At 70.7% G+C, this 226947-nt stretch carries 210 protein-coding genes and 14 pseudogenes (2 of these 224 cut by a window edge); 120 read left to right on the top strand and 104 right to left on the bottom strand.

Annotated features, from left to right (window positions below):
- The 7 genes from xdhB to OHT74_RS37235 form a co-directional block, all read left to right on the top strand.
- On the top strand, positions 1 to 2265 hold the 3' portion of the coding sequence (gene xdhB / locus OHT74_RS37265; RefSeq protein ID WP_328622730.1) for a xanthine dehydrogenase molybdopterin binding subunit. It extends 135 nt beyond the left edge of the window; the window shows 2265 of its 2400 coding nt (coding positions 136–2400); its start codon lies off the left edge, out of view; its stop codon occupies positions 2263 to 2265.
- Position 2266: 1 nt separating this feature from the next.
- Positions 2267 to 3133, top strand: coding sequence for a xanthine dehydrogenase accessory protein XdhC (gene xdhC, locus OHT74_RS37260; RefSeq protein WP_328623472.1), 867 nt, complete (start codon positions 2267 to 2269; stop codon positions 3131 to 3133).
- Positions 3134 to 3791: 658 nt separating this feature from the next.
- Positions 3792 to 4430: a peptidoglycan recognition protein family protein gene (locus OHT74_RS37255; protein WP_266671079.1), complete on the top strand. Its 639-nt coding sequence runs from the start codon at positions 3792 to 3794 to the stop codon at positions 4428 to 4430.
- A 279-nt stretch (positions 4431 to 4709) separates the two neighbouring features.
- Positions 4710 to 5606 carry an IS4 family transposase gene (locus OHT74_RS37250; protein ID WP_328622729.1) on the top strand — a complete coding sequence of 299 codons (897 nt, stop codon included), beginning with the start codon at positions 4710 to 4712 and terminating at the stop codon, positions 5604 to 5606.
- A gap of 682 nt (positions 5607 to 6288) precedes the next feature.
- A complete protein-coding gene (locus OHT74_RS37245; RefSeq protein WP_328622728.1) occupies positions 6289 to 6714 on the top strand; it encodes a hypothetical protein in 426 nt (141 codons plus the stop codon).
- Positions 6715 to 6771: 57 nt separating this feature from the next.
- Positions 6772 to 7191 carry a hypothetical protein gene (locus tag OHT74_RS37240; RefSeq protein ID WP_266671069.1) on the top strand — a complete coding sequence of 140 codons (420 nt, stop codon included), beginning with the start codon at positions 6772 to 6774 and terminating at the stop codon, positions 7189 to 7191.
- Positions 7192 to 7443: 252 nt separating this feature from the next.
- Positions 7444 to 8403, top strand: a complete 960-nt coding sequence (locus OHT74_RS37235) for a hypothetical protein (protein ID WP_328622727.1) — start codon at positions 7444 to 7446, stop codon at positions 8401 to 8403.
- A 326-nt stretch (positions 8404 to 8729) separates the two neighbouring features.
- On the opposite strand, the gene OHT74_RS37230 is transcribed toward OHT74_RS37235, so the two are convergent.
- Genes OHT74_RS37230 through OHT74_RS37220 form a run of 3 tightly spaced genes read right to left on the bottom strand, consistent with a single transcriptional unit; the run spans position 8730 to position 12573 of the window.
- Positions 8730 to 10883 (bottom strand): xanthine dehydrogenase family protein molybdopterin-binding subunit, encoded by a 2154-nt coding sequence (locus tag OHT74_RS37230; RefSeq protein WP_328622726.1) that lies wholly within the window; start codon positions 10881 to 10883, stop codon positions 8730 to 8732.
- Between the two features lie 29 nt (positions 10884 to 10912).
- A complete protein-coding gene (locus OHT74_RS37225) occupies positions 10913 to 11923 on the bottom strand; it encodes an FAD binding domain-containing protein (RefSeq protein ID WP_328622725.1) in 1011 nt (336 codons plus the stop codon).
- The gene (locus tag OHT74_RS37220; RefSeq protein WP_443047635.1) at positions 11920 to 12573 is read right to left on the bottom strand and encodes a 2Fe-2S iron-sulfur cluster-binding protein; all 654 of its coding nucleotides are present in this window, start codon (positions 12571 to 12573) and stop codon (positions 11920 to 11922) included. The genes OHT74_RS37225 and OHT74_RS37220 overlap by 4 nt, the downstream gene beginning before the upstream one ends.
- 227 nt (positions 12574 to 12800) lie before the next feature.
- Between OHT74_RS37220 and OHT74_RS37215 the strand changes: the two genes are divergently transcribed.
- The 3 genes from OHT74_RS37215 to OHT74_RS37205 all read left to right on the top strand — a co-directional run bounded on the left by OHT74_RS37215 (position 12801) and on the right by OHT74_RS37205 (position 15852).
- Entirely contained in the window at positions 12801 to 12965 is a 165-nt protein-coding gene (locus tag OHT74_RS37215; RefSeq protein WP_328622724.1) for a hypothetical protein, read from the top strand.
- 83 nt (positions 12966 to 13048) lie between these two features.
- A complete protein-coding gene (locus OHT74_RS37210) occupies positions 13049 to 14779 on the top strand; it encodes a serine/threonine-protein kinase (protein ID WP_328622723.1) in 1731 nt (576 codons plus the stop codon).
- A 209-nt stretch (positions 14780 to 14988) separates the two neighbouring features.
- Positions 14989 to 15852: an alpha/beta fold hydrolase gene (locus tag OHT74_RS37205; RefSeq protein ID WP_328622722.1), complete on the top strand. Its 864-nt coding sequence runs from the start codon at positions 14989 to 14991 to the stop codon at positions 15850 to 15852.
- 79 nt (positions 15853 to 15931) lie between these two features.
- Here the strand turns inward: OHT74_RS37205 and OHT74_RS37200 are convergent, their stop codons facing one another.
- Together OHT74_RS37200 and OHT74_RS37195 are read right to left on the bottom strand one after the other, a co-directional pair.
- Positions 15932 to 17182, bottom strand: a complete 1251-nt coding sequence (locus OHT74_RS37200) for an acyltransferase family protein (protein ID WP_328622721.1) — start codon at positions 17180 to 17182, stop codon at positions 15932 to 15934.
- Positions 17183 to 17184: 2 nt separating this feature from the next.
- Entirely contained in the window at positions 17185 to 19272 is a 2088-nt protein-coding gene (locus tag OHT74_RS37195; protein ID WP_443047757.1) for a bifunctional polysaccharide deacetylase/glycosyltransferase family 2 protein, read from the bottom strand.
- A gap of 155 nt (positions 19273 to 19427) precedes the next feature.
- On the opposite strand from OHT74_RS37195, the gene OHT74_RS37190 reads away from it, so the two are divergent.
- Positions 19428 to 19856: a hypothetical protein gene (locus OHT74_RS37190; RefSeq protein ID WP_328622720.1), complete on the top strand. Its 429-nt coding sequence runs from the start codon at positions 19428 to 19430 to the stop codon at positions 19854 to 19856.
- Between the two features lie 338 nt (positions 19857 to 20194).
- Positions 20195 to 21139 carry a glycoside hydrolase family 16 protein gene (locus OHT74_RS37185; protein ID WP_328622719.1) on the top strand — a complete coding sequence of 315 codons (945 nt, stop codon included), beginning with the start codon at positions 20195 to 20197 and terminating at the stop codon, positions 21137 to 21139.
- Positions 21140 to 21169: 30 nt separating this feature from the next.
- Here OHT74_RS37185 and OHT74_RS37180 read toward each other — a convergent pair whose 3' ends face one another.
- From OHT74_RS37180 to OHT74_RS37145, 8 genes are all read right to left on the bottom strand, one after another.
- Positions 21170 to 21781, bottom strand: a complete 612-nt coding sequence (locus OHT74_RS37180; RefSeq protein WP_266671050.1) for a TetR/AcrR family transcriptional regulator — start codon at positions 21779 to 21781, stop codon at positions 21170 to 21172.
- A gap of 121 nt (positions 21782 to 21902) precedes the next feature.
- Entirely contained in the window at positions 21903 to 22763 is an 861-nt protein-coding gene (locus OHT74_RS37175; protein ID WP_328622718.1) for a 3-hydroxybutyryl-CoA dehydrogenase, read from the bottom strand.
- 84 nt (positions 22764 to 22847) lie between these two features.
- The gene (locus OHT74_RS37170) at positions 22848 to 24020 is read right to left on the bottom strand and encodes an acyl-CoA dehydrogenase family protein (protein WP_328622717.1); all 1173 of its coding nucleotides are present in this window, start codon (positions 24018 to 24020) and stop codon (positions 22848 to 22850) included.
- A gap of 50 nt (positions 24021 to 24070) precedes the next feature.
- Positions 24071 to 25243, bottom strand: a complete 1173-nt coding sequence (locus OHT74_RS37165) for an acyl-CoA dehydrogenase family protein (RefSeq protein ID WP_328622716.1) — start codon at positions 25241 to 25243, stop codon at positions 24071 to 24073.
- Positions 25244 to 25288: 45 nt separating this feature from the next.
- Positions 25289 to 27364: an acetate--CoA ligase family protein gene (locus tag OHT74_RS37160; protein WP_328622715.1), complete on the bottom strand. Its 2076-nt coding sequence runs from the start codon at positions 27362 to 27364 to the stop codon at positions 25289 to 25291.
- Between the two features lies 1 nt (position 27365).
- A complete protein-coding gene (locus OHT74_RS37155) occupies positions 27366 to 27557 on the bottom strand; it encodes a ferredoxin (protein WP_266671040.1) in 192 nt (63 codons plus the stop codon).
- Positions 27554 to 28849: an NADH-ubiquinone oxidoreductase-F iron-sulfur binding region domain-containing protein gene (locus OHT74_RS37150; RefSeq protein WP_328622714.1), complete on the bottom strand. Its 1296-nt coding sequence runs from the start codon at positions 28847 to 28849 to the stop codon at positions 27554 to 27556. The genes OHT74_RS37155 and OHT74_RS37150 overlap by 4 nt, the downstream gene beginning before the upstream one ends.
- On the bottom strand, positions 28846 to 29337 hold the full coding sequence (locus OHT74_RS37145; RefSeq protein WP_328622713.1) for a hypothetical protein: 492 nt from the start codon (positions 29335 to 29337) through the stop codon (positions 28846 to 28848). The genes OHT74_RS37150 and OHT74_RS37145 overlap by 4 nt, the downstream gene beginning before the upstream one ends.
- Positions 29338 to 29779: 442 nt before the next feature.
- Here OHT74_RS37145 and OHT74_RS37140 point away from each other — a divergent pair, with 442 nt between their 5' ends.
- From OHT74_RS37140 to OHT74_RS37105, 8 genes are all read left to right on the top strand, one after another.
- Positions 29780 to 30940: an aromatic ring-hydroxylating oxygenase subunit alpha gene (locus OHT74_RS37140; RefSeq protein ID WP_328622712.1), complete on the top strand. Its 1161-nt coding sequence runs from the start codon at positions 29780 to 29782 to the stop codon at positions 30938 to 30940.
- A gap of 161 nt (positions 30941 to 31101) precedes the next feature.
- A complete protein-coding gene (locus OHT74_RS37135; protein ID WP_328622711.1) occupies positions 31102 to 32232 on the top strand; it encodes a polyamine ABC transporter substrate-binding protein in 1131 nt (376 codons plus the stop codon).
- An 82-nt stretch (positions 32233 to 32314) separates the two neighbouring features.
- On the top strand, positions 32315 to 33136 hold the full coding sequence (locus OHT74_RS37130) for an ABC transporter permease (RefSeq protein WP_266671030.1): 822 nt from the start codon (positions 32315 to 32317) through the stop codon (positions 33134 to 33136).
- Entirely contained in the window at positions 33133 to 33951 is an 819-nt protein-coding gene (locus OHT74_RS37125; RefSeq protein WP_328622710.1) for an ABC transporter permease, read from the top strand. Before OHT74_RS37130 ends, OHT74_RS37125 begins: the two co-directional genes overlap by 4 nt.
- Positions 33952 to 33955: 4 nt before the next feature.
- A complete protein-coding gene (locus OHT74_RS37120) occupies positions 33956 to 35062 on the top strand; it encodes an ABC transporter ATP-binding protein (protein WP_266671026.1) in 1107 nt (368 codons plus the stop codon).
- 55 nt (positions 35063 to 35117) lie between these two features.
- Positions 35118 to 36431, top strand: a complete 1314-nt coding sequence (locus tag OHT74_RS37115; RefSeq protein ID WP_328622709.1) for a flavin monoamine oxidase family protein — start codon at positions 35118 to 35120, stop codon at positions 36429 to 36431.
- A complete protein-coding gene (locus tag OHT74_RS37110) occupies positions 36424 to 37854 on the top strand; it encodes an aminobutyraldehyde dehydrogenase (protein ID WP_443047634.1) in 1431 nt (476 codons plus the stop codon). The genes OHT74_RS37115 and OHT74_RS37110 overlap by 8 nt, the downstream gene beginning before the upstream one ends.
- A 704-nt stretch (positions 37855 to 38558) precedes the next feature.
- Positions 38559 to 39191 (top strand): GNAT family N-acetyltransferase, encoded by a 633-nt coding sequence (locus tag OHT74_RS37105; protein ID WP_328622708.1) that lies wholly within the window; start codon positions 38559 to 38561, stop codon positions 39189 to 39191.
- Here OHT74_RS37105 and OHT74_RS37100 read toward each other — a convergent pair.
- Both OHT74_RS37100 and OHT74_RS37095 read right to left on the bottom strand, forming a co-directional pair.
- Positions 39123 to 40004, bottom strand: a complete 882-nt coding sequence (locus tag OHT74_RS37100; RefSeq protein ID WP_328622707.1) for an aldo/keto reductase — start codon at positions 40002 to 40004, stop codon at positions 39123 to 39125. The two genes, OHT74_RS37105 and OHT74_RS37100, sit on opposite strands and share 69 nt — an antisense overlap.
- Position 40005: 1 nt before the next feature.
- Positions 40006 to 40269, bottom strand: a complete 264-nt coding sequence (locus OHT74_RS37095; protein WP_328622706.1) for a hypothetical protein — start codon at positions 40267 to 40269, stop codon at positions 40006 to 40008.
- A gap of 78 nt (positions 40270 to 40347) precedes the next feature.
- On the opposite strand from OHT74_RS37095, the gene OHT74_RS37090 reads away from it, so the two are divergent.
- Positions 40348 to 41298 (top strand): LysR family transcriptional regulator, encoded by a 951-nt coding sequence (locus OHT74_RS37090; RefSeq protein ID WP_328622705.1) that lies wholly within the window; start codon positions 40348 to 40350, stop codon positions 41296 to 41298.
- 42 nt (positions 41299 to 41340) lie between these two features.
- On the opposite strand, the gene OHT74_RS37085 is transcribed toward OHT74_RS37090, so the two are convergent.
- The gene (locus OHT74_RS37085) at positions 41341 to 42303 is read right to left on the bottom strand and encodes a TetR/AcrR family transcriptional regulator C-terminal domain-containing protein (protein WP_328622704.1); all 963 of its coding nucleotides are present in this window, start codon (positions 42301 to 42303) and stop codon (positions 41341 to 41343) included.
- A 162-nt stretch (positions 42304 to 42465) separates the two neighbouring features.
- Here OHT74_RS37085 and OHT74_RS37080 point away from each other — a divergent pair, with 162 nt between their 5' ends.
- Both OHT74_RS37080 and OHT74_RS37075 read left to right on the top strand, forming a co-directional pair.
- On the top strand, positions 42466 to 43575 hold the full coding sequence (locus tag OHT74_RS37080; protein WP_328622703.1) for an FAD-dependent monooxygenase: 1110 nt from the start codon (positions 42466 to 42468) through the stop codon (positions 43573 to 43575).
- Between the two features lie 246 nt (positions 43576 to 43821).
- A complete protein-coding gene (locus OHT74_RS37075; RefSeq protein ID WP_328622702.1) occupies positions 43822 to 44547 on the top strand; it encodes a dienelactone hydrolase family protein in 726 nt (241 codons plus the stop codon).
- Positions 44548 to 44557: 10 nt separating this feature from the next.
- On the opposite strand, the gene OHT74_RS37070 is transcribed toward OHT74_RS37075, so the two are convergent.
- From OHT74_RS37070 to OHT74_RS37060, 3 genes are all read right to left on the bottom strand, one after another.
- Positions 44558 to 44740, bottom strand: a complete 183-nt coding sequence (locus OHT74_RS37070; RefSeq protein ID WP_328622701.1) for a hypothetical protein — start codon at positions 44738 to 44740, stop codon at positions 44558 to 44560.
- A complete protein-coding gene (locus OHT74_RS37065; protein WP_328622700.1) occupies positions 44730 to 45599 on the bottom strand; it encodes a DUF4344 domain-containing metallopeptidase in 870 nt (289 codons plus the stop codon). Before OHT74_RS37065 ends, OHT74_RS37070 begins: the two co-directional genes overlap by 11 nt.
- Positions 45600 to 45968: 369 nt before the next feature.
- Positions 45969 to 47462: a long-chain-fatty-acid--CoA ligase gene (locus tag OHT74_RS37060; protein WP_328622699.1), complete on the bottom strand. Its 1494-nt coding sequence runs from the start codon at positions 47460 to 47462 to the stop codon at positions 45969 to 45971.
- A 250-nt stretch (positions 47463 to 47712) separates the two neighbouring features.
- Between OHT74_RS37060 and OHT74_RS37055 the strand changes: the two genes are divergently transcribed.
- The 6 genes from OHT74_RS37055 (at position 47713) to OHT74_RS37030 (ending at position 54129) form a co-directional block, all read left to right on the top strand.
- On the top strand, positions 47713 to 48738 hold the full coding sequence (locus OHT74_RS37055) for an AraC family transcriptional regulator (protein WP_328622698.1): 1026 nt from the start codon (positions 47713 to 47715) through the stop codon (positions 48736 to 48738).
- Between the two features lie 327 nt (positions 48739 to 49065).
- Positions 49066 to 50124, top strand: coding sequence for a 3-keto-5-aminohexanoate cleavage protein (locus OHT74_RS37050; protein ID WP_328622697.1), 1059 nt, complete (start codon positions 49066 to 49068; stop codon positions 50122 to 50124).
- Between the two features lie 55 nt (positions 50125 to 50179).
- Positions 50180 to 51154: a quinone oxidoreductase family protein gene (locus OHT74_RS37045; protein ID WP_328622696.1), complete on the top strand. Its 975-nt coding sequence runs from the start codon at positions 50180 to 50182 to the stop codon at positions 51152 to 51154.
- 37 nt (positions 51155 to 51191) lie between these two features.
- Entirely contained in the window at positions 51192 to 52109 is a 918-nt protein-coding gene (locus tag OHT74_RS37040) for a TauD/TfdA dioxygenase family protein (protein WP_328622695.1), read from the top strand.
- 38 nt (positions 52110 to 52147) lie between these two features.
- Positions 52148 to 53524 (top strand): MFS transporter, encoded by a 1377-nt coding sequence (locus OHT74_RS37035; RefSeq protein WP_328622694.1) that lies wholly within the window; start codon positions 52148 to 52150, stop codon positions 53522 to 53524.
- Entirely contained in the window at positions 53521 to 54129 is a 609-nt protein-coding gene (locus OHT74_RS37030) for an RBBP9/YdeN family alpha/beta hydrolase (RefSeq protein WP_328622693.1), read from the top strand. Before OHT74_RS37035 ends, OHT74_RS37030 begins: the two co-directional genes overlap by 4 nt.
- A gap of 255 nt (positions 54130 to 54384) precedes the next feature.
- On the opposite strand, the gene OHT74_RS37025 is transcribed toward OHT74_RS37030, so the two are convergent.
- On the bottom strand, positions 54385 to 54900 hold the full coding sequence (locus tag OHT74_RS37025; RefSeq protein ID WP_328622692.1) for a putative immunity protein: 516 nt from the start codon (positions 54898 to 54900) through the stop codon (positions 54385 to 54387).
- A gap of 388 nt (positions 54901 to 55288) precedes the next feature.
- The gene (locus OHT74_RS37020) at positions 55289 to 55780 is read right to left on the bottom strand and encodes a hypothetical protein (protein WP_266670990.1); all 492 of its coding nucleotides are present in this window, start codon (positions 55778 to 55780) and stop codon (positions 55289 to 55291) included.
- 1022 nt (positions 55781 to 56802) lie between these two features.
- Here OHT74_RS37020 and OHT74_RS37015 point away from each other — a divergent pair.
- Positions 56803 to 57465 carry a deoxynucleoside kinase gene (locus OHT74_RS37015; protein WP_328622691.1) on the top strand — a complete coding sequence of 221 codons (663 nt, stop codon included), beginning with the start codon at positions 56803 to 56805 and terminating at the stop codon, positions 57463 to 57465.
- A 651-nt stretch (positions 57466 to 58116) separates the two neighbouring features.
- On the opposite strand, the gene OHT74_RS37010 is transcribed toward OHT74_RS37015, so the two are convergent.
- Positions 58117 to 58668 (bottom strand): hypothetical protein, encoded by a 552-nt coding sequence (locus OHT74_RS37010; RefSeq protein WP_328622690.1) that lies wholly within the window; start codon positions 58666 to 58668, stop codon positions 58117 to 58119.
- A gap of 69 nt (positions 58669 to 58737) precedes the next feature.
- Between OHT74_RS37010 and OHT74_RS37005 the strand changes: the two genes are divergently transcribed.
- The 5 genes from OHT74_RS37005 (at position 58738) to OHT74_RS36985 (ending at position 64794) form a co-directional block, all read left to right on the top strand.
- The gene (locus tag OHT74_RS37005; RefSeq protein ID WP_328623505.1) at positions 58738 to 58956 is read left to right on the top strand and encodes a hypothetical protein; all 219 of its coding nucleotides are present in this window, start codon (positions 58738 to 58740) and stop codon (positions 58954 to 58956) included.
- A 418-nt stretch (positions 58957 to 59374) separates the two neighbouring features.
- Complete coding sequence (locus tag OHT74_RS37000; protein WP_328622689.1) at positions 59375 to 60091, top strand: hypothetical protein; 717 nt, start codon at positions 59375 to 59377, stop codon at positions 60089 to 60091.
- Between the two features lie 741 nt (positions 60092 to 60832).
- Positions 60833 to 61228, top strand: coding sequence for a barstar family protein (locus tag OHT74_RS36995; protein WP_328622688.1), 396 nt, complete (start codon positions 60833 to 60835; stop codon positions 61226 to 61228).
- Positions 61229 to 61547: 319 nt separating this feature from the next.
- Positions 61548 to 61841, top strand: a complete 294-nt coding sequence (locus OHT74_RS36990) for a trypco2 family protein (protein ID WP_266670979.1) — start codon at positions 61548 to 61550, stop codon at positions 61839 to 61841.
- A complete protein-coding gene (locus tag OHT74_RS36985; protein ID WP_328622687.1) occupies positions 61831 to 64794 on the top strand; it encodes a tetratricopeptide repeat-containing serine protease family protein in 2964 nt (987 codons plus the stop codon). The genes OHT74_RS36990 and OHT74_RS36985 overlap by 11 nt, the downstream gene beginning before the upstream one ends.
- A gap of 61 nt (positions 64795 to 64855) precedes the next feature.
- On the opposite strand, the gene OHT74_RS36980 is transcribed toward OHT74_RS36985, so the two are convergent.
- Both OHT74_RS36980 and OHT74_RS36975 read right to left on the bottom strand, forming a co-directional pair.
- A complete protein-coding gene (locus OHT74_RS36980) occupies positions 64856 to 65395 on the bottom strand; it encodes a peptidase inhibitor family I36 protein (protein ID WP_266670976.1) in 540 nt (179 codons plus the stop codon).
- A gap of 130 nt (positions 65396 to 65525) precedes the next feature.
- Positions 65526 to 67448, bottom strand: coding sequence for a hypothetical protein (locus OHT74_RS36975; RefSeq protein WP_328622686.1), 1923 nt, complete (start codon positions 67446 to 67448; stop codon positions 65526 to 65528).
- 330 nt (positions 67449 to 67778) lie between these two features.
- Between OHT74_RS36975 and OHT74_RS36970 the strand changes: the two genes are divergently transcribed.
- Both OHT74_RS36970 and OHT74_RS36965 read left to right on the top strand, forming a co-directional pair.
- On the top strand, positions 67779 to 68126 hold the full coding sequence (locus OHT74_RS36970) for a hypothetical protein (RefSeq protein ID WP_266670972.1): 348 nt from the start codon (positions 67779 to 67781) through the stop codon (positions 68124 to 68126).
- 110 nt (positions 68127 to 68236) lie between these two features.
- Complete coding sequence (locus tag OHT74_RS36965; protein ID WP_328622685.1) at positions 68237 to 68668, top strand: hypothetical protein; 432 nt, start codon at positions 68237 to 68239, stop codon at positions 68666 to 68668.
- Positions 68669 to 68753: 85 nt separating this feature from the next.
- Here OHT74_RS36965 and OHT74_RS36960 read toward each other — a convergent pair whose 3' ends face one another.
- Complete coding sequence (locus OHT74_RS36960; RefSeq protein WP_328622684.1) at positions 68754 to 69257, bottom strand: hypothetical protein; 504 nt, start codon at positions 69255 to 69257, stop codon at positions 68754 to 68756.
- A 215-nt stretch (positions 69258 to 69472) separates the two neighbouring features.
- On the opposite strand from OHT74_RS36960, the gene OHT74_RS36955 reads away from it, so the two are divergent.
- From OHT74_RS36955 to OHT74_RS36930, 6 genes and pseudogenes are all read left to right on the top strand, one after another.
- Positions 69473 to 69796 carry a type VII secretion target gene (locus tag OHT74_RS36955; protein ID WP_328622683.1) on the top strand — a complete coding sequence of 108 codons (324 nt, stop codon included), beginning with the start codon at positions 69473 to 69475 and terminating at the stop codon, positions 69794 to 69796.
- A gap of 3 nt (positions 69797 to 69799) precedes the next feature.
- On the top strand, positions 69800 to 71095 hold the full coding sequence (locus OHT74_RS36950; RefSeq protein ID WP_328622682.1) for an amidase domain-containing protein: 1296 nt from the start codon (positions 69800 to 69802) through the stop codon (positions 71093 to 71095).
- Positions 71095 to 71532 (top strand): hypothetical protein, encoded by a 438-nt coding sequence (locus OHT74_RS36945; protein WP_328622681.1) that lies wholly within the window; start codon positions 71095 to 71097, stop codon positions 71530 to 71532. Before OHT74_RS36950 ends, OHT74_RS36945 begins: the two co-directional genes overlap by 1 nt.
- A 167-nt stretch (positions 71533 to 71699) precedes the next feature.
- Entirely contained in the window at positions 71700 to 72143 is a 444-nt protein-coding gene (locus OHT74_RS36940; protein ID WP_328622680.1) for a hypothetical protein, read from the top strand.
- A gap of 71 nt (positions 72144 to 72214) precedes the next feature.
- A pseudogene (locus tag OHT74_RS36935) lies at positions 72215 to 72304 on the top strand (hypothetical protein); the annotation flags it as partial.
- 350 nt (positions 72305 to 72654) lie between these two features.
- Complete coding sequence (locus OHT74_RS36930) at positions 72655 to 72918, top strand: hypothetical protein (RefSeq protein ID WP_328623504.1); 264 nt, start codon at positions 72655 to 72657, stop codon at positions 72916 to 72918.
- A 233-nt stretch (positions 72919 to 73151) separates the two neighbouring features.
- Here the strand turns inward: OHT74_RS36930 and OHT74_RS36925 are convergent, their stop codons facing one another.
- On the bottom strand, positions 73152 to 74282 hold the full coding sequence (locus OHT74_RS36925) for an alpha/beta fold hydrolase (protein ID WP_328622679.1): 1131 nt from the start codon (positions 74280 to 74282) through the stop codon (positions 73152 to 73154).
- Between the two features lie 84 nt (positions 74283 to 74366).
- Between OHT74_RS36925 and OHT74_RS36920 the strand changes: the two genes are divergently transcribed.
- Positions 74367 to 75404 carry an ArsR family transcriptional regulator gene (locus OHT74_RS36920; protein WP_328622678.1) on the top strand — a complete coding sequence of 346 codons (1038 nt, stop codon included), beginning with the start codon at positions 74367 to 74369 and terminating at the stop codon, positions 75402 to 75404.
- A gap of 182 nt (positions 75405 to 75586) precedes the next feature.
- Here the strand turns inward: OHT74_RS36920 and OHT74_RS36915 are convergent, their stop codons facing one another.
- Entirely contained in the window at positions 75587 to 76534 is a 948-nt protein-coding gene (locus OHT74_RS36915; RefSeq protein WP_443047633.1) for a LysR family transcriptional regulator, read from the bottom strand.
- A gap of 112 nt (positions 76535 to 76646) precedes the next feature.
- Here OHT74_RS36915 and OHT74_RS36910 point away from each other — a divergent pair, with 112 nt between their 5' ends.
- The 5 genes and pseudogenes from OHT74_RS36910 to OHT74_RS36890 all read left to right on the top strand — a co-directional run bounded on the left by OHT74_RS36910 (position 76647) and on the right by OHT74_RS36890 (position 79591).
- Complete coding sequence (locus tag OHT74_RS36910) at positions 76647 to 77561, top strand: NAD(P)H-binding protein (protein WP_328622676.1); 915 nt, start codon at positions 76647 to 76649, stop codon at positions 77559 to 77561.
- Complete coding sequence (locus tag OHT74_RS36905) at positions 77551 to 77916, top strand: darcynin family protein (protein ID WP_328622675.1); 366 nt, start codon at positions 77551 to 77553, stop codon at positions 77914 to 77916. Before OHT74_RS36910 ends, OHT74_RS36905 begins: the two co-directional genes overlap by 11 nt.
- Before the next feature lie 268 nt (positions 77917 to 78184).
- Positions 78185 to 78513: pseudogene (locus OHT74_RS36900) on the top strand (helix-turn-helix domain-containing protein); the annotation flags it as partial.
- Between the two features lie 78 nt (positions 78514 to 78591).
- Positions 78592 to 79116, top strand: coding sequence for a VOC family protein (locus OHT74_RS36895; protein ID WP_328622674.1), 525 nt, complete (start codon positions 78592 to 78594; stop codon positions 79114 to 79116).
- Between the two features lie 178 nt (positions 79117 to 79294).
- A complete protein-coding gene (locus OHT74_RS36890) occupies positions 79295 to 79591 on the top strand; it encodes a hypothetical protein (RefSeq protein WP_328622673.1) in 297 nt (98 codons plus the stop codon).
- A 10-nt stretch (positions 79592 to 79601) separates the two neighbouring features.
- Here OHT74_RS36890 and OHT74_RS36885 read toward each other — a convergent pair whose 3' ends face one another.
- From OHT74_RS36885 to OHT74_RS36870, 4 genes and pseudogenes are all read right to left on the bottom strand, one after another.
- Entirely contained in the window at positions 79602 to 80438 is an 837-nt protein-coding gene (locus OHT74_RS36885; protein ID WP_267003202.1) for an EamA family transporter, read from the bottom strand.
- A gap of 150 nt (positions 80439 to 80588) precedes the next feature.
- On the bottom strand, positions 80589 to 81242 hold the full coding sequence (locus tag OHT74_RS36880) for a CE1759 family FMN reductase (RefSeq protein WP_328622672.1): 654 nt from the start codon (positions 81240 to 81242) through the stop codon (positions 80589 to 80591).
- Positions 81239 to 82018: pseudogene (locus OHT74_RS36875) on the bottom strand (CE1758 family FMN-dependent luciferase-like monooxygenase); the annotation flags it as partial. The pseudogene OHT74_RS36875 and the gene OHT74_RS36880, both read right to left, overlap by 4 nt.
- 44 nt (positions 82019 to 82062) lie before the next feature.
- Complete coding sequence (locus OHT74_RS36870; protein ID WP_328622671.1) at positions 82063 to 82383, bottom strand: hypothetical protein; 321 nt, start codon at positions 82381 to 82383, stop codon at positions 82063 to 82065.
- 375 nt (positions 82384 to 82758) lie between these two features.
- On the opposite strand from OHT74_RS36870, the gene OHT74_RS36865 reads away from it, so the two are divergent.
- From OHT74_RS36865 to OHT74_RS36855, 3 genes and pseudogenes are all read left to right on the top strand, one after another.
- On the top strand, positions 82759 to 85104 hold the full coding sequence (locus tag OHT74_RS36865) for an Rv1355c family protein (protein ID WP_328622670.1): 2346 nt from the start codon (positions 82759 to 82761) through the stop codon (positions 85102 to 85104).
- A gap of 162 nt (positions 85105 to 85266) precedes the next feature.
- Positions 85267 to 85854 (top strand): ankyrin repeat domain-containing protein, encoded by a 588-nt coding sequence (locus OHT74_RS36860; protein ID WP_328622669.1) that lies wholly within the window; start codon positions 85267 to 85269, stop codon positions 85852 to 85854.
- Positions 85855 to 85916: 62 nt separating this feature from the next.
- Positions 85917 to 86790: pseudogene (locus OHT74_RS36855) on the top strand (YncE family protein); the annotation flags it as partial.
- A gap of 19 nt (positions 86791 to 86809) precedes the next feature.
- On the opposite strand, the gene OHT74_RS36850 reads toward OHT74_RS36855, so the two are convergent.
- Positions 86810 to 89047 (bottom strand): MMPL family transporter, encoded by a 2238-nt coding sequence (locus tag OHT74_RS36850; protein WP_328622668.1) that lies wholly within the window; start codon positions 89045 to 89047, stop codon positions 86810 to 86812.
- Positions 89048 to 89314: 267 nt separating this feature from the next.
- Here OHT74_RS36850 and OHT74_RS36845 point away from each other — a divergent pair, with 267 nt between their 5' ends.
- Together OHT74_RS36845 and OHT74_RS36840 are read left to right on the top strand one after the other, a co-directional pair.
- On the top strand, positions 89315 to 90544 hold the full coding sequence (locus OHT74_RS36845; protein WP_328622667.1) for a sensor histidine kinase: 1230 nt from the start codon (positions 89315 to 89317) through the stop codon (positions 90542 to 90544).
- 14 nt (positions 90545 to 90558) lie between these two features.
- A complete protein-coding gene (locus tag OHT74_RS36840; protein WP_328622666.1) occupies positions 90559 to 91224 on the top strand; it encodes a response regulator transcription factor in 666 nt (221 codons plus the stop codon).
- A 169-nt stretch (positions 91225 to 91393) separates the two neighbouring features.
- On the opposite strand, the gene OHT74_RS36835 is transcribed toward OHT74_RS36840, so the two are convergent.
- The 3 genes and pseudogenes from OHT74_RS36835 to OHT74_RS36825 all read right to left on the bottom strand — a co-directional run.
- A complete protein-coding gene (locus OHT74_RS36835) occupies positions 91394 to 91747 on the bottom strand; it encodes a VOC family protein (RefSeq protein WP_267002207.1) in 354 nt (117 codons plus the stop codon).
- 236 nt (positions 91748 to 91983) lie between these two features.
- Complete coding sequence (locus OHT74_RS36830; RefSeq protein WP_266670952.1) at positions 91984 to 93075, bottom strand: PP2C family protein-serine/threonine phosphatase; 1092 nt, start codon at positions 93073 to 93075, stop codon at positions 91984 to 91986.
- 542 nt (positions 93076 to 93617) lie between these two features.
- Positions 93618 to 93878, bottom strand: a pseudogene (locus OHT74_RS36825) (Mur ligase domain-containing protein); the annotation flags it as partial.
- Positions 93879 to 93986: 108 nt separating this feature from the next.
- Between OHT74_RS36825 and OHT74_RS36820 the strand changes: the two are divergent.
- Together OHT74_RS36820 and OHT74_RS36815 are read left to right on the top strand one after the other, a co-directional pair.
- Positions 93987 to 94595, top strand: a complete 609-nt coding sequence (locus tag OHT74_RS36820) for a C39 family peptidase (RefSeq protein WP_328622665.1) — start codon at positions 93987 to 93989, stop codon at positions 94593 to 94595.
- Positions 94596 to 94816: 221 nt separating this feature from the next.
- Positions 94817 to 95506: a hypothetical protein gene (locus OHT74_RS36815; protein WP_328622664.1), complete on the top strand. Its 690-nt coding sequence runs from the start codon at positions 94817 to 94819 to the stop codon at positions 95504 to 95506.
- Positions 95507 to 95628: 122 nt separating this feature from the next.
- Here the strand turns inward: OHT74_RS36815 and OHT74_RS36810 are convergent, their stop codons facing one another.
- The 6 genes from OHT74_RS36810 to OHT74_RS36785 all read right to left on the bottom strand — a co-directional run bounded on the left by OHT74_RS36810 (position 95629) and on the right by OHT74_RS36785 (position 105083).
- Positions 95629 to 96534 (bottom strand): RNA polymerase sigma-70 factor, encoded by a 906-nt coding sequence (locus OHT74_RS36810; protein ID WP_328622663.1) that lies wholly within the window; start codon positions 96532 to 96534, stop codon positions 95629 to 95631.
- An 11-nt stretch (positions 96535 to 96545) separates the two neighbouring features.
- Positions 96546 to 97748, bottom strand: coding sequence for an NAD(P)/FAD-dependent oxidoreductase (locus OHT74_RS36805; protein ID WP_328622662.1), 1203 nt, complete (start codon positions 97746 to 97748; stop codon positions 96546 to 96548).
- 242 nt (positions 97749 to 97990) lie between these two features.
- Positions 97991 to 98659 carry a GDSL-type esterase/lipase family protein gene (locus OHT74_RS36800; RefSeq protein ID WP_266670943.1) on the bottom strand — a complete coding sequence of 223 codons (669 nt, stop codon included), beginning with the start codon at positions 98657 to 98659 and terminating at the stop codon, positions 97991 to 97993.
- A 61-nt stretch (positions 98660 to 98720) separates the two neighbouring features.
- Complete coding sequence (locus OHT74_RS36795; RefSeq protein ID WP_328622661.1) at positions 98721 to 100244, bottom strand: FAD-dependent oxidoreductase; 1524 nt, start codon at positions 100242 to 100244, stop codon at positions 98721 to 98723.
- A 187-nt stretch (positions 100245 to 100431) separates the two neighbouring features.
- Positions 100432 to 104628: an nSTAND1 domain-containing NTPase gene (locus tag OHT74_RS36790; RefSeq protein ID WP_328622660.1), complete on the bottom strand. Its 4197-nt coding sequence runs from the start codon at positions 104626 to 104628 to the stop codon at positions 100432 to 100434.
- Positions 104629 to 104684: 56 nt separating this feature from the next.
- Positions 104685 to 105083, bottom strand: a complete 399-nt coding sequence (locus OHT74_RS36785; protein WP_328622659.1) for a CU044_2847 family protein — start codon at positions 105081 to 105083, stop codon at positions 104685 to 104687.
- 189 nt (positions 105084 to 105272) lie between these two features.
- On the opposite strand from OHT74_RS36785, the gene OHT74_RS36780 reads away from it, so the two are divergent.
- Entirely contained in the window at positions 105273 to 105701 is a 429-nt protein-coding gene (locus tag OHT74_RS36780; RefSeq protein WP_328622658.1) for a hypothetical protein, read from the top strand.
- Between the two features lie 158 nt (positions 105702 to 105859).
- Here OHT74_RS36780 and OHT74_RS36775 read toward each other — a convergent pair whose 3' ends face one another.
- Positions 105860 to 106561 carry a 2-phosphosulfolactate phosphatase gene (locus OHT74_RS36775; RefSeq protein ID WP_266670935.1) on the bottom strand — a complete coding sequence of 234 codons (702 nt, stop codon included), beginning with the start codon at positions 106559 to 106561 and terminating at the stop codon, positions 105860 to 105862.
- 104 nt (positions 106562 to 106665) lie between these two features.
- Positions 106666 to 107253 carry a TetR/AcrR family transcriptional regulator gene (locus OHT74_RS36770; protein WP_443047632.1) on the bottom strand — a complete coding sequence of 196 codons (588 nt, stop codon included), beginning with the start codon at positions 107251 to 107253 and terminating at the stop codon, positions 106666 to 106668.
- A 254-nt stretch (positions 107254 to 107507) separates the two neighbouring features.
- On the opposite strand from OHT74_RS36770, the gene OHT74_RS36765 reads away from it, so the two are divergent.
- Together OHT74_RS36765 and OHT74_RS36760 are read left to right on the top strand one after the other, a co-directional pair.
- On the top strand, positions 107508 to 109163 hold the full coding sequence (locus OHT74_RS36765) for an ABC-F family ATP-binding cassette domain-containing protein (protein ID WP_328622657.1): 1656 nt from the start codon (positions 107508 to 107510) through the stop codon (positions 109161 to 109163).
- Positions 109164 to 109222: 59 nt separating this feature from the next.
- Positions 109223 to 110155 (top strand): virginiamycin B lyase family protein, encoded by a 933-nt coding sequence (locus OHT74_RS36760; protein ID WP_328622656.1) that lies wholly within the window; start codon positions 109223 to 109225, stop codon positions 110153 to 110155.
- Here OHT74_RS36760 and OHT74_RS36755 read toward each other — a convergent pair.
- The gene (locus tag OHT74_RS36755; RefSeq protein WP_328622655.1) at positions 110086 to 110622 is read right to left on the bottom strand and encodes a serine hydrolase domain-containing protein; all 537 of its coding nucleotides are present in this window, start codon (positions 110620 to 110622) and stop codon (positions 110086 to 110088) included. The two genes, OHT74_RS36760 and OHT74_RS36755, sit on opposite strands and share 70 nt — an antisense overlap.
- 64 nt (positions 110623 to 110686) lie before the next feature.
- Complete coding sequence (locus OHT74_RS36750) at positions 110687 to 111097, bottom strand: DUF4345 domain-containing protein (RefSeq protein WP_328622654.1); 411 nt, start codon at positions 111095 to 111097, stop codon at positions 110687 to 110689.
- Between the two features lie 92 nt (positions 111098 to 111189).
- Here OHT74_RS36750 and OHT74_RS36745 point away from each other — a divergent pair, with 92 nt between their 5' ends.
- The 5 genes from OHT74_RS36745 to OHT74_RS36725 all read left to right on the top strand — a co-directional run bounded on the left by OHT74_RS36745 (position 111190) and on the right by OHT74_RS36725 (position 115085).
- Complete coding sequence (locus OHT74_RS36745; RefSeq protein WP_328622653.1) at positions 111190 to 111831, top strand: TetR/AcrR family transcriptional regulator; 642 nt, start codon at positions 111190 to 111192, stop codon at positions 111829 to 111831.
- A gap of 241 nt (positions 111832 to 112072) precedes the next feature.
- Positions 112073 to 113575 (top strand): MFS transporter, encoded by a 1503-nt coding sequence (locus OHT74_RS36740; RefSeq protein ID WP_266673348.1) that lies wholly within the window; start codon positions 112073 to 112075, stop codon positions 113573 to 113575.
- A 153-nt stretch (positions 113576 to 113728) separates the two neighbouring features.
- Positions 113729 to 114175, top strand: a complete 447-nt coding sequence (locus tag OHT74_RS36735) for an SRPBCC domain-containing protein (protein ID WP_266670923.1) — start codon at positions 113729 to 113731, stop codon at positions 114173 to 114175.
- Complete coding sequence (locus OHT74_RS36730) at positions 114172 to 114519, top strand: ArsR/SmtB family transcription factor (protein ID WP_266670921.1); 348 nt, start codon at positions 114172 to 114174, stop codon at positions 114517 to 114519. Before OHT74_RS36735 ends, OHT74_RS36730 begins: the two co-directional genes overlap by 4 nt.
- Positions 114520 to 114788: 269 nt before the next feature.
- On the top strand, positions 114789 to 115085 hold the full coding sequence (locus OHT74_RS36725) for a zinc-ribbon domain-containing protein (RefSeq protein ID WP_328622652.1): 297 nt from the start codon (positions 114789 to 114791) through the stop codon (positions 115083 to 115085).
- Positions 115086 to 115333: 248 nt separating this feature from the next.
- Here the strand turns inward: OHT74_RS36725 and OHT74_RS36720 are convergent, their stop codons facing one another.
- The 5 genes from OHT74_RS36720 to OHT74_RS36700 form a co-directional block, all read right to left on the bottom strand.
- Positions 115334 to 115486: a hypothetical protein gene (locus OHT74_RS36720; protein WP_328622651.1), complete on the bottom strand. Its 153-nt coding sequence runs from the start codon at positions 115484 to 115486 to the stop codon at positions 115334 to 115336.
- 476 nt (positions 115487 to 115962) lie between these two features.
- Entirely contained in the window at positions 115963 to 117057 is a 1095-nt protein-coding gene (locus OHT74_RS36715) for a CU044_5270 family protein (protein ID WP_328622650.1), read from the bottom strand.
- Complete coding sequence (locus tag OHT74_RS36710) at positions 117054 to 117692, bottom strand: RNA polymerase sigma factor (protein WP_266670912.1); 639 nt, start codon at positions 117690 to 117692, stop codon at positions 117054 to 117056. Before OHT74_RS36710 ends, OHT74_RS36715 begins: the two co-directional genes overlap by 4 nt.
- An 86-nt stretch (positions 117693 to 117778) precedes the next feature.
- Positions 117779 to 118249 carry a hypothetical protein gene (locus OHT74_RS36705; RefSeq protein WP_267002173.1) on the bottom strand — a complete coding sequence of 157 codons (471 nt, stop codon included), beginning with the start codon at positions 118247 to 118249 and terminating at the stop codon, positions 117779 to 117781.
- Between the two features lie 31 nt (positions 118250 to 118280).
- The gene (locus OHT74_RS36700; RefSeq protein WP_328622649.1) at positions 118281 to 119267 is read right to left on the bottom strand and encodes a GNAT family N-acetyltransferase; all 987 of its coding nucleotides are present in this window, start codon (positions 119265 to 119267) and stop codon (positions 118281 to 118283) included.
- A 52-nt stretch (positions 119268 to 119319) separates the two neighbouring features.
- Here OHT74_RS36700 and OHT74_RS36695 point away from each other — a divergent pair, with 52 nt between their 5' ends.
- Positions 119320 to 119952 (top strand): TetR/AcrR family transcriptional regulator, encoded by a 633-nt coding sequence (locus OHT74_RS36695; protein ID WP_328622648.1) that lies wholly within the window; start codon positions 119320 to 119322, stop codon positions 119950 to 119952.
- Positions 119953 to 119970: 18 nt separating this feature from the next.
- Here OHT74_RS36695 and OHT74_RS36690 read toward each other — a convergent pair whose 3' ends face one another.
- Both OHT74_RS36690 and OHT74_RS36685 read right to left on the bottom strand, forming a co-directional pair.
- Positions 119971 to 120423, bottom strand: a complete 453-nt coding sequence (locus OHT74_RS36690) for a DoxX family protein (protein ID WP_266670904.1) — start codon at positions 120421 to 120423, stop codon at positions 119971 to 119973.
- An 82-nt stretch (positions 120424 to 120505) separates the two neighbouring features.
- Positions 120506 to 120904 (bottom strand): VOC family protein, encoded by a 399-nt coding sequence (locus tag OHT74_RS36685; protein ID WP_328622647.1) that lies wholly within the window; start codon positions 120902 to 120904, stop codon positions 120506 to 120508.
- A gap of 103 nt (positions 120905 to 121007) precedes the next feature.
- Here OHT74_RS36685 and OHT74_RS36680 point away from each other — a divergent pair, with 103 nt between their 5' ends.
- Positions 121008 to 122054, top strand: a complete 1047-nt coding sequence (locus tag OHT74_RS36680; protein WP_328622646.1) for an Lrp/AsnC family transcriptional regulator — start codon at positions 121008 to 121010, stop codon at positions 122052 to 122054.
- Positions 122055 to 122128: 74 nt separating this feature from the next.
- Here OHT74_RS36680 and OHT74_RS36675 read toward each other — a convergent pair whose 3' ends face one another.
- The gene (locus tag OHT74_RS36675) at positions 122129 to 123064 is read right to left on the bottom strand and encodes a LysR family transcriptional regulator (RefSeq protein WP_328622645.1); all 936 of its coding nucleotides are present in this window, start codon (positions 123062 to 123064) and stop codon (positions 122129 to 122131) included.
- Between the two features lie 134 nt (positions 123065 to 123198).
- On the opposite strand from OHT74_RS36675, the gene OHT74_RS36670 reads away from it, so the two are divergent.
- Together OHT74_RS36670 and OHT74_RS36665 are read left to right on the top strand one after the other, a co-directional pair.
- Positions 123199 to 124449, top strand: a complete 1251-nt coding sequence (locus tag OHT74_RS36670; protein ID WP_328622644.1) for an MFS transporter — start codon at positions 123199 to 123201, stop codon at positions 124447 to 124449.
- A gap of 238 nt (positions 124450 to 124687) precedes the next feature.
- Positions 124688 to 125911: a PP2C family protein-serine/threonine phosphatase gene (locus OHT74_RS36665; protein ID WP_266670894.1), complete on the top strand. Its 1224-nt coding sequence runs from the start codon at positions 124688 to 124690 to the stop codon at positions 125909 to 125911.
- Between the two features lie 75 nt (positions 125912 to 125986).
- Here OHT74_RS36665 and OHT74_RS36660 read toward each other — a convergent pair whose 3' ends face one another.
- The gene (locus tag OHT74_RS36660) at positions 125987 to 126544 is read right to left on the bottom strand and encodes a TetR/AcrR family transcriptional regulator (protein WP_328622643.1); all 558 of its coding nucleotides are present in this window, start codon (positions 126542 to 126544) and stop codon (positions 125987 to 125989) included.
- A gap of 324 nt (positions 126545 to 126868) precedes the next feature.
- Here OHT74_RS36660 and OHT74_RS36655 point away from each other — a divergent pair, with 324 nt between their 5' ends.
- Positions 126869 to 127819, top strand: coding sequence for an oxidoreductase (locus OHT74_RS36655; RefSeq protein WP_328623467.1), 951 nt, complete (start codon positions 126869 to 126871; stop codon positions 127817 to 127819).
- A 47-nt stretch (positions 127820 to 127866) separates the two neighbouring features.
- Here the strand turns inward: OHT74_RS36655 and OHT74_RS36650 are convergent, their stop codons facing one another.
- The 5 genes from OHT74_RS36650 to OHT74_RS36630 all read right to left on the bottom strand — a co-directional run bounded on the left by OHT74_RS36650 (position 127867) and on the right by OHT74_RS36630 (position 134366).
- A complete protein-coding gene (locus OHT74_RS36650; RefSeq protein WP_328622642.1) occupies positions 127867 to 129561 on the bottom strand; it encodes a DUF885 domain-containing protein in 1695 nt (564 codons plus the stop codon).
- A gap of 87 nt (positions 129562 to 129648) precedes the next feature.
- Entirely contained in the window at positions 129649 to 130467 is an 819-nt protein-coding gene (locus OHT74_RS36645; RefSeq protein ID WP_328622641.1) for a response regulator transcription factor, read from the bottom strand.
- Positions 130468 to 130606: 139 nt separating this feature from the next.
- Positions 130607 to 131113, bottom strand: a complete 507-nt coding sequence (locus OHT74_RS36640; RefSeq protein WP_328622640.1) for a GNAT family N-acetyltransferase — start codon at positions 131111 to 131113, stop codon at positions 130607 to 130609.
- Entirely contained in the window at positions 131106 to 132371 is a 1266-nt protein-coding gene (locus tag OHT74_RS36635; RefSeq protein ID WP_328622639.1) for an MDR family MFS transporter, read from the bottom strand. The genes OHT74_RS36640 and OHT74_RS36635 overlap by 8 nt, the downstream gene beginning before the upstream one ends.
- 9 nt (positions 132372 to 132380) lie before the next feature.
- On the bottom strand, positions 132381 to 134366 hold the full coding sequence (locus OHT74_RS36630; RefSeq protein WP_328622638.1) for a YcaO-like family protein: 1986 nt from the start codon (positions 134364 to 134366) through the stop codon (positions 132381 to 132383).
- Positions 134367 to 135063: 697 nt separating this feature from the next.
- On the opposite strand from OHT74_RS36630, the pseudogene OHT74_RS42245 reads away from it, so the two are divergent.
- The 4 genes and pseudogenes from OHT74_RS42245 to OHT74_RS36610 form a co-directional block, all read left to right on the top strand.
- A pseudogene (locus OHT74_RS42245) lies at positions 135064 to 135168 on the top strand (DNA-binding response regulator); the annotation flags it as partial.
- 306 nt (positions 135169 to 135474) lie between these two features.
- Positions 135475 to 135642 (top strand): MMPL family transporter, encoded by a 168-nt coding sequence (locus OHT74_RS36620; protein WP_328622636.1) that lies wholly within the window; start codon positions 135475 to 135477, stop codon positions 135640 to 135642.
- Between the two features lie 552 nt (positions 135643 to 136194).
- Positions 136195 to 138696: pseudogene (locus OHT74_RS36615) on the top strand (SpoIIE family protein phosphatase); the annotation flags it as partial.
- Positions 138696 to 139043, top strand: coding sequence for a hypothetical protein (locus tag OHT74_RS36610; protein ID WP_328622635.1), 348 nt, complete (start codon positions 138696 to 138698; stop codon positions 139041 to 139043). The pseudogene OHT74_RS36615 and the gene OHT74_RS36610, both read left to right, overlap by 1 nt.
- Before the next feature lie 226 nt (positions 139044 to 139269).
- On the opposite strand, the pseudogene OHT74_RS36605 reads toward OHT74_RS36610, so the two are convergent.
- Positions 139270 to 139500 (bottom strand): annotated as a pseudogene (locus OHT74_RS36605) (maleylpyruvate isomerase N-terminal domain-containing protein); the annotation flags it as partial.
- Positions 139501 to 140023: 523 nt separating this feature from the next.
- On the opposite strand from OHT74_RS36605, the gene OHT74_RS36600 reads away from it, so the two are divergent.
- Positions 140024 to 140551, top strand: coding sequence for a hypothetical protein (locus tag OHT74_RS36600; protein ID WP_328622634.1), 528 nt, complete (start codon positions 140024 to 140026; stop codon positions 140549 to 140551).
- 127 nt (positions 140552 to 140678) lie between these two features.
- On the opposite strand, the gene OHT74_RS36595 is transcribed toward OHT74_RS36600, so the two are convergent.
- The 6 genes from OHT74_RS36595 to OHT74_RS36570 all read right to left on the bottom strand — a co-directional run bounded on the left by OHT74_RS36595 (position 140679) and on the right by OHT74_RS36570 (position 147363).
- Positions 140679 to 141311, bottom strand: coding sequence for a class I SAM-dependent methyltransferase (locus tag OHT74_RS36595; RefSeq protein ID WP_328622633.1), 633 nt, complete (start codon positions 141309 to 141311; stop codon positions 140679 to 140681).
- Positions 141312 to 141504: 193 nt separating this feature from the next.
- On the bottom strand, positions 141505 to 142017 hold the full coding sequence (locus tag OHT74_RS36590; protein WP_328622632.1) for a hypothetical protein: 513 nt from the start codon (positions 142015 to 142017) through the stop codon (positions 141505 to 141507).
- A 197-nt stretch (positions 142018 to 142214) separates the two neighbouring features.
- On the bottom strand, positions 142215 to 143336 hold the full coding sequence (locus tag OHT74_RS36585) for a nucleotide disphospho-sugar-binding domain-containing protein (RefSeq protein WP_266670872.1): 1122 nt from the start codon (positions 143334 to 143336) through the stop codon (positions 142215 to 142217).
- Between the two features lie 451 nt (positions 143337 to 143787).
- Positions 143788 to 144396, bottom strand: a complete 609-nt coding sequence (locus tag OHT74_RS36580) for a hypothetical protein (protein WP_328622631.1) — start codon at positions 144394 to 144396, stop codon at positions 143788 to 143790.
- Positions 144397 to 144684: 288 nt separating this feature from the next.
- Positions 144685 to 146754 carry a phosphocholine-specific phospholipase C gene (locus OHT74_RS36575; RefSeq protein WP_328622630.1) on the bottom strand — a complete coding sequence of 690 codons (2070 nt, stop codon included), beginning with the start codon at positions 146752 to 146754 and terminating at the stop codon, positions 144685 to 144687.
- Positions 146755 to 147159: 405 nt separating this feature from the next.
- On the bottom strand, positions 147160 to 147363 hold the full coding sequence (locus tag OHT74_RS36570) for a cold-shock protein (protein ID WP_266670860.1): 204 nt from the start codon (positions 147361 to 147363) through the stop codon (positions 147160 to 147162).
- A 392-nt stretch (positions 147364 to 147755) separates the two neighbouring features.
- Between OHT74_RS36570 and OHT74_RS36565 the strand changes: the two genes are divergently transcribed.
- The 8 genes from OHT74_RS36565 to OHT74_RS36520 all read left to right on the top strand — a co-directional run bounded on the left by OHT74_RS36565 (position 147756) and on the right by OHT74_RS36520 (position 158209).
- Positions 147756 to 148976, top strand: a complete 1221-nt coding sequence (locus tag OHT74_RS36565) for a cytochrome P450, cyclodipeptide synthase-associated (RefSeq protein WP_328622629.1) — start codon at positions 147756 to 147758, stop codon at positions 148974 to 148976.
- 136 nt (positions 148977 to 149112) lie between these two features.
- Positions 149113 to 149505 carry a nuclear transport factor 2 family protein gene (locus tag OHT74_RS36560; protein ID WP_328622628.1) on the top strand — a complete coding sequence of 131 codons (393 nt, stop codon included), beginning with the start codon at positions 149113 to 149115 and terminating at the stop codon, positions 149503 to 149505.
- 106 nt (positions 149506 to 149611) lie between these two features.
- Entirely contained in the window at positions 149612 to 151618 is a 2007-nt protein-coding gene (locus tag OHT74_RS36555) for an ATP-binding protein (protein WP_328622627.1), read from the top strand.
- Between the two features lie 125 nt (positions 151619 to 151743).
- On the top strand, positions 151744 to 153255 hold the full coding sequence (locus OHT74_RS36550; RefSeq protein ID WP_328622626.1) for an MFS transporter: 1512 nt from the start codon (positions 151744 to 151746) through the stop codon (positions 153253 to 153255).
- A gap of 137 nt (positions 153256 to 153392) precedes the next feature.
- Positions 153393 to 154757, top strand: coding sequence for a carotenoid oxygenase family protein (locus tag OHT74_RS36545; RefSeq protein WP_328622625.1), 1365 nt, complete (start codon positions 153393 to 153395; stop codon positions 154755 to 154757).
- 690 nt (positions 154758 to 155447) lie between these two features.
- Entirely contained in the window at positions 155448 to 157346 is a 1899-nt protein-coding gene (locus tag OHT74_RS36530) for an RHS repeat-associated core domain-containing protein (protein WP_328622624.1), read from the top strand.
- Positions 157333 to 157815, top strand: a complete 483-nt coding sequence (locus OHT74_RS36525) for an Imm50 family immunity protein (protein ID WP_328622623.1) — start codon at positions 157333 to 157335, stop codon at positions 157813 to 157815. Before OHT74_RS36530 ends, OHT74_RS36525 begins: the two co-directional genes overlap by 14 nt.
- Position 157816: 1 nt before the next feature.
- Complete coding sequence (locus OHT74_RS36520; RefSeq protein ID WP_266670846.1) at positions 157817 to 158209, top strand: Imm50 family immunity protein; 393 nt, start codon at positions 157817 to 157819, stop codon at positions 158207 to 158209.
- Between the two features lie 11 nt (positions 158210 to 158220).
- Here OHT74_RS36520 and OHT74_RS36515 read toward each other — a convergent pair whose 3' ends face one another.
- Positions 158221 to 159060 carry a class II glutamine amidotransferase gene (locus OHT74_RS36515; RefSeq protein WP_328622622.1) on the bottom strand — a complete coding sequence of 280 codons (840 nt, stop codon included), beginning with the start codon at positions 159058 to 159060 and terminating at the stop codon, positions 158221 to 158223.
- Positions 159061 to 159347: 287 nt separating this feature from the next.
- On the opposite strand from OHT74_RS36515, the gene OHT74_RS36510 reads away from it, so the two are divergent.
- From OHT74_RS36510 to OHT74_RS36495, 4 genes are all read left to right on the top strand, one after another.
- The gene (locus tag OHT74_RS36510) at positions 159348 to 160358 is read left to right on the top strand and encodes a hypothetical protein (RefSeq protein ID WP_328622621.1); all 1011 of its coding nucleotides are present in this window, start codon (positions 159348 to 159350) and stop codon (positions 160356 to 160358) included.
- A gap of 51 nt (positions 160359 to 160409) precedes the next feature.
- On the top strand, positions 160410 to 160994 hold the full coding sequence (locus tag OHT74_RS36505; protein WP_328622620.1) for a TetR/AcrR family transcriptional regulator: 585 nt from the start codon (positions 160410 to 160412) through the stop codon (positions 160992 to 160994).
- 109 nt (positions 160995 to 161103) lie between these two features.
- Positions 161104 to 162534, top strand: a complete 1431-nt coding sequence (locus tag OHT74_RS36500; RefSeq protein ID WP_328622619.1) for an MFS transporter — start codon at positions 161104 to 161106, stop codon at positions 162532 to 162534.
- Between the two features lie 56 nt (positions 162535 to 162590).
- Positions 162591 to 163349 carry an SDR family NAD(P)-dependent oxidoreductase gene (locus tag OHT74_RS36495; RefSeq protein ID WP_328622618.1) on the top strand — a complete coding sequence of 253 codons (759 nt, stop codon included), beginning with the start codon at positions 162591 to 162593 and terminating at the stop codon, positions 163347 to 163349.
- Between the two features lie 82 nt (positions 163350 to 163431).
- On the opposite strand, the gene OHT74_RS36490 is transcribed toward OHT74_RS36495, so the two are convergent.
- Positions 163432 to 163974 carry an FABP family protein gene (locus tag OHT74_RS36490; RefSeq protein ID WP_328623466.1) on the bottom strand — a complete coding sequence of 181 codons (543 nt, stop codon included), beginning with the start codon at positions 163972 to 163974 and terminating at the stop codon, positions 163432 to 163434.
- A 35-nt stretch (positions 163975 to 164009) separates the two neighbouring features.
- On the opposite strand from OHT74_RS36490, the gene OHT74_RS36485 reads away from it, so the two are divergent.
- A complete protein-coding gene (locus OHT74_RS36485; RefSeq protein ID WP_328622617.1) occupies positions 164010 to 165548 on the top strand; it encodes an MFS transporter in 1539 nt (512 codons plus the stop codon).
- 114 nt (positions 165549 to 165662) lie between these two features.
- Positions 165663 to 167345, top strand: a complete 1683-nt coding sequence (locus OHT74_RS36480; protein ID WP_443047631.1) for an MFS transporter — start codon at positions 165663 to 165665, stop codon at positions 167343 to 167345.
- On the opposite strand, the gene OHT74_RS36475 is transcribed toward OHT74_RS36480, so the two are convergent.
- Positions 167339 to 167953 carry a DUF998 domain-containing protein gene (locus tag OHT74_RS36475; protein ID WP_328622616.1) on the bottom strand — a complete coding sequence of 205 codons (615 nt, stop codon included), beginning with the start codon at positions 167951 to 167953 and terminating at the stop codon, positions 167339 to 167341. The two genes, OHT74_RS36480 and OHT74_RS36475, sit on opposite strands and share 7 nt — an antisense overlap.
- A 132-nt stretch (positions 167954 to 168085) precedes the next feature.
- On the opposite strand from OHT74_RS36475, the pseudogene OHT74_RS42240 reads away from it, so the two are divergent.
- The 3 genes and pseudogenes from OHT74_RS42240 to OHT74_RS36465 form a co-directional block, all read left to right on the top strand.
- Positions 168086 to 168832, top strand: a pseudogene (locus tag OHT74_RS42240) (APC family permease); the annotation flags it as partial.
- Between the two features lie 83 nt (positions 168833 to 168915).
- Positions 168916 to 170207, top strand: a protein-coding gene (locus OHT74_RS36470; protein WP_328620557.1) for an IS3 family transposase whose coding sequence is annotated in 2 segments (ribosomal slippage) — positions 168916 to 169201 and positions 169201 to 170207 — 1293 coding nt in all. Because the reading frame shifts where the segments join, the coding sequence is not laid out codon by codon here.
- A gap of 30 nt (positions 170208 to 170237) precedes the next feature.
- Entirely contained in the window at positions 170238 to 171071 is an 834-nt protein-coding gene (locus OHT74_RS36465; RefSeq protein ID WP_328622615.1) for an APC family permease, read from the top strand.
- Between the two features lie 41 nt (positions 171072 to 171112).
- On the opposite strand, the gene OHT74_RS36460 is transcribed toward OHT74_RS36465, so the two are convergent.
- Positions 171113 to 171760, bottom strand: a complete 648-nt coding sequence (locus tag OHT74_RS36460; RefSeq protein ID WP_328622614.1) for a DUF6082 family protein — start codon at positions 171758 to 171760, stop codon at positions 171113 to 171115.
- A gap of 235 nt (positions 171761 to 171995) precedes the next feature.
- On the opposite strand from OHT74_RS36460, the gene OHT74_RS36455 reads away from it, so the two are divergent.
- The 3 genes from OHT74_RS36455 (at position 171996) to OHT74_RS36445 (ending at position 174984) form a co-directional block, all read left to right on the top strand.
- On the top strand, positions 171996 to 172673 hold the full coding sequence (locus OHT74_RS36455) for a macro domain-containing protein (protein ID WP_328622613.1): 678 nt from the start codon (positions 171996 to 171998) through the stop codon (positions 172671 to 172673).
- Between the two features lie 73 nt (positions 172674 to 172746).
- Positions 172747 to 174366, top strand: coding sequence for an ADP-ribosyltransferase domain-containing protein (locus tag OHT74_RS36450; protein ID WP_328622612.1), 1620 nt, complete (start codon positions 172747 to 172749; stop codon positions 174364 to 174366).
- Between the two features lie 153 nt (positions 174367 to 174519).
- Positions 174520 to 174984: a hypothetical protein gene (locus OHT74_RS36445; RefSeq protein ID WP_328622611.1), complete on the top strand. Its 465-nt coding sequence runs from the start codon at positions 174520 to 174522 to the stop codon at positions 174982 to 174984.
- 187 nt (positions 174985 to 175171) lie between these two features.
- Here the strand turns inward: OHT74_RS36445 and OHT74_RS36440 are convergent, their stop codons facing one another.
- A complete protein-coding gene (locus OHT74_RS36440; protein ID WP_266670822.1) occupies positions 175172 to 176215 on the bottom strand; it encodes a trypsin-like serine peptidase in 1044 nt (347 codons plus the stop codon).
- Between the two features lie 447 nt (positions 176216 to 176662).
- Between OHT74_RS36440 and OHT74_RS36435 the strand changes: the two genes are divergently transcribed.
- Entirely contained in the window at positions 176663 to 177814 is a 1152-nt protein-coding gene (locus OHT74_RS36435) for an NAD(P)-dependent oxidoreductase (RefSeq protein WP_328622610.1), read from the top strand.
- Between the two features lie 159 nt (positions 177815 to 177973).
- Here OHT74_RS36435 and OHT74_RS36430 read toward each other — a convergent pair whose 3' ends face one another.
- The 5 genes from OHT74_RS36430 to OHT74_RS36410 are packed head-to-tail and all read right to left on the bottom strand — an operon-like array spanning position 177974 to position 183841.
- Positions 177974 to 180046 (bottom strand): dynamin family protein, encoded by a 2073-nt coding sequence (locus OHT74_RS36430; RefSeq protein ID WP_266670818.1) that lies wholly within the window; start codon positions 180044 to 180046, stop codon positions 177974 to 177976.
- A complete protein-coding gene (locus tag OHT74_RS36425; protein ID WP_328622609.1) occupies positions 180046 to 181824 on the bottom strand; it encodes a dynamin family protein in 1779 nt (592 codons plus the stop codon). Before OHT74_RS36425 ends, OHT74_RS36430 begins: the two co-directional genes overlap by 1 nt.
- 20 nt (positions 181825 to 181844) lie before the next feature.
- On the bottom strand, positions 181845 to 181985 hold the full coding sequence (locus OHT74_RS36420) for a hypothetical protein (RefSeq protein WP_328622608.1): 141 nt from the start codon (positions 181983 to 181985) through the stop codon (positions 181845 to 181847).
- Entirely contained in the window at positions 181982 to 182584 is a 603-nt protein-coding gene (locus tag OHT74_RS36415) for an HAD family hydrolase (protein WP_328622607.1), read from the bottom strand. The genes OHT74_RS36420 and OHT74_RS36415 overlap by 4 nt, the downstream gene beginning before the upstream one ends.
- 27 nt (positions 182585 to 182611) lie before the next feature.
- Positions 182612 to 183841, bottom strand: a complete 1230-nt coding sequence (locus tag OHT74_RS36410) for an MFS transporter (protein ID WP_328622606.1) — start codon at positions 183839 to 183841, stop codon at positions 182612 to 182614.
- Positions 183842 to 184001: 160 nt separating this feature from the next.
- On the opposite strand from OHT74_RS36410, the gene OHT74_RS36405 reads away from it, so the two are divergent.
- Positions 184002 to 184769: a DeoR/GlpR family DNA-binding transcription regulator gene (locus tag OHT74_RS36405; protein WP_328622605.1), complete on the top strand. Its 768-nt coding sequence runs from the start codon at positions 184002 to 184004 to the stop codon at positions 184767 to 184769.
- A gap of 234 nt (positions 184770 to 185003) precedes the next feature.
- Complete coding sequence (locus tag OHT74_RS36400) at positions 185004 to 185609, top strand: hypothetical protein (protein ID WP_328622604.1); 606 nt, start codon at positions 185004 to 185006, stop codon at positions 185607 to 185609.
- 172 nt (positions 185610 to 185781) lie between these two features.
- Here the strand turns inward: OHT74_RS36400 and OHT74_RS36395 are convergent, their stop codons facing one another.
- Entirely contained in the window at positions 185782 to 186378 is a 597-nt protein-coding gene (locus tag OHT74_RS36395; RefSeq protein WP_328622603.1) for a hypothetical protein, read from the bottom strand.
- Between the two features lie 152 nt (positions 186379 to 186530).
- The gene (locus OHT74_RS36390; RefSeq protein WP_328623464.1) at positions 186531 to 188093 is read right to left on the bottom strand and encodes an adenosine deaminase family protein; all 1563 of its coding nucleotides are present in this window, start codon (positions 188091 to 188093) and stop codon (positions 186531 to 186533) included.
- A gap of 332 nt (positions 188094 to 188425) precedes the next feature.
- On the opposite strand from OHT74_RS36390, the gene OHT74_RS36385 reads away from it, so the two are divergent.
- Entirely contained in the window at positions 188426 to 188980 is a 555-nt protein-coding gene (locus OHT74_RS36385; protein ID WP_267002081.1) for a superoxide dismutase family protein, read from the top strand.
- Positions 188981 to 189043: 63 nt separating this feature from the next.
- Here the strand turns inward: OHT74_RS36385 and OHT74_RS36380 are convergent, their stop codons facing one another.
- The 3 genes and pseudogenes from OHT74_RS36380 to OHT74_RS36370 form a co-directional block, all read right to left on the bottom strand.
- The gene (locus OHT74_RS36380; protein WP_328622602.1) at positions 189044 to 190267 is read right to left on the bottom strand and encodes a M20 metallopeptidase family protein; all 1224 of its coding nucleotides are present in this window, start codon (positions 190265 to 190267) and stop codon (positions 189044 to 189046) included.
- Between the two features lie 22 nt (positions 190268 to 190289).
- Positions 190290 to 190424, bottom strand: a pseudogene (locus OHT74_RS36375) (DUF5988 family protein); the annotation flags it as partial.
- A 141-nt stretch (positions 190425 to 190565) separates the two neighbouring features.
- Positions 190566 to 191255: pseudogene (locus tag OHT74_RS36370) on the bottom strand (TetR/AcrR family transcriptional regulator); the annotation flags it as partial.
- 158 nt (positions 191256 to 191413) lie between these two features.
- Between OHT74_RS36370 and OHT74_RS36365 the strand changes: the two are divergent.
- On the top strand, positions 191414 to 192652 hold the full coding sequence (locus tag OHT74_RS36365) for a saccharopine dehydrogenase family protein (protein ID WP_328622601.1): 1239 nt from the start codon (positions 191414 to 191416) through the stop codon (positions 192650 to 192652).
- A 75-nt stretch (positions 192653 to 192727) separates the two neighbouring features.
- Positions 192728 to 193192, top strand: a complete 465-nt coding sequence (locus OHT74_RS36360) for a ribosomal maturation YjgA family protein (protein ID WP_328622600.1) — start codon at positions 192728 to 192730, stop codon at positions 193190 to 193192.
- Positions 193193 to 193205: 13 nt separating this feature from the next.
- Here the strand turns inward: OHT74_RS36360 and sigJ are convergent, their stop codons facing one another.
- Complete coding sequence (gene sigJ, locus OHT74_RS36355; RefSeq protein WP_328622599.1) at positions 193206 to 194168, bottom strand: RNA polymerase sigma factor SigJ; 963 nt, start codon at positions 194166 to 194168, stop codon at positions 193206 to 193208.
- 179 nt (positions 194169 to 194347) lie between these two features.
- Here sigJ and OHT74_RS36350 point away from each other — a divergent pair, with 179 nt between their 5' ends.
- Positions 194348 to 194752 (top strand): hypothetical protein, encoded by a 405-nt coding sequence (locus OHT74_RS36350; protein ID WP_328622598.1) that lies wholly within the window; start codon positions 194348 to 194350, stop codon positions 194750 to 194752.
- A 210-nt stretch (positions 194753 to 194962) separates the two neighbouring features.
- Positions 194963 to 196303, top strand: a complete 1341-nt coding sequence (locus OHT74_RS36345) for a phytase (protein WP_443047630.1) — start codon at positions 194963 to 194965, stop codon at positions 196301 to 196303.
- Positions 196304 to 196351: 48 nt separating this feature from the next.
- Here the strand turns inward: OHT74_RS36345 and OHT74_RS36340 are convergent, their stop codons facing one another.
- On the bottom strand, positions 196352 to 196756 hold the full coding sequence (locus OHT74_RS36340) for an ArsI/CadI family heavy metal resistance metalloenzyme (protein ID WP_328622597.1): 405 nt from the start codon (positions 196754 to 196756) through the stop codon (positions 196352 to 196354).
- A gap of 88 nt (positions 196757 to 196844) precedes the next feature.
- Between OHT74_RS36340 and OHT74_RS36335 the strand changes: the two genes are divergently transcribed.
- The 3 genes and pseudogenes from OHT74_RS36335 to OHT74_RS36325 all read left to right on the top strand — a co-directional run bounded on the left by OHT74_RS36335 (position 196845) and on the right by OHT74_RS36325 (position 198496).
- The gene (locus OHT74_RS36335) at positions 196845 to 197225 is read left to right on the top strand and encodes an ArsR/SmtB family transcription factor (protein WP_328622596.1); all 381 of its coding nucleotides are present in this window, start codon (positions 196845 to 196847) and stop codon (positions 197223 to 197225) included.
- Between the two features lie 96 nt (positions 197226 to 197321).
- Positions 197322 to 197740: pseudogene (locus tag OHT74_RS36330) on the top strand (arsenate reductase ArsC).
- A 219-nt stretch (positions 197741 to 197959) separates the two neighbouring features.
- A complete protein-coding gene (locus OHT74_RS36325) occupies positions 197960 to 198496 on the top strand; it encodes an NUDIX hydrolase family protein (protein WP_266670786.1) in 537 nt (178 codons plus the stop codon).
- Between the two features lie 151 nt (positions 198497 to 198647).
- Here OHT74_RS36325 and OHT74_RS36320 read toward each other — a convergent pair whose 3' ends face one another.
- The 3 genes from OHT74_RS36320 to OHT74_RS36310 form a co-directional block, all read right to left on the bottom strand.
- Entirely contained in the window at positions 198648 to 198884 is a 237-nt protein-coding gene (locus OHT74_RS36320; protein WP_266670784.1) for a hypothetical protein, read from the bottom strand.
- A gap of 111 nt (positions 198885 to 198995) precedes the next feature.
- The gene (locus tag OHT74_RS36315; protein WP_328622595.1) at positions 198996 to 199673 is read right to left on the bottom strand and encodes a response regulator transcription factor; all 678 of its coding nucleotides are present in this window, start codon (positions 199671 to 199673) and stop codon (positions 198996 to 198998) included.
- Entirely contained in the window at positions 199670 to 200923 is a 1254-nt protein-coding gene (locus OHT74_RS36310; protein ID WP_328622594.1) for a sensor histidine kinase, read from the bottom strand. The genes OHT74_RS36315 and OHT74_RS36310 overlap by 4 nt, the downstream gene beginning before the upstream one ends.
- A 158-nt stretch (positions 200924 to 201081) precedes the next feature.
- Here OHT74_RS36310 and OHT74_RS36305 point away from each other — a divergent pair, with 158 nt between their 5' ends.
- Both OHT74_RS36305 and OHT74_RS36300 read left to right on the top strand, forming a co-directional pair.
- The gene (locus tag OHT74_RS36305) at positions 201082 to 201408 is read left to right on the top strand and encodes a DUF4190 domain-containing protein (RefSeq protein WP_328622593.1); all 327 of its coding nucleotides are present in this window, start codon (positions 201082 to 201084) and stop codon (positions 201406 to 201408) included.
- A gap of 43 nt (positions 201409 to 201451) precedes the next feature.
- Positions 201452 to 202621: a serine hydrolase domain-containing protein gene (locus OHT74_RS36300; protein WP_328622592.1), complete on the top strand. Its 1170-nt coding sequence runs from the start codon at positions 201452 to 201454 to the stop codon at positions 202619 to 202621.
- Between the two features lie 107 nt (positions 202622 to 202728).
- On the opposite strand, the gene OHT74_RS36295 is transcribed toward OHT74_RS36300, so the two are convergent.
- Positions 202729 to 203157: an RICIN domain-containing protein gene (locus OHT74_RS36295; protein WP_328622591.1), complete on the bottom strand. Its 429-nt coding sequence runs from the start codon at positions 203155 to 203157 to the stop codon at positions 202729 to 202731.
- Positions 203158 to 203624: 467 nt separating this feature from the next.
- On the opposite strand from OHT74_RS36295, the gene OHT74_RS36290 reads away from it, so the two are divergent.
- Positions 203625 to 204056: an SSI family serine proteinase inhibitor gene (locus OHT74_RS36290; protein WP_328622590.1), complete on the top strand. Its 432-nt coding sequence runs from the start codon at positions 203625 to 203627 to the stop codon at positions 204054 to 204056.
- A 21-nt stretch (positions 204057 to 204077) separates the two neighbouring features.
- Here the strand turns inward: OHT74_RS36290 and OHT74_RS36285 are convergent, their stop codons facing one another.
- The gene (locus OHT74_RS36285) at positions 204078 to 204644 is read right to left on the bottom strand and encodes a DUF3887 domain-containing protein (protein WP_328622589.1); all 567 of its coding nucleotides are present in this window, start codon (positions 204642 to 204644) and stop codon (positions 204078 to 204080) included.
- A gap of 82 nt (positions 204645 to 204726) precedes the next feature.
- On the opposite strand from OHT74_RS36285, the gene OHT74_RS42235 reads away from it, so the two are divergent.
- The 3 genes from OHT74_RS42235 (at position 204727) to OHT74_RS36270 (ending at position 206315) form a co-directional block, all read left to right on the top strand.
- The gene (locus OHT74_RS42235; protein WP_443047629.1) at positions 204727 to 205497 is read left to right on the top strand and encodes an ABC transporter permease; all 771 of its coding nucleotides are present in this window, start codon (positions 204727 to 204729) and stop codon (positions 205495 to 205497) included.
- Positions 205470 to 205664, top strand: coding sequence for an ATP-binding protein (locus OHT74_RS42230; protein ID WP_443047628.1), 195 nt, complete (start codon positions 205470 to 205472; stop codon positions 205662 to 205664). The genes OHT74_RS42235 and OHT74_RS42230 overlap by 28 nt, the downstream gene beginning before the upstream one ends.
- 312 nt (positions 205665 to 205976) lie before the next feature.
- Positions 205977 to 206315 carry a hypothetical protein gene (locus OHT74_RS36270; RefSeq protein ID WP_266670768.1) on the top strand — a complete coding sequence of 113 codons (339 nt, stop codon included), beginning with the start codon at positions 205977 to 205979 and terminating at the stop codon, positions 206313 to 206315.
- Positions 206316 to 206395: 80 nt separating this feature from the next.
- On the opposite strand, the gene OHT74_RS36265 is transcribed toward OHT74_RS36270, so the two are convergent.
- From OHT74_RS36265 to OHT74_RS36255, 3 genes are read right to left on the bottom strand one after another with little or no spacing between them, the layout of a single operon-like run.
- Positions 206396 to 206917 carry an SRPBCC family protein gene (locus tag OHT74_RS36265; RefSeq protein ID WP_328622588.1) on the bottom strand — a complete coding sequence of 174 codons (522 nt, stop codon included), beginning with the start codon at positions 206915 to 206917 and terminating at the stop codon, positions 206396 to 206398.
- Complete coding sequence (locus tag OHT74_RS36260; protein WP_328622587.1) at positions 206914 to 207351, bottom strand: ArsR/SmtB family transcription factor; 438 nt, start codon at positions 207349 to 207351, stop codon at positions 206914 to 206916. The genes OHT74_RS36265 and OHT74_RS36260 overlap by 4 nt, the downstream gene beginning before the upstream one ends.
- A gap of 3 nt (positions 207352 to 207354) precedes the next feature.
- Complete coding sequence (locus OHT74_RS36255) at positions 207355 to 207729, bottom strand: VOC family protein (protein WP_266670762.1); 375 nt, start codon at positions 207727 to 207729, stop codon at positions 207355 to 207357.
- 490 nt (positions 207730 to 208219) lie between these two features.
- On the opposite strand from OHT74_RS36255, the gene OHT74_RS36250 reads away from it, so the two are divergent.
- Complete coding sequence (locus OHT74_RS36250; protein WP_328622586.1) at positions 208220 to 209317, top strand: tryptophan 2,3-dioxygenase family protein; 1098 nt, start codon at positions 208220 to 208222, stop codon at positions 209315 to 209317.
- 44 nt (positions 209318 to 209361) lie between these two features.
- Here the strand turns inward: OHT74_RS36250 and OHT74_RS36245 are convergent, their stop codons facing one another.
- Complete coding sequence (locus OHT74_RS36245) at positions 209362 to 209613, bottom strand: hypothetical protein (RefSeq protein ID WP_328622585.1); 252 nt, start codon at positions 209611 to 209613, stop codon at positions 209362 to 209364.
- Positions 209610 to 209819: a hypothetical protein gene (locus OHT74_RS36240; RefSeq protein WP_266670757.1), complete on the bottom strand. Its 210-nt coding sequence runs from the start codon at positions 209817 to 209819 to the stop codon at positions 209610 to 209612. Before OHT74_RS36240 ends, OHT74_RS36245 begins: the two co-directional genes overlap by 4 nt.
- A gap of 207 nt (positions 209820 to 210026) precedes the next feature.
- Here OHT74_RS36240 and OHT74_RS36235 point away from each other — a divergent pair, with 207 nt between their 5' ends.
- Entirely contained in the window at positions 210027 to 211196 is a 1170-nt protein-coding gene (locus OHT74_RS36235) for a hypothetical protein (protein ID WP_328622584.1), read from the top strand.
- Positions 211197 to 211237: 41 nt separating this feature from the next.
- On the opposite strand, the pseudogene OHT74_RS36230 reads toward OHT74_RS36235, so the two are convergent.
- A pseudogene (locus OHT74_RS36230) lies at positions 211238 to 212132 on the bottom strand (amidohydrolase family protein); the annotation flags it as partial.
- Between OHT74_RS36230 and OHT74_RS36225 the strand changes: the two are divergent.
- Positions 212124 to 212578: pseudogene (locus OHT74_RS36225) on the top strand (alpha/beta hydrolase); the annotation flags it as partial. The pseudogenes OHT74_RS36230 and OHT74_RS36225 overlap by 9 nt on opposite strands.
- Before the next feature lie 240 nt (positions 212579 to 212818).
- Here the strand turns inward: OHT74_RS36225 and OHT74_RS36220 are convergent.
- Both OHT74_RS36220 and OHT74_RS36215 read right to left on the bottom strand, forming a co-directional pair.
- Positions 212819 to 213088 carry a hypothetical protein gene (locus OHT74_RS36220; RefSeq protein ID WP_266670753.1) on the bottom strand — a complete coding sequence of 90 codons (270 nt, stop codon included), beginning with the start codon at positions 213086 to 213088 and terminating at the stop codon, positions 212819 to 212821.
- A 425-nt stretch (positions 213089 to 213513) separates the two neighbouring features.
- Positions 213514 to 214452, bottom strand: coding sequence for an amidohydrolase family protein (locus OHT74_RS36215; protein ID WP_328622583.1), 939 nt, complete (start codon positions 214450 to 214452; stop codon positions 213514 to 213516).
- Positions 214453 to 214880: 428 nt separating this feature from the next.
- Here OHT74_RS36215 and OHT74_RS36210 point away from each other — a divergent pair, with 428 nt between their 5' ends.
- Positions 214881 to 215300, top strand: coding sequence for a hypothetical protein (locus tag OHT74_RS36210; protein WP_266670749.1), 420 nt, complete (start codon positions 214881 to 214883; stop codon positions 215298 to 215300).
- A 192-nt stretch (positions 215301 to 215492) separates the two neighbouring features.
- Complete coding sequence (locus OHT74_RS36205) at positions 215493 to 215945, top strand: hypothetical protein (RefSeq protein ID WP_328622582.1); 453 nt, start codon at positions 215493 to 215495, stop codon at positions 215943 to 215945.
- Positions 215946 to 215966: 21 nt separating this feature from the next.
- On the opposite strand, the gene OHT74_RS36200 is transcribed toward OHT74_RS36205, so the two are convergent.
- Positions 215967 to 216782 carry a class I SAM-dependent methyltransferase gene (locus OHT74_RS36200; protein ID WP_266670745.1) on the bottom strand — a complete coding sequence of 272 codons (816 nt, stop codon included), beginning with the start codon at positions 216780 to 216782 and terminating at the stop codon, positions 215967 to 215969.
- Between the two features lie 142 nt (positions 216783 to 216924).
- Positions 216925 to 217533, bottom strand: coding sequence for an AraC family transcriptional regulator (locus OHT74_RS36195; protein ID WP_328622581.1), 609 nt, complete (start codon positions 217531 to 217533; stop codon positions 216925 to 216927).
- Between the two features lie 203 nt (positions 217534 to 217736).
- On the opposite strand from OHT74_RS36195, the gene OHT74_RS36190 reads away from it, so the two are divergent.
- Complete coding sequence (locus OHT74_RS36190; RefSeq protein WP_328622580.1) at positions 217737 to 219563, top strand: ABC transporter ATP-binding protein; 1827 nt, start codon at positions 217737 to 217739, stop codon at positions 219561 to 219563.
- Positions 219564 to 219600: 37 nt separating this feature from the next.
- Here OHT74_RS36190 and OHT74_RS36185 read toward each other — a convergent pair whose 3' ends face one another.
- Positions 219601 to 220035 (bottom strand): VOC family protein, encoded by a 435-nt coding sequence (locus OHT74_RS36185; protein ID WP_266670739.1) that lies wholly within the window; start codon positions 220033 to 220035, stop codon positions 219601 to 219603.
- 247 nt (positions 220036 to 220282) lie between these two features.
- Between OHT74_RS36185 and OHT74_RS36180 the strand changes: the two genes are divergently transcribed.
- Positions 220283 to 220705, top strand: a complete 423-nt coding sequence (locus OHT74_RS36180) for a hypothetical protein (RefSeq protein ID WP_266670737.1) — start codon at positions 220283 to 220285, stop codon at positions 220703 to 220705.
- A 111-nt stretch (positions 220706 to 220816) separates the two neighbouring features.
- Here the strand turns inward: OHT74_RS36180 and OHT74_RS36175 are convergent, their stop codons facing one another.
- The gene (locus tag OHT74_RS36175; RefSeq protein WP_266670735.1) at positions 220817 to 221875 is read right to left on the bottom strand and encodes a D-alanine--D-alanine ligase family protein; all 1059 of its coding nucleotides are present in this window, start codon (positions 221873 to 221875) and stop codon (positions 220817 to 220819) included.
- 118 nt (positions 221876 to 221993) lie between these two features.
- Positions 221994 to 222791, bottom strand: a complete 798-nt coding sequence (locus OHT74_RS36170; RefSeq protein ID WP_266670733.1) for a hypothetical protein — start codon at positions 222789 to 222791, stop codon at positions 221994 to 221996.
- A gap of 132 nt (positions 222792 to 222923) precedes the next feature.
- On the opposite strand from OHT74_RS36170, the gene OHT74_RS36165 reads away from it, so the two are divergent.
- Positions 222924 to 223508 carry a dihydrofolate reductase family protein gene (locus OHT74_RS36165; protein ID WP_328622579.1) on the top strand — a complete coding sequence of 195 codons (585 nt, stop codon included), beginning with the start codon at positions 222924 to 222926 and terminating at the stop codon, positions 223506 to 223508.
- 22 nt (positions 223509 to 223530) lie between these two features.
- Here the strand turns inward: OHT74_RS36165 and dacB are convergent, their stop codons facing one another.
- Together dacB and OHT74_RS36155 are read right to left on the bottom strand one after the other, a co-directional pair.
- The gene (gene dacB / locus OHT74_RS36160) at positions 223531 to 225174 is read right to left on the bottom strand and encodes a D-alanyl-D-alanine carboxypeptidase/D-alanyl-D-alanine endopeptidase (RefSeq protein WP_328622578.1); all 1644 of its coding nucleotides are present in this window, start codon (positions 225172 to 225174) and stop codon (positions 223531 to 223533) included.
- A gap of 240 nt (positions 225175 to 225414) precedes the next feature.
- Entirely contained in the window at positions 225415 to 226149 is a 735-nt protein-coding gene (locus OHT74_RS36155; RefSeq protein WP_328622577.1) for an SDR family oxidoreductase, read from the bottom strand.
- Positions 226150 to 226280: 131 nt separating this feature from the next.
- Between OHT74_RS36155 and OHT74_RS36150 the strand changes: the two genes are divergently transcribed.
- Positions 226281 to 226874, top strand: a complete 594-nt coding sequence (locus tag OHT74_RS36150) for a TetR/AcrR family transcriptional regulator (RefSeq protein WP_266670725.1) — start codon at positions 226281 to 226283, stop codon at positions 226872 to 226874.
- Here the strand turns inward: OHT74_RS36150 and OHT74_RS36145 are convergent.
- A protein-coding gene (locus OHT74_RS36145; RefSeq protein ID WP_328623461.1) for an NAD(P)H-dependent oxidoreductase crosses the window boundary here: on the bottom strand, positions 226822 to 226947 show its 3' portion. Its footprint extends 513 nt past the window's final position; only the last 126 of its 639 coding nucleotides appear in the window; the start codon falls outside the window, past its right edge; the stop codon is at positions 226822 to 226824. The two genes, OHT74_RS36150 and OHT74_RS36145, sit on opposite strands and share 53 nt — an antisense overlap.

The raw sequence follows: 226947 nt of genomic DNA, 5'->3' as shown, positions 1-226947 counted from the left end.
GCCTACCCGGTCCAGGTCATGAAGGCCCATGGCAGGATCACCGCGCTGCGCACCGAGCCCGCGCTCGCCGTGCCCGGTGTGGTCCGCGTGCTGACCGGCGGCGACGTGCCCGGCGTCAACGACGCCGGTATGAAGCACGACGAACCGCTGTTTCCCGATGAGGTCATGTTCCACGGCCACGCCGTCGCCTGGGTGCTCGCCGAGACCCTGGAGGCGGGCCGGCTCGGTGCGGCGGCCGTCGAGGTGGAACTCGACGAACAGCCGTCCGTGATCACGTTGCAGGAAGCGATCGCGGCGAACAGTTTTCACGGCGCCCGGCCCTTGATGGTGACCGGCGACGTCGATGCCGGCTTCGACGACTCCGCACACGTGTTCACCGGCGAGTTCCAGTTCTCCGATCAGGAACACTTCTACCTCGAGACGCACGCGGCGCTGGCCCACGTCGACGAGGGCGGGCAGATGTTCGTCCAGAGCAGCACCCAGCATCCCTCGGAGACGCAGGAGATCGTCGCGCACGTGCTCGGCCTGCACAGCCACGAAGTGACCGTGCAGTGCCTGCGGATGGGTGGCGGCTTCGGCGGCAAGGAGATGCAGCCGCACGGGTTCGCGGCCGTCGCCGCGCTCGGCGCCAGGCTGACCGGTCGGCCGGTTCGGGTGCGGCTCAACCGGACCCAGGATCTGACCATGTCCGGCAAGCGCCACGGCTTCCACGCCACGTGGAAGATCGGCTTCGACGCCGAGGGCCGCATCCAGGCCCTGGACGCCACCTTGACCGCGGACGGCGGCTGGAGCCTGGACCTGTCCGAGCCCGTGGTGGCCCGCGCGCTGTGCCACATCGACAACACCTACTGGATCCCCAACGCGCGCATCGCCGGCCGCATCGCCAGGACCAACAAGGTCTCCAACACCGCCTTCCGCGGCTTCGGCGGACCGCAGGGCATGCTGGTGATCGAGGACATCATGGGCCGGTGCGCGCCGCTGCTCGGCCTGGATCCGATGGAGTTGCGCGAACGCAACTTCTACCGGCAGGGCCACTCGACACCGTACGGACAGCGGGTTCTGCACCCCGAACGGATCTCCACCGTCTGGCGCCAGGTCCAGGACGACGCCCGCATCGCCGACCGCAGGGCCGAGGTCGAAGCATTCAATGCCGCGCACCCGCACACCAAGCGGGCGCTCGCGATCACTGGGATCAAGTTCGGCATCTCGTTCAACCTCACCGCCTTCAACCAGGCCGGCGCACTGGTGCTGATCTACAAGGACGGCTCAGTCCTGATCAACCACGGCGGCACCGAGATGGGACAGGGCCTGCACACCAAGATGCTGCAGGTGGCCGCGACCACGCTGGGCATTGGGCTGCACAAGGTGCGGCTGGCCCCGACGCGTACCGACAAAGTGCCCAACACCTCCGCAACCGCCGCCAGTGCCGGGGCGGACCTCAACGGTGCGGCGGTGAAGAACGCCTGCGAGCAGTTGCGCGGGCGGCTGCTGCAGGTGGCCGGAAACCAGCTGGGTGCGAACGCCTCGGACGTGCGCATCGTCGAGGGCGTCGCACGCGTCCACGGCAACGACAAGACACTGGCCTGGGACGACCTGGTGCGCACCGCGTACTTCCAGCGGGTCCAGTTGTCGGCGGCCGGTTTCTACCGGACCGAGGGCCTGCACTGGGACGCGAAGACTTTCCAAGGCTCGCCGTTCAAGTACTTCTCCTACGGCGCCGCCGCAACCGAGGTGGAGGTGGACGGCTTCACCGGCGCGTACCGGATCCGGCGTGTGGACATCGTGCACGACGTCGGCGACAGCCTCTCCCCGATGATCGACATCGGTCAGGTCGAGGGCGGTTTCGTGCAAGGCGCGGGCTGGCTCACGCTTGAGGACCTGCGGTGGGACGCCGGCGACGGGCCGAACCGCGGTCGGCTGCTGACCCAGGCCGCGAGCACCTACAAGCTGCCGAGTTTCTCGGAGATGCCCGAGGAGTTCAACGTCAGGCTGCTGGAGAACGCCACCGAGGAGGGTGCGGTGTACGGGTCCAAGGCGGTGGGTGAGCCTCCGCTGATGCTGGCCTTCTCGGTGCGAGAAGCGCTGCGGCAGGCGGCCGGGGAGTTCGGGCCCTGCGGAGTCAGCGTGGAGCTCGCCTCCCCCGCGACACCGGAGGCGGTGTACTGGGCGATCGAAGCAGCCCGCAAGGGGGGCGTGCGGCACGACGGACGCGTCCCCGACGGCAGCGAGGTCCCCGCCGACGCAAGCACTTTGAGCAATGCCTGACATGAGCTGGGTGGCCGCGGTCGCGCGGTTGCGGGCACGCCGGGAACCCGGCGTGCTCGTGACCGTCGCGACCGTGCGCGGCCACGCGCCCCGCCGGGCCGGTGCCAAACTCGTCGTGGGACGGACCGAGACCTGGGGTTCGATCGGCGGCGGCAACATCGAGGCCGTCGCCATCGACCGTGCCCGCGAGGTGATCGGGGCGCGCGATCCGGAGCCGGAGCTGATGGAGTTCGCCCTCAACGACAAGGTCACCGGCCGGCACGGCGTGCAGTGCTGCGGCGGAGCCGTCACCGTACTTCTCGAACCGCTGCCGGTGGTCCAAGCGGTGGCGGTCTTCGGCGTCGGGCACGTCGGACTGGAACTGGCACGCATCCTGGCCCGCCACCACCTCGACCTGCACCTGATCGACACCCGCCCCGAGATGCTCACCGACGAACGACTCGGCGTGCTCGCGGATGCGGTGGCACAGATCCACGTGCACCACACCCCACTGCTTCCGGAGGCGGTGCTCACGGAACTGCCACCCGGCACCCACGTCCTGATCATGACCCACGATCACGCCGAGGACGCCGCGTTGTGCGACGCCGCCCTGCGCACCGCCGGTCTCGGCCCGATCGGATTGATCGGCTCGTCCGCCAAATGGGCGCGGTTCCGGCAACGCCTGGCCACCGAGGGCGGCCACGACGCCGCCACCATCGACCGGATCAAGACCCCGATCGGAATCGCCGAAATCACCGGCAAGGAACCCGCCACGATCGCGGTGAGCGTCGCGGCAGACCTGCTCCGGTCCTTCGAACAGGACCGCCACCGGGCAGCGCCGAACCCGGTTGCCGCGGTGCCGTACGCTCCGGTCGCCGGCAGCACGTGAGACGGCACGGACCGGGGCACCCGGGCGACCCGGGCGACCCGGGCCAGGCCCGGATATGGGAACGCTGCCCATGATCGCCCGCCGCCGTTCCTGAGCCACCCCGGCACCGGAGACTCGGACGCGTCCAGCCCTCCGGGGGTCCCAAGCGGTTCCGGACTACGCCGTCGAGTGGAAGCCCGGCCAGCGCCATCTCGCCGCGGCATCGCTCAGCCACCTGGACTCGCTGTTCCGAACAGCCTATTGCCCGCCAGGTGGCTCCGGTCGTCCCGGTGTCAGGCAGCTCCGTGAACCGGACGTCGTTCTTCTCGGTACCGACCCTTGCGCTCCGACGTACCGAAGGTTCGCTGGGGCCGCACGTCGGGCGGAGCGCACACCCGGCCGGCCGTCACGAAACGGTCATCATCCGGTCCCATTCCGACACCAAAGGTCGGCAAGTATTCCGGTGGAGAACGTTCAGCCCAACAAAGGATCTACCGATGCTCCGTTCCCGACGGTCCAGGGCCAGGGCCAGGGAGCCGAACCGGCCTGCCGGGCCGTACCGACCGGCGTTCGCATCCGGGCCTCGCGGCGGGACCTCCGATCCCTGCCCTGTACGTACGGAGCCGCTCGCTTGACCCACCGCAAACCGAAGCCGCGACTTGTATCGCGCCGCACCGCCATGGCCTGCACCGGCGGCGGACTCATCGCCACCGCTCTCGGCGTCGTCGTCGACCTCAACAGGGACCTCGGGCCCGGCCTGGCGGAAACGCAGGACGAGGGTGGGGCAGGGCCACCCGCCGAAACGACTCCCGAGCGGGGGCAGGCGTGGATGCCGGACGTCACCCGCAAGCCGCTGGCGGTGAACTTCACTCCGGGCGGGATCAGGGAGATGCGGGGTCTGGTCCTGCATGTGCAGGAGGGCGAGAGCTCGCTCCACGATCGCTTCAGCGACCCGGCAGTGGAGTGTTCCTCGCACTTCTGGGTCTCGCAGTCCGGCGAGATCGAACAGTACGTCTCCGCGCACGACCGGGCCTGGGCGCAGGCCTCCGGGAACCCGTCGTGGCTCTCGGTGGAGACCTCGGGATTCGCGAGTAGGCCGCTCACCGCGCAGCAGGTGGACGCCGTCGCCCGGATCTACGCCTGGGGCATGGCCCAGCACGGGTGGCCCCTCGAGCGCGCCTCCACACCGCTGGGCCAGGGGTTCGGCATACACAGCATGGGCGGCCAGGACTGGGGCGGCCACGCATGCCCCGGCCCCCTCCGGTCCGCCCAGACGGGGGCGATACTCAGCGCAGTCCGTGTGAGGTACCCCCGGTAGGCGTAGCAGTGTTGGCGGCGGGTCCGAGCCGACCGTCGAGCGACGCGACCCCGCCGCCAGGCGTTTCGCCGTTGCACCACGACGACGGACGGTCGTGGGGACCCGGGCCGCCGCATGAACCACCGCGGCAGGGACGAGTGGCGTGGACTGGCCACCCGCTACGACGGTGAGGATGTGCAGGTGCCGCTTCGGACGGACGGTTACGGTTGCCGTATGGATCAGGCGGCGGTTGGAGCGGGTCGGCCGGTTGCGCGGCCGGACCAGGTGTCGTTGGGGGCCTTGGTCGCTGCGGTGCCGCGGTTCAAGGTCGACGAGGCCGCTGCGGTGTGCGGGGTGGCTGAGCTGCACCCGGGGCGGCTGGGCCGTGATCTGCTCCGCGAGACGTTCTACCGGGTCGCCGAGCCGGTGGCCACGGGCGAGACCCGGGGCGCGTGGCTGCGGCAGTGGCGCCTTATGGCGATCGACGGATTCGACCTGGACCTGCCCGACACCGCCGAGAACGCGGCCGAGTTCGGCTACGCGGGCAACGACCAGTCCCGCTCGGCCCTCCCGAAGGCCAGGGTCGTGGCGGTGGTCGAGTGCGGGTTCCACGCGTTCATGGACGCCGAGGTCGGCGCGTGGAACCGCAGCGAGAAGACGACGGCCGCCTCGCTGCTGCCCTCGATCTCCAGCGACTGGCTACTTCTTGCCGATCGCGGCTTTTACAGCTTCGCCGCATTCAGTGCCGCCGCACACACCGGGGCCGCGCTGCGCTGGCGGGCACCGACGCAACTTCTGCTGCCCGTCCTGAAGGTCCTGTCCGACGGGACGTACCTGTCCGCCCTGGTCAACCCTGCGATCCGTGGCCGGCAGCGCCAGCAGTTGCTGGAGGAGGCACGGTCGGGGTCCACGCCGGACCCTGCTGCTGCCCACGTGGTGCGGGTCGTGGAGTACGACGTCCCGGACCGCGACGGGCAGGAACTGGTCTGCCTGATCACCACTGTCAAGGACCCCGAGGCCGCGACGGCCGGCGAACTCGCCGGTGCCTACCACCGACGAGGGGAGGAGGAGACCGCGAAAGGCCGGCTCAAGAGCGTCCTACACGGGCCGGGGAAGGTGTTGCGGTCCAAGAGCCCAGACCTGGTCCACAGGAGATCTGGGCCTACCTGCTGGTCAACTACGCGATCACCTCTCTGATTTGCCGGGCCGCGACCGGTGCCGACATCAATCCGGACCGGATCAGCTTCGTCAGAACCGTCAACATCGTCCGCCGCACCGCCACCGGGACGGCGGCCATTCACCCCTGAGCGGTACTCGGCCACGCACCCCCACGCCGGAGTCTGTGACTTGGGTCCTGTCCTGACCGGGGCGGGTAAGACCGTCCTCAGCGTGCCTGACGCCTACGTCACCACGACCGTGGACGCGACGCCGCGGCTCGACCGGAAATGGGCAGCACTTCGCGAAGTGGGCGAAGGAAGGTGCGTTCGCCCAGCACGCCCCTGTGGTGAAACCCACCGGTGTGCAGGAGCGTAGCCGGGTCGAGCGTCAGCCCGCACACACCGTCCGCTCCGACCACTGCGGGAACGATGTCGCCCACTCGGGCAAAGAGCGTCATCGGGTCTGGCAACTCCCGGCACGGTCTCGCGATCCTCGCCTGGACTCGGAGCAGCTCGTTGCCGTTCGGTGGGGCTGGGTCCGATGGGTCATCCGGGTCTGTTACCACATCGCATCGACCGGCGAAACCCCCACTTCCAGAGGTCGCATGTCTCCGGGCAGCGGCGTTAGCGTCGTTCCAACACGACAGGTTCTGCGTCAACTAACCTTGAAACGGAATGGATTGACGCACCGTCATCCTCCACCCCTTCACCAGGGAGCCTTAATGCACGTACGCAAGATGGCAGCCGAGATGGTCGCGGCGGCCACGGTCCTGGCAGGCGCCATGATCGGCACTGCCGTCCCCGCCCATGCGGCCGGCGGATGCTGGAACGGAGGCTTCAATGTCAACAGCGGGGGCGACTACACGTACCGTGCGTACATGTGCCACAACCGCTCCGGGGCACCGGTGTGGGGCGCGACCAGGGACATGGACTACCCCAACACCGTGGTCGGTTACATGTACTCCAATCCCAGCTGGTTCGCCTGCAGGATCGACAACGGTCAGTACAACGGCAACGACATCCATCCGTATCGGTGGCTGCTGACCCAGGCCGACAACGGCGCGTGGGGCTGGATGAAGGACACCGACATCTCCTCCGAGACGAATCCGGTGCCGTCCTGCGAAGACTACTGGTCCGGCCGCCTCTAGCCACGCCGCTCCCGTGGCACGGCCTCCTCGGCGCCCTTCACGTCACCTGGAGAATCGATGCACTTCCGCGCTGCCACGACCGTACGGAACACCGTCGTGCTGCTCACCGCCCTGCTGCTCGCGCTCGCGGCGAACGTCTCCCTCGCCGCACCGCAGGCACATGCCTACAACAAGTATTGGATCACGACGTTCTCCCTGGCGAGCGGATACCCGAACCCGGTCTGCGGAACGAGCAACGGACATCCGTGCGGACCCAACGGTTATCTCTACGCCGGAAGCAATTACGTCTTCTGCCGGGCTTGGGGAGCCGAAGTCAACGACGGCCAGGGAAACTTCAACCGTTGGTGGCTGTGGACCGACCTCGACACCCCCGCCGGCAGCCAGGGCTGGGTGTCGGCCTACTACCTGTCCGGCCAGGGGAACGATCAGGCCGACTACTGGAACGGGAGCCGCTGGGTGTCCATCCCGAACTGCTGACCCAAGACTGACGGCAACCCCGGCGGAACCGGGGTTGAAACACCACACCGACCTCCCTGGAGCGCAGATCTGACACCGCACGGGCCGAAACGTGCTGTCCGGGAAGCGAAGGCGGCGTACACGCGCCACGCCGCAGCAGCGGATCCCGCCGCCGGGTGCCGCTCCATCACGTGCCGTCGGCAGCCCGCTTCGTGGGTGCGTGGCGACTACGATGCGTGGGTTCGACAGGGCAGGACAGCGGGGGTGCGTGGCATGAGCGGTTACGGCGGGGGCGGGTACGGGGATCCGGCGGGCGGTGCGGGCAGTCGGCCGCCGGCGGGGTGGGGCGGCCAGGGCTCCCCGGTCCCGCCGCAGGGGCCTCCGTACGCCCCGCCACCGGGGTATCCCTATGCGCAGCCGGTCCCGCCGCAGGGGTACCCGTACGCGTGGGCCCATCCGCCGGTTCCGCCGCCGCGCGTCGAGCCGTCGCGGGGGCGGAAGATCCTGCGCGGCCTCTACAACCCGTTGTACGCCGCCCAGCTGGCGTTCCGTCCTTCGCGTCCGGGGATAGTCCACGATCCGGAGGTCCGCAAGCTCCAGCTGTGGCGCACCGCTCTGGGGCTCGTGGCCTGGGTGGGCCTGATGGTCACCTACAAGGCCGTCGTCAGCGCCGCCGACGTCAAGGCCGTGGCGGACGATCGCCTCGACCAGAGCTGGTCCAGCGTCCTGGTGCTGGTCTGCACCTTCCCCGTGGTGGTCGGCGCGTTCGTGGCAGCCGCGCGGGGCGGGTTGCGGCGCGTCTACCTGCGACGGGCCCTGCGTTCGCTCGGCGCGGTGCTGGCCATCATGGCGTCCATGGGCACCTCGGCGCTCGCGATGGCGCCGGAGCTGGCGGGACTCCGGGACGCCGTCGGGCTGCCGGGAAAGATCGTCATCGGGGTGCTGTGCCTGTGGTCGATCGGTTTCGCCCTCTACGGGATCGGCCTGTCGCTCGTGCACGTCTTCCGTACCGCCGACATCCACGAGGTGGTGCCGCCGGTCCTCGCCGGCATCCTGGTGTGGGAGATGGCGCTCCTGGACGTGGCCACGGGCGCCTACCCGCAGGTCCCGGCGGGCGCCCGGGCGGTCTTCATCCTCGGCGCCCCCATCACCGTCACGGCCCTGTCCTGGTGGGAGATGCACCGACTGCGCCACCACCACGGGCTGACGGTCCGTGGTGCGCTGGGGCGCTGACGGCCTGTCCGTGCCGTGTATCCGCCCGGCGTGGCTGGTCAGCCGCAGCCGCCGAGGACACGTTCAGGACCTGGCCGAGGCCGGTCGAGGCCGATGTCGAGGAACGGCTCGGCTGTGCCGGTACCGGCGTTGTCGACCAGTACGCCGATCCGGGCGAGGTCCCCGGCGAGGGCGTAGATGACGTCGGACGCCCCGGGCAGTTCGGTGAGGTCGCGCCGGACGGCGGTGGCCCGGCCGACCCCGGAATCGGCTCCGGTGAGTACGTTCTGCCCCCGGGTGGCGCGTGGACGCGGGACCGGCCGCCACGGCGGGGGCGCGTCCGGCTGTCATCCGGCGCGGCCCGCGGCCTCCGGGCCGGCGTCGAGGGCGGCCAGGACCCGGTCGGGGGTCAGGGGCAGTTCCCGCAGCCGCCGGCCGGTGGCTTGGCACACGGCGTTGCCGATCGCCGCGGCGGCGCCGACGATGCCGATCTCCCCGATGCCCTTGCTGCCCATCGGGTTGAGGTGCTTGTCGTGCTCGTCGATCCAGTGGGCCTCGATGGCGGGGACGTCGGCGTTCGCCGGCACGTGGTAGGAGGCCAGGTCCCGCTCCGCGAAGTCGCCGAACGCCGGGTCGAGCCCGCTGTGCTCGGTCAGCGCCATGCCCAGCCCCATCACCATCCCCCCGATGAACTGGGAGCGGGCGGTACGCGGGTTGAGGATGCGGCCGGCGGCGAAGACGCCGAGCAGCCTGCGGACGCGTACCTCGCCCGTGACGGTGTCGGCCTGGACCTCGGCGAAGTGTGCCCCGAACGAGTGGCGCGCGTACGGGGACTTCTGCTTCGCCGACTGGGTGGTGTCGGCGGACGCGGAGAGCCCGGCGGCGGGCAGCGGCCCCTGGTGCCGGGCCAGCCGGTCGGTCAGCGCGGTGCACGCGTCGTGCACCGCCCAGCCCCAGGACGCCGTTCCGGTGGAGCCGCCGGCAACGGGGCCGGCCGGCAGCGCGCTGTTGCCGATGGCCAGCGAGACGGCGTCGAGCGGGGCGTGCAGGGCGTCGGCGGCGATCTGGGCCAGGACCGTCCGGGCGCCGGTGCCGATGTCGGTGGCGTTGACCTCGACCAGGTAGCTCCCGTCGGGGCGGGCGTGGGCCCGGGCGCCCGAAGGGGCGATGTACACGGGGTAGGTGGCGGCGGCCACACCGGTCCCGATGAGGAGCGGCCCCTCGCGGCGGGGCGGCCGGCGGCCGGCCCAGCCGAACCGGCGTGCGCCGTCGCGCAGGCACTCCACGAGGTGGCGGCTGCTGAACGGGCGGCCGCTGTCGGGCTCGGTGGCCGGGTCGTTGCACACGCGCAGCTCGACGGGGTCCATGCCGAGGGCGTCGGCCAGCTCGTCCATGGCCGACTCCAGGGCGTACATGCCGGGGGTTTCGCCGGGGGCACGCATCCAGGAGGGCGTGGGCACGTCGAGCGCGGTGACGCGGTGGGTGGTGCGGCTGTTCTGGACGGCGTACATCACCCGGGCCGGCACGGCGGCCTGTTCGACGAACTCGCGGACCTGCGAGGTGTGCGTGGTGACCTCGTGGGTGAGGGCGGTGAGGGTGCCGTCGGGGCGGGCGCCGAGCCGGAGGTGGTGGAGGGTGGGCGCGCGGTGTCCGACGGTGGCGGCCATGTGCTGTCGGGGCAGGGACAGCGTGACGGGGCGTCCGCAGTGCCGGGTGGCCATCACGGCGAGGACGACGTGGGGGCGCGGTGTGCCTTTGGAGCCGAATCCGCCGCCGACGTGCTCGGCCAGGACGGTGATCTGCTGCTCCGGCAGCCGGAACAGCCCGGCCAGGACGTTGCGCACCACCGTGGTGCCCTGGCAGGAGTCGTACACGGTGAGGTGGCCGCGTTCGGCGTCCCAGTCGGCGGTGGCGGCGTGCGGCTCCATGGCGTGGTTGTGCAGCGGCGGAATCGAGTAGCGGACGTCGACGCGTACGGGCGCATCGGCGAACGCCGTGTCGGGGTCGCCCTGTTCGCGGTGCGCGGGGTAGCCGCCGTTGACCTCCTCGGGGGTGTACAGGCCCGGGTGCCCTTCGCGCAGGGTGACGTCGTGCGGCTCGCTCTCGTACGTGACGCGCACGGCGTCGGCGGCGGCCCGCGCCCCCTCGAGGGTGTCGGCGATGGCCAGCGCGACGTACCAGCCGCGGTGCGGCACCCGCAGGTCCTGGAGGAGTTGCAGGGTGGGGTCGTCGGAGGGGCCCAGGCGGGGGGCGTCGTAGGGGGTGAGGACGCCCAGTACGCCGGGCAGGGCCAGGGCGTCGGCGGTGTCGACGGCGGTGATCCGGCCGCGGGCGACTGTCGCGGGCACCGGCCAGGCGTAGGCCCGCAAGGGCAGGTGCTGTTCGGCGGCGTAGCGGGCGGCGCCGGTCACCTTGTCCCGGCCTTCGCGCCGCGGGACGGAGGCGCCGAGAGCGGCGGCGGCGGAGGCGGTGGATTCGAGGGTGGCGGAGGACGGGCTCATCGTGGTCCTGTTCCTGGTCGGTGGCGCCGCTACGCCGTGGCGGGGGAACCGGGGCGCGTGCCGGCCAGCTCGGCGATGGCGTCGCAGGCGAGGTTGCGGGCGAGCGGGATCTTGTACGCGTTGTCGCGCAGGGGCTCTGCCCGGGCGAGTTCCGCGTCGACGGCCGCGCGGACGGCGTCGGGGTGCGGTACGGCGCCGGTCAGCCGGGCCTCGGCGGTGGTCGCGCGCCAGGGCCGGTGGGCGAGGCCGCCGAAGGCGAGGGCGACCCGGCGCACGCGGCCGTCGTCCAGGTCGAGGACGACGGCGACCGAAGCGAGGGCGAAGGCGTACGAGGCGCGTTCGCGGGCCTTGCGGTAGAGGGAGACGGCGCCCGGCGCGGCGGCGGGCAGGATCACCGCCGTGATGATCTCCCCAGGGCGGATGACGGTGTCCTGCTCGGGCCGGTCCGCGGGCAGCCGGTGGAACTCGGCGGCCGCGACGGTACGGGTGGTGCCCGCCTCGCCGTACAGCTCGACTTCGGCGTCCAGCGCGGCGAGGGCCACGGCCATGTCGGAGGGGTGGGTGGCGATGCAGTGCTCGGAGTGTCCGAGTACCGCGTGGTCGCGGTGGAGGCCGTCGCGGGCCCCGCAGCCGCTGCCGGGTTCGCGCTTGTTGCAGGGTTTGGAGAGGTCCTGGAAGTAGCCGCAGCGGGTGCGCTGGAGCAGGTTGCCGCCGGTCGTGGCGACGTTGCGCAGTTGGCCGGAGGCGCCGGAGAGCAGCGCCCGGCTGAGGAGCGGGTAGCGGGTGCGCACCAGCGGGTCGGCGGCCAGGTCGCTGCCCCGGACCGTGGCGCCGACGCGCAGGCCGCCGTCGGGGAGTTCGCGGATTTCCTCCAGCGGGAGGCGGGAGACGTCGATGAGGGCGCCGGGTGTCTCGACGCCCAGTTTCATCAGGTCCACGAGGTTGGTGCCGCCGCCGAGGTAGCGGGAGCCGGGGTGGGCGGCGTAGGCGTCGGCCGCCTCCTGGAGGCTGGTGGCGCGTACGTAGGCGAAGGGCTTCATGCGGTCACCTCCGCACCGGTCGCGGTGGCCGCGGCGTCGGCTCCCGCGTCGGCGACGGCTCGGACGATCGCGGGGTAGGCGCCGCAGCGGCAGAGGTTCCCGCTGAGCCGTTCCCTGATCTCCTCGGTGGTCAGCACGGCGGGGCCGGACGCCGCCGGGACCGCTGCGGCGGTGACGTACGAGGGGTGGCCGGCGGCGGCTTCGCGGAGCGCGCCGACGGCGGAGCAGAGCTGGCCGGGGGTGCAGTAGCCGCACTGGAAGGCGTCGTGCTCCATGAAGGCGTGCTGGAGCGGGTGGAGGGCGCCGTCTGGGCCGGCCAGGCCCTCGACGGTGGTGATCTCGCTGCCGTCGAGGGCCACGGTGAGGAGCAGGCAGCTGTTGGCGCGCCGGCCGTCCAGCAGGACGGTGCAGGCACCGCACTGCCCGTGGTCGCAGCCCTTCTTGGCGCCGGTCAGGTCCAGGTGCTCGCGCAGGGCGTCGAGCAGCGTGACCCGGTGGTCGAGGTCGAGGTCGTGGTGGACACCGTTGACGCGGAGGGTCACACGGGAGCGGGCGGCCCCGGCGAACGCGTCGTCCGGCGTGCGCGGCGCCGGTCCGGGGCCGCCGTCGGGTGCAGGCCGGTGGGCGGGCGGGTCGGTTGCGTGAGCCACAACGAGCTCCCTTGACGTCCGTTTGAGGAGGGAATATCCCTTCGGCTGCCCAGCCTGCCCCCTAGCACGCCCGAGCGCGCCGCACGCCCCCGCCGGCCTCCCCCATACGGCCCACGGTCGTCCGGTCAGGCCGGTGTTCGCCCCGCCGTGCCCCAGCCGACGAGGAAGCCGGCCAGGGCACCGCCCGGTCGGTTACAGGTCCCGGTCAATGCGGGGGTGGGCCGGCAATGCACCGGCACCTCGGCGAAGGCGAGCCCGCGGTCCCCCTCGAACTGGTCTCCTGCGAGGCCTTCGAGCCCGGAGTGCTGAACCTCTTCTACGCCCCGGCCGAGCGGCCCGGCAGCGCCGGCTACGAAGACGCGAAGTCGCATCTGCCGCGAACCGGAGGGTAGCCGGGGCGCGGGCGCAGGCCGCGCGGCCTGCCCGCCGATCATGCATCTACGCTTGTGCCCTGTCAGATCGTCGATCGAGACGAATGACCGGTCGTGGAACGGAGCATGTGGTGCCAGCGGGCCAAGAGGGGCAAGAGAACGACGGGGACCTGGTCGGCAAGGTGCTCGGGGGGCGCTACCGGGTGACCTCCGTGGTCGGCCGCGGCGGCATGGGAGTCGTCGCGCGGGCCGTCGACGAACTGCTCGCCCGGGAGGTCGCCGTCAAGGTCCTGCGGGCCTACACCGACGCGAGCGAGTCCGAACTGGCCGACCTGCGCACCCGGATGGAGCGCGAGGCGCAGGCCGCCGCCCGCATCCGGCACAGCGGGGTGGTCACCGTGCACGACGTGACCCAAGACCGGGGCCTGCCGGTCATCGTCATGGAACTCGTCGACGGAACCTCGCTCGACGACGTGGTGGCGCAGCGAGGCGCGCTCGACCCGTACGAGGCCGCCGCGATCGGCGCCCAGCTGATGGACGCGCTCGACGCCGCGCACCGGGCGGGTGTCCTGCACCGGGACGTGAAGCCGGGCAACGTCCTGCTGGAGCGGGGCGGCCGGGTCGTGCTCACCGACTTCGGCATCGCCACCATGGATGCCTCCGACGACGCGGCCATGGCGAAACTGACCCGCAGCGGTCAGCTGGTCGGCTCGCTCGACTACTTGCCTCCGGAGCGCGCGCAGGGCAGGGAGCCCGGCCCGGCCTCGGACATCTGGTCCCTCGGGATGACCCTGTACGCGGCGGTGGAGGGCGTCTCGCCGTTCCGCCGCACCTCGGTGTGGTCCACGCTGGCCGCGATCGTCGCCGAACCGCTGCCCGAGCCCCGGCGGGCAGGGCCGCTCGCCCCGGTGCTGCTGGCGCTGATGGCGAAGGAGCCGGCAAGCCGGCCCACAGCCGACCAGGCCCGCGCGATGCTGGAGCGGGTGGCGGCGGACGGGGCCGGAGCGCACCCCGCGAAGCCGGTTCCCGCCTCCGGGATGCCGACCCCGACGGCGCCGTCCGTCGTGGGGCCGCCCGTCGTGGGGCCGCCCGTCGTGGGGCCGCCCGTCGGCTTCGGGCCGCCTCCGGTCCTCGGTGGTGGGGGCGATGGCGGTGGGGGCGCAGTATCGTTTGTGCAACCCCATGTCCCGGCTCCCCACAGCGGATTTCCCCCGCCGGGCAGGCCGCCGACCGCCGCACAAGACTCCGAGGTCGCGGACCGGGGGCGCCGGCGCAGCCGTGTCACGATAGCCGCGGCGGCCGTCGCGGTACTCGCCGCCGGCGGTGTCACCTATGCCGCGACTGCGGGGGGCGGCGGCGACCAGATGCGGGCGGTGGCGCCGAAGCCCGTGTCCGGTAGCGACTCCCCGGCGGTCGGCGGCCGGCCGGGCGCGGACACCCCGGGGCCCTCTCCCTCCAGCTCCGGGCCCCAGGCCAAGCCGTCCGCCGCCGCCTCGAAGAAGCCGAACACGGCACCGCCCTCCTCGACGGCGGCCTCGCCCGCCCCGGCCCAGCCGAGCCCCGTACCGACGGGCTGTGCCGGCTGGACCCACAAGGACCCGAAGCCGGGCACCTACGGCTACATTTCCGGCGACCATCACCTGCTGGCCGCGCCGTACCAGAACTGCCCCGCCGGTGCCCTGGTCAAGGACGGCACGAAGCTCTGGTACCACTGCTACACCGTCAACTCGTACGGCAACCAATGGACGTACGTGCGCGTGGACGGCACGAACACCAGCGGGTGGCTGTACAACCGAGACCTCACCGGCCAGAAAGGGTCCTCCCCCGCGTGTTAGCCTCCCGCCGCGTCAGCGCCTCTTCGGCCTCCAGGCAGCGGGCGATGACGAAGGCCAGGAAGTCCAGGCCCGCCGGCTTCGGCAGCACGACCATGTACGCCCTGCCCGCGCTGAACCGGCCCGGCCGCCCGCCGAAAGCAGTACGGCGATCTTCTGCTGTGAATGAACGGCCTTGGCCGTTCATCAGTACCGAGACTAGCTTTGCCGCCATGCGCGAGTTGATCACCGGCGACCGTCGGACGCTGGCAGTGGAGGAATGGGGCGACCCCACCGGGATACCGGTCGTCTACCTGCATGGCAGCCCGATGAGCCGACTGGCCCGATACCCGGACGATTCCCTGTTCCACGAGCTCGGCGTCCGGCTGATCACCTATGACCGGCCCGGGTTCGGAGGCTCCACACCGAAGCCGGGGCGTCGGGTCATCGATGCCGCCGCCGACGTGGCCGCCATCACCGCCGCACTCGGCCTGCACCGCTTCGCGGTGTTCGGAGTGTCCGGGGGCGGCCCGCACGCCATGGCTTTCGCCGCCCGGTATCCCGAACGGGTGACACGGCTGGGGGCGCTGGCGAGCCTGGCGCCGCGTGACGCGGTCGGGCTGGACTGGACCGCCGGCATGAGCGAGGGAAACCGCCGCAGCGCCGCCGTGGCGTTGACCGGGAGGCAAACCGTCACGGAACACCTGGCGAATCTCGGAACGGCCAAATTCCCGCCACTGCCGGAGATCGAACAGGCGGTCCTCTCCCGACCGGAGATCAGCGCGATGATGGGCCCGGCGTTCGCCGAAGCGGTCCGGCCGGGCCTGGACGGCTGGGTGGACGATGTCACCGCTCTCTTCGGCACGGAGTGGGGGTTCGACCCGGCAGACATCACGGCCCCGACGCGGATCTGGCACGGGGGCCTCGACACCCTGGTGCCCCCTGCGCACGGCGAGTGGCTCGCCGCACGCATGCCGACCGCGACGCTGATCAGACAGGCCGATGCCGGGCACGGAGGCCACTTCGACGCCACGCCCGCGATGCTCGCCTGGCTGATCAGCGACCTCGACGACGAGGTCCACGCTCCCGGAAGCTGACCGCAAGATCCACGAGTGGAGCTCGCGCTGACTGAGGTTCTCCCGCAGGCACGATTCCGTGATCTACGCGCAGCCCCCGTCAGACGGCGGCCCGGCGCCTGCCCCGTCGGCGGCGCGGGTACGGGAAGAGCCGCGGCGAGCGCTTGGCGGCCACGTCCTCGACCCAGCCGAAGCTCAGCACCAGCAGGCCGAGCAGCGGGATCGCCACCAGCAGCGTGAACCATGGGCTGGCCAGCAGCCACTGGAGGTTCTTGTAGAAGAAGTGGACGCTCCAGAGGGGGTCGATCAGCGGGACGGCGACCACCAGCGCGGCCTCGTGCCAGAGGTAGACGCTGACAGCGCGTGCGTTGAGCAGGCTGACCAGGCCGTTCCAGCGCTCCAGCGGCCGGGGCCACTGCTCCCAGGACGGGCTGACGTGGAGCAGGATGGCAACGAAGCCGAGGGACCACAGGGCCTGGGCGATCGGCCAGGACTCGATGTCGGTCGGTTCGGTCGGATCGGCCGGCCGGGTCTGCAGGTACCAGAGGCCGGCCACCATGATCAGCGGCGCGATGGACGGCAGTACGTACTGCGGGATCTTCTTGAGCAGCCCCTCCTGGTGGGCCATGCCGAGGATCCAGCAGGAGCCGAACACGGCGAAGTCGTTGGCGGTCTCCCAGACCCGGTAGTAGACGAATTCCTGGTCGGCGAAGAACGCGTTCATGACGATCGTCAGCGCCAGGGGGGCGAACAGCGTCACCACCGGGAATCGTCGCAGTGCCCGGAGCATCAGCGGGGAGAGCAGCACGTACCAGAGGTAGGCGCGGAGGTACCAGAGCGGGACGATGATCTGCGCGGCCCAGCTGTGTTCCACGTGGTGGAAACCGGGCAGTTCGTCCGCATACGGCGGGGTGCTCAGCGGCAGGATCCAGAACCCCAGCTTGGCCCACCACCAGGCGGGGTGGCCTTCGGAGTCGGGGCCCCAGCCGTCGAGGATCTGGAGGGCGATCATGACGGCGCCGAACAGCCACATCGGCGGCAGCAGTCGGCGCAGTCGGCCGCGGATCACGCCGAGTGCGGGACGGCTGAGCGAGCGGGCCATCAGCGAGCCGGCCAGCGCGAACATCACGCCCATCGAGGGGAAGACGAGGGGCAGCCAGAACCAGCCGAATTGGTGGTAAAACACCACGCGGACCAGTGCCACCGCGCGCAGGAGGTCGAGATAGCGGTCCCGGCCGCCCTTGCGCGTGGACGGCGCCTCGGCCTCCGGCTCCGCCTCCTGTCGTGGAACGGTGAGGACTCTCAACTGGACGGTGTCCCGAGAGCGCCCGAGGTCGATGGATGCAGTCACGGTCAGGCCTCCACGGGTACAGCGACCTCGCCGGTGCGCCGCAGCTTCTGCCAGCGCAGTCGGCCACCGGTCATCGCCGTGATCGCGGACTGCAACAGGACGATGTACATCAGCTGCCGGTAGACCAGCTGCTGGATCGGCAGGCTGATCAGATGCCAGGGCTTCTCGCGGTCGAGCCGGAAGGCGTACCAGGACAGTGCGCCCTGGAGCAGAATGAAGCCGCCCCAGCTGGTGAGGGTGATCGGGGCGTCCCCGAACAGCACGCCGTACAGCAGGAACATGTCGACCAGCGGCGCCAGCAGTGGGGCGACCACGCCGAACAGCACGACGAGCGGCAGCCCGAGCCGGCCGAAGCGCCCGGCCGGGCCGCGGGAGGTCACCGCGCCGCGGTGCTTCCACATCGCCTGCATGCTGCCGTAGCTCCAGCGGTACCGCTGGGACCAGAGCTGCTGGAGGCTGGCGGGAGCCTCGGTCCAGGCACGGGCGTACTCGGCGTAGACGACCCGCCAGCCGTCGCAGAGCACCGCGATGGTGATGTCGGTGTCCTCGGCGAGGGTGTCGTCGCTCATCCCGCCGACCCGCCGCAGGGCCTCCGTGCGGAAGGCGCCGACCGCGCCGGGGATGGTCGGGATGACGCCCAGCATGTCGTACATCCGGCGGTCCAGGTTGTGGCCGAGGACGTACTCGATGTGCTGCCAGGCGCCGATCAGGCTGTCGCGGTTGCCGACCTTGGCGTTGCCCGCGACCGCGCCGATCCCCGGGTCGCCGAAGGGCTGGACCAGCTCGCGCACGGTGGACGGCTCGAAGACGGTGTCGCCGTCCATCATCACGATGATGTCGTGCGAGGCGGCCGCGACGCCCGCGTTGAGCGCGCTGGGCTTGCCGCCGTTGACCTTGCGGATCAGCCGGACGAACGGCAGGTCCATCTCCTCGACGATGTCCGCGGTGCCGTCCGTGGACCCGTCGTCGATGACGATCACTTCGATCGGGTAGTCGCTGGCGGCCAGGGAGTTGAGGGTGTTGGCTATGCACTCGCGCTCGTTGTAGGCCGGGACCAGTACGGTGACCGGCTCGGTGACGGGCGGTCCCCAGGCGTCCCTCCGCTTGGAGCGGCGGGCGTGGATCGGTGCGAGTACGAGCATCAGCGCGAACCGGCCGAAGTTGAGGAAGCCGACGAGGGCCAGCAGCCAGACCAGCACCGGCAGGGTGAGCACGGCGACCTGGGTGGCCCAGATGTATCCCTTGCCCGCCCACAGCTGGAATCCGTGTACCGGCACGGTGGCGCTGGAGGCGCCGAGTGCCTCGGAGATCGTGGTGAAGCGGTAGCCCTGGGCCTGCAGCTTCTCGATGATCTGCCCGAGCGCGGTGATGGTCTGGGTGCGGTCGCCACCCGCGTCGTGCAGCAGGATCAGCTCGCCCGCCCCGGGCTTGGACGGCATCGCCGCCTTGACGATCGCCTCGACTCCGGGACGCTTCCAGTCATCGGTGTCGCGGTCGATGAACGCGGTGAGGTAGCCGCGCGCACCCACGTACTTGATCACCGGGTAGTTCCAGTCGTCCATCGCCGAGGCGTCGGAGGAGTACGGCGGTCGGAACAGCGCGCTGTGGACGCCCGCGACGCCGGCCAGCGCCAGCTGCGTCTGCGCCATCTCCCAGCTGATCCGGGCGTGGGACTGGTATACGAGGTCGGGGTGGGTGAAGGTGTGCACGCCGAGTTCGTGGCCGCCCGCGACGATCTGCCGGATCAGCTCCGGGTTGCGCGTGGTCATGGCGCCGGTCACGAAGAAGTCCGCACGGACGTTGTGGGCCGCGAGCACCTTCACGATCTTCGGAGTCCACTCCGGCGAGGGGCCGTCGTCGAAGCTCAGAACCACGGTGCGGTCGGGGATGTGATAGCTCACGGGCTGCGCGTTCTTGGCTCCACGCGCGTCGATGATCGGACCACCCTTGAGCAGGTTGTCCGGCACGGTCGTCTTGTCGACCGAGATCGCGATCCGGGAGTCGTGGAACGCCTCGTTGGTGGCGAGGCCGCGCAGTACGAGGAGCGCGAGGAGGCAGGCCAGCAGGGACAGCGGCATGAAGAAGCGCAGCGGCGGCGCTGCCAGTCGGCGCGGCCTCAGCAGGGACTGCCGGCGGCGCTGGTGGCGGGACCGGGACAATGACGCTCCTGGAGATGGGTGGTGCGGACGATCAGGGGTGCTTGACCGGTTGACCCGAAGGCTTCGCCCCGTGCGGCGTGGTGGTCGTGGGCTTCGATGCGGTGGCCGAGCGCATCGATGTGGTGGCCGAGCTCTTCGTCTGGGGTGTCGCAGACCGCGCGGCCGTCCGAGGCGATGGCGACGAGGACGAGGAGGACGACGTACGTGACGGGGTGGGCGACAGCGACCGCACGGGTGAGGGCGACGGGGCGGCCGACCGCGAGGGCTGCGCCGGTATGCCCATCGCCGGGGCGTCCGCCTGCACGCCGATCAGGCTGCTGCCCATGGCGACCGCCAGGACCGCGCCGACCACGGAGACCGGCCAGCCGAAGCCCCGCAGCAGACGGCCGCGCAGACCCGACTGGGAGACGAACACCGGTGCGGGAGCGAACTCCTCAATGCTTGACTCAGACATGTCAGGCTGCGCCTGGTGCGCCGGTCCACGGTCGATGGAAGTGATGACAGGGCGCACCTAGCGAGGCCTTTCAGTGCACGGTTCGTAGACCGTGGATTGCAGGGCGAACGCTAGTGCACGGGCCTGAATCGAATTTGGCTCGATGTATGCATTTGGCGCGGTCTGCTCACGTGTTGTAATCGGATCGAAATGACAATTGGATGTACCGGCCGGTAGGCGAGACGCGCGGTCGCCGGGTGCTCGACCTCGGGCTTGAGCCCCGACCGGATCCCGACCACCCACGGGGTGGTAAGGCCTGCACATTCGTTTCGCTAGGATGCCCCCCTCGTGTGATCAGTCATTTGATCCTCACGCAAATGGGCGTGTCCAGATACCGCCTCTACGCCCCAAGGAGCCCGTGTGAGTCAGCCCCGCCGCACCTCTCGACGCCGCGCGTGGACCGTACTCACGCTGCCTGCCCTCCTGTGCGTACTCGCCGCGTGTTCCGGCGGCCCTGCATCCGGCAGGGGTGCCGACGACGCCGCCCCCAGCGCCTCGCCGACCCCGTCCGGACCGCCCGGAACCCTGTTCGACGGCTTCCACTACAGCGGCCCCGACGACCCCTCGCTCGCCGCCCACGGCTGGCAGGTCCGTACCGACGGGGGTGGCCCAGGGATCAAGGACACCTGGGCCACCGCTGGTGCCGGCTTCCCCTCCGACACGACCGCCCAGGGGGGCCGGGTCCTGCAGCTGCAGTCCTCCACCGACGGCACCAAGCAGGGCACCAGGCAGGTCGAGGTGCAGAGCACCGGCACCAGACTCTTCACGGGGACCTTCGCCGCTCGGGTCCACCTCAGCGACAAGCCCACGAGCGGCCGCAATGGCGATCACGTCGTCCAGACCTTCTTTCCGATTTCCCCCTCGGACTCCTCGGCGAATTACAGCGAACTCGACTACGAGTACCTGCCGAACGGCGGCTGGGGTTCGGTGGGTCCGCAACTCGACACCGTCAGTTGGTACAAGGCCGATCCGCCGGACCGGGTCAGCCACACCCTCAAGCAGCGCCTCGAGGGCTGGCACATCATGATGGTCACCGCCGTGAATGGAAAGGTCACTTACTCCCTGGACGGCAAGGATCTGTTCACCAGCTCCGGCAAGTACGTCCCGCGCGAGAAGATGGACGTCCATTTCAGCAACTGGTTCATCGACCTTCCCTTCGCCGGCGGTCAGCGCACATGGGACATGAAAGTCAACTGGTTCTACTACAAGGCCGATGAGGCCGTTTCCCAGGCGGATGTCCAGAAAACGGTGGACGGCTTCTACAGTGCCGGCACCAACTACATCAACACCGTGCCGAAGTCCTGACCCCGGTCCGGGGTCTGTCCCCAAGGGGTGTCACACCTCCGGAAAGACCGGGGCGATCCCGAGCACGGGGGCGATGGCCCGCCAGATCGTGGACCGGGCCGTGGCGAGGTCGACCCGGGGGTCGTCCAGCATCAGGCGGATGCCGAGGCCGTCGCAGAGGGCCAGGACCAGCGTGCTGACCGCCGCGACATCGCACTCGGTGAACTCGCCCGAATCGATGCCCCGTTCCACGGCTCCGCCCACCCAGGCGTGGAGCTGGTCGTACAGGTCCACGGCGAGGTGACGGGCCGTCTGGTCACGTTGTGCGCGCACCCACAGCTCCTGCCAGAGCTTCCAGTCCTGGCGCAGATCCGCGTCGCTCGGCAGCATGCTGCGCAGGATACGGGCCAGGACGACCGTGGCCGGGACCGTGTCGCCTGCGTCCTCGGTATCCGTGCCCGTCTGGGCGAAGGAGTGCGTCATGGCCTCGGCGAAGAGCTTCTCGCGGGTGTCGAAGTGGTAGTGCAGCAGCGCCTTCGAAACCCCGGCGTGTTCAGCGACCTTGCGCATGCTGACGTTCTCGAAGCCGATGTCGGCGATGACTTCGCACGCGGCCTTGAGGATGCGCTCGCGCGTCTCCAGTGCACGCTCGGCCTTGGTCACGTTGGCTACTCCCCGTGTCGGCGCCCGCAGGGCGGGTGGGTGGTCGGGTCCGGCTGCCGGCCGCCGGACCCTCATCCTCGCGCATCACGCCCCCTGGCTCCGGCCGTTCGGGGCGCGCCGGTCAGCGGTATGTGTGGAAACCCCGGCCCGTCTTGCGGCCCAGCAGGCCGGCGTCCACCATCCGGGCCAGCAGCGGCGGCGGGGCATACAGCGGCTCCCGGTACTCCGCGTACATCGACCGTGCGATGGCCTGTACGGTGTCCAGCCCGATCAGGTCGGCCAGCGCGAGCGGCCCGAGCGGGTGGGCGCAGCCGAGGGTCATGCCCCGGTCGATGTCCTCGGCGGAGGCGGCCCGGGACTCCGCCATCCGCACCGCGGCCAGCAGGTACGGCACGAGGAGCGCGTTCACGATGAATCCCGCCCGGTCCTGGGCGCGGACGACGTGCTTGCCCAGGACCTCGGAGGCGAAGGCGTGTGCGCGCCGGGCGGTCCCCTCGTCGGTGAGCAGCGAGGGCACGAGCTCGACCAGGGGGAGCACCGGGACGGGATTGAAGAAGTGGAGGCCGACCACCTGGCCGGGTCGCGAGGTGGCGGCCGCCAGCCGGATGACGGGTATGGAGGAGGTGTTCGTGGCCAACACGGCGTCGCGGCGCTCCACCACCACGTCGAGCCGGGCGAACACCTCCAGCTTCGCCCGCTCGTCCTCCGCCACGGCCTCGATCACGAGGTCCCGGTCCGCCATCAGGGCCATGTCCGTGGTCATGGTGATCCGGCCTGCAGCGGCGTCCCGTTCGGCCGTGGTCAGTTTCCCGGTGTCCGCGGCGCGGGCCAGGGAGCGCCTGATCCGCTTCAGGCCGGCGTCCGCGGCCGTCCCGCTCGTCTCCACCACCACGACGTCGCGGCCTGCGCGGGCGCAGATCTCGGCGATGCCGGATCCCATCAGGCCGCAGCCCACGATCCCGACCCGTTCCACATCGGTCATCGGTTCTCCCTTCACATGCAGGACTGGTGCCGTACGCGGCGGCGGCGGTCCGGGCCCCGCACCGGGGCCCGGACCGCCGTACGGTCACACGGAGGACGGCATGTGCAGCACGCCCGTGCCGCGCTTGACGAGTTCACCCGCGATGATCAGGCGCTGGATCTCGGAGGTGCCCTCCCAGATCCGGTCGACGCGCAGTTCGCGGTAGAGCCGCTCCACGGGGTAGGAGCGGTCGTAGCCGCGGCCGCCGAAGATCTGCAGGCAGCGGTCGATGACTCGGCCGGAGGCCTCGCTCGCCGCCAGCTTGGCGATGGCCGCCTTGGCGTGCAGCGTCTTGCGGTCGATCCGTCCCTCGTCGACCTCCCATGCGACCTGGCGGGTGTAGGCCCGGTTGACGGCGATGTCGACCGCGCAGTCGGCGAGCATGCCCTGGATCAGCTGGAAGTCGGCGATGGGCGAGCCGAACTGGCGGCGCTCCACCGCCCAGTCACGGGCGAGCTCCAGGGCCCGTTCGGCGGCGCCGATCGTCCGGGCGGCGATCATCAGCCGTTCCTCGGTGAACCAGGAGCGCGTGATGTCGTAGCCGGTGCCCACCTCCCCCAGCACGGAGTCCTCGGGCACGCGCACGTCGGTGAAGGTGAACTCGGGGTGCTCGTAGACGAAGGTGTGCATCCAGCGCGGCACCCGGGTCATCTCGATGCCCGGCGTCTCCTTGTCCACGAGGAACAGGGTCGGGGCGCCCTCCTCCCCGGCGGCGGCGAGCACGATCATGAAGTCCGCGTGGTCGCCGACGGTGACGAACCACTTCTCGCCGTTCAGTACCCAGCCGCCGTCGGTCCGCGTCGCCGTGGTCCGCAGGCTCTGCGGGTCCGAGCCCGCCTCGGGCTCGCTCACCGCGTAGCAGTCGCGCCGCTGCCCCCGGATGACGGGGACGAGGTAGCGCTCTCGCTGCTCGGGCGTGCAGAAGGACAGGGCGTTGGCCGGGCGCCACACCATGTCCCACAGTGCGCCGGTCAGCCGTCCGAGCTCCGCCTGGACCGTGACCTGTTCCAGGACGGTGAGCCCGGCGCCGCCCCATTCCGCCGGCATGTTGACGGCCTGCAGGCCGCTGTCGAGGACGGCGTCGCGGATCTCGGTGTGGGCCTGCGGGGGCAGGCCGTTGTTCTCCTCGCAGTCGAGCTCGTACTTCATGATGAACTCGGTGAGCGCGCGCGCCGAGCTCTTGAGCTCTTCCTGACGGGGGGTGAGGCGGAAGTCCATGGGTGTCAGTCCTCGTGATCTTGGTCGGGGGCCGGGGGCGCAGGGAAGGGTCAGGCGCCGGGCAGCGCGAGGGCCCGGGTGCCGCGCTTGACGAGCTCGTTGGCGATGATCAGGCGCTGAATCTCGGAGGTGCCCTCCCAGATCCGGTCGACGCGCAGTTCGCGGTACATGCGCTCGACGGGGTACGAACGGTCGTAGCCGCGACCGCCGAAGATCTGTACGCAGCGGTCGATGACCCGCCCGGCGGCCTCGCTCGCCGCGAGCTTCGCCGTCGACGCCTTGGCGTGCAGGGTCTTGCGGTCGGTGTGCGGCTGGTCGGCTTCCCAGGCGACCTGGTGGGTGTAGGCGCGGTTGACGGCGATGTCCACGGCGCAGTCGGCGAGCATGCCCTGGATGAGCTGGAAGTCGGCGATGGGCGAGCCGAACTGGCGGCGCTCCACCGCCCAGTTGCGGGCGAGTTCCAGGGCCCGTTCGGCGGCGCCGACGGTCCGGGCGGCGATCATCAGCCGCTCGTCGGTGAACCATTCCTTGGTCAGCTCGTAGCCGTTGCCGAGGCCGCCGAGCACGTCCTCGTCGGGGACGAAGACGTCGGTGAAGGTGAACTCGGGGTGCCCGTTCACCGCGGAGTGCATGAAGCGGGGGACGCGGGTCATCTCGACGCCCGCCGCCTCCTTGTCGACGAAGAACAGGGTCGGGGCCCGCTCCGGGCCGGCGTCGGCCTGCACCAGCAGGAAGTCTGCGATGTCGCCGCAGGTCACGAACCACTTCTCGCCGTTCAGCAGCCAGCCGCCGTCGGTACGGGTCGCCGTACTGGTGCACGAGCCCGGGTCGGAGCCCGCGCCGGGCTCGGTCACGGCGAACGCGTCGAACCGCTCGCCCCGGATGACGGGGAGCAGGTACTTCTCCCGCTGCGCCTCGGTCCCGTAGGCCAGGACGTTCGCGGGTCGCCAGGGGATGTCCCACAGACAGTTGGTGACCTTGCCGAACTCCTCCTCGACGATGACCTGGTCCAGCAGGGAGAGCCCGGCCCCGCCCCATTCGGCGGGCATGTTGATGGCGTAGACGCCCGCCTCGACGGCGGCGCGGGTCAGCTCGCAGACGGTGTCGGAGGGCAGCGGCCCGCCGGCCTCCTCGGACTGGTCCTCGTACCTCATCAGGAGCCGCGTGTAGGCGGCGGCGCGGGCCTTGAGGTCGGCCTGCTCGGGTGTGTAGCGGAAGTCCATGGTGTTCTCCGGGACGCGAAGGGGTGAGAGGGGGTACGGGGGCGCTCAGAGCAGGACGGCCCGCGCGTCCAGGGCGACGGCCCCGTCCGGGCGCACCAACAGCGGGTTGACCTCCAGCTCGGCGATCTCCGGATGTGCGGCGGCGACCGTGGTGATGCGTTCGATCACGGCGGCCGCCGCGGCCACGTCCACGGCCGGCCGGCCGCGTACGCCCGCCAGCAGGGCGGCGGTCCGCAGGCCGCGGAGCAGCTCCTCGGCCCGCCGGGCCGGTACGGGCGCGAGCGCGAAGGCGACGTCGCGCAGGGTCTCGGTGAGGACCCCGCCGAGCCCGACCAGGGCCACCGGCCCGAACCTCGGATCGCGGTTGACGCCCACGATCAGCTCGATGCCGTCCGTCAGATCGGCCATCGCCTCGACGGAGTAGGAGGGCGCGCCGAGCCGGGCGTTCATGTCCCGGTAGGCGGCGAGGAGCGCGTCCGGGCCGGCCAGCCGCAGCGCGACGCCGCCCGCGTCGGACTTGTGCAGGAGGTGCAGGGCCTTCAGGACGTACGGGCCCTCGAACTCCGCCGCTGCGGCCAGCAGTCCGGCCTCGTCCGTGATCTCTCGGGCGGGCGGGAACGGCACGCCCGCGGAGTCGAGCAGCGCCCGTACCCCGTGGTACCCCGGGTCCCGCAGCGGCGCGGCGGGCGCCGGCAGCGCGGGGAGCCCGGGCATGTCCGCGGCACCCTGGGCGGTCATCGCCGCCAGCGCGCGGGCGGCGTCCTCGGTCGCGGCGAACACCGGTACCCCGGCCCCGGCCAGGACCCGGCAGCTCGGCGACTGCGGGTACATCGACTGCACGACCAGGGGCTTCGGCGCGGCCGCGAGGTGTGTGACGATCGCGCGGGCGGCCCGCTGCTCGCCCTGCGCGAGTACGGAGCCGCCGGCCGAGACGCCGCCCAGGCCGCCGTCGGAGGCGGCGTACCCGCCGAAGTAGCCGGTCATCAGGACGGCGTCAACCTCGTCGGCGGCGAGCAGTTCCGCGACTGTCTCGGCATACGAGAGGGGGTTCTGCTCGCCCATCCCGGCCAGGTCGACCGGGTTGCCGACCGCGGACTGCTCCCACAGCACGGCCCGCAGCCGTTCCTGTGCCCGCGCGCCGAGTTCCGGTACGTCGAGCCCGGCGTCCTCGGCGGCGTCGGCCGCGATGGCGCCATGGCCGCCGCCGTCGGTGAAGACGGCGGTCCGGCGGCCCTTCGCACGCGTCCCCGGCCCGGCGGCCAGGGCGGCGAGTACGACCGTCATCTCCCGTGGCGTGTGGACGAGTTCCACCCCGGCGTCGCGGCAGGCGGCGGCCACCACGTCGGCCGAGGTGGTGAGCGCCCCGGTGTGGGACTGGGCGCTGCGCGCGGAGGCGGTGCCCCGGCCCGCCGTGAGCAGGACGACCGGCTTGCCTGCCTCCGCGGCGGCCCGCGCGAAGGCCCTGCCGTCGCCGAAGTCCTCGGCGTACACGGCGATCGCCGAGGTGGCCTCGTGACGGGCGCAGTCCTCGACGAGGTCGACGAGGGTGACGTCGGCCTGGTTGCCGAGGGAGACGAACCGGGAGAAGCCCAGGCCGTGCGGCGCGCCGCGGAGTTGGAGTTCGAGGGCGAGGTTGCCGCTCTGGCTCAGCAGGGCCACGCCGCCGGGAGCGAAGCGGTCGGAGGCGAGGTACAGCTCGGTCGTGTTGTCGGCGATGCCCAGGCAGTTGGGGCCGACGAGCACGGCTCCGGCGGCCTGGACGCGGGCGGCGACCGCCTGCTGGCGGGCCAGTCCCGCGGGTCCGGCCTCCGCAAAGCCCGCGGTGATCCCGACGATCGCCTTCGCCCCGCAGGCCAGGGCGTCGTCGACGGCGGCCTCGAAACCCGTGCCGGGGACGGAGATCACCACCAGTTCGACGGGTTCGCCGATCGCGGCGAGGGAGCGGGCCGCGGTCCGGCCGAGGACGGTGCCGCCGCGCCGGTTCACCAGGTGTACGGGCCTGCGGTCGGGGGCCCGCAGGGCCTGGGAGGCCACGGCATGGCCGTACTTCGCCGGGTCGTCGCTGGCGCCGACGACGGCGACGGAACCGGGGTCGAAGAGGGCGGTCAGGTCGCGTCCCATGTCACTTCTCCACTCGGAGGGCGGCGTTGGGGCAGCTTTCGGCGCAGGCGCGTGCAGCGGCCTCCGCGGCGGGCTCGACGGCGAGGGCGATGAGCTTCGCGTAGCCCCATTCGTCGAGCTCGACGAGCTCGGGGGCGTGTTCCTGGCACAGTCCGTAGCCCTGGCAGCGGGTGGAGTCCAGCAGGAGTTTCACGGCGTTCCTTTCATCGCGGGAAGCGCGATACGGGCGGAGGGCGCGTCGGAGACCTCCGGTACGGCGACGGCGAGGCGTCCGGGGCCGCCCGCGGGCAGGTCGGCGGCGCAGGCGGGGCACGCCGCGCCGAGGTGGGAGGGGACGACTCCGGGGAAGGCGCGCAGCAGGCTGCCGGCGGTGCCCGCGGCGGCGTCGAGCAGCCCGCAGGCGCCGCGTCCGGGCAGGGCCCGCGACCACCGGGTCAGGTTCGCCACGGTCTGCGGCCCGGCGGTGCCCGCGGCGAGCGCCCTCAGGGCGTCGTGGACCGCCGCGGTGCCCGTGACGCAGACGCCGCACTGCCGGGCGCTCTCGGCCGCGAGGTGGCCGACGGCTTCGGTGGCGGCGGTCACCGGGCAGGTGCCGGCGGCGAGGAGGCGGATCGCTCCGCAGCCCAGTGCGGTGCCCGCCGCGGCGAGCGCGCCGGGCTCGAGGGGGAGGTCCAGGCCCCGGGCGTCGACGAGACCCCCGAACAGCCCGCCCATCAGGGCCCCGGCGGCATCCGGGGTGCCGTGGGCGGCTGCCAGAGTGCGCAGGGAGACGCCGTACTGGATTTCGGTGAGCAGCGGGGTGCCGGTCCCGCCGGACAGCGTCACCAGGGTGGAGCGGGCGATCCGCTGCCGCAGTCCGGGCCGGGCGGCGGTCAGGGCGATGCGGGCGAGCGTCTCGACGTTGGAGACCAGGGTGGGCGCGCCGCCGACGCCGCGCTCGAAGGGGCGGGGCGGCTTGGCGGTGGGCAGGGCCGGGCCGCCGTCGATCCTGCGGACGACCGCGGACTCCTCGCCGGCCACATAGGTGCGGTCGGTCTCGACGACCTCGATGGGCAGGGGCGGCGGGTGCTCGGCGAGGGCCCGGCGTATGCGGTCCCCCGCTTCCGGGTCGGAGAGGTAGACGTAGCCGCGTGCGGCCCCGGTCATCGCGGCGGCGCGGGCGAGGCCGTCGAGCACCAGGTGGGGCCGGGCCCGGAGCAGCCAGCGGTCCTTGACCGAACCCGGTTCGCCCTCCTCGCCGTTGGCGACCACGACCGGGACGCCGCCGCCCTCGCGGACGGCGCGCAGTTTGACGGCGGCCGGGAATCCGGCCCCGCCGCGGCCGCGCAGGCCGGAGGCGTCGAGGTGGTGCAGCAGTTCGTCGGGGCGGGTGGCGCTCTGGTAACCGCCGGTGGCGCGGTACGCCCCGGCGCTTTCCGTCACGTCCGGTCGCGCTCCGAGTGCGGAGTGCGGCGGCTGCGCCGTCGGGAGCCGGATCGCGGTCATCCCATGCCTCCTGTCCGTGTGGGGGCCCGCAGGGTGCGTACGGCGCTCTCGAGCGCGGTACGGTCCTCGGCGGTGCGGCCGTATCCGGTGCCCGGGAGGCCGATGAGCATGCGGTGGTGGTCGAGGACCACCTCCGCGGCGAGCAGGGCGGCTGCCCGGTCGCCCGGTCGTGAGCCCTCGGCCACGGAGGTCACCAGCTCGGTGACCTCGGCCAGGTAGCGGAGCCAGCCGTGCCGGCTGCCCCGCAGGACCAGGCGTTCCACGCGCCGCCGCTCGGCGGCTGCCAGTTCCGCGGCCGCCGGTTCCGCGGCCGCCGGTTCCGCGGCCGCCGGTTCCGCGGCCGCCGGTTCCGCGGCCGGTGCCGGAGCCTCCGGTGGGGGTGATGGCGAAGCCGGGTACGGGGCGCGCAGGGCGGCGACCGCCACGGGCAGTTCCCGCTCCGGTTCGGGGGTGAGGCCGAGCCAGTCCAGACGCCGACGACCGCTCATACGTGCCTCCGGGAGGTGTGGGGTGCCGGGACGGGCCGGCGCCGGCGGGTGCCGGGGCGTGAGGGGAAGCCCGGGGCTCGCCGAGGGGGGACGCCGAGTCGTGCGGCGGAATGGGGGGTGCGGGCCCGGGCGGATGCCGGGGCGGGCAGGGCTGCTTCCGGCGCGGGGAACAGGGCGGATGCACGGTGGCGCCGGGGCAGCGACGGGTGACACGTTGACTGACCGATCGGTCAGCGATAGCAATCACGCTAGCTGACCGATCGGTCAGCCCACAAGTCTTGACCCGGCGGAAATGAGCCAGCAATCTGGCTGTCCAATCGGTCAGCGAGGTCGCGGCGTCCGCCGTACCTCCCCCTGCCCGCCAGCTGGGTCGCCTCGACACGATCGCTGACACCGATCGCCGACACCGATCGCCGCCGCTCGTACGGCAAGGAGTCACCCGATGCAGCACAGAGCCCCCGAAACACCGATCGGCCCGCCCGGCCAGGACTCCCCCGGGCCCGCCCTGTCAGCCCGTTACTACACGGATCCCGAGACGGGCGCCGCGGAGATGCGGCACGTCTTCGGCAAGTCCTGGCAGGTCGTCTGCCACGAATCCGACCTCCCGGATCCGGGAGCCCGGCTCGCCGCCACGGTCGCGGACCGCGAGGTACTGGTCGTCCGCACCGAGGACGGCGCCCTGGCCGCCCACATCAATGTGTGCCGCCACCGCGGAACGCGCCTGGTGACCGCCCCGGAACCGGCCGGCAAGGCGATCCGCTGCCCCTACCACGGCTGGACGTACCGGCTCGACGGAAGCCTGGTCGGCGCCCCGGAGGCACGGCAGATCCCCTGCCTCGACAAGCCGAGCCTGGGCCTGTTCCCGGCCCGCGTCGAGTCCTTCCTCGGCTTCGTCTTCGTCAACCTCGACCCCGACGCCGTGCCGCTGGCGAAGAGTTGCGCGGGCCTCGCCGAGGCAGTCGGCCACTACGCCGGAGCCGATCTGGTACCGGTCGGCCGCGCCCGTATCCACGACCTGGCGGGCGCCGAGGTACAGGAAGCCAACTGGAAGGTGGCGGTCGACAACTACCTGGAGGGCTACCACGTCCCGGTGGCCCACCCCGGGCTGATGCGGCTGCTCGACTACCAGGGCTACACCTGCGACATGGAGGAGTCCTACGCCCTGTTCACCTCGCCGCTGCGGGACAAGCCCTCCTCCAACTGGCCCGAACGCCTCTACCAGCGCATCGCCGCCCCGATGCCGGGCCTCGCCGAGGCCGACCGCAGGGTTTGGCGGTACGCGGTGATCTACCCGAACACCCTCATCGACTTCTACCCGGACCACGTGCTGGCCTGGACCGCGATCCCGACGGCGGTGGACCGGGTGGCGGTACCCGGCGCGTTCTACACCCGCCGCGGCACCAGCCTGCGCACCCGGCTGGCCCGGCGCCTGAACATCCACATCGGCTGGATCACCAACGACGAGGACGCCGAGCTGGTCGCCCGCGTCCAGAAGGGGCTCTCCACCCCCGGGTTCGAGCCCGGACCCCTGTCGCGCCGCGAGTCGGCGGTCGGCTGGTTCGCCGGCCGCATCCGGGCCGACCTCGACGCCGCCGAGCTGTGAGCCGCTCCCGCTGAAGCGCGCCGTCCGTGCGGGCACCACGGCACCACCGCACCCCCGCACCACGGCACCCCCGCACCACCGCGCCCACCGCACGACCGCCCCCGCCGCTGTTCCCTTCCCGCCGTCCCCCACGGCAGCGGGCCCCTACGGAGAGGACCCCGATGTCCCCCGAGGCACTTCCCCTGACCAGACGCTCCTTCCTCCGCGCAGGCACCACCGCGGCCCTCGCCCTCACGGCGGCCGGCTGCGGGTTCGCATCCGACGGCGACCCGGCCGGAGCAGCGGCCGCGCCCGCCCCGATCGACGTCAAGGTCGACGGCGACCTCGTCTACTTCAACTGGGCCGACTTCGTTGATCCGGCCGTCTTCGAAGGCTTCCAGAAGGAGTACGGGGTCAAGGTCGTCCAGTCGAACTTCGACTCCATGGAGGGCATGGCCGCCAAGCTCAACGCCGGCAACCGCTACGACATCATCTTCCCCACGGCGAAGTGGTCGCAGCGCCTCGCCGCGGGCGGCAGGCTGCGCACGATCGAACACAGCCGGCTCAAGAACGCCGAGGCGGTGTTCGGCGGTTACGGCTACTTCGCCGACCCCTGGTACGACCCCGGCTCCGCGCACACCGTCCCCTTCACCATGTACAAGACCGGCATCGGATGGCGCCGCGACCGCCTCGGGGACCTCACCGGCTCCTGGAGCGACCTGTGGAACGAGCAGGCCAAGGGCAAGGTCTTCGTACTCGACGACCGGGACGAGGTGCTCGGCATGGGCGCGCTCAAGCTCGGACTCGGCCTCTCCACCGGCGACCCGGCCGAGCTCGACCGCGTCACCGACACCCTGCGCTCGCTCCGCCCCCGGCTGCGCGGCTTCTCCAGCGACAGCTACAACAACCTGCTCAACGGCAACGCCGACATGACGCAGGCCTGGAGCGGGGACATGGCCGCGATGCTCGCCCAGGCCGAGGACCCCTCGGTCTTCGGCTTCGAGGTCGCCCGGGAGGGCGCCCCCGTCAACTCCGACTGCTACGCCATACCCGCCAACGCCCAGCACCCCGGCACCGCGATGCTCTTCATCGACTACATGCTCCGCCCGGAGAACGTGAAGAAGAACATCGAGTACATCGGCTACCCGATGCCCGTGCGCGGCACCGAGGACACCTACGCCGCACTCGTCGAGCCGTTCCCGCAGTGCCTGGTGACCGCCGACGATCTCAAGGCCGACCTCTTCTTCCGCAACGGCGACGCGCGGGGCGAACAGGCCCGCGACGCCGCCTGGACCGACGTGAAGGCCGGCTGACATGACACGACGCAAACGATCCGGGGCGACCCGTCCGGACCGGGGGCCGTCCGCGTCGGGGGCGCGACTGTGGACCTGGCTCATGCTCCCCGGCACCCTGTGGATGACCGGCTTCCTGCTCGCCTCCCTCGTCCTGGTGGCCACCCTCGCGTTCGGCACCACCGACCCACTGGGAAACCCGCGCTTCGGACTCAACTTCGACAACATCGCCACTCTGGCCGACCCGGCGTACAGCACCGTCCTGCTGCGCTCCCTCGGCTACGCGCTCGTCACCTGCGCCATCTGCCTGGCCGTGGCCTATCCCGTCGCCTACACCATCGCGCTGCACGGCGGGCGCTTCAAGAACGCGCTGATCGCCGCCATCGTCGTCCCCTTCTTCGCCAACTACCTGGTACGGATGTACGGCTGGTCCGTCGTCCTCTCCGACGACGGACCACTGCTGCGGGCCCTGCGGGCGGTCGGCATCGCCGACGACGACACCAAGATCCTCCAGACCGGCGCGGGCGTCATCGCCGGACTCGTCTACGGCTTCATCGTGTTCATGATCATCCCGCTGTACGCGGCCCTGGAACGCATGGACACCTCGCTCATCGAGGCCGGACGCGACCTCTACGGCGGCCCCTTGAGGACCTTCTTCTTCGTCACCGTGCCCGCCACCCGGCAGGGCGCCGCCGCCGGCTGCGTCCTCGTCTTCCTGCCCGCCATGGGCGACTTCGTCAGCGCCCAGCTCATGGGAGGACCCGACCAGATCATGATCGGCAACCTGATCCAGGACAAGTTCTTCCAGGGCCAGAACTGGCCGCTCGGCTCGGCTCTGACCATGCTGCTGATGGCGGTCCTGTTCCTCGGGATGCTCGGCTACCTGCGGCGCACCCGCAAGGACGAGGCGGAGGCGGCCCGATGACACGACGCGCCGAGCGACGGCCCCGCTTCGCGATCGCGGTCACCGTGGTCTTCTTCGCGCTCCTCTACCTTCCCGTGGGCGTCGTCGTCCTGTTCTCCTTCAACTCGCAGAAGTCCCTGACCGTCTTCGAGGGGCTGAGCCTGCGCTGGTACAAGGCCTTCTTCCACGACGACGTACTGCTCGACTCGCTCGGCATGAGCCTGCAGGTCTCCCTGGTCGCCATGGCCGGCTCACTGGTCCTCGGCGTGGCCCTCGCGCTCGGGCTGGTACGCGCGCGCAGCCGGCTCGGCTCCTTCGCCGGCCTGGTCATGCTCGTCCCGCTGATCACCCCGGAGATCGTCACCGGCGTCGCGGCGATGCTGCTCTTCAAGGGCACGGGCATCACGCTGTCCACCGGCACCGTGATGCTCGCCGAGATCACTTTCTCCATCTCGTACGTGACGGTCATCCTGCGCTCCCGCATCGCCGCCCTGAACCCCGAGGTGGAAGAGGCGGCGATGGACCTCGGCGCCACCCGCCGGCAGGCACTGCGCCTGGTGACCCTGCCCGCGCTGCTCCCCAGCATCCTCGCCTCCGCCGTCCTGATCTTCGCCCTCGTCTTCGACGACTTCGTCCTCGCCTACTTCACCACCGGCGTCGATCCGCAGCCGCTGTCCGTACGCATCTACTCGGCGATCAGGTTCGGCGTGCAGCCCACCATCAACGCCGTCGGAACCCTGATGCTCGCCGGATCCGTGGCGCTCATCGTCCTCGCGCTCGCCATCCCGCGCCTGTTCGGCCGCCGCGGCGGCCTCGATCTGCTCTCCGGGAAGTGACCCCATGCAGCACCCTCCCCGTCCCCCGCACCCGCGCCCGCACCCCGCGGTCCGGCTCGACCATGTCGCCAAGCGGTACGCCGGCCCCGCCGATGCGTACGCCGTCCACGACGTCACCCTCGACATCGCGCCGGGCGAGTTCTTCTCCCTCCTGGGCCCCTCCGGCTGCGGCAAGACGACCCTGCTGCGGATGATCGGCGGATTCGCCGATCCCACGGAGGGCAGCGTCCTGCTCGACGGCGAGGACGTGACCGGGCTGCCGCCCGACAAGCGCAACGTCAACACCGTCTTCCAGAGCTACGCCCTCTTCGACCACCTGTCCCTCGCGGACAACGTGGCCTTCGGCCTCAAACGCAAGGGCGTCGCCCGCGCCGAGATCCGCGAGCGGGTTGCCGGCATGCTCGACCTCGTACAGCTCGGGCACCTGGCCGCCCGCAAGCCGCCCACGCTCTCCGGCGGCCAGCGCCAGCGCGTGGCCCTCGCCCGCGCCCTGGTCAACCGACCCCAAGTGCTGCTGCTGGACGAGCCGCTGGCCGCCCTCGACCTGAAACTGCGCCGCCAGATGCAGGTCGAACTCAAGCAGATCCAGCGCGAGGTCGGCATCACCTTCGTCTTCGTCACCCACGACCAGGACGAGGCACTGACCATGTCGGACCGCATCGCGGTCATGAACGAGGGCCGCATCGAGCAGTGCGGCACGCCGGAGGACGTGTACGAGCGCCCCACCAGCACGTTCACGGCCTCTTTCATGGGCACCTCCAACCTCGTCCCCGGGACCTACCGCTCCGGCGAGGTCGTCCTGGACCAGGGCCCCGCGCTGCCCGTCGGCCTCCGGTCCGCAGTCCCCGACGGCACCAGGGTCAGCCTCTCGATCCGGCCCGAGAAGATCTGGCTCTCCGACTTCGAACCGGGCATGGCCCGGGTGGGCGGAGTCGTGCGGGAGACCGTCTACTGCGGTGCGACCACCACCTACCTCATCGAACTGGCGCCGGACGTGACGGTGTCCGTGCTGGAGCAGAACACCGTTCGCTCCCGCATGGAGGACCGCTGGAGCGGTGGCGAGCGCGTCGAGATCGGCTGGAAGCCCGAACACTGCCTGGTCCTCGACTGACCCCTCCGGGCCGCCGCCCCGGCCGCCTTCCCGCACCCAGCGAAGGAACACCCCCATGAACCACGACGTCATCGTGCTCGGCGCGGGCCTCGCAGGCCTCGCCGCCGCACGCGACCTGGCCGAGGGCGGCGCCGACGTCCTCGTCGTCGAGGCCCGCGACCGGGTCGGCGGACGCGTCGAGCAGACCCGCCTCCCCGACGGCCGCCTCGTCCAACTCGGCGGAGAAGTGGTCGGCCGGTCCCACACCGCCTACACGGACCTCGTCGCCGAACTGGGCCTCACCCTGGTCCCCAGCTACGTCGCCGAGCCCGGCGCCCTCGTCCGCGCCACTCCCGAAGGAGTCTCCGCCGCCGAACCGCCCCACTGGTTCGGGCCCGGCGACGACGCCCGCCACCGGAAGGTCACCGCCGCCTTCGCCGCGCTCGCCCGCACCGTCGACCCGGACGACCCGTGGTCCCACCCCGGCGCCACAGCCCTGGACCGGCAGTCCGTCGGCGACTGGCTGCGCGCCGAGGGCGCGACGCCGGCCGTCGTACGCCTCTGGGAGATCGGCCAGCTGGCCCTCGCCGACGGCTCCTGCGAACGCACCTCCCTGCTCGCTTCCTTGCGCAAACACGCTGCCGTCCCCGGCGTCGGCCACTACGAGTACGAGGCCTGGGAGGGCCTGCGGGTGGCCGAGGGCTCGGCGACCGTGGCCCTGCGCATGGCCGACGCCCTCGACGGGCGGATACGGACCGGCTCCGCGGCCGAGGCGGTCACGGTGTCGCCCGGCCGCTGCTCTGTACGCCTGGCGGGCGGCGAGAAGCTGACCGCGGCGGCCCTCGTCAGCGCCCTCCCCGTCGGCCCTCTCCGCTCGGTCGCCGTCACCGGTGTCAGCGACGGCCGCCTCGCCTCTCTGCACCGCCAGCGGCACGCCCTCGCCGCCAAGTTCACCGCCGCGTACGACAGGCCCTTCTGGCGCGACCGCAGCCTCAGCGGCCTCTCCGAATGCGAAGGCGTCCTCGGCAGCACCTGGCCGCAGAGCGAGGGCATCCTCTCCGCCCTCGTCCCGCCCGAACGGTTCGGCGTACTCCTGGGCACCCCCGCCCACCTGCGGGAACCCGAACTGCTCGGCGAGATCGCCCGCCTCTACGGCGACGAGGCGCACCGCCCGCTCGCCACGTACCTGCGCATGTGGGGCACCGATCCGTGGACCCAGGGGTACGTCACCCAGTGGACCCCCGGCGACGTCTTGGCCGTCGGTCCCCGGCACGGCACCCACGAACCGCCCTTCTACGTCTGCGGGTCCGACCAGTGGGTGGCCGGCTACATGGAGGGCGCCGTGCGTACCGGACGCGACACCGCCGAGGAGGTGCTGCGCCGTGGCTGACGCCCTGACCGACACCCGGCTCAACCACATCGGCGGCGTGGACCGGCCTGCCGCCTCCGGCGAGACGATGGAACTGACCGACCCCGCCACCGGCCGGGTGCACGCCCGTGCCCCGCGCTCCGGCGGGGCCGACACCGACGCCGCCGTCTCGGCGGCTGCGGCCGCGTACGAGCACTGGTCCACGACCACCCCGGCCGTCCGGCAGCGCGCCCTGCTCTCCCTCGCCGACGCGATGGAGGCGCACGCGGACGCCCTGACGGCCGCGGAAACCGCGGACACCGGCAAATCGGCGCGGCAGTTCAGGGACGAGGAGCTGCCCGCGATCGTCGACACGGTGCGCTACTTCGCCGGAGCGGCCCGGAACCTCCCGGGCGCGGCCGCGGCCGAGTACACGCAGGGCCGTACCTCGCTGCTGCGCCGCGAACCGGTCGGAGTCTGCGCCCAGATCACCCCGTGGAACTACCCGCTGATGATGGCGGCGTGGAAGATCGCCCCGGCGATCGCCGCCGGCAACACGGCCGTACTCAAGCCCGCCGACACCACCCCGTCCTCGTCCGCCCTGCTCGCGCGGATCGCCTCCGCACACCTGCCACCAGGCGTCCTCAACGTCGTCTGCGGCGACCGCGACACCGGCCGGGCGCTCACCGCCCACCGCGACGTGGCCCTGATCGCGGTCACGGGCAGTGTGCGGGCGGGCCAGGAGATCGCGGCGGCCGCGGCGGCCGGCCTCAAACGCGTCCACCTGGAGCTGGGCGGGAACTCCCCCGTCATCGTCCACGACGACGTGGACGTCGAGGCGACGGCCGCGGCCCTCGCCGCCGTCGCCTACTACAACGCCGGCCAGGACTGCACCGCGCCCACCCGGCTCCTGGTCCACCACCGGGTGCACGACGCGTTCCTCGCGGCCTTCGCGGCATCGGCGCGAAAGCTGCGCACGGGCCCGCCGAGCGAACCGGACGCCGACTTCGGGCCCCTGAACAACGCGGCCCAGCTCGCTTCGGTACGGGCCAAGCTCGACTGCCTCCCGTCCCACGCCGAGATCGTCACCGGCGGCGCGCTGCTCGCCCGACCCGGCTTCTTCGTCGAGCCCACCGTCGTGGCGGGCGCGCTCCAGGACGACGAGATCGTGCAGGAGGAGACCTTCGGCCCCGTCGTGACCGTCCAGCCGTTCACCGATGAGACGGAGGCCCTGCGCCTGGCCAACGACGTCCGTTTCGGCCTCGCCGCCAGCGTCTGGACCTCGGACCACGACCGCGCCATGCGCGCGACCCGGATCCTGCACACGGGCATCGTCTGGGTGAACACCCACGGCACCACCGTCTCCGAGATGCCCCACGGCGGCGTCAAACACTCCGGCTACGGCACCGACCTCTCCATGTCCGGCCTCCTTGACTACACCCAGGCCAAGCACGTCATGCTGTGAGTTCCATCCCGGTGACGCCGGTGTCCACGCAGTCCATCGACGTCGCTGCGGTGATGTTCCAGACCTACCGCCCCCGGCCGCCGACAAAGACCGGCCCGCGCACGCGGTGTGGCCCGACCACGATGGTCTCCGGCACCAGCGCCGGGCCGGTTTGGGTCACCGGTGCGCCTATCCGGGTCACTTCCGGACGTCCGCCGAGCGAGAGACGCTCGGTGGGGGTAGGTCGTTTCGCGCAAGGTGACCTCGGGATTCATGAGGAGAGCAGCTATGTACGCAGTAATTCGGCGTTACGAAGGAGTGACTGACTCTGCCGAGGCAGGACGCCGAGTGGACGAGGGATTCGTGCCTCTCCTCCGCCGAGCCCCCGGTTTCGTGGCTTACTACTGGGTGGACGCCGGGGACGGAGTGATGGTCTCCACCAGCATCTTCGAAGACCGATCCGGTGCAGAAGAGTCGATCGAGCGGGCGGCGGACTTCGTAAGGGACAACCTCGCGTCGCTGCTCCCCAACCGTCCTCAGGTCACGGCCGGCCCGGTTGTGGCTGCTGGCTAGCGACCTGCGAAGCGGACGAGATGAGTCTCGGCGTAGGTGTCGCGGCGTCCGTACGGCCCTTCTCGTGTCACGGCCCGACCACGACGCTCCCCATGTCCGCCGAGGCCGTAATGCGGTGGACAGCCCTCTGGTGCTGGGCGAGCATCTCCGCGATGAACAACGAACCTCTCTCCATCCCCAGAAGCGTCCGCTTCGTCGAGCTCAGCGCAAAGGCGCTGCGGGCGCTTGCCGACGGTGACCTCGCCGGCGGCAGCGCCGAGGCCGGGGTCGCCCTCGACGAACACTTCGTCGGCGACCGAGCCCGCCGGATCTTCGGCTATCGCGCTGACCAACTCGCCAGGGACCCGTCTGCCGCGCCCTGGCTCACGCGGGCCGCGGTGTCCGAACCGGACGGGGCCGTCGTCGGCGATGCCGGGTTCCACGGCCCTCCGGACGAAGCCGGCATGGTCGAGGTCGGCTTCACCGTCGTGCCCGGGTACCGCCGCCAGGGCTATGCCCGCGCCATGCTGACGGCGCTGCTCGCCAGGGCCGCCGCCGAACCCGGTGTCAGAACCGTGCGAGCCCGTATCAGGTCCGACAACGACGCCTCCCTGGCCACGATCGCGGGCTTCGGTTTCACGCGCGTCGGAGAGCAGGGCAACGAGCGTGACGGGCTCGTGATCGTCTTCGAGGTCCCGGCCCTTTGTCCGACTGACCGGGAGATGCGTGAGGTGGCGTCAGCCGAGCGGCGTCGCCAGGCGGTCCAGCTCGGCCGCAGTGAGCACCAGATCGGCAGCCAGGGCTGAGTCCCGGATCGAGGCGGGACGGGTGGCACCAGGGACGGGGATCATCGTCGGTGAGCGGGCCAGCAGCCAGGCGAGCGCGACCTGCTGCGGGCTGATCCCGCGTTCGGCTGCGACATGGTGGAACGCCGTGCCGGCCTCCGGCAGCTGTGGGGCGTCGTCGAGCGAGCTGCGGGAGACGCCGCCCAGCGGGCTCCACGGCAGGAACGCCAGCCCCAGCCCCGCACAGAGCCGCAGTTGGTCCTCACTCGTGCGGACGGCCGGGGAATACCGGTTCTGCACCGAGACCAGGGCCTGACCCAGGATCTCGTGCGCCTGTCGGATCTGCTCGACGGAGACGTTGGAGATGCCGGCCATCCGGATCTTCCCCTCGTCCAGCAGCTCCTTGAGCGCGCCGACCGACTCGGCCCACGGGACCTGCGGATCGGGCTTGTGCAGCTGGTACAGGCCGATCGCCTCCACGCCCAGCCGACGCAGCGAGCCCTCGGCCGCGCGCTTGAGGTACTGGGGTGCGCCGGTGACCGTCCACGACCCGTCACCCGGTCGCCCGCGGCCGCCCTTCGTGGCGATCAGTACACGGTCGCGGTCGCCGCCACGCGTCTCCAGCGCGCGGGCGATCAAGAGCTCGTTGTGGCCGAGCTCATCCGCGTGCCAGTGGTAGGAGTCGGCGGTGTCGATCAGCGTGACACCGCTGTCCAGCGCGGCGTGGAGGGTGGCCAGGGCCCGAGCCTCGTCGGGGCGCCCCTCGATGGAGAGGGGCATCGCTCCCAGCCCGATCGCGCCCACTTCTACGTCGCCGATGCTGCGTTCGCGCATGTCAGACACCGGCCTTCGTGGTGGCGAGCACCTCGTCGACGGCTTCCGGGAGCCGGCCGCGCACCGCGCGGTAGCGGAAGCTCGCCGCGGTCCGCGACGTACGGTCGGCGCGGTCGGCGCGGTCGGCGATCAGCGGCCTCACACCGTCCGGGGCCGGGACGGAGCCACGGCTGAGCAGGGCGACGCGGGTTCCGGCGTCGGGGAGCAGGGTGACCAGGTGGCGGCCGAAGTGGCGGCTGCCACCGATGGCAAGGACGTTTCGCATGCCCCCACTCTGACCGCCTAGGCTGCCCAGCAGAACTGATCACTTGCTGAACTGGTATGAAGGAAATCTGGTGACCGGATGATCGACGTCCAGCGACTGCGCATCCTGCGGGCGGTGGCTGAGCACGGCAGCTTCAACCGGGCGGCTGCCGCCCTGCACCTCACCCCGTCCGCGGTCTCCCAGCAGGTCGCCGCCCTGGAGCGCGGCCTCGGCGTGCCCGTGGTGGTCCGCAGCACCCGCGGCGTCACGTTCACCGAGGCCGGGCGGGTGATGGTGGAGACCGCCACCGCGATCTCCGCCGAGCTGCAGCACGCCCGCGAGCGGATCGACCGGCTCACGGCGGAACGACCGAAGCTGACGATCGCGACATTCACCAGCGGGGGCCGACTGCTGCTGCCCGCCGCACTCTCGGCGTTCACAACCGATCACCCCGAGGTCGAACTCCACCTGCTGGAGCGGGAACCCGAGGACAGCCTGCCGATGGTCCGGCAGGGCGTCGCCGACCTCGCGCTCGCCTACCACTTCGACGGCCCGCTGCCCGCCCGTCCCGGCGACCGCTCGGGCCTCGACTGGCTGGCGCTCACCGACGATCCGCTGTCCGTGGTGCTCCCCACCGGCCACCGGCTGGCCGGTCGTACCTCGCTCGACCTGGGCGAACTCGCCGCGGAGCGCTGGGTGCTGGGCTGCTCGAAGACCGAGGCGTTCCTGCGCCGCTACGCCGAGCGAGCCGGCTTCGAGCCACTGGTGCGCGGCAGCACCACCGACTACTTCTTCGCCCGGTCGCTGGTCGCGGCGGGGGTCGGCGTCTCGCTGGTCCCGTCCGTCGCGCTGACCCCCGAGCAGCCCGGCACCGTCGTGGTCCCCGTCCAACCGCCCCGGCCGGCAAGGCACATCGGGATCGCCACCGCCCGGCGGCAGACGTCAGGGCCGTACACCGCGGCGCTGATACGGGCGCTGCAACGCGCGGCCGAATCAGAGGCGAACTCACCTGCTGCGGGCGGCCGGTCGGCGGGTGCCCCGACAGCGTGAAGGGGCTTGTGAAGCCGGCCCTCGATGAACTCGTTCATGTGTCTACGCGACGGTTTCCTGACCTTCGACGATGGAAGTCAGGCCGTCGAGGAGTGCCTTGAGGCCGAATTCGAAGAGCGCGTCGAGACGCAGGTCGTAGCCGTCCTCGAAGGCTCCGACCACCTTGCTGAAGGTCGGGAAGCGACCCGATTCCACCAGTTCTCGGAGGGCGGGGGCGCGGCTGTCCATCCACTGGTCTTCCGACTGGCCCGTGGCGGCTTCGGCGTGCGCTTCCATCTCCAGGTGCACCGCCAGCCCCTGGACATGGCTGTAGAGCAGGACGTGGATGTCGAACAGCGTCGTGGGGTCGAGGCCGTGGCCGTCGAGGGCGCCCAGCACCCACTCGCCGTGGACCATCAGATTGGGTACGAGCAACGGGCGCGTGAGGGAGCCGAGCTGCGCCAGCCACGGGTGCTTCCGGTACAGGCTCCACAGGGTCCGGGCACCCAGCTCTACGCGGGTACGCCAGTCCTCGGGGGCGTCCGCGCGGTAGGACTCCTCGCCGAACGCAGCGTCGGCCATGTGCAGGACGAGGTCTTCCTTGCTCGGGACGTACCGGTAGGTCGACATCGCCGCGACGCCGAGCCGGGCCGCGACGCCCCGCATGGAGAGCGCCGACAGCCCTTCGGCGTCAGCGATCTCGATGGCGGTACGGACGATCCGGTCGAGGCTCAGCTCCTGCTCGGGGTCCCGGGCGGGTGACGGCCGCCTGCGGGCCGGCGCGGCGGGGGCGGTTCCGGCGACGACCGTGCCGATCCGGGGCCGGGCCTCGACAAGTCCCTCCAGACGCAGGGTGGTCAGGGCCTTGGTGGCGGTGGCGAGCGCGACGCCCCATTCCCCGGCGATCTGCCGGGTCGAGGGAACCCGGTCCCCGGGAGCGAGCTCACCATCCGTGATGCGCCGCCGGATCACGGCGACGATGCGCAGATAGGGCGGATCACCGGCTGCGCCTGTGGTCTTCGTCACGTCCCACCGCCTTCTTGTCCTGTACTAGTGCAGAGGGTAGCAGCGAAAACGTCGAACTGAAGGCGTCTGCCCTAGTACAGGTCCCGCATTTGGCCAGTGTGACCGGCTGCGCGTACGGCGTACGTTTAGAGCGCGTACACCGTACAAATGGAGGAGCTGCTCATGCGCACCGTACTCATCTCCGGCGGCGGAATTGCCGGGCCCGTCCTCGCCTACTGGCTGCGTCGCCACGGCTTCGTGCCCACCGTCGTCGAACGCGCTCCAGGCCAACGCCCCGGCGGCCAGGCCGTGGACATCCGCGGCGTCGCGCTCGAAGTCGTGAAGCGGATGGGTCTGCTGGAGCAGGCAAGCCGCGCACGGACCCGGATGCGCGGCATGTCGATCCTCGACCCCGACGGCCACGAGGTCGACCGCTCCACCGAGGCGACCTTCAGCAGCGGCCGGCTCGACAGCGAAGACATCGAGGTGCTGCGCGAGGACCTGGTGCACATGGTGTACGAGCACACGCGCGCAGGCGTCGAGTACCTCTTCGGCGACAGCGTCACCGCGCTCGAAGAGGACGAGAGCGGCGTGCGCGTCGACTTCGCGCACACGCCGTCCCGCACCTTCGACCTCGTGGTCGGGGCCGACGGCCTCCACTCCACCGTACGGCGCCTGGCCTTCGGTCCGGAGGAGCGTTTCGCCCACCACCTGGGCAGCTACCTCTCGGTGTTCAGCGCCGACAACTTCCTCGCCCTGGACGACTGGCAGATGTGGCTGCGGGACGGCGACACGGGCTTCGGCATCATGCCCGTACGCAGCAACACCGAACTCAGGATCGCCTTCGGCTTCGAGTCAGCCCCCCTCCCCCACGACCTCCGCGACGGCGGGGCCCTGCGGCAGCTCGTCGTGGACAAGCTCGCGTCGATGCGGTGGGAAGGGACCCGCCTGGCCGAGGCCGCCCGGAAGGCGCCCGACTTCTACTGCGACGCCATGGCCCAGATCCGCATGGACGAGTGGTCGCGCGGCCGGGTGACCCTGCTCGGAGACGCCGGCTACTGCCCTTCCCCCCTTTCGGGGCAGGGCACCAGCATGGCCCTCGTAGGCGCCCACGTGCTGGCCGACTGCCTTGCCCAGGCCAACGGCGAGCACAGCACCGCGTATGCCCGCTACGAGCAGCGGATGCGTCCCTTCGTCACCCTCAACCAGGCCCTGGCCACCGAGAATCCCGGCGGACCCGCCTCGGAGGAATCTGTCGCGCGCGCCAAGAACGCACTCTCACTGGACAGCTGATCCCCTGCCCCGGACGGACATCAAAGCAGACAGGAACAGCACAGAATCGCACCGGCGCGCACTCCCCTGCGGAAACCTGTTGGTGGACCACGGCGACCACTGCTAGCTTGCCGGAGGCCGTGCGAGAGAACGAGGAGGTGGTACCCGTGAACGCAGTATCGACATGGGTGCTCCCCTCCGGGGTCACGGTCGGACGATAGGTCGTCCGGGAGCGCCGTTTCTGGAGCACTCCCGAAAGGCACGACCATGCAATTCACCTCCGAACAGCGCTTCGACGACGGCGTCCTCGAACGCGGATTCACCCTCGGCGAGATCCCCGGCACCCTGTGGACGCCTGAATCCGCCGCACCGGCCCCGCTGATCCTGATCAGCCACAACGGCGGCTTGCACAGGCGGGAATCCCGGCTGGTGGCGCGGGCCCGGCACTCCGCGGCGGAGTACGGCTACGCGGTGGCCGCCATCGACGCCCCCGGGCACGGTGACCGGCCCCGTTCCGCCGCCGATGAGCAGGCTCGCGCCGACCTCCGCCGGGCGATGCAGGCCGGCGAGCCGGTCGACGAGATCTTCGAGTCCTTCATCGGCCCGCTGGTCGAAAAGGTGGTCCCGGAATGGCGGACCACCCTGGACGCCCTCCTTTCGCTGCCCGAGATCGGCGGCCAGGTCGGGTACTCGGGGTGGACCGCAGTCGGCATTCGGCTGGCGGTGGTCGAGCCGCGCATCTCGGCCGCCGGCTTCTTCGCCGGGGGGTACGTGCCCCGCGCCCAGCGCGAGGAGGCCCGGCAGGTCACCATTCCGGTGCAGTTCCTGCTGCAGTGGGACGACGAAGGAAACCCCCGGCAGCGGGCCCTGGACCTGTTCGACGCCTTCGGCACCAAGGAGAAGACACTGCACGCCAACATGGGCGGGCACGCCGGCACCCCGTGGTTCGAGGTGGACGACGGGAACCGGTTCTTCGCCCGGCACCTGAAGTGACGCCGGGCCGTCAGGCCGGCAGCAGACGGTAAGCGGCGGCGGCCAGGATGCCGCTCATCGAGGACGGGTCCCGGCCCTCCTCGATGGCGGTGGCCGGCACATGCACAACCGCCCCGATCGCGGCGGTACCGGCCATCGGCGGTACCGGCCGGTCGGGGCGGCGTGTGCACAGGACCCGGGGTTCACTGTCCACTGCGGAATTCGTCGAGCTTCTCCGCGAAGGCCTTCGTCTCGGCGATCAGGTGGGCGCGCGCGGCTTCCTGGCTCTTGTCGCCCTGGCCCTTGAACTCCCGGCCGAAGTGCGGCTTGAGTTGGGTCCACCAGCCGTAGTCCAGCGCCGCCCAGGACTGCGGGCACAGCGGGGCGCGGGTTCGCGGAAGGTAGCCTGCGCCGACCAGGGGCCCGTCGAACTTCTTCGGGTCGCTGCCGTCGAGGTTGCAGAGGAAGTTGAAGACGCGCTGCTGAGTGACGGGGTGGTCGCTGGAGAACCCCTCCAAGGTCAGCCTGCCCTCCTTGCGGGCGACCTCGTCGAAGACCATCGCGGCCGCCAGGGCCGGATCCGGTCCGATCTCGTTGACGGTGTAGAACGACGCGAACCCGTCGGCGGCGTCCTCTTCGAGGCCGAGGTTCGGCAGGGCAAGCTGACGCTGCAGGGCATGCCCCATCTCGTGGCCGAAGACGAACTGGGTCGTCAGCGCGGTCAGGTCGGCCTTGTTGAACTTGTCCTCGGGGAACAGGGCGGGACGCTTCACGGTCTTGACGACATCGCCGACGAACCCTTCGATCTGGGTCAAGAACGCCGGGGGCACGAAGATCGTCCTGCCGTCGGGCTGGGTGACCGCATCCGTGACCCCCGGGGGAACCTTGTCGGTGACCTTCACGACCAGGTCGTGCGGGAGGGCTACCGAGGTGTTGACCCAGTCGGCGGCCTGCTCGAGCACTCGGGACTTCCGAACCACGTCCACGGCCTGCCGGTTCTCCGGCTTGATCGCCTCGTCTTCGTAGACGACCGTGGCCTTGCCCCCCCGCGTCGTCCTTGCCCTCGTCGCCACATGCAGCGAGGGCGAACCCGGCGACGAGGATCGCCGCAACGGCAGCGGTGCGCCCCACAGCCACATACCCACCGCTGATCGGCACCCTGGTCGGCTCCCTTCTCCGGACGAGGCGTTCGGTTGATCGCCTCGCGCGTGGCCCCGAGGCCACTGCCCGATGGCGGAGGCAGCACTCGATGCCGACACGCGGATTATGACCGACAGACCGTACGTCCGCAATGACCGGTTTAGTGGGTATTTCACCCCGAGATTGCCGCGCCATCCATGGCCTGGCGTGGACTGCTCGATGAGGCGGTCGGCCTGCTCCCGGACACCGGACCGGCGGACCGCCTCCGGGACCGGACGCTTCCGTCGGCGCGCGGCGCCTCCTCAGGAGGGAGCGACGACGATCTCGCGCTTGAGGATCTTCCCCGTGGGGCCCTTGGGGAGTTCGGCCGTGAAGGTGACGATCCGCGGGTACTTGTACGCCGCCACCCGCTCCTTGACGTAGGACCGGATCTCTTCGGCCGTCGCGTCGGCGCCCTCGCGCAGGGCGATCACCGCCGCGACCTCCTCCCCGTGCACCTCGTGCGGCACGCCGACCACTGCGGCCTCGGCCACGGCAGGGTGCTCGTACAGGACTTCCTCGACCTCCCGCGGGTACACGTTGTAGCCGCCGCGGATGATCAGGTCCTTCTTGCGGTCGACGATGAAGTAGAACCCTTCCTCGTCGACGCGGGCCAGGTCGCCGGTGTGGAACCATCCGTCGTGTACGGCCTCCGCGGTCTCCTTCGGGCGGTTGAAGTAGCCGTTCATCACGTTCTCGCCGCGGATCGCGATCTCGCCGACCTCGCCCGGGCCCGCCTCGGAGCCGTCCTCGGTGACGAGCTTCATCTCGACCCCGCGGATCGGAACCCCGATGGAGCCGGCCTTGCGCGGGCGGTCCGGGTGGTTGAAGGAGGCCACCGGCGACGTCTCGGAGAGGCCGTAGCCCTCCAGCACGGTGGCGTCGAAGCGCCGCTCGAACCCGTGCAGCACCTCGACGGGGATCGCGGCACCGCCCGAGACGGCGAGGCGCAGCCGGGAGGCGTCGAAGCCGTCGGGGAGTTCGGCGTGGAGCAGCGCCGAGTACATCGTGGGTACGCCGAGGAACACGGTGACCCCATCGCGATGCATGACCTCCAGCGCGCGCCGCGGATCGAACCTCGGCAGCAGGGTCAGCGTCGCCCCCGCGGCCACGGAGGCGTTGAGCGCGCAGGTCTGCCCGAATGCGTGGAACAGCGGCAGGCCGCCGAACAGGATGTCGTCGGGGCCGACTTGGATCAGGGTCTCGGCGGTGGTGGCCGTGTTCGAGACCAGGTTGCCGTGCGTCAGCTCGGCTCCCTTGGGCGTGCCGGTGGTGCCCGAGGTGTAGAGGATCAGCGCAGGGTCCCCGTTCTCCCGGTCGACGATGCCGGACAGCGGTTCGGCGGCCGTGAGCAGGTCGTGGAACGCCGAGGGCTCCGTCACCAGGCACTCGGTCCCCAGCTCGGCGGCGGCGTTCGCGACCTCCTGCGCGAACAGCGGGAACGCCACTGCGACACGGGCCCCGGAGTCACGCAGGACGTACGCCACCTCCCGGGCCTTGAGCAGGGGGTTCATCGGCACGACCACGCCTCCGGCCCGCAGGATCCCGTAATAGACGACGGGGAACAGCGGCACGTTGGGCATGGTCATCGCTACGCGGTCACCCGGCCGCACGCCGCGACCCTGCAGCACCGCGGCGAACCTGGCACTCGCGTCGTCCAGTTCGGCGTAGGTCAGGGTGGTGTCGTCGTGGCGCACGGCGACCTGATCGCGGCGGGCCGCCGCGGAGTTCACCAGAAATGCGGCGAGGTTGGTCATGCCGGCAGTCTCCTTTTCTTCTGTTCGTCTCAGCCGTCGCCGCGGTGCGGGCGGCAGTCGTGGCATCCGCCGCCGGGGCTGCCGGGCGGTCCGGGCCTCTGGACCGGCGTCCGCCCCGGGCGCGTCCGGGGGCTCCGCACGCCGTTCGTCGGGCCCCGCTGAGGGGATGCTAAGGCCGGTGCACTCCCGATGCTTGACGTGCCGGGACGAGAAACTTAACTTCTGGGGACCGAACACCAGGAGCATTTCGATGAGGCCCCTTGTCCGCACCGCAGCGCTGAACGGCTACGTCGAGCTGAGCCGCTCCCTCGGCGTCGACCCGCGCGCGCTGATGAAGAGCGTCGGTCTGGACACCGCGGACCTCGCCGTCCAGGACCGGTGGATCTCCGGCCCGGCCGCCGTCCGCCTCCTGGAGCTCTCCGCGGCCTGCTCGCACCACGACGACTTCGGCTTGCGCATGGCCGAGCTGCGCCGCTTTTCCAATCTGGGCCCCATCAGCCTGGTCGTCCGCGAGGAACCCGACGTACGCAGTGCGCTGGCACTGCTGCTGCGCCACGAGCACATGTACAACGAGCTCCTGCACACGCGCCTGTCCGAGGGGAACGGCCTGGCCACCATCAAGGTGGACCTCAGGGTCGGCGAGACGACGCCGGCCCGGCAGGCCACGGAACTGGCTTTGGGTGCCTTCTCCCGCATCCTGCGAGGATTCCTCGACACCAGGTGGCAGCCTCTCTCGGTATGGTTCACCCACAGCCCTCCGGCGGATTCCGGCAGGCACCGCCGCCTGTTCGGCCCCGGGCTCGAGTTCGACCGCGAGTTCAACGGCATCGTCTTCTACGCCGACGACCTCGACGCCCCCAACGCCATGGCGGACCCGCAGCTCCGCAACTACGCCCGGCAGTACTTCGACGCCATCGCCGCCACTCCCAGGGACACCTCGGTGGCGGACCGGGTGCGCGAGCTCATCGAGGCCCTGCTCCCCACCGGCCGTTGCTCCATCGAGCAGGTCGCCCGCAGCCTCGGCGTCGACCGGCGCACCGTCCACCGTCATCTGGCCCACTCGGGAGAGACGTTCTCCTCGCTGCTCAACGCCACACGGCTGCGGCTCGCGGAGCAGTTCGTGGCCCATCCCCGCCGCTCGCTGACGGAGATCTCCGACCTCCTGGGCTTCTCGTCCCTGAGCGCGTTCTCCCGGTGGTTCCACGAACAGTTCGGGTGCAGTCCGAGGCAGTGGCGCAAGGAAAAGGGCCAGGAGCAGCACACGGGCCTGGCCTGACGCCCACGGCAGCACGCGGAGCGAACGTCGCCTCGGCCGCCGCCCGCTCCTGTCCCCAAATGACAAGTCGCCCGTCACCACAGGTCAAGCAGCCGTACTCACCCGGCCCTACCTTGGCTGCACCGCTCAAGGCGGTCGGCTGCCGGAGGTGGGACGGGCCGTTTCCCCTACGGCTCACTCACCTCCGGACCAGCCGAACACACCCGGGCCCGCACGCCCGATGTTCTCCCCGACCCGCCTGCGCCGGTCCCTGCCGTCCAGAAGATCCGACTCCGCAGGTACCGACTGCCGGCGCCGGTGATCACCCGTACGCGAAGGAGAAGGACCGTGCATTTTCACGACGACTCGCTCTTCCCCGAGAACCAGGAGAAGCTCGTCATCCAGGCCGCCCCGTACGGGCCGGAGTGGCTGCCCGGCGACGCCGACGACCTGCCCCTGACCATGGAGGAGCACGTCCGGGCGGCCGTCGACTGCTACAACGCCGGCGCCACGGTGCTCCACATCCACGTGCGCGAGCTCGACGGCAAGGGCTCCAAGCGGATGTCCATGTTCAACGAGCTGATGGGCCGACTGCGCGAGGCAGTGCCGGACATGGTCCTGCAGATCGGCGGCTCGATCTCCTTCGCCCCCGAGGGCGAGGGCGGCGACGCCAAGTGGCTCTCCTACGACACCCGGCACCTCCTGGCCGACCTCACACCCGCGCCGGACCAGGTGACCATCGCGATCAACACCAGCCAGATGAACATCGTCGAGATCATGACCGACGACGACCTGGAGGGCACCTCGATCGCGAAGCCGGAGTACTACCGGGCCTACCGGGACATGGTCGTCGAGGCCGGCCCCGAGTTCTACCTCGAGCACCTGAAGCGCCTGCACGCGAACGGCGTCCAGCCGCACTTCCAGCTCGCCACCATCGCCCAGCTCGAGACCGTCGAGCGGCTCATACGCTCCGGCGTGTACACCGGCCCCCTGGTCCTCAACTACGTCGCGATCGGCGGCGGTTTCGCCGGGCGGCACCCCTCCGACCTGATCGAGTTCATCCGCCGCGTACCGGACGGCGCGGTCCTCACCATCGAGAGCTCCATGCGCGCCGTGGCGCCGATGAACGCGATCGCCATCGCCCTCGGCGTGCACGTCCGCGTGGGCAACGAGGACAACCTGTGGCGGCGCAAGGGCGAGCGGATGTCCTCCGTCGAGCAGGTAGAGCAGATGGTCCGGATCGCGAACGCCCTCGGACGCGACATCGCGACCGGCCCGGAGGCCAGGAAGATCTACAAGATCGGCGAGTACTACCCCGACGCCGACGAGACCATCGCCCGTCTCGGCATGGTCCCGAACCGCAGGCCCGGGCAGCGCGGCTTCATGCTGCGCGACCTCAAGAGCTGACCCGGCCCCCGCCGCCGCACACGAGCCCCCGTACACGAGCAATCGGAGCAACCCTGTGGCCCACGCCGTCCGCTTCTACGAAACCGGTGGACCCGACGTCCTGACCTGGGAAAGGGTCACCGTCGGTGACCCGGGTCCGGGCGAAGTGCGCATCCGGCACGTCGCCGTCGGCCTCAACTTCGCCGACACGTACTTCCGTACGGGTCTCTACCCGGTCCGGCTGCCCGACGGCATCGGCGTCGAGGCCTCAGGAGTGGTCGAGGCCGTCGGCGAGGGCGTCACCCACGTCACCGAAGGCGATCGTGTCACGTACACCGGCAGCCCGCTGGGGGCGTACAGCACGGAGCGGGTCATGCCCGCCGCGCACCTGATCAAGCTGCCGGACGAGATCGGCTTCGAGACCGCCGCCGCCATGACCATGCGCGGCCTCACCTCGGCGTATCTGCTGCGCCGGATCCACCCGTTGAAGGCCGGTGACACCGTACTGCTCCACGCGGCGGCGGGCGGTGTCGGCCTGATCGTCAGCCAGTGGGCCAGGCTCCTCGGCGTCACCGTGATCGGAACGGTGTCCAGCGAGGAGAAGGCGGAGCTGGCACGCGCACACGGCTGCGAGCACATCATCCACTACCGGCGCGAGGACGTGGCCGAGCGGGTGCGCGAACTGACCGACGGCGCCGGCGTGCCGGTCGTCTTCGACAGTGTCGGCAAGGACACCTTCACCGGCTCGCTGGCCTCGCTGTCACGCCGCGGACTGCTGGTCTGCTTCGGCACGGCCTCCGGTCCGGTGCCACCGATCGACGCCATGCAGCTCGCGGTGAACGGTTCGCTCTTCGTCACCCGTCCGGCGCTGGCCGACTACATCGCCGAACCGGCAGAGCGCGACGCCCTTGCAGGTGAACTGTTCGGTCACGTCGCCTCCGGACGCATCACGATCGAGATCAATCAGCGCTACTCCCTCGAGGGCGCCGCACAGGCACATCGCGATCTGGAAGCCGGGCGGACCACGGGGTCCTCCGTCTTCGCCCTCTGAGGACACCCCGCCACACACCACCCGAGGAGTGAGCAGCATGCCCGAAACCCTCCGGCCGAAGCACCACACCCTGGCCCTGGTGCGCCCGCAGGCGCTCCGCACCTCCCTCACCGTCGAGCCGCTGACCTGTTCCATCGGCGCCGAGCTCTCCGGTGTGAGCCTCGCCGACGCCGCTCGTGACGACGACCTGTTCGCCGAGATCAAGATCCTGCTGCTCGAGTACAAGGTGCTGTTCCTGCGCGACCAGGACATCACGCGAGCCGACCACGTCGCCTTCGCCGAACGCTTCGGACCGCTGGAGGACCACCCGGTGGCCGGCAGCGACCCGGACCACCCGGGCCTGGTCCGCATCTACAAGGACCTGGACAGCCCGCCCGAGCACTACGAGAACGCTCTCCACACCGACGGCACCTGGCGCGAGACCCCTTCCATGGGAGCCGTACTACGGTGCGTCGAGTCGCCCCCGGTGGGCGGTGACACGATCTGGGTCAACATGGTCGAGGCCCACCGCCGCCTCCCGGAGCACGTAAAGACACAGATCCAGGACCTGCGCGCCCGGCACAGCATCGAGGCGGCATTCGGCGCGGTCATGCCCGGGGAGCAGCGTCACGCGCTGGCGGCCCGGTTCCCGGACGCGGAGCACCCGGTGGTGCGCACCCACCCGGAGACCGGCGAGGAGATCCTCTTCGTCAACGCCTTCACGACCCATTTCGTCAACTACCACACGCCCGCGAACGTCCGCTTCGGCCAGGACTACGCGCCGGGCGCCGGCCACCTGCTGAACTACCTGATCAGCCAGGCCGCGGTGCCCGAGTACCAGGTCCGCTGGCGCTGGCGGAAGAACAGCGTGGCCATCTGGGACAACCGCTCGACCCAGCACTACGCCGTCCAGGACTACTGGCCGGCCGTCCGCAAGATGGAGCGCGCCGGAATCGTCGGCGACAAGACCTTCTGACCCTTCTTTTTCCATCAACAGCAGTTGAGGTGATGACAATGGGGTTTCTCACCACTGCGGCGCCCGCCCCGGAGAGAGCCGGTGCCGGCGCCGGTACCGGCACCGGCTCCTCGGAATGGCCCGTGTCCCGGCGCTACGCCTGGGTGGTCTTCGCACTGAGTTTCGCACTCCTGCTCTCGGACTACATGTCCCGGCAGGTGCTCAACGCCGTCTTCCCGATGCTGAAGGCCGACTGGCTGCTCTCGGACGCCCGACTGGGCTCCCTCAGCGGCATCGTGGCTCTGATGGTCGGTCTGCTCACCTTCCCCCTCTCGCTGCTGGCCGACCGGTGGGGCAGGGTGAGGTCCCTCGTCATCGCCGCGACGATGTGGAGCCTGGCGACCCTGGGCTGCGCGGTCGCGGCGAGCTACGGCCAGATGTTCATCGGCCGGCTCTTCGTCGGCATCGGCGAAGCCGCGTACGGCAGCGTGGGCATCGCCGTGGTCCTCAGCGTCTTCCCGCGCGCCATGCGGGCGACGCTCTCGGGGGCCTTCATCGCCGGCGGGGCGTTCGGCTCGGTCCTGGGCGTATCCCTAGGTGGCGCCCTGGCCCAGGCATACGGCTGGCGCTGGGCTTTCGGCGCGATGGGTGTCCTCGGCCTGGTGCTCGCCGGTGTCTACGCTCTCGTCGTCACGGAGAAGAGGCTGACCCCTCAGCCGGACCTGTCCGAGGACGGGGACGGGGCGGCCGGCACCGACACGAACGACCGGCTCCGTGTGCTCCTGCCGCGGCTCTTCTCCTCCGTCTCGGTGGTCAGCGCCTACATCGGCTGCGGTCTGCAGCTGTTCGTCGCGGGCGCCCTGATCGCCTGGCTGCCCAGTTACTTCAACCGCTACTACGAGATGCCGACCGCGAAGGCCGGTGCGACCGCGGGGCTCTTCGCCCTGATGATCGGAATCGGCATGATCACCGGCGGAATCGCCTCGGACCGGTTCAGCCGGCGCGACCCGATCCGCAAGTGGTCCGTCGCCATCTGCTGCAGCATGGGCTCCCTCGTACTGCTGATGACCGCGTTCCGCCTGACTGCCGGCCCGGTGCAGCTGCTGGTGCTGGCGCTGGGAGCCCTGCTGTGCGCCGGTACGGCCGGGCCCGGAGCCGCCATGGTGGCGAATCTGACCCCCGCGGCCATCGCCGCGACGGCGTTCGCCACGCTCACGCTGGCCCAGAGCCTGCTCGGACTGGCCCCCGGCCCCGCCGTCACCGGCATGCTCGCGGACCGGCTCGGTCTGCTCGGCGCGCTCCGGCTCGTCCCGCTCGTGGCGATCGCGGCCACCGCGGCCTTCCTGATCGGCCGCCGCCGGTACACACGTGATCTCCACCGCCTCACCGCGCCCGCCGCGACGGCGGAGGCCGAGGAACCGGAGACGTCTTCATGACCGGGACCACAGTGCCGACGATCGTGATCGTTCCCGGCATGCGGGAACACGTCGAGGACCACTGGCAGACCGTTCTGGCCAAGCGGCTCGGCGATGCGGGCCGCACCGTCCACACCATTCCCCCGCTGGTGCGCAACCGGCTCAGCCGCGACGCCCACGTCGCCAATCTGGTCGAGGTGATGGTGCAGATCACCGCGCCTGTGATCATCGTCGCCCACAGTGCGGGCGTCATGACCACGGTGCAATGGGCCCAGTGGCACGACGCGGACGTCCGGGGCGCCCTGCTGGCCACTCCCCCGGATTTCGGGACGCCGCTGCCGGGCGGCTACCCCACCCCCGACGAGCTGGCGACGCACGGCTGGACACCGGTTCCCCGGAAGCCGCTGCCCTTCCCCAGCATCGTCGCGGCCAGTTCGAACGATCCCCTGGGATCCGCGGGGCGCGTCGCAGAACTCGCGCGGGAGTGGGGGAGCCGCCTGGTGGAACTCGGCCCCGTCGGACACCTCAACCCCGCCTCCGGGCACGGCCCGTGGCCCCCGGCCGAGGAACTCGTCGAGGTGCTCGAACGCGGCTGGGGCCATACGGCTCCACAGCCCCCCGCGTAGCTCGCAGCACTCCTGCCCACGCGCCGCCGCCCGTGCCGTGCTGACCGGACTGGGCAACCCGCACCTGTTCAAGCGCTGCGCCGAGCTCGACGCTCAGCACACGACCGGGCCGGCGGGGACTGCCGGCCGTACTTGAGGCTGCCGGCCCACCGCATCCGACACCTGAGCCAGGAGATCGACGATCTCAACAAGCGGATGGCCGAGGCCGTCGCGGTCAGTACGCCGGGTCTGCTGTACTGGCGCCCCGGCGTACCCTCAGCAGTCAAACACCGACCAGCAGATGTCGTTCCGCAACCGCTGGTCGTCAAGTACGAGTTCCCGGATCGCCTCCGGGAGCTGGTCACGCTGCCATCGGCACTCGAGTCGTCCTGCGGCCTCGCCCTCGCCGGCCGGCGCGGCAGCACGTGCGGCCTTGATCGCATAGGCGGCCGCACCGAGCTCGTGCGCGGCGACGTGTGCGACAGCCCCGGCCTGGCCGGCCGCGTACGCGGCATGCCGTGCTGCCCCACGCAGGTCTCTGGCCGCACCCATTGCATGGCCGCCTGCCGTGCGTGCCTCGGTCATCTTGACCTCGCCTCGCACCCAGGCGCGGGCATGCTCGATCGCCTGACGCGGCCGTGGGTCCTCGGGCTGAGCCGACTCGAAGAGGTCAAGGACGTGCTCCGCGCAAGATGCCGCCCAAAGAGCGAGGAGGTGGTGATCCGCATCAGTGAGAGTCCCACCGCGGCGGATCGTCACGAAACGAGGGTCCCGGACCTTCGGGAGGATCATGGTTGGCACTCCTTTGATTGCATCCGCCCAACACCCAGGGGCGCGCACGCACACCAGGCACGTCCACAAGTAAAGCCTGGAAACCCGGTGATTGGCTCTGTGGTGGGCTGCCGCCCCGGAACGCTTCGACCATGGTCTCGGGGGCGTTCCGGTTTCCTCGATCGCCAGCGCCGTCCGGCATGGCGTCGAGGGTGATCGAGAGCCTGGTGTGGCGGCCGCCGACGGCCTCCATGACGTTCGTCATCCAGGGACAGAACCAGGCGGGCCCGGCCCTTCCCGGCTTCGCGTACTGACACGCCCGCCCCCGCAGGCCGAGCTCGAACAGTGCGCACTCTGCCCGAGACACGGGCGTCGGCCGGGCCGCTGAGCGGCCCGGCCCTTCAGTGGTTCAGGCGTGGACCGGATGCCAGGGGGTGCACTTGCGCTCGCTGCCCTTCACGACGCACCCACGCAGCTTGTACGGGTGCCCCTCGGGCAGGTTTCCGGAAGCGACCTTGATGTAGATCGCCTTGTGGCCGCGCGTGGAGGCGATGCGGCCGTTGCTCAGCTCGGCCTCGACCGCCCAGCCGTCGGGGCTGATGTCCTTGGCGACGAGGGAGTCGCCCGGGATGTCGGGCGCGGGCTGCGGGTCGGCGTTCCACCGGGCGAAGCCCATCTCGTGGCCGTCCCTGGGGCTGAAGATGTTGATCGTGAACGATCCGTCCGCCGACATCGCGGTAAGGCCCGTGACCCCGGTCGTGGACACGGAGACGTCAATGTCGGGCGTGAGGTCGCCCGTCTCGTCGGCGCTGGCGGTTCCGGCCCCGGCCGTGAGCGCCACGCCGACGAACAGGGCGGCCGTACTGAGGACCGCGCCGACGCGCTTGTGTATCGAACCCATGGTTTCCTTCGTTCCCGCGCGCGACGGCACACCGCCGCACGCACGCTCTCCCGCCGGCCTCGAACGTCGCTGGCGGTCAGTCAAGACAACTGTATCCAGGCCATGTTGGGAACCTACTGGCGGGTACCGCCCGAGTCGGCACGCCCGCCGGGCGGCTTCGGTGGTGTCCAGGAACAGCGGGGTGAGTACGTCTGAACGTGCAGAGCGATCCGCAAGCTCATTGCGCGAGGTCAGGCGCCTGGCGCCTGGCGCCCTGCGCCACCCTGGTGAAGCAGTTGTTCGTCGTGGCACGAGCGCGCCTTCACGGTCTCGTGCCGGACGGATGCGGACCACGTCTGTTCTTGGTTGTGATCTACGGTTTCCGGCCGTGTGCGAGCCGGTGGTCCGGCGGCCCGTATCCCGTGCGGCTGCGTGAGCAGTTCCAGTGGTGATCTGGCGGTTCCGCACCGGCAGTCAGCGGCGGGACATACCCGAGCGGTTCCGCGCCCGGCAGGGCATCAGCCGGCGGTACCTCAAATGGCGGGAAGCAGGTGCATTCCAGGCTCTGCCGGAGGAAGCGTCACCGCCGCAGCGAGACGAGATCGGCCCGAAAAGGGGGAGCGTTCGAGGGACGGGGCCTGAGCGGGCTGCCCATCGGTTCCGGCGGCCGAGCGCTGATGCCGCTCTCCGGCGGCTAAGGCTCCCCCGTCGCCGCCCACCGGGCCACGCGAGGCCCAGACCCGCCCCCGCGCCGCGCTGGGATCGCTGAAGCCGGGAGGGTTCGACGATCTTGTCTGGTCTCAGCGGGGCCGGTGCGGCGGCCGATGGTGACGGCGCCGGAGAGCCGGGCGAGGCGGGTGCCTGCGCTCTGGCCAGCAGGGGGCGAATCATCATTTAAGATTCAAGGCTGGTCCGGACAAGGACCACATGACGCTGATCATGAAGATCCCGGGGAATCGTGTGACCGCCGGCGTGCGTCTCAGTGGCGTGGGGTGCCCAGCCCACCCGTGCAGGAACAGATGATCCCCAGGGAGAAGTGAGGTATGCCAGTGATCTGCGTCGGAGGCATGATCGGCATCGGCAAGACGAGTGTGGCCGAACTGCTCGCCAAGGAGCTGGGCAGCGAAGTCTTCTACGAGAGCGTGGACGACAATCCGGTCCTTCCGCTCTTCTACACGGCGAGCCCCGAGGAGATCCAGGCCAAGCGCTACCCCTTCCTGCTCCAGCTCTACTTCCTGCAGACGCGGTTCGCCTCGATCAAGGAGGCGTACAAGCAGGGCGACAACGTCCTCGACCGGTCCATCTACGAGGACTGGTACTTCGCCAAGGTCAATCACGACCTGGGCCGGATCAGCTCCCTCGAGATGCGGGTGTACGAGGGGCTGCTCAACGAGATGATGCGCGAAATCGACGGCCTGCCGTACCGCAAGGCTCCCGATCTCATGGTCTATCTCAAGGCGGACTTCGAGACAGTGCTGCACCGCATCGGGCTGCGGGGCCGCGATTTCGAACAGGACGAGAGCCTCGTCGAGTACTACCGGACGCTGTGGTCCGGCTATGACGACTGGGTGCACAAGCACTACTCGGCCAGCGAGGTGCTCGTCGTCGACATGAACCACACGGACGTGGTGAACAACCCCGAGGATGCGGCCCGCGTGGCACAAGAGGTCAAGAACGCCCTGGCGGCGGTCCAGCGCCGGGGCTGAGCTTTCCGTCAGGTCCGCCGCCGAACGGGGCTCGCACCCGTTCGGGACTTCCCCGGGGCCGGGGCGGGCGGGAACGTCACCGTCCGGACACGGGTCCGGGCGGCGGCGGCCTCGGCCTCAGGGCGAGCGGTTCGTACAAGACCGAGGCCTCCCGGGCGCGCCGGACGCTACCGTCATGACCCCATCCAGCGAAACCGCTGCCGCGCGCCGCCCGTGCGTTCACACGCCCTGCCGGCCTCTTCGCCCCGCAGGGCCTCTACGACCCCATGGCCGCGCTGGTGCGCGAGCGGCTCCGGCGCGGCCTGCCGGCCATGCATGTGGCTCCGCGGCCGGACGAGGTGATCGTCGACGTCGGCTGCGGCACCGGCTCCCAGGCCCTGCTCCTGCACCGCAGGAGCAGGCGGAGCCGGAGGCGGAGGCGGACAGCATCACCGCGTCCTCGCCGACGTCCAGCACCGCACGGGCGGTGGTCAGAAGGTCAGCTGGTACGCGCCCGGGTCGGCGCGCCGGATGTCCGTCCAGGTGCGCCTCGGGTGCGCGGGCGGGCTGCGGAAATCCCCGGAACGCGTTCACGTCGGGGGTATTTCGTAAACCGGAAATCCTCCCACTGCACTGTTCTCTTTAGGCAGCGGAACGCCCGCCGAGGACCGATCAGCCGTCGTACCACCCGTACTTCGTAATCGTTCCATGACCGCTACAGCTACCGCCGAAGTCCCAGAATCCCGGCCCCTGCAGCGGGCCGTGGATGTCCGTGCCGTCGCTGCAGTGGGTCCACGCTCCGGTACGGCCGTAGTCGACGGTGACCGTCGCGCGCCACGAAACGCCGTTGAAGGAGTACGTGTTGAAACCGTGGTTCGGGACGTGCATCGGAGTGACCTTCCCAGGTACGGGAGCCTCCCAGACGACGTGCTCCGTCACTTTGGTACCGGTCGGCTCAAGCGTCGCGGCCTGAGCCGTGCCGCCGAACACGACGGTCCCGGCCAAGGCCGTGGCGCCACCGAGCACGAGGGCGATCGTCTTCTTGCTGCGCATGGACTGGTTCCCCCCTGGTTGGGTTTGTTGTCGGAACGCTATTTCAGGTTCTCCAGCAGGGTCAATGGCGCCTGACGGGCCCGAATTGGCCAAAAGGAACAGCCGAGTAAATGGAACCTGTTCCGCCAATGCCCGCAGATCGGCATTTCCCTGATGGGTGATGCGCGCCATGGCTATCGGGACCCCGGTATCGGAACCCGGCGCCCGGGTCGCCGTGATGAGGACGCGCCTCCCGGCCTCTTGTCCGGGACACCGGCCGCGCTCGCGGAGCGCGACGCGCTGTCCCTCGCGCACATCATGCGCACCGACCTGCCCTTGCACCGCTCGCTGCCCGACGACAGCGAGCTCACCCGCGCCATCGCGGTCCTGGCCCGCGCCGGCAGGACGCGGTCCGTCCAGCCTCCGGCGGCCAACGTGCCTGAAAGCCCTCGGATACGCGTGAGGCGGCGGCGAGGATGACGTGCGGCACGTGAGGAGTTCCGAATACCGCCCCGTGCCTGCCGAACGGCCGCGGTGGACCACCTCGGCGATCAACGAAGCCGCCGCGCTGGTCGACTGATGGCCGGTATCCCTCGGATTCACTCAGAACGCGATCTTCGCCACGACGACTCCGTGGGGATGGAGCACGGTCCGGCGCCCCGCTCTCCCCCTACGAAACCGGGCCGCAGCCGGTCGGGTGGCGCCCCCGGGCCGGGGCCCGGCCGGCTGACACCCCTAAGACCGCGGCCATGGACGAACGGGGGGCCGGCGTGCCCTGGCACCTACTCGAAGGCGTCCCCGCCGGGCGGGAGAATTCGACCGCCGGCTGCGCTGCGAGGTACTCGAACTCGTGGCCCGGCGCGCCTGGACCTGTCCGCGTCCGGTCGGCGTCCACTTCATGTCCCACACGGTGTTCGCGTCCAGCGGGCACCACGTGGTGCCCTTGGTGGCCGACCGGGCGGCGGCGGTACGCACCCGCGCGGCCTGGGTCCTGCGCGAGCTCCCGGACGACGACCCCGCGGCCCTCGACGCCCTGCGGCGCCGGGCCGCCGTGGAGAGCGACCCGACGGCCCTGATCTCCGAACTGCTCGCGGTGGGAAGGTATGCGGGATCCGGCACCGGCGCCTGGGATCCGGCGGAGGTCGCGGCGTGGCTGCGGCCGTGGCTGGACCACAGGAATGCCCACGTCCGGCCGGCGGCTGCGAAGGCGGTGCTGACGGCGGGCGTCCCCGAGGCCGTGACGGGGACCGGCCGCGCCGTGGCCCGGACGGTGTCCTTGGCCGGGGAGGACCCACCGGCGGACACGCCGTGGAATCCCGTCCGCCAGGTCTCGGTCGCCCAGTTCGCGGACTTGATGGCCCCGCACTCGCGAAAGGCGACGGCCCTGGTGCACGGACTGGCCGGCCAGCGCAGCGTGGACCTGCGGACGAAGGCTCTGCCGGCGGCGGGCATCCAGCTCGATGGGGCCTGGACGACGAGGCGGGCGTGGCCTCCGCCGCCCTGGAAGTCCTCGCCCGGGGCGGCCAGGCCGCGGCCCCGTACGCGGACCGGGTCGTCCGCTTCGTCGAGCGGTCGGGAGTCGGCGCCCAGACGCGGGACAACGACACCGCGGTGACGGCGCTGGTAGCCATGGAGGACGACCGGGCCCCGGCTCTGTACCGGGAACGCCTCGGGAACTTCCGGCTGAACGTCGGTCGGCTTCCGGGGCGTTGGGCGGCGGAGCTGCTCCCGGCCTTCCGAGCACGGCTCGCCTGGGGCCCTGAGGCCCGCGGACACGCCGTCCGCTCGCCCGGCAGCCGAGGCGCTGGGCCGCAACGGCCCGGCAGCCGCGGCGGCGGCCGGTCTGCTCGCCCGCCTCGCCACGGGCGAAGCGCGGCCGCGGCGCTTCGCCTTCGACCCCGATCGCCCGCCGAACCGCTGGCACGGCGAGCAGACCGCCGCCTGGGCCCACTGCCGGATCACCGGGGACCCGGAACTGGGCCTGCGGGTGTCCGGCGCGGCCGTACGGGCAGGGCTCGGCCGCCCGGCCCTGCGCTACCTGGCCGACCTGGGCCCCCTGGCCGCGACCCCGCGGCCGCCGCTCTCCCCACCCTCCACGCGGTGACGGCCTCGCACCGCCGCTAGGGTGGAAGCGTCGAAGCATCCTCGTGGACTAGGAACTGTGCCGGATCTTCCGAACGGCACTGGCCCGCATCGGCTGGGCCGTTTCGTTTGGATCTAGGCTCTGCAGCTGTGTTGCATACGCCGACGGTGGCCTGGGGCCTGGACCATGGGAGGGAGGGCGGCGGTGCACAACGTGCCCTGGTTGCACGTCGCTCCGGAGCAAGGCGCTCTGCCTGTCGATCTGCTGCTTCCCGTGGCTGGTAGGACGTACGTAGCCCGTCTCGACGGCCGGGAGATGCGTGACACGGACGCCGTCTTCCAGCAGTTCTACGACGGCCTGCGGCTGCCCGACTACTTCGGCTGGAACTGGAACGCCCTCTCCGACTGTCTGCGCGATCTGGACTGGCTCTCTGCGGACCACTATGTACTGATCATCGAAGCCGCGGACGAGGCCCTGCCGGGCGACGCCTCCGGACAGCGGCTGCTCTTCCAGACCCTGCTGAGGGCCGGACAGCGATGGTCCTACGTGCAGAAGCCCCAGGGCATTGAACTGGGCAGGCTGGTAGTTGTCATGGCGTGCGACGCCGCATCCGTCCCGTCCCTGAAGAAGCATCTGCGGTCATTGTTGAATGAGACGCCCTTGCCATAGGGTCCGGCCTCAGCTGACCGGGACACCGCCACCGCACGTTGGCGGCCCTTGCGATAGGCGAAGAGGCGGCGCACGAGCTCGGACGGCAGGGCGGGGTTCCCCGCGAGCCGTCCAGCACCTTGTCGAGACGGACCGGCAGGGGTGTGGCGTCCGACATGGCAAAGCGGCCATCAGCAGAGGCGCAGAGCGCACCGCTCGTCCCTCGGTCCGCGGTCGAAAAGGCCACCGGCGTGCGCTGATGCGTGATGATGTTGACTACCATCGTGGGTAGTTGACATGCGGACCGGCCTGGGGGCTTCTTGTGAATGATGCGGTCGAATTGGCGGACATGATTGCGCAGCTGCGCAGCGAGCTGAGCCGCGCGATGTCCGCCGGCGAGGAATCCGACCTGAAGTTCAAGGCGGAGCGCGTGGAACTGGAACTGACCGTGGGAGTGGAGCGGTCCACCGAACCGGGCGTGAAGGTGCGGTTCTGGGTCTTCGACGCCGGCGCCTCGGCGAAGCGCTCAACCACCGTCACCCAGAAGTTGACCCTCACACTCCAGCCCGTACGGGCGGACGCTCCCGAGCAGATGGCCCTGATCTCCGGGGACGAGCTGCTCGGTGAGCGCTGAGGCGGCCGCCGGGCGCGGTGGGCTCGACCCGCACCGCATCGCCGAGGTCATCGTCACCACCGCCGCCGGAGGCGGGCGGCGGGGCTCGGGGTACCAGGTCGGCGGCTCGGCGGTCCTGACCGCATTCCACGTGGTGGCAGGGGCGGCAGAGGTGCTGGTGCGCTTCGACGCCGACCGGCCGGGCCAGTGGGCCGCGGCGGCGGAGCTCGCCTGGTCGGATCCCGGGACGGACGTCGCGGTGCTGAGCTTCACGGCCCCGCCGGGCGCGGCGCCCGTCCCGTCCACGCGGTTCGGCCGTATCGGCGACGACCGCCATGCCGTCATAGACGTCCACGCGGCGGGCTTCCCCCTGTGGAAGCGCCGACGCGGCGCCGACGGCATGCAGTTCCGGGAACTGCACCAGGCCGACGGAACCGTGGCCGCCCTGTCCAACCTGCGCACCGGAACCCTGGAGATCACGGTCCCGGCGGCGGCCGCCGACCCCGACCCCGCGGTATCACCCTGGTCGGGGATGTCCGGGGCCGCCGTGTGGGCCGGGCGGTACCTCGTCGGGGTTGTCGCCGAACACCACCGCGGAGAAGGCCTCGGCCGGCTCACGGCGGTCCGCATCGACCACACCCTGCAGCGGGTCGCCGATGGCCCCCGGGCGCAGCTGGCCGCGCTGCTGACCATCCCCGATCACGCGGCGCTGCCGGAGGTCGGCGCCGAGCCGGACGCGCCGGGCCCGCCGGCCTCGTCCAAGGTCATCGGGCTGCCGGTCGCGCACGGCCTCGAGCTGTTCAAGGACCGGGCCGAGGCCCGGGACCTGATCGGCCGCCACCTCGCGGACCCGGGCATCCGTATGGTGACCGTCACCGGGCGCCGGGGCATCGGCAAGAGCGCGGTCGCCGCCAAGGTCATGGAGCTGCTGGAACGCGGCGAGTGGCCGGGCCACGCCCAGGCGCCGCTTCCGGCGGGCCTGGTCAACCTGAGTACCCGTACCTCCGGGGTCTCCCTCGAACGCCTCTACTTCGACTGCGCCCGCGCCCTGGGCCCCGCGCACGAAGCACGCCTGCTGGACGTCTGGGCCGCCAACCGCCCCGTGCCGGACAAGGTCGATGAACTGTTCGCCGCGATGGGGGACCGGCTCTTCGTCATCCTGGTCGACAACCTGGAGGACCGGCTCCTGGACGACGGCCGGCTCGACGACGAGGAACTCGACACCTTCTTCGACTGCCTCTTCCGGGCGCGGGGCACACCCAGGCTGTTGGTCACCTCGTCGCTACCGCTGCGCCTGCCGCCCGAACTGCGCCGGTTCGCCGCCGAGGTCGAGCTGTCCGACGGCCTGCCGCCCGCCGAATCCGTCGCGCTGCTGCGCGAACTCGACCACGACGGCACCCTCGGTGTGGCGCAGCTCTCGGACGAGGGGCTGCTGCGGGCAGCGGTCCGCGTCCACGGGGTGCCGCGCGCGCTGGAGCTGCTGGTGGGCGCCATGGCCGACGACACCCTGATGCTGCCGACGCTGGAGGACGTACTCGAGGACTTCACCCTGCGCGGTGACGTGGTCGCCGGCCTGGCCGAGGACCGCTACCAGCGCTTGGGTGCCGACAGCCGCAGCGTGCTGAACGTGCTCGCGGTGCTGCGCACCCCGGCGCCGCGTGAGGCGGTCGAGTGGATCGTCGGCGGCCTCGATCCCGCCCTCGACGTCACCGCCGCCCTGTCCGGCCTGCTGCGGATGCGCATGCTGTCGGTGGACCGGGGAACCCGTACGTATGCCCTGCACCCGATGGACGCCGACCTCGCGTACGGTGCCCTGCCGGCCGAAGGCCTGCTGGGGCGGCCTGCCTTGGAGCGGCGGGCGGCCGAGTGGTACGCGCGGATCGCCCCGGCCCGCCGGGACTGGCGCACGCTGGACGACATACAGGCCCACCGGCGGGCATTCGACCACCGGGTGCGGGCCGGGGACATGGACGAGGCGGCGCTGATCCTCGGCGCCATCGGGCAATGGATGGTGTGGCACGGCTCCGTGCTCGCTGCGATCTCGATGCACCTGACACTGGAGGAACAAGTGAACGACGACCGGGCACGTCTCGCTCACCTCATCAGCTTCGGGCACGCCCGGTTGAGCGCCGGCCCGCTGCCGCACGCGCTCGAACTCTTCACCGAGGCCGCGGAGTTGGCTGAGCGCATCGAGGACCGTCGTGTGCTCCAGGAGGCAATGTTCGGCCTCGGCGACGCGCACCGGCAGCTGGGCCGCCTGGAAGACGCGACGATCCCGCTGGCCAGGGCCGGCGCACTGGCCAGGGAGAACGGCGATGCCGAAGCGGAGGCCCACGCCGTCCTCAGCCTCAGTCTCGCCCACAGCACCCTCGGCGACGGGGAGGCAGCCCTGGCGGGCGCCGACCGGCTGGGCGAAATCGCCGCGGCCTCCGGGGACCGGCTCACCGAAGCCCGCTCCTGGAACGCCCGCTTCACGGCCCTGCTGACACTGGGCCGCTGGGAGGAGACCATCGCGGCGGGCGACCGGGCCGTACGCGCCTACGCGGCCGCGGGCGTCCAGGAGGCGACGGACTACGCGCTGAACGCCAAGGGTGTGGCCCTGCTCGCCCTGGACCGCCCCGAGGAGGCTCTGTCCTGCCTGGAGGAGGCGGTGCGCGCGGCGTCGGCCATGGAGAATCCGCGGACCGAGGGCGTCTGCCTCTACAACACCGCCTGGACGCAGTGGACCCTGGGCCGGTACGGGCAGGCAGCCGAGGCGGCCGAGCGCTCGGCCGCCTGCCTGCACCGCGCCGGGGCCGCCGAGGCCGCGGCGGCGCAGGCACTCGGCGAGGCGGCCCGCGCCAGGATGGTGCCCGCTGCGCGTGTGGCGGCCGATGCCCTGGACCGGGCAGCGCAGGGCGCCGGCAGCAACGTGGAGATGGTCCGCCCGGCCTGGCTGACCGTGCAGGCCGAGCACTTGCGCGACCACGCCTGACGCCGCGCGCCGTGCATTGCGCACCGTCAGCCGGCAACGCCGCACCATGCGTTCGGGGCGGTCAGGACAGCCGGCACGCGTGGAAGCGGTTGGAGTGGATGTTCCCGAACGACGCGGGGATCCGGGCGATGCCCTGGTCCGGGCGGATGGTCCGACTCTGGCCCCGGTACTCGGTGCTGTTGTACACGGTGACGCACCGGCCCCACAGCCGGCCGCTTCGGCGCCACGTCCCGGCAGCGTTCCACACCGACTCACCGCCGTTGAATCCGACGTATGCGGTCGTCTCCGGATACCGCGGCATGTCCTGCGAGACGAAGCTCGCCACGCCCGTGTAGTCGGGGCCGGTCCAGCCGCAGACCCAGCCGGAGGTGCAGGGCTCGGACGGGACGGGTACGGCAGTCTGCGCCGACGGGGTGGCGGGGGCGAGGGTGAAGGCGACGCAGACCGCGCAGACGGCAGCGGCGGCCGCCGCCCTCCACCTCCCCTCGCGCGGACGACGGTCGTTTCGCCGTCCTTCGGTCAGGGCGCGTACGGTCACGGGGATCACCGCCACTCTCCGGGAAGCCGCAGGCAGCGCGACGGCCTGCGGGGGCTGTTCCATCGCACCTCCGTTCCGCCTTGATCGCACCACCAGACGCCGTGTCCCGTCTCGGTCGCGACCGCCTGTGACCACCCGCTTGCGTGGTGAAGCCACACAGCTCAGGATCATGTCGGCGCCTTCGCCGCCCGCGTCAGCCGGCGACGACCAGTGCCCGTACGGGGCCGCCGATCCGTAGCCAGGCCGCGCCGTTCCGCTCCCAGACCGCCGAGCGGTCCTTGTCCAGGAGGTACAGGCGCTCCCCGCGTGCGCCGAATGCCGTTCCGGCGTCTCCGACGCGGGTCCAGGCGCCCGCACGGTAGCGCCACAGGCCGCTGTCGGCCCCGTTGGCGGCGTACAGCTCCGAGGGGCTCGCGTACAGGGCGGCCGCCGGACCTCCGACCGGGCTCCACACGCCCGCTTCACCGCTCCATTGGAACACCGCACTCCGTTCTGGGTTGAGCCCGTACAGATGCTGGTCGGTCACGACGAAGTCGGCGCCCGCGGCCCCCGCGTACGACCAGGCTTCGCCCTTCCCCCCGTACGCGAAGATCCGGCCGTCCACCGGGTCGGTGGCGAACAGTCCCGCTCCCCCACCGTAGAGACGTGCCGCCGGGCCCCCGACCCGAATCCAGGTGGCGTGCGCCCGGTCCCAGCGGTGGACGGCGCTGCGGTCCTGGGCCAGCCGGTACAGGTCCGGTCCGCTGACCGCGAACCCGGCGGCGCGGCCGCTGACGGTGCGCCAGCGGCCGGGAACGCCGCTGTAGCCGCGCAAGTCGCCGGTCACCGGATCGGTGGCGAAGACCCCGGCCGGGCCGGCGTAGAGCTCTGCCGCCGGACCGCCGATCCTCACCCATTCGGTGCCGTTGCCGCTCCACTGGACGACAGCCGAACCGTCCTCCGCGATCGCGTAGACGCCGCTGCCGGTGGCGGCCGGTACGTCGGCGGGTCCGCCGGGGGCGGTCGGCGCCGCGTCCGGGACACCGGGGCTCGGCACCCCCGGGGAGGAGGACGAGGTCGGTGGGGATGTGGTGGTGCCGTCGGAGGGGGCGCTCTGTGGCGGCGCGCTCCCCGGCGCCGGGGAGCCGGCCGGGGGCATGGAACCCGCCGAGGACTCCAGGGGGCCGGGAAGGAAGGGAGCCACCGGCTCGGCCACCGAGGGCGCCGCCCGCTGCCGGACCTGCTCCAGGGAGGTGGCAGGTACCGAGAGGGCCAGGGCGACCGCGGTGAGCAGCAGTACCCGGCGCAGTCGTCGCGGATCCCGGGCGCCTCGGAGGATGCGGGAGGGCAGCGGGAGCGCCGGCAGCTTCCGGCGCTCCCGGCCTGCCGGTGCGCGGGATCCCCGCAGTACCAGGCCCCCACGGACCGGCGCGGGGCACGGCTCCCGGAAGTCCCGGGCCTCGTCGCGCAGGCGGCTGATCTGCCGCCTGCGGTCCTCCACTTCGGTGCCGATCCGGGCCACGGCGCCCGCCAGGCCGTACAGGGCAGGAGCACGCGGTGTCCACAGGACGAGCTCCGTCCCCGGCAGGTGGGCGGCGCGGTCGTCGGGCGTTGCGTCCCCGCGCCGCTCCTCCTGCTGTGGCTCGGGTCCGGCGCTGACGGCCGGCCCGCCTTCGGCTCGGGCGATGGCGTCGTCGAGTTCCTTCTGGAGCCTCGCGGTCAGCCCCAGAAGGGTGCGTAACGCTTCTTCCGACTGGGCGAGTTCGGTGTCGGCCTGGCGCCGAGCGCGCCGAAGCATCTCCCAGGTCTCCGGAGCGGTTTCCCTTCCGCCGTCCGATCGGGCCCCGCCTTCCTCGGCCGCGCAGGCGGCGGCATGCAGTTCCCTGGCGCGGGTCCACAATTCGGCGCGGCCCCTCTCATCACGGACCCGGCCGTATATCACCCTTTTCAGGAGATCCACGGGAATGATCTTCACTCCCGAGCGGTAGTCACTCCAACTGGTCTTTCCCGCCCCGTACGACTTCGCCAACTCCCGGACCGTACGGCCCTCCGTCATGCCCCGCAGGAACACCGCCAGCGCATTCGCCTGGACGGTCTCCCCCTTCGGTTCCCCTTGCAGACGCCCCGCCCTGCCCATCCGTGCGGCTCCTCCGTGTCCGCGGGGCGCCCGGGTTTCCGACCGCCCCGTTCCGGTCGACGTACCAGCAGATCAGGTGAGGCGCCGGGCTTTCCACTGGTTGTCGGACAACCTGACGTTCCGTGGCTCGATTCCGCGCGGCTCATCCGGCAAGGGAGCGATACGGACGGCGATGGATCCGTCCCTGTCCGCGGACAATGCCGATTGTCCGCGGCTGAACTGCGATTTCCCCGATTTCTGTGGACGGACAATCGGGACGCCCGAAATCTGGGAACACCGGCGGAACCCACCCGCCGGGACAACCGGAACTCTGCCGAAAGAGACGAACACATGCGAAAGAAGCTCGCTCTGCTCGCCGTCGCCACAGCCGCGGTCACCGTGGTGACCGCCGCGACCTCGGCCAGCGCCGACACCCGCATCATCAAGGGTGCATACGTGTACTTCGACCCGTCACGGAACATGTTCGGCATCGGCGACACCGAGGGCGACGGCCGTACCGCGTACCTGGACGTCAGGGTCAACGGTGGTCCCCAGCAAACGTTCGGGAACCACAACGGCAACGGCACCTGGCGCGACGTGGGCCCCAACGAGACCGGCATTCGGGACGGAAACACCCTCGCGTGGCGGGCCCGGGTCGGCGGCGGCGCGGCTTCCGGCTGGGTGTACGAGACCGCCTGAGCCAGGGCACCAGGCGCAAGCCGCTGCAGAACACTGCTCCTGCTGCTCCATGTCGTACAAACCGAGGCGCCGAACTGTCGGTCTGCCCGGTGACCGTGTGAGGGGGAACCTTGAAATCGATCAAGAAGATCGCAGTGCGGGGTGTGCTCACCGCAAGCCTCATGCTCGGCAGCGTGGCCGTCGGGGCATCGGAGGCGTCGGCTGCCGATGCGTACGTGCCATGCCCTCCGGACTACTACAGGTGCCTCACCGCCAACACCGCACACGGCAATCTGGTCATGTGGACCAGGCTCGGGAGTGACCATCACGAGTACGCCAACTACCGGGCTGCCGGGTGGCAAGGCGACAAGGTCTGGATGAACTGGACCAAAGACAACGGCAAAACCTGGTACGAGGAAACCGAGGTGACGGATTGGATCGGCGCCACCGACATCCTCATACACGACTACTCGGACGTCTGGGACGGCAGCCCCTACAAGGTGCAGGTATGCACAGCTGACGCGTTCGGGAACTGGCTTCCCAACTGCACCCCCTGGCACTGACAGCCGGCCAGAGTTACGTGCACAGCACCCATCCGGGACGCCGAGACGGTGCCCCGGATGGGTGCTACGACGTGATGTGCCCGGCTCAACGCTCGTTTCCCTTCGCGGGGTTCTTCTCGAGCTGAGTACGTTCGGCCGTGGCGAGAGCGCCCGTGACCACGGCGCCGATGGCCAGGACGGCGACGAGGGTATTGACATAGCCCGGTACGCCCGCGGAGTAGCTGCCGCCCTCGTCGATGCGGCACAGCAGGCGCAAGGGGACGAAGTCCCCCTCGAACGCGTCCACGCGCGCCGCCCTCTGCGGTCCGCCCGCTTCCAGGCAGGCCTCGAACTGGCGCGTGTCGTCCAGGAACAAGAGGTGCAGGCATCCCCACAGGTAGAAGGCGAGGGCTCCGCACACGCAGACCAGGGCCACGTCCCGCCACTGGCCCCAGACCGTGCCCGCCCGGACGGCCCGGGCTCCGGCGCGACCCCACCCGCAAGCCCTTCTGGTCGCGACGTAGCCGCTGGTGCACGTGGTACCGGCGGGCCGGTCGAAGGCGCCCGCCCGGGGGATGCGCACGAGCCGGTCCTCCGTTCCCTGTGCCAACAGCGGGAACCTGCAGCCGCGTCTGCCGGTCGGTGGCCGCCTGGCGCTCCGTCTCGGAGGCATCGGGCGGCCCAGGCCCAGCACACCTCACTGCACCCGCACGCTGAGTTGATCCGGAGTATGCCGGGCATGGGCGCGATGCCCGGCGCCGTGCCTGCTGTCAGATTTTCACTCGAAATCAACTAGGCTGTTCCAAGCCATTTATGGGGGATTTCGTGGACATAGACATCAAGACGCAGTACGTGCGGCAGAGCGCAGGAGGAACCAACGAGGCCGCCGCCAAGGCACTGGAGAACCTTCGCCGGTCCCTCGATTCGAGCGACACGGCAGCCGATGGTCACCACGGCTGGGCCTCGGCCGCGGCGTTGAAGCGGTGCGCGACGGCCTGGGAGGACCACATGGTCGACCTGGGGAAGCAGATGGACACCATGGCCGACAATCTCCACACCACGGCGAACGCCTACGACACCACGGACGCCCAGGCGAAGGACGCCTTCAACCGGCTCCGGCACGGCCTCGCCGACTTCGGGAGGAACTGACCCGTGGTCGCCTATCACGACCTGCACGACTGCCGCGTGGACCAGTGGCAGAAGGCCGCGGACGACTGGGTCGACCTCGCCCGGCGCTCATCCTCCGCCTGCGAGGACATCCGCGCACAAGGCAAGAAGCCGCTCGACGACCACTGGGCGGACGCCACCGGCAAGACGGCCGGCAAGCGCCTGGAAGACCTCGCCGACCGCCTGGAGTCCGGCGGCGACATCATGAAGGGCGTGGCCATGGTCCTCGACGCCCTGGCCCATTCCATGGGCTTCGCCCAGCGCACCCTCTCCCACGCGATCGAGCTGGCGAACGAGCACGGGCTGGGCATCCAGGACGGCCGTGCCGTGGGCGCGTACACGGGCGCCGCCCCCGTCGGCCCGAACGTCCCGCAGAGCGTGCGCGATGCCTACTCCAAGGAGCAGGGGCATATAGCCACGGTCAACGGGCTGATAGACGAAGCCCTGCGCGAGGCCTCGCAGGCGGACGCGAAGGCCTCCGCCGAACTGGACAAGCTGGCGACGACCATCAACGTCTCCGACACCTCACGGGCGCACAACGAGATCCTCGTCGAGGCATCCCACGTCGAATTCGAGATGCTCAGGGCCGACATCCCGGTCGGGAAGGACCCGCACCTCCAGCGTGCCTGGTGGGACGGCCTGACCCCGCAGCAGCAGAAGGACCTCATGCGGGCCGATCCCGTGACCCTCGCCGACCTCAAGGGCCTGCCGCCCGAGGTCGGCCGCGAGCTCCGCGGCCCCGACGGCAAGATAGACCGGGTCGAGATGGTGCGGTACGCACTCGATCACTGGGACAAGAAGGACGACCTGAAGTTCGACAACAACTGCGCCAACTTCGTGTCGTCCGCCCTGGAGGCCGGAGGCATGCAGAAGAAGTTCGACTTCTGGACGGGACCCATGGGTGACAACACCTGGGGCAGGGAGAGCGGCCTGGGGTGGTCGTACATCGACCAACGGGTGTACCACTCCCGTTCGTGGGCGCTGGCCAAGGGCTTGCACGGTTTCCTTGTGAGCAATGGCGGCACCGAGGTCACGAAAGCGGAAGCACTCCCTGGCGACGTCATCTTCTACGAGCAGGTGGCTTCCGACCCGGCCGAGCCCCAGGGCGAGATCTACCACGCTGCCGTGGTCACGTCGGTGACCCCTGACGGCGACGTCAAATTGAGCCAGCACACCAGCTCGTTCCAGAACGTCAGTCTGGACAGCCGGGAACACATCGCCGCCAAGAACCACGGTGAGCAGCGCATCCACATCGTCCGACCGCACCCGAATTGGTACTGATGGAAACCTCCCCCTCCCCCGCCGCCGTCCACGACACCGGGCGGGCGCGCCGCGTCTCGCCCGGCATGCTGTGTGCGGCACTGCTCGTCCCGGTCGTGGCCGCGCTCGGTGTCGTCACCTCCTGGTACGTCCAGGTCATCCACGGAGACTGGGTCGACAGGCAGCAGGAAGCATGCAGGCTCATGGCCCGCCCCCTGAGCGAGTACGCCGCTGCATGGGCAGGGCCGGCCCTCGGTGTGACAGCCGTGCTCCTGTGCGTACTGCTCGCCAGGCGGATCCGTCGGCGCTACAGCCTCCGGATCTGGGAGACCTGGCCGGGGCTCGTGGCCTACATCGTGGTGTGGATCAACGTGCTGGCGATCCTCCTGGAGCTGTTCACGCTGTGGGCCACGTTCACCCCCGATGGATCGGGGTCGGTCCTGGGCGACTGCGAGTAGGAGCCACGGCGAACCGGCGGCGGCACCTTGGCACCGGCAAGGCGTCCGGGTGGCTCCGCCGAGTGTCCTACGCCTGCTCGCGGCGGCCTGCTCGCGTCCACCTGCACGACGGCTGCCGCCACGCCGTGACCGACAAGGCATTGTCCGACCTCAACTGATGGGTACCGATGGCTGCGCCGTCCTTCCCCGACACGCTCGGCGTCACCACCACCGCACGGAAGCCTGTCGTCACGTTCGGCACCGTGACGGCGGCACTGACGGTGCCGCTCCTGGTCGTGGCCGGCGTGGCCACCTCCCTGCACACGCAGGACATCCAGCACGCGTGGGCCGACCGGCAGCGGGAAGCCTGCCGGCACCTTCCCTTCCCGATGACGGAGTACGTCGCCGGGTGGGCCGGTGCGGTCCTCGGCGTGGCAGCGGTGGCGGTGTGCGTGCTGCTCGCGCGGCGGCTGCGCGGCCGGTACGGCCTCCGGCTCGGGGAGACCTGGCCGGGTCTGCTCGCCGGCACCACCGTGTGGTTCAGCGTTCTGGCCATTCCGATGGAGCTGATCCAGCTGTACGTCGTGTACTCGGCTGCCGCGTCGGGGATCAAGCTCGGCGACGGGTGTTAGGGCCTGTGTGATGTTGTGATCAGTCGGTAGATCTCACGTGCGACGTAGCGTTTGAGGCAGCGGAGTGCTTCGTGTCGGGTCTTGCCGAGCTCGACGACCTGCACGACCGGCCGGCCCGTACCCGCCGGGGCAGTGAGATCCCCGGCGGCGGCTGGAGCCGCGGTGTGCCCCCCGCCTACCTCAAGGATCTGGCCGCCTACTGGGCCGACGGTTTCGACTGGCCCTGCTCGTTCGTACAGTTCGTCGACGTGATCCGGCCGCTCGCGGAAGGCTTCCACGTCATCGTGACCTCGACGCCCGGCACCGGCTTCTCCGGTCCGCTCGGCGAGGCCGGATGGAACACCGGACGTATCGCGGGCGCCTTCGTCGAGCCGCTGGACCGGCTCGGGTACGCCGCTTACGGAGTCCAGGGCACGGGCGGCGGCGCCTGGATCGCCGCCGAGATGGGGCGCCAGGCACCCGATCGGGTCAGGAGCGGCTCGCCCGGCTGGAGGCGTTCCAGCAGGACAAGATGGGCTTCAACGCCATCCAGTCCACCCGCCCTCAGACCCTCGCCTACGGCCTCCTCCTCGCCCTGGAGCAGCCCGAGGCGTTCGTCACCGACGTCCGCGCCTTCTTCCGCGAACTCGGGTACGCCGACCCGGGCAGCGCCAGCATCAGCTGCTCGGCGCCCAGGGCCCGGACGGCGCACGCGTACGGATCGTCAGCGGCCGCCCGGCAGGCACCGTCTACCGCCACCGGGAACACGGGCGCCCGGCCCGGCGCCACGAACTGACCGACGCACAGCTCACCGACGACTCCTACGCCGCCGAACCCCTCGACCAATTTCGCTGACCTGCTCACAGCACGCGGCGCTCCGGTCCCACCGACCCACGCAAAGCCGTCTGAGAGCAGTCCGGGCGCGACGCGCTGTGCCCATCGGGCGCAGGACCTCAGGGTCAGTTGGCTCTACCGGCTGACCGCAGCCATTCGTAGGCTGAGGTCCCAGGACAGCGGTCGGAGCGGCCCTCACCTCGGGAGGTGGCGGGCGAAGAACGACCGTACGAGGTTGCGAACGGCGGGCACGGTGACGCGCGGGTCGGCCCGGCCGGTCATGGAGGCGCGACCGACGGCGGCCATCAGACCGGCCTGCTGGAGCTGGGGGACGAGGGACGCGTAGTCGGTGAAGACCCAGTGGTGGGTGTCGTCGAGCTGCTGCCGGGCGACCGGGCCACCGTGGTCGAGGAGCGCGGCCCAGGAGCGGTCCAGGCGGGCGTCGCGGAAGCCGTCGGTGCCGGCCAGGAGCAGCGGTCGGTCCGTCGCCTGCCGGGCCACCGGGAGGAGTTCGCCGTCCATCTGGTCGAGATAGCCCTCCAGGTTGACGGCGGCGGCGATCCGCCGGTCCTCGTGGAGCGCCTGTGCGACCGCGGTGCCGCCTGCCGAGTGGCCGTAGGCGCCGACGTGGTCGAGGCCGAGTGCGTCGAGGACGAAGCGGAGGTCGGCGACCCGGGTGTCGGTCATGGTGCGGAAGGTGGCCGCGTCGGGTGGTCCGGTCAGTACGGTCTCCCGGACCCGTCCGCGGTCCGGCCGCTCGTCGGGGAACTCCACCTCGCTCGCGTCTCCGGGGTGGTCGACGGTGATGACGGTCCAGCCGTGCGAGGCGAGGTCCACCGCGAGGGAGCTGCCCATCGTACGGGCGTCACCGCCGCCGGGGCTGTAGAGCAGCACGGGGCGCCGGCCGGGCAGGGGCTCGGCGCCGGCTCGTGCGTGGGTGAGGGTGGCGGCCCAGTCGACTCCGGTCGGCGGCAGCGGTGGGTGGATCCGGTGGGCCAGGTCGGCGAAGGACTTGGCGGCGTCCGGGGTCATCTGCGAAGCGCGCGGGGAGCGGTGGCCGGGGACGGCCGGCCGCAGGACGGTGACCATGAGCTCGCGTACGCCGATCCTGGAGTCCCAGGGGTCGTTGCGGGAGGGGTCGACGAGGTGGAGGGTGCACCCGCCGACGGGGTACGGCCCGCTGGGCGCCGGCAGACGCAGGTGCAGGCGCGGCGCTGCGTCGCGGACGGCGGCGGAGGCCGGGGCGGAGCCCAGCAGCAGGGCGGCGGTGCCGGCGAGGGCGCACTTCGCGAGAAAGCGGCGGCCGGGTGTGAAGGAAGAGGTCATGGGCGGCATCCTGGGGGCGGGCGCTGGGCCGGGGCGAAGCTTGCGGCCAGGCCCGAAAGGCTGGCGCGGAGCAGGGGGATGTGCGTGATCCGGATCCATTTCACGGCGGACGATTTCACCCGGGTGCGGTTCGCACCGCGGCCCTCGCCCGTGCCCGAGCTGCACGCGGCGCTGCTGATGCTGGGCGCCCCGCACGAGGCGCTGCTGTTCGGTCGCTGGCGGAGCAGGCTGCAGCGGAACCTGCCGAGTGCGGTGGAGCCGCTCGCGGACCTGGTGCCGGATGGTGTGGCCCCCGCCTTCCTCGACGTTCTCGGCGACACGCTGGACGAGGGGGTCGCGCTGGTCAGGGCGGCCCGTGCCGAGTTCGTGCGGGCCGGGATCGAGCAGGTGTACGCGCGACGTCCGGCACCGCCGTGGATTCGCGCCCTGCACGGTGGGGACGCCGGCGCCTGGCGGACGCTTGGACGGGCGCAGAGGGCGGCGTACGAGACGGTTCTCGCGCCGGTGTGGCCGCAGGTCCAGAGCCTGCACCGGGCGGAGTTCGCCCGCCATGCCCTGGCCGTCGCCGAACAGGGCCTCGGCGCCGCGCTGACCGGCCTGGCCCCGGGGCCACGGCTGCGTGACGCAGTCTGGGAGTGGCCCCTGGCGGGCGCCCCGGGCGGGCGGGAGGTCCGGCTCAGCGGGCGCGGGCTGATCCTGCGGCCGACCTTTCACTGGCGTGGCGGCCCGCTCATTCAGGACCTGCCGGACCGTCCGGTGGTGTTCACCTACCCGGCGGGCCCGGAGCTGCCGCTCCTCCCCGACGGGGGCGACGCACTGGGCGAGCGCCTCGCGGGAGTCCTCGGGCGCACCCGGCTCGCCCTGCTGTGCTCCTTGGACCAAGCCCGTACGACCACGGGACTGGCACGCCGTATCGGCGTCAGCAATGCGACGACCTCCGCCCATGCCGCGGCGTTACGCGCCGCCGGTCTCCTCACCACCACCCGCACGGGCCGCTCGGTGCACCACCAACGGACGGCCCTGGCGGAGCTGTTGCTGGCCGGCGGCACGGCCGACGACGAACCACCTCGGTGCTCTCCCGGCAAGCCCCTCGGTGCCTTCACAACCCGGAACATCACCTGACCGCGGAAGCGGTTGCCTCCGAGACCGTGCACATCCACCTTATGGAATTTGAGCGCGTGCCATGGGTTTGTTGACACCGCCCATGAGCTGAGATGAGCATCTCGCACATTGGGACAGTGTTCAATCGACCAGCTTGCTCCAAGCCGGCCTGCGCCAAGGCCTCGAGACATCGGCATGTGACGTCAGGCAGTCGAACCGCCAGGTGCGTGAAGAGTCCGGCGGACGGCGTTGCGCAGCCAGTGATGGCCTTCGTCGGCGGCGTGGCGGGGGTGCCACGCCATGCCGATGGTCAACGGCGGCAGAGGCAAGGGGATGTCGAGGAGGCGAAGCCCCAGAGTGGTGGCGGCGTCGGTGAGGGGGGAGGGAACGCCGCCGGGGGGTGCGGTGGGGACAAGGCAGACGATGTCACTGCAGGCAGCGAGAGTCATCGCGGCCATGTGGCTCGGGAGGACGACAGCGACTCGTCGACGGAGGTTCAGCTCGGCCAGAGCGGCGTCCAGAGGACCGGTGAACCGGCCACGGCGGCTCACCACCACATGATCGGCGGCAGCGAGCCGGTCCGGGGTCAGGGTCCCTTCGGCGAGAGAGTGGCCGGGCCGGACGGCCGCCGCCATCCGAAGGGTGACCAGTTCTTCGATCCGGGTCTCGGGGTCCACGTGGTCGATGGACCCGATCTCCAGGTCGATCCGGCCGTCGCGCAGCGCCGGTCCGGCTTCCAGTTCCTCGGCCCGGAACCGCAACGAAATCCCCGGCGCCTCCTGCCGGGCCAGCCGCAACATCCCCGGGGCCAACGCCGCACCGACCAAGTCGGCCGCCTGGAGGGTGAAGGTGCTGCGCAGGACGGCGAGATCAACTCCGGCGCCGGGAGCCAGCAGCGCTCCCAGGCGGCGCACCACCGCCGCCGTCTCCTCGCGCAGAGCCTGGGCACGGGGAGTGGGGACCATGGTCTGGCCGGCCCGGACCAGCAGGGGGTCCTGGAGGATGCGCCGCAGCCGGGCGAGCGTGCGGCTCATGGCGGCCGGCGACGTGTGCAGGCGGGCAGCGGCACGAGTGACGCTCTGCTCGGTCAGCAAAGCGTCCAACGCGACGGCGAGATTGGCGTCGATGACAGGCTCTGCACTGCTGCTCATAGGCATTATTCCATTTCAGGCAATGATCCCGTGCTCAAGTTCCCATTGTGGCAACTCCTTGGTCTTTCACAGGATGAGGGTCGTCCCGATCCGCACGACCCATGAGGTTTCCATGATCGTCATCACCGCTCCCACCGGGAACATCGGCAGTCACCTGCTGTCCCTGCTCCTGGAATCCGCCCCCGCTCACGAGGAGCAACTACGCGTGGTCGTACGTGACCCCGCCCGGCTGCCCGACGCGGTGCGCGACCTCGTCGAGGTGATCACCGGCTCGCACGGCGACGCCGAGGTCGTCGACCGCGCCTTCGAGGGCGCCGACGCCGTGTTCTGGCTCGTCCCCCCGGACGCATCCCTGACCCCCGAGGACGCCTACTGCGGCTTCACCCGGCCGGCCGCGAAGGCCCTCGTCGCCCACGGCGTCGGCCACGTCGTCGGCGTCTCCGCGCTCGGCCGCGGCACCTCCGTCGCCCACCGCGCCGGACTCGTCACCGCTTCCCTCGCCATGGACGACCTCATCGCCGGCACCGGCGTGGCCTACCGCGCCCTGGCCGGCCCGTCCTTCTTCGAGAACCTTCTCGAGGACGCAGACTCGATCCGAGAGACGGGCGTCTTCACCGACGCCATCGATGCCGACTGCAAGGCCCCCCGCGTCGCCGTCGCCGACATCGCGGCCGTCGCCGCCGACCTGCTGCGCAACCGCTCATGGTCCGGCAACGACAGCGTCCCCGTACTCGGACCCCAGAACCTTTCCCCCAACGACCTGGCCCACATCATGACCGAACAACTCGGCCGCCCCGTCCGCTACGAACGCCAGCCGCTCGACGAGCTGTACACCGACCTCCTCGGCTACCGCCTCAACGAGGCGTTCGCCCAAGGCGTCGTCGACATGAAAAGAGCCAAGAACGAGGGCCTCGACGCAGGCGTCACCCGCACCCCGGCCACCGTCTCCCCCACCACCTTCCAACACTGGTGCGCCCAGACCCTCAAGCCCGCAGTTCTTTCGGGAGGCGCCCGTCATGCCCGCTGAGAACACCACACCGCCGGTCACGGCGTTCATGCTCATCAAGACCCTGCCCGAGTGGCTCGCCATGACCCCCCGGGAACGCATGAACGCTTTCACCACCCAGGTCGTCCCCGCGATCGAAGCCAGGACCACCGGCGTCCGCTCACGCTTCTACGACACGGAGTTCTACTCCACCCGCGTCACCGACGTCTGGGTCTGGGAAGCCGATGACCACGACGCGTATCAGCTCCTCATCGACGCACTGCGCGAAACCCCGTTCTGGGACCGCTACTTCAAGGTCGTCGACCTCCTCGTCGGTACCGAGAACGGCTACGCCCGCACCTACGGCCTCGAGGCCGTCACCACCATCACGACCTGACACACCACCCGGCCCACGACGCCGAATGCCGCCCTGCAGCGGGGTTTCCGGTTCCGGTGTTCCATCATCGGCCCGCCACCGGGCCCGGTGCAGGGTCAGCCCCCGGGCAAGGAGGCGGGCCGCGTTGCCGCCGAGGACCATGCGGCGACCGCCGGATCGGCGACGGCGGCCTCGACCGTGTGCCGCGCCGCGGCCACGTCTCCGTAGGGGGTGTTCGACCCGAACAGGCAACGCTCGGGCAGCTCACGGACCGCAGGCTGCCGGCAAACATCGCGTCTGCCGCGATCACGGCAGTCGGATCGCCAACGAGGTCGTTCCTGCGTCGTGCCGCCCTGGCGGGACGACGGCCAACGCATCGACCATGCGCGCCGCTTGCTGGAGACCACCGACTGGCCCGTCGACCGCGTCGCCCATCGGGCCGGCTTCGGCACCGGCGTCTCCCTGCGTCAGTACTTCCACGCTGCCGTCGGCGTCACCCCGCAGGCATACCGCCGCACCTTCCGCCCCGTCCCCGCGGCTGTACCCGATCGCCTGATCGGAGCACCGCCGAATCCGGTGAGGACGCGTGCACCAGTCCGGCGCATCATCCACGGATGAGGGAACTAGGACGGAATCTGACCTGGTTCGGTCGTACCGTCGTCACGGCAGCAGGAATCAGGCAGAGAGGACGTACCGATGAAGCACACCGCGCCCGAGGGCTACACCAGCGTCGCACCGTGGGTCGTCACCGACGACACCGGTGCGCTGCTCGACTTCATCACCGCGGCGTTCGACGGCGAAGAGCTCGCTCGGGTACCCCTCGAGGACGGCACCGTCGGCCACGGCGAGATCCGCATCGGCGACACGGTCGTCCTGGCCTTCGACCGCCGGCCCGACTGGCCGGTGATGCCCGCGCTGCTGCGCCTCTACGTCCCCGACGCGGACGCGGCGATGGCCGCTGCCGTGGCGAACGGGGCAACGGTGATCACTGAGGCCGCCGACAGCGCGTGGGGCGACCGGGGCGGCAGGGTGCGCGACCCGTTCGGCAACATCTGGTGGGTGTCGAGCCGGGTCGAGGACATCGCACCGGACCGGGCCTGGCAGCGGATGTCCCAGCCGGAGTACGCAGAGTCGATGCGTATCGCCCAGGAAACCCTGGACGCCGAACTCAGCGGGCGGGAGGCCGGGGTGGCCAGCGCCCCACAACACCCGGCCTCCTGATCCTCTTGTCCGGCCGGGCATCGGCGAACGTGGGGGCGCACCCCCGTCGACGACTCCCTTGCGCCGCCGAGGCCGCCGGCCCCGCGTGACGGAGCGCTCCACTCGGCGGCGGTCAGATGATCGTGCTGATCACCCACCGGCTTCACTCCCACGACGCGCTGTCCGCCAAGGACCTCACATGACGGCCGACAGCGTGCCGCCGCTGCTCGTGGACGGCGACGCCGAGGACGGGGCTGCCGCCCGCGGCGAAAGCCTGCCGGGCGTGGAGCAGGCGCTGGGCGCGGTCGGCGTGCGATGGATCGAGCAGCACCGGGCGAGCCGCGAGGGGATCTGGCCGGCGTCGGACCACCTTCATCCAGGCCTGGTGCGGAACTGGGCCACCGAGCCACGGACGCACCGCCGTATGGGAACTCCCTTGGCGAGGCCAGGGCCGGCGGCGGCCTCGCGCGCGGTGCGGTGGCACTGCGACGCCTGAGATCGGCTGCTCAGCTGAGCGCGAGGAGGCTGACGGCGACGGCGGCGGTGCCCAGGCCGATGAGCTGGCTGCGGTGGATGCGTTCGGCGAGGACCCGGCGGGCGAGCAGGACCGTGGCGGCCGGGTACAGGGCCGTGATCACGGCCACGACGGCGAGGTCGCCGCTGCGGGCGCCGAGCAGGAACAGCAGGTTCGCCACCGAGTCCAGCACGCCTGCGGCGGCCGACATCACGTAGGCGGGCTTCTCGGATCCCAGGCGGCGGCGCATCACCGCCGCCGCGGCCAGGGTGACGGCAGAGGAGACGGCCCGGCCGACGATCAGCGGGCCGACACCGCTGCCGGACGGGGCCTGGTCCAGGAAGATCAGCTGCAAGGCGATGGCGGCGCCGGCGCCGAAGGCGAGCAGCAGAGCGGGCCGGGCCGGGCGGGCCGATCCGCCGCCGGGGCCCGCGCTGACCAGCACAACCGACGCCAGCGCGAGTGGTAGCCCGACCGAGGCCGCAAGCCCCAGGTCCTCACCCTGGGCCAGGCCCACCCCGACCGGCAGTACGGCGGAAACCACGGCCGTCACCGGTGAGAGCACGTTCATCGGGCCCATCGCCAGGGTTTTGTACAGCAAGGCGAACGCGATCGCCGAAGCCAGCCCGGAGGCGGCGCCCCAGGCAAGAGTCCGGGTGTCGAAAGACGCCCCGAGAAACGGCCACAGCAGCAGCTCCACCGCCAAGGAGGCCGGCGCGGCAACCATCACCGTGCGCAGGACGTGCGCCTTGCGTGAGCCCAGGCCGCCGAGGAAGTCGGCGCACCCGTAGGCCAGGGAACTGCCCAGGGCCAGCAGCAGAGCGATCACAGTACGCACACCCTTTGGGGTCTCAACGAAACACCCGAACCGTACCCATGAGCGAGCGAGCTGCTCATAGGACAGTACGGCGGCACAACGCACGGCCGTACTCCGTCAGGGGGCTTGACAACCGACCGCTGGGTCTTTGCCCGGCTGCGGCTACTCGGCCTGTAGCGCGGCCAGTCGTTGTTCGAACGGCACCACCTCGAAGCCGTCGGCCGGATGCACCGACGTGATCGCCCCTGTCAGGGAGCGGGGTGCGATCGCAGTGGTGGTGTCGACGTCCGGGATGACGTCCCGCGTGGCGGGCGCCATGAAGCGTGCCAGCTCCGCGCCCGCACGGGCGATCCGTTGCGCCAAGCCCTCGTCACCCCAGTCCTGCGAGGCTGCGTACACGGCGGTCGGAAGGACGAGCGCACGCAGGTAGCTGAAGAGCGGGCGCAGAGCGTGTTCGGTGACCAGGGAGTGCCGGGCGGTGCCGCCCGTCGCGCCGAGGAGCACCGGTTTCCCTGTGAGGGCGTCCTTGTCGATGATGTCGAAGAACGATTTGAACAGGCCGCTGTACGACGCCGCGAACACGGGAGTCACGGCGACCAGGCCGTCTGCGGCTGCCACCGCGTCGAGCGCGGCGGCCAGCCGGACGGGCGGGAATCCGGTGACGAAGTGCTGGGCGATCTCCGTCGCCAGGTCCCTCAGTTCGATCACTTCGGGCCCGGCATCCACGTGACGCAGTGTCGCGGCTGCGAGCCGGTCGGCGAGCAGCCGTGTCGAGGAGGGCGAGCTCAGTCCTGCCGATACGACGACGAGCTTCATGCCTGCGTCTCCTCCTTCGAAGCCTCCCGGGCGGCCGCGACACGGGCCGAGTGCGTCGGGGCGTCGGGCACGCCGGCCGGGCGCAGGTTCGCGAACTCCTTGCGCAGCACCGGCACGACTTCCTCGCCGAGCAGGTCGAGCTGCTCCAGGACGGTCTTCAGGGGCAGGCCCGCGTGGTCCATCAAGAACAGCTGGCGCTGGTAGTCGCCGGCGTAGTCCCGGAAGGACAGGGTTCGCTCGATGACCTGCTGTGGCGAGCCGACGGTCAACGGGGTCTGCGAGGTGAACTCTTCCAGGGACGGGCCGTGGCCGTACACCGGCGCGTTGTCGAAGTACGGACGGAATTCGCGCACGGCGTCCTGCGAGTTCTTGCGCATGAACACCTGGCCGCCCAGCCCGACGATGGCCTGCTCGGGGGTGCCGTGCCCGTAGTGGGCATAGCGCCGGCGGTACAGGTCGACCATCTGCCGGGTGTGGGACGCCGGCCAGAAGATGTTGTTGTGGAAGAAGCCGTCGCCGTAGTACGCGGCCTGCTCAGCGATCTCCGGGGAGCGGATCGAGCCGTGCCATACGAAGGGCGCCACGCCTTCGAGCGGGCGTGGGGTGGAGGTGAAGGACTGCAGCGGCGTACGGAACTTGCCCTTCCAGGTGACGACGTCCTCGTCCCACAGGCGGCGCAGCAGCGCGTAGTTCTCGATGGCGAGGTCGATGCCGTCGCGGATGTCCTTGCCGAACCAGGGGTAGACCGGGCCGGTGTTGCCGCGGCCCATCATCATCGAACCGGTGGGCGCGACCACTGGCGTCCGGAGTGTCCGCGGGATCAGGACTTGGTCTCGTTGCTGCAGTACCAGTCGCCGTAGCGGCTGCCGCCGCTGTAACGGGCCTCGCACACGCGCACCGGTATGTTTTCGGTGATGTCGTAGTTGCACTGGCGGATCTCGGTGCCGTTGTCGCCGATGCTGGTGGTGTCGTAACAACCGGTACGCAGGTCCACCCAGGTGTAGCCGTCACAGCCGACGTTGGCACAGACCCGCTGCTGGATCTTGCCGTGCACCGAGTAGCCGTCGGCGACGTGGTCGGTGATGTACAGCCAGTCGCCGTCCGGGTAGAAGGTCGACGTGTTCCGGTCAGTTTCGATCACGGAGAGATGACACAGCACTTCGGTTGGCTCAGTCAACTGAGCTGAAGTAAAAGCGAGTTGATGTTAACCGCCGCCGCGTGCGGTCAGGGGAAGTCCGCACAGTCCGCAACGAACCCTTCTGAAACGGGCTGCCACGCGCCACGGCTCTCATGTCTGCTCAGGTGCTCCGCCTCTTGGAGGCAGTCGATCAGCTGGGCGCCGGTCAAGGGGACGGCGGCCGCGCAGAGCTCCACGGGAGGCCGTACACACCGACGAAACCACCGCGGTACGGGACGGCCGGATCATAGGCTCCGCCTCGTACCCGTACCCGCCTGACGGCAGCCGACGGCGGGCGTCCGTCGCCCGTGTCCGCGCGGGACTTCACGAAAGTGCCCCATGAGCCTGGAAACACTGATCAGTTCTCTCACCGCGGCCACCGCCGAGGAAGACGCGCCGCTGCGGCCCACGCTGTACTCGCTCGACGACCCCGCGCAGCGTACGGCCCTCGGTGCGCTTCTGGAGCGCGGCGAGGTGGCCGCCGTCCGGGACGCGCTGGCCGAGCAGGTGGCGGAGTTGCTGACCGCACGCAGGCCGGACCGGTCCCCGGACGCGGATGAGCTCGCCGCCGCCGTGGAGGCGCACCTGGGCGGGCGGACGGCGAGCGCGTACGGGTCCTGGGCCTGGTACCCGTGGTCGCGGCAACTCGTCCACGTACTGCCCCGCGACGAGTACCGCGAGCTGCGGCAGTCCCGCAACCGGTACAAGATCACGGCAGAGGAGCAGGAGCTCCTGACGGGCCGCACGATCGCCGTGATCGGCCTCTCGGTCGGGGCGGCGAGCGCGGTCACGCTCGCCCAGGAGGGTGTGGGCAGCCGGTTCCGGCTCGCCGACTTCGACCGGTTGTCGCTGTCGAACCTCAACCGCCTGCGGGCCTCGGTCGCCGATGTCGGCCTGCCCAAGGTGGTGATCGCCGCACGCCAGATGTACGAGATCGACCCCCATCTCGACATCGAGGTCTGGCCGCAGGGGCTCACCGAGGAGAACGTCGACGCGTTCCTGACCGGCGGCGGGCGCGCCGATCTCCTGGTGGAGGAGTGCGACGACCTGTACATCAAGGTGTACGCCCGCGAGCGGGCCCGCGCACACCGCATCCCGGTGTTGATGGAGACCAACGAGCGCGGCATGCTGGACGTCGAACGGTTCGACCGAGAACCGCACCGCCCGCTGCTGCACGGGCTGTTGAGCGGCGTGGCGGCCGCCGACCTCAAGACGCTCTCCACACGCGAGAAGGTGCCGTACGTCCTGCGGATACTCGACCAGGAACGGCCGTCGGAGCGGTTCGTACCGTCGCTGGTCGAGATCGGGCAGACCATCTCCTCCTGGCCGCAGCTCGCCTCGGGGGTGGCGCTCGGCGCCGCGCTGGTCACCGACACGGCACGTCGTCTCCTCCTGGGGACGTTCACGGCGTCGGGGCGCTACTTCGTCGATCCCGGGGAACTGGTCCGCGACGGCATGGAAACGGTTCTGCGGTCCGAGGAGCCTCCCCCGGCCGGGGCCGCGCGGGAGGTCGCCGCGCGGGAGGTCGCCCCGCCCCTCCGCCTTCCCGAGGCCGGACGTCCGCTGGACGAGGAGGCGGTGCGCCGTCTCGTCTCGTACGGGATGCAGGCCCCGTCCGGCGGCAACGTCCAGCCGTGGCGGTTCGTCTCGCGGGGACGGGTGCTGGAGTGCCGGATCGACGACGACCTGGCGCCGACGCTGCTCGACTTGGAGCGGTCGGCCAGTCATCTGGCGATCGGTGCGGCGGTGGAGAACATAGACCTGGCCGCCCGCGCAGCCGGATGGGCCTGCCGAGCCCGCATCTTCCCGGATCCGGCCGATCCCGGCCTGGTCTGCGAACTCTCCTTCACGGATGACGGGGACGACGGGGACGACGAGGAGGACGAGGCAGGCGCGACGCACGGGCCGCGGGTGCCGCTCGCCGAGTGGATCGGGCACCGCACGACCAATCGCGCCCCGGGCGCGGACACTCCGCTCGCGGGTCCGGACGCCGACGAGCTGACGCGGTGCGCGCAGGAGAGCGGAGCCGTGCTCGACCTGGTCACCGAACGGGACGGGTTGGAGGAGGTCGGCCGCATCCTGGGCGCCGGTGACCGGCTGCGCTTCATGTCGCCGGCGCTGCACCGCGACATGATGGCCGAAATGCGCTGGGACGACGAGGAGGTCCGGCGCACCCGGGACGGCATCGACGTCGCCACGCTCCAGCTCGACCGGACGGACCTGGCCGGCATCTCCATCGCCCGGCACTGGCCGAACCTCGCATTCATCCGACGGATCGGGGGCGGTGCCTCGTTCGAGGAGGGCGCCCGCAAGCTCGTCGCCGCGTCCTCCGCGATCGGCGTCCTGAGCATTCCCGGCACGACGCCCGACGCCTACGCGCGCGGGGGCCGGGCGCTCCAGCGGCTGTGGCTGACCGCCACCTCCCGCGCGCTGGCGGTGCAGCCGCTCACCGCGCTGCTCTACCTCCTCGCGCGCGTCGAACGGGGCGGCGGAGCCGGTCTCGACACCGAGGAGATCGCGACGCTGCGGGCCCTGCGCACCAGGCTGGCCAAGATCCTGCCGCACCGCCCCGACAACGCCGAGCTGATATTGGTCCGGCTGTCGTACGCCCCACCGCCCGCCGTCCGTTCGCTCCGCCGCGACGTCGGCTCGTGCCTGCGCTTCGCGGGGCTGGAGGGCGCCTGACGGCACCGGTCGCGGACGGGAGTGGACAGCAGTCCGATGCACATCAACCGATCGGATGACGAGCGGAAGCCCGGTCCGGGGGCGGGGCGGTCTTGAGCACGGAGAGAGGATCGAGGTCAGGACAGGTGGCCGCGAGGCCGTGGAGCGGATGAGGGGTACGGGATGAAGGACGTCGATCGCCGGTTGCTGAACGCCGCGCGGGCCGGGGACGCCGCTGCCGTACGGGCGGCGGTCGAAGGGGGCGCGAACGTCGAGGTGCGCGATGAGGAGCTGCGCACGCCGCTGCTCCTCGCCTCCCTCGGGAACCACGTGGACGCCGCCAGGATGCTCGTGGCGGCGGGCGCCGACGTCGACGCCCAGGATGCCCGCCAGGACAGCGCCTGGCTGGTCACCGGGGTGACCGGCAGCGTGGCGATGCTGCGCGTGCTGCTCCCGGCCGGGCCGGACCTGCGGCGCACCAACAGGTTCGGCGGCGTGTCGCACATCCCGGCGAGCGAGCGCGGGCACGTCGCGTACGTACGGGAGGTACTGGCGGTCACGGACATCGACGTCGATCACGTCAACCGGCTCGGCTGGACCGCCCTGCTGGAGGCCGTGATCCTCGGCGACGGGGGCCCGGCCCACCAGGAGATCGTACGGCTGCTCCTCGCGGCCGGGGCGGACCGGGAACTGGCGGACGGCGACGGGGTGACGGCGCTCGCGCACGCGGAGCGGCGCGGGTACGCCGAGATCGCGGCGTTCCTGCGGTGAGGGCTCCGCGCGTACCCCGGGCCGGAAGGCATCGGCCGGCGCTGGTCCTGGCCGGGGTCGCCGTGCTCGCCGGGTGCGCGGCGAGCGGTAGCGGTGGCCGGCGTACGAGCGGCCCGGAGGGGGCCGGGGCCGCGGCGGCACCACGGGTCGAGTCATCGGCGGCCGACGCGGCCGTGCCCACGGCGCACGGCACACTCCTGGTCACCGACTTCGGCGGCTCGACCGTGACCTTCGTGGATCCCGCGCGCGGCCCGGTCGGCTCGGTGGAGGCGGGGACAGCCCCGTACGGGCTGGCACTCGGCGCGGACGGGCGGGCCTGGGTCGCGACGGCGGAGGGGGTCGCGGTGGTGGACACCGCCACCCGCACCGGCCTGGGCCGCATCCCGTACCGCACCCGCAGCGGGCCCGCGACCACCGGGGAGTACCGGGGCGGCGGGATGGGCATCGCGCTCGCGCCCGACGGGCGGCAACTGTACGTGGGGGTCAACGTGCCCGGCGGCCCGGGAGTGCTGGAGGTCATCGACACGGCCACCCGTACGGTGACCGCCACCGTGCCCGTCGGCCGCCGCCCCTTCGACGTGGACGTCGCGGCGGACGGCAGCGAGGTGTACGCGACCGGGCACGACTCCTACGACGTGACGGCGGTGCGCGCCGACACCCTCGCGGCGCGGCGGCTGGTGGTCGCTCCTCACGGGGAACGGGGCCTCGGCTCCTGGCTGAAGCCGCACTACGCGGTGGTGCGGCCCTCCGACGGGCGGCTTGCTGCCGTTCGAGGGCGAGAAGCTGGCGGTGCTCGACCCCGGTACGGGCCGGGTCACCGTCGAGCCGATGACCGTGGACCTCCACCAGCACGGGGCCGCCCTCGCCCCCGACGGCACGCTGCTGGTGGTCGGCGCGGCGGAGGGCGAGGAGGCGGCCTCGCTGACGGTCCGGTCTTCGTGCCCTCGGTGCCCGATCAGCCCACCGGTACGGGCCGCTCCTTGTCGTCGGCGCGCCCGGTGTGCCCGTTGTGTCGGTTCTCGCCGGTGTGGACGGCGGTGCGGTCCGTGCGCCGCGGCCGTACCGGCCACCAGATCGACCGGCCCAGCAGCGCGGCCAGCGCCGGGACCAGCACGACCGACAGGACGAACGCGGACAGCATGATCCCGAGCGCCGTCGCGAAGCCGATCTCCTGCGTGCCCGGATTCGGGTTGACGGCCAGGCTCCCGAACGAGGCGGCCAGGACCAGGCCCGCCGTCGCGATGGCCGGAGCGGTTTGCCGTACCGCCCGGGCCACGGCCTCCCGGGCCGAACCGGGCTTCTCCATCTCCTCCCGTATCCGGTCGCTGATCAGGATGTTGTAGTCCGTGCCCAGCGCGACCACGAACAGGAACAGCACAAGCGGCAGCATGAAGTTCACCCCCGGCCGGTCCAGCAGGTTCTGCGAGACCAGCGCCGACGCGCCGAGGGTCGCCGCGAAGCTCAGGCCGACGGAGATCATCAGGACCAGCGGCGCGAGCAGGCTGCGCAGCAGCAGGATCAGGATCAGCAAGATCAGCCCCGCGGCCACGGGAAAGACCACCTTCAGATCGCCGGAGACGGCGGAGGAGATGTCGGCGAAGAGAGCGGCCGTGCCTCCCACGTGTGCCTCAGTGCCCTCGGGCCGGTGCGCGGCCACTGCGTCCCGGACCGGTCCGGACACCAGGTCGCGGGCCTGCTGCTCCTGCGGATCGGCGGTCAGGAACAGGTCGATCCGCGCCGCCCTGCCGTCCTCGCTGGGTACGACAGGGGCGATCTGGCCGACACCTTCGACCGCTGCGAGCGCCTTGGACAGTCCGCCCAGCGCGTGGGCGTCGAGCCTGCCGCCGTCAGAGGCGGTGACGAACACGGTGGTCGGGTCCGACACCCCGGCGGGCAGGGCGCGCGCGATCTCGGCCGCCGTGCGGGCCGCTGCCGTACCCGTGTCGCCCGCGCCACCCGGCCCGTAGTCCGTCTGCATCCCGGCCAGACCCGCCGCCAGCGCGCCGAGCACCGCCAGCGAGGCGAGCACCATCGTCACCGGACGCTTCGCCACCTGGCGGCCCATCCGCCCGGCCATGCCCTCGGGGGGCTCGCGGCGCAGGCCGCGCGAGGGCCAGAACATCTTCCGCCCGGTGACGGCCAGCAAGGCCGGCATCAGGGTGAGACTGCCCAGCAGCATGACCAGTACGGACACGGCGATCGCCGGGCCGAGCACCCGGAACTGGCCGAAGGACGCGACCCCGAGGGTGGAGAACGCGGCGACGATCGTCAGCGCCGCGGAGGTGACCGCCGTACCCACCCGGCCGGCGACCTCGGCCGCCGCGGCGCGCCCGGTCTGCTCCGGGCGGGCGCGCAGCTGTTCACGGAAGCGGAACAGCAGGAAGAGGAAGTAGTCGATCCCGATCCCGATCAGCACCACGTTGATCAACTGCGGGGTGGAGGCGTCGAGTCGGACGCCGGTGAGCAGGGAGGCGCCGACCACCACCCCGGCCGCCGCGCCGCCGATCACCGACACCACGAGCAGCGGCAGCAGTGCCGCCAGGACGCTTCGGAACACCAGGACGTGCAGCAGCACGATCACCGCGAGCATGGCGATGCCGACGACCGTCGAACGGGTCTTCTCGGCATCGGCGGTGTCCACGCTGTTCGCGAGCCCGGCCGTGAACCCGGTCCGCAGCCCGGCCTCGGTGAACTCGGCCCGGGCCTGGTCCCGGAAGGCCCGGTACAGCTCCTGCATCCCGGGATCCAGGAGATTGCCGGTCAGTTCGACCGACAGCAGCCGGAAGCTCCGGTCCGGGGCGGTCATCGCCGGGCTGATGCGGGGGACCTGCGAGTGGTCCTTCGTGAAGGGCGGCGTCTCTTTCGTCTTCGGCATCGCCACCTCGCGCCGGGCGAGCTTCGCGGCCTCGGCGTCGATCAGCAGCTCGTCGGACTCGGACAGCTTCGCCCCGTCCGCCCGGGCCACCAGCATGGTGAGCGGATTGGCGTCGGGCTTGACCCCGAAGTGCTCCTCGGCGACTTTCAGCGCCGCCGCGGAATCGTAGGTGGCGGGCAGGAACTCGCCCGTACCGGGCTGCGTGACGCGGAAGACGAAGGCCTGGCCGAGTATGGACGTGGCGATGCCCAGCACCGCCCAGAGGGCGATCACCTTCCAGGGACTTCGGGTGGCGAAGCCGGTCAGGGCGCGGATCACAGGGTCCTCCGTAACTCGATCGACCGGGGGTTCCCGGACGTTGTCCAGCTCATCAGCGCCCGCGCCGCGAAACGTCGTTGCCGGGGAGGAACCCGCGCCCGGGACCGGGGTCCGGCGTACTCGCCGGACCAGGACCGGAGTCCTGGTCCGTCCTCCGCCTGCGGGGCTAGGGGGTGTCGTTCCTCCGCTGCGAGAATGGATCCCGTACGCGAACCGCGGCGCTCCGGTCCGGATCCGGCGGGCCGGTGACAGGGGGGACCGGCAGACATGCCGATACGCAGTGAGGGCCGGGCCGAGGAGGCGGGCGAGGGCGGGGCAGGGGCGGGCGACTTCGGCGAGGCCGACCGGAGCAAGCCGCGCCGTCCGGTCTTCGACTGGACCCGCAATGACGCGCTCGTGGCCATCGGGGCGGCCGTCAACGACCTGATCGGCTATTCGCTCGGCGCGGCGGACGACGGCCGGCCCGTCACCGTGCCGGCTCTCGTTCTCGTGGTCCTGGCCGCGCCCTGCCTGCTGGCCCGCCGGGCCAGGCCGGTGACCGTGCTCGGCGCCGTCCTCGTCCTCGGCGCCGCGCTGAACCTGACCACGCCGCAGGGCCCGCACTTCTCCGCTGCCTACATGGTCGCGCTGTACACCGTGACCCGCCTGCGCGGCCCGGCGGTCACGGCGGCGGCCGCCGTCGCGACCGTGCCGCTCACGGTGATCAGCGGGGGCTACGGAGACTCGTCCGTCCTGCCGGGCCTGCTCGGCAACACGCTCGCGGTGGTCCTCGTCGTCGGCACCGGACTGGTGGTGCGCCGCTGGCAGCAGGAGGCCGAGGCCAAGCGCACCCTGCTGGCCGACCGGGCGGTGGCCGAGGAACGCCGCCGGATCGCACGCGAGTTGCACGACATCGTCGCGCACCACATCACCACCATGCAGCTGATGGCCGGCGGCGCCCGGGCCAACCTGGCGCACGACCCGGGTGCGGCCCGTGAGGCGCTGGTCACCCTGGAGGACTCCGGGCGGATGGCGCTGCGGGAGATGCGGCAACTCCTCGACGTCCTGCGGGCCGGGGAGGAACCGGAGCAGGTCCCGCCGGCGCCGCAGCCCGGGACCGAGGACCTCGGCCGGATCATCACCGAGTCCCGGCTGGCCGGCACGCCCACCGAGTTCACCGTACGGGGGACGGTCCGCCCGCTGCCGCCGACCGTCGGCCTGGCGGTGTTCCGGATCGTCCAGGAGGCCCTGACCAACTCCCGTAAGCACGCCGTCGGCGCGCGGGCTCACGTACGGCTGACGTACGGTCCGGACGGCGTCGACGTGGAGGTACGGGACGACGGCGCGCGCGGTACCCGCCCGGGTGCTTCGCGGCCGGGCACCGGCGGCGGGTACGGTCTGATCGGAATGCGGGAACGCGTCGCGCTGCAAGGCGGCACCCTGGAGGCCGGCTCGTGCGACGGCGGCGGATTCAGGGTGGCGGCCAGGCTCCCGGCAGGCGACCCGGGAGGACAGTGAGAGGACCGACGCGGATGATCCGTGTGCTCATAGCCGACGACCAGCCGCTGGTACGGCGGGGCTTGGCCCTGATCCTGGCGCCCGACCCGGCGTTCGAGGTGGTGGGCGAGGCCGAGGACGGCGCCCTGGCCGTCGCCCTGGCCCACGAGCTGCGGCCCGACGTGGTCGTCATGGACATCCGGATGCCGGTCCTCGACGGCGTCCAGGCCACCGAAGAGCTGGCGCGGACACTGCCGGAATCCCGCGTTCTGGCCCTCAGTACCTTCGACATGGACGAGTACGTGGTCGCCGCCCTGCGCGCCGGCGCGTACGGCTTCCTCCCCAAGGACGTCTCCCCGGAGGAGCTCATCGCCGCGGTGCACACCGTGCACACCGGCGAGGCAGCCGTCGCGCCCCGGCTGCTCACCAGGCTGATCTCCACCTATGTACGGGGCTCCGCCCGGCCGCGCCCGGCGGCGACGGCTCCGGCCGGCCTCACACCGCGCGAGCTGGAGATCTGGCTGCTGCTGGCGACCGGTTTCGACAACGCGGAGATCGCCGGGGACCTGGACATCAGCGTCTCCACGGTCAAGAACCACATCACCGGCATCTTCACCAAGCTGGGCGTGCGCGACCGTGCGCAGGCGGTCATCGCGGCGTACGAATCGGGCCTGGTGGCGGCGGGTCACTCGAGCGGTTGACCGACCAAGTGCCCGCAGAGGACGCCCAGGTGTAGCGGGGGAAAGCGGGCCCTCGCCTGCCTCGTGTACGCAGGCGCGGTTGAGACGACGTCGGCCTTGGCTCGGGCACAGGGCGACGAACGACTCATACAACGCAGCGAAGTTCTTGTCACCTGGGCCGCCATCATCCTCAGGCGGGCTGCCACAGTTCGATCCGGTTGCCTTCGGGGTCGGTGACCCAGCCGAATCGGCCGACGCCCTCCATGTCCTGCGTCTCTTCGGCCACGTCCGCCCCCTTGGCACGCAATTGCGCGAGCATCGCATCCAGGTCGCGGACCCGGAAGTTGAGCATGGTTCGCTGGGCGGGCGACCCGAAGTAGTCGGTCTCGGACTCGAACGTCGCAAACACCGTCGGCCCGGCGCCCTGACGCCACAGGCCGTTCTCACCGGCGTCCAGGCCCAGGCAATCGCGATACCACGCGCTCAGGGCCGCCGGGTCGGCCGCCCGCATGAAGTATCCACCGATGCCGAGCACACGTTCCATGCAGCCATCTTGCCAGCACGGCGATCGGCCCGGCCGGCACCACACCATGGCCCGCCTCACTCCCCCGTCTCAATCGCGCCCCAGAGCTCGGCGTGGTGCCAGCAGCCGGGCTCGCGGCTCAGCAGCGCGGACGGGGCGTCGGCGAACGTCGCGAAGGCCCGGGCTGCCGCGACGGTGTCGTAGCACAGGCCGTCGTACGTGGAGTTGGTGCGGGCCGCTCACCGGGACTCCGTGCCTCAGGGGTCAGACAGGCGTACGGCGAGGGCTGCGATGTCGTCGTCAAGGCGACCTCTGCTGTAGCGGAGGAGGTCGCGGTGAAGAGCCGTGAGCAGTTCGCGGGGCGGTGTCGGGGGCTGTCCACGCATCCAGGCTGCCAGCGGGAAGAACTCGCCGTCGCGGGCGCGGGCCTCGGCGATTCCGTCGGTATAGAGGAGCAACAGGTCGCCGGGGGCGAAGTCGAAGGTGTCGACGGTGTAGTGATCGCCGATCAGCTCCGCGAGGCTGAGCAGTGGCGAGGGGGTGTCGGGATCGAGGACACGGAGTTTCCCGCGGTTCAGGAGCAGCGGCGGGGGGTGTCCGCAGTTGAGGATGCCGATACGGCTGCCTACGTGCGGGATCTCGACGAGAAGGGCGGTGGCAAACCGCTCCATTGGGCCCTCGGGCGGGAAGGCGGCGTTGTAGCGGGTGCTGCTGGCATCCATTCTGCGTGCGACGTTGACCATGTCGGTCTCGTCGTAGGCCGCCTCCCGGAAGGCATTGACGATCGCCGCGGCCGCCCCCACTGCCGGCAGGCCTTTGCCCCGCACGTCACCGATGAGCAGCCTGACCCCGTACGGCGTGTCGACCACCTCGTAGAAGTCCCCGCCGATGCGAGCCTCGGCCGCGGCCGCGAGGTACAGCGACTCGATCTCGACATTCCCGAAGCGGCGTGGCATGGGGCTCAGCACCACCTGTTGCGCCGCGTCGGCGACGAGACGCACCTGGAAGAGGGTGCGCTCCCGCTGGAGCCGGAGATGGCTTCCGTACGCGGCGGCCACGGTGACCGCGACGATCCCCGCGGCCGTCCACCACGTTCCCAGATCGGGGAAGACGAGGCCGAGGCCGATCATCAGAAAGAGGCAGACCGTCCCGAGCAGGACGGTGGGAAGGACCGGCCACATGGCGGCAGCCAGGGCCGGCGCCGCGGGCAGGAGGCGACTGAAGGCCATCTCCGGCGGAGTGGCGTAGGCCAGGCTGGCGATCACGACGGTCAGAATGACCGGCGACAGCCGCACAAACCACCCCCGGCCGTAGCGCCGAGGCAGCCGCGGCCGTCCAGACTCGATCACACTTCACATGATATGTGGCGAATAAGGGCATAGCGCTCTGGCGAGCAGAGTCGGCCGCCTACGCCACCCGCCTCGCAGCCGATGAGCGCCCCTGCGGCCCGCGCCACTCGGACTTTGCTGTCGCTGATCAACCTTTGCCGGCACAGGGCGTCCGCCCGCCGCCCCGCCGGCACGGCAGGTCGACACCAGGACAGAAAATCGAACACATGACGCAATTTGGGTGTGCGCACGCCTATGCCCCGCCCATTTCGCGGGGCCCGCGTAGGGTGCCGGCTCCCGCGGCCTGACCCTGACCGTCGGCTAGCGGTCGTCCGCCGCAGTGGCGGGCTGTGCCAGGCATACCGCGGTGTGTTCCAGCCCGACGCTGTGGGAGCCCTTTACCAGGACGATGCCCCCCGGCTCGATCAGGTCCCGGGCCAGGTTCAGGGCGTGGTCCCGGTCGCGGGCGCTGACCACCTGCAGGCGCGGATCGTCCTCCTGCGCAGCCTCGGCCATCGCCTGAGCGTCGGCGCTCACCATCGCCTGCGGCACCTCGGCCAGCACCGTGCGGGCGAGCGCGGCGAGCGCGTCCAGTACGTCATCGACGACCACGGCAGGAACGCCGACGGGCCGGCAGGCAAGGACCGCCACGGCCCCGGCCTTCACTGCGTCCGCCGCGAAGGTGTGACCGTCGGCATGCTCACCGGCCAGCGCAGCGAACAGACCACCGCGCTCGACCGCGCGCGAGTAGACGAGACCGGCCCGGCCATTTCAATTACCGGCGACGGGAGCGCCGCCTGATGACGAGGCAGTGTCTTCGCCACGTCCCCCGCGAGTCGGGCAGGATCGGGCTGGTGATCTCCGCTGGCGGCGTGGGCCTGCCCGCGTGCCATCGCCCGATGACCCAGCCCGCCCACCGAAGGAACCCTCACGTGTCCGAACCGCAGTTCCCCACCATCACGCAGTACGCCAGTCCGGACCTGATCGCCGCAATCGTCTACGAGGGCCGCGACAGCGGAGGCGATCCCCGCTGGGCCGAGTCCGGCGCCCCCGACGTCGACACGTACCGCCGGTGGTGCGGCCACATGTGCGGCATCGCCTGCCTGCGCATGGCGCTGCTCGCGCGCAACAGTGACGCGCCCACCCTGTTCGAGCTCCTCGACGGTGCCCGGAAGTACGGGGCTTACACCGAGGACCCGGACTCCGGAGCGATCCACGGCCTGATCTATGCCCCGTTCGCCCAGTACGTGGGCGACGTGCACGCCCTGGCTGCAGAGGTGCACCCGCACCTGACGGTGCCCGGCCTCCTCGGGCTGCTCGACTCCGGACGGCTGGTGATGGCCTCCGTCCACAAGGAGATCCGCCGCCCCGAGAACCCCGCCCCGGGCAAGGGCGGGCACCTCGTGCTCGTCACCGGCCGCGAAGGCAGCACGGTGCAGTTCCGCAACCCGTCCGGCCACACCGGGCAGGCCCGCAGCGCGACCCTGCCCGTACGTGAGTTCGCCGAGTTCTTCGCCGGCCGAGGGGTGTCTCTGGCCTAGGGCCTCCTCTTCCGGACCTTTCCTGCCCCTCGAGCTCCCCCGAACCGTCCCGGCTCGTGATCGCGCGCGGTCGGCGGGGAGCGCTTGGAAGCGCAGGCGGCAGTCCCCCCGTGTCGAGGTACACCTCCCCGTACTCAGCCGCGTACGCGGGAACGTGTTCACGCGGCGGGCGGTATGGGCCCCTCGTGGGGGTTCGGTGTCGCGGCAGGGATCATGGACGCATGCCCGAAGAATCGAACCTGCAGTCAGGCCTGTGGCCGCTCGTACCGTCCGATGCGACCGACTGGCTGCTGGAACTGTGCGGCGATGGTGTCACCGGGTTCATGCCGCCGGCGATGCCCGACGAGGTCTGGGTGCTCAACGCCATGTACGAGCACGAGCAGGGTCCGGCCGAGGTGTCGTACCACGAGTACCGCCAGACACGTCTGGCGGACGGGAGCATCCAGCCCGACACCTTCGCGGGTATCGACCTCGAAGTGGGCATCGCCACGGGAGGCGGCCTGGGCCGTGCCGAGCACCCCGGCCGCGGCTGGCGGCGGTTGCGCTGGACGGAACTCGCCCGGCGCACCGGCGATCCCGTCGTACCCGACGGGCTGCTGCCCTCCTACCGGTGTTTTCCCTCGGCCAAAAGGGAGGGCAGCTGGCCGCTCGGCATCGTCCCGCCCACCGAGGGGAGCCTGGACCGTGACACCTGGAACAGGCTGATCGCGGTCCTCACGGAACATGGCCCCGTCGGCCCGGACACCCCCTGCCTGGCCTACTACAACCCGCTGATGCTCGCGGCCGTCGACTTCGACAACCTCCATGTGCAGGCCGGCCGCCTCGGCGACGCCGGGGTCCTCTACGACAACCCCTCGGCCGCCTTCTGCCCCTCCAACCTCTGGGCGCAGGACCGCTCATGGGTCCGATGACGGCGGGTCCGCCGGCAGCGGTGGGCGGCCAGGAACTCCAGCGCGCGCCGGCGCACCAGCAGCCCGTGGCCGAGCTGTTGCCGATCTCGAATTTTCCGGCTGCGGACGGTCTCGAACAGGGCCTACCGCGTCCCAACGTGGTGAGTGGTGCCTTCGGCGATGGCCAGGAGCTTGTCGGGGTTGGCCACGTTGTGGATGGCGGTGATGCGGCCGTCGGCGTCGAAGTCGAAGGTGACAGTGGCGATCACCCGGCTCGGGCCGCTGAACAGCATGCCGGGCCCGCCGTTTATTTCTACGAGTTCAGCATTCATGTCGGCCGGCTCGATGCCCTGGTAGGTGACGGTGCCGATGGCCGCGAACCAGGCAGCCACCGTGGATGCGCCCACGACCGGACGCAGAGCCTGGCGGACCTTGCCGCCGCCGTCGGTCCACAGAGCGACGTCCGGGGACAGCAACTCCATCAGCGCGTTGACGTCACCACCGGTCGAGGCGGCGAAGAACCGCTCGGTGACCTCGCGCTGCCTCGAGGGGTCCGTGGGGAAGCGCGGCCGACGGGCCCGTACATGCTCACGAGCGCGGTGCGCGGCCTGCCGCACCGCGACTTCGGACCGCTCCACCGCCTCCGCGATCTCGGCATGGCTGAAAGCAAAGACTTCCTTCAGCACGAACACCGCACGCTCGAGCGGACTCAGCGTCTCCAGCACCACCAGCATCGCCATCGACACCGACTCGGCGTCCGTGACGGCCTCGGCGGCGTCCGTGACGGTAAGAATGGGCTCCGGAAGCCACGGCCCCACATACGTTTCGCGCTTGTACCGGGTGGAGCGCAGCCGTTCCAGCGCCACATTCGAGACGATCCGCGTCAGGTACGCCTTGGGATCGGCCACCTGCGAGCGGTCGGCGGCCGACCATTTGATCCAGGCATCCTGGACCGCGTCCTCGGCATCGGCCGCAGTGCCGAGGAATCGGTAGGCCACCGAGAACAGCAGATTGCGGTGCTGGTGGAATATCTGCTGGTCAAGGTCCACGGACGACTGGGTCACCGCGCCTCCTGGACCCGGGTGAAGCGGCCGCCGCGCGGCCAGAACGCGCCCGACGCGGGCATCTTCTTCATACGGCCGTAGGTCGGCCAGGGCGAAGTGGTCACCGTCTCCTTATACCGTGCCGCCATACGGCCGGTCAGATACATCCGCCGGGGGCTGTCGTCGGGGCGGGTGAACTGCACGACCGCGTCGTGCCGCCCCAGGCTCACCGGCGTGTGGTAGTAGCCGAAGCGGAAGGGCTTGGGCTGCTTGCCCTTCAACACGCGGAAGATCGACACCGCGGCGTGCACGCCGGTCGGCATACCGCCCTGGCAGGTGCCGTGCATGACGCCGTAGCCCTGGCGGACGGCGGCCGCGTCGCCCACGGCGTACACCTCCGGATGCGACACCGACCGCAGCGCGGCGTCGGTGACGATGCGGCCGCGCTCGTCGACGGTCAGCCCGGCGGCGGCCGCCAGCGGCGACACCCGCGTACCGCTCGTCCACAAGACCACATCGGCGGGGATGCTCTCCCCGCCCGCCAGCTCGACCGCATCGGGCAGCACCTTCACCACCTCGGCCCCGCTGCGCACCTGGACGCCCAGGCGCTCGAGCGCGGAGTGCAGGTACCTCTTGGCCTTCGGGTTCATGGCCGCGCCGGGTTCGCTCCGGCCCAGCAGCACGACGTTCAGCCCCGGGTGCTGCTCGGCGATCTCCGCGGCCGACTCGATACCGGTGAGCCCGTTGCCTGCCACCACCACCGTGCCACTGCCGAGCCGCGCCAGCCGGTCGGCCAGCGCCTCGGCGTCCTCGGCGCTGTTCAGGGTGTACGCGTGGTCCTCGACCCCCGGCACCGCCGCTGTGTCGGCCACGCCGCCCAGCCCGTACACGAGCGTGTCGTAGTGCAGGATGCGGTCATCGTCGAGCCGTACGGTCCTCGCGACCGTGTCCACCGCCGTCACCCAGCCGCACATGAACTGCGCACCCGTGCCGGCCAGTAGCTCCGGGATGCTCAGTTCGGCGAGCCGCTGCCCGGTCCCGGTCATGTGCAGCCGCATCCGCTCGGTGAACCGCTCCTGCGCGTTCACCAGGGTCACCTGCACGCCCTGGTGTCCCTCGACCCGGGCCTCGAGCTGGATCGCCGCGGACATGCCCGCGTAACCCGCCCCCAGCACCAGAACACGGTGCGGAGTCACCCCTGCTTCGTGCCGTTCGTTCATCGTTCCGCCTTCCTCCGCTTGCTGCTGACGACCACCAGATGGAAGCTGTCGGCCCGTTCGTGACATGCGGCGGATGTGACGCGCGACACAGCAGTAGCGGAGACGCCTGGCTGCACGCCGGCGTATCTACTCGTTCCCCGGCTCGAAGACCGAGGTTCTCGCCTATTACACCAAGGCCGCGGCGGCCGATGGCTGGAAACTGCCCTACTTCGGTGAGCAGGGTGCGAGCCTGCGATGCGCGGTCACGCGACCAGGCGCAGCCAGGCCGCCGCGAGTGCGGCGTGGCCGGCCGGCGTCGGGTGTACGCCGTCCGCGGCGCAGTACTCCGGCTCGGTCGTCGCGGCGAGCTCGGCGAACATGCCGTCGGCGGCGAGCAGATGCGCGCGGTACTTGCGGGCGAGCTTGCGCACGACCTGGATCTTCGGGTCCAGGTCGGTGCGCCACTCCTCCCGTTCCTTCTCGCCGATGAGCGCGACACCGGCACCGGCCTCGACGACGCCGTGGATGGGCAGGAGGAACGGCTCGATGAGGATCAGCTTCGTGCCCGCCTCGGCGAGGGGCGCGAGCAGGCGGTCATAACCCGCTTCGAACTCCTCCGCGGGGATCACGTACCCCTTCGGGTCCAGCGTGTGCCAGCCCATGTCGTTGACCCCGACGAGGATCGACACCACGTCCGGGCGCGCGTCGAGTACGTCCGTCTGCCAGCGGGCTTCGAGGTCCATCACCTTGTTGCCCGCGTTCGCGGTGTTCAGCCAGGTCACGGGCCGATCCGGGTGCCGGAGTCCCCACTCGCCCGCGACGCGCAGCGGGTAGCCGAACCCAAGGCCGTCTTCGCTCTCGAGCCGTTGGCAGTCGGTGATCGAATCGCCGGTGAACATCACGGTGCTTCCCGGCCGGACAGTGATCGTCATGTGCGCTCCTTGAACCAGGGTGAGGAGGGGAAAGCGGATGAGAACGCTGATGCTCCGGCGATCAAGAGATTTCCGGACCGCCGAACCAGCGGCCGGCGGCCCGCTCGAAGGCTTCACGATCGGGGCGGCGATCACCTGCCCAGGCGACTGCGCCGTCAGGCCTGACCAGCACGGCACCCAATCCGAGGTCGTTCCTCGCCGGGCCGGCCGCGTACCGTACACGGCTCTCCCAGCGCATCGCCGAACCGCGCAGGCGTCGGTCGGCGCTGAAATCGAGCGCCACGCCCCGTCCGTCCTGCATCAGGTCGCCGAGGCGCGTGCCGTCCTCGAGGCGAAGGTCCGGGGCGATGCGGCCGACCAGCGGATGCTCGCTGCCGAAGTCGTAACGGATCCACGATCCCGACAACCTCTCGAACACGTAGGTCGTTCCGTCACGGGTCCCGATCAGGTCGCGGACCACTCCTTGCATCGCCTGGCCGTGCGGGTCCGGCCGCATGGCCTCCACCTGGGCGCGCGACCAATCGAGTACTGCTGCGCCGATCGGATGGCGCTCGCCGGTGTACGTGTCGAGCAGCCCGTCCGGCGCGTGCCCGTGCACGGTCGCCGCAAGCTTCCAACCCAGGTTCATGGCGTCGCCGATGCCGGTGTTGAGTCCCTGCCCGCCCAGGGGCGAATGGATGTGGGCGGCATCGCCGGCGAGCAGGACGCGTCCCTTCCGGTACGTCGTCGTCTGCATCGCCCGGTCGGTGAAGCTCGAGGCGAGACGAACGTCGCTCACCGTCACGTCGGAACCGGACACACGGCGCAGAACCGCCTGGAGATGGTCTCGAGTCGGCTGCTGCGAGCGATCGAACGCGCCGCCGTCGAAGTCCATCATGCCGATGTGCCCCTCCGAGGGCATTCGCATGTACATGCCCGTCGGCGTCAGGTTGAATCCGGGCCGCAGCTTCTCGGGGTCGGCGATGGTCGCGTGCATGGTGTAGCCGGTGAACTGCGGCTCGGTGCCGACGAAGTCGAAGCCCGCGAGGCTGCGCACCGTACTGCGTCCGCCGTCGCAGCCGACGAGCCAGCGCGCCGCGTACGCGTCCGCGCCGGCTTGCGCGACCACACCCTCATCGTTCTGGGCGATGGCCGAGACCGTGACGCCGCGCCTGACGTCCACGCCGAGCTTGGCTGCCTGCTCGGCCAGTACCGTCTCGACCGCTTCGAGGTGCGTCAGCACAGCGTCCGGTGCCGGGCTGGGAAGCCGGAACGGCAGGGCGGTGACGTCGACCTTGGCCGGGTCGAGCATCATGCCGGCGAAGTGGCCCGCCCAGCGAGGGGGTGACACCTCGTCCGCGTCGGGGTTCGCTGCGGGGGCGCCCCTGTCGCCCGACGCCGTCAGCAGCGGGTGCAGCACCCCGCGGCGGTAGAACGCCTCGAGCGACGCGGCGGACAGGCCGCGCCTCCCCAGCGGTTCCACCTTCCACGGGGAGCCGGGCTCCGGCTCCCGCTCGAGAACCAGGACCGAACAGCCCGCGAGGCCAAGCTCGCAGGCAAGGAACAGACCGACCGGGCCGGCTCCCACGATCACTACGTCATGCACGATAGTTCCCCTCCCAGACCTACAGCCGGATGGGCACCCGGCCGCACTTCTGGAAATGTGCCGGACCGCACCGACATCGGACCGACAGACCCCCGACATGTCGCCGACACCGCTCGGTCCGCGCCCTGCGGGGCAGGCAACGACGCAACCGGAGCGAAGATCGGATGAACCGGAAGGACTTTCCAGGTCAGGGAGCCGTACAGACCGGGTGTTCTGGGGGCTTTACCGGGAGGCTGCCCCGTTCCTCGGCCGTGAACTCGCGGTAGCCGATGATGCTGCACAGTTCGCGCTGCCACAGGTCGGGGTCCAGGACGAGGGGCCCGCCTTTGCCGTCGGCGTCCGCGTAGATGACCGTACGGCCGTCTTTGGAGACGTCCATGAACGAGAACCTGCCCTGGGACAAGACACCCCTGCCGTTGTCGCCGGGGCGGCCGAAGACATAAGTGTCGCGAATGGTGCGCTGGGCAATGTCAAAGATCTGCACCGACCCGTTCGCAGCCATCAAGAAGGTACCGTCACCGTCGATGAATGCGCCGGCCACCGGAGTCTCTCCGCTTTCCGAAACGCTGCGCAGCGGGCTGATCTGTTTGCGGGCCGGTTCGCGTTGCCACAGCTCGAGATGGCTCTCGCCCCGGGACAGTGCGAAGTACCGGCCGCTGGAGTCGAAACGGATGAAGACGGCGTCGGCGGCCGTCCGTACGGTCGTGACCGTGCTGCCCGTCACGATGTCGACGATGCGGACGACGGGATCGTCCAGGACGAGTACGGCTACCTGGTTGGGCGCCGGAAAGGCTGTGACGACCACCTGCGGTATGCCCTTGCCCTTGCTGTCGTTCCTGGGGTGGAAGGCGGCGGTGTCGAACTGCGCGAGCGGCCGGCCCGTACGCGGATCCCACTGCTGGATCTTGGTACCGGAGAGGGTCACGAGGTGGTTGTCCATGTCGAAGAAGAAGGTGAAATCGAGGTCTTTGGGATCTCCCGAGGGTGGCATGGCAGCGGTGATCCGGACCACCTGCCGGAGGTCGGATACCGTCCTGACGGAGACGGTGTTCTTGCCGTCGCGGTCGGCGAACAGCGTGCCGTCGCGGGTCTGGCGCAGGGGGCTGTTCTTGGTGTCCCAGAAGGGTTCGGGGCGTGGGACCTCGGCGAGCAGCTGGTCGCCCGGTGTGCGGCGCAGTTGCAGGCGTGAGCCGTCGCCCAGGACTGTGATCGTCTTGGTGGCGTCGGCAGTGAGCACCTGCTGGGCGACGTCGAGGACCGCGACGGGTTCCGATAGCTCGGTGTAGGTGATGCGGGCGTCGGACCAGCCGACGGCAGTGAACTTGCCGCCGGCGGATATCAGACCGTCGATGTGGACGTACGAGCCCTTCGGTCCCGCAGCCTCGGCAGCGACGGCGCCCCGGTCCAAGTCCACCAGCCTCAGCACCGACGAGCCGAGGAGCACCTTGGATCCGGATCCGTCGATGCCCCCGATGAGGCAAGCGGACGATTTCGCTCGGTACGGGCGCCCCAACGTGGAGCCGTCCGAGATCCTGAGGAGGTGGTAGACCATCTCCTCTCCCTCCTTGTTGCAGACCGCGACCGCCGTCCCGTCGCCGGAGACTTCCATGTCGCTTGCCTGCTCCACCACGGTGCGGGCCGTACCCGTGGCCATGTCGATGGCCTCCAGTCCGGCCGTGTGGTTGAAAGTACCGACCAGGAAGAAGTGGTCGTCCGGGCCAAAGCGCAGCAGAGTGCCCATGTAGTACGGGGCGGGTACCGTGCCGGCGACGGTGCCGCTGTCCAGGTTCCACCACACCAGCCGGCCGGTCGCGGTGGACGACGGGCCGTTCATTACGCGGGTCGCGATCATCCGGCCGTTCGCAGAGAAGGCTGCCCGGCTGCCGCCGTGCGAGTCCGGGCGCATCCCCTCGACTCTGGGAAGCTCGTGGAGGGGACCGGCGATCGTGCCCCCGGTTGCGCTGATGTCGAACCACAGGATGGTGCCGTCGCGTCGGACGAGCGCGGCCCGCCTGCCGTCCGCGGACACTTGGGCATCGTCCAGCTTCAGGTCGGCCGCCACCTTCTCGCTGCGGACCTGGCCGTTCAGTGCGTGGACGAAGACGAACGCCCCGCCGAGATCCGAGACGGCGATCACGACGTTGCCGTCCTTACTGGTCTGCATCCAGCCGATCTTCCCTGGCACGCCCGACAGTTCACGGGTGGAGCCCGAGTACGCGATGTACTGCTGCAGCAGCTCGTTGCGCGCCTCCTGGGTAGGAGAGGTCTTGTACGCCGCCAGGGCAAGCATCGCCGAAAGCGTCGCGTCGTAGGGTTTCTCACTCTGTGCCATCTGGGTCAGCCCGCGGGAGAGGGCCAACGTCTTCTGCCGGCGTCCCTGTTCCTGGGCGGAGAAGAACAGGCTTGCGAGGACCAGCGCGAGGGCAACAACGGTCCCGATGCCGGAAAACAGTGCTTTCCGCTTGCGGTTCCGTGACCGGAGCTGGGCGCGCCCCAGATCCAGATAGCCGCGTTCGGCCTCGTTCAGATCGGTGCCGCGCTCGCTCAGCCAGCGCCGGGCAGTATCCAGCGCCATGGCTGTGGGCAGCAGCTCCACGGCGCGCTCGCCACGCTCCCAGCGTTCCCGGTCGTGCCTCAGTGTTTCCCGCCAGACCAAGAAGGAACGGTCTTCCGCGGCCCATGCGCCCAGCTTGCTCCAGCCGGTGATCAGCGACTCGTGGGAGAGTTCGACCGTCTCGGAGCCTTCGGGGCTGCGGCCGGCGACCAGCAGCCGGGTGGCGGCGAGCCGTTGGGCGATCTGCCACTCCTCCACGCCCAGCTCGCTCCGCAGCGCCGTCCGGCGTGTGGCGGCTGCCGATTCGAGCGGCACACGGATGAGCTGGGTGAAAAGGCTCCGGGCGGCCGGTTCGTCTTCCGGATCGACCTGCTCCGCCCAGACCTGGTCGGCATAGGCCCCGAGCGCGCCGGGGACGCCGCCGAGTTGTTCGTACGCCTGATGCGTCAGGGCCCCGCCTCCCTGACGCTGCCACAGCAGATCCAGGGTGAACCCGAGGAGCGCCAGGGCACCCGGCTCGCTGCTGGTGTCGGCAAGGATGCGGTCGACCAGGTGGGGTTCGTAGTGCACCCCGGGGATGGCATCGACGGGGGCCGTGACGATTTCCCTGAGTTTTCCGCTGCTCATCGGCCCGAGCGCGTAGACCTGTCGGCTGAGGACGTGCCCGAGGCGGGGGTGGGCGAGGGCCGCCTCCAGGAAATCGGCGCGCAGCGTGGTCAGCACCCTGACCGTGGTGGGCAGCGCCTCGTCGAAGAGGACCTCGGCGAGCTCGTCGACGGCCGCGGGGGCGAGTGCGAGCAGCTCCTCGAGCTGGTCGACCAGGACGAGGAGCCGGTGGCCCCCGTGCAACTCGAGGAGGCGGCGCACCGTGTCGGCCAGCCCGTGTCCTCGGAGCAGGCCGGCCATGTCGGGAATCCGTTCGAGCCGTTGCGTCTCGGACAGTTCGGGCTCGAGCAGCGGCAGAAGCGCGGCCGCGAGGGCCGAAAGCGGGTTTCCGCCGGAAGCAGGACGCAGGACCACGGCGATGTTGCCGGTCGCTCGGATCCGCGGGAGGACTCCCGCCATGGCCAGCGAGGACTTGCCGGATCCGGAGGGGCCGACGACGGTGGTCCACCGATTGCGAGCGAGCATCGCGACGAGTTCGGCGGTCTCGGGCTGTCTGCCGTGGAAGACCGGTGCGTCGGCCTCCTGGAACGGTGACAGGCTGCGGTACGGCGAGGGCGGAAGGACAAGATCCCGCAGCTCCGGCACCGCCGACAGCAGTCCGGCGGTCGGGATCAGGTAACTCGCCGCAGGATCGCCGGCCTCCGCCACTGCCATCATGCCGACCACGCCGGCGAGCTTGTCGTCCCAGACGGGCCCGCCGCTGAAGCCTCGCGAGACCCGGTAGCCGTTGGCGGCCACGTCGGCCTGTACCCAGCCGTTGGCCTGCCGGGCCCGCAGCACGCCGGAATGCCATACCCCGCCAGGGCGGCCGGAGGGAAAGCCGAAGGCGCGTGCGGGATGGCCCCACACGTCCTGAGCCTCGACCAGCCGGAGGGGATGCGAGCCGGGCAGGGGCACGCTCAGGCGGAGCACAGCCACATCCCCGGTACCGGAGGACTGCGGCGGCAACCACAACTCGACGCTCGCCGTCGTACCCGGCCCGTCCACCGCGGCCGGCGGCTGCAGAGCCAGGCCGATGTCGAGCCGGGCGGAGGCGTCAGGCTCGACATCCTCGGGAAGGCCCAGCGCTGCAGAGACCACGTGCGCGCAGGTGAGGGCCAGATCCGCGGCGACCAGAAAGCCAAGGCCCACCGCGTCGCCACGCCCGTCACGGATACGCAGCACGGCCGCATCGAAAGCCCTCGGACCCGCCGCCCCGACGCCGTCAGGGGGCAGCGAGATCACTGTGCCGGGCCGGCGGACGCGGCGGGCACGGCGGGCCCGGCCGAAGGGGCATCGAAGTCGGTGGGAGGCGATTTGTGCCAGGTCAGCGACACACTGAAGTTGGCCTCGGCCGCCGTGCTGGAGATCACCACATCGGCCTCGGCGGAAAGCGACAACCCGAATTCGACCACGATCTCGTCGGGCGCGTCAGCCATGCCGCGAAAGCTCTCGACGAACCGCTGCGCGACCGGCCGGACCCCCGCCAACATCTCCCCCAGAGACCGCGTGGCCCGAGCCACGACCTGACCCGGTCGAGCGACCTGCACCAGCCCCTCCCCCGCCTCCGAGATCTCCACCCTCACCACATCGGACGCCTCGCCCGCCGCGCCCACAGGTAACTCCACCAGAAACGACATGCCCGTCCCTTCGCACGGGCCCCGTCCCCGCCGCGTGAGCCCCCCGCTCTCTTTACCTCAGCAGCCGCGCCCGGTGAACCCCTTTGCACCACCGAATGGCAACAACTGGGCCCTGGAACGACCGGCATGCGATGCAGCAATTGTCCTTCGGGCTTGGTGATCTACTTCGGACGCTGTCAGGGTGTCTTCATGACTTCATTCGCAGGGGGTGGTGAACTGCCCACCGCTGTACGGGACGCGGATTCTCCGTCCTGGGCTGTACGCGCGGCAGCCGGGCGCCGACTTGCCGCTGCCGCGGAGGTGCCGGAGATCGCAGAGGTCCTCCAGCGGCTCCTGCTCGACGCCTACGACACCGGAGTGGTCCAGGAAACAGCGGAAGCTCTTCTCCAGCGGAGGGACATGTGGGGGTTGCGGGCCGTGTTGGCGGCCCTGGCCCGCGCCGTGGACCTCTCGGTCGCGGACCAGCTCGCCGCCGAAGTCGACTGCGACCCTCGCTGGCTGTCCGGCGAACCCGGCGGGAATGAGTTCTTCCAGCAGCTGCGGGTACTGGCCACGGACACGGATGAGGGCGTGTGTGAGGAGGCCCAGCGGTTGCTGGCCAGGCTGTCCGCGCCATAACGGCCAACCACCGAATTCGGGCGCAGGGCCACTCCGCTGCAGAGCGAACGATGACCGGCGGCCTCGTACGTACGTCCCCGTGGCGGTCGCCCGGGAGGGCGTGGTGGCCTGCGTCCCGCACGACCTGCCGCCCAAGAGCGTGACCTACTGCTACACCATCAGATCGAAGCCTCGTCGGTCAGCGAAGGCACGGCGCACGGGCGGAGGATCATGAGCGAGTCTTCCGACGTCGCCACCATGGCGAAGGGGAACCGGTCGAGCTCAAGACAGAGTGCGACGTCATCAGGATGGACTCCTTGACGCACACCCTCCGCCAGCTCGGCGGCGGCGCGCGATTGGCCGGCGCGGCGGAGATACTCAGCTGCATCCGGCCCAGCCTCGGTGGCCCTCCGAGCGATGTATTGAGCGCACGCCAGATCTTCATCGGCGTGCCCGTCTTCGCCGGTGACGACGAACGTGACACTGCCACACTCGCGTGTCCGCAAGAGCCGAGCCGTTGCCTCCGCCACCACGAAGCCGGCGCACAGCACCAGCGACGCCTCCTTCACCGCAAGGGCGCCGACCGTCCCTGCCGTGGTTTTCTGCACGACGGTCCGTCCGCCAAGGTCAATGGACCGCAGCAGGCCCGGCGAGTTGACGGCGTCGAACCCGGGCGCGGGCGGACCGTCCTTGAGCGCCACCCAATCCTGGTGGCGGGCCTTGAGCGCCAGGGCTTCGTCCAGCGACTCGGCAAGAACGATCTTTTCCGCCCCCTGGGCAAAGGCCCAGGCAGCCACCGTGAAAGCACGCATGACGTCGACCACGACCGCCACGGACGGGGCTTCGGCCAGCTCAGGGATACCAAGGAAACGAGCGTCCATCCGGCCATGATCGCGCATGCCCGACCAGAAGCACCCAGACGGTCGTACGCATCACATCGACGGTCTCGGAATGCAACACCCCCGGAGCAGGGGCCTTCGCCGCGTCAAGCCCCGGACGGCGCGTCCGGGGCCCGCGTGAAGATCCCCGCGGCCGCCGCGGCCCGGGCGGCGCAGGCCGCACGGCGCGGCAGGGCGGGATCGGGGGCAGCCCGCAGCAGGAGCAGCTCCTGGTAGAGCGGGGCCGTGGCCGCCACCAGCAGGGCCCGCGCGTCCGGACCGGGCGGGACCTCGCCGCGGTCCACTGCCCGGGCGACAACCGGTGCGCAGCGGGCGTAGCGGCCCTCCCAGAACCGGGTCAGCGCCCCCGCGGCTTCGGCGGAGCGGAAGGACGCGGCGATCAGCGCCGTGGTGAGGCTGCCGCCCGGGCCGGGGTGTCCCGGGTGCAGGGCGTCGTAGACCTCCTGGTTGAGCGCGGTGAGGTCGTCCTCCAGGGATCCGGTGTCGGCGGGCTCCCAGGTGTCGTCGGCCGCCGCGTCGAGGACGTCGGCCAGCAGTCCGCCGACGTCACGCCAGCGCCGGTAGACGGTGGTGCGGTGCACTCCCGCCCGTTCGGCGACGGCGTCCACGGTGAGCGCGTCGTACCCGGCGGCGACCAGGACCTCACCGACAGCCGCCAGAACCTGGGCGCGCACCCGGGCACTGCGACCTCCGGTCCGGCGCCGGGTCCCGGCAGTTGCGGCCGACGCACTTGGTGCGGCCGGAGCAGCCGAGGCGGCCTGCCCCCCGTCGGCGGAGTGGTCCGAAAGATCGCTTGCGGCCGGCGTCGTCATCATGGCACCATCTTAAAGCAACAGTCGTCGCATTAAGGAGTTCACGATGCTCATCCGCATCCCGTCCACCGCCCGAGCCGCCCTCCCCCTCGCCGCCCACGCTCAGGAGTTCCCGTATGACCGCAACCACCGCACAGCTCACCGCGCTTGACGTCATCAAGGCCTACGAGGGCCGTCTCGTCCTCGACTCCGTCAGCTGTTCCCTCCCGCCCGGCGGCCGGATCGGCATCGTCGGCGAGAACGGCTCCGGCAAGTCGACCCTGCTCCGCCTCTTCGCGGGCGTCGAGCGCCCGGACCGGGGCCGGATCATCGCCCGTGCAGACGGAGGCATCGGGTACCTCCCCCAGGAGGAGGAGCTGCCCGGACAGCTGACCGTGCAGCAGGTCATCGACCGCTCCCTCGCCCAACTGCGGGCCATCGAGGCTGAGTTGCGCCGGATGGAGCAGCGCATGGCGGACGGCGCCGCCGAAACCGACCCCGCACTGCTCACCGCCTACGCCGACCTGCTGACCGGCTACGAACTCCGCGGCGGCTACGAGGCAGATGCCCGCGTCGAGCGCGCCCTGCACGGCCTCGGACTGGTCCACGTTCCCCGCGACCGCACGGTCGGCGGCCTCTCGGGCGGCGAACGGGTCCGGCTGCGGCTCGCCGCCCTGCTGGCCGCCGCGCCCGAGGTCCTGCTGCTGGACGAGCCGACCAACCACCTCGACGACGTCGCCCTGCTCTGGCTGGAGGAGCACCTGCGCAGTCGGGCGGGTACCACGGTCACCGTCTCCCACGACCGACTCTTCCTCGACCGTGTCGCCACCGTCCTGCTGGAGGTGGACGGGGACACCCACCGCGTCGTCCGACATGGCAACGGGTACTCCGGGTACCTCGCGGAGCGCGCCGCCGACCGGCAGCGCCGCACCGAGGCCCATGCCGCCTGGCAGGCCGAAGTCGAGGCGCTGCGGGAGCGGGCGGCCGGCAGCGCCCGCAGAGTGGCGCCGGGCCGGGCCCGCAAGGACGGCAACAAGATGGCCTACGACCGGGCTGCCGGCAGGGTCCAGCAGTCCGTGGCCGGGCGGGTCCGCCAGGCCGGGGAACGGCTGGAGCGGCTCCTCGCCCACCCCCTGGCCGCGCCGCCCGAGCCGCTGCGCTTCACCGCCGCCCCGCGTTCGGGCCGGACGCGGGGGCTGCTGGTGTCGGCTGCGGCCCTGGAGGTCCAGGGCCGGCTGGCCCCGGTCGACCTGGCCCTCTCCGCCGGTGACCGGCTGCTGCTCGGCGGGCCCAACGGGGCGGGGAAGAGCACCCTGTTGGGCCTGCTGGCCGGGGAGGCCACGAACGCCGGGCCACCGGCCCGCGGACACCTCGTACGACGCGGACGGACCGGCTGGCTGCGCCAGTTGCCCGACCGCGGCCCGGCGGGCCGGAGCGTCCTGGCGGCCTTCGGGCACGGTCGGGCCGGCGGCCCCGACGACCATGCCGAACAGCTGCTCTCCCTGGGCCTGTTCACCCGCGACCGGTTGGACGTCCCGGTAGGCAGCCTCTCGGCCGGGCAGCAGCAGCGCCTGGCGCTGGCCCGGCTGGTGAGCGAGCCGTACGACGTCCTGCTGCTGGACGAGCCCACCAATCACCTCTCCCCCGCGCTGGTGGAGGAACTGGAGGCCGCGCTGGCCGGTTTCCCCGGCGCGGTGGTCGTCGTCAGCCACGACCGCATGCTGCGCTCGCGCTGGCAGGGGAGGCTGCTGGACCTCGAACCGGCTGCGCGCCGCACGCCGGCCGCCGTCTGACCCCCCGCGCCCGGCCCCCGCGCTTCTTCGCCCCGTCTCGCTCTGCCGAAAGGACCCCCGTGCCCCGCGACGTGTCTCTCACCTCCGGCCGCTCCTTCCCCGTGGCCGATGCCGCGTCAGGCCCCTACGCCCTGACCACGGGCCCCGACGGGGCGATCTGGTGCACCCTCGTCCACACCGGCCGCATCGCCCGCCTGGACCCCGACGGCCGGACACCCGTGACCGAGTTCCCCCTGGACTCGTCGGACTGCGGGCCCGCCCAGATCACCGCCGGACCCGATGGCGCGCTCTGGTTCACCCGCATGCGGGACGACAGGATCGGGCGGATCACCACCGACGGCACACTCTGCTCGTACCCCGTCCCCACACCGGGCAGCGGCCCGTACGGCATCACCACCGGCCCGGACGGGGCTCTGTGGTTCACGGGTCTGAACTCGGACCGGATCGGCCGGATGGAAGTGGACGGCTCCGTCCGGGAGTTCGGGCTGCCCGGGCTCGCCGGCGCCTTCCCCTCCATGATCACGTCGGGTGGCGACGGCGCCCTGTGGTTCACGCTCAACCAGGCCCACGCCGTCGGCCGGATCACGACGGCGGGCGAAGTGACCGTCCACCCCCTGCCGACCGCGACGGCCGGACCGGTGGGGATCACCGCGGGGCCGGACGGCGCGCTGTGGTTCACGGAGATCGGAACAGGCCGGATCGGCCGGATCACGACGTCAGGGGAGATCACCGGTTTCCCGCTGCCTGATCCGCAGTGCCGTCCCCACGCGATCACTGCGGGCCCGGACGGCTCGCTGTGGTTCACGGAGTGGGCCTCTTCGCACATCGGCCGGCTGACCGTGGCCGGGGAGCTGACGCGGTACCCGCTGCCCGCACGGGACTGCGAGCCCCACGGGCTGGCCTTCGGCCCTGACGGAGCCCTCTACACGGCCCTGGAGCGCGGGGACATCCTGCGGTTGGTCCCGGAGGTCGAACGGCCGGGCGACCACTGAGGCGGCGTCTCGTTCGGTACGGCACTCACCTGCCCCGTTCCGAACCGTAGACCTCGCGGGTCCGTTGCTCCGGTCCTGTGGGCAGGTATTCCAGGAGGACGGGGCCGGGGTGGAGGGCCGTGCGGTGCGCCCGGCGGGAGGCGGGTCAGGTACGCCTCCCAGTCGCCCTCCACCAGCGGTGCGACGCGGGACAGTTCGGACTCCGGCAGCCCGAAGTACACCTCATCGGCGATCCCGACGGGCTCGGTAGGGATCCCGGCGGTGTGGGTCAGGGCGTGCCGGACGGTGATCCCCGCCTCGCCGTGCGCCCCGAACTCCGGCCAGTACCGCGCGACCGGAGCCTCGTAGTCGATCAGCCCGCGCTCCGCGAGCACGTGCACCAGGGTCGCCGTGCAGCCGTTGCCGGTGGAGAAACCGTGGATCAGCGGGGAGACGGCCCGGTCCCACCCCTCGGCGTACACGACCACGGGGTGCATCCACGGGTAGCGCCGGTCGGCGTCGCCCTGATCCGCAGGGACACAGCCGCGTTCATCACCCGGCCGGCACGGTCTCCACGTTGCTGCGCAGTGCCCGCTCCTCTGAGTCGGCCAGCCAGAAGAAGACGGGCGGCATGCCGAGTTCGATCGCCGTCAGAGCGATCTGGAACCACTGCGGCCAGCCGTGCACGGCGAGCGAGAGAACCCGGCCCACGCCACCCAGCAGGAAGACGCCGGCCAGCCACCGCACCGCCGCAGCCGGGATCGGGCGCTGCCGTGCCGCCCAGAGCCAGGCCAGCCCGTAGCCGACGAAGGCGGCCCCCATGAACCGGCCCCAGCTGTCGACCGTCGCGCCGGCGAAACCGGCGCCGGGGATCGCAGCGTTGCCGAGTGCCACATGGAGCAGGCCGATCGCCACGCAGGACCAGCCCATCAACTGTGTGAGTACGCGCAGAGCCCTGGCCACAATCCCTCCAAGCCGTCTTGGTGGAGCTTAGTTGACATGCGTCTACTAACACCTTGAGGCAGTAGTAGACGCATGTCAACTAAGCTGCGTTCATGTCTCCCCGCCGACGACTCGCTCCCGCCGACCGCCGCGCCCAACTCCTCGCCGTCGGCGCACGGCTCTTCGCCGCCCACCCGTACGCCGACGTACTGATGGAGGAGGTCGCCGAAGAGGCCGGTGTCTCCCGGGCCCTGCTCTACCGTCACTTCCCCAGCAAGCGCGCCCTCTTCGCAGCCGTCTACCAGCAGGCCGCGGACCAGCTGCTCGCCGAGACACGGCTCGCCCCCGCCGACTCCCTCGTGGAACAGCTCATCCAGGGCATGGACGTCCATCTCGACTACTTCGTGGCGAACCGCAACGCCGTCCTCGCCGCGAACCGGGTCCTTGCGGGCGACCCGGTAATCCAGACGATCATGACGAATGAGCTCGACGCGCTCCGTGCGCGGCTGCTGACCGCACTCCCCCTTGTGGACGAGAGCGCCCGCGAGGCCGTGAACGGCGTCCTGAAGAGCTGGCTGGTGTTCGTCCAAATCCTCTGCGTCGACTGGCTCACCCACGAGACCTGCACCCGCAAGCAGCTGCGCGACATCTGCATCGGGGCGGTTCTCGGCGCCCTCCGGCCCCTCCTCGCCGAGGATCCCGCCCCCGACTGGCCACCACAACGACCCGGCGGGGCACCACCGTGTCGTTCCTGAACTCCACCGGACAGGGAGACTTCCGTTCACCAGGACACCGTTCCTCGGACCTACGGATCCGTTCGTCAGAGTGTCCACACGAAGGGAGTCAGGTCACCTTGTTACCGTTGTGCCCCTCTCGAAGTGGGCCGAACTCCCGTCAGGCTCTGGTCTCCGTCGCTCGGAATCTACCGGAAGGGAATTCGTGAAGCGGCGACAGCGGTTTACGAGCGAGCGTCACCGTTGGTGGGTCCTGGGCGTGATGACCTGCGCTTCGTCGATGATCGCCATCGATGCACTGGTGGTACTGGTCGCCCTTCCCACCATTCAGCGGAGTCTGGACGCTTCGACCACCGGAGCGCAGTGGATCATCAGTGCGTATCTGCTCGGTTTCGCCTGTATGAGCCCGCTCGGCGGACGCATCGCCGACGTCTTCGGGCACGAACGCGCCTTCCGCTTCGGAACCCTACTGTTCGTCGTGGCCTCGATCGCGGCGGGTCTGGCTCAGTCCGAGGCCTGGCTCATCGCCGCACGCGCGGCCCAGGGGGCCGGTGCAGCAATCCTCCGGCCCGCCTCCCAGGTGCTCATCATCAAGGAATTCGACCGCGGGGAGCGGGGCCAGGCCATGGGCATCTCATCCAGCGTCTCCACTTTGCTGTACGGCACGGCTCCGCTGATCGGCGGCGTGTTGACGACGGCGTTCTCCTGGCGCGCGATCTTCTTCATCACTCCACCCCTGGGGATCGGCGCACTGCTCCTCGCGCATGTGCTGCTCACAGGCAAGCCACCACGGCGCGAACAAGTCGACTGGGCGAGCGCACCCCTGTTGATCGGCGGTCTGGTGTGCGTGGTTCTCCCACTCATGCAGGCACGGCACTGGGGATGGTCCTCGGCCACCGTCATCTCGCTGTTCGCCACCGGAGCCGTACTGATGACGCTCCTGGTGGTACGCGAACGGCGACGTCCCGATCCGCTCATACACCTCGAGTTGTTCGCGAGCAAGGAGTTCGCGGTGGGAGCGGCGGTCATCTCGACGGTGCGTTTCGCGTTCGTAGGCTTTGCGGTGTTCGGGGTCATCTGGCTTCAGGACGTCGTGGGAATGTCGCCCTTCGAAGCCGGTCTCGCCGTACTGCCGCTCACTCTCCCCACGGTTGTGTGCGCGCCTCTCGGCGGAAGGCTCTACGACCGCCTGGGGCCGCGCGTTCCCCTGGGAATCGGCATGAGTCTGTGTGTGGGGGCTTTGCTCGGTGCGGCGGTGGAACTGCATCGGCAGAACTACGGCTGGCTGGTGCCTTTCTACTGCGCGATGGGCATCGGGATGGGGCTCTGCGTCAGTCCGGCCTGGGTCACCGCACTCAACGGCACCTCCACGCGGATGCGCGGCAGCGCGGCGGGGGTGTTGCAGACCGCCCGGGAGATCAGCGCAGCGCTGGGTCTGGCGGTCATGGGCGCGATCGTGGCGAATCTCCAGGGCGCGCGGCTGACTCAGCTCCTCCAACGGGACGGCCGTATCCCTTCCGACCGCTTCGACCAGGTCGAGCGCTCCATCGGGAGGACGGTGGCGGCGACACAGCAGGGGTCTCCCTTGCCCGCCGGGATCCCCGCCGACCTGGTCCCGGCCCTCAAGGCTGCGGTCACCACCGCTGTGTCGGCCGCGTTCTACGTGGGCGCAGCCGTGATGGTCACGGCGGCCGCGGCGGTCGCCTTTCTCCCCCGGAAGGCGGAACTCTCCGGGTCGGGCCATGGCCAGGACGGTCCTGCGTAAGCAGCAGGGTGCTCGCCGGCGCGAGAGAGGCGAGCAGGAGAGGCCTGCAGGGCCAGCGCGACCACCCTCAGGCGCAACCTGTCGGTTGCACTTGAAGGACTTACGTGCAACCCTGGAGTTGCATCATTGGATCGCAGATGAAGGAGTTCCGTCATGAGCGAAGACCGGATCGAACGCGAAACCCTGATCGACGCACCCGTGGACCGGGTCTGGCCACTGGTGGCGGAGCCCGGCTTCTGGGTCGCCGACCCGTCGAGCCCGTCCGGCACCCTGGCCCGGGAGGGAGAGTCCCTCGTGGCACGGAACGCCGAGTACGGCGATTTCCCGGTGCGCGTGGAGAAGGTCGAGCCCCAGACCTACCTGGCGTACCGCTGGGCCAGCGCGTTCCCGGGAGAGGAACTGCGCGAGGACAACAGCACCCTCGTGGAGTTCACGCTGACCCCGGAAGGCGACAAGACGAGGCTCCGCGTCGTCGAGAGCGGATTCGCGACCCTGGCCGGGCCCGAGGACCTGCGGGCCAAGGCCGTGAAGGACAACGCCGGAGGCTGGCCCCAGGTGCTCGACGCCCTCAAGAAGCGCATCGAGCAGTCCTCCGCGTGACGGACGAAGATCGCGTCGGGGCGGAGGCCGTCGACGGCGTCCTCGCCGCCCTGGCCGACCCCACGCGACGGCGACTGCTGGATCTGCTCGCGGCGCAGGGCGAGGCCTCTGCGACGGCGCTCGCGGATCGGCTCCCCGTCTCACGCCAAGCCGTGGTCAAGCACCTCGCCGTGCTGGACGCCGCCGGTCTGGTTTCGGGCAGCCGGGTCGGACGCGAGGTGCGGTACGCGGTACGGCCCGCGGCACTGGACGCGACGGCCCGGTGGATGGCCGCGCTCGCCGCCGACTGGGACAGGCGCCTTGCACGCATCAAGCGCATCGCCGAGTCGACGGAGGAGCACTGAGGCCGCGCCCTGGCCCCGTCGAGAAGCGCCGGCCCTCCTCGACGGGGCCGCGCCGAACGCCCGGATCCCCCCAGGCGCCGGCGCCTGCTGGTCTCCTCCCGGCGTTGAGCCATGGCAGTGGCCCCCGACCGAACGAGCTGGTCAGGGGCTCATCCGCAGTGTGCGTCGAGTCCCTGAGCGGCTCTGGGGGCTGCCTGGGAAATGGGAGAGAGGATCTCGGTCAGCGTCCCCGCCCGGCGGTAGGCGCTGAGCCTGGAAGGGCCGAACTTATGATCATCTTTGGCACCAGGATATATCTGTACCAGCTCGCGATACTCGTGCTGACGTGCCGTCACTGCGGCAACCCTGCCGCGCACACGCTCACGAAGCACGTCACCAAGTTCACGCTGTTCTTCGTGCCGCTGTTCCCCATCTCGACGAGGTATGCGACACAGTGCACGTTCTGCGGCATGGAGCAGGAGGTGCCCAAGGAGTGGGCCGAGCAGTCGCAGGCACAAGCCGCAGGCGCTCCCGGCGGTGAGGCGTACGGGCAGTCGCAGCAGCCGTACCAGCACCCTGGAGTGTGATCGATCGCGGCCGAGGTGGTCGGCCGCATCCGGCGGGTGAAACGCCCTGTCACGGTCCACTCGCCGCGATCCCGTGCCCCCCTGACCCCCTGACCAGGCGCTGACACCCGGCGCTGATGCGGGCGGCCGCCCTCAACCTCGAGGCGCACGGCCCTTCCTGGGACGACCTCCCCGAGGAACCTCCGCGCCCGAGCGGACACCCTCGACCCGGAGGGAGCCCTGCCTTGGGGGCAGGCTCCGGGGCAGGGTCAGATGTAGCGGTACTCGGGGAACTCGTCGACGAACGCGGTGCCCGCGGCAAGCAGGCGGGCGTTGCCCGGCACGAGCAGCACGGCCGCGCGCAAGCCCAGCCGGAAGCGGGCCAGCGCGGCTCCCTGGGGGCCGCTCCGGGAGAGGGACACCAGCCGATCGTTCCACCAGAGCTCAGCCGCCTGGCGCTGGTCGTCCGAACATGGCCCATGCCGCCGCCTCCGCCATGTCCCCCCGCCCCCGGGCCCGTCACTGCGCACTCACCGTCAGCACGCGGTTACGCAATACGGGTGACTCCATCTCAGCTGCCTCCCGTCAAGGAGACGTTTCGCGCCAGTGGGGGCAGCGGGAGGGAGGGAGCCGAAGCCGCTGCAGGGTGACGGGACGATCCCCCGATGTCCGCTCCGACGGCCCTTCACGGTGAGCGTGTCCCCCGTGCCACCGACACCTACGCAGCAGGACTGCCACAGTGGGGGACCCGCTACCTGGTCAGGGCCGAAAGAACCTGATCGGCCCCGACCAGGGTCCCGGTCGCCACCCTCTGCTCAGGTAACGGGAACCGCCTCCGTTCCCGGGAGCGGACGCGGCCGACGGCCGACACCGTCCCGCGAGGGGCAGGGCAGGCGCGTCAGACGGTGCCCTGCGTGGCTCCGGGCCGCTTCTTCTGCCCGTCCACCACGGCCCGCTCCAACACCGCCGTGCGCTCGACGACCGTGCCCGCCTTGATCCCGTCGTTCTCCTTGACCTGCACGCCCCGGCTTCCGAGGTAGGCGTACGTCGAGCGGTCGAAGACCCATTCGGTGCGGTCGCCGCGCCGCTCGTCGAGCCTGGCCAGCGCGATGCCGTCGCGCCCGGCCGCGTCCTGGGAGTGCTGGACGACGATCACGCCCGGGATCTTGGCGGCGGCCTGGTAGAGGGCAGCGGCGACGGGCGCGGGGACCAGTTGCTCGTGCAGCATGGAGCCGATCTCCTGGAACGCCTGCTGGTCGCGGTCCCCGCTCTCGCCGACCGCCGCGTAGGCCGCCTTCAGCAGGGCGTCCGGGTCGGCGTTCTGGGCCTTCAGCCAGTTGTACGAGAAGTTCGGCGCCTCGCCCGGTACGTCCTGGCCGTTCTTCGGCTTGGACAGCGGGCCGTCCTTGTCCAGCGTGATCCCGCCCTTCGGCTGCTGCCCGGGCTCGTCCAGCCAGCCCTTCGTGCCGTCGGGGGACTTCCAGACCTCCCGCATGTGCAGCGGCTGCACCCAGGTCTTGGACTCGTTCTTGTCGACGTCGTGCGAAATGGCCAGGTACGAGACCTGGCTCTTGACGTACACGTACTGGCCGGGCCCCGGCTCCGGCAGCCGCCCCGTCGACGCGGCGGCGGCGATCTGCCGCACGGTGGTGGCCACCTGCTCCGCGCTGCCCGCCTCCACGGCGACCACCGGCGCCTCGACCGGCGCCGCCCGGCCGGGACCGGCGGAGCCCGCGACGGTGTTGAAGACGACCACGGCGGCCAGCGCGGCGGCCGTGACCGGTGCGCCGACCACCAGGGCCCGGCGTACCGGCCGACGGGACGGGGTACCGGGGGCGGTGTCCCGGGTAGAACTCTGGAACTCGTTCATCAGGTGCTCCTCAAGAAGGCGCTGACGGTCGAGCGGCAGTTCCGGGCTCCCCGGGGGCGGCAGCAGCCGGCCCAGCTCCGCGTGGTCCAGCGACTCGTCTCGCCGCCATTTCCTGCGGATCATCGGGTTTCCTCCTCGTGCGACTCTTGCGACCGGGCCGCAGGAGTGCGGCCGCCCTGTACTTGTCCGGAGCAGGGGGTGAGTTCCCCGATTTTTGCCAGTTCCTCCTCTGCGAGCCTGCGCAGCCGCGTCCGGGCGCGGGACAGCCGGGAACGGACCGTGCCGACGGGCACGCCGAGCGCGGCGGCAGCCTCCGCGTACCCGAGTCCGGACCAGACGCAGAGCGTGAAGACCTCCCGCTCGCTGCGCCGCAGCTTGCCCAGCGCGCGCTGCGCGGCGGCCAGCTGGTCGGCGTCGGCGAGGCGGGCGACGAGTTCGTCGGCGAAGTCCGGCACCGTCTCCTTGGCGGGCAGCCGCCCGAGGGCACGCTGGTGCCGACGGGCGGCCCGCGTGGTGTTGCGCAGGACGTTCACGGCAATGCCCATGAGCCAGGGGCGCGGGCTGTCCCCCTCGTCGCGCAGCTTCGCGCGCAGCCGCCAGGCCTCCATGAAGGTCAGCGAGACGACGTCCTCGGCGACGGACCAGTCCCCTGTGACGCGTACGGCATGCCGGTGAACCAGCTGCGCGTGATCGCGGAAGATCTCCCGGAACGCCTCCGGTTCCCCGGCGCGTATCCGGGAGTGCAATGAGTAGTTCACATCAGCAGTTGTCCGCCCGAGCAGGGAGGGTTCCCGTGGCTCATGTCACATGGTGGTGGCTACCTGGTCCGCGGAAAGTTCCGCGGTCACTTCAGGCGGAAGCTGCACATGGACGCCTTGCCGTCCTGGTTGTCGGCGACCTTCTTGCCGTCGACGGTGATGACGCACGGCGCCGCCTTGAGCATGCCGTCGGCGGCCTGCACCGAACCCGGGACCACGGAGACCGTCGTGCCGATGCGCTTCTCGGCTTCGGTGGTGAAAGTGATCGTCTCCGTCTTCTTCCACGGCAGCGTCACCTGTTCGCCCTTGTTGGACGCCAGGTTGTAGTAGATCTGCGTGGTTCCGGAGCCGAGCACCTCCAGGGTCACCTCGTGGCTGACCTCGCCACCGCCCGAGGCCGGCTTACCGGATCCCGACGGGCCGCTGCTCGCGGTGGCGGCAGGCTTGTCCGGGGCCGTCGAGCCCTTCGCGTCCTCGGACTTGCTCCCGCCGCCTCCGCATCCGGTCAGCAACCCGGCGGCCAGCACCAGAGCCGTACCCGTAACGATCTTCCGCATGATTTCCCCTCGTTGGACGAAAGCCATGATCTTAACCAGGGCATTCGGCGACGGTGACGGGTGCGTCGTCCCAGGCCAGCGAGGACATCTTCCATCCTGACGGGGTCCGGAGGAACTGGGTGGTCTTGTGGCCGGAGCCCTCGAACCACTTGCCGTTGTGGAAGCCGGACTTGCGGTATTCGCTGAACCGGTGCGCGATCGATCCGAAGATCTCGGTCCGCTCCGCGACTTCCCATTCGGAGAACTCCGTCAGCGTCCCGTCGGTCAGCATCTTCTGCCGTGGTTCGATGAACGCGTCGAGGTCGTAGATCACGGGCTCGTTCCCGACGTTCGCGATGATCCTGCCCTGCGGAATGAAGACGTCGCGGATGACGCCGAGGTCCGGCCGCCGGTCGCCGGTGTTGGTGAAGGCGCCGACGAACACTCCCATCAGCCGGTCGAGCTCGGCCTGGACGCCGGACACGGGCACTTCCCCGAGAGGCGGCCATTCTTCGGAGAGGAGTGACCAGACTTCGATGTCGTGCCGCACACCTCGGTACGCAGAATGCTGCCGCAGCACACCGTCGCGGGTCATGCCCAGCCGGCGCGCGACGTCGATGCTGCGGGTGTTGCCCGCCGCGGCCCACCATTCGACGCGGCTCATCCCGCGTTCCTGGAAGGCCCAGCCGATCAGTGACCGGCAGGCCTGGGTGACCAGGCCCCGCCCCTCCCCGGCCGACTCCAGCCAGCAGCCGATCTCACACACCCCGGAGGCGCTGTCGAAGCGGGGGAACATGACGCCGCCGACCAGCGTGCCGTCCAGCCAGATCCCGTAGATGCCGCCGGTGTCCGTGGCCAGGCGGTCGGCGTATCGCTTGAGGGTAGCCGTGGCCGAGTCGAGGTCGGTGCTGTACGTCGCCCAGGGTATCCACGGGTCCACGGAGGCCCGGGCGCGGTCGATGTGGGCGAGGAACTCCGGTGCCTGCCAGGGCTCCAGGGGGCGGAGCTGAGCATGGTCGCCGAGCGGCAGGGTGAACATGGACGTCTCACTCTCTGGTGCGTAACAATCGTTCGGTACGTAGGATGGCAGTATGCCGCCTGCACCTGGAGACCGTGAAGCCCGCCGCAAGGACGTATCCGAGGCTGTGTGGCGCGTGCTCGCCGACAAGGGGTTCGGCGGGCTGACCCTGCGTGCCGTCGCCGCCGCGATGAAGGTCTCGACCGGGATGCTCATGCACTACTTCCCGACCAAACGGGCCCTGATCACACACGCCCTGGACCTGCTGGAGAAGCGCACCGCGGAGCGTCCCCGCCGCGCGCGTCCCGCCGTGGGCCTCGCCACCGTGCGCGCCATGCTCCTGGACATCCTGCCGCTGACCCCGGGCGACATCGCACGCAACCGCATCTGGGTCAGTTCCTGGGACCTCTCCCTCGCCGACGACGGGCTGACCGCGCAGCAGGCCGATCGCTACACCCGGCTACGCTCGACGCTCCGCCCCCACCTCGAGGCTGCGCGCGACCTCGGCGAGCTCCCCTCGGCAGCCGACCCGGACCAACTCGCCGCCTCCGTCGTCGCGTTCACCCACGGACTCGTCGTCCAGGCCCTGTTCGACCCCGACCGATTCCCCGAGGACGTGCAGATCACCATGCTCGACGACTTCCTCGCCTCGACCGCGCTGCCCCGGTCCGCCGCCGGCAGCAGCCGCCCGGCCGCCGGCCGGTAGAGCGGCCCCTGACGCGGCTCAGTGTTTCCGGCTCACGCCGTGGCGGAGCACCACGGTGACGGTGGCCGCGAGGAAGACGCATTGCATGGCCGTCCGGGGGCCGAGCCGGTCCCACCAGGGCACGGCACCGCCGGCGGCGGCGTACACGTTGGCGGGAAACATCACGACCAGCATGGCGCTGAGCACGGCGGCCGAGAGCCGGGCGGTCCTCGACCACAGCAACCCGACTGCGCAGGCGAGTTCGGCGATGCCGGTCAGGGTGACGAGCAGCCCCGGCGCCGGCAGGGCAGACGGCACCATGGCGATGATTTCCTCGCGCATCCCGACGAAGTGCGCGGCCCCGGTGAGCGTGAACATGGCCGCCAGGCCGCCTCTCAGCGCAGCGATCGGCCGACGGGGCCGTACGGCCCCGAGCGGCTTGGCAAGCAGCAGCAGGCCGGTGACGGCAATGAGGACAACGAGCGGTTCCATGTGCGTACCTTGGTGACGTGGTGAATACCGTAGTGGGGCCCTTGAGACGCGAGGGCGGCGGACACTTCCCCGCCTCTGCCGTTCAGGCCGAGTCGCCGGCCACGGCTGCGGCCGACCTGCGGATGACGTCCGGATCGATCTGCTGGATCTGAACGACGACCCCGTCCGGGTCGGTGACCCGGACGCTGCGGCCGAAGTTCTCCTCGACGAGCTCGCACGGGTAGCCGCTGCGTTCGAGTCGCTGCGCGACTTCCTCCAGCGGTTCGTCGGTGGTGAAACCGAGTTCGGTGGTGGCGGGCGGCCGGCCTTGCGAGACGGCAGCGGCGTGGACGCCGACGGCGCCCGCGGCAGCGGTCAGCCGGACCCAGACTGCCGCGCCCGGCTCCTGCCGGACGGCGAGTCCAGTCCGGCGTAAAAGTCCCGGGACGCCTCGACGTCGGCCACGTACCTGATGGGAAGGACGGTCAACATGGTCTGCCAATCTGTGGTCGCTGTTGCTGTTGCCACCAGCGTCCGGGCCGGCACCTCCTGGAGCGCTGTAGAGTCGCCGCAATCGTCGCGATCAGACGTTCGAGGGGGGCGTGGTGACGCAATCCGCCACACTCGACACGCTGGATCGCCGTCTGATCCACGCCCTTCAAATCGACGGGCGCGCCTCATTCAGCAGGATCGCGGGCGTGCTCGGGGCCCCCGAGCGCACCGTCATACGCCGGTACCACCGCCTTCGCTCGGCTCTGGTGCTCCGGGTGGTCGGGCTCGTGGACAGTCGCCGGATCGGCAAGCTCGACTGGTTCGTCCGAATCGACTGCACCCCTGACGCCGCCGACGCGGTGACTGCCGCTCTCGTGCAGCGAAGCGACACCTCGTGGATCGCCCCGCTCGTCGGCGGGACGCGTCTGACCTGTATGGTCCGCACCCCGATCGAGGGATCGGACGGCGGACGTCCGCTCTTCGACCACCTGCTGCGGACCCAGGGGGTTCGGGACGTCGAAGCAAGCTGCGTGCTTCGCCCGGTCGCCGGGGTCGGCGGCTGGGCAGGCCGGACGAGAGCGCTTGAGGCCAGCGAGCAGACGGCCCTCCTCGACCCCGCACCGGAGCCACCGGACGACCTGGAAGCAGCCCGCGCGGAGGCCGGCTGGGGTGAGGCGGAGGAACGACTGGCGGGGGAACTGGCCTTGGACGGCCGGGCCGACATCGCCCAACTGGCCACCGTCACCAGGTGGTCGGCCTCGACGGTTCGCCGCCGCATCGCCGCCCTGAGAGCCGCCGGAGTGCTGCATTTCGAGGTGGACGTGGACCCGTCCCACTTCGGCTTCCCCTTGGAGGCGCTGCTGTGGCTGGAGGTCGCACCGGCAGCGCTGGCCGAGGTGACGCAGACGCTGTCACGGAACACCGCTGTCACCTTCGCCGCCGTCACCACGGGCCGGGCGTCGGTCTTCGCCATGGTCCAGTGCCGCGACACCAGCGCCCTGTACGACTTCTTGGCCGACGAGCTGGCCGCGCTGCCAGGCATCGGGCGGGTGGAGAGCGCCCTGATCCAGCGCCGCGCCAAACGGGCGGGGCCTCTCCTCCTGCCGCCGGGGCCACAACGGCCGGGAGAGCGCGGTCCGGGACGGGCCCAAGGGCGCTGACCCGACCCTTCCAGTTCCGCGGGTCGGGCCGACCAGCCGGACCGCGCCCACAGGGTCGCGGCGATCTGCGGCGTTCAGCGTGGAATCACCCAGCTCGGCGCCCAGCTCCCGGCGGCGTCGTGGGCGGCCGCCGTGGTGGCGAGGTGGGCGCGGAGGGTGGCCAGTGCGGGGTGGGGGTTGTCACGGTGCCAAAGGAGCGAGTGGGGGTAGACGGGTGTCGGGTCGGTCACCGGGATGCGGCGCAGGCCGTGGCCGGCGGGCCAGACGAGGCGGGTGTGTTCGCCCATGAAGGTGGCCAGGGCCGGGGTGTCGGCGACGGTGTCGAGGAGCGCGTCGGAGCCGAAGTTGGGGCCGGTCGCCTCGATGGTGAGGCCGAACTCGGCGACGAGGACGTCGTAGTAGGCGGCCCACTCGGAACCGGGGACGATGCCGGGCATCCAGATCCTGTGCCCGGCGAGCTGGGCGAGGGGCACCGACCGGGCACCCGCCAGCGCGTGGCCGGGGCCGGTGAGGAGCTGGAGCGGCTCGTCGAGGACCCGGACGGACTCGATGTCTTCGGGAAGGGGCCGGCCGGGCGCGGCGACGGCACGGAAGGAGGCGTCGATCTCACCGGACCGGATGGCGGCGACGGCCGTCTGGATGTCGATCAGCATGAGCACGTCGAGGTCGATCTCGGGGTGCGCGTGGTGGAAGCCGCGCATCAGGCCCGACGCGGCGCCGCGCGAGGCGATGATGTCGACGCGCAGGGGACGGCGGCCGGTGTGCACGGATGCGATCGCGCGTTCGGCGACGCGCAGCAGTTCGCGGGCATGGGGCAGGAACGCCTGCCCGTCGATGGTGAGCGCGGCGCCGCGCGGGGTACGGGTGAACAGCCGCACCCCGAGGTGGCGCTCCAGCGCGGCGATGCGTTTGGAGACGGCCTGCTGGGTGACCGCCAGCTCGGCGGCTGCCTCCTGGAACTGCCCCGCGTCAGCGGCGGCGACGAAGGTCCGGACGGTGTCGAGGTCCATGCCGATACCCTACGGCCACAACCATCGGTTGTGGCTGACGATCCTGTGGTTGTTTGATCCCTGGTCGTGGTGCTCGCTTTGATGCTTCCGATCGCGGATCGGTTGTGCAGGCGAGGGGCATCGGACATGAGGACATGAGGAGCGGACAGCGGCTGGGACGGCGGTTCGGGTGGCTCTGGGCTGCGTACGGGACCAGTGCGCTCGGCACGTGGCTCGCCTTCGGCGCGTTCCCACTGATTGCCGTCCAGGTGCTGCACGCCGGACCGGCCGAGGTCGCCGCGCTCTCCTCCGCAGGGGCTGCGGTGGGCGCGGCCGCGGCGGTGCCGCTCGGCCCGTGGGTGGAGTTCCGCCGCAAGCGGCCGGTGCTGATCGCGATGGACCTGGTGCGGTGCGCAGCGCTGCTGACGATCCCCACCGCGTTCGCGCTCGGTGTGCTGACCTTCGTCCAGCTTCTGCTGGTGTCGGTCGTCGTCGCGGCGGCCGACATCACCTTCCGCGCCGCCTCCGGCGCGTACCTGAAAACGCTGCTGGCGGGCGAGGACCTGCTCGTCGCCAACGCCCGATTCGAGTCCACGGCCTGGACGACGACGATCATCGGACCGCCGCTGGGCGGCATGGCGATCGGGCTCCTCGGCCCGGTGGCGACAGTGGTGGCAGACGCACTCAGCTATCTGCTCTCGGCCCTGGGCATCCGCGCGACGGGCGGGCACGAGCCCCGGCCCGAGCGCCCGGCGGCCACGCACATGCGGGCCCGGGACCTGCTCGACGGCTGGCGATACATCCTCGCCGACGCGACGCTGCGTCCGCTGTTCTTCAACACCGCCTTGTTCAACGGCCTGGTCATGGCCGCCCAGCCGCTGCTGGCCGTCCTGATGCTCGGCCCGCTCGGCTTTGCACCGTGGCAGTACGGCCTCGCCTTCGCCGCACCCTCGATCGGCGGGCTGCTCGGTTCACAGCTGGCCCGACCGCTCGTCACCCGGTTCGGACAGCGCCAGGTCCTGGCCGTGGCCGGGACCCTGCGCGCGATCTGGCCCATCGGCCTTGCCTTCCTTGGACCGGGTACGGGAGGGCTGCTGCTGGTGATGGGCGTCGAACTCGGGCTCATCTTCTGCTGCGGGGTCTTCAACCCCGTCCACGCCACCTACCGCCTCGAGCGCACCGCGACCGACCGGGTCACCCGCACGCTGTCCGCCTGGGCGGTGACGACCAAGGCCACGACTGCGCTGCTGACGGCCGGCTGGGGCGTGCTGGGCGCCCTGTTCGGCCCGCGTACCGCCATCGGCCTGGCCGGCCTACTCCTCCTGGCAACCCCGCTGCTGCTCCCCCACCACTCGGCAGCGTTTCCCTCCGAGCCGGAACCGGCACCGGAACCGGGCCGCATCTGACGGGCCACCGCAGCCGTCACAGCGACCGCTGCAGCCGTGACACCCGCCGGGGCCTCCCACCCGGCCGGGCCAGGCATCCGGCATGGCATTGCTGCGACCGACCACCAACGGGCGAGAGGGTCCGAGCCCGGCGCTCAGGCGGCCCTCTCACGTCCTGCCCAACGGATTCCCGCGCTCTCGTCACCCGGCTTCTATCGTGGGAACCACAGACGGCATCGCGCGCTGAGGCAGGCCGACCATGGCGGAGGCGGAAATCGACTACGCGGGAGTGTTCCAGGCACTGCCCGGCATGGTCGCGCTCCTGACTCCCGAACTGGTGTACGCGGACGTCAACGAGGAGTTCCTGCGGATGGCGGGCCGGACGCGCGAGCAGGTGGTGGGCCGGTACCTGTTCGACGTCTTCCCCGACAATCCCGGCGACCCCACCGCCACCGGCGCGCGGAACCTGCAGCTCTCACTCCAGCGGGTGCTCGCCACCGGCGAGCGGGACACGATGGCGCTGCAGCGCTACGACGTGGAGTCCGTGGAACGGCCGGGTGAGTGGGAGGAACGGTACTGGAGCCCGGTCAACGCACCGGTGCTCGGACCGGACGGCCGGGTGGTGGTGCTGGTGCACCGCGTCGAGGAGGTCACCGAGCTCATCAAGGCGCGCGGCGCGCGAGGCAGCCGTACCCGGGTGCTGGAGGCCGAGCTGTACACCCGGGCCAGGGAACTGCAGGAGCTCAACGAACGGCTCCGCGAGGCCCACGCCCGCGAGCGCGAGGTCGCCCTCGCCCTGCAGGACGCGATGCTGCCCGCCCCCGGACCGTTCGGCCACCACCGAGCCGCCGTGCGCTACCAGCCCGCAGTGGGAACGCTCAACGTCTGCGGCGACTGGTACGACCTCGTCGACCTGCCCGGCGACCGCATCGGCGTCGCCGTCGGCGACGTCGTAGGCCACGGCCTTCACGCCGCTTGCGTCATGGGCCTGCTCCGCAGCGCCCTCAGCGCCGCCTCCCGCGTCGCCGACGGTCCCGCCCAAGCCCTGGAAGTCCTCGGTCTGTACGCACGCTCCGTCGCAGGCGCCGAGAACACCACCGTCGTCGAGACCTGCATCGACTGGGACACCCACACCATCACCTACAGCAGCGCCGGCCATCCCCCGCCCGCCCTGCTCCGCACCGACGGCACCGTCGAATTCCTCGACCAGGCCACCGATCCCCCGCTCGGTGCCCGCCCCGACCACGTCGACCGCCCCCAGGCCACCACCCCCTTCACCGAGGGCGACACCCTCGTCCTCTACAGCGACGGACTGATCGAACGCCGCCGCGAGGACATCGACACCGGCCTCGCCCGCCTTGCCGACGCCCTCGTCCACCACCGTGGAACCGACCCCGAGCCGCTCGCCGACGCGCTACTCCTCGACCTGCTGCCCGCTGTAGGCGCCACCGACGACACCGCCCTCGTCATCGTCCGCCTCTGACGAACCCCTGCCTCCCGGAACCCGACGCCCAAGGACAGCCGGGCGACGCCGTGCGCCCATGCCCGTAGCCCTCGGTCACACGGCCGGCAGCACGCGTGCGTGCGCGGCGGCCAGTGCAACGTGCACTGCCCTGTCTGCGGTCGTTTCGTCGACCGGCTCCCCGGTGAACACGAGCCGGAAGTAGATCGGCGCGATGAGGGCCTTGATGAGTTCGGCCGGGTCGGTGTCCGCAGGTAGTTCGCCGCGCTCGATGGCCCGGGTGACAACGGGTTCCGCCCGCCGGAACCGGTCGTTGAAGAGCGCGTGCTTGACTTCGGCGAGCCGGGGGAGGCGTACGGCGTCCGAGAGCACGGTGGTGAGCAAGGCCCGGCCTGTTGGCGTGGTCATGGTGGCAACGAGGGAGCGGGCCAGCGCGCGCAGGTCACTCTCCACCGCTCCGGTGTCGGGGATCGGGATGTCCGTGGCGAAGTGGCCGGCCAGCGCCTCGGTGACAAGGCCGTCAGCGTCCTTCCAGTTCCGGTAGATCGTCGTTTTGTGCACGCCGGCCCGTTGGGCGACGCGTTCGACCGTCAGCGCCGTGTATCCGGACTCCGTGAGCTCGGTGATGGCAGCCTCCAGTACGGCGGCCCTCATCTTGTGGCCTCGTCCGACAGCGGGGGCACGCCGGGAGGACGACTCAGCAGACTCCATTGCAACTCCTGGTTGCGTTGATGGCGGAACATGCGACAGGATCAGGCTATCGCAACCTTGAGTTGCGATGCTGCTGTGCTCTTTCGGAGCCGCAGGCACTTCTGGCCCACGGATCGAGACCCCATGACCCATGACTCCCGGGCAGCCGCGCGAGCCTCACTGCGCGACGGCGACCGCAACCACGACGACACGGCCGTGCGCAGCGCCGAGTACGGCCCCCGCTCGGCCGACGATCGTTCCGCGGGCATGCCGCAGACGCTTCCACACATGAGCTGGACGCCGGATTCCGTCCCTGACCAGTCGGGGCGGGTGGTGGTTGTCACCGGCGCCAACAGCGGCATCGGGTACGTCACCGCCCGCGAACTCGCTCGCCGTGGTGCCCATGTCGTCCTGGCCTGCCGCAGCCACGAGCGCGGGCGGGCGGCAGTGGAGCGGCTGCGAAGCGAAGTACCCGGTGCCCGCACAGAACTGCGCATGCTCGATCTCGCAGACTTGGAATCCATCCGCGGTTTTGCCGAGGGCTGGAGCCACGACCGGCTTGATCTCCTGGTGAACAACGCCGGCGTGGCCATGGTGCCGTTCTCCCGGACGGCTGACGGCTTCGAGTCCCAGTTCGGCACCAATCACCTCGGTACGTTCGCGCTCACCGGCCTCCTCATGCCGCACCTGCTGGCCGCCGCCGACCCGCGCGTGGTCACGGTCAGCAGCGAGGGCCAGCGATTCGCCCGGTTCGACATGACCAACCTCAATGCCGAGCACCGCTACCGAGCGTTGTTCACCTACCTGCAGTCCAAGCGGGCCAACCTCTACTTCGCCACGGAACTGCAGCGAAGGGCCGATGCCGCCGGGCTGAGGCTGCGCAGTATGGCGGTCGCCCCCGGACTCACACGCTCCAACGTGCTCACCGGCGGCGCCAACAGCACCCGCGGCCGCGCGTACGGGATCCTCACGCGCCTGCTCTTGCGCACCGCCTTCCGCCCCACGCCGGAAGGAGCCAAGACCTCGCTGTACGCCTCGACAGTCCCCAACCTGCCCGGAGGCAGCTACGTCGTGCCCGACGGGCCCTTCCAGCTCAGGGGCGAGCCCGTCCTGCGCAGCCGAGAACGTGCCATCCAGGACTCCGCTACGGCCCACCAGTTGTGGGCGCTCTCGGAAGATCTCACCGGAGTGCACTACTCGTTCCCCGCGAACCGACGTACGGGCTCGCGGCCTTCTTGAGCGCAGATTCACCGACCGGCGACAACCCCGAGCCGCGGCACCCTCCCTCAGAGCGCCGAAATCTCGCTCAGCAGGTCGTCCAGGCCCAGCGAGCCCTGCGACAGCGCGGCCATGTGCCAGGCCTTGAGGTCGAAGCCCGCGCCGTGTCGGGCTCGGGCCGCCTCGCGGCCCATGAGCCATACCCGCTCGCCGAGTTTGTAGCCGATGGCCTGGCCCGCCATGCCCAGATAACGAGTGACCTCGCTCTCGACGTAGTCGGCCGGGCGGCTGGTGTGACGGGCGAGGAACTCCTGAGCCAGCCCCGGCGTCCAGCGCTCGCCGGGGTGGAAGGGGGAGTCCTTCGGGATCTCCAGCTCCAGGTGCATCCCGATGTCGATGACGACGCGGATGGCCCGCATCATCTGCGCGTCCAGGTAGCCCAGCCGCCGCTCGGCGTTGGACAGGAAGCCCAGCTCGTCCATCAGTCGCTCGGCGTACAGCGCCCAGCCCTCGGCGTTGGCGTTGACGAGGCCCACGGTGGTCTGGTAGCGGGAGAGGTCGTCGGCGACGTGTGCCCACTGGGCCAGCTGGAGATGATGACCGGGTACGCCCTCGTGGTACCAGGTGGTGACCAGGTCGTAGACCGGGAAGCGGGTCTCTCCCATCGTCGGCAGCCAGGTCCGTCCGGGCCGGGAGAAGTCCAGCGACGGCTCGGTGTAGTAGGGGGCGGCGGCACTGCCTGGCGGGGCGATGCGCGACTCGACTCGGCGTACCCGCTCGGCCAGTTCGAAGTGGGTGCCGTCCAGCGTGTCGATGGTTTCGTCCATCAGTGACTGAAGCCACTGCCGGGTCTCCTCGACCCCCTCGACGGCCTCGCCGTGCCGGTCGCACCAAGCCAGCGCCTCCCAGGGGGTGCCGGCGCCCGGCAAGACCCGTTCGGCCTCGGTGCGCATCTCTGCGAGCAGCCGGTGGAATTCGGTCCAGCCGTACGCGTAGGCCTCGTCCAGGTCGAGATGGGCGCCGTTGTGGTGACGGGCGAGACGGATGTAGCGCTCCCGGCCGACGACGTCGGGTGATCCCTCGACGGCCGGGGCATAGGTGCCACGGAGCCAGTCGCGCAGTTCCACCAGGCCGCCGGTGGCCACTGTGGCGGCCGTGGTGAGCTCGCCCCGCAGCCGCTCGGGACCGGGGTCGGTGAACTCCGCGAACCAGCTCCGGTCCGTACCGATCCACTCGGTCAACTGGCCGACGACGGCCGAGACCTGCCGCGGCCCTGCGGGCAGCCCGCGTGCGAGGCCGGCGTCCAGAGAGGCACGGTAGCCCGCCAGGGCGTACGGCACGGCGCGCAGCCGTCGCGCGATCGCGGCCCAGTCCTCGTCCGTGTCCGTGGGGGTGAGGGTGAGGACGTCGCGGACCTGGTGCAGAGGTGAGTCGAGGTTGCTGACCGTACGCAGGCCCTCGCCCGCCTCGTGCACATCGAGTTCGGCGGTGAGCCGCTCACGCAGCAGCCGGGCGCAGCGGCGCTCGGCGATGTCGTCCGCACCGGGAACGGCCTCTGCGGCGGCGAGCTGCCGCAGGGTCTTACGGGCGAGCTGGGCCACCGCTTCCTGGCCCTCCGGCGAGAAGTCGGGGAGTCGGCCGGAACTCTCGGCGACGCCGAGGAAGGTGCCGGCGATCGGGTCGAGTTCTACGAGGGCGTCGACATGGGTGTCGGCCACCTGACGGGGCAGCCGACCGTCACGGGGATTGTTGGAGTTGGGCATTCGAGCCGTCCTTGTGCGATGCGTCTGCAGTTTCAGTGCCGCCGTCCCGGACATCTGGTCGTCCTTCGGAATTCGACCCACTTCGGATCAGATCCATTCCAGATTCCGGGCGATGCGCAACGCGTCAATACGGTTGCGTGCACCAATGTTCACTACGATGGATGAAATGTAGTTGCGCACCGTCCCTTCCGAAAGAGACAGCCGGGCAGCGATTTCCTCCACCGTGTCACCGCGGTCGAGATGCTCGAGCACGGACAACTGCCGGGGGGTCAGCGGGCAGTCTCCGTTGGCCACGGCCGCGACCGCGAGCTCGGCGTCGAAGGCTCGCTCACCCTCGTGCACCAGGAGGATGGCCTCGAGAAGGCGCTGAGGCGGGACACTGCGCCGTATCATTCCGCCGATTTCCCCGGCGAAGGCCCTGCGGACGGCGGATCGGACACACGCGGTGGCAACCAGCAGCGTGCGGACCTTCGGAAGGATGGCAATCTTCTCGGCAATGTCGACGGTTTCCTCGTCCCTGCCTTCGAAACTGATGATCACGACATCGGGTCGATTCATCTCAGCGAACTCAAGTGCGGCATACCTGTTGTCCACCGATCCCACGACTCTGATTTCCGGCTGCTGATCCAGCAGTGCCGTGAGCGCGAATCGAGACAGGGCGAGATCATCGTAAACCATCACATCGACACTCATTCGGATCCCCCGATCAATTGAGACGATGCAGCCGGCCGGGCGGGCGCGACCCGGAAGGCGTGGGCATACCGAACACCCTTGCATGCGACGCGTTTCGGACGTCGAATCATCCGCTGCCTGTGTCAGGTCGTGCTCGCGGATCAGGGGCGCGGAGAGCCGCACCCGGGCACCCTCGGCCCTGGGCTGACGCTCGGCAGCACGCAGGTAGCGCACGCTGCACGCCGACCACGCGCCGACGGCGGAGCCCCACTCTGCGGCCCGGGGTGTAGCGCGGCGTTGGCGCGAAATGGTGTGCGGTCACTGCTCCGGGCGGATCCACCAGAGCCTCGGAGGGGGCGACCAGGTCCCCCGGTCACCGCAGCGGCGTCAAAGGGAGTGCAAGGAGGTCCACACCGTGCGGTGGCCCAGTGAGTTCGCCGACCTTCGTCCAGCCCCACCGCCCGTACAGCTCGCGCGCCGACGCCTTGCTCGACGCGGCGAGTACGGCGAACGGCTCGGTGCGGTCGGCCAGCAGCAGGTCCAGCAGCTCGCGCCCGTGCCCGCGACCGCGCAACTCGCTCACGACCGCGAGCTCGTAGACGTAGAACAGCGGCCGGCGCAGCCACCGCGGCGCGGGCGCGGCGGCACGCGGATGCCACCATCCCTCCTCACGGTGCACGCCGTAGGCGAAACCGCTGAGCACACCGCCGTCGAGGACGGTGGTCACGGAGAAGCCGGGCAGCGCCGCGTGGCCCGCCAGCTCTCGGGCGAAGCCGTCTGCGGCCGCCGCGTCCTCGTGGTAGGGCGGCTCGTGGTAGACCCGGTGGTAGACGTCGCGGAACTCCTCCGGGCGGCGGAGCTCGGCCGCGCGCTCAGCCATGGACGGTCTCCCGCTGGACGTGCGCGGGCAGCACACGGTGGAGTCGCTGCAGCACCACGACCGCCGCGAGGCAACAGAGGCAGAGCGCAAACCACGGCAGGCCCGCTCCCCGCGCCAGCAGCCAGGTGAACACCGTCGGCGCCATCACCCGGGCCAGGCTCCACATCAGCTCCTCCAACCCCAGGTACCGGCCGCGAAGATGTCCTGCGGCGATCGCCACGGTCAGCGCACTGCTGGTCGGGGCCTGGAGCAGCTCAGCGACCGTGAAGACGACCATGCTGAGGATGAGCCCGCCGAAGGCCAATCCGACGTGCTCGCCGGACACCGCCGCGAACAGCGCGAAGGACACCATCCACAGGACGGACGCCACCTGCAGCACTCTGGTCCGCCGGTACCGCTCGACCGCCCTGGCCACTGCGGTCTGCGCCAGCATCACCATGACGGTGTTGATCGCGAACAGCATGCCCGGCTGCCACGCCGGCAGCCCGCGTGCCTCGATCACGTAGGCGCTCAGCAGCATGGTCAGCGCGAGGTCGCACAGGGCGAACACGCAGACGGTGGCCAGGACGCCGAGGAACGCCCGGTCGGCGAGTACCTCCCGGTACCCGTCGCGCCGTTGTTCCGGAGCGTCCGCGGCCGGGACCGGGCCGCCACCGCCGCCGGAAGGCAGCACGGTGGTCCGGCGCCAGGTCGCGACCAGCCCGGCGGCGACGAGGAACGACACGGCGTTCAGCGCGACCACGGCGGTGTAGCCCGAGGTGCCGCCCCACCCGACGAGCGTGCTGCCCACCAGTCCGCCGGCGCCGATCCCGACGTTGCGCAGGGACCGGTCCATCGCGTACCAGCGCGCCCTGTGCCCGTCGTCGGCCACCTGCGCCACCAGCGCGGAGACCGCGGGCCGGAACAGGCTGTCACCCCACAGGGTGACCGTGACCAGCACGACCAGCTGCCAGGGAGTGTCGGTGAACACGTAGGCGGTGAAGGTCAGTACACGGATCAGGTTGCTCGCGATCAGCACGCGCCGCGGCCCGATCCGGTCGATCAGCGGGCCGCCCAACGGTCCCGCGGGCAGCGAGAGCAGCGCGCCGACGGACAGCATGAGGCCGACCGTGGTCAGTGGGATGCCCTTGGCGGCGTGGAAGTACACGACGGCGAAGGGGAGGAAGAGCCCGGTGCCCAGAGCATCGACGACCTGCGCGACGATCAGAGGCTTGCGGCCTTTGGTGTTCGGCAGGCCGAGTGTGTCGATGACAGCCATCGGTATCCCTCACGCGTGGGGTAGTGGGAAGACGTTGAACTCCTCCTCGGCCAACGGCTGCGACCGCCAGCCGAGCCGGACGCCTGCGCGGCCGATCCTCCCGTCGCCCCACATGGGCATGCCGGCGGGGAAGTTCGACACGAGGCCGGGCACGATCGTGTGGGCGGCACTGAACCCGGCCGCTTCGGCGTCACAGGTCGTCAGGTCGACACTGATCACCTCGAAGCCACGGGCCTCGACCCGTTCGCGGTAGGCCTCGAGGCTCCGCTGCTCGAGCGCGGGCAGTCCGTCCCAGGGGCGGGTGGGGAGGTCCAGTACCCAGGGTGCGACCCGCTCCCCCGCCCGCGGGTCGAGGTGGACCTGCTGCTGGCACAGCAGGTCCCGGACGTCGCTGAAGTCCGGGCGGTAGGAGTCGAGATAGCGCCGGTCGGCTCGGTACGGCTTGAGGTTGCCCAGGTGCGGCAGCTCCGCCAGGCCGTCCGCCAGCGTCTTGTCGTCGTCGAGGAAGCGGCAGGTGTGGTGCAGGGTGAACCCCTCGGCGAGCGCCTTCTCCGCCGCCTCCAGCGGGTCGGGCCGGGTGGCGAAGCCGATGCCCAGCCACCCGGCGGCCCGGTCGCGTACGACGGCGGCGAGCACCGGGACGTCGAACTCGTTGTCCAGATGGATCAGGCTGATGTCGTAGGCGTCCAGGCTGTCGGCGACCAGCTCGCGGATCCGGTCGGGCATCGGCAGCCGGGGAAGGCGGGCGGCGTTGGCCCACCACAGCATGGTGGTGTCCCGCTCGATCACCTCTTCGAGCCCCGAGGTGACGGCGTGCTCCTCGCTGACACCGCAGGCCACGCCGGCCACCAGCGGGTCGGAGTAGGCAACCGGGTCGTGCTCTCCGTGGGCGACCAGGAAGGCGGGCACCCACGCAGGCTCGCCGGTCGTCCACGAGTGGCCCTCGACCCAGGCGCACTCCGCGTCCACGGTCAGCGGCGCGAAGGGGAAACCCTCGCTCTGGTACTGCCGCTGCGAATACAGGTGCAGCCGGCGCGGGTCGAGCGCGGGCACCCCGGCCCTGCGCAGCTGGGCGTAGCTGCCGAACCGGAGCCGGTCCTCGGGCAGCCGGCTGCCGCAGTAGCGTTCGACCGCCTCGCCGACGGCGCTGCGGCGGGCGGCGCCGAAATCGGACCAGGACGTGCCGAACGCCTGCCGGTCGTTGGGCCAGTCCGCGACGCGCCGCATGTCGGCGACGTCCACCGCGCACACGCGCAGCCGCGCCGGCATGCCCGGCAACGGGGCCAGCTCCTGAACGCCGGTCACCACGCCGACCTGGTCGTCGACGAGCAGGTCCGCCTCGGCGTCGCCGCGCCCCACCGGCCGCGGCCGCGTCGGAACCGGCAGGATGGTGCGCTCGATCCGGTCGAGCCGGCGCGGATCGAGCTCGACCTCGTCGACGGTGGCCTCGCCCGTGACCCAGCGCTCCAGGTACGTGCCGAGCTGTGCGGATGTCCAGCGGACGTCGCCGTCGCGGAGCCGATGGCTGTCGGGCTGCGGCGCGTCCCGCATGGCCTCGACGACCCGCGGGTCGTGCGCCGCGCTGAGCCGGCGGTCCAGCACGTCCGCGAAGTCCGCCGTGGTACCTGGGGTGATGGCAGGACCGAGGACGGCCCGACCGCGTTCATGGCGCAGCGGCAGCCAGCGCAGGCCGGACCGGGCACACAGCTCGTCGATACGGCTCAGTTCCCGGTGGGCGGAGTATGAGAAGGCGGCGACGAGCACGGTGTCGCGGACATCGATGACGGACAGGTCCTCCGGGGCCGGCCCGACATGTGCGTAGCCGGTGGTGCTCAACGCGTGGGCGAGTGGGGCGGTGAGCTCCGGCGCGCCGGTGATGAGGACCGTCGTACGCGCCGCTCGCGCCGCCCGCTCGGCCTCGACGCCGCCCCCGGCCGGACGCAGGCAGCCGTCTTGCCGCAGGACGTCGACCACCTCGGCGTATTCGGAGGTCATTCCCTCCAGCAGTTCGCTGCGGGACCTGGTTCCGTCGCAGCGCGCCAACCATGCACGAAACTCTGATGTGGGGGCGGATATATAGAACTGCCCACCGTTCGGCGTGGCGAGAAAGCACAGATCCTGCTCGAGGTCGTATATCTCAACGTCCACGATTTCCAAAGCGGTGTCGTCCGCCGACATATCAGCCCCCATAGAAACTGACTCCTGGTGCAAAGTGCCACGGTCCCGGGAGAACCCCGGGACCGTGGGCGAAGGACCTCAGAGGGTCAGCTTCACTTGGCGACCGAGCGGTTGTGGACGACCGCACGGTTGTGCACGACCGCGCGGTTGTGGACGACGGCACGGTTGTGGACCACAGCGGTGATGGCGTTGGTCTTGACGGTCGAGATCATGGTAATACCTCCCGTTTGGCTGTCAGTTACGAGAAATACGTTACGGGCATTCAGCACCGCCACCTAGGTGCATTCCTCACGAATCCTCGTGGATGGCTCACGGGTTCACCCGGAACTCCCCGTGCGGGAATAGGGAACAGGGATACGGCGTCTACCGGCGCGATGTCCGGCGTTCCGGGGGGCGTCGGTGACCTGGGGGCAAGGCCCTGCGGTTTCCGCAGGGCCGGCACTGCGGAAAACACCTCCAGGGGTGGAGGAGGCGCCGGGCGGGGTGGCCGAGCGGTGCAGCATCCCGCTGCGCAGTCGAGACGCAGCGTCCGGACATCGTCGTCGTCGACATCCGGATGCCCCCGACCCACACCGACGAGGGGCTGCGGGCCGCGGTGGAGATCCGGGAGCGCCGGCCTGAGGTCAGCGGTCATCCGCACCACGCACGGCGTCCGCCAGCCCGGCTCACGCCGCGCGAGCGCAGTGTGCCGAAGTCGCTGGCACAAGGGCACACGAGCCGTACGGACGTCCGGTCCGAGGAAGTCCAGGCGCTCGGCGAAGCTCCGCTGGTGGGCCGCGCATCCGTGGACCGTATCGGGCTGTAGGCGGTCTTCGTCGCCCGTGTCTCTTGGGCGGGGCCGCGGGCACCAACAAGATCAGCGGCGAGGAGTCCGGGGTGGGAGAGTCGGGCCGCCGGTTCAAGATCGCACCACTTGATCGTGTCCATGGCGAGACTCTGTCTGGCCCAGGAGGCCACCTTCGCTTCCCTGGCCACGGCTTCGATCATCGCCGTGGCGGTCGCCGTGCCGGCCTCCCTGACCGTCCTGCCGGCGCTCCTGGCCAGGCTGGGCCGCTGGGTGGACCGCCGCGGGTGCCGCTGCTGGGGCGACTGACGATGCGCTCCGGTGGAGCTGGTGGCCGGGCGGACTGTCCGGCGGCCACCGTGCCCAGCATGCCGCGGGCTCCGGCCGCCCGGCCGAGGCCACGCCCCGGCCCCGCCCGACATCCGCGGACGAGCCGCAGCACGCAGGATTCGGCGCCCCTCAGCCCGCCGACCCCGGCGGCGCCGCGGCCCCGGCCCGCACCGGTCCGACGCAGGCCTGGCCGCCGCTGCCGCAGCGCCACGACGGCCGAAGACCGTCAGTCAGGCCCTGGGCCAGGTGATCGACCCGGCTGCGGCCGCTCCCGGGCCGCGCGCTCATCTGCGAGGGCCGAACAGGGCCCCGAGACCTCTCGACGCCGCCATGAACGAGCCGATCGGGAGCGCGCCGGCCATCGCCCGGGCACTTGGGTGCACGACCTCGTGCCCGCCCATGGCCGCATCCGCCGGGCTACCGGCAGGGTCCACGTACCAACGGCTCCACCGGCCCACCGGGACTCTGTCCGCTCCCGACTCGCCGTGACGGTGTGGGGCGCGACAGCATGGAGGGAGGGCGGTCGGCCGCGGCTGCCCTCGCAGAAAGGCGTTACAGACCGTGACGAGGCAGCGCTTTACGTTCTGCGGGGCTGAGCTGGCCGCTGTCTACGTGCTCGCCGACGGCCGCGAGGAACTCCATCTGGCCGAGATGACCGGAAACCGCTCCATGCTGTACGGGCTGCCAGCGGTCCTCTCCGTGGACGGGCACTCCCCGGCCGCCGAGGCCTACCGCTCGGGCCGCCCGCTGTGGCTGAACCCGAAGGAACTCGCCGCATACGTGGAGGAGGATCCGCACCACTTCCCCGGACGGGTGCGGGACGACTCCGTCAGGGCATCGCCGGCCAGGCTGTCGCTCGGCGCCCTACCGCTCGGGCACGGCGCCAAGGAGCTCGGTTGCCTGATCGTCGCCGGCAATGTCCCCGACGGGTTCAGCGACGACCGCCGGAGCCTGCTGGAGCTGTACGCCGACCAGGTCGCCGCCGGACTCGCATCGGTGGCCGCCCACGCGCCCGGGCGCGCGCCCCCGCGCCCCGTGCGGGGACACACCTTGGTGCCGCTCCGGGGCGGCGCGTTCATCCTGGAACTCGGCTCCGGCCGCATGGAGGCGCACGCGCGCGTACTGGAACTGCTCGGGATCCCCGCCGACCAGTTCGACGGCAGCGTGGAGACGCTGCTCGCGAGTGCCGTGCCGGACGACATCCCTGCGCTGATGGCCATCGTGGAGCCCGACAGGCTGACGTCGGGTCCGCAGCAGCTGGCGTTCCGCATCCGCCGACCGGGAGGTGAACTGCGCTGGCTGGGCCTGCGGTGCCGGGTGATGACGGATGACGACGGCACTCCCGAACGGGTCCTCGGCGTGGTGGCCGACGCCTCCTACCTGCGCCCCAGTGCCGACGAAGTCTCCATCGTGCAACGGCTGTCCGCCACGCTGGCCGGCGCGACGACCATCAGGGACGTCAGCCAAATAGTCGTCAACTCCCTGCGCGGCCCACTGGACGCGAGCCGGGTGGCGGTCGCCGAGCTGGAGGCCGACCGGCTCGTGGTCACCGTCCTCGACCCTCCCGAGCCGCAGGCATGGCCGGGCATGTGGCGTTCGGAATGGCGGTCCGAGTGGCCGGACGCCTCGATGCACGACCTGCCCACGCTGCAGACCGTACTGCGGGAGGGCCATGTGAGCCTATGGCCGCCGGGTGCGGACCTCGAACCCGCTCTCGCGGGGATCGGGCCCGGCGGCCTCGCGGTCCTGCCACTGCCGGCGGACGGCCGGATGGTCGGCGTCTGCCTCGTGGGATGGGACGGTGAGCACCGGTTCGGACCGGAGGAGCGGTCGCTGCTGACCGCCACCGCGGGGCTCGTGGGGCAGGCGCTGATGCGCGCGCACGCGCTGAACGCCGGCCACGAACTCGCCACGATGCTCCAGCGCAGCCTGCTGCCGCGCAAACTCCCCTCGCTGCCCGGTGGGGTGGCCGTCGCCCGCTATCTGCCCGCGACCGCGGGGCTCGAGGTGGGCGGCGACTGGTACGACGTCATCCTGCTCGGCGACGGCCACGTGGCGCTCGTCATCGGCGATGTGCAGGGACACAGCGCCGGAGCCGCGACCATCATGGGCCAGATCCGGACGGCCGTAAGGGCCTACGCGGTCGAGCGCCACCCGCCCGATGTGGTCATCGCCCGGGCCAACCGCCTGCTCGTCGGCATGGAGACAGATCTCTTCGCCACTTGCCTGTACGTGGACCTGGACATGGAGGAGGGCATCGCCTGGTTCGTCCGCGCCGGGCACCTGCAGCCGGTCCTTCGCAAGCCGGACGGCAGCACGGAGGAGATACCGGTCGAAGGAGGACCGCCACTGGGAGTGGTCACGGACACCGAATTCCCCCTGACGGAAGTCGGCTTGGTCCCGGGGACGATGCTCGCCCTGCTGACGGACGGCATGGTCGAGTCGTCCAACGTCCGTCTGGAGGAAGGCATGCGCCGGGTGTGCGAAGTGCTGGCCTCATCAGACCCGGCCGACCCGGGGGCGGTGGCCGACGAGCTGGTGGCGCGGGTCAACCGGCGGGACGACGACGTGGCGCTGCTGCTCCTGCGCTACGACGGCACCCGCGTCCGGCCGATGCGGTCGAACTGGACCGTCTGGCGGCTCCCCGACGCCGTCCACCACGCCCGCCGTTTCACCGCGCGCACACTGCGCTCGTGGGGCGTGGCGGAAGAACTCGACGTCGCCCTGCTGGTGGTCTCCGAGCTGGTCACCAATGCGATCGCCCATACGCAGGGAGAAGTGCGGCTGGATCTGACGCTGTCCGCGGACCGGCTGCGGATCGCCGTGAACGACGCCTCGCCCCGCAGCCCGGTCAGGCCGGCGAACGTGGACTGGTCGGCGACCGGGGGGCGGGGAATCCTCATCGTCGAGGCAACGACGGCGTCGTGGGGCTCGGTACCGCTCAGCGGCGGCAAGCAGGTGTGGGCGGAGGTGCCGTTGTCCACCCCGCGATCCGCTCACCAAGCGCGCTCAGCGGCTCCGCCCGGGGGCTGATGACCGCTCGAGTAGCCATCAATGGCTGCATCAGTGCCGAACGGGGATCTGCCGGCCGGTTCCCCACTCGAGACATCACGGCGTACATCAAGGCGCGCAACACTGGAGCGAAGGGGCTGAACGTCTCCTATGAGGCCTTCTTCCGTGTCGTCGATGGTGGGCATTGGGAGAAAGTAGGCAGCGGGCGCGCCTACGTCCGGGCCGGCGAAGCCATCGGCCCGGTCGAAGTGGGAAGCACGACGCGGGTATGCGGCCCCGTGAAGGTCGAGATCCGAGTACATGCTCGGGCCGACGGCGCTGCTTGGAGCGGCTGGTCTCCCGCGGCCAAGAAGCAATGCCAAACCTGAGAGCCTGGATGTTCTGTGCCCCGGCGGGGCGGGGCACAGAGAACGGAGCCCCGGCCTCAGCCGCAGCCCATCGGTTCGCAGGCGAGCACGCCCAGCCGGAGCCCTGCTCGGGCGGGCCAGGTACGGCCGGGTCCCGTCGACCGCCACGGTCACAGAGGCTCATGGCTGCATGACCGACCGGAATACGCTCCAGATGGACATCTGTGGCCTACCTCACGCAGATGTCCCGAGCCAGGTCCCATCCGTGCAGCACCAGTTCGTCGGCAGCCACCGCGGCCGCGATTTCGCCGGGCAGGTCCACGCCGCCCGCCCGGGTCATGCCGGTCCAGGCGGCCGGATCCTTCCAGGCTCCGGCCAGTTCGCCGAGGACCCTGGGCAGTTCCTCCCGCCAGCGGGCAGGCAGGGAGGGCGTGGCTGCGCCGGGGGCCGTGTCCGTCGTGGGACCCAGGTCCTTGCGGTCGCAACGCGCCCGCCGATCAGGCGCCGGACGGTCCGATGACGGTCAGGCTCGGCGGGTCGTGGTCGAGAAGCACGGCGCCCAGTGGCTCATGAACGCAGAGAGGGCGCGCAGCAGCGGCCCGGCGCGCGTGCCGCCTCGATCAGCACCTCGTACGTCTCCTGCCGGGCGTCATCCACTGGGGCTGGCGGGGCGTATGTCGTCCAGGGCCACCCCGTCGTGCCGGACCCGGGCGGCTCTGGCGGCCTCCGCCAGGTCGCATCGGCGTTCGTGCCGCAACATCAGGCATAGCATTCACCCTCAATCCATTGCAACGTCGAGGATGGATGCTGTTGCATTAGGTTCAAAGCGGTTGCAACGATTTCTCCGCCTCCACTTGCACTTATGCCGATTATGCGCAACAAATAAGTTGCTCGATCGATGAATGCAACGTAGCGTTTCACTCATGAGAAACAGCGGACCCGAAGGCTTCACAGGCCGGGAGGTGCCCGTTTCACAAAGGGAGCGATCAAAGGGGTCGGACATGGAGACAGCACAGAGCCGGCAGCAGGCGACACCCGGCGCCGTCACCGCCTTCGCCCGCTTCGTGCTCTGTGGCGGCGGAGTGGGACTCGCCTCCAGCCTCGCCGTGGCGGCCCTCGCCGTCTGGGTTCCTTGGGGCCTGGCCAACGCCCTGATCACGGCGGCTTCCACGCTCCTCACCACCGAGCTGCACGCACGCTTCTCCTTCGGCGCGGGCGGGCGCGCAACCTGGCGCCAGCATGCCCAGTCGGCCGGGTCCGCGGCGGCGGCGTATGCGGTGACCTGCGTGGCGATGCTTGTCCTGCACCAGCTGGTGGTGGCACCCGGTGCGCTGCTCGAGCAGGGCGTCTACCTGTCCGCCTCCGCAATCGCCGGTGTCGCCCGGTTCGCGGTGCTGCGCCTCGTCGTCTTCGCTCGGAGCCGCTCGCAGACCGCGGCTGCCGCCGTCCGCACCGCCCGTCCCGTACACGCGACCGCGCCCCGCGCCGCAGCACCGGCCGGCCCTGCGGAGCTCTGCCGCGCCGCATGACCGGCCCGCCGCACGGCATGCCGCGCAGGCCCGACCAGTTGGAGCGCACACGCCAACCGGCGACGGACTGTTCCGTGATCAACACGGTCCCCTTTGGAGAACTGTCGCCGGCCAACGCGGGCACGCTCTACTGGCGGCGGGCCAGCAAGTGGGCGTCGAGGAACCCGCGCTCGGAGGCCGGGTCGTGGAGCAGCCGGGCGAAAGTTGTGAGCCCGGCCCCGGTCAGCAACTCTGCGAACCGGTCCACCGGCCAGCTATAGGCGGGGGTCACCTTGTGGTCGAAGCGGACCGGCTCCGGTCCGTCGGTCGCGAAGAACGAGACCAGGAGCAGGCCCCCTGGTGCCAGGACACGCACCTGTTCGGCGAGCAGCACGGGCAATTCCCCGGGCGGAGTATGGATCATCGAGTAGTGGGCCAGCACCCCGCCGAGCGCGCGGTCCTCGACCGGCATGGCCTCCATCCGCGCCTCGTCGAACCGCAGCGCCGGATGGGCCCGCCGGGCATGGTCGACCATGCCCGGGGAGATGTCGAGCCCGAAGGCGTCCAGCTCCAGGTCGTGGAGCATGGCCGTCAGATGTCCGGGCCCGCACCCGATGTCGGCTGTCCGCAGGTTCCCCGTCCCGCGCACCAGCTCGGCGAAGGTGCCGATCATGGCCCGCGTGAACGGCCGCCGCGTCTGCAGCCGATCAGCGAACATCGACGCATAGAGCTCGACGATCCCGTCGTAGGCCGCCCTGGTCTCGTCCTGGTGTTCCACCACGGGACAGAAGCTAACATCCGCGCCGTTCACCGCCGTTCCCCGGCCCCGGGCCGCCCCCATCCGACGGACTGACCGTCCCGGCGCGTGATCACGGGGCAGTCCCTGGACCGCCAACCGGCTTCCCGCTGGGGAAGTCAAGCCGTGTCGGCAGCCGCTTCCGGCTTCAGCGAGGGACACATCATGCGGACCGTACTCACTCCCCGCCGACCATGTCGGATGGAGGCAGGGCCATCAGGGGGTCCTCGGCATGATGGATGGTGTGCGTGAGCGCGTTCTCGTAGGCGGGTCTGGGGAACACGAACGGTCCGATGGCGAGGTCTCCCCAGGCCGGGCGATGGGGTTGGCGGAAAGCGGACCAGGTGACGGTCTCAGGGGTGGCGGTGATGTGGGTGAACAGGGGCCAACATTCCCAGATGCCGCACGGGCAGCCCAGTACCGCGGTTGCATCCGTGGACGTGTGTCTGAGCTCCGGAGCGGCGTCGCCGAGGAAGTGGAGCACAGGGTCGCGAAGGTCGGACTCCGACATTCCGGCGTACTGGCGGAACAGGAAGTCCTCCGTGTCCTCCGGCGTCCTCTCGTAGTGGCTCTTCTCTTGCAGCCACAGGGGACGGGTTGCATCTGCCGCGTGGACACGCAGGTCGGACCCGTCTACGCGGATACCCCACAGGCGGGAGGACGTGTAGGTGAAGAACTCGATGTGCTGCATGGGAATCATCTTGTGGGATCACCACCGGAGGCTTGCGTCCAGGGTGGACTGCGGGGTCCGTCCCAGAACGCCTCACATCTGGAGTCCACGGGCTGAAGCCCGGCAGTGCGGGTGCCACTGGAGCCATTTCCGGCGGAAGCTGCCAACGCACGGTGGCGGGGCGACGGGCGCCCCGCCACCGGCGGCTGTGCTGCGTCCTACGAGGCGGCCAGGGCCTCCAGGGCGGGGACGGTTTCGGCCGGGGACGGCAGGGCGGCGTTCTCCGCCTGGAGGCGGGCGGCGGCCTCCTGCAGGGCCTGGTCGGTTATCAGGCGGGTGAGGAGCGGGGCGTCGACGTCGTCGGAGGCGGAGCGCAGAGCGGCGCCGGTCGCGGTGAGGGCGTCGGCGTTGGTGAAGTGGTCGGCGCCCTGCGGAAGCAGGAGCTGGGGCAGGCCGGCCTGCAGGGCGGTGAGCAGGGTGCCGGAGCCGCCGTGGTGGATCAGTGCGTCGGAGGCGGTCAGCAGCTCGGCAAGCGGGACCCAGGGCAGCGGGCGGACGTTGTCCGGGAGGGTGCCGAGCGGGGTGAGGTCGGCGTCGCCGACGGCGAGCAGGAACTCCGCGTCCACCGTGGCGGCGGCCTCGATCAGGCGGACGATGGCGCGGACGCCGTCCATCTCGGTGAGCACGGTGCCCAGGGTGACGGCGACGCGCGGGCGGGTGCCGCGGCGGAGCAGCTCGGCGGGGACGGTTCCGCCGCCGTTGTAGGGGATGTAGCGCATCCGCAGGCCGCCCGGGTCGCCGCCGAGCGAGGCGGGGACGATGTTCAGCGCGGTGGGCTCGGCAGGGCCGGCCACCTTGTACGTCTCGTACGCCTCGGTGAAGTTGGCGGCGAGTCGGCCGACCATGTCGATGCCGGACGTGACGCCGAAGTTCTGGATCACCGATGGGATCTTGAGCTTTGCCGCGACCAGCGGGGCGGAGGCCTGAAAGGAGTCGTAGACGAGCAGGTCCGCGCCCCAGTTGTCGGCGGCGTCCAGCAGGCCCTCCACGGTGGGGCGGGAGACGAGCGCGAAGCCGTGGGCCGCCCTGTCGAGAATCTGGTCCGATGTCATGTCGGTGGCGACGTAGCGCACCTCCTCGCCGGTGGACTGCTCGAACACGTCCCGGATGGTGCGGCCGTCGCCGATCTCGACGATCGGAAAACCTGCCTCGCGGAGGCGGTTCAGCGGCTGCGAGCTCGCGAACAGCACCTCGTGGCCGGCGGCGCGCAATGCCTGCGCCGTCGGGATCATCGGGAACAGGTGGCCGGCCGCGGCCGGTCCGGTGAAGAGTATGCGCACGGTTTCTCCTTGCCAGTGGTCTACCGGTCCAGGACGAGTCGTGCGGGCTCGCCCCGGTTCGCTTCACTGAACTGACGGGAAGGCAGCTTGTGTTCCCCGACGAGGATCGATAACCGGACATTCTGGAATGCGCCAGCCGGGCACGCAGATCAGCAAGAGAGTGCCAGTACCTCATCAGTCAACGCTTGCCCTGCATGTACGGCCAGGGCCTGGATGCCAGCTGCCGGCCGACTCTTGACGAGGGCGGGCGGGACTCCTCGGGCAGGCCGCAGCCGCACCCCATCGACCACGCCGCGTCGACGCTGTACCGGCAGGCACTGTGCGGCACCGGTAAGGCTCCGCAGGGCCCGGCTGCCACCCGTAGCCCGGCCTGCGGGCCCGGTCGGACGTCGCAGAGGGTTCGGCTTCGGGGCGGCGGCTCGAGGGGATGCCCACGGGCCAGGGCGGTTGTTCAGCTGGAGTAGGGGCTCCACTGGCCGAAGCGTGCCAGCTCCTTGCGGGCGGCGTCCTCATCGAGGCCGAGCGCGGCGGCGGCCTGGGCGGCATTCAGGTCCTGTCGTGCGGCGCGAGCGGCCCGGTAGCCGGACCGCTCGGCCGTGATCTGCGTCCGCCGAGCGGCTCGTACCGCCGCGATGGGGGAGGTCTTGGCCAGCTTGTCGATCTCCTCCTCCAGACGCTCCAGAAGGACGGTGAGGCTGTCCGGCAGGGGGACGGTCGTCGCCTCGACTGCGACGGTGTGCCCGTCCCAGTCCCGCACACAGGCATCCGCCTCGTCGTCGGCAGCCTCGGCGAGTTCCTGCTCGCCGATCGCCTCCCAGTCCAGACGGTGCTCGGGTCCGGCCCAGCCGCAGCAGCACACCGCACGCAGCGCCGCCGCCCGCGGCACGCGGGGGAAGCGGCCGTCATAGACACTCCACTCGGACGTCGAGTGGACGTGGGGCCCCGACCCGGTGTCGAAGTAGGCCGGGCCCGGCACGCTGCCGTCAGCCAGGAGCACTCCGACCGTGCCCTCGTGCGAGGTGCCGAACTCCTCCGTCGTCCACGTCTCCCGCTCGCCCATGACACACCCCTCCAGCAACCAGCCCGCCGTCTCCGGACACCCCGGTCAGGGGTGCCGGAGTACGACGATGCCGCAGCAAGCACCGCCGGCACACCCGAATCCACGAATGAGGCGCTGGGACAGCAACGGCCCGCTGAAGCCCGGCCGCTGCGCGCAAGAGGCTGGGCCAGGGTGATCAGGCTGATCCCCAGTTCCGTCCCGACGCCGTAGCGGGCCCGGGCAGGGCCGCGCTCGGCAGGGGCCTCGAGCGGCCCGCTCCTCGGAGGGCTCCGAGGAGCGGGGCTCGGGTCAGGAGGACTGGTTCGTCAGGATCGCCGGGTCCGAGAGGCCGGCTGCGCCGGTTTCGACCTTGCCGGCGAAGCGGCGGCGAAACTCCGGGGATTCGGATGCGGTGACCGTCACGTCGTACCAGCGTCGCGTGTTCTTCAGGGGAACGGTGTACGTGACGGTGGCGCCCTTGGCGACCGTGAGTCGCTTCGGCCCGCCTCCGTAGGCGTTGGTAACCGTGAGCGTCGCGGTCGACGCTCCGGCGTTGGTGAGGGTGAGGTCCAGGTTCCCCGTGGTGGCGTTGTGGCGGGCCGTGACCTCGGGGCCGGGGGTGGTGCCGGGGTTGCGGAAGCCGCGCAGGAAGCCGTTGGGGCCGTGGACGGTCAGGTCGGTGACCCCGGCCGAGTAGCGGGTGTTCCAGGCGTCCGCGATCGACTTGCCGGCCTCGGTGGTGTACGTCCAGGGGGCGTCGGTCCGGTTGCCGGAGGTGACGTAGAACTGCGCGCCCAGGTCCGGGCCGCCGCTGAACGTCAGTCGGAACTTGCCCTCATCGGTGAGTGCGGTGCCGTCCACGTACGGGGCGTACTTGAGCGGACGCGTGGGGCACAAGCCCTTCTCCTGGCGCGGCATGGTCGCCACGGCCGGCGGGGTGGCCCGGAAGTCGGGGTGGCGCTCGCGGTCCTGCGGCTCCCAGCCGCCGGTGTCGGGCAGCCGGACCGTGCCGGTGTCCGTGCGGGCGAAGTCGAAGGCGGAGGTCAGGTCACCGCAGACGGCGCGGCGCCAGGGCGAGATGTTGGGCTCCTGCACACCGAAGCGCTTCTCCATGAAGCGGATGACGGAGGTGTGGTCGAAGGTCTCGGAGCAGGAGTAGCCGCCGGTGCTCCACGGCGAGACCACGAGCATCGGAACGCGCGGGCCCAGTCCGTACGGCCCGGCGACGTAGCCGGCCTTGCCGGGGAAGACGTCGAGCGCGGTCGGCACGGTCGACAGGCCCTGGTTGGCGTCCGCGGGGGCGTACGGCGGGACGACGTGGTCGAAGAAGCCGTCGTTCTCGTCGTAGGTGATGAACAGCGCGGTACGGGCCCACACGTCGGGGTTGGAGGTCAGCGCGTCCAGCACCTGCGCGATGTACCAGGCGCCGAAGTTGGCCGGCCAGTTGGAGTGCTCGCTGAAGGCCTCGGGGGCGGCGATCCAGGAGACCTGGGGCAGGGTGCCGGCGGTGACGTCGGCGCGCAGCTTGTCGAAGTAGCCCTCGCCGGTCCTGGCGTCGGTGCCGGTGCGGGCCTTGTCGTACAGCGGGGTGCCGGGCTGGGCGCCCCGGTAGTTGTTGAAGTAGAGCAGCGAGTTGTCGCCGTAGTTGCCGCGGAAGGCGTCGTTGATCCAGCCCCAGGAACCGGCGGCGTCGAGGCCGTTGCCGATGTCCTGGTAGACCTTCCAGGAGATGCTGGCCGCCTCCAGGCGCTCCGGGTAGGTGGTCCAGCCGTAGCCGGCCTCGGCATTGTTGAGGACCGGGCCGCCGCCCTTGCCGTCGTTGCCGGTGTGGCCCGACCAGAGGTAGTAGCGGTTGGGGTCGGTCGAGCCGATGAACGAGCAGTGGTAGGCGTCGCAGATGGTGAACGCGTCGGCAAGGGCGTAGTGGAACGGGATGTCGTCGCGGGTCAGGTGGGCCATGGTGGCCAGCGTCTTGGCGGGCACCCAGTTGTCGTACTTGCCCTTGTTGAAGGCGCTCTGGCCGCCGGCCCAGTCGTGGTTGAGGCCCTGGAGGTACTCCATGCCGAGGTCGTCGGACGGAGGCCGGAACGGCAGCGTCTCCTTGCCCGCATTGTCGGTCTGGTGCCAGACGGACTTGCCGCTGGGCAGGGTCACCGGGCGCGGGTCGCCGAAGCCACGGACACCGCGCAGCGCACCGAAGTAGTGGTCGAAGGAACGATTCTCCTGCATCAGGACCACGACGTGCTCGACGTCGGCGATGGTGCCGGTCGTCCCCTGCGCGGGGATGGCGGCGGCGCGCGCGATGCTCTCGTTGAGCATGGTCAGGGCGGCGGCGCCGCCGGTGAGCTGGAGAAAGCGGCGGCGGTTGAGTTCTGCCATGGCGAGAGGGACCTCTGCTTCGGTCGAGAAGTGCTTGAGCGCCCCCAGGACATCGTGCACGGGGTACCGGAGAGGGAGCCTGGCGTGACGGCGGCGAATACACCAGGCGAACGGCAGCCGGATTCCGCAGGAGTTCGGCCATTCCCCGGTCGCCGCCGATGTGCGTGTGGCGTCTCGCCGGGTAGCACCTCGCCAGGTGGCACCTCGTCGACCCCGTCGGGCTCTGCGGCCGGGACGGCGGCGCCGACGGTCGTGCGGCGCGAGGCATGTAACGCCGCCGTGCACAGTTCGGGGCGCGGGACCCCCTGACCCGTTCGCTGCCTCTTATCGGCAGGGACACGGTGCGGAAGCCGGCCCGCCCCCGGAGCGCATGCTCCGGGGGCGGGTGGATCCGGGCTGCGCGGATCAGGCAGCGGTGATGTTCTCCGCCTGCGGGCCCTTCTGGCCCTGCGTGATGTCGAACGTCACGGCCTGGCCCTCCTGGAGCTCGCGGTAGCCGCTGGAGTTGATGTTGGAGTAGTGGGCGAAGACGTCGGGGCCGCCGCCGTCCTGCGCGATGAAACCGAATCCCTTTTCGGCGTTGAACCACTTCACGGTTCCGCTGGCCATGGTGTTGCCCTCTCAGTCGATGTCGGGCCCGCACCACGCGGCCCCGGAGGTGATCGCCCTGGTCCGGCACTGCACAGCAAAACGCCCACGCCAGGGCGCGGGCAGGGACTGCGAACCACGACAGCTGCTGCTGACGCTACACGCAGGAGCGTCCCGTCACCAGAGAGCGACGATCACTGTTTGCCGGGAACGGGGCCCGCGAGCGCTGACGTCCCCGGACAGATCGGGCGAACCGCCATCCGACACGGCGTCACCACCCGGGGCGAGCGGAACCTGTGCCGTCGTTCTTCCGTCCTGCAGGCCGGGTGGGTCCGCCTGCTTGCTCCCTCGCGAACGCATGGGCCCCGGCTCCTGCCCGTTCCGTGCACCGCGCACCTTGAGAGGTCCTCGCAATGCCCGTGGTCAACCCCAACTTCAGCGTCCTGTCCGAGGACTTTGCCGCAGACCCTTACCGCTACTTCGCACAGCTGAGGGAGCAGGCTCCGGTGCACTACGAGCCGGCGATCGACAGCTACTTCCTCTCCCGCTACGAGGACGCGAAGCGGGTACTGACCGACCACGAAGCGTTCACCACCGAGACGCTGCAGGTGCGCGCCGAGCCGGTCATGCGCGGGCCGGTCCTCGCCCAGATGACCGGGGCCGAACACACCGCCAAGCGCAAGATCGTCGTACGGGGCTTCACCGGCCAGGCTCTCCGGAACCAGATACGCGCCATCCACGCCAACGCCGCGGAACTCATGGGCCCTTTCCTTGCTCAGGGCCGGGTGGACCTGGTCAACGACTTCGGCAAGCCCCTCGCCGTCCACGTGACGCTCGACGTCCTCGGCCTGGACAGACAGGACTGGCAGCAGGTGGCTGCCTGGCACAGCGGGGTCGCCGAGTTCATCACCAGCATGACCCTCACCCCCGAGCGCCGCCGGCACTGCATGGACTGCGCCGAGCAGTTGGAGGCTTATCTCCTCCCCGTCATCGAACAGCGGCGCCACCAGCCCGGCGACGACCTGATATCGAAGCTGTGCACCGCCGAGTTCGACGGAATCGCCATGAGCGATCGCGACGTAACCGCACTGATCATCAACGTTCTGGCTGCCTCCACCGAGCCCGCGGACAAGACTCTCGCCCTGCTCTTCAAGCACCTGATCGACCACCCCGAACAGATGGCGCAGGTCCGCCGGGACCCGGACCTGCTGGCCGCCGCGATCGCCGAGACCCTGCGCTTCACCCCGCCGGTCCAGCTCATTCCCCGCCAAGCCGGGAAGAACTCCGTGTTCGCCGGCGTCACCGTCCCGGCGGGTGCCACCGTCTTCTGCATGATCGGCGCGGCCAACCGCGACCCCGAGGCCTTCGCCGCCCCGGACGCCTTCGACATCCACCGCCCGGACCTGGGCACCGCCCGCTCCTTCACCGCAGCCGCCCAGCACCTGGCCTTCGGTACCGGACTCCACCAGTGCGTCGGCGCGGCGTTCGCGCGCGCCGAGATCGAGACCGTCGCCGCGATGCTCCTGCCCCAGCTCGACCAGGTGCGCTACAGCCCCGGCTTCCGCTACCGGGAGACCGGCCTGTACACGCGAGGCCCCGTCTCTCTGTCGCTGGACTTCACCCCCGTCCACTGAGGCGGACGGCCGGGACCGACGGCCGCCTCTCCCCCGGCTTCTGCCGGGTACCGTCCTGCGCGGCCACCTCCCGGAGCCAGGACCTTCGTATCCTCCCTACTCCCCTACTCCCCTACTCCCCTAGGCGAAGACAACCATGACATCGACCGACATAGCCCGAGCCATCAACGACTTGCTGTTCAGCCCGGGCGCCGACCTCGCCGAAGCCCTCGACCGGCACTTCACCCCCGACTACCGCCAGCGCACCAACGGCGTGTGGAGTGACCGGACTTCCTTCGCCCGGCACATCACACGCCTGCGCTCCCTGATCCGCAGCGGACACATCGAGGTCCACGATGAGCTCCGCGACGGACTGCGCTATGCCGACCGCCACACCGTCACCCTCAGCCACCACGACGGCCACACGTCGCGCACCGAGGTCTACCTCTTCGCCGAACTGGCCCCCGACGGCCGCTTCCAACGCGTGGAGGAAACAACCCTCCTGATCACCGGTCAGCTCGATGATGAGAACCTCGGGCTCATCAAGTGACATGGGCGGGCCTTCAACGAGCGTCGCTCGGTGAAGGCCCCCCTCCATTAGGATCTCCGCCCGACGGGTCGGGTCCGGGTGGTACACAAGGAGGACGGGAGCCGCCATGGTGTCCGTAGGGGAACGACTGAGCAGAGCGCGCGTACGGGCCTTCATCGGCCGGGACGAGGAACTCGGGCGCTTCGAGGAGGCGTTGGCCGGCGATCCGCAGGCGCCGTTCGCGTTCTACGTGTGCGGGCCGGGGGGCATCGGGAAGTCGTCGCTGCTGCGGCGCCTGGCGGACCACGCCCGTACGGCCGGCCGGCTGCTCGTCGAACTCGACGGCCGGTTCGTCAGCCGGGACCCGGCCGACTTCGAGCACGCTGCCGGTACGTTCCTGGACGTTCCGGGCACGGTCCTGTTCGTGGATTCCTTCGAGCACTGCCAGTGGCTGGAGAGCTGGCTGTGGCACCACTTCCTGCCCCGCGCCGCGGACGACACCCTGGTCGTCCTGGCCGGCCGGCGCGCTCCGCAGCCGCAGTGGACCGCCGACCCCGCCTGGTCCCGGCTCCTGCACGTGACCGAACTGGAGCCGTTCTCCGATGAGCAGGCCCGGAGCCTCCTGGTGGCGGCGCAGATCCGGCCCGAGCTACGGGACCGGGTGCTCCGCTTCGCCGGAGGCAACCCGTTGGCCCTGTCCCTCGCGGCCGCGGCAGGATCGGCGGGCTGCGGCAGGGAGGAGATCTGGGCCCCCACCGCGGACATCCTGCGCACCCTGCTGGCGGGGCTGATCGGGGAGGTGCCCACGGCGGTCCACCGCCGCGCCTTGGAGGTGGCGGCGCAGGCCCACTCGACGTCCGAGGAACTGCTCGCCGCGGTGCTGCCCGGGGAGGATGCCCATCTGCTCTTCTCCTGGCTGCGGGACCTGCCCTTCATGGAGTCCACACACCGGGGGCTCCACCCGCACGACGCCGCACGCGAGACGCTGGCCGCCGACCTGCGCTGGCGAGCGCCCAACGCCTTCGAGGCGATGCGCCAGCGCCTGGCGGACGAGTACCTGCGCATCCTGCGCGAGGCGCCCGAGGAGCGGGTGTGGACCGTCACCGACGAGCTCTTCTACCTCTTCCGGGAGGGCGAGACCCTGGCCCGGCTGCGCTCCTGGTCCCGCGAGGACGAGGTGCACGACCGTCCTCTGCACCCGGATGACATCGATGCCGTGCTGCGCATGGCCGAGGAGACCGAGGGGGCCGCCTCCGCGGAACTGGTCCGCTATTGGGCGCAGCGTCAGCCGCAGGCATTCAGCGTCTACCGTCTCGTGGACACGGGCCGGATCGTGGCGTTCACGGCCCGGCTGGCTCTGCCGGCCCCTCCCGACCCCCGGGACCTGGCCACCGATCCCGTCGTCGCCGCCGCGTGGCAGTACACCGATGCCACTGCGCCGGTGAGCCCCGGCGAACACATCGGCGTCAGCCGCTTCTCGATCTACCCCGAGCGGTACCAGGTTCCCTCGCGCGTCATCGACCTGAGCAGTTCCCGGGCCCAGGCGGAGGCTGCCCGCGCCCGCGGCCGCGCCTTTGGCTTCGCCGTCTTCCGGGACGCCGAGACCTGGGCCGAGCGCGTCAAGGGCACCCTCAGCGACACCGGGGCGCGCCCGCGGGTCGGTGAGCACACCTACGGACTGTTCGGCGTCGACTGGCGTCGGATACCGGTGGAGGCATGGCTTCAACGCTTCATATCGGCCACCGAGTCACTGCCGCCTGTGCCGGCCGGACCGTCACCCGTCTCGCGTACCACGTTCGACCAGGCCGTGCGTGAAGCGTTGGCCCACTGGCGCGATGCGGGCGCCTTCGCCGCCTGCGCCCTGCTGCGCACCCGTCTCGCGGCCGACTTCGGTGACCCTGTCGGGGAGTTGCGTGCCCTGCTCAGCCAGGCCGTCGACGACCTCGCCCGTGACCCGCGCGGAGTGCGCGCCCGCGAGGCCCTGACGGCGGGCTACTTCTCCGGTGCGCCCACTCAGGAAGCCGCCGCCCGCCGTCTCGGGCTTCCGTACGGCACCTACCGTCGCCACCTGCGTCAGGGCCTGGACCTGCTCTGCGAAGCGTTGTGGCAGCAGGAGCTGCACGGCTCCCGGTAGCAACGGCAGAGGCGTGGCCCCGGCAGGACCGGCAGGACCGGGTGGACAGGTGCGGACAGGAGTGGACAGCGCCCGTTCCTGCCGGGCCTGGATAGTGGACACCGCCTGACACGAGTCTGTGCGGCATGAACGTTGCACGCACGGAGACGGACCAGGCAGCTGCTCGAGCTCCCCGGCCGGGAATCACGCTCGCGGCGCTGGCCGCCGCTCAGTTCACCGTCATGCTCGCCACTTCCATCGTGAACGTGGCGCTCCCGCAGATCCGCGCCGGGGTCGGCCTCTCGGACGGCGGGACCACCTGGGTGGTCAACGCCTACGGCCTGGCGTTCGGGGCGCTGCTCCTCGCGGGCGGCCGGGCGGCCGATCTCCTCGGCCGCCGAAGGGTGCTGGTCTTCGGCCTCGCGCTGTTCGCGGCGGCGTCACTGGCAGCGGGACTGGCTGCATCCGCAAGCGTGCTGATCGCGGCTCGCGCCGTCCAGGGCCTTGGTGCCGCGGCCATCGCCCCGGCCGCGCTCGCCCTGGCGATGGATCTGTTCCCGCCCGGACCCGGGCGGGGCAGAGCGCTGGGCGTGTGGGGCGCGGTCTCCGGTGCGGGAGGGGCGGGCGGCGTCCTGCTGGGTGGTGTTCTCACCCAGGCGTGGGGCTGGCCCTGGATCTTCCACTCCGTGGCGCTCGGGGCGGCGCTGGTCCTGGTCGCCGTGGCGGCGCTGGTGCCACGGGCGCCCGGACGGAAGGACGGCCGTTTCGATCTGCTGGGCACCGCCGTCGTCACCCTGGCCCTGACCTTCCTGGTCTGGGGACTGACCACCGCACGCGGCGCCGGCTGGACGGACGCCCGGGTACTGGGCTCACTCGTCGGAGCCGCCACGCTGCTCGCAGCCTTCGCCGTGATCGAGCTTCGCCGGCCGAACGCGCTCATACCGCCACGCCTGTTCGCCGCCGGCCGGGTCGTCGTGGGCAACCTGCTGATGGCCCTGCTGGGGTCCGTGTGGATCGCGCTGTTCTTCTTCCTGCCGCTCTACCAGCAACAGGTCCTCGGGGAGGATCCCCTGACCACCGGAGTGGGCCAACTCCCGCTCGCCGGAGCCAACATGCTCGGCGCGGCCGTGGCACCCCGCATCTCGCGGCGCATCGGCGCCACCGCAACGGTGACCGCAGCCCTGTTCACCGAGGCGGCGGGCCTGCTGTGGCTGTCCGGCATCAGCGCCCACGGCAGCTACCTCGTGGACATCCTCGGTCCGAGCATCCTGGTCGGCCTCGGCCTGAGCATCGCCTTCGTCCAGCTCACCGCACTCGCCGTGGACGGCGTCCCGCCGCAGGACGCGGGGCTGGCCGGCGGCCTGGTGAACACCACCCGCCAGGTCGGAGGCGCGATCGGCCTCGCCGCGCTGGCGACCCTGGCCGGTTCCGTCACCGGGCACGCCGCGGTCCACCAGCCGCACCTGGAGGCTCTCACCGCGGGCTACCGCACCGCCTTCACGGTCTCGGCCGCAGTCCTGGCCGCCACCGCACTCCTCGCGCTGTTCCTCACCCGCGGCACCGGCACGCGCACCGCAACCACCGCCGCCCACCCGGCTTCCGATCCGCAACCCTCCCGTCCGCAACCCTCCCGTCCACAACCCTCCCGAACCCCCTGAGCCGGCTGAGCCGAGCGGCGCCCCGGTCGAGGCCGCGGCCGACGACCTCGGCAAAGCCCTCCAGAACTCCCTCGACAAAGACCCGTGCCGAACACGCTTCCTGACCAAACACCACATCTGCGAAGGAGATTCCTGCCATGACGACTGCGAAGCCCTATCTGACCGGCCACTACACCCCTCTCGTCGAGGAGGTCACCGCCACCGGCCTCACCGTCGAGGGCACCCTGCCCCCCGAGCTGACCGGCCGGCTGCTCCGCAACGGGCACAACCCCAAGCCCGGCGTCACCCCCGCCCACTGGTTCAAGGGCAGCGGTATGGTCCACGGCATCCGGCTGCGTGACGGCCGCGCCGAGTGGTACCGCAACCGCTGGGTGCACACCCCCGCACTCGACGGCGCTCCCTACATGACCGAGCACGGACCCGACCTGACCGCCAGCACCGCGGGCACCCACATCATCGAACACGCCGGACGGCTCCTGGCGCTGTGCGAGGCGAACCTGCCCTTCGAACTCACCCCGGAGCTGGAGACGGTCGGTGCCTACGACTTCGGCGGCAAGCTGCGCAACGCGATGACCGCGCACCCCAAGGAGGACCCGGTGACCGGGGAGCTCCACTTCTTCGGGTCCTCACCGTTCCCGCCTTTCCTGACGTACTACGTCTCCGATGCCAAGGGTGAGATCATCCACAGCGCCGAGGTCCCCGGAGCGACCGCCGCGCTCAAGCACGACTTCGCCGTCACCCGCCGCCACGTGGTGTTCGTCGAGGGCAACGTCACCTTCGACCCCGCGGAACACTCCGGCATCCCCTACAGCTGGAGCGACCGGCAGCCCGCCCGCATCGGTGTCATGCCGCGCGGAAACGACGGCACCCGGCACGTGCGCTGGTTCTCCATCGAACCCGGCAACATGCTCCACGTCTCCAACGCCTACGAGGACGGCCAGGGTCGCATCGTCCTGGAAGGCCCCACCGTGGACCGCGAGGGCTTCCGGCTCTCGTGGAACTGGTGGGTCGGCGCGCCCGACCGCGGCAGCGAGCCCGGCTCCCGCTCCTACACCCGCCGCTGGGTGATCGACATGACCGACGGCACCGTCGGCGAGCAGATCATCGACGACCTGCCGGTGGAGTTCCCGACCCTCAACGAGGGTTACCTGGGCGCCGAGAACCGCTACCAGTACGCCATCTGCTTCCCCGACGAGAAGGGCTTCGGCGGCTACGGCGTCGTCAAGTACGACCGCACCACCGGCGCCCGCCGCATCCACCAGGTGGGCGACGCCCGCATGCCCAGCGAAGCCGTATTCGTCCCCGCTGCCCGTGCCACGTGCGAGGACGACGGCTATCTGCTGACCGTCGTCTCCGACCTCAAGCAGGACGCCTCGCAGTTGCTGGTTCTCGACGCCTCCGGCCTCGACCGGGTCGCCACGGTCCACCTGCCCCACCGGGTGACCGCCGGGATCCACGGCTCCTGGGTCCCCGACGCCGACCTGAACGACACCACGGGCTGACCCCAACCCGGCTGCCGGAGCTGCGAGGTGATCGCGGCTCCGGCACTGCCGTCCCCATGCTCGCGACCACCCTCCCCGGACCGGCGCTCACTCAGCCGGAGCCGGGCAGCGGCAATGACGATCACGGATACGGACTGGCGGTCATCGACTGCATCGAGGACCGCAACGGCAACTCGATGACCCGCTCCGCCTACGATGCCCGGGGCCGGCTGTCCTCCCGCACCGACCCGCTGGGCCGAGCCACCGTCTTCAACCGCGATGCGCAGGGCGGCTGGTCTCCGTCGTCCGTCCGGACGGCCGGGAGCTCACCACCGAATACGACGAGGCCGGTCGGCCCGTCATGCAGACCAGGGCCGACCGCACCACCTGGCGGTTCACGTACGACGAGCGGGGCAATCGGCTCTCCCGCACCAACCCGGTCGGAGCCACGACCCGCCACACGTACGACGCCTCGGGCGGCGTCACGCCCGTCACCGATGCGCTCGGCGGCACCACGCACATCCGCTGCGACGCGGCGGGCCTGCCGGTGGAGATCACCGACCCGGTCGGGGCGGTCACGCGCTACGAACGGGACGCGTTCGGACGGGCGGTGCGGATCACGGATGCGCTCGGGAAGACCACCGGGCTGGAGTGGACGCCGGAGGGCCAGCCGGCGCGGCAGGTCGAGCCGACGGAACGGCCCAGGCGTGGGTGTACGACGGCGAGGGCAACTGTGTCCGCCACACCGACGCGCTCGGCGGGACCACCACGTACGAGTACGGCGACTTCGACCTGGTCACGGCTCGCACCGGTCCCGACGGTGCGCGCTACACGTTCGCGTACGACGCCTCGCTGCGGATCGCCGAGGTCGTCAACCCGCAGGGGATGAGCTGGCGGTACACGTACGACGCGGCCGGCATGCCGGAGTCGGAGACCGACTTCGACGGCCGCACCCTGCGCTACACCCACGACGCCGCCGGCCGGCTGGTCAACCGCGTCAACGCGGCGGGCCAGGCCGTCCGCCTGGAATACGACGTCCTCGACAACCGGACCCTGAAGGAGACGGACGGCGCGGTCACCCGCTACGAGTACGACTACTCGGACCGGATCGCATCGATCACCGGGCCCGAGGGCACCGTGACGTACCTCCGTGACCGGTTCGGCCGGATCCGGGAGGAGTCGGTCGACGGGCGGACCCTGACCCGTACGTACGACGAGTTCAGCCGCGTCGTCTCCCGGACCACCCCGTCCGGCGCCACCGCCGAGTGGACGTACGACGCAGCCGGCCACCGGACCGACCTGACCACCTCGGGCCGACGGCTGGCCTTCGAACGGGATGCGCTGGGCCGCGAGACGGGCCGCCGCATCGGTGACACGTTCGTCCTCGACCTCGTACGCGACGGCCTCGGGCGGCTGGTGGAGCAGCGCGTCACCGGCGCCGACGGCCGGCTCCTGCAGCGCCGGGGGTACGCCTATCGGGCGGACGGCTACCTGCTGGGCGTGGACGACGAGCTGGCCGGTGCCCGGACGTACGAGCTGGACCCTGCAGGCCGGGTCACCGCGGTGAGCGCCGACAGCTGGACCGAGCGTTATGTGTACGACGCCGCGGGCAACCAGACGGAGGCCGGTTGGCCGGCCGCCCATCCGGGCGGTGCCGACGTGACCGGACCGCGCACGTACGAGGGCACCCGGCTCACCGGCGCGGGCCGCGTCCGGTACGAGTACGACGCCCTGGGCCGGATCACCCTCCGCCAGTGCACCCGGCTCTCCCGCAAGCCCGACACCTGGCGCTACGCCTGGGATGCCGATGACCGGCTCACGGCGGTGACCACCCCGGACGGGACGCTGTGGCGCTACACCTACGACCCGACGGGCCGGCGCAGCGCCAAACGGCGGATGGCGGCGGACGGGGTCACGGTGGCCGAGGAGGTCACGTTCGCATGGGACGGCACGACCCTGCGCGAGCAGACGACGACCGGCCCGGAACAGCCGCACTCGGTCACTCTCACCTGGGACCACCAGGGCCTCGAGCCGCTGGCCCAGACCGAACGGCTGGTCTCTGCGGACGGGCGGGAAATCGACAGCCGGTTCTTCGCGATCGTCACGGACCTGATCGGCACCCCTCAGGAACTCGTCGACGAGGCGGGCGGGATTGCGTGGCGCACGCGCAGCACCGTCTGGGGCACGACCACGTGGAACACGGACGCCCACGCCTACACCCCGCTCCGCTTCCCCGGGCAGTACTTCGACCCGGAATCGGGCTTGCACTACAACTGCTTCCGGTACTACGACCCGGAGACCGCGCGCTACCTCTCCGTCGACCCGCTGGGCCTCGGGTCGGCCCCGAACGCGTCGACGTACGTCACGAACCCGCTGTTGTGGACGGACGCACTGGGGCTGGCTCCGGACGATTGCCCGCCGAAGGTGGGCAAGACCAAGGAGGAGCTACCCAACGGTGACATCGTCGTCTACCAGGACCACTGGTTCGGTCACCAGAAGCCGGGCGAGCCTGGATATCAACCGTCCCATGTCCATGTCCGGCCCGGTGACGACCCCCGGAACGGCCAGATACCAGGGGCAGAGGAGCATTACTACTATGACCTGGACTGATTTTGTAGTGAATGCGGACTTCACTCCGTATTTCGATGAGGTTCCCGACCTGACCGGTGTCCGGCTGCGGTCGGTGCACCTGGACGGCTGGGACCCGACCGTCACCCTGCGCCTCGACCTCCCGCGGTTCCCCGACCGCTGGGACGGCGCACCGGGCGACACCATGCAGTGCCAGATCCAGTTCGTCATGGTGCAGGATTTCCTCATGGAGGGGTGGCAGCCGCCGGTCACGGCGGATGTCGTTCTCCGTGCTCTGCCGGAACACAGGCTGGCGGTGCAGCTGGTGGCGCCCGGCGTCGCCGTGTCGTTCACGGCGAATGCGTCCGTCCTGGCAGGGAAGATCAGCGTCTTCACGCAGGAAGCGGACGGCGGGGACAGCGGCCCGCGCTCCTTCAGCCGTCCGCTCGAAACCCGCCTCTATCCGGCGCTTCCTCCGGCCTATGCGAACACCTTCTACGAGCGTGTGTGAGATGACTGCTTCCAACGACTGGCCGGAACTGCGCGACCTGTACGGCGCAGCGCCGGTGCCCGACCTGGACACCTGCCACTTCTTCCACGTCCACATCGACGAGCGCGGCACCTCCGTGACCTTCGGCTTCGAGACGTCGCAGCTGCCGGAGCACCCGAAGCCGGAGTGGACGGCGTCGGCGTACAACACCCTGCGCTTCTGGGTCGAGTTCACCGGGGTGACCGACCTGCGGGTGTCGGGCATCCTGGCGGAAGCCGAGCGCGCGGTGCGGATCACCGGCGGCGTGCCGGACCACCTCGAGGTGTCGGTGACCAGCGAGACGCGCTCGATCGCCTTCTCTGCGTCGGCATCACGTGTCACGTATACACGCGTGTATCTGAAGGGATCGCTGTAGCGAGCGGAGCTTCACGTCGGAATGGGGGCGAACGGGCGGAGTTCGTCCGCTCCTGCCCGTACCATGCCGTAGCTGTGTTCCGGTACCTCGTTCCAAGCCCCTGGCAGGTCACCGAGCGGCTCGGACACGATGAGGCGGGTCTCATCCGACAAGTCGCGCAGGATGGGCATGTCGGGGTGCAGCGCGCGCAGCGATTCGACCTTGGTGCTGTAGAAGAGCGACCGGGCGTTGCCCTCGCTGGCGTAACGGAAGGCCCAGACCGCCGAACCGTCGGTCACGGCGACGGTCATCTGCAGGGGCGCAGCGACGCCGTGCGCGTGGCCAACGCGCTCCACCAGGCCCGCCATCCGGGCCACCGCGCCCGGGGGGTCGGCGTCCAGGCCGAGGGTCAGTGCGAGGAAGAACATCACCTCCGAGTCCGTGGAGCCCTCGAGGTCGGCATACAGCTCGGGGTCCACGGCCAGGCAGAGCTCCCTTCGCAGCGTGTGGAATTCGGCGATGGAGCCGTTGTGCATCCACAGCCAGCGGCCGTGGCGGAAGGGGTGACAGTTCGTCTGCTGCACCGCCGTGCCCGTCGAGGCGCGTATGTGGGCGAAGAGCAGCGGGGATCTGACGTGCTGCGCGATCTCACGCAGGTTGCGGTTGCTCCACACCGGGCCGATGTCCCGTACCACCGCCGGGATGGGGTTGCTCGAGCTCTCCGCGTACCAGCCGATGCCGAATCCGTCACCATTGGTCGTCTCGACGCCGAGACGGGAGTGGAGACCCTGATCGATCAGGGAGTGTGCGGGCTTGTACAGAATCGTTTCAAGGACGAGCGGGGTTCCCGAATACGCGAGCCACCGACACATGATTGATCCCCTTCCCGGGTGAGCGCCTGCAGGAAGCCACGATTGCGCCGAGCACGCGGTCCACAGCCCGCCCCCTGGCCGGCCCGACGGCTGTCAGGGCCGCCAGGGCCCCGAGGACCCCGAGGGTCTCCAAGTCGTCATTTCGATCACTTCGAGCATACGAGCCTCATTGGTTCGCCGCATCACTCCCCGGCGGCGGCCGCCTTCCGGCACTACTGATCGCGCAGGGCCACCCTCGGCACCCATTGGTACTATCTATGCAACATTGCGAGGTTTCTGGAGGTCTCGTGGTGCGCGCCTCCCTGTACGTCCGCCGACTGCCCGCCACTGCGCTCGTCTCGCTCGCCTGCGGAGCATGTCTGACCCTGCTGCCACCCGGTCCGGCGCAGGCGTTCTCCGGCGACAACCACGAGAAGATCACTCGCGGCGCCCTGAAGTGGGAGCCCAGGTCGTTGACGGCGATGGCCGACTCGCGCGACGGGGCGATCGTGGCCGACGACCAGGGCGACTACTTCAAGCTCGGCACCCTGCACTGTGACAACGCCGACTACCTCGGCTCGCGATTCACGTCCGCGTACCCCCGAACCCGCGACGAGGCGAACACGGAACTGCTCGCCTGCATCCGTGGCTCCGTCGCCCGTCTGCGGGCTGCCGTCCGCTACGCCGACGGGCTGGTCGACTCCCAGGGCAAGGTCATCGCACGCCAGAGCGACCTGGGTTCCCCCTGCACGTGGAACGGGAGGGCGGAACGCGCCAAGTGCACCGTCCTGGAACAGCTCGGCCGCGGCTGGCACCCGATCGAGGACTTCTACTCACACAGCAACTGGTCAGACAAGGTCGACGCCGGCCCCATCGGCACGGCCAACCCACCCGGGCTGAACCGCACCGGCATCGCACCGTTCCTCGACATCCGCCGCTACAGCTCCATGAACGACGCCGAGTGGACCAAGGAAGCCGCCGGCCTGATTCCCGAGGACCTGGCCACCGGCTGCTACCCGGACTTCGAGTCGACCGGTATCAAGCCCACGGACTGCGCCGGACGCATCGAGCACAACCGCGCCCTCAACAAGGACACCGAAGCCGCTGAACGTTCGAAGAACGGCAACTTTCAGCGGGCCACCGAGCTTGCCGCCCAGGACATCGCCCGCCAGTGGAAGGACTTCACGGCAGAGCTCATCGCGACCTACCCCGACAACGGACGCGGCGAGCAGATGATCTGCGCGCTCACCCACGACACTCCTGCGACCAGCTGTCCCGACCGGCCCCGGGCGGAGACCCGCCCTGCGATCAGGCCCTAACGGAACGAGAAATATTGACCGCTCGTTCCAGATAGCTCTATGATCTTGTTCGTGGCCAGGACCAAGGAATTCGATCCGGACGCCGCGCTCCAGTCGGCCCTCGAGCTGTTCTGGCGGCGTGGATACGAAGCGACGTCGGTGGCGGATCTCGTCGAGCACCTCGGCATCGGCCGGGCGAGCATCTACGCGACGTTCGGCAGCAAGCACGAGCTCTACCTCAAGGCACTGGACCGGTACGCGGAGTCCGTCGACCCGCGGCTCTTCGCCGACCTGTCCGGGCCGGGGCCGGCCCTGCCGGCCGTACGGACCGTGGTGCGCCGCTTCGCCGCGGAGGCCGCCTCGCCGCAGGAGCGGCTGAACGGCTGCTTCGTCACCAACACGGCCGCCGAGCTGGGCGCTCACGACTCCGTGGCGGCCCGCCGGGTCGAGTCGAGCTGGGACCGGCTGGAAACGCTGCTGCTCGCGGCGCTCGTCCGGGCGCAGGCGCAGGGCGAACTGCCTCCGGAGCGCGACCCGCGCGCCCTGGCGCGGATGCTGCTGGTCCTGCTGCAGGGGGTGCGGGTCGTCGGGAAGGCCTCGGCCGACCCCGCCCGCGTACGGGACGCGGCCGAGCAGGCACTGTCCCTGCTGGACTGACCCGAACCGATCCGAACTGACCGCGACGCCCGCGGAGGAGCCGCCCGGCTCCCTTCCGCACGCCCAAATAATAGAACGATCGGTCAAATATCAAGGGAGGGGGAAGGACATGGGGAGGAGCACGACCTCCACCAGCACCACCAGGACCACCACACCCGGCACCACGACCACCACGACCACCACGCCCGCCGCCACACCCGCTTCCGCCGGAGCCGCAGGCAGCCGCGCCGCCTTCGCGCTGCTCGGCAGCATCCAGATCGCACTCATCTACACCCTCGCCGCCACCACCGTCCCGCTCCCCCGCATCGCCCGCGACTTCGCCCTCCAGCGCGCCGACCTGATCCTGCTGAGCGCCGCCTACGGACTGACCTTCGCCGGGCTGCTGCTCCTGGGCGGACGCCTCGCCGACCGGTACGGCGGGCGGCGCGCCCTCACCGCGGGCCTCGCGCTGTTCGCCGCGGCCTCCCTCGTGGCCCCCCTCGCCCCCAACGGCCAGGCCCTGCTGGCCGCCCGCTTCGCGCAGGGCGCCGGGGCGGCCCTCGTCGCCCCCGCCGCCATGGCGGTCCTACGCGCCCTGTTCCCGTCCCCAGCCGCATACGGCCGGGCCATGGCCACCTGGGGCGGGCTCTCGGTCCTCGGCGCGACCGCGGGCAACCTGCTCTCCGGTGTCATCTCCGCCCTGCTGTCCTGGCGTTGGGCCCTCGTCGTCCCCGCGGTGGTGGCCCTGGCCGCCCTGTTCCTCGCGCCGCGGCTGCTGCCGGGCACCGTGCAGGGCCGGGGCAGGAGCCTGGACCTTCCGGGAGCCCTGCTCGCCACCACCGGGATCAGCCTGGTCAGTTACGGCCTCGTGGCCACCGACGCCCACCCCTGGACCTCGGCGGCGGTCCTCGCGCCGCTGTCCGCCGGAGCCGCCCTGCTCGCCGCGTTCTCCGTTGCCGAGCGCCTCTCCCGCGACCCGCTCCTGCCGCCCCGCTTCCTCCTGGACCGGCGCCGGGCAGCATCCCTCGCGGCCGTCGCGATCACCGCCTGCGGGACGGCGAGCACCTTCGTCCTGCTCTCCCTCCACTTCCAGCAAGACCGTGACTGGTCACCGCTGCGCACCTCCGCCGCCTTCGTCCCCTTCGCCGTCACCCTGATCGCCTCCGGCCGCGCGGTCAGGCCCCTGACAGCCCGTCACGGTGCCCGCGCCGTCACCGCGGGGGGACTGGCCACCGGCGCGGCCGGGCTCGGGCTGCTCTCCCTCACCGGCCTCGACGCCGGCACCCCGTACTCGCTCGGCCTGCTGCCCGGCCTCGTCCTCCTCGCGGCGGGCGGCGCCGCCTCCTTCGCCGGAGCAGCCGTCCTGGCCACCGAGGGGGTGCCCGCGCGGGACGCCGGCCTGGCCGGCGGCGTGCTGAACACCGCGATGGAGTTCGGCCCGACCGTACTGTTCGCCCTCTTGCTCACCCTCGGCGACGATGCCGCCTCGCTCGCCGCGACGGCCTCCGCGTTCGCCGCCGTGGCCCTCCTGCACTGCGTACGCCCCCGCGCCCGGGCGTGACGGCAGCTCTCCTCCACAGCCCTCCCCCACTTACACCCGTACAAGGAGCCACCGCTATGAACCGTTTCACCGACGCGTCCGTCCTGGTCACCGGCGCCGGATCCGGCCTCGGCCGGGCGATCGCCCTCGCCTTCGCCGCCGAGGGCGCCCGTGTGGTCGCCGCGGGCCGGACCGCGGCCTCCCTCGACGAGACCGTGCGCCTCGTCCGGGCGGCCGGCGGCACGGCCGAGGCGGTCACCGCCGACGTCACCGACTCCGCCCAACTGGCCGCTCTCGTCCGGGAGACCGTCGCACGGTTCGGCACGCTGGACATCGCCGTCAACAACGCCGGGATACTCCGCGGCACGGTGCCCGCCGGCGACATCGCCGAGGAGGACTGGGACGCGGTACTGCGGACCAATGTCACCGGTGTCTGGCTGGCCATGAAGCACGAGATCGCCCACATGCGGGAGAACGGCGGCGGCACCATCGTCAACATCTCCTCGAACCTGGGCGCCCACGCCCGCATCCCGAACGCCGCCGCGTACATCACCTCCAAGGCCGCCGTCTCCGCGCTGACCCGCGCAGCCGCCCTGGATCACATCCGCGACGGCGTGCGCATCAACGCGGTCAGCCCTGGAACTTCCGCCGCCCCCATGTCCCTGCGGCCGGGCGAGACGGAGGCCGACCGCGCAGAGCGGGTCAAGAACGAGAACCCGCTCGGCCGCGTGGCGGAGGCCGAGGAGGTCGCGGCCTCGGTCCTCTACCTCGCCTCGTCCGCGGCGGGTTCCGTGGTCGGCCACGACCTGGTCGTCGACAGCGGCTCCTCCGCCTGACCGCCCGGCACCGGCCCCCGTCCCGCTTCCGCCCCGGCGCTGCCCCGCCGGCGCGGCGCCGGTTCCGGCCTCGGCCGGGCCGTCAGGAGGGGCGCCGCCGCAGACGCGTGGTCAGGTGGTGCTGGAGCGGCTGCCCCACCGCCGCCATGTCGTGCACCACCGTCAGCAGGTCTCCGTCGATGCTGTAGCGGCGGCGCGTACCGGTGACCTCCTTGGCCAGCGGGGTCAGCGCCACGTCCTTCGTCCCGATCTCGATCTCCGTACCGGACACCGTGCCCACATACGTCTCGACGATCCCGGTGGGGTGGGCGAGGACGACCTCCAGGCCCGCGTCAGGCGTCACCCTCCACCATCCGGCCTCCCGACCGGCAGGCCGGATGGGAGCCCCGGACTCGTCGACCAGCCAGGCGCGCGCCTCGTAATGCAGGAAAGGGCGCCCGTCGTGGCTGAAGACGACCTCCTGCTCGTAGCGGAAATCCCGTTCCAGCGTGGGGTACTGGCCCTGGCCCCGGCCGTGCCAGCACCCCACCAGCCCCAGTACGGGCGTCAACAGCGGGTGCGGCTCGGGGCCTTCGCCGAGGGTGTGGGTGTCGGGGTACGGATTCTCCTGCACCGGATCGAACATGGTCACCTTGTCTGTGTCGGCGAAACGGAGTCGGCATGCAGCCCGGGCCGTGGATTCCGGATCCTGCACGCACACAGCGTGACAGAACCGGGCCGGCCATTTCGTTCGGGCGCTCCACTCGTTGGCCATGGGTGTCGCCTCCGCATCGGCCTTCTCCTGCAGGCTCTCCTGCACCCCGCAGGCACTTCGTCGTCGCCGCGATGGGTTGCGCCGGGGGAATGGTCTTGCTGGACCAGACCGTCGTCGCGGTCGCCCTCGACCCGATGGCACGAAGTCTTGGCCTGACCACGTTCGTGATGCACGGTGTGGTGCTCGTCTACGTCCTGTCGCTGTCGGCCTTCGCGCCGGTCGGCGGCATGGCGGCCCGCAGGTTCGGCCTTCTGCGCACCTTCCGGTTCGGGACCGCGCTCTTCATCCTCTCCTCCGCCGTCTGCGGACTCACGCCGGACGGTGACGCCGCCGAGCCCTTCCTGCTCACCGCGAGGGCCGTGCAGGGCGCGGGTGCCGCACTGATGATCCCGGTGGCCACCACGGTGATCACCGACCTGTACGAGGAGCACGAACGCGGCAGGGCGCTGGCGGTGTACGCGGGTCTGGCGCAGGTCTTCTTCGTCCTCGGACCCGTGGTGGGGGCGGTCCTCACCCAGTTCCTCGGGTGGCGTTGGGTCTTCCTCGTCAACGTGCCCGTCGGCGTGGCGATCCTGTGGGTGATCGCCGGGGCACGGCTGCGCAAGGGGGCGGAGGGTGGCACACTCACCGCGCTCCAGCCACTCTTTGTGATCTTTTCCCTCGTCGTGCTCGTCTTCGGGCTCTACCTGTGCGGTGTCTGGGGCTTCACCGACGTCAGAGTGTTCGCCGCACTGGCGACGGGCGCGCTGGCGCTGGTCCAGGCAGTGCGAATCGTCCTGCGGTCCGGGCAGCCCCTCGTCGATCTGCGGCTGCTGGCCATCCGCCCGTACGCCGTCGCGGTGGCGCTCACGTTCATGGTGCAGGCTCCGCAGCTGATCGTGCTGGTGCACGGCACGCTGTTCCTGCGGCAGGCCATGGACCTGTCGCTCCTGGCCACCGGAATCTCCCTGATTCCCCTGGTCACAGCCCTGGCGGCGGGTACGTTGATGTCCGGGTACCTCCTGGACCGCTCCCGGTCGATCCGGGTGCCCGTACTGCTCGGCCTGACAACGGCTACCCTCGGCGCGGCGGTCTGGACGCTGTCCCTGCCCTCGCGCGAGTACCTCTGGCAGGTCCCCGGGATGGTCCTCGCGGGGATCGGAATGGGGATGCCGATCCCCGCCCTCAGCGCCGAACTCATGCGTGCGGTTCCCGTGGGCAAGAGAGCCGATGCGTCCGTTCTCCGGCAGACGCTGCGGCAGTTGGGCGGGGCGGTCGGGCTGGCGGCGGCGGGGGCCGTCGTACTGGCGGCGAACGACGAGACGGCCGACGAGAGGGGAATCGTCACCGCTGCGGCCGCCCCATCGGGATTCGTGGTCGCGAGCTGTGTCCTGGCCGCCGCGCTGATCCTCGCGGCCGTCATGCTGCCGCGCAAGGAACCGGGACGACAGCCCACCGACGGATGAGAACCCGCCCGTCGGGGCGGAGCGCGACACCGCACTGCACCACTGCGTACGAGCGCCGTACGAGCGCCTCACGGCGCCCCTACCGGCGTGCGGACCGGCTCTCCGGCAGGGAGGATGAGGATTGTGAAGGGCAGAGGGAGCACCGCCCGGGGCTCCTCCCACGGTGCTCCGCGCGGAAACGGTGGGCAACGCGGAACCACGCCGTGGCTGTCCGGCCGGCAAGGCATCGCTGCGAACCAGACGCTCGCCCTCGCGGCCATGGTCTTCGCCGTCGCGATGATCTTCGTGGACCAGACGATCGTCAGCATCGCCGCCCCCAGCATCGTCGAGGAACTCGGCCTGTCGTCCTCCGGAATGCAGCGGGTGGTCAACGCGTACCTGCTCGCGCTCGCCGCGTGCTTCGCGCTCGGCGGGCGGCTCGCCGATGTCTTCGGGCACCGCCGGATGGTGGTGGTGGGCACGATCGTCTTCGTCGTCTCATCCGTGCTCTGCGGCTCGGTGCCGCCCGGAGACTTCGCCGAGAGCTGGCTCATCATCTTCCGGGCCGCCCAGGGGCTGGGCGCGGCGCTGGTGTTCCCCGCCGCACTCGCCGTCGTCGTTTCCGTCGTCCCCGTCGACAAACGGGGCCGGGCGCTGGCCCTGTTCTTCGTCCTCGCCGGCGCGCTCACCGCTCTCGGACCGCTGCTCGGCGGTTGGCTGACCGCGTGGACCTGGCGGGCCATCTTCTGGGTCAACGTCCCCGTGGCCGTCGTCGCCCTCGTCCTGGCCGCCCTCGCCCGGATCCCCGACGCCCGGCGGCGCGAACGTCTCGACGTGCCGGGCGCCGTGCTCATCGCCACCGGCATGGGGCTGAGCGTCCTCGGGATCCAGCAGTCATCCGCCTGGGGCTGGACCGGCCTCCCCACCTGGGCGTGCATCATCGGCGGGCTCGTCGTCCTCGCGATCTTCTGCTGGTACGAAATGCGCACCGACGAACCGCTCATCAAACTGCGCGTCTTCCGCGACCGCGCATTCGCCGCCGACACCCTGGTGCTCTTCTTCTCGATGCTGGCGTTCGTCCCCGTGTTGTTCTTCGCCTCGGTGTACGCGCAGATCTCGCTCAGCTCGTCGCCCCACCAGGCCGCGCTCTACGTGCTGTACTTCTTCGCCGGCTTCGGCCTCTCGGCCCAGTGGGGCGGCAGGATCCTCGACAAGCACGGTGCCCGGCCCACGATGAAGCTCGGCACGGCGCTCGCTTGTGCGGGATTCGCCCTGTGGGCGGCGAAACTGACGGACCTGTCGGCCCACGACCAGTGGCCCTACGCCTGCCTCGCCGGAGCCGGTATGGGCCTCGTGCTCTCCCCGGCCTCCACCGACGCCGTGAACCGGGCGATCGGCGCCTCGTACGGCGAGGTCACCGGTGTCACCCAGACCGTCCGCAACTACGCGGGGGCTCTGGGCATGGCGGTGTTCGGCACGCTCCTCACCCATGTCATGACCAGCAAGATCGCGGAAACACTCACCGCGAAGGGCATGCCGGAGCCGGAAGTCCAGGGTGCTGCCCGCAACATCGCGGAAGCCGTCACCGGTCACCCGGACGACCGCAGTCCCACCGACGGCGGGCCGACCTCCGCGCTGATGCGGAACGCCTTCCAGGCCGTCCACATGGACTTCGCCGAGGCCAACCAGTGGGTCTTCTACGGCATGTCCATCGCGCTGGGCGTGGCGTACCTGTGCACACTGTTGCACCCTGGGACGCGCGTGACGGGCGAGGTCATGGAGGCGGAGGAGACCATGCACGAACGAACTCGTCACTGACGGTCCCGGATGCCGCGGGCTTTCGGGTCAAGGTCGCTGCCATGGGCTGCTCGCCGCGCAAAGACGAGGATGAACGCCCCCGTCCAGATGATCCACACAACGCTGGGCCAGGCGGCGATCCGCTCGAACAGCCCTTGAACCCCGGGGTCCGGTCTCAGCGCCGTAAGCGTGGCCGAGACGACGGACGTCACGCCGCAAGCGATGCCGGCTGCGCCCCAGTACGGCCGACGCGCCTGCCGGAGCATGCCTCCCAGGAGCAGTACGCCCACAGCCCCGCAGGAGAAGCACGTTCCGGCGGACAGGAGATGCACGGTCGGACGGAGGTTGTAGGGGTTGAAGCCGGTGGACACGAGTCCCAGTCCGCTGACGGCCAATACGCCGAACGTGAGGTTCCTGAGACGGTCTGCTGGAAAGATCACCATGTTGAGCACCGCGGCCGAGGTGAGGCACACCCCTCCGACGACCCAGGCGATGTCCGCGGCCTCGTGCCAGGGCGAACAGAAGCGGAACCCCCCGATGAGACCGCATCGCGTGACTCCGAGCGCCGAGATGATGTGCTCTTCCAGGTTCCGACTCGAGGCATGAGGAAGGACGACCAGATTGTTCACCACGAAAATCTGGATCAATGACGCCCAGAGGAAGCCCCCGGCCGTGAGTCTCCTCGATGCCGTGAAAGTGAGTTCTCGCATGCCGCCACTTGGTGCTAGGGCGAGTTGTTCGAAGCTGTCGTCCCACTCAGTATGTCCTCCCCCGGGCTGCTGGAGGTTCACCTTGCCCCGATGAGTCCCGATCCGCGCCCACGGACGAGGGCCGTACGAGCTAATGGGATACCCCCGGCCGGCCCTTTTCGCAGCGCACACGGGACGAGCAAAATGATCTCGCTTGCGAACGGTGGCGGGGAGTCGACGCATGCTCCCCGTAGCCGTCGACCAGTCACGATGAGGTCGCCGCGACGGTGGCCGCCGAGCTCCTGCGCCGACCCGCGGTGGCCGCCTCCTCGGCACCCGTATCCGATGTCCCGAGGTGATCCGATGTCCGGAACCGTCAGCGCGGCCCCGCGGGCCGGCCTGACTCCCACCGACGTCGCAATCATGGTGGTCGGTATCGTCCTCGGTATCGGGATCTTCAAGACGCCATCGCTGGTCGCGAAATACTCGAGCGACGAGACGGTGTTCGTGTTGCTTTGGATGCTCGGCGGACTGATCACTGTGGTCGGCTCGGTTTGTTATGCCGAGCTGGGCAGCGCGCGCCCCAACGCGGGTGGCGAATACGCGTTTCTGCGTGAAGCTTACGGGCCGAGAGTGGCACTTCTGTTCGCCTGGGCGCGGTGCACGGTGATCCAGCCCGGCGCCATCGCCGCCGCAGCGTTCGTGATGGGCGACTACGCGAATGTGCTATGGCCGCTCGGAACGTACGGCCCGGGCGTCTACGCCCTTTTTTCCATCACCCTTTTCACCCTCATCAACCATGTGGGAACCACGCCAGGAAAGCTGACCCAGAAGGTCGTTGAGGTCATCACTGAACCGCCCCGGCGTGTTCGGAGACTCCACTTCGTGAGGAGATGGAGTCCATGTCACGTCCTTCGAGGAATTACCCGGCCGAGTTACGCGAGCGTGCGGTGCGGCTGGTGGCCGAGGTCCGGCCGGAGCATCCGACCGAGTGGGCGGCGATCTGCTCGGTCGCAGGCAAGCTCGGCATCGGCAGCGCGGAGACGCTGCGCAAATGGGTCCGCCAGGCCGAGGTCGATGCCGGCGCCAGGGCGGGGACCAGCACCGCGGAGTCGGCCGAGATGCGCCGGCTGCGGGCCGAGGTGCGGGAACTGAAGCGGGCCAACGAAATCCTGCGGGCGGCCTCGATTTTCTTCGCGGCCGAGCTCGACCGGCCACGCAGGTCCTCGTGAACTTCATCAGCGCCCACAAGGACACCACCAGCGAGACGGGGGTGCGGTGGGGAGTCGAGCCGATCTGCCGCGTGCTGAGTGAGCACGGGGCACCGATCGCGGCGTCCACCTACTACGACGCCACAGCCCGAAAGCAGCGTCCCTCCGGCTCCGGCTCTGAGGGAGCGTCCTCGCGGGACGAGATGCTGAAACGGGAGATCATCCGCGTGTTCGACAAGAACTTCCGGGTCTACGGAGCGCGGAAGGTGTGGCTGCAGCTCAACCGGGAGGGCATACCGGTGGCCCGCTGCACCGTCGAGCGCCTGATGCGCGAGCTGGGCCTGCGAGGTGCGGTCCGGGGCAGGAAGTACCGCACCACGGTGCCCGATCCGACCGCCGCCCGCCCCACCGACCTGGTGAAACGCCGGTTCGACCGGCCCTCGCCGAACCGGCTGTGGGTCACCGACTTCACCTACGTGGCCACCCTGTCCGGCACCGCCTACGTCGCGTTCGTCATCGACGTCTACGCCCGCCGGATCATCGGCTGGTCCGCGGCCGGCCACATGCGCACCGGCCTGGTCCTGGACGCCCTGGAGATGGCCGTCGCCGCCCGCTTCCGCGCCGGCGCCACCGACCTCACCGGCCTGATCCACCACAGCGACGCCGGATCTCAATACCTTGCCATTCGCTACACCGACCATCTTCAGGAGGCCGGGATCGCACCGTCCGTCGGCACGGTCGGCGACGCGCTGGACAACGCCCTCGCCGAGAGCACGATCGGCCTGTTCAAGACCGAGGTCATCAAACCCGGCGGGCCGTGGCAGTCCCTGACCGACGTCGAGATCGCCGCCCTGACCTGGGTCGACTGGTACAACAACCGGCGTCTGCACGGCGCCTGCGACGACCTCACCCCCGCCGAGGCCGAACAAGCCCACTACCATCACCACCGCGACCCCGTCCGGGCCGCTCATCCAACAAACTGAGTCCCCGGACACGCCGGGGCGGTTCACACCGTGCTCTCCATGCTCGGCATCATCATTTCCGCGTTCGTCGTGACGGTGCCGACACCTCGTGGGGCAACCCCGCACGACTCGTCCCTGGGCAGCATCGGTCTCGCGATGATGTTCATTCTCCTGACCTACGGCGGCTGGAACGAAGCCGCATATCTCTCGGGTGAGCTCGAGGATGCCAGGCGTAACATGGCCCGGGCCTTGGTCGTTGGCGTTCTGATCGTCATCGGAGTATCCGTCGCGATCAATTTCGCCTATCTCCATGTGCTGGGGCTCGACGGCATCCGTGACAGCAACGCCGTCGGCGCCGACATGATGCGCGTCGTCGCCGGTGACACCGGTGCGACGATCACGAGCGTGGTAGTCGTGCTCTCAACTCTGACCACACTCAACGGTTTGATCATCACCGGGTCGCGCTCGTACTACGCGCTCGGGCGGGATGTGGCCGCGCTCCGCTCGATCGGCACGTGGAAGGAGAACGGTTCAACTCCCGCCAACGCGCTCGTGCTGCAGGGCGCGGTGTCAGCCGCACTCATCGTGTTCGGAGCCGCCACACGTGTCGGGTTCCAGGCGATGGTCGCCTACACGTCACCGGTGTTCTGGTTCTTCATGCTGCTGGTCTCCCTCTCGATCTACATCTTCCGCCGGCGCGAATCCGGCGGCGAGTCGCACTATCGCGTGCCGCTCTATCCGGCGACGCCGGCGATCTTTGCCCTCAGCTGCCTGTGGGTGCTCTGGTCCAGCCTCTTCCATGCCGGATGGGGGTCGATCATCGGCGTCGCGGTGCTACTTGCCGGAACGCCGTTGTTGTTCCTCAAACCCACTCACTCGTGTTGAGGGTTTCGAGGGATATCGACGCGCGCCATGCGACACGTGCCTCAGCCACCTCCAACGAAGAACTCTCCGTCCAATACCGGAGGGCCTGCCTCCCTGGCGTGCTGATACGCCTCATCCATGATCTCCACGAACCTGAGGCGAGGCGGGTCCTCCAGTGCAGCCATGTGGTCACGCCACATGGGAGCACTGTTCTCCCAATGCGCCCGTGCCACTTCCCCGCGGAAGTGAGCGCTCAGCACCACCCGTAACGCGCTGTCGTTGAGGCGCCCCAGGTGATGGTCGCTGGCCCACATGCTGACGATCAAATTCGTGACCATGAGTTGCTTCCACCTCGCCTCGGTCATCGGAATCCTCGGCGGCTCCCAACAACGCAGCAACGCCGAATCACTCAAAGCCAGCATCGTCAACTCTCGATGCGCGGAGCGAAAAGTCTGCTCCCCGTCAAGTCGAGCCTGCTTCGCCTGGAAAGCGATGGACGTGACGACCCCGAGGAGAGCCGCAGCGGAGATCACCAGGGACACGGCACCGTAGGACTGACTGACGTCGCTCAGCCGCTCCCAGTCCAGGGACTTGGGTGCAAGTACGTTCAGGGCGAACGGTGTTGCCGCAACACCGGATGTGAAAATGATCAGTACAGCGCTCCATGTCAGAGCTCGGCGAGCCCTCCGTAACTTGACAGTCTCTGCCATCCAGCGTCCTCTTTCGCGTCGGAGCACACACGCCGCCGGTGCCTCGCCTCCCCACTCCAGGCTCGCCACCGGACTGAACGATCCCCAAAGCTCCTTGACTGCAGCGGGTTTGACAAGAGGGTGGGCACCAAGCCTCTCGGGCCGACGTCATCGTCCTCTTCCTGCCGGGGCGTTGTCAGTGGTGGCGGATAGCGTCGGGGGTGTTGGAAGGGCCGTTTCCCGACAGGAGTGGACGATGACCGAGAACCATGTGCAGCCCGCGCTCAGGGTGGTGCTGACCGACGTCAACGAGCGTGTGGTGGAGGCGTGGCGGGCGGCGTTCGCGGACACTCCCGGGATCGAGGTCCGCAGGGGTTCGATCCTCGACGAGGACGTCGATGCGTGGGTCACCCCGACCAACTCGCGGGGCCGGATGGACGGCGGGGTCGACGCCGTCATCAAGCGGCACCTTGGAGCCGGCATCCAGCTGCGCGTGCAGCGGGCGATCCGCGACCGGTTCGCCGGGACCCTCCCGGTGGGCAGTGCCGTCTGCGTCCCGTCGGGTGCGACCGTCCCGCGGTACCTGATATCGACGCCGACGATGGTGCAGTCCTCGCAGAACGTGAAGGACACGCTGAACGTGGCTCTGGCGTGCGCCGCAGCGTTCCAGGCCGTCCACCGGCAGAACCGTCAGGTGCCGGGCAGCATTCGCTCGGTGGCTCTGGTCGGGATGGGCGCGCAGACCGGCCGGGTGCCGGCCCGGGTGTGCGCCAACCTGATGTGGACCGGTTTCACGCTCTTCCACGACCACTGGTTCGAGGACGACGACCAGCTGCGCGCCACGATCACCGCGCAGCTCGACGGCATCGAGAACGCGCCGGCCACGGAGCGGGTGCGCATCGTGCCACCGAAAGGGCATTCCTTTCGCAGCTGATCCCGTGCACACCGCCGGTCAGCCTGCCGTTCACCACCATCCCTCAGGTACGACAACAGGGAGCCCTTCCCCCATGCCCGACGCCACCACCACTCCGGCCCAGCCCGATGCGAACGACCCGCTGGGCCTCACCGAACTCTTCAAGGGTGGCGGTGAACCCTGGCTTCCGCTCCTGAAGCCGGTCATCGAAGCACAGCCGGATGCCGCCCGGTTCATCGGCCAGGGCCGCAGCCCGGAGGTCGTCCCGGTCCGTGAGCTGACCTTCCAGGCGCTCAAGCCGAACCCGCCGCACAAGTGGAAGGTCGTCGTCTTCGGCCAGAACCCGTACCCGCGGCCGGAGAGCGCCACCGGGATAGCCATGTTCGACAACACCTTCAACGACTGGAAGGACAGCCAGTTCGGCAGGGTCGTCAGCATTCGCTGCATCATCAAGGCGGCCGCCATGTGGAAGTACGGCATCGCCAAGAAGACACCCATCGCCGACGTCCGCGCCCTGTTGAAGGAGCGGGACACGGTCCAGCCGCCGGAGTGGTTCCAGGCGATGCTCACGCAGGGCGTGCTGCTGCTGAACGCCTCGCTCACGGCCAGCGGCGACGGGGCGATGGGGGCCGACCAGCACACCACGTTCTGGCGGCCCGTTGCCGAACGGATCGTCGAGGAGATCCTCAAGGCCAAGCAGGACGCCGACGAGGAGGACCGCGGCGTCGTGTTCGCCTGGTGGGGTGCCCACGCCCGCAGCCTGAAGAAGATCGTCCTGCGGCTCCAGAAGAAGTACCCGGACGTCGAGGTCCGGCACATCGATCACCCCAACCCCGCTGCCCAGGGTGACATCTTCTGCGAGGGCGACCACTTCGCCACGGTGAACGCGGCCCTCGCGTCGCTGAGCGCCGAGGAGATCGACTGGCTGCCCAGCAAGGGGTGGAACGAGGGTGCGGCGGGGGCCGGCGGTGCGGGCGGGGACGTCGCGGCACGCATGGGGGCCTTCATCGCGTCGACCATGGAACTGCACCAGCTGTACCTCGACCGGCTCACCGGTGTAAAGGACGAGGGGCTCGTCCTCCCGGCGATCACTGGTGTGTTCGACACCCCGCTGATGGACTTTCAGGACGCCGTCGCCCCTGTCGCCGAGGTGCTGTTCGGGCTCGGCCGGCAGATCGACCGGTCCCGCGAGTTCGGCAAGCGCCGGGCGGACGAGACGGCCGGCCGCATGTCCGCCGACGCCATCGCCGCGCTCTACCTCTACACCTGCGAGTCCGCGTTCTACCGTGAGATCAACGCCGTCCTCCGCTCCCCGGACCGGACCAAGGTCGTTCCCTATCTCCCGTACCTGCGGCTGCTGTTCGCGGCGGTGTCGGGGCTGCCCGCCCACACCCGGCCGCTCTGGCGCGGGGTCTCGCTGGACCTGCGGGCGCAGTATCCGGTCGGGGGGACGGTGACCTGGTGGGGCGTGTCCTCGTGCACCTCCGAGCTGAGCGTGGCCCGGTCCTTCCTGGGCAGCCGCGGCAAGCGGACGCTCTTCGAGGTGACGCCCGCCCGGGCGGTGGGGATCCGGAGCTTCTCCGCCTTCACCGGCGAGGAGGAATTCATCCTCGCGCCGGGCACCCAGCTCAAGGTGACGGACGTGAAGGCCGAGCGCGGCGGCCTGTGCACGATCAAGCTGACCGAAGAGGATGCCGCCCCTCTCGTCTCCTGACCAACCGCCCCGGCGGGCCACCACGTCTCCGTCGACCCGATCTACCATGAGCGCGGCGGTCCGGACACCGGGACGGGAACCGGTCCCGCGGAGCCCGGCACGCCCTCCCCGAGCCCCGGGCCGGCACCCAGGCCGCCGAGGAGCAACTGACGCATGCGCACACGGAAGTCCATGCCGCTGCTGCTGGGGCTGCTGCTGACGCTGACCGGCTGCGGTCTGGTCGGAGGCGACCGGGGCCCCAAGCCGTTGACGCCGATGCCGAGCGAGGTGCCGGCCGGGGCCGAATACTCGACGGTCGACGACGTGATCGCCGCCCTGGCGAAGGGCGGCTTCGGCTGCAAGGAGACTCTGAGGAACGAGTACACGTTCGGCTCGAACGCCACGTGCGAGGTGCAGCACCGGGGTACGACCGTCTACAACGAGTTCCAGGTGTTGAGCACGGCCCGGTTCAACCGGGACGAGGTCGGAAATTCGATTGCGACAGGGCGTCGGGCCTACCGTCAGACCATCGTCGCCGCCGGGAACTGGTTCATCTGGGTGCGGCCGGGGGTCTACGCCTACGACATGGCCGCGGCGCTGCCCGGTTCAGTGGTGCTGGAGCCGCTCGTGGAAAAGTAGCGGGTTCGTACCCGCGGCGAGGGGCGCGGCGGGCGGCCCATCCGATCGGCCGCGCGGAGCGGTGGGGGCGCCCGCCGGGGATGCAAGGCTGGAGCGAAGGCACCCAGCCGAGGCCGGGGCGGACAGGAGGCGTTGCCGGTGCCCGGCATGGACCCTGCACAGCCTCTCGCTCACCCTGCAACAGCTTTCAGGCCGGGCTGCTTTTCGCGACCGAGGCGTACACGGTCCGGGCCGTTCCGCCCAGTCGTGGTCCGGCGAGCCAAGTGGACGAGGCCGGGCCGATGGACGTGTTGCTGACGAGGGCCAGGGTGCCGTCGGGACGCCGCACGAACCAGCCGCCGCCGGAGGAGCCGCCGGTCATCGTGCACCCGATGCGGTACAGCGACGGCCGGTCGGGGCGCAGGGACAGCCGTCCCGGGCGGTCCTGGCAGGCGAACATCCGCTGCCCGTCGAAGGGGGTGGCGGCCGGGTAGCCCCAGGCCTTCATCGCCGGCATCGCCGCCGTGGGCGGCGCGTCGAACCAGACCGGTACGGCTGCCCCGGTCGCCTCCTGGAGCGATGTGCGGGTGCCCTGCCGGGCCACGCGCAGCACCGCGAAGTCACCGGACGCCCCGGCGCCGCCGGTTGCGGCACCCTCCGCGAGCCATTGCTCGGAGGTCCCGGCCCGGTCCGCCCACCACGTGCCCAGCGGGGCGACCTCGGCCGCCCCGGCCGCGCGGCGGGACGCGCCCGTGAGACCCCGGTCGTTGTAGGAGGGGACGAAGACGATGTTGCGGTGCCAGGTGCCGCCCGCGCCGCCGTGTACACAGTGGCCCGCCGTCCACACCAGGCTGGAGCGGCCCGGCCGGGCCGGGTCCTCGACGGCAGTGCCGGAGCAGACGCTCGGCCCGTCGGGCCCGTCGAAGAAGACCTTCCCGAGCGCGGGGGCGCTCGCGCGGTACGGGGTACGTTCGGCGGCGGCCGGGACGGGGGCCGGTACGGGGTCGGTCTCCCCCAGATCGGCACCGAGCCCGTCCGCCACGGGCGTGTCGTACCTGTCGGCTTCGGCCATGCGCTGCGGAGTCCAGAGGCCGGGGATGACGGGGTTGGAGAAGTCCGGTACGGCTCGCCTGAGCGTGTCGACCGGCCCGGAGCAGGCGGTCGTGACACCGAGGACGGCGAGGACGATGAGCAAGACGGCCAGGACGCCCGGGCGTACGGCGCCCCAGGGGCGGCCGGAGTGCACGTTCATGGTGACGTTCCTCGGGGTGGGGACCGCGGCCCCCTGAACTGCCGGGCGCCGGACGGAAGTCGGAAGGGGGATCAGCAGGAAGGTCGGTTCGGTCGCCCCGGCGGTTCCGGGACTGGGTCACTGGGGACACGGGGCTCCTCCCGGCCGAGTTCTGCCGTACGGCCGCTGAGACAAGACGGTGACAATTCCCGATCCGGCCGTTGGCAGAGGGAGCCGCCCCGCAACCGATGGATCCGGCCCGGGCGTGCCCCGGTGCGCGGCACTCCGGTACTGCTTCGTCAGGCCCTTGTTCCGGGATGCGGGTCGCCGCAGTCCACCCCGGAGTTCCGGCCGCAGCCGAACCACTGGCCGTCCTGCCCCTCGCCACATCGACGGCCGGCGCCTTCTCCTCTGTGGGAACGGCAGTGCTACACATGATCCGCAGGGCAACTGAAAGGCAGTGGAACCATGTCGAGGATATTGCCGGGTCCGGCACAGGAGGGCACCGCCCGCGGCCGGGTCCTGGTCGTGGACTGCGCGCCGGGTACGACGGCGCTGGCCGAGCTGGCGGACCTCAGCCGTCTCGGCTTCGAACCGACGGTCAACATCCGGCGGGTGGCCGATCCCGACCTGCGGTCACGCATCGCGCAGCAGTGGCGGACCGTGGACTTCGACGGGTTCGCGGAAGAAGAGCTGGCCCGGCAGCTGGAGGACGGAGGCCTCGGCCACGAGGCCCTGAAGTGCCGGGCCGGCATCCCCCTCACCGAGGCCGTGCTCGAACGCGCCACCTCGGACTCCCTCCAGCACCGTCTGGTACTCGTCGGCCGCGCCGCGGCGGGCTCCGACTCGTTCGACACGGCGGTCGCACAACGTCTCGGCGTCACCCTCCGCACCACCCCCGGAGCCAACGCCGGGGCCGTCGCCGAACTGACCCTGGCCCTCATGCTCGACGCCCTGCGTGGTTTGTCGCAGCGGGCACGGGCCCTGCGGCAGGGCTCCTGGGCCGCGGCGACCGCGAACCTGCCCACGGGCAGCCTGGCCGGTGCCCGCGTCGGGCTGGTGGGTTCCGGTGCCACGGCGCGCAGGGTCGCCGACCTGGTGCGTGCCTTCGGCGCCGAGGTGTGGGTATTCGGATCACCGCGCTTCACACCGGAGCGCGCGGCCGGATGGCCCGGTCGCCGGGTCGCGTCGTTGAGGGAGCTGCTGGAAGGCTGTGACGTCGTCTCCGTGCACGTGCCGGCCACGGCGGAGTCGAACGGCCTCATCGGGGCCGAGGAACTCCGGCTCATGCGGCCGGGGTCGGTCCTGGTCAACACCGCCCGGGCGAGCGTGGTCCGCGAGGCGGACCTCGACCGAGCCCTTCGGGATCCGGGATCGGGCCCATGGCACGCGGCGGTCGACGTCTTCGAGGCGGAGGGCGTCGGATTCGCCTCCCCCCTCAGGGACAACCCCCACTGCACGCTCTCCCCGCACTCGGCGGGCATGACTCGTGCAGCCATGGAGGAGGCCTCGCGCAGAATCGTGGCCGAGTTCGCGCGATACGTCGAAGAGAACGGCATCACGAGCGGCGGGCCCGGGCGATATCAGCCCCCGCTCACTTCACGCCGCGGCGAGCCCTGACCTGGGCGACGGTCGTGAGCATGTCGGGGGGAACGGCGGGGCGCCCTTTGCCGTGGCCGTCGGACTGCCCGACTCCCGACTCCTGGCTCCTGGCTCCTCGCCACCACCGCCGCACTCTCCGCCGCCGTCTGACGCCCGGCCCCCTGACGGCTCCTCCGGCTACGCCTGATCGGGCTCCGTCTCGGAGACGAACGGCTGCAGGAAGGTCGCGATGTGCTGCTCCACATCGGTGATCCGCTGCTCGTACACGTAGAGCTGGTCCCGCATGCCCGCCTTGGCCTGCTCGTCCAGGCGGGACTCCTCGATGTTGCGCTGGACGATGCCGATGAGGTCCTGGAGCTGGATGTGGAGCGTTTCGCTGATCCCGCCCCACACGGCGCGCAGGTCGGCGGCGCGGCTGTCCGCGTACTGGCGGGCGGTCAGGCCTGCCGAGTCCTTCACGTGGTCGGAGAACTCCTCCGCCGCGCGCGACTGCAGCTTGCCGTTGGCGAAGATGACCGCCCCCGAGGCCAGCAGCGGTCCGACGGCCGCGCCGATGGCCACCGCCACACCGACCGGTGGAAGGGCCAGGCTGATCAGGCCGGCCGCTGCGGCGGCGGCCGTCCCGCCGACCACAGCCGCACCGGTGCCCGCGCCGATCGCCATGAGCGAGCTGGGGCGGAACAGGAGCGGCACGTCGTCACGGTTGCGGCGCCCGTCGCGGCCGTGGCCCTTCCCCGCCGCGATGGCGAGCGTGTAGAGCAGGTCGTTCTGGTCCCGGATGGACTGCGTGTTGCCGGTGAGTTCCGCGCGGAGCTTGTCGAGGAGGGTCGCGTGCGCCCTGATCAGCGGCTCCAGCTGGCGCACCAGATCGGCCTGCCGCTGCTCGATGAGCTGGTCGAGATCCTGGGTGCAGAAGACCTGCATACGTTCCTGGAGCCGGACGGTGTACGCGTCCATCAGCTCGTGCTGGGCTGCGACGCGGCCGCCCTTCGTGAAGGACCGGACGGCTCGGCTCAGGCGTCCCGGGCCGCTCGTGACGTGCCAGTCGGCGATCTCGCTGCTGATGCCGATCAGGAACGCACTGAACTTCAGCTGCAGTTCGTTCTCGATGTCGAGGATCTTGCCGCCGACGATGTCGCGGATCGCGTCGGCGCTGGCCCGCAGTTGGTCCTGGGTGGACTGGCTGCGGTCGAGGAGCTCGCGCAGCTCCGCCGTCGACTTCATCAGGATCGCGCCCTCGTCATGCAACCGCACCCGCAGGTTGACGGCGTTGTGGCGCAGGAACTCGGCGAGACGGACGAACTTCACCCGGGCCGCGTCGCGCATGCAGAAGACCTCGAGGGCGGACTCGAGCCGCCCGATCCCCGATGCCTTCAGGCCTTCCGCGTCGCCGTCGATCCGCGACCGCAGGGCCTGGAGGGCGCTGATGAAGAAGACGTTGGCAGCGGCGGTGGAACCGGATTCCCCGCTGAGCTCGGCGACCGCGTTGCGGCAGCGGCTCATCACCTCCGCCCGTTCCTCCTCCTCGATCCGGTCGAACTGGTTCACCACGAAGAAGATGTCGCGGTGCCCGAGCTTCCGGACCCGGGTGAGGTAGTTTTCGGTCTCGTGGAGGGTGAACGGCCGTCCCGCGTCGGTGACGAACACGACGGCGTCCACCTCCTCCAGGTACCGGAGGGTCACCAGCTCGCGGTCGGAACTCTCGTTGATCCCTGCCGAGTCCACGATCTCGACCGATCGACGCAGCAGCTCCAGCGGCTGCTCGACGACGGCCAGCGCGAACGAGGGGGTGCGGGGCGCGCCGTACGCGTCGATCTGGAGGGAGACCTCCCGCTTGAACTCCTCCGTCGTGACGGCCGTCTCGACGCCCTGCCGGTCCGCGTCCCGGTACAGCCAGGCCCGCTCGGTCTCGCCCCATCGCAGGACGGTCGTGAAGGCGGTGGCCGGATTGGCCTTGGTGGGCAGCAGCCGCTTTCCCAGCAAGGCGTTGATCAGGGTGCTCTTGCCGCTGCTGAACTCGCCGAGCACCATGATGCGGAAGGTCTCGCGCTCGAAGACCGCCCCGTTGATCCCGAGGTCCAGTGCCGCGCCCGCGCCGCCGGGCGGGGCGATGACCGCCGCGGCCTCGCCGGCCACGCGCTGCAGGCGCTGGTAGTACGAGCGCAGTGTTCCGATGTTGTCGCTCCAGCCGCGGAACTGCACGGCCGGTGATTCCTGGCCGGCCGGTAACTGCCGGTTCTCGTGCGCCATCAGGTCCCTTCCAAGGGAGAGAGGTGGGTGTGCACGGAGCGGCTCAGCGACCGCGCCGTGCTCTGCAGTGAACGCCAGTGGTCGAGGGACTCCGGCTGCGCGGCGACGGCTGTGGTGTGCAGCCGCCACCACTGCTCGTCGCGGTCCCGCGCCTGGCTCAGCAGGCGGTCGTACACCTGCCCGATGCGTGCCTCGGTCCGCGCCACCTGGTCCGTGAAGGCCGCCTCGACGATCCGTTCCAGGTCGTCGATGGCGCGTTCACGGCGCTCGGCCTGGCCGTGCTCGAGTGCCTCCGTGACGAGCGCCGTACCGGCCGCTCCCGCGATCTGCGCCACGACCTCGGTGGAGACAGGAGTCAGCACGCTCTCGATGGCGGTGCCGACGAACTCCGGCAGCCACGAGGCGTCCCAGCCGGTGGCATTCTGCGACTCCGCGGCGGCGGCCGCGTCGGCAACACCGGGCAGCGCCGCGGCCGGCACGACCCGCCCGGCACTGGGGGCGGCCAGTCCCTGGAACAGTTCCTCGCCGGGCCTGTTGCGGAGCAGGATGCCGCGCAGCCGGCGGGTGTCCTCTTCCAGTACCCGGTCGACGGTCCCGGTGATCCACGATTCGAACTGGTGCAGGACCTCGGCGGTGTACGGGATCGCGTGGAGGCGGATGAAGTGCTGTTCCTCCGGCGTCTCCAGCATCTGGGAGAAGCGCGCGGCGAGTTCGCGTGCTGCGGCGGCCCGTCGTCTGCGCGCCTCGGCGGCGATCGTCTGGACGAGCGAGGCACGCCACTCCCCCGCTTCGGCGCTGAGCACGATCCAGTGGAAGCGTGCGCTCTCGTGGGCCGTGTGCCAGATCTGTGCGGCCCGCGTTCTGACGGGGTCGGTCCGGTGCACGTCCGTGAGCGCCCGCGCGGCGGCCTCCTCGACCAGGCCGCAGGTCGCCGCGAGGAGGTGCAGCCTGCGGATGGTCCGCAGCGCGCGGCGCAGCCGGATGCCGGCCAGCTGGCCCAGGGCCGCGCGGAGCGGGGCGACGCCGTCGGGTTCCCCGGCCCCCTGCGCCGCGCCGGGCGCGGGGACCGGTCCGGGCAGCACCAGAGCCTCCGGAGCCCGGACTGCGACGAGGTGGTTGACGCGTCGCAGGATGTCGGCCGCCTCGTCCTCGACCTCGGCGAGCTTGGTGACGACGACGGCGAGCGGAGGGCTGTGCGGAGCCGCGGCCAGTGCCTTGATGCGGGCCTGTTCGGTGGCGAGCATGGCGCGGCGCGCCTCGGTGACGACGACCACCACGTCGCAGTCGCCGACGATCCTGGCGAGCGCTGCCGTGTCGGGCTGCCGCACTCCGGACCAGCCCTCCCAGCCGGGGGTGTCGACGATTTCCACTCCCGCACGGGCGGGCCAGGACCCGGAGGGCACCTCGACGCGTACGGTACGCAGGCCGGCCGGGCCAAGGTGCTCGGGCCCGGCCTCCTCGGGAGTTCGGGGAGCCCCGGACTCGGCGGAGTCACCGGATTCGGCGATGAACGGGCGCACGACGACGGGCGGTCCGTCCGTCGGGTGCACGGACACCGGCAGGCAGACCGTGCCGATCAGCTCGTTGACGAGGCGGGACTTGCCGACGTTGCTACCGCCGATGACGCAGATCCGGGCCCGCGGGGACTGGGCGCGGCGGGCCGTGCGGCGGATCAGCGAGGCCGCGGAGTCCGCTCCGGCCCGGTCCGCGAGCAGGGCCACCTGCTCGGCGAGTTCACCTTGCAGCAGCTCCCGTTCGTTCTCCCCCGTACCGACCACAGCGCCGCCACCCCACCCCGTCAGGACCTCCCCGGCGCGACCATGATGCCAACGGATGCCGCCGGGCGCCGCCCGTTCGGCGGGAAGGCCCGGGCAGCTGCGCAGAGGAAGGCGTTGTTCGTGATCCACGGCTCGGGGACGGCGAGGATCGTACCGGTCACGGCAACGCCGCCTCGAGTGCGGTCCGCAGATCATCGGGGGACGTGAACAGGTGGCCCTGCAGGCCAAGTTCGCGGGCCGCCAGGACGTTCTCGGCCCGGTCGTCGACGAACAGGATGTCCTCGGGGGGCAGTCCGAGTTCCCGGACGCACCACTGGTAGGCGGCCGCCTCGGGCTTGGCGCTGCGGATGCGGCAGGAGAATCCGAGCACCGTGAATCTTTCCAGCCACGGCTGGGTGGCCTCGTACCGGACGGCGAGCTCCTCCGGAATGTTGGAGAGGAGACCGAGGGTCACGCCCCGGTCCGCCAGGGCGGCCAGGAGTTCCACGCTGCGCTGGTCGATCTCGCTCCAGCCGGCCAGGTCGGCGGCGATCAGGTCGGCGGTCAGTCGTTCGTCGAGTGCGATTCCCAGCTCTGCACAGACCCCTTTCCAGTACGCAGGGCCGGCAACGTCACCACGGTCGTAGGGGGCGCGCTGCGACCAGTACGCCTCCCAGAAGCGGCTGCTGTCACCGCCGGCCGTGCGTTCCAGCACGGCCTGGGACTCGGGCGACTGGACACGCGCGATGACACCGAACATGTCGAAGAGAACGGCTTTCATCCTTCAGGTTCCTTATTTCTCGGGTCCTCACATGGAGACGGTGTCGGCGCGGTCCGCCCCCGCGTTGCGAGGGCCGCTCACGCCGTCGGGATCGGGGGCGTTCTTGCGCAGCCACAGGCTCAGGGCCGCACACACGGCGGCGAGGCCGAACAGCACGAGTGGCAACGCCTTCACGTCCATGGTGTCGATCACCCCTCCCAGCAGCGGCGGGAAGGCCACGCCGCCGATCATCGAGGCGGCGATCACGTAGGCGCCGGCCGCGGCCACACCGGGCACGGCCCGGTTCAGCCAGGGCAGGCAGGTCGGGAAGATGGGCGCGATCATCAGGCCGACGCCGAAGTACGCGTACGGGGCGAGCGCCGGTACGGTCGCGAGGACCAGGAAGCCGGCCATGCCGGCGCAGCAGACGATCAGGATCGACGGTGCGGACCAGCGGAGGCTGAGCGGGGCGACCACGAACCGGCCGATGGTCATCGCCGCCCAGTAGGCGGAGGTCGCGGTGGCGGCGGTGGCGGCGCCGTACCCGACGGCTTCGAGATGGGTGGGTTCCCAGCCGCCGACGCCGGTTTCGATGGCCACGTGCAGCACGTAGATGCCGATGAACACGGCGATGATGGGCAGTACCCGGGCTCCGGACGTCGCGCCGCCTTCCGCCGGGGCCGGCTCCGGCTCCCGGGCGGCCACCCCGCCCAGGGTGGCCAGGATGAGCAGGCAGACCACCCCGATGCCGAGGAAGATCTGCGGGTAGCGGTCCGCTCCGAGCCAGCCGATCAGGGCCGGGCCCGCGATGGCACCGACACCGAAGTGACCGTTGAGCACGTTGAGCATGGCGGTGCTGCGGCGGCCGAAGCCGATGGCGAACAGCTGGTTGAGGCCGTAGTCGATGCCGCCGAAGCCCAGACCTATGACGAAGGTGCCGGTCAGGGCCAGGTTCCAGCTCGGCGAGAACGCGAAGAGCGTGGCGCCGGCGGCCATCAGCAGGTAGGAGCCGCCGAGCAGCACCCGGTTGTTCAAGCGGCCCCGCAGAACGTGGTAGATCAGCACACCCAGGAGTGCGCCGACGAAGTGGGCACTGAGGCTGAGTCCGGCGCCCGCGGGGCTGATGCCGTACTCCTCCCGTAGGGCCGGGATCGCCGGGCCGTAGAGCGCCTGCAGGGCGCCGATCACCACGAACGCCACCAACGAGGCGGTGATGGCGACGGTGGTGAGAACAGGCCTTCCCGCTTCGGGCAGGCCGGCCTCTCTGGTGGCGGACATCGCTCTCCTCATCGCTCATAGCGGAATGAACGGAAGTCACGTTCACAACAGCCCGAAGTTCACATCCAAGGCTGCACATTACGCACATAGGATGTTCGTTTCAACAGATCGTGTGTGCACAACACCATCCAGGGCCGCCTTCTGTGCTAAAAGCAGACACATGAACGTGATGGAGAGGCACAAGTTCGTCGTGAGCCTGCTCATGCAGCAGAACCGCGCGACCGTGGCCGAGCTGGCCCGGGCCACCGGTGCGTCCGAGATGACCATCCGCCGGGACCTGGAAGTACTGGAGTCGCGGGGAGCGCTGCGCCGGGTGCGCGGCGGCGCCGTGAGCAACCTGCCCGGCGGCGTCGAACCGCCCTACGCCATCCGGGCCATGTCCGGAGCACAGGCCAAGGAGCGGCTCGCGTGCACCGTGGTCGAACTGCTCACCGACGGAGAGACGGTGGCCCTGGACACCGGAACCACCGCCGTGGCCGTCGCCAAGGCCATGGCAGACCGCCAGTTCACGGTGACCCCGCTCTCCCTGCACGCCGCGTTCGCCCTCTCCGCAAACCCCGGCATCCAACTGCTGCTACCCGGTGGCCAGGTGCGCCCCGAGGAGCTCTCCTTCTACGGCCAGACGCCCGTCCAGGCCTTCAAGGACCTGTGCTTCGACACGTTCGTTCTGGGCTGCTGCGGTGTCGACCCGGTCCAGGGGGCAACGGCCTACAACCTCGAAGACGTACAGGTGAAACGAGCCGCGGTGGCCGCGGCGCAGCGGGTGATCCTGGTAGCGACCGCCGACAAGCTCGGCCGTGCGGCGCTGGGCCGCATCTGCTCGATGGAGCAGATCGCCCTCATCGTCACGGACGCGCCCGACGACTCCCCGGTGGTCAAGGAGTTGCGCGACCAGGGGGTGGAGGTGGTGCATCCGTCGGGCGACTGACGGGGCCGGCCGTCTCCCGTCGGCCTCTCGTGTCCCCGCCTGCATTAGTCTCCGACGATGCCAAGCACGGATCGATCCTTCACTCAACACCCGCGGGGCGCAACGGTTGCAGGTGTTGTCCTCAGCATCGTCGCACTGGTCGGCTGCAGTCCGAGTGGTGCCTCCACGCCTCCAGCCGGAGCGGCGCCGTCGGCTTCCGCACCGGTCACGGCAAGCCCAGCAACGATCACACCCTTGTCCTTCGGCTATCACGCACTCGGCAAGCGGGAATTCATAGACCAGACGCTCTCCATCAACAACACCGGACGGACGAGTGTGGTGCCGACTCTGGCGATCACAGCGGTGGACAGCACAGGCAAGGATCTGCCTGATGTGCGGGTCACGACCGCCTACGGAAGCGACCGAGGCAGCCTCGTCGTGCAACACGGTGGGGGCTACGACATCCTGGCCTTCAGCGGAGCCGACGCCGGCCAGGTCGCCGATGTCCGAGTGACCGTCAAGGAGCTCGTCCCCGCAGATCTTCCGGCCGATTCATCCGCCGTCGAGGCCAAGCCGGCAGACCCGGCCGGTCAGCCTCTGAGTAAGTTCGATGCCTTCGACCAGGTCGTTCTGAAGAACCCGAACAACACAGCGGTATCGGTCCGCGTCGTCTATCTGGTCTATGACCAGCCGAAATCCGGATCGCCTCAGCAGGCGGTCGAGGTGGTCCCGATCGGCGGGCTGACCACGATTCCGGCCGGGGGCACCTCTTCTGTCACTGTGTCGGGAGACGCCAAGGCAGCCGTGCAGAGGTTCTCAGGTGGTCCAGCCGTCAGCGTCAAGACCTACTTCTCCCGATAGAACGACCGGCTCCACGAGGAGGCCCTCGCCATCCACCGGCGCATCGAGACGGCCTGCCGCGCAGGGGTACCGGGCCGGCTGCCCGGGCTCGCCGAACCAACAATGCGAAGAACCCTGAACGGGAGCCCCCTCCGACAAGAGCTGAGCCGGCGCTCAGCCCCGACGAGGAGGTCTACGCCTGACCACGGCTCTCCTCGTTCCTCACCCGCAGCCGACCGAAGGACCACGCACCCAGACCCACCAGCACGGCCACTCCGGCCGCGTAGGCCGGCAACCACAGGGTCGTGGTGGAGGACAGGCAGTCGGCAAAGGCGACATGGCCTTGGACGTCCTGTGCGTGAGCCAAGGCGGCAGGGTCGCGACCAGCCAGGTCCGCCAGCGCCGCCTCCGTCCGGATTCGCTCGTACGTACGCAGCGCGGGGCACCTGTCTCGAGTGCCCGGCATCGGAAACAGCCACGGCCAGCGCTGCAGCATGGGGGCCACTGTGATCGCCACACACAGGCCGACGACCAGCGAATACGCCGTCAGATTCCCCATGTAGGCAGTTCGGAGGCCGGGCGTCCACTGCGGCAGTCGGTACAGACAGAAGAGCACCGCGAGGAGCGTCACCCCGATGTACGTGGCGAACCACTGCCACGAACCTTGCGCGAGCACGGCCGTCAGCACGGCGCCGAGTGCGATGCCGATGACTCCCGGCTGGCCGGCAACACTGTGGCTCGCGCTGGTGGATGCCGAGCTCCGGGCTTCCTGGGGGCTTGGATCGTCCACGGTCTCTCCTGCCTGGCTCGGCCATCAGCATCACGGATGCATCGCGCCATCGGCCTGCCGCCATGCCGGACCGGCCCGAATGCCTGGCCCGATTGGCGGGGCTTCCCCCGCTCCGGGGCCGGGAAGTCACGCAGTCGACCGGGGTCCCGGGGTCAGTGGGAGCCGGGGCGGGTGGCGCGGGCGTGGGCGGTCTCGAAGCGGTGGAAGGCCGCCTCCTGCCGCCACTCGACCTGCGCCTTCGGGCCGGCGGCCAGGAAGCGGGCGCACCGCGCGCCCGGGTGCTCGGCGCCCTGCCGCTCCCCGGCGCACGGCCCGGTGGGCCGGTAGCCGGTGCGGACGTCACGGTTCCACAAGCCGCGGCCGGGAAGGAACGAGTGTTCCAGGGATGCCCGGGCCAGGTCCCTCAGCTCCGGGTAGCCGAGCCCGTACATCTCGGCGGCCCGGCGGTACTCGTCGGTGATCTCGATCCGGGACACGCCCGGGTCGTCGGTGGCGAGGACGACCGGTACGCCGTGGCGGCGGTAGGTGGCGAAGGGGTGCGCGTCGCCGGAGACACGCAGGATCTGCTCGTTGCTGTGGAAGGGGACCTCGACCGCGATCCGCCGCTCAGCCATGTAGCGCATGAGCGACTGCCAGCGGTCCTCGTGCAGGACGGACACGCCGTGCCCGATCCGCTCGGCGCGGCCGGTCTGGGCGGCCTCCCTGATGTGGAAGGTGAGGTCCTCCGGCTTGACCAGGCCGGGCACCAGCTCGCCCGAATGCAGGGTGATGTGCGCCTTCGGGTACTGGGTCTTGAGGTAGTTCAGCATCCGCATGTGCAGGCGGTAGTCGTGCAACGCGACCGGGTCGTCCTCCGGCTGCACCAGGTTGACGGCGACGAAGCGCGCGTCGCGCTCGGCCAGCCGCATGCCGAGCGCCATCTGGGTGAACACCCGCTGCGGGGTGCCGGCGCGGGCGACCTGGGAGATCCAGCGGTACGGGAGGGAGCACGCCGCGTCGGGCCGCGGGGTGTCGCAGTGCGCGGCGGTGCGGAACTCGGTGTCGATGGCGTCGGCGTCGGCGCGGGCCTTCCGGACGATCGCGTCCAGACCGCCGTCGGCGAGGAGCTTGTCGTGCATGCGGTCGAGGTCGGCGTCGTAGCCGATCCGGTCGGCGAGGTCACGGGCCGGCCGGGAAGCCGGGGAAATGGTCTCCAGGTAGAACTGGTTCTGCCGGGCGGCCGTGTTGGCGACCTCTGCCAGCATCCGGCCGGGGTGCCGCAAGGTCGCCTCGCCGAACTTGAAGAAGGTCGCGAAGAAGTGGTCGTGGCCGTTCCCGTCGGCCGGGAAATCCTGCATCGACCAGACCCGGATGACCTGCCGGCGGAGCGCCGCGTCGGTGACGGCGTCTGCGGCGGGGCGGGTCCCCGGCCCGCACGGCGGGGGTACCGCGGTGGTGGTGTCGGTGGTGATGCACAGGCCGTCCCCGGCGGCGAGCTCGATCAGGAACTCGGTGGTGACCGCACCGGACAGGTGATTGTGCAGGTCACCTCCCTTGGGCAGGTCGGCGAAGAAGTCCCCCTGCCGGGCTGAGACGGGGGCCTCTGGTGCGACGGGGGCGGTGGAGACGGCGTACGCGGAGGCGGGTGCGAGCAGGGCGAAGCCGGAGAGCGCGGCAATCAAGTGGGACGGGATCACGGCCACATGGTGGTGAAGAGTGCCACCGTTCGGCGGCATGACGAGCCGGGCGCCGCCCGGTGTCACCCGGCAGGCCCCGCAGAGGATCGCTCCTCCAGGGGACCTTCGTCCGACCACGCGCCGCGGGTCGGATCACCGACTGACACGAACCGGAATAGTGCGGCTGATCAGGCAAAAGCAGGCCGACACCCTGGAGGCGCCCTGCGCAAGGCTGCGAGGTGGGCGAACATGGTCCTTGGAAGCGCTGGCCGACACATCCGGACGATCTTGAGCTCCGGGCCGTGTAGCGCTTGATGATCCGGCGCGCACATGGCTGGACCGCGGGCGAAGGGGGAGCCCCAGCGAGAACCCGTGGTGAAGAGGAGCAGAAGATGTCCTTGCTCGTTTCAGCGCTCACGGCCTCCCTGGCTGTCGTCCTGCCCCTGGGCGTGGTCGCCGGCCAGGACGTGACGGTGGAGGGCTCGTTCCGGGCAGCCGACGGCCGGCCCACACACCAGGCGGTCACCTTCGACACGAAAGCGGTACCAGCCGGCAGCAAGGTCACTGTCACGGAGCGGTTCGACGGCGACGGCACCCACGTGGAGCTGCGGCTCCACGGCGTGGCGCCGAACCGGACGTTCGGCGCCCACGTGCACCAGAAGCCCTGCGGCAGCAAGCCCAACGACTCCGGGCCGCACTACCAGAACGCCGTCGACCCCAAGCAGCCTTCGACGAACCCCGCGTACGCCAATCCCCGCAACGAGACGTGGCTCGACATCACCACCGACGGCCACGGCAATGGCGCCTCGGCGTCCACCCTGACCTGGCGGTACCGTGCCGGCGGGGCCCGTTCCGTAGTGATCCACGAGCACGCCACCCACACGGAGCCCGGCACGGCGGGCACGGCCGGGGCACGGCTCGCCTGCATCAATGTGCCGTTCGAGTAGGAAACGGGGGACCGGGGCCGGGCAGGGCGCGGGCCGCGGTGGCCCGGGCGACCTCGTACGCCGTCAGCCCGCGAGGTACCGCAGTGCCACGGCTGCGTGGAGGGACATCCCGGCGGCCATGGCGTTCTCGTCGAACACGACGCGGTTGGAGTGGCAGTCCGGGGCGCCGTCGGCCGGGATGGCGGGTGGGCGGGCTCCGAGCAGGGCCATGGCCCCCGGGACGCGTTCGAGGACGTAGGAGAAGTCTTCGGATGCCATGACCGGGTCGGCCAAGGGCTGTACCGGAGCGGTGCCGAGGAGTTCGGTTGCGGCATCGCGGACCGTGGTGGTGAAGGCCGGATCGTTGTGTACAGGAGGGTAGCCCCGGGCCGGGTCGATGTCGGCCTCGGCGCCGTGCGCGGCGGCCACGTTACTGGCCACCCGTTCGATCACGGTGCGCATCCGCTCACGGGACTCCAGCGTCAAGGTACGGCAGGTGCCGTGCAGTTCCGCGGTCTCGGGGATGATGTTGGTGGTCGTGCCGGCCTGGATGCGGGTGATGCTGACCACCACCGGGTCGAAGACGCTGACCGTGCGCGTCACGGCAGTTTGCAGGGCTTGGACGATTTCGCACGCGACGGGGACCGGGTCGAGGGCGAGGTGCGGTGCGGAGGCGTGTCCGCCGCGGCCTCGTACGGTGATGCGGACCAGGTCGGACGCGGCGAACATCGGGCCGGGCCGCACGTGCACGGTGCCGGTGTCGAAGCGGGTCATGACATGCAGCGCGAACGCCGCGTCCACTCCGCTGCCGTCCGGGGTGTCCAGGACGCCTTCCTCGATCATGTACGGGGCGCCGCCTCCGCGTTCCTCGGCGGGCTGGAACATGAACACGACGCGCCCGCGGATCTGCCCGCGGCGGGCGCAGAGCAGGCGGGCTGCGCCGATGAGCATGGCGGTGTGCAGGTCGTGGCCGCAGGCGTGCATGGCGCTCGGGACCTGGGAGGCGTAATCCAGGCCGGTGTCCTCCTGTTGGGGCAGGGCGTCCATGTCGGCGCGGAGCAGAATGGTCCGGCCGGGTTTCGCGCCGTCCAGGGTGGCGACCACCGAACTGAGCCGCTCCCCCGCGGTGATGCGCAGGGGCAGGCCTGTCAGGGCCTCGAGGACGGTCTGTTGGGTGAGCGGCAGGTGCAGCCCGAGTTCCGGTGCCCGGTGGAGGGTGCGGCGCACCTCGATGATGCCGGGCAGCAGCCGATGCGCCTCGTCGAGCAGGGTGTGCAGGCCGGTCGGCGGTCCGGCGAAAGCAGCCATGCGCACGTCTCGGCGCAGGCCGCTACTCGGCGATCTCCGTGCGCTCCCACCACTCGTAGACGGGGAGCCGGCCTTCTGTGCCGTTCTGGAACCTCGACGTGGCTTTGAAGTGTTCGTATCCGCCACGATGTGCAATCTTCAGATCTTCGCCCGTCGCGGTGACCGGTACGACCCGCTCCGGCAGATCCTCCGGCCCGCCCTCAAGTACCGCCATTGTCGTCATGGGTCCAGTCTCGCCAGCGGCCAAACCCCGCGCACCTCGACGCGCCGCCCCGCGCACCCGCCGTGTTGCCGCCTGGAGCCTTGCCTCCGCGCTTGCGAGGAGCATGTCCAGGGCGACCGGGTAGGCGCTGTGGTTCATCCGGGCGGCGAGCAGCCGTGTGGTGGCCGCGATGTGTGGGTACTGCTCGGCCGGCAGCCGGGCGTACGTGGACTCCCACTGCTGCTCGTCGGAGGTCCGGGATGTCTCGGCCATGGCGAGGGCGCCGGCGTCGAGGGCCGCGAAGGCCAGGCTCTGGTCGATGAAGGCGTGGTAGATCAGGACCGCCTCGGGGTCGGGGAAGCCGGCGGTGCGCAGGATGCCGAGGACGGCCTCGTCGGCGGCGATCTCGCGGGGCCGGCCGGTCACGCGGCTGGCGGTCAGTACGGCGGCCTGCGGGTGGGCGAGGTAGGCGCCGTGGATGCGGAGGCCGAATTCGCGCAGGTCACGGCGCCAGTCCCCGGTGGCCGCCCAGCCCTCGAGGGCCCGGCCGATCAGCTCCTCGCCGATGGCGAGGGTGAGGCCGTCCATGCCGTCGAAGTACCGGTAGAGCGTGCTGGGGTCCGCACCGAGGGCGGCGCCGAGCCGCCGGGCGGACAGTCCGGCGCTGCCGTGTTCGCGCAGCATGCGCAGGGCGGTGTCGACGATCAGACGTTCGGACAGGACGGTGCCCTGCCGGGTGGGGCGCCGCCGCCTGCGGGCTTCCTCGGGGACCACCTGCTTCGCCATCGGGTGCCTTCCTCCGCCACGGACGTACGGTCGCCACCGGACCGGCGGCCGTACGAGGGGCCTTATGCCAACACCATTGACCTTATCTCGCCGGCCCGGCTTTCATCCCTCCCATGGGGCGCGGACCTGCGCGGACCTCATCGAGAGAGGGTTTCGTCATGCGTGTTCTGCTTGTGGGCGCCGGTGGCGTCGGTACCGCGATCACACGGATCGCGGCCCGCCGGGACTTCTTCGACCATTTCGTGGTCGCCGACTACGACCTCACCCGCGCACAGGCCGCCGTGGCCGCGGTCGACACCGGCACCGGCGCCGGCGCCGGGCGGTTCGTCGCGCGCCGCATCGACGCCTCCGACGAGGCGGCGGTGGCCGCACTCCTCACCGAGGAGCGGTGCGACGTACTGCTGAACGCGACCGATCCGCGGTTCGTGATGCCGCTGTTCGAGGCGGCCCTCGCGGCGGACAGCCACTACATGGACATGGCCATGTCGCTGTCCCGGCCGCACCCTGGCCGGCAGTACGCGGAGTGCGGGGTCAAGCTCGGCGACGAGCAGTTCGCGCGGGCCGACGCGTGGGAGAAGTCGGGCCGACTGGCGCTTCTCGGCATGGGTGTCGAACCCGGCCTGTCGGACGTCTTCGCCCGGTACGCGGCCGATGAGCTGTTCGACGAGATCGAGGAGATCGGCATCCGTGACGGGGCGAACCTGACCGTCGAGGGCTACGAATTCGCCCCGTCGTTCAACATCTGGACGACGATCGAGGAGTGCCTGAACCCGCCCGTGGTCTACGAGCGGGACCGCGGCTGGTTCACCACCGAGCCGTTCAGTGAGCCGGAGGTGTTCGACTTCCCGGAGGGCATCGGCGCGGTCGAGTGCGTCAACGTCGAACACGAGGAGGTACTGCTGGTCCCGCGCTGGGTGGACGCCAGCCGGGTCACCTTCAAGTACGGACTCGGCGAGGACTTCATCGCCAAGCTGAAGACGCTGCACGCGCTGGGCCTGGACTCGGCCGAGCCGGTCACGGTGCGCAGCGCGGACGGCGCCCCGGTGCAGGTCTCCCCGCGCGACGTGGTCGCGGCGTGCCTGCCCGACCCGGCCGCGCTGGGCGAGCGGATGGCAGGCAAGACCTGCGCGGGCACCTGGGTGAAGGGCACCAAGGACGGCCGGCCGCGCGAGGTGTACCTGTACCACGTGGTGGACAACCAGTGGTCGATGCGCGAGTACGGTTCCCAGGCCGTGGTGTGGCAGACCGCGGTCAACCCGGTCGTGGCGCTCGAGCTCCTGGCCGGCGGGGTGTGGGCAGAGGCCGGCGTACTCGGCCCCGAGGCCCTTCCGCCTCGCCCGTTCCTGGACCTGCTGTCCGCGTACGGCTCCCCGTGGGGCGTCCGGGAGCAGGGCTGAGCCGGATCCCTCCTCCCGTTCCGCGAGGCGGGGCCCGGTTCCGAGGCGGGTGGGCACGCCCGGCAGGATGGTCCCGTGCCTACTGCCCCCGAAATCCATGACCCTGCTGCCGCCGACCCGTTGCGGACCCGACTCGCGGCGGCCGGAGTCGCGGTGGTGACCGTAGGCGCGGGGCTGGGGCTCAGAGCCGTGACGGCGGGGGACATCGCCAAGTACGGCGGAGACGCGCTGTACACCGTCCTGCTCCTCACCCTCGTCGTGGTCCTGGCGCCGGGGGTGACGCCCTTGCGGGCTGCCGCCGGCGCCCTGGCCGCGAGTTGGGCGATCGAGTTCCTCCAGCTCAGCGAGATCCCCGGGGAACTCTCCCGGCGCAGCACCGTCGGCCGTCTCGTACTCGGCTCCACCTTCAATCCGCCCGACCTGTTCTGGTACGCGGTCGGCGCGGCAGCGGGCTACACCGTCCACACGGCGCTGCGCTCCCGCCTCGGCGCCGGGGGGCGCCGAGCAGTACCGGACAGCGCCCCGGGCGGCCATGGGTGAGTACCCCTGGAGCCTACGCGTCGCGGGGGTCTCGGCTCTCGGTCCACGGCCGGAGTTTCTCCGGGTTGCGGACCGCCCAGATACGAGTGACGCGGCGCCCGGTGAGGTCGAACGCCGCCACGGTCACGGTGACGCCGCTGTGTTGGGCGACGAGACCGGGCCGGCCGTTCACCGTCCGCTCCAGGAGCGTCAGCCCCGGGGCCTTGGCGGCGATGTGGATCAGGTACGCGGCGATGCGCTCGCTGCCCTCGACCGGGCGCAGGACGGTGCCGACCAGGCCGCCGCCGTCGGCGACCATCGTGGCATCGGGGTCGAGGAGGTCGACGAGGGCCTCGATGTCCTTCGCCTCCCACGCCTCTTTGAAATTCCGTACCAGTGCCGCTTGTTCACCCGTCGCGGTGGCCGGAGCCCGCTCGGCACGAATACGTCGTCGGGCCGAGGATGCCAACTGCCGGCAGGCTGCCGGCGTCCGGCCGACGATCGCGGCGACCTCCGCGAACGGGTACCGGAAGACGTCGTGCAGGATGAACGCCACGCGTTCGGCCGGTGTCATCGCGTCCAGTACGACGAGGAAGGCCATGCTCACCGACTCGTCCAGGGTGACCCGGTCGGCCGGGTCGGCCGGCTCGGTGCTGCTGCCGCCCGCCGGCCCTCCGTGCCACTCCGCACGGTCGGGCAGCGGCTCGGGTATCCACGCGCCGACGTAGCTCTCGCGCCGCGCCCGCGCCGAGCCGAGCTGGTCCAGGCAGATGCGGGTGGCCACCGTCGTCAGCCAGGCGCCGGGCGCCTCGATGGCCTCCTGCCGTTCGCGTGACATCGCGTACCAGCGGGTGTAGGTCTCCTGCACGGCGTCCTCGGCCTCGCTCAGCGAACCGAGCAGCCGGTAGCCGAGGTTGATCAAGTGCCGCCGCTCGCCGACGAGCGCGCTCAGGCTCGGCTCGGACCGGTCATGCCCTGGCTCGTACGGGTTGTTCATGGCCTCGACCGCTCCCTGGTTCTTCGGTTCTTCCCGTCCGCTTCCGCTCTCGCCACTTCGACGAAACACCGCGCAGGATCGTGAGGTCGGGGCTTCGCCTCACATTTCGCGGGCCCACGTCGTCGGACCAGCGAGACACTACCGATCCATCGCCGCAAGGCAGAAGAGGGGACCGACTCATGGCCGCAACGACGACGGCGCAGCACCGCGGACTCACGTTCGTGCAGGTGGCGATCGCCCTGCAGACCTTGGCCATCTTCTTCCAGGCCGTCACCGCCGGACTGCTGTTGTCCACGTCCCACGGCGAGGTACTGCACGGCGTCGGGGCGCGTGTGATGTACGGCGCGTCGATGGTGTATGTGCTCGCCGCGGTCCTGGCGTGGCGGCCGGGCGGCGGCTCGCCCCGCCCCATCCTGTACTCGTCGGGCTTCCTCGTACTCGCCTCGGTACAGGTGGTGTTGGGCATCGCGCACATACCGTCGCTCCATGTGCCCCTGGGGGTCCTGATGTTCGGGCTGAGCGTGCTGGCGCTGGGCCAGGTGGTGGCCCCGCGCTGGTCGGGGCGCACCGGCACCGGATCGTAGCCGCTTCGTCGACTGCTCCCGCCGCCGGCGGGACAGCGCTGCTGTGCGGCGGCGGGTGGAGGAGGATTCGAGGGCGGCGAGCGACGACACGTCTTGTTCATGTCGTGCATGACTGTCCGTCGCCTGGCGACGACGAGCCCTTGGCGCAAGGGCTCGAGTCTTCAGCTGCCATGACCGCACACGTGTCTGACCAACCGTTGGAGACTCCTGGTGGACCCTCATCGTCCCGCTCGCCCTGCGCGCCCCGCTCGTCCCGCCGTACCCGCCCTCGCGCTGACCGCGGCGCTCGCCGTCCTCGCCGGCCTCACCGCGGCCGCCCCCGCCACGGCGCAGAGCCGCAAAAGCGGCCCGCTCCCCGCCGTCACCCCGGTGGCGGAGACCGCCACGCTGTTCGACGACGAGGAGGGCGGCAACGCCAACGCCGACGACCCCGCCATCTGGCGCAACAACGCCGACCCCGACCGTAGTCTGGTCGTCGCCACGGCCAAGGAGGGCGGGCTGCGGGTCTACGACCTCGGCGCGCGTCAGGTGCAGGCGCTGCCCGCGCCGAGCCGGCCGGGACCGGACGATGCACCGGGGCGGTTCAACAACGTCGACCTGGTCCACCGGATGCGCCTGTCGGCCGGCCCGGCGGATCTCGCCGTCGTCACCGACCGCGGCAACGACCGCCTCCGCTTCTACCGCATAGACCGCAACCGCCCCGGCGGCCCGCTGACCGACGTCACCGCGCCGACCGTTCCTCCGGTCTTCTCCGCCTCGCAGGAGGAGATCAACGACCAGCGCACCGCGTACGGTCTGGCGACCTGGACGGACCAGGCCACCGGCCGCTCCTACGCCCTGGTCAGCCGCCGCCACGAGACGAGGCTCGCCCTGCTCGAACTGACCGCCGCCCCCGGCGGTACGGTCGGCTACCGCCTCGTGCGGACCCTGGACCTGCCCTCCTCCTTCCGTCTGCCGAACGGCACGTCCTGGAGCCCCTGCGGTGAGCCGGGCGAGCGGCCCCAGGTCGAGGGCATGGTCGTCGACCCCGCCGACGGCACCCTCTACGCCGGCCAGGAGGACGTCGGCATCTGGCGGATGCGGGCCGATCTGACCTCGGCGCCGGTGCTGGTGGACCGGGTCCGCGAGTACGGTGTCCCGGCCACGTACAACGAGGGGACCGAGGAGTGCACGCCCGGCGTCGACCCGGGCTTCGGCGGCCGCCGCCTGTCCGCGGACGTGGAGGGGCTGACCATCGTCGACGAAGGGGACGGTGACGGCTACCTCATGGTGTCGAGCCAGGGCGACAACACGTTCGCCTTCTACGACCGCGAGCGCAAGGACAACCACGAGTACGAGGGCGGCGTACGGATCACCGCACGCTCGCGGGACCTCGACGGCTCGGAGGAGTGCGACGGGGCCGCGGCCCTGAACCAGCCCCTCGGCCGCGCGTTTCCCCGCGGCCTCCTCGTGGTCCAGGACGGCCACGACGCCCCCGAGGACGGCCCGCGCACCGCCACGGGCTTCAAGTTCGTGGACCTGGGCAAGGTGCTGGACGCCGTGGACGACTGACCACAGGGCGGGCCCGCAACCGGGCCCGCCCGACCGGGCCATGGCGCGTCACGACACGGTGGTCGTCGAGATCGGCCCGACCCAGGCGGCGTCGGCCTTCACGACGTAGACCTCCCACGGCTCCTTGCCGGGGCCTGTCACCCACACCTTGTCCTGCAGCGCGTAGCAGCAGGAGGTGTCGTTCTCCTCGAAGGTGGCGAGCCCGGCCTCCTTGAGGCGGTAGGTGGCGGCGGCGACCTGCTCGGTGGACTCGACCTCGACGCCGAGGTGGTCCAGCCGGGTGTCCTCGCCGGCCGGGCCCTCGATGAGGACGAGCTTGAGCGGCGGCTCGGCGATGGCGAAGTTCGCGTAGCCGGGGCGGCGCTTGGCGGGCTCGGCGCCGAAGAGCTTGGAGTAGAAGGCGATCGAGCCTTCGAGGTCGGCGACGCGAAGGGGGAGCTGAACACGGGACATGGCAGCCTCCCGGGATCCGGGGTCCATATCGACGGATATCGATACAGTAGAGCTTGGCATTCGGATAGACGACTGCCAACATAGACACATGTCGAATCCGGAACTGCAGGTGCTCGGTCAGGACCAAGCGGTGGCGGTGGCATGCTGCTCGCCGATGGTGCGCGAGCCGCTGGGCGAGGAAGCCGCCGCCGACCTGGCGAAGACGTTCAAGGCCCTGGCCGACCCGGTGCGGCTGCGGCTGCTGTCGCTGATCGCCTCGCACGAGGGCGGCGAGGCGTGCGTCTGCGACCTGACGGGCCCGTTCGACGTCTCGCAGCCGACGATCTCCCATCACCTCAAAGTGCTGCGCGAGGCCGGCCTGGTCGGCTCCGAGCGACGCGGAACCTGGGTCTACTACTGGCTGCTGCCCGCCGCCCTCGCCCGCCTCTCCTCGCTCTTCGAGGCCCCTGCCGACGGACACTCCGGATGACCGACGCGGCTCGGCTCGGGCGCCGAGCGGCCGTCCAGGTCTTCGTCGGCCGCTGACCCGCCCCGCTGGACCACCCGACCAGGAAGAGCCCTCTCCATGAGCGCTCCCGCTGCCCCGTCCGTACTGTTCGTCTGCGTCCACAACGCCGGCCGCTCACAGATGGCCGCCGCCTTCCTCACCCACCTAGGCCAGGACCGCGTACAGGTGCGCTCGGCCGGCTCCGCCCCCGCCGACACCGTGAACCCTGCGGTTGTCGAGGCGATGCGCGAGGCGGGGTCGACATCTCCGCCGAGACGCCCAAAGCGCTGACCGTCGGGGCGGTGCAGTCGTCCGACGTGGTGATCACCATGGGCTGCGGCGACGCCTGCCCCTACTTCCCTGGCAAGCGGTACCTGGACTGGCAGCTGGAGGACCCGGCCGGACAGGGTGTCGATGCCGTCAGACCCATCCGCGATGAGATCGAGCAGCGCGTACGCGGCCTCCTCGCCGACCTCGGCATCCAGGCCGCGACATGAACACCGCCCGCGCAGCTGACGTAGGCAGGCGCGGTGCAAGGAGCTTCAGCAGCGGGGCCGAACCCGGCGAAGCCGGTCGTCTCGTGGAACCGCACCCGGCCCGAACAACAACACGGAACACCGGTTCGGCCATTCCGTAGCCACGACCGGCACGAAACTCCCGTATCCGAACCGGCCCGCATTCCTGCGGGCACCCCACCCGGAAAGTATGCTCAAACAATGTCTGACACGACCGAAACCACGCCCGGCTGGCTGACCACGGACGAGCTGGAAACGGCCCGGGCCCGGATGCCGATCCTGTACGTGGAGGCCGTGCCCGTACGTGTGGACGACAGCGGCGAAGTCACCAGCATCGGACTGCTGCTGCGCATCGGTCCGGACGGAACGGTCAGCCGCACCCTGGTGTCAGGCCGGGTCCTGCACCACGAGCGGGTCCGTGATGCGCTGCTGCGCCACCTGGAGAAGGACTTGGGGCCGGTGGCCCTGCCCCGTGTTCCCGCCTCCCTCCAGCCGTTCACGGTCGCGGAGTACTTCCCCACAGCGGGCGTCACCTCCTACCACGACCCGCGCCAGCACGCGGTGTCCCTCGCCTACATCGTGCCGGTGAGCGGCGACTGCCGCCCCCGCCAGGACGCGCTCGACCTGGTCTGGTTCAGTCCGCAGGAGGCTGCCTCGCAAGCCGTGGAGAGCGAAATGCCCGGCGGGCAGGGGGTACTGCTGAAGCAGGCACTTGCGCACGTGGGACACGCGTACTGAGCCCCCATGACGCCGTGTCCGCGCGGCTGCCGTGCCGGACAGCCCAGAGCGCGCGGACGCATCGTGGGCAAGACGGAGCCGACCCTGGACCGGACACTGCGCGCTGCCGCGGTGCCCATCCGGGGCCGGCCGGTCTCCCGCCGGGCAGAACCTAGCGCGGGTTCCAGGTGAACTTGCCGCCTCCGACCCACCGGACCACGTCCTGGTCGTCGAGGTCGTGGATCACGATCCCCATCTCCGCGGCGAGCAACAGCACGTCCGTCATCGACATCGCCCTGCCGATGAACTCTCCGTCGACTTCCACGATGCGAAAGGGTGGGTTGCCGGGTTGAACGCCCAGTACGGTGATCCGCGCCGGGGACATGTGAGGTGCCGAGCCTTCGGTCATGCGGAGACGGTTCCATGCCGGGACCGGTGACGGGCGCGGCGACACGTTCCGAGGGGCCGATCGGTTTCCCTTTACGGCGCCGTACGGTCGGAACGAGCCCTCCTGGCAGCGTCAGCCGGTGAACCCCGGCACCACCAGACCTGACTCGTACGCGATCACCACCGCGTGGGTCCGGTTCTGGGCTCCCAGCTTGTTCAGTACGTTCCCGACGTGCGTCTTCACCGTCTCCAGGCTCACCGTCAGCGACTCCGCGATCTCCGGGTTGGACAGGCCGGTGGCCATCAACCGCAGCACACCCTCCTCCCGCCCCGTCAGCGAGGCCCTCGGCAACGCCTTCGAGGAGTGCAGCGGGCGGGCAGCGACCATGCGGCGCAGTGCCGCCGGGAAGAGGATCGCCTCCCCGGCCGCCACCACCCGCACCGCTTCCGTGATCTGACGGACCGGAAGCCTCTTGAGCACGAACCCGCTGGCCCCTGCGCTGAGCGCGGCGGTGACGTAGTCGTCGTTCTCGAAGGTGGTGATCACCACGACCTTCGGCGGCTCATCAGACTCGGCCAGCACCCGCCGGGTGGCCTCGATCCCATTGCAACGCGGCATCCGCACATCCATCAGGACCACGTCCGGCCGTAGCCGCTGCACCTGTTCGACCGCCTCGACGCCGTCGGCGGCCTCCCCGATCACCGTGATCCCCGGCTGTACCCCGAGCAAAGTGCGCAGACCGCTTCGGGTCACCTCGTCGTCGTCCGCGATCAGGAGTGTGACGGCTGCGCTCGTGTCAGAGCCGATCATGCCGACCACCGTACCGGCAGCCGGACCGCCAGCCGCCAGTGCTGCGGACCGTGTGGGCCTGCGTCGATCTCGCCGTGCAGCAACCGCACGCGCTCGGCCAGCCCGGGCAGGCCGTGCCCGGATGTCGGGAAGGCACCCGGCCCCGAGCCCGCACCCGTGCTCGTGCCGGGACCGGTCCGGTTGACCACACTGAGCTCCAGTCCGTCCTCCGCGGCGGCCACCCGGACCCCGATCGGCCCTCCCGCCCCGTGCCGCAACGCGTTCGTCAATCCCTCCTGCAGTATCCGGTAGGCCGCCCGCGAGAGTGTCCCCTGCACCTGCGCCAACTCGCCGGACATTTCCGGCTCCACCACCGCGCCCGCGTGCCGCAACCGGTCGAGCAGCTCAGGCAGGTCGGCCAGGGTGCGGGTCGGCGCCGTCTCCGCCTTCTCCTCGCGCAACACGCCAAGTACGTAGTCCAGGTCCTCCAGCGCGGCCCGGGCCGACTCCTCGATGCTGCGCAGGGCGGCCCGCGCCGCCACCGGGTCGGCGGAGAGCACCTCGCCGGCCACCGCGGCCTGGATCGTGGTCGCCGTCAGCGTGTGCCCTATGGAGTCGTGCAACTCATGGGCGAGTCGGTTGCGTTCGGCCAACTGCAGTTCCCGCTCCGCCGCCAGCGCGAGCCGCTCAGCCGATGACGGTCCCAGCAGTCTGGGCGCCAGCCACCGTAGGGCGTTCGCCACCAACGCGCACACGGCCGCCGCCAGCAGCAGGCACCCGAGCGCCACGACCCAGCTCTGCCAGCCACCCTCCACCCGCACCGACCAGCCGAACAGACTCAGCCGCGCCTCGGCGCCGAGCCAACCTCCCGGGAGGACCAGGCCCGAAAGGAACAGCAGACCGCTCACCAGGGCCCCGGCCCACCCCAGTGCCACGTGCAGCAGCAGCCAGAGGGGAGTCCGCCAACGGTCGGCGCCGGAACTTGCAGGCTGACGTGCCGTCACAGGATCCGGCAGCGGCACGCACAACAGTCGGCGGGCCGACGCGACCAGCGCCCGCCGTGTGATGCGGGCCAGCCCCACCACGCCGATGAGTGCCGCCCAGACCAGCAGGACCAGAACGCTCTGCACTGCCTCGGGAGCGGATCGCCACGCCAGCAGCGGCAGCAGCGCGAAGGGCAGCAGTGGAAGGCTCGCCACCGCGCCGCAGTAGGCGAACAGCATGCCCGAGTACGTGGAGCCGCGCAGCAGCGGCCGGATGCCCTTGATCATAGTCGGCCAGTATGGCCGGGCAGCTCGCCGGTGACCTCCCCCGATCGAGGGAGTGCTTTCTCCCGCTTTCCCGTGATGCGCATCCGAGACCCCGGAAGTCACGATCGTGCCCTGAGCAGTTGACCGAAGGACGGCTGATGAACACGCAAGGGACAGACATGTCGCCACATCACACGGTGTCGACCAACGGACTGGCCGGGGCGGCCGCGGTGCTGGGCGCTGTCGGCTTGAGCACGTCGGTCGTCTTCATCGGAGGCCCGCTCGGCGTCATCGGCCTGATCCTGGGCATCGTCGCCCTGAGGACGGCCAAGCGGACCGGCACAGGCCGGGGCCGAGCCGTCACCGGCGTGGTGACGTCGGCCATCGCGATCGCGGTGTCCGTCCTCATCGCCGTCTTCGTGGTCTGGTACGCCAACAAGACACAGGAGTGCTACCAGCCCGACAGCCTCAGGCAATACAGGCAGTGCGTCCAACAGCAGCTGTAGCGCCGGATTCCCAACGGTTCCACGATTCCATAGGAGTTGACTCATGCCTGAGCAGGTAGCGCAGATGTTTCGTTCTTCCACGCGGCAGCAGGGCGGCCGGCGCGGAGCCCTGTCGGCCGCGGCCGCTGTGGCTGTAGGTGTCATGACGCTGGGCGCCTTGGCGCCGCCCGCGGCGTTCGCCGCCGCCCGGCCGGACACCGTCCAGCAGGGCCTGAACGCCCTGGTGCGCGCCGACGGCCTGCCCGCCGCGCTGGCGAGCGTCAAGGACCGTGAGGGCCGTACCCGTAGCTACATCGCGGGGGTGGGTGACCTGGCCACCGGGTCGAAGGTGTCTGACGACGGGCAGGTGAGGATCGGCAGCAACACCAAGGTGTTCACCGCGGTGGTCGTGCTGCAACTGGTCGGTGAAGGGAAGATCGGCCTGGACGCAACGGTCGACAGCTATCTGCCGGGCCTCGTACGCGGGGAAGGGTTCGACGGACGCCACATAACCGTCCGTCAGCTCCTGCAGCACACCAGTGGACTTCCCGACTACGAAGCCCTCGTCGACGACGACATCCGCCAGCACCGCTACCTTGAACCCCGCGACCTCCTGGACATCGCCTTCCAGCGCAAGGCCGACTTCGCCCCCGGGACGAGCTGGGGGTACAGCAACACGAACTACGTGCTGGCCGGCCTGATCATCCAGAAGGTCACAGGCCGCCCCCTCGCCGAGGAGATGGACAAGCGCGTCATCCGGCGCATCGGGCTGCGCCACACCTATTTCCCCGCCCCTGGTGACATGGCCATCCGAGAGCCCCATCCCCGGGGCTACCAGAAGGATTCAGCAGACGCGCCCCTGCGCGACGTCACGGAGATAGACCCTTCCGTGGGCTGGGCGGCGGGCCAGTTGATCTCCACGAATTCCGACCTCAACCGGTTCTTCACCGCGCTGCTGGCCGGCCGCCTCCTCCCGGAAGCCCAGCTCGCCCAGATGCGCACCACCGTCCCCATCGGGGACACCGGCGCCGCCTATGGACTGGGGCTCATGAGCAGGCCGCTGTCCTGTGGCGGTGTCTACTGGGGCCACGGCGGCGACATCAACGGATACGAGACCCGGGGCGGAGCCACCGACGACGGCCGCGCCGCCAGCGTCGCGGTAACCATCATCCCGCCCGACTACACAACCACGAAGCGTGTCGAGAGTCTGGTGGACACGGCCTTGTGTCGCTGAACCACGACGCAACCCGGCGCGCCGCGCATCAGCCCGGCCGGTGGCTGCCGGTCGAGCTGCGGCCGTGTGGTGGCCCGGCCGCAGGGGCCGGGCACCAACCGGCCTGCTCAGTCGATGGGCACTCCGGTCCGCAGGAACCAGCGGCGCGACGGGTGCGTGTCGCACGTGAACTGGACCAGTTGGAGGTTGTTCTCACGGGAGACGCCGCCCGCGACGGTCGCACACTTGCCCGTCTGCGCGTTCACGAGCTGGACGGAGCCGGAGCTGTCCCGGTTGGTGATGCGCCAGCGGCGCGAGGGGTGCGTGTCGCAGGTGAACTGGACCAGTTGGAGGTTGTTGGCGGCGGAGACGCCGCCCGCTATGGTCGCGCACTTGCCGGTCTGCGCGTTCACGAGCTGGAACGTTCCCGATGTCCGCGCAGGGGAGGCGGGCGCGGTTGCCTGCGCGACCGCGGCATCGGGCAACAGGACGAGGCTCCCGGCGAGAAGAACGGTCGGCACCGTCAGAAGCCGACGCGCGCGGGTGTGCTTGCGCATGGGAGTGCCCCTCTCATGAGGGTGTGAGGGAGGTCAGAACACAGGGAGGTCAGAACACAGGGTGGCCGGCCCGAGGACGGTTCCGTCCTCCTGGGCTCCATGAACGGCTCTCCCACTATCGAAGCCCACCCCCCGGTGCCGCAACCGGTGACCGGCCTTGGGCCGACGGATGCGGAACGGCAGTATCCGGTCAGCCTGGATGGCCGTTCGATGAACCGCGCGCGGCCGACGGCAGGTCAACGGCCTGCGATCGGCACGCCACGCCCGGTGTCACCCTCCGTCCGCGCGCGGTTGCGAAGGGCACACGCCCCACCTGAGCAGCCAGAACGACCATTCGGTCGCCTGCATTCGAACAGGGTGTCCGTAAATCGGTCATCGATGTGCACTCAGCCTTCGCACCAGAGAGACTCGGCAGCGTCAAGTCGACACACCGCAGCCAAATGCTGCATCCACCCTTTGAATTGAAAGTGAGTACTGTCGTGCGCTACCGCATCGCTGCCGTCTCCGCCGCCGCCCTTCTCTCCCTGACCGGCGCCACCGGCATCGCCGAGGCACAGCCCGCGAGCCTGTACGCCCCGTCCGCCGTGGTCCTCGCCGTCGCCAAGGGCGAGGACGCGGCCACCGTCGTGCGGGCGTCCGTCCTCAGCTGCGCACCGACCGCCCAGGGCACGCACCCCGACCCCCAGGCCGCCTGTTCGGCCCTCGCCGCCACCGCCGGCAGCCTCGACACGCTCCTGACCGCCCCGGACGCGAACCGCGCCTGCCCGATGCACTACGACCCCGTCACCGTCAGCGCGGACGGCGTCTGGAAGGGCAGCCGCATCTCCTGGAAGCACACGTTCTCCAACGCGTGCACCATGTCCGCGACCTTCAACGGGAATGCCGTCTTCGCGTTCTGACCGGCGGATCCGACGGGGGGCTCAGGGCTGTCGGACGGTCAGCGAGATCGGCACACCCGGCTCGAGCAACCACAGACCAGCGACGCTTCCGTCCTCGTGGAAGGACACGCGGAACTCCCCGGCCTCGCGTTCCATCCGCAGCGGCACACTGACCACGGTGAACTCGCCGGCTGCGACGTCCTCGGGATCCCCGTGTGATCGGTAGCGCCCGAACGTGGCCTGGTAGGTCTTCCAGGCCCCCGCGAGGGCGTCCGGGGTCAGTACCTTGCGCAGCGTCGCATCGAAGTGGGCTGTGGCCCCGGCGACGTTGCCGCTCACGATGTCGTCGAGCGTCCGGGTGGCGGTCCGGTCATACGGAGTCCGAGCGGCCGGGGAGGCTGCTGCGACCCGGCCCGCGACCGTCGTCGTGGCGGCGTGGGCCTGCATCGCGGCCGACGCGAAATCACTGGCCGGCAACAGCATGCAGGCGGCCAGCGCGCCAGTGGCCACGGCCTGAACGAGTTGCCGCTCGCCGCTGCTGAACGTTGTGACGTTGCGCGGCATCACAACCACGCCCCTCTCCGGCTCCGCGGCTCCGGACACGTCCATCCTGCGCCCCTCGCTCTCCCCTCGCATGCCAGGCCCGTCAGGCGGACGGGCTCACGCCCGGCTTGAGGGTGTTCTGACCTCGTTGCGGCAGCAGCGCCTTGCAGGTCTGGAAGGCCTGAGCCGACTGCGGGTCGGAGGTGAGAAGCTCGGTACCAACGCCCTGAACGTCGCCTCCGGCAGCGGGTTCGGCGGCTCGCGATCCGGCTCCGCCAACGGCACGAAGCCGCTGACCGTCGAGGACGCGCGGGTGCTCGCCGACCCTTCAGCGGCCCCGCGCATCGAGTCGGTGGCGCCCGAGGTCACCACCTCGCAGACCGCACTCCACGAGGGCACCTCGCACACGGTCGGCCAGGTCGTCGGCACGTGCCCGGCGTACTTCAAGGCCTCCAACAGCAAGGTGGCCAAGGGCGACTGCTTCAGCAGCGAGGACGTACTGGCATCCCGGAAGGTCGCCGTCATCGGCTCGACGACTGCCGCCGACCCGGTCGGCCGGAAGATGGTGCTCGGCGGCACGCCGTTCACCGTGGTCGGGGTGCTGTCCGCCAAGGGCGGCACCGGGTTCCAGGACCCGGACGGCGTGGTGGTCGCGCCGCTGCCGATCCGGGGTTTCGCCGAGCTGTACCGGATGGGCGCCTTCGTCGACGCCCTGCACGACACCCGGGCGCTGGACCCGACGCGCGAGGTGACCTTGACCGGTCCGGGCGGCGTCGGCCTGCCGGGCCCCGCACCGGTGAACGGTGACGAGGCTCGACTGCGTCAGCTGGTCGCGAACCTCGTCGGCAACGCCGTCACGCACACGCCCGCGGATCCCAGGTACGTATCGGGGTGGGCAGCGCAGGCGGCCACGAGGTGATCGAGGTGGCCGCCTGCGGGCCGGGTCTCACGCCCGAGCAGGCGGCCCGGGTCTTCGAACGGTTCTACCGGGTGGACGCCTCCCGCAGCCGACAGGCGGGCGGTGGGACGGGCCTCGGGCCGGCCATCGCCTCTGCGCTCGTCCAGGCCCATGGGGGCGGGCTGTAGCTGGACACGATGCGTCACCGGGCGGGGGACGGTGTTCCGCGTCGCCTGGGGTCGGCCGGACACTGACCGTGCGGTGACTGCGCGCATCCGGACCGGCGGCGCGGGCCGGCGGATCCACGGGGCCCGCTCCTGCGGGGCGCAGCCCGCGCGGGCTGCGCCCCGCACCACACCCGTCGACGTGGGTCAAGCCCCGAGTATCAGGGGCATGACCCGTCGTGCGTGCCTGGGGCCCAATGGAGACACGGAGCCCGCCAGGGGCTCTCCCCCGGGGGCCTCGCCCCCGAGGCCCTCTCGCACCACAAGGAGCACATCATGATCCGTACGACCCTGACCACGCGTCTCGCCCTCCTCGGCGCCTCCACCGCCCTCGCCGCAGGCGGCGCGCTGCTGCCCTCCAGCGCCTTCGCCGCACCGGCTGCGCCGCAGGTCGCAGCCGTGCAGACGGCACCCGACCACCAGACGCACCATGCCGGTAACACGACGACGGTCACCGAAACGAAGACCTTCAGTCGCACGCTGCCCGACGGCAGGGTCAGGGTCATCACGACCACGACGGTCACCAAGACCACCAAGCACCACGGCAAGGTGGTCAAGCAAAGCGTCACGACGACCCAGTCCAAGAAGACCCTCCCGGCGCCGCACGACGACTGAGGGAGCCACACGGAAACGTGGAACGGCCCGCAATCCCGTCCGGGGTTGCGGGCCCTTCGTGGCTGCGTGGAGCGGCGGCTCTAGCCGGCGGTGCCGGCGTCGGCGGGCCGGTCGGGGTCGTCGAGGCGGTCGAGGCGGTCGAGGCGGTCGAGGCGGTCGAGCAAGGCGGCCAGGGAGCGCATGATGCCGCCGCGCCAGCCGTTGCCCATCAGGGTGCGGGCGCGCTGCTGGAGGGGGTGGTCGGGGTCGAAGCCCTCGTGGTCGAGGAGGAGGCGGGTGCCGCGGCCCTCTGGGTGCAGGGTCCAGGTGATGGTCCAGTCGACGTCGGCGCCCTGGTCGGGGTCGGCGTCCCGCCAGCCGATACGGAGCATCCGGCCCGGCTCGAAGGCCAGCACCTCGGCGGCGATGGTCCCGGAGAAGCCGGTGGCCGGCATCGGGATCGCCTGCATGGTGTAGCGGTGGCCGACCTCCAAGCGGAAGTCACCCGGCATGAACCAGCGGGCCAGCAGCTCCGGTTCCGTCAGGGCCCGCCACACCTTCGCGGGCGGGTGAGGCAGGAATTGATCGACGTGGACCGCGGTCAGGTCCTCGCGTCCGGTCATGGAGCGTTCTCGTTTCCGTCGGGTGTGGGGGGCGGGGCGGGCGCGACGGTCGTACGGGGCACGGGACCGGGTGGGGACGGCTCGTCCGGCATCTCGTCCAGGAGACCGCCCAGGGCGCTGAGCTTCTCGCGCCAGAACCGCTCGTAGGGGTGCAGCCACTCCTGGACCTCCAGCAGCGGCGCCGCCTGGAGGCGGTAGATGCGCTGGCGGCCCGCCTTCGTCTCGGCGACCAGCCCGCTCTCGCGTAGGACCCGCAGCTGCTCGGAGAAGCTCGGGCGCGCCATGTCGAAGTGCGCGGCCAGCTCGGCGACCGGCTGCGGGCCCTGTTCGCGCAGCAGTCTGAGGACCTCGCGGCGTATCGGACTGGCGAGGGCCGCGAACACCCGGCTCTCCGCCCCTTGCGCCATCTCGGCCGTGCCGCCCCCGCCCGCCACGGCTCAGAACCCTTCCGGTACGGGTGCGGCCAGGACCCAGGTGTTGCCGTCCGGGTCGGCGAACGTGGCCTGGCGGCCCCACGGGTAGTCCACCGGACCGCCGACCTCGACGCCGGCCTGGGCGAGTTCGGCGCAGTCGGCATCCAGGTCGGTGCTCTCCAGCAGGGTCGCGGCCAGATTCCCCGGAGTGAAGCCCATCTCGGCGGTCGCCAGGACGAAACCGGTCTGGGCGCCCTTCGGGGCGACCTGGAGCCACCGGACGGGGCCCACCGCGCGGTCGGAAACGACCTCGAATCCGAGGATGCCGACGTAGAAGGCCCTGGCCCGCTCCTGGTCGGAGACGGGCACGGTCGCGAAACGGGTGTGGGTGATGTTCATGCACACCACTATAGGTAGGAAATTTCCTACCTATCAAGTCGATCCCCCGGGCTGGGCACCGGGGCCCTCCTGCGCCTTGTCAAGCCACGAATATTCGAGCGAAGACGTAGGGCCCTTCGATCATGCCTAGTGGGACCCGGGGCCCCACCCGGGAAGCGTGAGGCTCACCACCGGACAGAGAACGGTTCCCCGCCACTCACGGCGGCCGTGATCCAAGGAAGAGATGAGTCACATGACTTCTGACTGCCGAACGCGGTGCATTCGGGCGATATCCCAAGGCGGATGCCTCGGATCAGATACCGAGAAAAATCCCGAGTTTCCGGCTCGCGGGACGTGTTCTTCACGCGTCGCCGCCTTCCGCGAGGTCAACCGCTGGGCGACCGGAGACGGCCTGACGGCTGAACTCGACGGGATCTCCCTGGCGCGGGCCGTAACGGAACAGGCGCGGCGCAGAGGAAAGCATTTCCTGCCGAAGAGGACTCTTGTCCAGATGACTGATGTTCGCAGCCGGAACAGTTCGGGCCGGCCGTTTCTCGATGCATTTCTCCACTGCATGCTCGACAAGCACGAAGGCCGCTTCTGGAACCGAAGTTATCTCGCGCTGCCGCTCCTCGAGCTCCTGTTGGACGAACGGCACTCCGCGCTGAGGCCTGACCGGCTGGCCACGCTCCTCATCTCCGACGTCATACGGTTCGAGATCGAAGCAGTCGGCGCGTCGCCCGAGGAGCCGGGCCGGGGGCGACCGGATCCGGCGACGCTGCGGAAGCGGCTGCGCCACGCTCTGCGGTTCGTGGGCGATCACCTCGGCGCGACGGACTCCGATGACCTGCCGTCGCGACCTGCCTGGACGCCCGAATCGCGGATGGAAGACCTTCTCCCCCACCTGCCGCGGCCACCGGCGACGGACGCGGGCCGCTGGTTCGACGTATCCGTCCAGCCTGTGTACGTGGCGCACGACGAATATTTCTTCATCCGAGCCCTTCAGACCCACGAAATGGTCTTCACCACGATCTCGACGGACGCGCAGGCAGCCGTCAGGTCATTGCGTGACGGGCGCCTCGAAGCTGCCGTGCAGCGAGTGGATCACGCGACTGCGATGTTCGAGCGCGCCTCGGCGCTCTTCCGGATCGTCGCCACGATGCGGGCGGAGCAATTCTTGGCATTCCGGCAGTTCACCCAGGGCGCCAGCGCCATCCAGTCCGAACAGTACAAGCGCTTCGAGATAGCGTGCGGCCCGCCGACCGCCGCGCGCTTGCGGTCGGCTGCCTTCACGAATGTGCCGGCCGTGCGCGCCGAGGCTGACGATGCCAGCCATGACAGTCTCACTCGGGCCTATCTCGACATCCGGCGCGAGGGCGGATTCAGTCAGGCGGAATGGACCGTTCTCGACGCGGCGCTCGGCCGGCTGGAAAGCAGGCACCAGCGCTGGAAGTCCACCCATCGCAGGCTCGCCATGCGCATGCTCGGGGACGCTCACGGGTCGGGTTACACCAGCGGCGTCCCCTACCTCACCGAATGCCTGGACAACCGCCTGTTCCGGCAGCTCGGGGAGGTCTGTTCGAAGGCTCCCGCGACCGACCGACGATGAGCACGCCTACCCACCGGTCACCTGGGCCGGCAGGGCCGGGTCGCTCAGGCCTCGACGTACGCGACGAGGATCAGTGTGCCCAGCGCCGTCGGGACGTACAGGACGCGGACGCCGTCCTGCCGGTGTTCACGGACGGACCCGTGCTTTGACGCCACTCCGAGTTCCGGGTTCCGGGAGACGGCGACGAGCACCGGGTCGAGCCGCGTCCGCTCGCTCTCCGACATCCTCTCGATCTGCTCCTGCGCTACGTCGTAGAAGACGACGCGGGCGCGGCGAGGGCCGTGCTTGCTCATCATGCGACGTTCGGGATGGAGGAGTTGTCGTCCAGCGGGGGCTGACCGAGGTTCTCTCGCAGGTCTTCCCACGGGACGACGCGCTCCATGTCGATGCCCTCGCCGGCCAATCGCTCGAGCACGTACGCGATCTGCGGATCGTCGGCCACCAGCTCACGTGCGTCCGCGCGCAGCGCGTCCTGTTCCGCCTGGTCGAAGACGATCCGCATCGGGGCCTCCCGGTATAGGTACTGCCACGAGGCTAGCGCAGCACCCCAGCCGTGCGGGACCGTTCGGCCGGTCACCCCTCACCCCGCGAGGCGGACCCGAAGGGGCGTCCACGGCCCGGGACATGTGCTGGGGAAGCGGCTGCCAGGCCTCTGACGAGGTGGGATACGTTGTGGCTCCATTCGGGGGACGATCTATGGAGCTTGTACATGACACAGAACACAGGGTGGGGCGGCCACGGAGGCGGCTGGGGTGGCACCCCGCAGTGGGGCGGCTGGGCGCCGGCGCCGGCGCCGGCGCCGCAGCCTGGCGTGATCCCCCTGCGGCCGCTGGCTCTCGGGGAGATACTCGGCGGATCGTTCTCGACCATCCGCCGCCACTGGAAGCAGCTGGTCGGCGTCATGCTGGCCGTGCAGGCCGTCGTGCTGCCGGTCATGGCCCTCGAGGTGGGCGCCGCCGTCGCCGTGGTGTACCGGCACATCGAGCCCGTCTTCGATCCGCCTTTCGGGACGGAGCCCACGGCCGAGCACGTCGTGCCGTTGGTCGTCGCCGGCAGCGCGCTGTTCGTGCTGCTTCTGGTGACGGGCGGGCTGGGCATGGCGGTCCTCACCGCGCTCTGTCCGGCGGTCCTCAAGGAGGCGGTGATGGGCCGCCCCACCACCTTCCGTGCGATGTGGCGCGCCGCCCTGCGGCGCACACCCGCGGCGGCCGGCACGATGCTGCTCACCGTGCTGATCGCCGGTTCTCCGATGTTGGCCGTCATGGCGGTGTGGCTGCCGCTGATGTTCTCCGCGGCCTCCGGGGAGATCTCCCCGGCGATGGTCGCCCTCCTGCCGCTGTTCCTGCTGGTCGCCGTCCCCGTGACCGTGTGGCTCAGCACCCGGCTCGCCATGGCCCCGGCCGCCCTGGTCATGGAGGGCGTCGGCCCGGTCACCGCGCTGCGCCGCTCGGCCAAGCTGGTCCGGGGCGAGTGGTGGCGGATCTTCGGCATCACCATGCTCGCCGGGCTGATTGCGGGTGCGATCTCCTACCTGATCCAGTTGCCGTTCAACCTCATCGGCATGTTCGCGGTGATTCCCGCCGCGGCGGACCAGACCGAGGGGAGCGGCCCGACGTCCGGCATGATCACCGCCATGGTGGTGGCCTTCATCGCCATGCTCCTCGGCGGCGCGGTCAGCCAGATGTTCCAGATCGGGTTTACCCAGCTCGTGAGCGGGGTGCTGTACGTCGACCAGCGGATCCGCCGCGAGGGTCTCGCCGATGCGATCCTCGCCGAGCTCGCCTCCACGGCGCCGGCCACCGGCCCCGCGCCCGCGGCACCGTCCACACCTCCGGCACCGCCCACGCACCCGCAGCCCGAGGAGCCGACCGACACCTGACGGGTGTCCGCAGGTCCCTCCCGACGGGTCCGACTACCCGCCTACACCGTCGGCTTGCCGGTCTCGCGACCGTCGACGTACGTCGCCACCACCTCGATCGCGCCGATGCGCGAGACCTCGACGCGCCGCGGGTCGTCCCCGAGGACGACCAGGTCGGCGCGTTTGCCCGGGGTAAGGGTGCCCGCGCTGTCCTCCCAGTGGCAGGCGTAGGCACCGGCGCCGGTGCAGGCGTGCAGGCCCTCGCCGACGGTGATGCCCTCGTCCGGGCCGATCAGCCGCCCGGACTCGGAGGCGCGTTCGGCCATGAACTGGATGGCCCGCAGCGGGGAGCCGTCCGCCACCGGCCGGTCGGAGCTGCCACCAGGGTGATGCCGTGGTCGAGAAATCCCCTGCCCCGGTACGGCCACGGCGCCCGCTCCGCCCGTTCCAGGGCCATCGACTGCGCGAGCACCCCGGGTCGCCCTGCAACTGGCCGGTGCGGTCGAGTCCTTCGTACGCGGCGCTCAGCGCTGCGGTACGGGCCATCATGCCGCCGTCGGTGTAGATCTTGAGCGCGCCCACGGAGAGCCAGTCGTCGCCAAAGCCGGTGCGCAGGCCCAGGTCGAGGGCCTTGGGGATGCCGTCGGCGTCGTGTGCGGCGACCGGACGCAGCCGGTCCGCCGAGACCATGAGCTGCACGCGCAGCGGCAGCAGCCCCTTGTCCCGGGCGAGTTGGTAAGCGCCCAGCTCGACCGGGCTGTGACCGAAGAGGGTGCCGCCGATGCCCGCCTCGGCGCAGGCGGTGACGCCCTCGGCCAGGCATGTCCGGGCGGCGCGCCCGATCGCCTCGGCCGGCTCCTCCTGGTAGTACGGCAGCCGCAGTGCGCGGGCGGCGCCCATCGCACCCTCGGCGAGGAATCCGTTCTCGTGCGGGACGTCGGCGGCGAGCAGCTCCAGGGAGCCGTCCGGGACGAACTGCTGCCGCTGGTGGCGGATACCGGCCTACCCGCGGACCGAAATCGGCCGGTGGTCGCCGGGCAGAGCCTCGGCGGGCTGAGCGCGGTGTACGCGGCGCTGGAGTTCCCGGACCTGGTGTCCCTGGTCGCCTGCCAGTCGGGGTCGTTCTGGTGGACCTCCGGCGCCCTGGAGCTCGCGGACCCCATGGGCGGCCCGGTCGGCGGCGCCATCGCCGCACGCCTGCGGGAGCGCCCGGACCTGTCCGGTCTGCGGGTCGCCTTCGACGTGGGGAACACGACACGCGGATGCTGCCCCACTGCGAACTGGTCGATGCCCTGGCCCAACAGGCCGGAGCGACCGTACGGGTGTCACGCTCGGCGTCGCGCCACGACCGGGCCGGCTGGCGGCACGCCCTCCTCAGGGACGTCGCCCGCGCGCTCCTCTAGAGCCTGCGCCCGCTAGGGAGTGTCGTCAAAGTGGCGTCGGCCGCCCGGAGGGCGGGGCTGGCGGGGTCTGGTGCGTGCGATCGCAAGGCGGAGGAGGGAATCGACGCGGTGGGGGCACCTCCCAGCGGTAGCTGGGGGACGTCGGTGACCGACGACAACGTGGCGAGCGTGCGTGCCAGGCTCCGCCAGCCTGGGGGCACCTCCCAGCGGTAGCTGGGGGAGCGACTTTGACGACACGACCTAGGGGGCTGCGCTGCAGGCGGACACCGCGGTCCCGTTGGTCACGCCGGCCTTCGTCAGGCCGGTCACGCAATGGTCGTGGTCGTCGGTCGACCCGGCCGTACACGCCGCCCGGATGGAGGCCGGGACCTCGCCACCCTGCAGCTCCCGCTCGACCTGGTTGATACAGGCCGAGACGTCCGCGTGGGCGGCGGGGGCCGTGAAGGCCGCGCCACCGAATACGAGGGTCAGGCCGGTCAGGACACCTGCGAGACGGGTTGACGTGCGCATGGGACGCACCTGCTCTCCGGGATCGTCGCGCGGCCCGGGATCTGCATGTGCCGGACCCGCGTGGGAACGGCGCCGAACGGACACGGCCGACATGCCGCGTATGGCCCGGGCCCCGCACCGGACCGGCTCGGCAGGGCTTCCCCTCCTCGTTCGACGCTAGAGCAGCCCGCCGGCGTACGCACCCGCTGGGGCGGGTCAGCGGGCCACCGCCAGGCAGTAGTCGGCGGCGTCCAGGAGGGCCGGGCTGCTGGTGATCACCACGGTGGTGCGGCCGCGGCGCAGCTCCGCGAGGTTGCGCGCGATGAGTTGTTCGGTGACCGCGCCGACGGCCGTCGCACGTCCATGGGCGGCTACCTGTGACCCACCGGCCCAGGAGTCCCGACCGGCTGCACCTTTGCATGCCCCGATCCGGGCGCCCGGTGGTCTCAGGCGCGAGCAAGCCGGGGGATGAGGAGTTCGGCGTTGCCGCGGTTGATCGCGTGCAGTTGTCCGTCCTCCCAGTGGGGGTACGTGTCCAGCCCCGCGTCGAACCCGGTGGCCCACTCCTCGGGGAGCATGGGGAAGTCGCTGCCGTACAGAACGTGTCCGGGCGCGGCGAAGGCGGTCAGTGAGGGCAGCGATGCAGGGCCGGCCGAGATGGCGGTGTCGAAGTAGAAGCGCCGCAGGTCGTCCAGCAGGCCCTCGGGGGTGGTGTCGGGGTGGAGGCGGGCGGCCACTGCGAAGCGGTGGGCGGCGTAGGGCAGGAAGCCGCCCGCGTGGGGCAGGATCATCTTGATCCCGGGATACCGGCGCGGAACACCGTTCACGGCCATGTGCAGGGCGGTGCGGGCGGTGTCGTACGGGAAGTCCACCAGGGGGCCGGGCAGGCCCGGGACCATCGCGCCGGGCGGCGCGGTGGGGTGGACGAGGACGACGGCGGCGCGCGCGTCCAGCTCCGCCCACAGCGGATCGAACTCCGGGTCGCCGAGGTAACGGCCGCCGGCGTTGGACAGCACCATCACACCGTCTGCGTGCAGCTCGTCCAGGGCGTGGGCGACCTCGGCGAGCGCGCCGTCCACGTCGGGCAGGGGCAGGGCGGCGAAGTGGCCGAAACGGTCGGGGCGGTCCTTGACCACCTCGGCGGTGTACTCGTTCACGCGCCTGGCCCCGGCGCGAGCCCCGGCGAGGTCGTCGGGGACGGAGAGCGGTGCGGGGTACGACAAGACGCCGGTGGCGATCGACCTGCGGTCCATCATGGCGATCGCGCTCGGCTTGTCCCATGCGGGCGCGGGCCAGCCGAGTGCCGCGGCGCGCTCGGCCATGCCACGACTGCGGTCCGGCGGGATCAGATGCTGGTGGACGTCGATGCGCGCGGGGTCCGTCATTCCTGCCCGTGCCTCCTCGAATACGGGTGCGTACGTCTGCGACAGCCTCACCACATCAGAAGGGACGGCAGGTGACCGGCGGACCGGCCCCGCCCGGAACACGGGCGAGGCCGCCTGGAACTCACCGGAACAGCCCAACCACCGCACTAGGGCGGGTGTGGCACCCGCGGACCGCGTACCCATTGAACATAGGTTCGATGCCGCGAGCAGGGGCGGCCCCTTCCTGCATCGGGGGGACTTTTACCAAGATCGGCACCCGGCGTCAAGCCACGTATTCGAGTGGCGTGACGCACACGCCCCCACACGGTTTATTGGAAGTACGCCCCCACCGGGGAAACCCCGGGAGAAACAAAAGGCCAACCAAACCCCCCGGCCAAATCCGCAGGGCGATACACAAAACCTTATTCGTTGCCGAATGGAGAATTGCCATGTTCGAGCGTTTCCCGACCCGCCGCATCGTCCTCGCCGGAGCCTCCCTCGCCCTCCTCGGCGGCGGCATAGCGCTCCCCGCCACCGCCATGGCCGCACCCACCACCGCCCCGCAGGCCATCACCCTCCCCCAGGACAGCGCCGACGGCATCGGCACCGGCGGCGACGCCAACGCCGAGAACACCACCGTCGGCGGAACCGCCACCGGCGGCAACGCCAGCACCGGAGTCGGCAGCTGCAAGGGCAAGTGCGTCATCACCACCGGCAACGCCACCGGCGGCAACGCCAGCGCCGACGCCATCAACACCGGCGACGCCACCGCCGTAGGCGGCGACGGCACCGGCAAGGGTGGCCAGGTCAACAAGCAGACCATCAAGAACCAGGTCAAGAAGGACCTCAAGGCCAAGCTCGGCAAGTGACCACCACCCCCACACCACCCCACACAGCAGACGCCGGAGAGGCCCACAGCCCCTCCGGCATCCGCATGCCGGCCCCCAAGCCCTGGCCGGCACATGACACCTGTCATATCGCAGACGTGACCCGGAGCCCTGCCCCCGAGGCTCTCCCCCGGACAAACTGATGATCACCACACCGACCACGGGGGCAGCGAAGTGAACATCCTGAAGAAAAAGTCCGCACCGGCCGAAGCGATCGACACCACAGCACTGGCACCCGCCGACTACCGGCTTCCGGTCTGGTTCTTCGGCTTCGAAGGCGTCCTCGCGGCCGCCTTCGACATACTCAAGGCCTTCCCCTCGGCATGGCCGGTGCTGCTGATCCTGCTGGCCGTGAACATCACCGTCTCGCTGACGATGATGCGCAGGCGGATCAAACTCGCCAAGGCGCTGTGGCGCGGCAAGGAAACCCGCAAGCTCGCCTTCGCCCTCATCGCCCTCCGCATCGGCAGCCATTTCGCCTTGAACGCCGTGGGCATGACCGTAAACTCGGCCTTCGGCCACGTACTCTTCGCCGTCGCCATGGCTGCAGCAACGATCGGCCTGCTCGCCTACTCCCAGCAGACCGCCATCCGGGCCCTCACCACCGCCGCCGGCCCGGCGATCTGAGCCGGGATTCGCCCCGCGTGGTCAGGGCGCAGGATGCGGGAGGCCCGTTCCGATCCCGCGCCGTACGCGGAGCAGGTCCGGCGGCAGCTCGCCCTCGAGAGCGAGGCCCGCGTCCGCGAGCTCCGCGCCGAGCGCCTGCCGGGTCAGCGGCCAGAGCAGGAACGACTCCTGCGCCCGGCGCAGGACCCGGCCCTGACGGCACACCAGGTAGGCGTAGTCGCAGCGGATCCGGTCGCCCTCGGCGCGGGCGGTGACCTGCCCCCGGTAGGTGTCCAGGCCCAGCTGTACCTCGCCCAGGGAACGCCTGGTCGGACGGGCGGGCAGCCGGGCCGGCGGGCGGTCGAGGAAGAGCAGGCCGCCCGGTACCAGCAGATCGGCCAGTGTCCGCCACAGCGCGCGCCGCTCGTCGGGCGGCAGACAGGAGGCCATCCGCAGGCAGACCGCCAGATCCGCCTGCCCGCTGAGCGACAGCTCGACGGCGGAACAGGAGTGCACGGTCACCCGGTCACCGACGGATCCCCCGGCAGGCGGGTGCAGCCGGGACAGCAGGACGGCCCGCATCGCCGCCGCCGGCTCGACGGCATGGACCGGCACGCACGAAGCGCCGATCAGTACGTCGGTGACCAGCCCGGTCCCCGCTCCGACCTCGACGATGCCCACGCGCGCCGCGGCGGCCGGCCCGGCCAGCGCCAGCGCGTGCCGGTGGTACGACCGGGCGTGCAACAGATCGTAGAACTCGGCCGACACGGCGTACGCCTGCCCGCGCGCTCCGCTGTCCGGGCGGGCCTCCGGCAGTTCCGCGTACGAGGCCCGTCGCGTGTCCACCCGTCTGTCCATCGAGCCATCATCGCCGTACGAGCGCCGTCCCACGACCCAGGATTCGGCCACCACGGTGAAGGCGGCGCCCGGCGCTCTCCTGCTTCGCCCCGTGGGCAAGTGCGCGGAGTTGAACGCCTCGCAGAGACCAGGGTGTCCGGTGTCAGCGCAGGGCGGGCTCGCCTGCCCTGACGGCGCTCATCACGCGCTCGACGGTCTCCTGCTGCTCTCCGACCGGGGCCGCGTAGCCGATGGAGCCGCGCGCGGCTTCCTCGCCGAGCATCCGGGTCATCACCCATGCGGCGAGGTACTGCGAAGCCAGGCAGCCACCGGCCGATGCGATGTTGCCCTCGGCGTGGAACGGCGCGTCCAGCACGGTGACGCCGAAGCCCTCGACGTACGGGCGGCTCGTCATGTCCGCGCAGACCGGCATGCCGCCCAGCAGCCCGAGCCGCGCGAGCACCAGTGCGCCGGAGCACTGCGAACCGATCAGCTGACGCGCGGGGTCCAGGGGCAGCATGGCGAGCAGCCGGTCATCGGCGATCACGTCACGCGTCTTCACCCCGCTCCCGATCAGGACGACGTCGGCCTCGGGAATGAACTCCATCGGGCGCTGTCCGCTCACCTCGACGCCGTTCATCGAGGTGACCACAGGTGTCGGTGTGGTGATGAAGGCCTCCAGGCCGTCCTTGCGGCAGCGGTTGATCAGTGCGGAGGCGATGAAACTGTCGAGCTCGTTGAATCCGTCGAAGGTCACCACGGCTACCTGCATCGGAACTCCTCGGTTGCGGCGTCGGACGTCCAGTCTCCACCAGCCACGCCTTCACCCCCCGGGCCAATTGGCACCAGGTGGCCTGCTGCTCCCGGTCGCCCCCGGCATGTCGGAGGTCACCCACACGGAAAAACGCTTGGACGGCGCAGACGCGCTCGCGGGACACTGCGAATTCCGTTCTGACACGAGATCACAGGGTTGCGATGGAATCGTCTGCATCACCAGTGGTACCGCCACGCAAGGGCCCCGTGGTCCTCGCACTTCGTTACTACGGACGGGAGTTGAGGCGACTGCGCCGGCTGGCGGCACCCGCCATGCTGATGCCGGCCCTGGGCAACATCGGCATCAACTACATCGCCCCGCTGGTCGTCGCAAAACTCGTCGGCCGCATCGCCGATGACTCCACCACCCCCGCCCTCGGCTCGATGCTCCCGTACGTCCTCGCATTCGCGGGGGTCCTGCTGCTCTCCGAGGCCGCGTGGCGCGTCGGCCTGCACTGCCTGAACCGCCTCGACGCCCTCGGCATCGAGAGCCTGTACGTGATCGGCATGGACGAGCTGTTCGCGAAGGACGCCGCGTTCTTCCACGACAACTTCGCCGGATCACTGACCAAGCGGGTCCTGAGCTTCGCCTCCCGCTTCGAGGAGTTCGTCGACACGCTGACCTTCTCGGTCGTGGGCCGGTTCGTACCACTGCTGTTCGGGTCGGTGGTGCTCTGGCACTACGAACCGCTGCTCGTCGTGGCGCTCCTGGTGATGATCGCGGTGACGGGGGTGTGCGTGCTGCCCCTCATCCGGCGCCGTCAGGCGCTCGTCAACCGGCGGGAGGAGGCGATGGCCCGGGTGTCGGGACACGTCTCCGACAGCCTGATGAACATGGACACGGTCCGCGCTTTCGCCGCGGAGGAGCGGGAGGCCGCCGAGCACCGGTCACGGGTGGCGCGCTCGCGCGGGCTGATGCTGCGGTCGTGGGACTACGGCAACCTGCGCATCGACACCCTCGTCGCGCCGATGTCGGTGGTGACCAACGCGCTGGGCCTGCTGCTCGCCGTCACGATCGCCGGGGACGGGCACGGGGTGGAGGCGGTCGTGGTCGCCTTCACGTACTACTCCAACGCCACTCGGATCATGTTCGAGTTCAACCAGATCTACCGTCGCCTGGAGAGCTCGATGACGGAGGCCGCGCAGTTCACGGCGCTGCTCCTGACGGCGCCGTCGGTACTCGACCCGCAGTCGCCGGAGCCGGCGCCGGCGCCGACCCGGGCCGCCGACGTGCGGTTCGAGAAGGTGACCTTCGCCCATGCGGGCGCACAGCCGCTCTTCGAGGGACTGGACCTGGCCGTGCCCAGCGGGGCCAAGATCGGGCTCGTGGGCCGGTCCGGCGGCGGGAAGACCACGCTCACCCGGCTGCTGCTGCGGATGACGGACATCGACGCGGGCCGGATCCTGATCGGGGGCCAGGACATCAGCAGGCTGCGCCAACGCGACCTGCGAGGCCTGATGGCCTACGTGCCGCAGGACCCGGCGATGTTCCACCGCACCCTGCGGGAGAACATCGCGTTCGCCCGGCCTGACGCCACCGAGGCCGAGATCCGCCACGCGGCCGAGGCAGCGCACGTCACGGAATTCGCCGACGCGCTGCCGGACGGTCTCGACACCATGGTCGGCGAGCGCGGCGTCAAGCTCTCCGGCGGACAGCGCCAGCGGGTGGCGCTCGCCCGGGCGATCCTGCGCGACGCACCGATCCTGCTCCTCGACGAAGCGACCAGCGCCTTGGACTCCGAGAGCGAGATCCTCGTCCAGGAGGCGTTGTGGCGCCTCATGGAGGGGCGGACCGCGCTCGTGGTGGCGCACCGGCTGAGCACGGTGGCCCACATGGACCGGCTCGTCGTCCTCGACCACGGACGCATCGTCGAGCAGGGCACGCACCAGGAGCTGCTCGCCACCGAGGGCGCCTACGCGAGGCTGTGGCGGCACCAGTCGGGCGGCTTCCTCGACGACAGCCCCGCCCGCTCTTCCGACCTGCACTGATCGCGAGCCCGTGGCAGTGGCCGGCCCCGACCGGCCGCTACGGGGAACCGAAGTCCGGAATGGTCAGCGAGCCGTCCTCGGCCAGGGGGAAGCCCGGGTTGTGGGCGATCTCCCACAGGTATCCGTCGGGGTCGGCGAAGCACCCCGCGTAGCCGCCGTAGGTCGTTGCCCGGGCCTGCTTGGTCACGGTGGCTCCGGCCTGCCGTGCAGCCGTGAGGAGCGCGTCCACATCCTCCGGGGAGCGCATGTTGTGGGCCAGGACGATGCCGCCGAAGCCCGTCCCGTGAGCGCTGTCGAGGCCACTGTCGAGTGCGAGCTTGTCGCGGCCCCACAGGACGAGCCCGAGGCCGCCCGCCTGGAAGAAGACGGTCTCTTCGACCTCCTGCCCCCGCCAGCCCAGGCTTTCGTAGAAGGCCCGGGAGCGCCCGAGGTCGGCAACACCCAGGGTGATCAGACTGACACGCTGTTCCATGATCGGAAGCTAGCACGCGCTTCTGCGCATTCCCAGACTGCCAGGCCCGCGCCGGCCGGGCTTTTATCAAGATCGAATCCTGGCGTCAAGCCACGTATTCGAGTGGCGTGACGCACACGCCCCCACAGGGTTTATTTGAAGTACGCCCTCACCGGGGAAACCCCCGGAGGACATGGGGCCGGAATTCAATCTCCGGCCTTTCTGCGGGGCGAATACAAAGCCTCTTTACACCGAATGGAGAATTACCATGTTCGAGCTCTTCACGACCCGTCGTATCGTTCTGGCCGGAGCTTCCCTGGCACTGGTCGGTGGTGGCATCGCCCTCCCCGCGACCGCCATGGCCGCACCCACCGTCGCCCCGCAGCAGGCCATCACCCTCCCCCAGGACAGCGCCGACGGAATCGGCACCGGCGGCGACGCCAACGCCGAGAACACCACCGTCGGCGGCGAGGCCACCGGCGGCAACGCAAGCAGCGGCGTCGGCAACTGCGAGGGCGGATGCGACATCAAGACCGGCAACGCCACCGGCGGCAACGCCAGCGCCGACGCCGTCAACACCGGCGACGCCACCGCCGTCGGCGGCGACGGCACCGGCACGGGCGGCCAGGTGAACAAGCAGAACATCAAGCTGCAGCTCAAGGAGAACCTGAAGCAGAAGCTCGGCAATTGAGGGAAGTAAATCGCCCCCGCACCACAGACGCCGGAGAGGCCCACAGCCTCTCCGGCATCTGCATGCCTCTGCCCCGTGGAACGAGGCCGGGAAAGGCCGCTCCTGCTTCCGCTACCCGGCCAGCGCGGGAACGCCCGCCGGCGCGCGAAGCGCGACGACCCGACCGACGAGTTCCCGATAGGACCAACCTGCGCCGACGGCTGCCGCGCCGAGCCCGCTGAGGGGTCGCAATCCGGGGCAGGCGTTGACCTCCAGGCAGTGGGGTACGCCGTGGCTGTCGCACCGGAAGTCGACTCTTGAGTAGTCCTTCGCTCCCAGCCCCAGCGCGTAATGAGCGCGCATTGCCTGCTCGCGCAGGCGTGCGTCGAGATCGTACGGAATGTCCGCGGGGCAGTCGCAGCGCGCGGTTTCCGGGTGGGACTTCGTCTCGTAGTCGAAGAGCCGCCCCGCGTACTCGATCTCGACCACCGGCAGCACGCTGTCTTCGATCACGCTCACGGTGAACTCCCGCCCGGGCAGGAACGGCGTGGCGATCATCTCCTCGCCTGCCGGCGCGACCGAGCAGGCGTGAGCGAGCCCGTCAGCATCGTCAGCCACGCGCAGCTCCAGGTGGGAAGTGCCCGTGTTGGACTTGACCACCACCGGCCCCTGGGCCAGCCACTCCGACACCTGTTGCGGCATCGGCCGATCCGACCCCGCCGTGAGGCGGACGCTGTCGGTGACGGTGACGCCCGACTCCCGCAGGAGCGCCAGTGTGCGCTGCTTGTCCCATGCCAGGCTGCACTGCATGCTGGGCGCGCCGGTGAACGGGACCTCTGCCATCTCGAGCAGCGCCTGGACGTGACCGTCACCGCCCCACCCACCGTGCAGAGCCGGAAAGACCAGATCGGCGTCGCGGAGCAACGGGAGCACCGGCCCCATGGTGAGGGCAGCGAGCATGAGTTCCCGCCTCTTGCCCTCGTCCAGCTCCGGACCTCGAAGATCCATGACCGTACGGGGCAGCTCGCTCTCGACCGCCGTGGGCCCGACCAGCACGGGTTCTGCTGCGGCAGGATCCACCACCTGGACCTCGTGCCCGAGCTCCACCAGCGCCGCGGCCACCGCCAGACCGGACTCCAGCGAGACGTCCCGCTCCAGGCTCTCTCCGCCACAGAGGACAACGATCTTCATGCGCCCATGATGAATCGACGCGCCCCTGACTCTCCGTATTTCAGTCGACAGCGGCGTGCCGCAACTGGCCCTCACCGACGACCGCGCCCCCAACACCACACGCCCATCGCGGGCGGGGTCAGCTGCGGGCCGTCAGGGCCTTCGTGAGTAGGCTGCCGCCCACGATCAGGGCCACGCCCAGCCACCACACGTTGTCGTCGAAGATCAGGACGGCGATCCCGATGGGGACCAGCAGTCCGGCCAGCGGCAGGAACATCCCGGCCAGGTGCGGCGGCTCCGGCCCGGGCTGCCCCGCCGCGCGGAGGGCGCGGGCGCGGGCGACGTCCGGGTACCAGGCGGTGAAACGCAGCGCCGCCACGATGGCCAGGATCTGGATGATCCATCCGGTCCAGATGTTGTTCGGATTGTGCAGCACGAGGTCGCCGTACGCACCCGCCACGGCGGCGACCAGGAACGCCAGCCCCCACACCCCGGTGATGTAGTAGTTGGTCCGCAGGAACGTGGGCGTGTGCCAGTACGCCGGATCGACCTGCTCCCGGGCGTACTGAAGGGTGAACGGAACACGCACCGCCATCGACCCGAAGGCGATCAGGAAGAGGGCGATGTTGGAGACCTCACCGGCGTACGTCTCCAGCCAGCTGCGGGTGCCTTCGCTCGCGAGGGCGCCGATGACGGCCATGACCGTGAAGAAGACCAGGTCGGCGATCTCCAGCAGCTTCCAGGTGCTGCCCTTGTTGATGATCCGCCCGGCCGCCACCAGCACGATCGTCGCCGCCAGGGCGAGCACGACGGCTATCTCGAACCTGCCGGGACCGACCAGGAGCGAGAAGATGATCCACGGCGCCATGCCGACGACGGGATTCTCGAGGAATCCGGCGACGGCACCGCGGGCCGTGGCGGGCGCCTCGGTCTTCACATCTCCAGGGTGCGCGGGGGCGGCCGATCGGGCCATTCGGATGGCGGGCCGCCGATGAGTTTCGGGGTTCCGGTCCGTCTACCTCATGAGAGAGCGAACGCAGCCCCCGCTCGGCAACCCAGGGAGCCTCCCATGCGCAAGATCACCGCAGGCCTGTTCATCTCCCTCGACGGCGTCGTCGCCGAGCCGCAGACCTGGCACTTCCCGTACTACAACGACGAGATGGGCGCCGCCGTCATGGGCGACATCCAGTCCAGCGACACCTTCCTCTTCGGCCGCACGACGTACGACGCGTTCGCCGAGGCATGGCCCGAGCGCGAGCGCGCCGGCGGCGAGGATGCGGGGCTGGCCAAGGACTTCGGCGACACGCGCAAGGTCGTCGTCTCGAGCCACGACCTCGACTTCACGTGGCGCAACTCCGAGCAGCTCAAAGGCGACTTCCTCGACGGCGTGAAGGCGCTGAAGGCCGAGGACAGCGACCGGTCCATCGCCGTCACCGGCTCCGTCTCCCTCGTACGCCAGCTCCTCGCCGCCGGCCTGCTCGACGAGCTGCGGCTGCTGGTGCACCCGATCGTCCTCGGCGAGGGTCTGCGGCTGTTCGCGGACGGCGAGGGCCCGTACCCGCTGAAGCTGCTCACGTCCGAGACCTTCACGACCGGCGTGATGCACCTGCTCTACGCACCGGCCGACGCCCCGCAGCCTCCGGCAGCCGACTGACTCCGTACGGCCACAGCCCCGGTCAGGGCGACTCCTGGAGGTAGGCGGCGATCAGGGCGAGGTCGTTGGCGATGGTCAGGACACCGGCGGGGTCGGCCGTCGGCGTGGACGCGCCGTTGACGCCCGCGTAGAAGGTGTCGAAGCGGCCACCGCCCTTGTCGAGGTAGCCGGCGATGGTGATGGCGCCGACGGCGAGCCGGTCGTTGAGGGCGTCCCCTCCGACGGCCGCGCCGGTCTTCCCGAACACCTTCCCGCGCGCCGGACAGCTCCGGCAGTTCTCGGCCAGCAGACCGTCGACGCCGAGGATCGGCAGGGCCTCCCGGAAGCGCTGCGCGTCCGGGGTGCGCTGCCAGTACGCCAGCATCTGTACGAGCGCCTGCGGCGTCGCCCGGTCGGCGGGGTTGCCGCCGCGGCCGTCCATGAGTTCCGCCTGCTTGCGGTCGACGCCCGCCCTGTCCAGGAAGGCGGCGAGCACCGGGAAGCCGTCCTCGCACTGGTTGCTGCCGGTCGTGACGGCCATCAGGCAGATCCCGAGGTTCGCGCCCAGGTTGTGGCTGACCTTGAGGATGAGTTTGGCGTACTGGTCGTACGGCGGTGAGGTGTACGCAGCCACCCGCGGGCGGCCGTCATAGTCGTGCGGCAGCCGTGCGACCGGGTTGGGGGCGGTCGCACCGGCGGAGACCTCCACCCCGGCCCGGGCCAGTGCCTCGATCAGCGCGGTGCGGCCGAACGCGGCCGGGTCCGTGATGGGCGAGGTCCGCAGCAGCGGCTCGGAGTCCGCCGCGATCGTGCCGGACAGCCGGATCCGGGTGCCGTAGTCGGTGGCCGTCACCGTGATGTTCGTCGGTTTCCCGGCCGCGACGGTCTTCACCGTGGAGGTGACCTGGTACGGCGCGACCTTCGGCCGCCAGTCCAGCCGGGCGTCGGCACCCGCCCGGTCGCCGGGCTCGGTCAGCAGGTCGATCAGGTTGTCGTTGATGATCAGGGGGGTCGGCGTGGGGTCCAGGACCGGGTCGGGGGCGAAGAGCCGGCTGTCGACGATCACGTCGCCGTCGACGCGGGTGATGCCGGAGTCGCGGACCTGCCGGGCGAGCTGGTCTATCCCGGCGAGAGGGTCCTCCGGGGTGAGGGTCGCGCCGGGGAAGTCGTTGGCATAGGTGTGGTCGAGGTCGGTGTACGCGACCGTGCCGTCGGGGCGCGTCCTGCCGCCCATGGTGAGATCGCCCTGGGCGACGAGATCGAGGTCGCCGGTCAGCGTGGCCCCGGTCCGTTCCCCGACCGCGTAGACAGGGGTCACGAAGCGGTGGTCCGTGCCGAGGGTCCGCCATGTGCCGGAGACGGCGAACAGTTTCGCGGTCGAGCCGGGGATGAAGAACTGCCCGGGGAACAGGCTGTGCAGCACCCGCCCGTCGGCCGGTTCGGTCTGCAGGAGTCCCCACTGGGCATGGCGGTACTCCGGCTTCCGCATGATCTCCGTGATGCGCGGGTCGAGCCGGCCCGGATCTCCCGCACCGGATTCCCACGGCGACGGCGACGGGGGTGGCGCCGGGGAGGGTGACGGGGCTGCTCGGGCACCCGTACCCGAGGCGAGGGCCACCAACAACAGGGCGGCGAAGCCGGCGGCCGCCCGGCGCCGCAGCGCCCTGACGCGGATCGGATTTCCCACAGCGCGCTCCGTTCGTCGCGGCTGTCATCTACCCCCGGGGGATGTGAACAGGGTGGCACGGCACGATTCGGCGCGCATGTCACCCCGAGCACCGCCGACCTGCGGAGGGATGCCACCGTCCTCGGCTGCGAGAGATCGACGAGTTGGTCAGTGTGGACGATCCGGCGTGGCCTGAGCTTCAGCAGATGCTCGCGGCGTGAAGCGGCGGCGCCGTGGCCGCACGGTCTCCGGCTCAGGTCACTAGTCCTGGGCTGTGGGGCGGACGACGATGTCGCCCACGTCGACACCGGCCGGCTGTTCGATGGCGAAGGCGATGGCGCGGGCGACAGCCTCCGGCGGGATCGCGATCTTGTCCATCCGGTCGCGGACCTGGGCCTGCATCTCCGGCGTCATGGAGTCCGCGAACTCCGTGCGCGTGACCCCTGGCGAGACGACGGTGACGCGCACGCTGTCCCCTGCCTCCTGCCGCAGCCCCTCGGAGATGGTGCGTACGGCGTTCTTGGTGCCGGCGTACACCGCCTGGAGCGGCACGATGCGCAGTCCGGCCGTGGAGACGGTGTTGACGAAGTGCCCGAACCCCTGCTCCCTGAAGACCGGCAGCGCCGCGGCGATCCCGTACAGGACGCCCTTGAGGTTGACGTCGATCATCTCCTCCCAGTCTTCGACGCGAAGGTCGTCCAGCGGGGAGATCAGGCCGATCCCGGCGTTGCTGACCAGGACGTCGAGCTTGCCGTAGCAGTCCCGTGCCAGCCCTACCAGGCTGGTCAGGTCCTCGCGGCGCTTGACGTCCGTGCGCGCGTGGACGGCTTGACCGCCGGCCTTCTCGATGCGGGCGACCAGCGCCCGGAGGCGTTCCGGGCGGCGCGCCCCGAGCACCACCTTCGCGCCTCGCTCGGCGAGCAGCAGCGCGGTCGCCTCGCCGATCCCGCTGCTGGCGCCCGTGATCGCGATGACCTTGCCTTCGATTCCCGGCATGACTGGTCCTTCCGGAGGCGGGGTGTGGGGCGGCGTCTGACCTAGAGTGGAAGTGGAGGCGCCGCCGGTTACTCAGAACCATAAGCGGAGGCCCCTCCACTTAGCAACGGCGATGAGGGAGCAGGCAGGCGATGGCACCGGATACGGGACGCCCACTGAGGGCCGACGCGCAGCGCAACCGGGACAAGATCCTGGCTGCAGCGGTGCGCGTGTTCACCGACGAAGGGCTGGATGCCCACTACGAACGCATCGCCAAGGAGGCGGGGGTGGGAACCGGAACCCTGTACCGCAATTTCCCGACCCGGGAGACCTTGATCGAGGCGGCCTACCGCAACGAGGTGGCGCGACTGTGCGATGCGGTTCCCGGCCTCCTGGCGACGCTCCCGCCGCGTGATGCCCTGCGCGCGTGGATGGGCCGCTTCATCGACTACGCCACGGCCAAACTCGGCATGGCCGACGCGCTACGAGCCGTCGTCGCCTCGGGAAGCGACCCCTACGGCCACAGCCGCGAGATGATCCAGACCGCGATCACCACCCTCATGGAAGCCGGTACCGCCGCCGGCGCGCTGCGGTCCGACATCCGCCCGACCGACGTGTTCGCCATCCTGGCCGGCATCGCCCTCACCTCGGCCCGGCCCGAGCAACGCGACCAGGCCGAGCGCCTCCTCGACCTCACCCTCGACGGGCTGAGGGCCACGCAATGGCGGCTTCCCGCAGCGGAGTGAGCAGGGCAGACGCCTCGCGACGCGCCTCGGCCAACCAGGCGGTGCGCTCGTCGGCCGTGGAGTCGGTGACGGT

The sequence above is a fragment of the Streptomyces sp. NBC_00354 genome (genome assembly GCF_036106915.1).
Lineage (GTDB): Bacteria > Actinomycetota > Actinomycetes > Streptomycetales > Streptomycetaceae > Streptomyces.
The sequence above is the reverse complement of the archived record's forward strand: the minus strand, read 5'-3'. Positions and strand labels throughout refer to the sequence as shown.

Coding starts and splice junctions, on each gene's coding strand:
- xdhC (WP_328623472.1), top strand. CDS start 2,267: ATGAGCTGGGTGGCCGCGGTCGCGCGGTTGCGGGCACGCCGGGAACCC.
- OHT74_RS37255 (WP_266671079.1), top strand. CDS start 3,792: ATGGCCTGCACCGGCGGCGGACTCATCGCCACCGCTCTCGGCGTCGTC.
- OHT74_RS37245 (WP_328622728.1), top strand. CDS start 6,289: ATGCACGTACGCAAGATGGCAGCCGAGATGGTCGCGGCGGCCACGGTC.
- OHT74_RS37240 (WP_266671069.1), top strand. CDS start 6,772: ATGCACTTCCGCGCTGCCACGACCGTACGGAACACCGTCGTGCTGCTC.
- OHT74_RS37235 (WP_328622727.1), top strand. CDS start 7,444: ATGAGCGGTTACGGCGGGGGCGGGTACGGGGATCCGGCGGGCGGTGCG.
- OHT74_RS37230 (WP_328622726.1), bottom strand. CDS start 10,883: ATGAGCCCGTCCTCCGCCACCCTCGAATCCACCGCCTCCGCCGCCGCC.
- OHT74_RS37225 (WP_328622725.1), bottom strand. CDS start 11,923: ATGAAGCCCTTCGCCTACGTACGCGCCACCAGCCTCCAGGAGGCGGCC.
- OHT74_RS37215 (WP_328622724.1), top strand. CDS start 12,801: ATGCACCGGCACCTCGGCGAAGGCGAGCCCGCGGTCCCCCTCGAACTG.
- OHT74_RS37210 (WP_328622723.1), top strand. CDS start 13,049: ATGACCGGTCGTGGAACGGAGCATGTGGTGCCAGCGGGCCAAGAGGGG.
- OHT74_RS37205 (WP_328622722.1), top strand. CDS start 14,989: ATGCGCGAGTTGATCACCGGCGACCGTCGGACGCTGGCAGTGGAGGAA.
- OHT74_RS37175 (WP_328622718.1), bottom strand. CDS start 22,763: ATGACCGATGTGGAACGGGTCGGGATCGTGGGCTGCGGCCTGATGGGA.
- OHT74_RS37170 (WP_328622717.1), bottom strand. CDS start 24,020: ATGGACTTCCGCCTCACCCCCCGTCAGGAAGAGCTCAAGAGCTCGGCG.
- OHT74_RS37165 (WP_328622716.1), bottom strand. CDS start 25,243: ATGGACTTCCGCTACACACCCGAGCAGGCCGACCTCAAGGCCCGCGCC.
- OHT74_RS37160 (WP_328622715.1), bottom strand. CDS start 27,364: ATGGGACGCGACCTGACCGCCCTCTTCGACCCCGGTTCCGTCGCCGTC.
- OHT74_RS37150 (WP_328622714.1), bottom strand. CDS start 28,849: ATGACCGCGATCCGGCTCCCGACGGCGCAGCCGCCGCACTCCGCACTC.
- OHT74_RS37145 (WP_328622713.1), bottom strand. CDS start 29,337: ATGAGCGGTCGTCGGCGTCTGGACTGGCTCGGCCTCACCCCCGAACCG.
- OHT74_RS37140 (WP_328622712.1), top strand. CDS start 29,780: ATGCAGCACAGAGCCCCCGAAACACCGATCGGCCCGCCCGGCCAGGAC.
- OHT74_RS37135 (WP_328622711.1), top strand. CDS start 31,102: ATGTCCCCCGAGGCACTTCCCCTGACCAGACGCTCCTTCCTCCGCGCA.
- OHT74_RS37130 (WP_266671030.1), top strand. CDS start 32,315: ATGCTCCCCGGCACCCTGTGGATGACCGGCTTCCTGCTCGCCTCCCTC.
- OHT74_RS37125 (WP_328622710.1), top strand. CDS start 33,133: ATGACACGACGCGCCGAGCGACGGCCCCGCTTCGCGATCGCGGTCACC.
- OHT74_RS37120 (WP_266671026.1), top strand. CDS start 33,956: ATGCAGCACCCTCCCCGTCCCCCGCACCCGCGCCCGCACCCCGCGGTC.
- OHT74_RS37115 (WP_328622709.1), top strand. CDS start 35,118: ATGAACCACGACGTCATCGTGCTCGGCGCGGGCCTCGCAGGCCTCGCC.
- OHT74_RS37105 (WP_328622708.1), top strand. CDS start 38,559: ATGAACAACGAACCTCTCTCCATCCCCAGAAGCGTCCGCTTCGTCGAG.
- OHT74_RS37100 (WP_328622707.1), bottom strand. CDS start 40,004: ATGCGCGAACGCAGCATCGGCGACGTAGAAGTGGGCGCGATCGGGCTG.
- OHT74_RS37095 (WP_328622706.1), bottom strand. CDS start 40,269: ATGCGAAACGTCCTTGCCATCGGTGGCAGCCGCCACTTCGGCCGCCAC.
- OHT74_RS37090 (WP_328622705.1), top strand. CDS start 40,348: ATGATCGACGTCCAGCGACTGCGCATCCTGCGGGCGGTGGCTGAGCAC.
- OHT74_RS37080 (WP_328622703.1), top strand. CDS start 42,466: ATGCGCACCGTACTCATCTCCGGCGGCGGAATTGCCGGGCCCGTCCTC.
- OHT74_RS37075 (WP_328622702.1), top strand. CDS start 43,822: ATGCAATTCACCTCCGAACAGCGCTTCGACGACGGCGTCCTCGAACGC.
- OHT74_RS37060 (WP_328622699.1), bottom strand. CDS start 47,462: ATGACCAACCTCGCCGCATTTCTGGTGAACTCCGCGGCGGCCCGCCGC.
- OHT74_RS37055 (WP_328622698.1), top strand. CDS start 47,713: ATGAGGCCCCTTGTCCGCACCGCAGCGCTGAACGGCTACGTCGAGCTG.
- OHT74_RS37040 (WP_328622695.1), top strand. CDS start 51,192: ATGCCCGAAACCCTCCGGCCGAAGCACCACACCCTGGCCCTGGTGCGC.
- OHT74_RS37035 (WP_328622694.1), top strand. CDS start 52,148: ATGGGGTTTCTCACCACTGCGGCGCCCGCCCCGGAGAGAGCCGGTGCC.
- OHT74_RS37030 (WP_328622693.1), top strand. CDS start 53,521: ATGACCGGGACCACAGTGCCGACGATCGTGATCGTTCCCGGCATGCGG.
- OHT74_RS37025 (WP_328622692.1), bottom strand. CDS start 54,900: ATGATCCTCCCGAAGGTCCGGGACCCTCGTTTCGTGACGATCCGCCGC.
- OHT74_RS37020 (WP_266670990.1), bottom strand. CDS start 55,780: ATGGGTTCGATACACAAGCGCGTCGGCGCGGTCCTCAGTACGGCCGCC.
- OHT74_RS37015 (WP_328622691.1), top strand. CDS start 56,803: ATGCCAGTGATCTGCGTCGGAGGCATGATCGGCATCGGCAAGACGAGT.
- OHT74_RS37010 (WP_328622690.1), bottom strand. CDS start 58,668: ATGGCGCGCATCACCCATCAGGGAAATGCCGATCTGCGGGCATTGGCG.
- OHT74_RS37000 (WP_328622689.1), top strand. CDS start 59,375: ATGTCCCACACGGTGTTCGCGTCCAGCGGGCACCACGTGGTGCCCTTG.
- OHT74_RS36980 (WP_266670976.1), bottom strand. CDS start 65,395: ATGGAACAGCCCCCGCAGGCCGTCGCGCTGCCTGCGGCTTCCCGGAGA.
- OHT74_RS36975 (WP_328622686.1), bottom strand. CDS start 67,448: ATGGGCAGGGCGGGGCGTCTGCAAGGGGAACCGAAGGGGGAGACCGTC.
- OHT74_RS36970 (WP_266670972.1), top strand. CDS start 67,779: ATGCGAAAGAAGCTCGCTCTGCTCGCCGTCGCCACAGCCGCGGTCACC.
- OHT74_RS36945 (WP_328622681.1), top strand. CDS start 71,095: ATGGAAACCTCCCCCTCCCCCGCCGCCGTCCACGACACCGGGCGGGCG.
- OHT74_RS36940 (WP_328622680.1), top strand. CDS start 71,700: ATGGCTGCGCCGTCCTTCCCCGACACGCTCGGCGTCACCACCACCGCA.
- OHT74_RS36930 (WP_328623504.1), top strand. CDS start 72,655: ATGGGCTTCAACGCCATCCAGTCCACCCGCCCTCAGACCCTCGCCTAC.
- OHT74_RS36925 (WP_328622679.1), bottom strand. CDS start 74,282: ATGACCTCTTCCTTCACACCCGGCCGCCGCTTTCTCGCGAAGTGCGCC.
- OHT74_RS36915 (WP_443047633.1), bottom strand. CDS start 76,534: ATGAGCAGCAGTGCAGAGCCTGTCATCGACGCCAATCTCGCCGTCGCG.
- OHT74_RS36910 (WP_328622676.1), top strand. CDS start 76,647: ATGATCGTCATCACCGCTCCCACCGGGAACATCGGCAGTCACCTGCTG.
- OHT74_RS36905 (WP_328622675.1), top strand. CDS start 77,551: ATGCCCGCTGAGAACACCACACCGCCGGTCACGGCGTTCATGCTCATC.
- OHT74_RS36895 (WP_328622674.1), top strand. CDS start 78,592: ATGAAGCACACCGCGCCCGAGGGCTACACCAGCGTCGCACCGTGGGTC.
- OHT74_RS36890 (WP_328622673.1), top strand. CDS start 79,295: ATGACGGCCGACAGCGTGCCGCCGCTGCTCGTGGACGGCGACGCCGAG.
- OHT74_RS36880 (WP_328622672.1), bottom strand. CDS start 81,242: ATGAAGCTCGTCGTCGTATCGGCAGGACTGAGCTCGCCCTCCTCGACA.
- OHT74_RS36865 (WP_328622670.1), top strand. CDS start 82,759: ATGAGCCTGGAAACACTGATCAGTTCTCTCACCGCGGCCACCGCCGAG.
- OHT74_RS36860 (WP_328622669.1), top strand. CDS start 85,267: ATGAAGGACGTCGATCGCCGGTTGCTGAACGCCGCGCGGGCCGGGGAC.
- OHT74_RS36845 (WP_328622667.1), top strand. CDS start 89,315: ATGCCGATACGCAGTGAGGGCCGGGCCGAGGAGGCGGGCGAGGGCGGG.
- OHT74_RS36840 (WP_328622666.1), top strand. CDS start 90,559: ATGATCCGTGTGCTCATAGCCGACGACCAGCCGCTGGTACGGCGGGGC.
- OHT74_RS36835 (WP_267002207.1), bottom strand. CDS start 91,747: ATGGAACGTGTGCTCGGCATCGGTGGATACTTCATGCGGGCGGCCGAC.
- OHT74_RS36815 (WP_328622664.1), top strand. CDS start 94,817: ATGCCCGAAGAATCGAACCTGCAGTCAGGCCTGTGGCCGCTCGTACCG.
- OHT74_RS36805 (WP_328622662.1), bottom strand. CDS start 97,748: ATGAACGAACGGCACGAAGCAGGGGTGACTCCGCACCGTGTTCTGGTG.
- OHT74_RS36800 (WP_266670943.1), bottom strand. CDS start 98,659: ATGACGATCACTGTCCGGCCGGGAAGCACCGTGATGTTCACCGGCGAT.
- OHT74_RS36785 (WP_328622659.1), bottom strand. CDS start 105,083: ATGTCGTTTCTGGTGGAGTTACCTGTGGGCGCGGCGGGCGAGGCGTCC.
- OHT74_RS36780 (WP_328622658.1), top strand. CDS start 105,273: ATGACTTCATTCGCAGGGGGTGGTGAACTGCCCACCGCTGTACGGGAC.
- OHT74_RS36775 (WP_266670935.1), bottom strand. CDS start 106,561: ATGGACGCTCGTTTCCTTGGTATCCCTGAGCTGGCCGAAGCCCCGTCC.
- OHT74_RS36765 (WP_328622657.1), top strand. CDS start 107,508: ATGACCGCAACCACCGCACAGCTCACCGCGCTTGACGTCATCAAGGCC.
- OHT74_RS36745 (WP_328622653.1), top strand. CDS start 111,190: ATGTCTCCCCGCCGACGACTCGCTCCCGCCGACCGCCGCGCCCAACTC.
- OHT74_RS36740 (WP_266673348.1), top strand. CDS start 112,073: ATGACCTGCGCTTCGTCGATGATCGCCATCGATGCACTGGTGGTACTG.
- OHT74_RS36735 (WP_266670923.1), top strand. CDS start 113,729: ATGAGCGAAGACCGGATCGAACGCGAAACCCTGATCGACGCACCCGTG.
- OHT74_RS36725 (WP_328622652.1), top strand. CDS start 114,789: ATGATCATCTTTGGCACCAGGATATATCTGTACCAGCTCGCGATACTC.
- OHT74_RS36715 (WP_328622650.1), bottom strand. CDS start 117,057: ATGATCCGCAGGAAATGGCGGCGAGACGAGTCGCTGGACCACGCGGAG.
- OHT74_RS36705 (WP_267002173.1), bottom strand. CDS start 118,249: ATGCGGAAGATCGTTACGGGTACGGCTCTGGTGCTGGCCGCCGGGTTG.
- OHT74_RS36700 (WP_328622649.1), bottom strand. CDS start 119,267: ATGTTCACCCTGCCGCTCGGCGACCATGCTCAGCTCCGCCCCCTGGAG.
- OHT74_RS36695 (WP_328622648.1), top strand. CDS start 119,320: ATGCCGCCTGCACCTGGAGACCGTGAAGCCCGCCGCAAGGACGTATCC.
- OHT74_RS36690 (WP_266670904.1), bottom strand. CDS start 120,423: ATGGAACCGCTCGTTGTCCTCATTGCCGTCACCGGCCTGCTGCTGCTT.
- OHT74_RS36675 (WP_328622645.1), bottom strand. CDS start 123,064: ATGGACCTCGACACCGTCCGGACCTTCGTCGCCGCCGCTGACGCGGGG.
- OHT74_RS36670 (WP_328622644.1), top strand. CDS start 123,199: ATGAGGAGCGGACAGCGGCTGGGACGGCGGTTCGGGTGGCTCTGGGCT.
- OHT74_RS36665 (WP_266670894.1), top strand. CDS start 124,688: ATGGCGGAGGCGGAAATCGACTACGCGGGAGTGTTCCAGGCACTGCCC.
- OHT74_RS36660 (WP_328622643.1), bottom strand. CDS start 126,544: ATGAGGGCCGCCGTACTGGAGGCTGCCATCACCGAGCTCACGGAGTCC.
- OHT74_RS36655 (WP_328623467.1), top strand. CDS start 126,869: ATGAGCTGGACGCCGGATTCCGTCCCTGACCAGTCGGGGCGGGTGGTG.
- OHT74_RS36650 (WP_328622642.1), bottom strand. CDS start 129,561: ATGCCCAACTCCAACAATCCCCGTGACGGTCGGCTGCCCCGTCAGGTG.
- OHT74_RS36640 (WP_328622640.1), bottom strand. CDS start 131,113: ATGGCTGAGCGCGCGGCCGAGCTCCGCCGCCCGGAGGAGTTCCGCGAC.
- OHT74_RS36635 (WP_328622639.1), bottom strand. CDS start 132,371: ATGGCTGTCATCGACACACTCGGCCTGCCGAACACCAAAGGCCGCAAG.
- OHT74_RS36630 (WP_328622638.1), bottom strand. CDS start 134,366: ATGACCTCCGAATACGCCGAGGTGGTCGACGTCCTGCGGCAAGACGGC.
- OHT74_RS36620 (WP_328622636.1), top strand. CDS start 135,475: ATGGCGAGACTCTGTCTGGCCCAGGAGGCCACCTTCGCTTCCCTGGCC.
- OHT74_RS36610 (WP_328622635.1), top strand. CDS start 138,696: ATGACCGCTCGAGTAGCCATCAATGGCTGCATCAGTGCCGAACGGGGA.
- OHT74_RS36600 (WP_328622634.1), top strand. CDS start 140,024: ATGGAGACAGCACAGAGCCGGCAGCAGGCGACACCCGGCGCCGTCACC.
- OHT74_RS36590 (WP_328622632.1), bottom strand. CDS start 142,017: ATGCAGCACATCGAGTTCTTCACCTACACGTCCTCCCGCCTGTGGGGT.
- OHT74_RS36580 (WP_328622631.1), bottom strand. CDS start 144,396: ATGGGCGAGCGGGAGACGTGGACGACGGAGGAGTTCGGCACCTCGCAC.
- OHT74_RS36575 (WP_328622630.1), bottom strand. CDS start 146,754: ATGGCAGAACTCAACCGCCGCCGCTTTCTCCAGCTCACCGGCGGCGCC.
- OHT74_RS36570 (WP_266670860.1), bottom strand. CDS start 147,363: ATGGCCAGCGGAACCGTGAAGTGGTTCAACGCCGAAAAGGGATTCGGT.
- OHT74_RS36565 (WP_328622629.1), top strand. CDS start 147,756: ATGCCCGTGGTCAACCCCAACTTCAGCGTCCTGTCCGAGGACTTTGCC.
- OHT74_RS36560 (WP_328622628.1), top strand. CDS start 149,113: ATGACATCGACCGACATAGCCCGAGCCATCAACGACTTGCTGTTCAGC.
- OHT74_RS36555 (WP_328622627.1), top strand. CDS start 149,612: ATGGTGTCCGTAGGGGAACGACTGAGCAGAGCGCGCGTACGGGCCTTC.
- OHT74_RS36550 (WP_328622626.1), top strand. CDS start 151,744: ATGAACGTTGCACGCACGGAGACGGACCAGGCAGCTGCTCGAGCTCCC.
- OHT74_RS36545 (WP_328622625.1), top strand. CDS start 153,393: ATGACGACTGCGAAGCCCTATCTGACCGGCCACTACACCCCTCTCGTC.
- OHT74_RS36525 (WP_328622623.1), top strand. CDS start 157,333: ATGACCTGGACTGATTTTGTAGTGAATGCGGACTTCACTCCGTATTTC.
- OHT74_RS36520 (WP_266670846.1), top strand. CDS start 157,817: ATGACTGCTTCCAACGACTGGCCGGAACTGCGCGACCTGTACGGCGCA.
- OHT74_RS36515 (WP_328622622.1), bottom strand. CDS start 159,060: ATGTGTCGGTGGCTCGCGTATTCGGGAACCCCGCTCGTCCTTGAAACG.
- OHT74_RS36500 (WP_328622619.1), top strand. CDS start 161,104: ATGGGGAGGAGCACGACCTCCACCAGCACCACCAGGACCACCACACCC.
- OHT74_RS36495 (WP_328622618.1), top strand. CDS start 162,591: ATGAACCGTTTCACCGACGCGTCCGTCCTGGTCACCGGCGCCGGATCC.
- OHT74_RS36490 (WP_328623466.1), bottom strand. CDS start 163,974: ATGTTCGATCCGGTGCAGGAGAATCCGTACCCCGACACCCACACCCTC.
- OHT74_RS36485 (WP_328622617.1), top strand. CDS start 164,010: ATGCAGCCCGGGCCGTGGATTCCGGATCCTGCACGCACACAGCGTGAC.
- OHT74_RS36480 (WP_443047631.1), top strand. CDS start 165,663: ATGAGGATTGTGAAGGGCAGAGGGAGCACCGCCCGGGGCTCCTCCCAC.
- OHT74_RS36460 (WP_328622614.1), bottom strand. CDS start 171,760: ATGGCAGAGACTGTCAAGTTACGGAGGGCTCGCCGAGCTCTGACATGG.
- OHT74_RS36455 (WP_328622613.1), top strand. CDS start 171,996: ATGACCGAGAACCATGTGCAGCCCGCGCTCAGGGTGGTGCTGACCGAC.
- OHT74_RS36450 (WP_328622612.1), top strand. CDS start 172,747: ATGCCCGACGCCACCACCACTCCGGCCCAGCCCGATGCGAACGACCCG.
- OHT74_RS36445 (WP_328622611.1), top strand. CDS start 174,520: ATGCGCACACGGAAGTCCATGCCGCTGCTGCTGGGGCTGCTGCTGACG.
- OHT74_RS36440 (WP_266670822.1), bottom strand. CDS start 176,215: ATGAACGTGCACTCCGGCCGCCCCTGGGGCGCCGTACGCCCGGGCGTC.
- OHT74_RS36435 (WP_328622610.1), top strand. CDS start 176,663: ATGTCGAGGATATTGCCGGGTCCGGCACAGGAGGGCACCGCCCGCGGC.
- OHT74_RS36430 (WP_266670818.1), bottom strand. CDS start 180,046: ATGGCGCACGAGAACCGGCAGTTACCGGCCGGCCAGGAATCACCGGCC.
- OHT74_RS36415 (WP_328622607.1), bottom strand. CDS start 182,584: ATGAAAGCCGTTCTCTTCGACATGTTCGGTGTCATCGCGCGTGTCCAG.
- OHT74_RS36410 (WP_328622606.1), bottom strand. CDS start 183,841: ATGTCCGCCACCAGAGAGGCCGGCCTGCCCGAAGCGGGAAGGCCTGTT.
- OHT74_RS36405 (WP_328622605.1), top strand. CDS start 184,002: ATGAACGTGATGGAGAGGCACAAGTTCGTCGTGAGCCTGCTCATGCAG.
- OHT74_RS36390 (WP_328623464.1), bottom strand. CDS start 188,093: ATGCCGCCGAACGGTGGCACTCTTCACCACCATGTGGCCGTGATCCCG.
- OHT74_RS36385 (WP_267002081.1), top strand. CDS start 188,426: ATGTCCTTGCTCGTTTCAGCGCTCACGGCCTCCCTGGCTGTCGTCCTG.
- OHT74_RS36380 (WP_328622602.1), bottom strand. CDS start 190,267: ATGGCTGCTTTCGCCGGACCGCCGACCGGCCTGCACACCCTGCTCGAC.
- OHT74_RS36365 (WP_328622601.1), top strand. CDS start 191,414: ATGCGTGTTCTGCTTGTGGGCGCCGGTGGCGTCGGTACCGCGATCACA.
- sigJ (WP_328622599.1), bottom strand. CDS start 194,168: ATGAACAACCCGTACGAGCCAGGGCATGACCGGTCCGAGCCGAGCCTG.
- OHT74_RS36350 (WP_328622598.1), top strand. CDS start 194,348: ATGGCCGCAACGACGACGGCGCAGCACCGCGGACTCACGTTCGTGCAG.
- OHT74_RS36340 (WP_328622597.1), bottom strand. CDS start 196,756: ATGTCCCGTGTTCAGCTCCCCCTTCGCGTCGCCGACCTCGAAGGCTCG.
- OHT74_RS36335 (WP_328622596.1), top strand. CDS start 196,845: ATGTCGAATCCGGAACTGCAGGTGCTCGGTCAGGACCAAGCGGTGGCG.
- OHT74_RS36325 (WP_266670786.1), top strand. CDS start 197,960: ATGTCTGACACGACCGAAACCACGCCCGGCTGGCTGACCACGGACGAG.
- OHT74_RS36320 (WP_266670784.1), bottom strand. CDS start 198,884: ATGACCGAAGGCTCGGCACCTCACATGTCCCCGGCGCGGATCACCGTA.
- OHT74_RS36315 (WP_328622595.1), bottom strand. CDS start 199,673: ATGATCGGCTCTGACACGAGCGCAGCCGTCACACTCCTGATCGCGGAC.
- OHT74_RS36310 (WP_328622594.1), bottom strand. CDS start 200,923: ATGATCAAGGGCATCCGGCCGCTGCTGCGCGGCTCCACGTACTCGGGC.
- OHT74_RS36305 (WP_328622593.1), top strand. CDS start 201,082: ATGTCGCCACATCACACGGTGTCGACCAACGGACTGGCCGGGGCGGCC.
- OHT74_RS36300 (WP_328622592.1), top strand. CDS start 201,452: ATGCCTGAGCAGGTAGCGCAGATGTTTCGTTCTTCCACGCGGCAGCAG.
- OHT74_RS36295 (WP_328622591.1), bottom strand. CDS start 203,157: ATGCGCAAGCACACCCGCGCGCGTCGGCTTCTGACGGTGCCGACCGTT.
- OHT74_RS36285 (WP_328622589.1), bottom strand. CDS start 204,644: ATGGACGTGTCCGGAGCCGCGGAGCCGGAGAGGGGCGTGGTTGTGATG.
- OHT74_RS36270 (WP_266670768.1), top strand. CDS start 205,977: ATGATCCGTACGACCCTGACCACGCGTCTCGCCCTCCTCGGCGCCTCC.
- OHT74_RS36265 (WP_328622588.1), bottom strand. CDS start 206,917: ATGACCGGACGCGAGGACCTGACCGCGGTCCACGTCGATCAATTCCTG.
- OHT74_RS36255 (WP_266670762.1), bottom strand. CDS start 207,729: ATGAACATCACCCACACCCGTTTCGCGACCGTGCCCGTCTCCGACCAG.
- OHT74_RS36250 (WP_328622586.1), top strand. CDS start 208,220: ATGACTGATGTTCGCAGCCGGAACAGTTCGGGCCGGCCGTTTCTCGAT.
- OHT74_RS36245 (WP_328622585.1), bottom strand. CDS start 209,613: ATGATGAGCAAGCACGGCCCTCGCCGCGCCCGCGTCGTCTTCTACGAC.
- OHT74_RS36240 (WP_266670757.1), bottom strand. CDS start 209,819: ATGCGGATCGTCTTCGACCAGGCGGAACAGGACGCGCTGCGCGCGGAC.
- OHT74_RS36235 (WP_328622584.1), top strand. CDS start 210,027: ATGACACAGAACACAGGGTGGGGCGGCCACGGAGGCGGCTGGGGTGGC.
- OHT74_RS36220 (WP_266670753.1), bottom strand. CDS start 213,088: ATGCGCACGTCAACCCGTCTCGCAGGTGTCCTGACCGGCCTGACCCTC.
- OHT74_RS36215 (WP_328622583.1), bottom strand. CDS start 214,452: ATGACGGACCCCGCGCGCATCGACGTCCACCAGCATCTGATCCCGCCG.
- OHT74_RS36210 (WP_266670749.1), top strand. CDS start 214,881: ATGTTCGAGCGTTTCCCGACCCGCCGCATCGTCCTCGCCGGAGCCTCC.
- OHT74_RS36200 (WP_266670745.1), bottom strand. CDS start 216,782: ATGGACAGACGGGTGGACACGCGACGGGCCTCGTACGCGGAACTGCCG.
- OHT74_RS36195 (WP_328622581.1), bottom strand. CDS start 217,533: ATGCAGGTAGCCGTGGTGACCTTCGACGGATTCAACGAGCTCGACAGT.
- OHT74_RS36190 (WP_328622580.1), top strand. CDS start 217,737: ATGGAATCGTCTGCATCACCAGTGGTACCGCCACGCAAGGGCCCCGTG.
- OHT74_RS36185 (WP_266670739.1), bottom strand. CDS start 220,035: ATGGAACAGCGTGTCAGTCTGATCACCCTGGGTGTTGCCGACCTCGGG.
- OHT74_RS36180 (WP_266670737.1), top strand. CDS start 220,283: ATGTTCGAGCTCTTCACGACCCGTCGTATCGTTCTGGCCGGAGCTTCC.
- OHT74_RS36175 (WP_266670735.1), bottom strand. CDS start 221,875: ATGAAGATCGTTGTCCTCTGTGGCGGAGAGAGCCTGGAGCGGGACGTC.
- OHT74_RS36165 (WP_328622579.1), top strand. CDS start 222,924: ATGCGCAAGATCACCGCAGGCCTGTTCATCTCCCTCGACGGCGTCGTC.
- OHT74_RS36155 (WP_328622577.1), bottom strand. CDS start 226,149: ATGCCGGGAATCGAAGGCAAGGTCATCGCGATCACGGGCGCCAGCAGC.
- OHT74_RS36150 (WP_266670725.1), top strand. CDS start 226,281: ATGGCACCGGATACGGGACGCCCACTGAGGGCCGACGCGCAGCGCAAC.